The organism is Chitinophaga nivalis (assembly GCF_025989125.1).
Lineage (GTDB): Bacteria > Bacteroidota > Bacteroidia > Chitinophagales > Chitinophagaceae > Chitinophaga > Chitinophaga nivalis.
The window spans coordinates 8,218,049-8,448,734 of the sequence record NZ_JAPDNR010000001.1 but is presented as its reverse complement, the minus strand read 5'-3'; the positions used below and the strand labels follow the sequence as shown (position 1 = coordinate 8,448,734).

The following is a 230,686-nucleotide window of genomic DNA, read 5'->3' as shown; positions in this document are numbered from 1 at the left end:
ATAAGGAGGATTATTACCGGCTATGGTTGTCGTTGGAACATGACCCGCAGGAGCCGGAAGTACTGCGTAATTTACCTGTGAGAAATCCGCTGATCTGGTTCTGATTTCCCCCACAAAAACCGGGCTTGTTTACATAAAATTAACCCTTTGGATCAATATTTTTATTAATATAATTGATTAACTTTAAAGCTACTATACACTATGTTTAAACTTTAGAGATATGAGTTGGATAGACGACTTGTATGTAATTTACCAGAAACTGGATGCGACCGGTTGTGAGGAGGTAAAGCATGATATCCTTAAGGCCCAGATTGATGGCTGTAGCAGAGGTGAGATCTATGTTTTGGTATTACAACAATTATTAAATATTAAGAAAGACAAGGCCCCTGTGTATGAACTGATTAAAGGAGAAGTAGAGAGTATTATCCATTGTAGCCATGCGCCCTATCACAGCTAACTACTTAATTCATCTATCAGTTTCTGTACTTTGATATAATTGGGAGCGCCGGGTGGTATTTTCGATAACCACTCCAGGCACTGCTGTTTATGTCCTTCTTTCAGGTAGCTTAATGCCATATAAAAGGCTGCGTCATAACGAAGATCCTCGCTGTTGTTATAAACAGTGAGCAGGTCGGTGCGTGCTGCCTGCAGCCGGTGCAGGTCTACCAGGCTTACGCCGCGGTAGTAGTGAGCATACAGGTTATTGGGGTTGATGGCCAGCGCATTGTTGAGCAACAGCACTGTTTGTTCAAAGTGACCGCGGTTAAACTGCACGATGGCTGTTTCCGGCAGGCGTACACTGTCATTATCCGGAATCTGCATTTCGGTGGAAGCAAACTGCCGGTAGATATTTTTATGCCACGGACTTACGTACAACAGAATCGCCAATCCTGCCGCAATCAGTGCGGTGAGGATGACATAGTTGCGTATAGGCATGGCCGTATTGTCTTTGGTCGTATACCAGGCATTGCGTTGCCGGTAGAGGAGAGACAGCAGTTCGTCCCGGGAAGGGTCGCCGCAGATTTTCTGTGCCAGCAGCTGCCGGAACAAGTCGAAGCGTTTCACCTGTTGTTTTAGTACAGGCTCTGTTTCCAGCCGGGTGGAAAAAGCTTTCTTCTCCGGATCGCTCATCTGTGCCGTCAGAAAACGATCACTTTCCTGCAGATCGGTGTCGGAAAACAGATTACTTTTCAGTTTGGCATCTATATCCTTAAAAATGCTGGTGAAACACTGTGCCCGTCTGGCAGGTAATTCCCCGACAGGGATATTCGTTTCTACGGCAATATCTTCCTGTAAACAATCGGTGAGTGACCAGCGAAGAAGATTTCTGCAGCTGTCGCCGAGTTGCAGGTAAGCCTGATAAGTAAGCCTTCTTTTTTCGCCTTCTTTCAGTACATCTTCCACATCCTGAATATCATCGCGGCTGAGGGTAGACAGTTCTTCTGTTTCCAGGCCGGGAATACGTTGGCCACGCCTTTCCAGTTCCAGCTCCCAGATACGTTTGCACAGCAGCTGGAGAAAAGGTTCAAAGGAACTGACCTGCAGCGGATGACGGCGGGCATAGTAATAAATATCCATTAATGCTTCTTCAAAGATGTGGGCGGCATCTTTAACATTACCGGTTTTCTGGAGGATAAAGCGTTTTTCTTTGGTGGCAAAACGCTGATAGATTGTTTCTATAATTCCCGGTGTGTAATGTAGCAATCCCTCAATATATTCCTGGTCGTTATTTGATAAAGGTTCAGGTGACATACATATCGTTTTTGCCTGTTCGTCTGTACTAAAAATATTAAACCTTGCGGAGCTGACCTAATAATTTATTCTACCAACGGTACAAACTGTAGGCATTTAATGGTACAACTTGTATATAAGTTGAGTATCTTGCCGAACATACCCGCTATTGAGACAGGACACCTAGAAATATGTATCATCCTACACCTGAAACGAATGATCTGATCCTACAGTTTATTCAGTCGCCACATGATCCTTTTTTACAGGAGCAGATTGCTGCTTTGAAGGCCAGTGGGCCGGAACAGTCGGCTTATCTGGAACATTGCCTGGAAGCCTGGATGGAAGAAGAACCGGAGAAACCAGTGCTGCCGGCACAGGTTGAAATACCCGCGCCGGTTGAAATACCTGTACCCGTTGCCGCTCCTGTATTAACCATGCCTGCTGCACCGGTACCGGTTGAAACACCCATGGTCACCGCAGCGCCGCCACCGGCGGAAATGATGATAGCACCCGCTGTTACGGAGCCACCTGTTATTACTGCTGTAAAAACAACCGTGGTAGCACCGCGTGCCGTTAACCGGAAATGGCCGGCTGCGATTACTGCGGCCGTAGTGCTGCTGGCAGTGGTATTAATTATGCTGAGATGGCGCCGGCCGGTAGAAATGCTGGTACATACCAATGATTCCGGTATCATAGATTCCCTGGTGCTGGGAAAGAATGGGAAGGCTGTGTTGAATAAAACAGCCAGTATTACCTATCCGGCAGATTTCGAAAAAGATCCCCGGATAACGGTATTATCCGGAGATGTTTATTTTGATCTGGAACAGACAGCCCCCGTTGTTTTTCAACTGGATGATTATACGGAAGTACGTACTACCGGCGCTGTGTTAAATATTCATAAGACGCCCGCCACTACCCAGGTGTTTTTAATTAAAGGCAGTGCAGTGGTGGTAAAAGGTACCGGGGAGCAAATTCCGCTGACAGCCAGCATGCTGCTGAAACAGGATCGTTATCAGCCTTTACAGAAAAAGCTCATGAAAAGTCAGGCCGCACTGGTCTGGCGAACCGGCAACCTGCAGTTCAGCGAAGCGCCGCTGGAGGAAATTCTGTATGCCGTCAGTATGTATCATAACATTGTGATCAATGTGCCGCCTTCTGCCAACAGCCTGAATAAACGCCGGCTGACAGCCGATTTCAATAATTATACGGTCACGGAAACCATCGAAAGCCTGCGCGATATGCTGGGTGTACATATTGTAAAAGATAGTATCAATGTGTACTATCTGACGATTAAGTAAATGTATCTTTAACGAAGGTATCTGTACTGTCACCGATACCCGCATGCGAATCCTAATCGTACCACCACCATGAAAAAGTTGTATGTTCTGCTGGCAACGGCGCTGCTGCCTGTTGTATCGTTTGCACAGACTGCTGTGTACAAACAGTCATTTGATAAAGATACCGGCTATGTTACCTGTGCGGGCATCCGCGGTACCGCCCTGAACCTGGGACCGGAAGTAGCCACCAGAAAAGTCGTTACACGGCCTTATGTGCTGAACAAATACGATGGCGCCTATACGGTTATCTGCTGGGTAAAGGCGCAGCCTTCCCGTCAGGGTTATGTGTTGCTGCAGGCGGTGTCGGGAACAGAAGAAGCGGCTGCAGGCTGGAGTTTGGGCGTACAGGAGAATGGCGCCTGGTACTGGAAAATAAAACAGCAGAAGGGCACATATCAGTATATGCCTACACCGGAAAGACAAAATATCCGCGATAATAAATGGCACCAGCTGGCCTACAGCTACAATGATGTAAAAGAAGAATGTGCCCTCTATTACGACGGACAACAGGTGGCCATCTATTATACCGCCGGTATCAAAGGTGCACAACAGGCGGAAATACTGGCGGCTGGCGGTGCGATACAGGGCGATCTGGGTGAGTGGGCCACCTTTAACGGTGCGCTCGATGAAATAGCCTTGTATAAAACGATCCTCTCCCCGGATGATATATCCAACGACTATACGAAATATGTGGCTGGCAAAAAGAAAACACCACAATTGCCGGCAGGCGCCCCATTGAAGGTGATGAACTACAACATCTGGCATGGCGGTAATGAAACCGGTAAAGAAGTGGGGCCGCAACGCATTGCAGCGGTAATTCGCGCTTCCGGAGCAGATGTGATTACGATGCAGGAAACCTATGGCTCCGGTGAACGGATTGCCGATGCGCTGGGATATTATTTTTATCTGCGCAGTACCAATCTCAGTATTATGAGTCGTTACCCGATCGCAGAAACGCTGCGGGGCGCACATGCTTTCTGTAATGGGGGCGTCTTTATTCAACTGGATGCTACCCGCCGGGTAGCCGTGGTGAATAACTGGCTCTCTTATCCGTTTGACTACTGGGACATGCTGGAAAAAAAGCAGCCTATTGGTGTGGATACGCTGGTGACGCGCATGGAAGAACATAACGGCGCCCAGTTACGAAAAAACCTGGACGCCATCGATAAAGTAATTGCCCATGCTGACGAGATACCGGTTATTTTCAGCGGCGATTTTAACAGTGGTTCCCACCTGGACTGGACGCCAGCCACCCGTCATCTGAACGAAGGCCTGGTGGTACCTTTTCCACAAAGTAATATCATGCAGGAGGCGGGGTTTACAGACAGTTACCGGCAGCTGCATCCGGATCCGTTGAAGGACCGGGGGATTACCTGGAGCCCACAATTTCCGCATGCTTTTAAGGACCGTATTGACTACATTTATTACAAGGGGAAAAAGCTGCAGCCATTAACTTCGGTGACCATCAGTACACATCCGGTACATTATCCATCGGATCATGCGGCGCTGATGACCAGTTTCCGCGTACAATAGCTGGTTTAGATGCCAATACCCCGGTGGAGTTTCAATAAGATACGTTTCATTTCTACCGCATCGGTTTCTCCAATGATAGCCGTATAGGAGTGCTGAATGGCTTCAATGCATTCCCATGCGTTGATCATCAGTTCTTTTCCCTGTTCTGTGAGGTAAATGATGCTGGCCCGGTTGTCGGTATCATGTTTCCGGGTGCTGATGTAACCTGTGGCTTCCAGCTTTTTAACGACTTTACTCATCGCTTGTTTGCTGATTTTGGCTTTTCTGGCGAGGTCGTTGTTGATGGTGCCGTGGGCGTCGATATTTACAAGGAGTACCATGTCTCCCAGTTTAAAATGGGGGTAGCCGCGTTCCTGTATTTTTTCGGTAAGCCGCCAGTCCATATCTTTTTTAAGCTGGCTTAATAAGCGGGCGAGGCTATCGGGGCGTTTGGCCAGACAGGCTTCGTACTGCTCATCTGTAGTAGAATTGCTGATCATGATGTAGGTTTAGTAAAAATTATTGGCGGTAAACAAAAGGGTTGAACACATCGTTGTTCAACCCTCACAATATATTTAAGAGCGGCGATATTTGTACGCGTAATCAGCCATTACGGTATGGATTCAAATATACTTTCTGCTCTTGCGTAGCATCTCAGTCCGACGATGGTATTGCTTATCCCCACCTTAACTCTTTGTGCGGACCTGATGCTGGTAGTAGTCAGTCAATCAGAGCCTAAAGCCCCCGCAATGCCCATTTCCAGGCCACGCAGTTCTGCCAGACCACGCAGGCGGCCGATAGCGCTGTAACCAGGATTGGTAGATTTATGGAGGTCATCCAGCATCTGGTGTCCATGATCGGGGCGCATGGGAATGGAAACATTACGCCGTTTCATGGTGATGAGAATGTTTTTCACCACGGCAAACATGTTTACATCGCCTTCCAGGTGATTGGCTTCGTAGAAGTTGCCCTGGGCGTCGCGTTTGGTGCTGCGGAGGTGAATGAAGTGGATATGGTCTCCCAGGCGTTCAATCATGCCTGGCAGGTCATTATCTTCCCGTACGCCAAATGAGCCTGTGCAGAAGCACAGTCCATTGGAAGAGTAGGGCGCTGCAATGAGCAGTTCTTTGGCATCCTGTTCGGTGCTTACAATCCGGGGTAATCCGAATATCGGAAATGGCGGATCATCCGGGTGGATGGCCAGTTTTACGCCGGCTTCTTCAGCTACCGGAGCAATTTGCTGCAGGAAATAAAACAGGTGCAGTTTCAGCTGGGTAGCATCAATGCCTTTGTATTTATCCAATGCCGCCTGGAATTGTTCCAGGGTGAAGGTAGCTTCTGATCCTGGCAGTCCGGCGATGATGTTTTGCTGTAACAAGGTTTTGTCAGCAGGTGTCATGCTGTCGAAATGCTCTTTTGCCTGGGCAATCTCTTCGTCGTTGTAATCTTTTTCGGCAGCAGGTCTTTGCAGCATGAACAGGTCGAACGCCATAAAAGCGGCTTTTTCAAAGCGGAGTGCTTTGGAGCCGTCGGCTACGGGGTAGGCCAGGTCAGTGCGGGTCCAGTCCAGCACGGGCATAAAGTTGTACGTTACCGTACGGATATCGCAGGCTGCGAGGTTGCGCAGGGTATGCTGATAGTTGGTGATATATTCCCTGAAACGACCGCTTTGTGTTTTGATATCTTCATGTACCGGCACACTTTCTACCACAGACCAGGTTAAACCGGCTGCTTCGATGATCGCTTTACGTTTTAGTATTTCTTCCTTCGTCCACACCGCTCCATTAGGCAGATGATGCAAAGCAGTAACAATACCGGTAGCTCCAGCCTGTTTTATATCAGACAAACTAACCGGATCATCAGGCCCGAACCATCGCCATGTCTGTTCCATTCTCAGCATAATGCATATTGGTTTAGTAAATCCAGAATTTTTGAATTCAGGGCCCAAAAATAAAACCTATCAGCACATATACAAACTTTGATTTTAAATTTCGGTCTGCTCCGCGGCAATCAATACGATCATGAGGTCCATCACATTTGTTTGTGTGGGGCCTGTAACCAGTAGCCCGCCTGCCTTTGAGAAGAAATGCCAGGCGTCGTTACTGTGCAGAAAACTATTTGGGTCCAGTTGTAATTTTAAGGCATTTTTTATCGTTTGGGCATGCACGATAGCCCCGGCGGCATCGGTAGGTCCGTCTGTGCCGTCTGTTCCGCCACTCAGGAGGGTGATATGCGGATGATCTGCGAGGGCGATACCAGCTGCCAGTGCCAGCTGCTGATTACGGCCTCCTTTACCGCTACCGGTAACGGTTACCGTTGTTTCTCCTCCCATGAGCAAACAGGCTGGCAAAGGTCCGGGGTATTGGAGGGCCTGTTGCACCAGGTATTGTGCGGTCGTGTGTACTTCACCGGTAGTATCTGCGGCCAGCAGCTGCGGATGGTAGCCCAGCTCCTGTGCCTTGCCGGCGGCGGCTTCCAGGGCAATCCGGTTGGTACCTGTGAGGTAGTTATGCACATGACCGAAACCTGTGCTGCCGGGTTTGGGCGTATCTGCTATCTTGCCGGCCACGCCGTTTTCAATATGTTGTAATAAGGCGGGCGGTATTTTTTCTGTAAGATGATATTTTCGGAGGATGGCCAGCGTATCCGCGAACGTAGTAGGATCCGGTACCGTAGGGCCGGAGCCGATCACACTGAGATCGTCGCCTACCACATCACTGAGGATAAGGGTACATACGGTAGCCGGCAACAGGGCCTGTGCCAGGCGGCCTCCTTTGATGCCGGAAATATGTTTCCGCACCGTATTCATTTCCCGGATATCGGCGCCGCTATGCAGCAGCAGGGAAAACAGCTGTTGTACGTCTGTCAGCCGGCATCCGGGTGGTACATCGGCCAGCAGGGAAGAGGCGCCACCGGACAACAGAAAAAATACCAGGTCCTGCGGGCGTACCTGTTGGGTGAGTGCCAGCAGTTGTGTGGTAGCTTCCACGCTGTTGTTGTCGGGTACCGGGTGGCCGGCTTCGAGTAGCGTCAGTTGTTGCAAGGGTAAGGCATGGCCGTATTTGGTAACGATGCAGCCCTGCAACGGAAAATGCGGCAACAATAATTGCTCCAGCTCCTGTGCCATAGCAGCAGCGGCTTTGCCGGCGCCGGTGATCCAGATGGTCGCATCCGGGGCTACCCGGTAATCATCTCCCGAAATCCGAATCACAGGCTGGTGATGCTCCTGCCATACACTTACGTTGTTGCGTATCAGCGCTGCCGGATGTACCGCTGCTACGGCGTATTCAAAAATGTGGGTGATATCGGTTACCGGGTTTGTCATGAACGGTGTTGACGGCAATAAAAAAGCAGTGGGCGTAAGCTCACTGCCGGTATGTGGTGAAATAAGGTATTTATTCAGTTTGAGAAGCGTCCCTGGCGGCTTTGCGCTGTCTTTTCTTTTCCATTTTGGCTTCCAGGTGTTCTTTCTTTTTCAGCTCCCAGTCATTCCATTTTTTGTACTGCGTAGCATTCAATACTGTTTTAAAACGCTGGCTGCGTTCTGCATCCAGTGTTCTGTATTGCTGCATGCGTTCTTTTTTGGTGAGCGATTTATCCATGTGTACCAGATCCAGCCGACGTACGATGTCTTGATTAATTGACAATATCTGTTTACTCTGCTGCTTATCGAGGCTCAGTTCCCGCGCAATTTTATCCGTTATTTTATCGGCTCTTCCTTCGGCACTCCAGCGGCCTCTTGAATGGCTGCTGTCGGCCTGTGCGTGTACCTGCACGGCGCTGGAAATGCATAATAGTAAAAGGATGGTATATACAGTGATATATTTCATATGGCGTAAATTATAGTAAAAATGATGGCGCCTTCGTTGCAAACTTAGGCCTAAACCTCATTCAATTTATCCCTTTTTCGTGTTAATGCAAAACTAAATTGGCTGTCAGCTGCGCTACCACTCATAAAAAAAAGTATTATTTACTAAGACCAGCTATAATGATTTGCTACATTTACTCATCAACTGAATCTAAACCGTTAAAAACTAAAACAAATACATGAAAAGAGCTTTTGAGAGACCCGTGTTGGCCCAGCTGTCACGACGCGTAGCTTTTGCCATGGGCGGTCACCGGAGCAAGTTAATGTTGATGGCCTTATTAATGGCCGGTTCCGCTGCCTATGCCCAGGAAACCTATCCCGTAAACGGTATTGCCAGCCCGCGCGAAGGCTGTGTGGCATTTACCCATGCCACCCTTGTTAAAGACGCGCAAACCACCCTGAACAATGCCACCCTGGTTATCCGCAATGGGAAAGTCGTGGACGCAGGTCCTAACGCCGCAATCCCTAAAGATGCCGTGGTAGTGGATTGTAAAGGAAAGTACATTTATCCTTCTTTTGTAGACCTCTACAGCAGTTATGGTTTACCCGATGGAAAACGCAGCCCGTTTTCCTGGAATGCGCCCCCGCAGTTTTTATCGAATACCAAAGGTGCGTATGGCTGGAATCAGGCTATCAGAAGTGAAGTAAATGCAGGCGCTTTATTTAACGTAGATGAAAAGAAAGCCGCCAACATCCGGGAAGCGGGTTTCGGTACCGTACTTACCCAACAGGAAGATGGTATTGCCCGTGGCACCGCAGCCCTGGTAACGCTGGCGGATACCAAAGAAAACCTGGCTATCATCCGCGAGAAAGCTGCTGCTGCCTATTCCTTTGATAAAGGTAGTTCCACACAAAATTATCCGAATTCCCTGATGGGTTCTATTGCCTTGCTGCGCCAGACTTTCCTGGATGCGCAATGGTATAAATCACAGCCGGCGAAAGAAGGGGTAAACCTTTCCCTGCAAGCCTGGAATGAGAACCTGCAGTTACCGCAGCTGTTTTTGACTGCCGATAAATGGGATGTATTGCGGGCAGATAAAGTAGGCGATGAATTTGGCGTACAGTTTATCATCAAAGGTGGCGGTAATGAATACCAGCGTATTCCTGAGATGGCAGCTACCAAAGCTACTTTCGTGTTGCCGGTTAACTTCCCGGGTGCCATCGATGTGGAAGATCCCACCGATGCCCGTTTTGTATCTCTGGCAGAAATGAAAAACTGGGAAATGGCGCCTGGTCAGCCAGCCGCTTTTGAAAAAGCCAATATCCCGTTTTGCTTGACCGCTGCCGGGTTAAAAGATATTAAACAGTTCCTTGGCAATGTGCGCAAAGCCATTGAATATGGACTGACGGAACAGAAAGCACTGGAGGCGCTTACCAAAACGCCTGCTACCGCTTTGAAAGCGTATGACAAAGTAGGTAGCCTGGAACCTGGTAAACTGGCTAACTTCCTCATTACTTCCGGTCCGCTCTTCCGCGAACAAACCGTGGTGTTACAGAACTGGGTACAGGGTAACCGTTATGTGATCAAAGAAGATGGCTGGAACGATATCCGGGGTAGCTACACTTTAAGCATCACGCCTGGTACCACCCTGAACATCGACATAAAAGGTACGCCGTCGGCGCCAACCTTGTCTGTTATTCAGCCCGACACACTTTCCGGCCGCATTGACGTTACCGATAAACTGGTCACCTTATCGCTGCCATTGTCTAAAAAAGGCAGGAATAATCTGCGACTGAGTGGTCTGATCGGCGCCGGCAACTGGACCGGTACCGGTGTAGATACCGCTGGAAATCCTGTAAAATGGACGGCTGTATTTGTAAAAGCCATCGCAGATAAACCTGCGGTAGTGAAGGAAGCAGCAGCCATTACTACCGGTGAACTGTATTATCCGTTCAATGGTTATGGCTGGGAGAAGCTCCCGCAGCAACAGGATATCCTGATTAAAAATGCAACCGTATGGACCAATGAAAAAGAAGGTCGTCTGGAAAATACAGATGTGCTGATAAAGGGCGGAAAAATTGCGCAGATAGGTAAAAACCTGGCTGGCGGCAATGCCCGCGTGATCGACGGTACCGGTAAACACCTGTCTGCCGGCATCATCGATGAACACTCTCACATTGCACTCTCCCGTGGTGTGAATGAAGCGTCACAGGCCGTAACGGCAGAAGTACGCATTGCGGATGTACTGAATCCGGATGATGTGAATATCTACCGGCAGCTGAGTGGTGGCGTAACCGCTTCGCACCTGTTACACGGTAGTGCCAACCCTATCGGCGGACAGTCACAGCTGATCAAACTGCGTTGGGGACAAAATGCAGAAGCCCTGAAAGTAACGGGATGGGATCCTTTCATCAAATTTGCATTGGGTGAAAACGTAAAACAATCCAACTGGGGCGAGCGTAACAATGTTCGTTTCCCGCAATCCAGAATGGGGGTAGAGCAGGTATATGTAGATGCGTTTACCCGTGCCCGTGACTATGAAAAACAAGGTCCTGGCAAACGCCGTGATCTGGAGCTGGATGCACTGGTGGAAATCCTGCATCAGCAGCGTTTCATCACCTGTCACTCTTATGTACAAAGCGAAATCAATATGCTGATGCATGTGGCAGATAGTTTCCATTTCCGCGTCAATACTTTCACGCACATCCTGGAAGGTTACAAAGTAGCAGATAAAATGAAGGCACATGGCGCCGGCGCCGGTACATTCGCCGACTGGTGGGCATACAAAATGGAAGTACAGGATGCTATTCCTTATAATGCAGCGATCATGCACAACGTAGGCGTAGTAACGGCTATTAACTCCGATGATGCCGAAATGGCCCGCCGCCTGAATCAGGAAGCTGCCAAAAGTGTTCGTTATGCCGGTGTTAGTGAAGATGATGCGTTGAAAATGGTGACCCTGAATCCAGCTAAACTCCTGCATGTGGATAACCGCATGGGTAGTATCCGGGTGGGTAAAGATGCCGACGTGGTATTGTGGAGCGATCATCCCCTGAGCATTTATGCCAAGGCAGATAAAACCATTGTAGATGGTATTGTGGAATTCGACCGCGAGTATGACCTGCAGCTGCGTAAACGTATTGCCGCAGAACGTAGTCGGCTTACCCAGAAACTGCTGGGCGAAAAGAAAAAAGGAACACCTACCCAGAAAGCAGCCTTTACACGGGAAGAAATGTACCATTGCGAAGACCTGCAGGGCGGACATCAGCATGATATTGTGAACAAATGATCCATCTGCCTTATTTGAAAAATTTTGCTACTGGCCACATACCGGTAGCTCAAAAAAGTAACTGCATGAAAAAAAGCATATCTCTGGCGGTACTGGCAATGGGTTTTTATACTGCCCACGCTCAGGAAACCATCTCAGCGGCCTTGCCACAAAACAGGCCGGTATACCTCACCAACGCTGTTATCCACATTGGTAACGGACAGGTTATTGAAAAAGGCACTATCGCCTTTGCTCAGGGAAAGATTACAGCGGTAGGCGCCAATGTACCGGCTGCCGGCAGCGATGCTACCGTGCTGGATCTGAAAGGACAGCATGTATATCCCGGCATTATTGCACCGGAATCCAATCTGGGTTTGACGGAATTTGAAAGCGTACGCGCTACCAACGACTATGAAGAAGTAGGCGAAATCAATCCTTCTATCCGGTCGTTGATCTCCTACAATACCGATTCAAAAGTGATCAACACCCTTCGTTCCAATGGTATTCTGCTGGCACAGATAACGCCACAGGGGGGCCTGATCAGTGGTAGTTCTTCCGTTGTACAACTGGATGCCTGGAACTGGGAAGATGCGGCCTATAAAACAGATAATGCCCTGCATTTTAATATGCCCCGTTTAATCCCGGTTAGTAATGAACGCGGAGGCGGCGGCAATGAAACGGATCGCGTTAAAAAAGGCCTGGAACAAATAGAAAAGGTGCGAGTATTTTTCCGTGAAGCCAAAGCCTATCTGCAGGAAAGCAAGCATGCGGCTACCAATCTGAAATATGAATCCATGCGTCGCCTGTTTGCCAAAGAGCAACGGCTCTTTGTACACTGTGAACTGGTAAAGGAAATGCTGATAGCCATTGATTTTGCCAAAGAATTCGATGTGCCGGTAACCATCGTAGGTGGTAGTGATGCCTGGCTGATTGCCGATATCCTGAAACAAAACAACATCCCGGTAGTACTGGCACAGCCCCATAGTCTGCCCAGCACACCCGATGATGATGTGGATCAGCCTTACAAAACACCCGCCATACTGCAAAAAGCAGGCGTGTTGTTTTGCCTGAGTAATGAAGGTTTCTGGCAGCAACGTAACCTGAGTTACGAAGCTGGTACTGCCAGTACCTACGGTTTAAGTAAGGAAGAAGCTTTGTCTGCTGTGACGCTCAATGCTGCTAAAATCTTGGGTATTGATAAAATCACCGGCTCTCTGGAAACAGGTAAAGACGCCAATATTGCCGTTAGTACCGGCGATATCCTGGATATGAAAACAGCGGTGATTATCCAGGCTTATATACAAGGCCGGGAAGTTAACCTGGATAACAAACAGCATCAGCTGTATGAAAAATATCAGCAAAAATACCGGCTGAAATAAAAAACAGCTAACAGATTTAAAAGGCGGTTGTCTCTATTAAAGAGACAACCGTTTTTTATTAGCAGGTACAGTAGATAAGATTAGGCATCCGCAAAAAAAATGAAAATGTTGTATCAGATTCCCGGCTGCTGCTATATTCCCAGCCTGCTTTTCTACAACCCGAAATTTTTCTGCCATCAACTTTCATAATATTCTCCTGAATACACTTTCTTTGCCGCATCTCTATAACTGGCGGCAATGATCGGAAGCCCATTGCCCAATAAATCACACCTGATAACATTCCGGGATTAGTTCATGTGAAACGGCCTCGCTGTGCAATCATGATAAATACCCGGAGATACTATACATACTTGTCGACCAGCAGCTTAAATTATTGTACGAATTATTGAGACGGTTTTATAGAATAGCCGCCCATGGCATATTATGTCCTGTGGCTATCTGTAATAAAGCAGGAGAAATTGTTGTGCGCGTACAGCAGGCTGGTGACGTTTTAGTGATAGCATGATAAATTCTTATGTTTTAAAATAAATACCATGCAGGAAATTTATATTTTAGGAGCCGGCGGTTTTGCGAAGGAAGTATACTTCCTCATTACTCAGATTGGTGGTTATGATATCCGGGGATTTGTGGACATTAAAGCCGGTGATCCTATTAAAATAGGAAAAACAATGGTGCCGGTTTGGGGAGAAGCAGACATCGCCGACAAAAAAGGAGCCGCACTGGCTATTGGGATCGGGCAGCCTAAGATTATTAAGAAACTGGCTGCTGCTTTCGGTGAAGGGTTTTATTTTCCGAATCTCATACATCCCGGTGTTATTATAGATGAGGATAATGTAACGTTTGGACGAGGTAATATCCTGACGGCCAATGTAGTTTTTACCACTGGCATTACCGTCGGTTCGTTTAACATTTTTAACCTGGCAACTACGGTAGGACATGATGTAGTGATCGGAGATCATAATGTGTTTAATCCCTGTGTTGCCATTTCCGGTTTCGTAAAAATCGGAGATACCAACCTGATAGGTGTAAAGGCTACTATACTGGAAGGTAAAACCGTAGGTAGTCAGTCGATTGTGGGCGCTGCCGGCCTGGTACTGAAAGATGTACCGGACAACGTTACTGTGGTGGGTGTACCAGCTGTTATTAAATAGCACCCCTATCATTATTTTTTAAAGAACAGCCAATCGGCTGTTCTTTAAATTCCAGGCGAAGGGGGAAGGTAATCAACGATTTTATTTTATCACCGGGCTAACTTACCTGGTTTGTAAGACAGTTCTTTTTTTCGTAGTATTTATAAGCAAACCAAAATGCGTATATTATAGTAATTGATTTACCCAACACCCCTATATCTATGCCTGGAAATTACACCTATACCGGCTGTCTGTTAGCATTATCCCTGCTTTTCACCAGTCCAATGCTTGCGCAGAACGCACCTGTATCCGCTTCCGCCGTACCCGCAACACCTGTTGCCGTACCTGCAGGATATACAAATGCCACGATTAATTATGTCAGGGTATGGGAACCTTCGCTGCCCACTTCCGACTTTGCCATGGTGATGAGTTCCGCCAGAACCGTAAAAGAAGTAAAACAGACGACCCAATATTTTGATGGATTGGGCCGGCCACTGCAAACGGTACTCAAAAACGTCAGCAAAAGCGGTAAGGATCTGGTAACACCTGTTGCCTATGATGCTTTCGGAAGAGAACAATATCAATACCTGCCGTATGTACCTCAGACGGGCAATACCAGCGATGGTGCTTTTAAAACGAGTCCATTTACCGGACAGCAGGCATTTTACAAAGATACCACCCTGAATCCCGGTGCTAAAAATGAAAGTATTTATTACAGCCAGACAGATTTTGAACCATCGCCGTTAAACCGGGTATCAAATACCTATTCACCAGGCAACAGCTGGGCAAAAACAGGCGGTAATCATCCGCAGCGCCAGCAATACTTCGTTAACGCGCTCACCGACTCCGTCAGATTATGGACGATGCAGGGTACAACCCCTGTCAGCAGTGCCATTTATGGCGCGGGGCAATTGTATAAAAATGTGACGATCGATGAAAGCGGCAACCAGGTGGTGATCTATAAAGATAAATCCGACCTGATCGTGCTGAAAAAAGTACAGCTGGCTACTTCACCCGGGGCGGCGCATATGGGATGGTTATGCACCTATTATATCTATGATGATTGGAATAACCTGCGTTTCGTGATTCCACCGCTGGCTACCGAAAAAATTACCAGCACCTGGAACGTAACGCCGATAGCAGCAGAGTTATGTTTCCAGTACCGCTACGATGGCCGCAACAGAATGATCATCAAAAAAGTACCCGGCGCCGACTCTACTGAAATGGTGTATGACAACAGAGATCGGCTGGTGTATGTACGCGATGGTAAGCAACGTACCACTGGTACGGGCCAATGGCTGGTAACCTTTTATGACGTATTCAACAGGCCGGTGCAAACAGCGATCTATAGTTCCAATGCTACCCGGGAAACATTGCAAACAGAGATAAAAAATGCGGTTATAGGTAGCAGTAGCCCTGCTACTTTTCCCGTACTGCCGGCAGGTGCGCTTACCCCATTGAGTTATACCTACTACGATAACTATGATTACACGGGCGTACAACCTGCCTTGTTAGCCGATTTGGGTAAACCGCAAGCTGGTGCGAATCCCTATCCGGTACCGTTGTCCAACTACAGCAATATGACCCTGGGCCTGGTAACGGGCATGAAAGTGCGGGTGATGGATACCAATCAATGGTTAACTACCACTACCTATTATACCAATGAAGCAAAGTTGTTGCAACGTATCAGTGATAATGTCGCCGGAGGCAAAGAAACCACTTCCTACCTGTATGATTTCAGTGGTAAAGTATTAAGTACCTATCACCGGCATACCAACCCTGCGAGTACACTGACACCCAATACGCAGGTGCTCACCACCATCGCCTATGATGATGCCGGCAGGGTGAAAGAGGTGAAGAAAAGAATCAATGATGTGGAAGCCCTGGAAAGAACGGTAGCGTCCAACGAATATTCAGAGTCCGGCCAGCTGAAAACAAAGTTGCTGGGCATCGATAAAAATAATCCGCCGGTAGAAAGATTATCTTTTGAATACAACATCCGTGGCTGGTTGACCAGTATCAACAAAGACTACCTGAACAATGGCGGTACCACGTCTCACTTTGGGCAGGAACTCAGCTACGACAATGGTTTCCGTGATAAATCCTTTAATGGTAACATCAGCGGCGTACGCTGGAAAGGCTGGAATGATCCGCTGCCAAGAGCCTACGGTTATAACTACGATATGGCCAATCGCTTATCCCAGGCCGATTTCACCCAGCAGAATGCTGGTAGCAAAGTATGGACACAGGATAAAATGAACTTCTCGGTGCCCTGGGTAACGTATGACGCCAATGGTAACATTACCAAAATGTCGCAGAAAGGCATGGATGGCGCCAGCATCATACCGCTGGACCAGCTGGCCTATAGCTATCTGCCCAACAGTAATAAGCTGGCGACAGTATATGATACCAGCGGTGTATCTACCCGGCTCGGTGATTTTAAAAATGGCAGTAACACCGGTAATGATTATGAATATGATCTGAATGGTAATGTTATCAAAGATCTGAATAAAAGTATTTCTTCCATTACCTACAATCACCTGAACCTGCCGGTATTAATTACCATTGACAACAAAGGCACAATCGCCTATCAATACGATGCTGTCGGCAATAAGCTGAAAAAAGTAGTGACCGATAGAACCGGATCCACTGTAAAAACGGTTACCACCACTTACAGCAATGGCTTCATCTATCAGAATGATACCCTGCAGTTCTTCGGACATGAAGAAGGCCGGGTACGGATGGCCTATAAAACGGGCCAGGCGCCGGCTTATGTATACGACTACTTTGTAAAAGATCACCTGGGTAATACCCGTGTAGTGCTCACAGAGCAGCGTGATTTCTCACTGTATGCTGCCACCATGGAGGCGCCGGCAGCGGCCCGGGAAACGCTGTTGTTCAGCAATATCGATGATACCCGTGCGCCTAAACCGGCGGGTTATCCTAAAGACGACAACGCAGCGAAGAACGAATCCGTATCAAAGCTGGTGGCGAAGAATGGCGGTAAAAAAATAGGTCCTTCTATTGTGTTGCGGGTAGTAGCCGGCGATTCTATTCAGATCGGCGCCAAAGCATTTTATAAATCTACCGGACCAAAAGATAAAAACAACACGGCAGTACCAGCAGAAAATATGCTGGCAGACCTGTTACAGACTTTCGGTGGCGCTGCCGCACAGGAAGCAGCACACGGTGGCGTAGCAGCAGGTAATCAAACACCTTTTAATACCAACTTCTACAACAACGACTATCAACGCCTGAAAGACAAAGAACCTAACCGGCAGCAGCCCGACCGTCCGAAAGCTTACCTGAATTTTGTGTTGTTTGATGAGCAGTTTAACTTAGTAGACGAAAATAGTGGCGTAAAACAGGTAAAGGCAGAACCGGATCAGTTACAAACACTGGCCGTAGACAAAATGCTGATAAAGAAAAGTGGTTTCCTGTATGTATACACCAGCAATGAAACACCACAGGAGATGTTCTTCGATAACGTAACTTTAGGCGTGACTGCCGGGCCGGTATTGGAAGAAACCCATTATTATCCGTTTGGGTTAACGATGGCCGGTATCAGCAGTAATGCGCTGAAAGGCACCAACTATGCGGAGAACCGGATGAAGTATAATGGTAAAGAATTGCAACATAAAGAATTTGGAGATGGCAGCGGATTGGAATGGTATGATTATGGCACCAGAATGTATGATGCCCAGATAGGCCGCTGGCACGCCATCGATCCAATGGCGGAAGTGATGCGCAGATGGTCGCCTTATAATTATGCATTTAATAATCCAATTCGGTTTATTGATCCGGATGGGATGGCGCCCGATCCTATTTATGATACAGATGGGAGGAAGATCGGCGATGACGGGAAAAAAGATAACCGGATTCATATTGTTACAGATTCCAAGGAAGTAAAAAGAATCAAAGCAGAGACGAAAGCGGGTGGTACTTCCAATATTGATAATGTAGCCAAAGTGACATTGAACGGTGGGAAAAAAACGGTGGAAGGAGTAGAGAAATCCGTCAGCGCGGAAGAAGTGGATACTAAAGCCGGTGCAGGAGATGCGGAGCTGCATGAAGAAGGAGGACATACGGCCAGAGATGAAAAAGGCGAGGTGACCGCTACTGCCTGGAAACCTGGTATTAAGAAAACCGGTACCAATAATGCCTCCATACCGGCCTTTAACGGGGTGGATCAACCAACTGCGGAAGCTTTAGCAGATTACTGGCATGTGCATACAGAAGGAACCGTTACTACACAAAATAAAGATGGGGATGAGGTAAATACGCATGCTGCCCGGTCACCGTCGCCAGATGACAAGGCTTACCATAGAAATCCCGCCAATGGAGTAGGTAGTGCAACAGCCATACAGGTAGATACCTATGGAAGGAATAAGGTGAATTTCTATAATGGGGCCGGCGTTATTTTAAGTATGCCTTACACCAAATTTTTAAAGCTTAAAAATTAACCACATCAACATGTACAGATTATTCATCATAGGGCTGTTATGTTGTGCCGCAGTGGCACAGGGACAGGTAAAGCTGCAACCAGCTGACTTTGCCGGCACTGCCTGGGTTACCGGCAACAAAGACAGTACTTTTTTTAAGTCGGATACGGTCAGGCTGATAAAAAGTATCACCAGTAAAACAGAAGAGATAGATGCCCCTGGTCATTTTAATGGCAGCGATTTCGTGACACTAACCTTTGCAAAAGCACATAAACTGCAGCTGGCTATTACCGAAGTGGCTACCTGGTCTGTTATCCAAAAGAAGGGACCGTACAAATGGGTATTCCATCCGGAAAAACAATTGCTGACATTGTATTTTAAAGATACCTTGTTCGCATCTTTTACCCCACTGAGGATACAAGCAACGCAGGTGAAATCGATATACGCGGATCATGGGCCTGTTGCTACCAAAGAATTGATATTGGTAAGAGTGCAGTAGCCATCTGCATATGATAAATACTGGAAGCGGTTATCCTGGTGAGGGATAGCCGCTTTTTTATGAGCTGTTAAAATGATGGGATGAAAAGGGAATTCCGTGCGACGATGTGATTAAATATCTTATCCTCATATTAATTTATGGAATGACTGCTGATGCCCAAGCAAAGGGATTAAATAATGTATATAATATGTGGAGATTTGCAGCGCAGGATGTTTATGAGAAAAAAATTATGGTCATTAAAGATAAAATATGAAATACACGTTATTATTGTTAGTTAGTATACTGATGCTGGTACAGCTATATGTTGGTTGTAATAGTGCAAACAATCAAGCACCGGTTCAGGAACCTGTGAATCCCGTAAATGATAGCCTGACAAATAAGGTACACAATAAAGTCAGTAGTACCATAGACGAGGATTCAATGGAGCTTGTCAATATTTATAAAACCTACCAGCAAAATTATGACGCTGCTATAAAAATTGATACGGCATTTGTTTTTAAAGAAAGCAAAGTTAAAGTTGATTTTCAATACTACTGCCTGCATGATAGCTCGCTGCGGTTACCAGCAAAATACACGGAGATGTATGGCATCAAAGATTTTGTAACACACCAGTTTGAATCGACTTTAAAAGTACGGATAAACGATCAACCTGTACTTGAGATTATTAGAAAAAAGATGTTTGAAGATACCATCCCTGTAGCGTTAAAAAAGTATGGCGTATTGTTATACCCTGTTTTGACGATCGGAAAAGATCACGTTGCAATAGATTATAGCTTAGCGATACCGCTTACAGATGTAGGAAGGCTGGTCTCTTTTCCCATATTTAAATGATAGGAAGATAGTATTTGGGGAATAGCCTGTCTGTCAGGTTGGGGTTTACTATAGAAGAAATAGGCCTTATAAGCACCTTGCACACGAAGGAAGACATTAATTAAATAAAACGAGCCTGGAACGCGGATATTCATCCGCTTTTTTAGTGTCACCTCCGATAGTATATGGGAGGCGTGATTGTATTCCCATATTAAATTTATGAATTGACTGCCCCGATATTCCGCTGAATGTATTTATTTTACAGCGTCATTAAGATAGTATGTCGTATTGGAAACCCGCTGCTTAGTGATAGGACAATAACGGTTAGCCCACATTATAAGACCATGATAATGGAAGGGCGATCAAGATAAAATAATTTATTCCTATTCCGCTGTATTATATGTTTGGAAAATATACCTATACCGGTTGCCTGACGGCAATATCCCTACTCCTGAGTAGTTTGTTGCAGGCGCAGAACAAACCCACTCCCGGAAACGGCGTATCTGCCGTGGCAGCACCCGTACCTGGCGCTTATAGCAATACGACCATTAACTATATCCGTATCTGGGAACCGGCGATGCCCACTACCGATAGCGCCGCAGTGGTGAATGCCAGCCGGCCGGTAAGAGAGGTGCGGCAATCTACCCAATACTTTGATGGCTTGGGCCGGCCTTTGCAAACGGTGGCCAAAGGCATGAGTAATACGGGCAAAGACGTGGTGGCGCCGGTGGTGTATGATGCCATGGGTAGAGAACAATATAAATACCTGCCGTATGTGCCGAAAACGGGTAATGTCAGCGATGGTAAATTCAAAACCGATCCTTTTACAGGGCAGCAGGCATTTTATGCAGATCCGGTACTGAATCCCGGCGCTAAAAATGAAGCCGTTTATTATAGCCAGACAGATTTTGAAGCGTCGCCGCTGAATCGGGTACTGAATACCTATGCACCGGGTAACAGCTGGGCGAAAACCGGTGGCAATCATCCGGTAAAACAAGGATATGAGGTGAATACGGCAACAGATTCCGTGCGGATCTGGAATATGCAGGGCAATACGCCCGTTACCAATGCTATCTATAGTACCGGCGCATTATTTAAAAACATAACGACCGACGAAAACGGCAACCAGGTAGTGGTGTACAAAGACAAAGACGACCTGGTGATGCTGAAAAAAGTACAACTGGCCACTACACCTGGTACGGCACATATGGGTTGGTTGTGTACTTATTATGTGTACGATGATTTAAACAACGTTCGTTTCGTAATCCCGCCGCTGGCCACCGAAAAAATTACCAGCACCTGGAACGTGGCATCGGTAGCGGCTGAACTGTGTTTCCAATACCAATACGATGGGAAGAACCGGATGATCGTCAAAAAAGTACCTGGCGCCGATTCTACGGAGATGGTATACGATGTGCGGGATCGCCTGGTATTTGTGCGGGATGGAAAATTACGTGCCGGCAATCAGTGGCTGGTGACGTTCTACGACGCTATCAACAGACCCGTAGAAACAGCGCTGTATAACAGCAATACCAATCGGGCAACCTTGCAAACCAATATGAATGCAGCCCTCACGGATGGTACGACTGCCTATACTTTCCCAGGTATCAAGGACTTATTTGTAGATAAACATGATCGCAACAGTTATGTAGCCACCAACAGCGTGACGCTGGAAGATGGTTTTGATTCCGGTAGTGGCGTCAATGTGGACGTGTTTATAGATTCCACACTCACCGGTGAAACAGCGACTGTTACGGTGTCCAACCCATTGCCAGGTATTCCGGCATCGGCGCTGGTACCGCTTACATATACTTTCTACGATCATTATAATTATGCAGGCGTACTGGCCGCTGCATTAGGAGATACCAGTAAACCGCAGGTGGAAGGCAGCGCCTTTGCGGTGCCCTATGGCAAAGCCTTGACGCAGGCAAAAGGTCTGGTGACGGGCACCAAAGTGCGCATCCTGGATACCAACCAATGGCTCACTACCACCACTTACTACAACGATAAAATCCGGGTATTACAAACCATCAGCGATAATGCTGCCGGTGGTAAAGAAACCATCACCTACCTGTATGATTTCAATGGTAAGGTATTAAGTACCTATCAGCGGCATAGCAATCCATTCAGTACGGCTACGGCTAAAACCACTTTACTGACCAAGCTGACATACGATGACGCAGGCCGGTTAAAAACCATCAAGAAACGGGTGAATGATACCACTGATCTGGAGCGTACCATCGCCACCAATGATTATGACGAATTAGGACAACTCAAAACAAAGCTACTCGGCATCAACAAAAACAATCCGCCACTGGAACAGTTGTCTTACGAGTATAACATCCGGGGCTGGTTGCGCAGCGTCAATAAAGATTACCTGAATAATGGAGGCAGCGGTTCCCACTTCGGCCAGGAACTGAACTACGACAATGGTTTCAGCAATAAAAGCTACAATGGTAATATCAGCGGTATCCGCTGGAAAGGCTGGAATGATCCCCTGCAACGCGCCTACGGTTATAACTATGACCTTACCAGTCGTTTAACGGAGGCCTATTTCAGTCAGCAGAATAGTGGCAGCACCCAATGGGAGCAGAATAAAATGGATTTCTCCGTACCCTGGATAAACTATGATGCCAATGGTAACATCACCAAAATGGCACAGAAGGGAATGGAGGGTACTAACAGGGTTCCCCTGGATCAAATGGCCTATACCTATCTGCCCAACAGCAATAAGCTGGCAGCGGTATACGACACCAGTGGCGTATCCACTGCACTGGGGGACTTCAAGAACGGCAAGAACACCGGTAATGATTACGACTATGATGTAAACGGTAACCTGGTGAAAGATCTGAACAAATCCATTTCTGCCATCACGTACAACCATCTCAACTTACCGGTACTGATCACCATGGATAACAAAGGCACCATCGCCTATCAATACGATGCTGCCGGCAACAAAGTGAAAAAGACAGTGACCGATAGAACCGGATCAGCGGTGAAAACCACTACGACCAGTTATATCAATGGCTTCGTGTACCAGAACGACACGCTGCAGTTCTTTGGCCACGAAGAAGGCCGGGTACGACTGGCCTATAAAACTGGTCAGGCCCCCACGTATGTATACGACTACTTTGTAAAAGATCACCTGGGCAATACCCGCCTGGTACTCACGGAGCAACGCGACTTTTCTATGTACGCTGCTACCATGGAAACACCGGCAGCTGCCAAAGAAGCCCAGTTGTTCAGCAACATCGACGATACCCGTGCGCCTAAACCGGTAGGCTACCCGGCAGAAGATACGGCACAAAATGAATCCGTTGCCCAACTGGCTGCTAAAAACGGTGGTAAGAAAATCGGCCCTTCCATCGTGCTACGCGTGATGGCCGGCGACTCCATCCAGATTGGCGCTAAAGCCTTCTATAAATCTACCGGTCCGCAAGACAAAAATGCGTCAGAACTGCCTGCAGAAAATATGCTGGCAGCGCTGGTACAAGCATTTGGCGGCACGGCTCCCGAAGCGGGCGCCCACGATGTAGCGACCGCCGGTAATCAAACCCCTTTCAATACCAACTTCTACAACAAAGACTATCAACGTTTAAAAGATAAAGAACCCAACCGCCAAAATCCCGACCGGCCAAAAGCCTATCTTAATTTTGTTTTGTTCGACGACCAGTTTAACTTAGTTGAGGAGAACAGCGGCGTCAAACAGGTGAAAGCGGAACCGGATCAGCTGCAAACATTGGCGGTAGATCAAATGCCCATCAAGAAAAGCGGCTTCCTGTATGTATATACCAGTAACGAAACGCCGCAGGAAGTGTTCTTTGATAATGTGGTGCTAGGCGTAGTGAGTGGTCCCGTGCTGGAGGAAACGCATTATTACCCCTTTGGGTTGACGATGGCGGGGATTAGTTCGAATGCGTTGAAGGGTGCGAATTATCCGGAGAATCGGAAGAAATACAATGGAAATGAGCTGCAGACCAAAGAATTCGGTGATGGAAGTGGATTGGAATGGTTTGATTTTAATGCAAGGACATATGATCAGCAGCTAGGTCGGTTTATGCAATTAGACCCACTTGTAGAGAAAGGAGAACAAGAGTCACTTAGTCCTTATCATTTTGCGAAGAACAATCCAATAAGTAATAATGATCCAGATGGTAAAATATGGACGAATATTATTGGAGCATTAGTAGGAGGGGCAGTGGAGTATGGTACACAGGTGGCTACCAATTTGGTTGTAGGGAAAAGTTGGAGCGATGCTCTTACTAATGTTGATGGAGCTGCAATTGCTATTTCTGCAGGTGCTGGTTTTTTATCATCAGGAACATCAGCTTTTGTCCCTAGAGGAATTGCTGGAAAAGTAGTAAAAGAAGTTGTGTCAACCAGTATCGATGTTGGTGAATCTGTACTAAAGCAATATTCTGAAAATGGCGAAGTTACAATACATAAAACTATTGAAGATGTTGTTATTGGGAAAGTGGCAGGAGAGCTTACAAAGAATATTAAAATACATTCAGATGGCCGTGTGGCCGCAACCGCTCGACAAGCAGATAGAGCTGCTAGAGTAGCCGCCGCGGATCCTACAAGTGTACCAAGAGCCTTGGCTGCAAAAAAACTGGCTGCAAAAAGTGCTGCACAAGAAGTAACGAATTGGTCAGCCGGTAAAGTATCTTCTAGCGCAGTGGGTTCTATTATTCAAGGTAATTATAAAGCACTAACGACCCTCGCAAGTGGGGAGGCCACACCAGTTAAAACAGATAATACACGGATATATAAACCTTTGGTTTTATCACATTGATTAATTTAGAGTATGAGATTTATTTTTATTGCAGGACTGATTTTTTTTATTGGCTCCTTTTTCTTGATTCCCAATAGTTTGAAGAAATTTGAGGTCGGGCAGCATGGTACAATCGTAAAAATGAAAATTGAGGAAATGCCCTCAAGTTGCATTGGTACAAAAGTCCGCTATCAAGTTGTTTTTAGCTACAATTCTAAGAGATATGAAAAACAAACGCGCGGAGGTTTTTGTGAGGAACACTACATAGGTGAGCTAGTTGATATTAAAATGCTACCCGGAGAAGATACAATTTTATGGGCTTTTGATTCAGGTTTAGGAGATATTCTTTCTGTAATTGGTTTAGGATTGTTTGGTCTTGGTGTTTCAATTGCCGTAGTTGTTAAAAATTGGATGTTTAAAAGAGAAATTTTAAAAATGTCATTATCGAAGAGTAGGAAGTCCAATAAGCCCAAAGGGAAGAGGTGAGATAGATATAATTATAAATATTAAATCTATAGCCAAAAGACTAAAAATCATTTTTAATGATTAAGAAGGAGGTTATTTACTATGAAGAACCGCAAGAAACGGCTTGCGGTTTTGCTATTTTATTTCATCAGGAATAAGATATTTTATTTTTGTAATATATGATGATAGTAATGGAATGTTTTCTAGGTATTTTTGGGATGATGGAAGGAGATTAAATGATATAACATGAATACTGTACTTTTTCTTTTACATTGTCTGGTAATACCTATTGATAAACCAGTTCTGATATGTGAAGATACCTGCAAGGTATATAATATACCATTAGACACTCCTTTTAGAGAAATTACCTGGTACACAGAATATTACAATAAGTTTAAGAAAGACAATCAGAGTGAGTACCAGTTGATCTGTATTTCTATTCCATTCGATGATGCACCGGGTCAGGTTTTGTATTATAGAACTGAGAATCATGTTGGCCTTTTAGAGAAAGGGACTACAATGGATATCCAAAAGAAGGGATTTAGTAGTATAGAAAATGATCACTTTGAGAAGCAATTGGGAGAAACTGAAAAAGGTGGTTTTGTATGTATATGTGATTTGAATAAAATTAATATTGTTTATTCAATCTGTATTGTCAAGAGAAAGGAAGAAATAGTTTTTCAGTATCAAGGGCTTAATATGAACATGCTAAACCTAAAAGATAAAGAAAGAGATAAGCTGAAAAATACGATTCAATTGGTGCGTTCATTGAAGTAATGAGATTAAATCTACTATTAATTGAGCCGAATTTATGGCATAATTTACCATGGTTTTGCAGTGTATTTGAGAGAAAGAAGCACAGATGTGGTATGACTCACAAAGAAAGATTGCCTTGCTTTTGAATAAAAGAAAAGGTCTAACAGTAAGTGTAGCAATATGCGTAATATAATTATAAGTGTAATCTTGATTACTGTTTTGAATATTTTTTTTACTAAGTATGGTTATAGTCAATCTCAAAAGGTAGTTATTGGAGCATTGATAGAGTATGAGTACTTTGCAACAAGCACTGTGGAAGATGTGCCTTGTGAGTTTTTTAAAGGGACATTTGCAGAAACAATTAGGCGCATAGATATAAAAGATAAGATTGAACTCAAACGCCTTGCTAATTATGCTAATAAATTTAAAGAGACTACTCCGAAGCCTATAGATGTTCGGGTATTATTTACTTTTCGTTATAGAAGATCACAAGAAAAATATTGCATGGATCGTTGGGGACTATGGGTGAACAAAAAAACAGGAAAGTGTTATGATAATAAATTATTGACGGATTTTGTTTTGAAGAGATGTCAATAGAGGAATGCCTTGACAGGATAAGAGGTATGTTTATTTTCCTTACCGCTGTATGAGGCTAACGTATTTTCTGCAATAATGTGTTGTGTATATAAACTATTGGGGGGGCTTAATTGCTCCCTTTTTTATTTCTTCTCAGATTTTAACCGCACAAGATAATTTCTTTAGATGCATTATTAATGATGGTAAACGATTTTATAAACATATTATCATGTTGATAATAATACTATGAAATGTTGTTTTAATTCTTTATCCCGGACGGAACGCAAAAAAAAATATAATGCTCAGATAAGGGTTTGGAATTACTTAGGTGTATAATTAGTTAAATCATACGCCTAGACGGCATCATAAACTTAAAATCAACTCAATGAAACCATTTAATTTATTAGTAGCAGTATTGTCGACGAGCTTATTATTTTCCTGCAAAAAAGATAAGGAGGAAATTGTTGAACCAACGCCCATCGAAAATGGACCTGCTGATTTTATTAGTATGAAAGTGGATGGTAAGGAATATGCTGATTCTCTATCGGAGAAAAGTAGTTTCCAAAAAACCAGCGAACAGGCTTCCACGCTTAATCTGGTAGGGCGCGACGGCAAGAAGTATAATGAAAAACTGGGTATCAGAATAATCTTCCCTAATCATGAAATAAAAACCGGGGTTTATGGTAAAGTAAAGGAAGGTCTTGACAATGCGATTGAGTTGATTAACATTAACATGCAGGCCACTGATAGGAGTAACGTATTGGAGACTTTTCGTGCCTCAGGTAATAATGAAAAATATCCGGATGATCCTTTTGAGATTGTGATCACAAAAGTTGATGATATCGCCATAGAAGGACATTTCTCTGGAAAAGGACGATTGAAAGATACTAAGGCAGTAGCTATCACAGAAGGTAAATTCAAAATATTAAGAAAAAATATGCTGATGCTGAAATAGCACATATCAACACATACAACAACGGCAGGCTGGTATTTAATACTGGTCTGCCGTTATGTTTTTACATGGGTCAGCATTTTGTAATTGTGAATTAGTCTATTTTGCAATCAATACTCATTTTATAAAAATTGAAAATAGGACCATGCTAGAGTTGACAGCATCTCCGCTTTTTGATAGCTTGTTAATTTTTGAAACGGACTATGGGATTATTGATTTGCATAATGATTATTACTGCAACAAAATATGCTATGACTTTGGTAACCAATGCCTGAAATGTTTTTTCAAAGGGGCAAGGAATTTAATGCTGGAATTTAGGGGTGTTATTATAGTGAAATTAAATTTGCAACTACCGTTAACAGCAGATAGCAGTATACTTAATAACTTTTATAGAGGTAGATTTGAAGTTGATGGAGTATTATATGAAATATCAGCGGAAGGAAGACGATATTTTTATCTGGAATTCGAAGCTGGAGATGCTTTGGAATTATACGCGCATAATATATTTTTAATTGAGGGAAAGTGTTAGGTATTTAATGGATTCTTGCTGGAATAAATACCTATAAAAGTCCTACAACAGCAAGAAAATAAAAAACAATGAGAAACGTAAAATTTATTTTTGCAACGTGTGTAATTTTAGCTTGCAATAGTAAAAATCACCCACCTTCTTTAGCAGATAAAAATACTATCCTGTCATTAAAACAAACTGCTGATATCTTATATGATCAGAACGAGTATGAGACTGCTGCTAAGTATCTGGATACTTTGATAGCAATTGATTCTTTAAATGGTGAGTATTATTTTAAACGTGGGTATTGTAATGCAATGCTTTTTAAATATTATCTATCTACGAATGATTATAATAAGGCTGCATCTTTAAATTATAGAAAATCGAGTGCTTATTTTAATATGGGATTAAATTACTCATTGGTAAACGATTCGATAGCCATACTGTATTTTGAAAAATGTTATGAAACCGATTCTACGCAAATAAAAGCCAAAGAAAAGATTAGAGAACTAAAGGAGAAACTGACTCCCTCAGAGCGTCAACAGTATGATATTATGGCGGATTCTGTGTTATTCAGATCTATATGAGAACGGAAAGGTTAAAAAATAGTAGTTAATAAATCGACATTTAATGCATAGTATTGGTATTTACATAACACTCGCTATAAGGCTAACTACTTTATTTTCACCTGTTTTTTTAGGCGCTTATTTGTATGTTATGATAAGAAGTAAACAATATACTTTAAAAAATATAGGAGCCTCTATTATTTGTTCAGTGTTAACTTTGATTGCCAATTTATTATTAACTAGAATAGAGCGGATTTATTTAAATCTTGGTTTAGTACTAATTTCGATTAGCGTATTTATTATTTTGGGTAGTGTATGGCTAATAAAAAAAATGCTAAATAAACTCAAATAACGAAGAAGCCTGATTGCTATCAGGCTTCTTCGTTATCATCCAATCTGCTTAAAGTACATTACTATTTACCTTTGAAATTATATACTGGGTGTCGATATTTTGAGAATGTCTAAGATCGGTTATATTAATACTCATGACAATAAAAACTATGGAATACCAGGATTACATTAATTTTTTCAGCGCCAATAGGTCAAAAGAAGACCTGCTGATGGATTTGGACACTATATTGAGAAATGATTTTAAATTAATCATAAACGATGAATTTTACTTTTCATTTATAGAAGATATCAATAATTGTGGTTTTTTCTTCAACCAATCCTTGCAGTTTTATTCCTTTTCGGAGGAGAGAGATTTTAGAAATATATCTGTCGTAAATGAAAATTTTAGCAAAGAGTATGGAGAGTTGTTTAAGGGGCTTGTAGCGTTTGGACAGGATGTTTTTGGGAATCAATTTGCATTTCATACAGAGAAAGGTGGTGTAGTATCCTTTGACATAGAAACGGCTGTGCAGACAATTGTGGCAGAATCATTTGAAGAATGGCTGATTAAATTGAATGATGATTTGAATTACATTGCTGGTATTAGTTATGTAGATGAGTGGAAAGAGCATAATGATTTATCCTGGAATCAGAGAATAATAGGAAAAATGCCGTTTGTGCTTGGTGGAGCATATGGCTTAGAGAATTTTAATGCGAGCACCTTCCCTAATTATATTGCTTGTAATGCTCATTTGGCCAAGCAGGTTTATAATCTTAAAGATGGAGAAAAAATTAAGCTGGTGATTAGGGAAGATGGATGAAGTATAAATCATGATGTGGAGCTGAAAATAAAATGATTTCATCGGAATAATTAGATCTCTATCTGCTTTTTAGTTCGAATAATAGTTAGTAATCATCAACGAAATGCTAAAAGAAATAATTAATAAATATGAGGATTTCGCCGATGCGCTGGTCCTGGCGATGTCCTTTGAGATTGATGTTCATTCCGCAGATAGTAAAGGGAAAGTTGAAATTATGATCCATTGTATGAATAGGGAGAGAGATTATGAATGGGAAAAGGTTAAACTAATATTTGAAGAAGTTTTGAGCTTTCGATTTATTGAAAATAGAAATACATGCAGTGTTGTTATTAATACAGCAATGATTAGATATGAGGACAATGAAATTGTTTTCGATTTTTTCCCTATAATATTAGATGCTGACCTAAAGGAAAATACTGAATCCGACCTTATTGTCAAATGTAGAACGATAAAGTATATAGTAGATCCATTAAGTTTATAATGTTAAACTACGCCGATAATCAGTTTTTTTCTTTGGATAAAAGGAAGAGCTATATGCCAATATCTTTTTAGCATGTACCATATTAATTTGAAAAGAGAAATTTACAAATGAATAAAGTAAAGCTGGTTTTAACATTTGTTATAATAATCGGAATTGTTGTTATTGGTTTGTATTGTCTGGATATGTATGCGAGTAAATCAAAATCAGATAAACTAGATCAGATAAATAAAAACTATGGCTACTCCAAGGGGATTATTATGAGGAAGAGATCTTATAAAGGTCGCAGTATAGAAGTTAAATATCAGATTGGAAGTAAGGAATATAACTATCATGGTGGATGGGATCATGATCCTTATAGCTTACGGGAAGGGGATTCTATTACTTTTCGGTATGCCTTAGATGCTCCTGAATTGATTATAACAGCATTAGATAATGATTATTGACGATTTTTCATAACACTTAACACCCCACAAACTATCCAAGCCTAAACTTCCCCTGTCAATTGCAGTGCAAAGAAATACTTTTGCGTGCCTTAAAAGAGCATAAAATATGCCGCGTACTGCAAAGAAAACAGGTTTAATTCCCTTATATATCCTTGGGACTATCATGATTTATCCCATTTTGTTGTACATTTTACAAGATTATAAGACACTTTATCCTTACTTCCCATTATTGCCATATCATGGATTTATTCAGGTGTTTTTAACTGGTCCGGTACTAATTGTTGTAGGTTTGAGACTTTGGTTGAGATACAGGCATAAGGTATTAGGTTGGTGTATGTCGATAATAGGCGTGTTATGGATAGCAGTGATTGTTTATGAATTAACAATGAAGAATGGAGGGTGACAAGAAGCATTAATGGGCATACTGAGATAAAACAGCATGGATAAGAAGAAACAAAGCAAACAATTACCAATCCGTCGGAAGTTTGGTCTGATTAAACTTAAGAACTTAATAAGTTTGCTTATAATTTTTTCTCTTTTTGGCTATATGTTTTATACTATTGGGAAGAGGAAAATAACGCAATATTTGCTCAAGAGGAATGCAGTCCAGACAAAGGCAGTAATTATTGATGAAAAAAATAATTGGGGTAATAGCCCTGTAAGTCATGAAGGATCTTACTCTTATCAGTTTTACGTAGATGGCAAGATATATAAAGGTGATTCGAAAGACTCAAAACTACAAATAAACGATTCTGTTGATATCGAATACGTGAAACATTGGCCTGATCTAAGTAGACCGGTTGCTGCCCCAAAATAGATTATAAATGTTTTAAGCCATGAATAAAAGAACAGTACTGGTCATATTGGTTTTATTCTTTACCGGCGTATTATTTTGGTATTATAAATACATCCATGGATGGATGGTGTTTCGGAAAAATGTAGATACGCCAAAGAAGTTTTTGAATCATACCACCGTTAGTAAACGTATTTATAATGAGGATAGTACTAAGATCATTCGTGCTTTAAGACAACAACTGTTAAAGCGTGAAGGTTTTTTCCGTAGCTCGGATTATTTCGATTCAACCCAATTAATTATTGATAGTATTCTTTATAGCCCTGATCAAGGAAAAGTTGCTTTTTTAGTGTTGACAAAGAATCCGACGTATAGACAGCTGAGGCCAGATAAACGATATGATTGGTATTATGATGCCGCTTCTTATCTGGGTGTCAGACGGGGGGATTCAATTGTAATGAAGCGGGAAGGACCTATGTATGGTAATAGTTATAGCAGACAGGAAATATCCGATGATATTAGAGAAGTCTGTTTCAGGCTTTTCGTTTACGAAGACTCACTGTATCAGTATAATTTAAATGATATACGTTTTTGGGACGCACCGGTTTGGAATGTGCGTTTTAATGATTAAGCAGATGTACTATGTTGAGGTGACATATTATTACAATGGAATTAATAACGGGAAATTGATCGTGTTTAAAATGCTTAAGATAGAGATTTTAGGAAAATATGGGCTCGTTTAATACGCTAATTGCTGAAATTTTATGCCCTGATTGTGGGAAGAAACATGACGCCAACATTCAATTTAAATTTGGTGACACCTGGCAATTTCGATATCAAATAGGAGAAACTATTAAATGGGGAGGTAATGATATTGGAAGCGCTAACTTAATGGAAGTTAAAGTCTATGGTATCATTGAATCGATGATATGTCCACACTGTAATAAAGAAAACATTGCGGAAGAATACGATATTTTGGTTAAAGAAGATATTCTGGTAAAGGTTTCTCCAATTGAAAGTATACAGGATTATTTAAATGGAAATGGAGAATATATCCCGCTGAAATAAATGAAATAAAAAATACCTCCAATTAAACAACAACATAAAATCCGCAGACATATCCAGCCTGCCTGCGGATCTTAGTGTTACGCAGATAAACAAAGTAATTAACTCCCGACAAGTATTTCTTCCAACTCAACAACTTCCTGGTTTAATAAAGCAGTCTTTTGTTGTAACAAACTAATTTCCTGCCGCAGTATTTGGGCTTCCTGTTCCATAGCTGGTATGGCTGTTCTCAGGTGATGGTTTTTAGTTTCGAGATCCGCTATGAGTATGAGTAATATTTCTTTTTCAGTCATGATCATACATTTTGATGGTGAATGGTGGTTTGAAAAAAGAAAAGAGGGTGAGGAACAGCACAATCTGTTTGCAGGTAGGTACCTGCTGAAATATCAGAAAACTAAGGGGAGCGCTTGTTAGTAGTCTGTATCAAAGATAAATCAGGGAATAATATTTAACAATGACGAATAAGTCATTTTTTGACAAAAAACGTGTTAAACTAAAAAAGGATGCCACAGGCATCCTTCTTAATTTATTGCAAGCATATTATCTACACGGCTTTCACCAGGTAATAGTTCTTCTTACCTTTTTGGAAGAGAATATATTTATCCCGGAGCAATGCAGTAGTATTCACTACCGTTTCGATGCCGTTGATTTTATTTTTATTCATGCTCACGCCGCCACCCTGCACGGTTTTACGGGCTTCTCCTTTGCTGGGGAAGATACCGGTTTCGGCGAGGAGGCTCACGATATCTTTGCCGGCTTCCAGTTCGGATTTGGCGATTTCGTGCTGAGGTACACCAGACATTACATCCAGCAGCTGTTCTTCGGTGAGGGATACCAGCAATTCGGCGGTATCGTTGCTGAAGAGCAGGGAAGAAGCTTTCACGGCAAATTCGTAGTTGGCTTCTCCGTGGATGAAGGTGGTTACTTCCTGGGCCAGGCGTTTCTGCAGCTGGCGTTGTTCCGGTGCTTCGCGGTGTTGGGCGATGAGGGCATCTACCGTATCTTTTTCCAGGAAGGTGAAGATGCGGATATAGCTTTCAGCGTCTACGTCGGTGGTGTTGAGCCAGAACTGGTAGAACATGTACGGGGAAGTCCGTTGAGGATCGAGCCATACGGTGCCTTGTTCTGTTTTACCGAATTTGGTGCCATCTGCTTTTTTGATGAGCGGACAGGTGAAGGCAAAGGCTTCTCCGCTGGCTTTACGACGGATCAGTTCTGTACCGGTAACGATGTTACCCCACTGGTCAGAGCCGCCCATCTGCAGTTTACAGTTTTTGGCAGTATATAAATGATAGAAATCGTAGCCCTGAATAAGCTGATAGGTAAATTCGGTGAAAGACATCCCATTATCTCCTTCGATCCGTTTTTTAACGGAATCTTTCGCCATCATGTAGTTTACCGTGATGTGTTTACCAGTATCGCGGATAAAGTCGAGGAAGGAGATGTGCTGGAACCAGTCGAAGTTATTGACCATTTCTGCCGCATTGGCTTTGGCAGGGTCGAAGTCGAGGAAACGTTCCAGTTGTGTTTTGATACCATTTACATTTTTCTGCAGGGTATCCAGATCCAGCATCTTTCTTTCTTCTGCTTTAAAGGAGGGATCTCCCACCATGCCGGTAGCGCCGCCCACTAATGCCAGGGGTTTATGTCCTGCCTTTTGCAGGTGCACCAGCAGGAGGATAGGAACCAGGCTGCCAATGTGTAATGATTCTGCAGTAGGGTCAAAGCCGATATATGCAGTGGTCATTTCTTTTTGCAGTTGTTCTTCCGTGCCAGGCATCATATCCTGAAGCATGCCCCGCCAGCGCAGTTCTTCTATCAGATTCATGATTTAAATATTCAATTTTTGCAAACCTACACAAAAAATGTCTGAACTGCGATTTATATACCCCCTGTAAAACACCGCATTCGCCGGATATTGCGTAAATTTAGTAACGTAATAACAGGTTCCCACCTGCACTAAACAGCCTGCTATTTGAACCATCCTACGGATAGTGCAGTGCCGGGTTGCCCCAAAAAAGGTTGTCATGAAATATTTCCTCTTGCTGGTATGCAGCTTATGTTGCGTGTATGTAGTGTCTGCCCAGGATTGTAAAGGTTATTATTACCTGCTGAATAATGCAGTGGTGGAGATGACCATTTATGACGCTAAAAATAACCCGGGTGGGAGAAATGTCTATACCATTACCCAGGTACATAAAGATGGAACAGGTACCACTTCTGATTTTACTTCTACTTATTACGACAAAGACAACAAAGTACTGACCAACGGCGCCGGGCATTTTAAATGTGATGGTAGCGGTGTAGCCATTGATATGAAAGTAGGTATGCCCAGTATGCCGCAGCTCAAAGACGTGAGTATGGAAGGGAAAACGGCTGCCGCTTTCCTGGATTATCCCACGGTGATGCAGGCCGGGCAGGAGCTGAAAGGTGGCAGCTTCGAAATGTCGGGGAGCATCAAGGGCATGGATGTGGATTTCAATTACGCCATCACGAACCGCAAGGTAAAAGGCAATGAAAAGGTGACCACGCCTGCCGGTACCTGGGACTGTGTAAAGATTGGCTATGACCTGAGTTTTATGATGAAGATGATGGGAGCGGAGGTACCGATGAAGCTGGTGGCGGAAGAGTGGTTCGCGCCGGGTTTCGGGGTGGTGAAAACAAGATCTTTTGATAAGTCCGGAAAACCGCTGGGGAGTACCCTGATTACGGCCGTAAAACGATAAAATAGTCGTTGCCGGTGTTTGACTGTATAGTTACGCGGTAAGGTTGTCTGTTGACAAGGCTTGACTGTATATTTACACAGTCTGGTTGTCAGGTTACCGTGCTTGACTGTCAGTTGACGCACCTTGACTGCCCGCTGACAGGCCTGGGTAGCTTGCTGACAATGCCGGGATGTCAGTTTACAAGGCTTGACTGCCTGCTGACGAGGCTAAAAAAGCATCCCGCAGCGTTGGAACTGCGGGATACCGGTGTTGACTATATATTTTTAAGACATTTTATCAGACTATCCCGCCAGTAAGGAACGGTGATGCCGAAAGTCTGCCTGATTTTTTCCTTGTTTAAAACACTGTAAGCCGGTCTTTTGGCAGCAGTGGGGTATTGATCGGAAGTAACCGGGGATATGGCCGTAGTAGCCTGAGTCAGTTCTTTGATGGCTACGGCAAAATCATACCAGCTGGTTACCCCTTCATTGCTGTAGTGGTAGATGCCGCCCAGCGCCGCTTCCGGATGGGTAGCTTTGTATTGCAGGATGTCCAGCAGGGCAGTGGCCAGGTCGCCGGCATAGGTAGGCGTGCCGGTTTGGTCAAATACCACCTTCAGTTCCTGTTTTTCCTGCATCAGTTCCCGCATACGTTTCGCGAAGTTCACCCCAAATTCGGAGTACAGCCAGGAAGTACGTACCACGATGGTATCGGGATTGTAGCCCAATGCTACTGCTTCCCCGCGTACTTTGGAGCTGCCGTAGATGGTTTCCGGATCAGTATCGTCGTTTTCGGTATAAGGCACGTTTTGTCTGCCGCTGAATACGTAGTCCGTAGAGAGCTGTATCAGCTGCACGTTGTTTTTGGCGCACAGCTCCGACAGGTTCAATACGGCCTGGAAGTTCAGGAGGAACGCCGCCTCTTCTTCTGCCTCTGCTTTATCCACAGCTGTGTAGGCAGCGCAGTTAATGCAGGCATCCGGTTGGTGGGTCGCAAAATAAGTTTCCAGGGCTGCTGGTTGTGTAATATCCAGTTCTGCTGAGGTGGTAAACACCAGGTTAAACTGAGGATACTGGCTGGCTATCTGTTGGATGGCCTGGCCTAATTGTCCGTTTCCGCCGGTAACGAGAATATTTTTCATAGCAAGTAATCAGCTGTTAAAATACAAAGTTGTGGGTAATATCTGCCAGTTTGGGCAGTTGCAGGTCTTTCTCCGAGATGATCGCATCTTTCAGATCAATGCCCCAGTCGATGCCGAGGGCAGGATCGTTGTAGATAATACCGCCTTCGCAGGATTTGTTATAGAAGTCATCGCATTTATACATCACTTCTGCTGTTTCGCTGAGTACGGCGTAACCGTGGGCAAAACCTTTCGGCACCAGCAGCTGCAGTTTGTTGTCGGCGCTCAGTTCAATGGTATAAGACTGGCCGTAGGTAGGCGAGTCTTTACGCATATCCACTACCGCATCCAGGATGCGGCCTTCCAGTACCCGGATCAGTTTAGTCTGGGCGTGTGGCTCCAGCTGGTAGTGCAGCCCGCGTAATACGCCGTAGCTGGAACGGGCCTGGTTGTCCTGTACAAATTTGTAATCGATGCCCGCTTCCAGGAAGGTATTGGCATTGTAACTCTCAAAAAAATATCCACGATGATCCCCTAATACTTTTGGTTCGTAAATCAAAAGCCCGGGTATCCCGGTTTGCTGAAAACCCATAATATTGATTTAGCCTGATATAGCTGACATTAAAAATCAGGCATCTGCAGGAATTGTTTTTCGGGAGATGCCTGATTTTTACATGCAGCTATTGTAATTATCTTTTTTGGTATTGCTCGTTATAATATTGCTGGTATTCGCCGCTGGTCACGTTGTGCAGCCAGGTTTCGTTGGCGAGGTACCAGGATACTGTTTTCTCCAGGCCTTCTTCAAACTGCAGGGAAGGGGCCCAGCCCAGTTCCTTGTTCAGTTTGGAGGCGTCTATCGCATAGCGGAGATCGTGTCCTGCCCGGTCTTTCACAAAGGTAATCAGCTGTGCCGAAGTACCTTCGGGGCGACCCAGTTGACGATCCATGATGTTACACAGCAACTGAATGAGGTCAATGTTTTTCCACTCATTAAATCCGCCGATGTTGTAGGTTTCTCCGGTACGACCCTGGTGAAAGATGGTATCTATTGCCCGCGCATGATCTTCTACAAACAGCCAGTCACGTACGTTTTCTCCTTTCCCGTAAACCGGCACCGGCTTGTTGTTTTTGATATTGTGTATCGCCAGCGGAATCAGTTTTTCCGGGAAGTGGTGAGAGCCGTAGTTGTTGGAACAATTGGAGATGATGACCGGAAGATGATAGGTGTGATAATAGGCCATCACAAAATGGTCCGAACTGGCTTTGGAAGCAGAATACGGAGAACGCGGATCGTAGGCGGTGGTTTCATGGAAAAGACCTTCTTCTCCCAGTGATCCGTATACCTCATCGGTGGATACATGGTAGAACAGTTTATTGGTCAGGTCATCTTTCCACAGTTTGCGGGCATTATTCAGTAATACAGCCGTACCCAGCACGTTGGTCCGGATAAATGCCAGCGGGTCCATGATAGAGCGGTCTACATGGCTTTCTGCTGCCAGGTGAATCACGCTGTCGAACTGGTATTGTTGAAAAAGCTGATCGATGAAAGTTTCATCGGTAATATCTCCTTTCTCAAAAACATAGTTGGGCTTATCCTGAATATCCGCCAGGTTTTCCAGGTTGCCGGCATAGGTCAATGCATCCAGATTCACGATCTGGTAATCAGGATATTTGTTGACGAATAAACGTACTACATGTGAGCCAATAAAACCCGCGCCGCCTGTAATCAGTAATCTCCGCTTCATGCAAGAAAAATTAGGAATTTATTTTAATAAAGCCTGTTTGAAATATTCGTAGGTGATACGCAAGCCTTCTTCTCTGCCTACTTTAGGCTCCCAGCCCAGGATGGTACGGGCTTTGGTGATATCCGGCTGCCGTTGTTTCGGATCATCTTTTGGTAACGGATGATACACGATTTTTTGTTTGGAACCGGTTAAGGCAATGATCTCTTCTGCAAACTGGTTCAGGGTAATTTCCTGCGGGTTGCCAATGTTTACCGGTAAGTGGTAATCGCTCAGCAACAACCGGTAGATACCTTCTACGAGATCATCTACATAACAGAAAGAGCGTGTCTGGCTACCATCGCCAAATACGGTGAGGTCTTGTCCGTTCAGCGCCTGGCTCATGAATGCCGGCAAGGCACGGCCATCATTGAGTCGCATACGCGGACCGTAGGTATTAAAGATACGGATGATGCGGGTGTCTACGCCATGGAAGTTGTGATACGCCATGGTGATGGATTCCAGGAATCTTTTCGCTTCATCGTAAACTCCTCTGGGGCCTACGGGGTTTACATTACCCCAGTATTCTTCTGTTTGCGGGTGTACGTTGGGATCGCCATATACTTCGGAAGTAGAAGCTACCAGGATACGCGCTTTCTTTTCTTTTGCCAGGCCAAGGAGGTTGTGCGTGCCCAGGGATCCTACTTTCAGGGTCTGGATAGGCATTTTCAGGTAGTCGATGGGGCTGGCCGGAGAGGCGAAGTTCAGGATGTAGTCCAGTTTTCCGGGAACGTGGATAAACTTGGTAACATCGTGGTGGTAGTATTCAAAATCCGGTGACGGAAAGAGGTGTTCAATGTTTTTGATATTACCTGTGAGCAGGTTGTCCATACCAATCACATGAAACCCTTCTTTTATAAAGCGGTCACACAGGTGTGATCCGAGAAAGCCGGCAGCACCAGCTATCAATACTCTTTTCTTTTCCATTTGTCAGGTCTAAAAGATTTATGATAAAACGGCTGTACGGCCTACGCTTTCGTAATGATAACCCAGTTCTTTCATCCGGTGTGTTTCAAACAGGTTTCTGCCATCAAATATCGCCTGGTTTTTCAGGCTGGCAGAAATCTTATGAAAGTCCGGTGTACGGAATACGCTCCATTCAGTAGCGATGATCAGGGCGTCTGCATTTTCCAGGCAGGTATACTGGTGTTCTGCATACGTCACTTTATCGCCAATGAGCTGACGTACATTGGGCATCGCTTCCGGATCAAATACGGTCACGGTGGCGCCGGCAGCTACCAGGGCATCGATGATGTACAAGGCGGGTGCTTCCCGGATGTCGTCTGTATTGGGTTTAAAGGCCAGTCCCCACAGGGCAAAATGTTTTCCCTGGAGATCGTCTTTAAAGTAGGATTTTATTTTAGGAAGCAGGAACAGTTTCTGTTGCTCGTTGACATCCATAACCGCGTTCAGTATTCTGAAATCATACTGGGCATCCTGGGATGATTTTACCAGTGCCTGTACATCTTTCGGGAAACAGCTGCCGCCATAACCGATACCGGGAAACAGGAAACGTTTACCAATACGGTCATCGCTGCCAATACCGCGGCGTACCATGTCTACGTCGGCACCCAGTTTTTCACACAGGATGGCGATTTCGTTCATGAAGGAAATTTTGGTTGCCAGGAAAGAGTTAGCAGCATATTTGGTCAGCTCCGCAGATTTTTCATCCATGAAGATGACCGGATTTCCCTGTCTTACAAAAGGCGCATACAGTTCTGCCATGACTTTACGGGCTCTTTCAGATTCCGTACCAATCACTACGCGGTCTGGTTTCATGAAATCGTCTACCGCAACGCCTTCCCGTAAAAATTCGGGATTAGACACCACATCAAAAGGCGCTTTACTGTTTTTGGCAATGGCCGCAGTTACTTTTTCGGCTGTGCCTACCGGTACGGTGCTTTTGTCTACAATTACTTTGTAGTCGGTCAGCAACTGGCCCAGCTGATCTGCTACGTTCAGTACAAAAGACAGGTCTGCCGCTCCATCCGCTCCCGGAGGAGTGGGTAACGCCAGAAAGATTACTTCCGCATCTTTAATCCCTTCTTCCAGGCTGGTAGTAAACGTTAAACGCTCTTCCTTCAGATTCCGCTCAAACAGTTTCTCCAGACCCGGCTCATAAATGGTAATCTGGCCGGAGGAGAGCTTTTGTACTTTGTTGGCGTCAATGTCTACACAGGTTACTTCGTTGCCTGTTTCGGCAAAACAGGTACCGGTTACAAGTCCTACGTAACCGGTGCCTACTACTGTAATCTTCATGCGGGGTGATTGTTTAGAAATGATTTGACTGATTGAATAATGTGATCTAATTGATCGGTGTCCATTTCAGTGTGTATCGGTAAGGAAATCACCTTGCTGGTGAGGGAATCGGTTACGGGTAAGTCAAATGCATCGCTGCCATATTCCGCAAACATTTTCTGGCGGTGGGCAGGTACTGGATAGTAGATCATGGAAGGCACCTGTTTTTCTGCCAGGTACTTTTGCAGTTCATTTCTGTCGGCACCATTCAGCTGGAGGGTATATTGGTGAAATACATGGTAGCTGTAAGGAGCACGGTATGGTGTGGTGATCTGTGGTACGTCTGCAAACGCAGCATCGTAGGCATCAGCTACGGCACGACGGGCTTTGATGTATTCGTCCAGCAACGGCAGTTTAATGCGCAATACAGCCGCTTGAACGGTGTCCAGGCGGGAGTTGCAACCTACCACATCGTGGTAGTAGCGGGCAGACTGGCCATGGTTGGCTACCATGCGGATCTGTGCTGCCAGCTGGTCGTCGTTGGTAAAGATCGCGCCACCGTCGCCATAGCAACCCAGATTTTTGGAAGGGAAGAAAGAGGTGCAGCCAATATGACCGATTGTACCGGCTTTTTTGGTGCTGCCATCTTTGAAGGTGTAGTTGCCGCCGATTGCCTGTGCGTTATCTTCGATTACATACAGGTTATGTTTGTTGGCTACTTCCATCAGCGCTTCCATATCGGTTACATGACCGTACAGGTGAACGGGTACAATGGCTTTGGTTTTAGGAGTGATGGCCTTTTCCACCTGTGCCACATCGAGGCAGTAGGTTTGTGGGTCTATATCTACAAAAACAGGTTTCAGTCTTAACAGGGCAATTACTTCTGCCGTGGCAATAAAGGTAAATGAAGGGGTAATCACTTCATCACCCGGTTCCAGCCCGAGGGCCATCATGGCAATCTGTAACGCGTCAGTACCGTTGGCGCAAGGAATGACGTGCTTCACGTCCAGGTATTGCTGCAGTTCACCGGCAAATTGCTGTACGGCACCACCGTTAATGAAAGCGGCGTTTTCCAATACTTCCTGGATGGCAACATCTACCTGGGATTTAATCTTAGTATACTGGCGTTTCAAATCCACCATCTGAATAGGAACCATATGAAATGTATATTTTTATTTTGTTTAAAGTGTGCAAATTTACAAATTTTGGGAATGGCTGGGGATTATCTTTGCAATACATTAAAAATTAACTTAAAGCACACTGGCGGATGATAGCAACAGGAATTTACAACACAGGGCTTCAATTATATAAAGCAGGTGTGCAGCTGGCTGCCCTTGCCGGAAAAGTAAAAGCACAGCGCTGGCTGAAAGGCCGGCAGGACTGGCAATTACGGATGCGGCAACAGGGGGTAGGTACCAGCCCGGTGGTATGGATACACGCCGCTTCCCTGGGTGAATTTGAGCAGGGCAAGCCGGTGTTGGAAGCTATCCGGGCGCAATATCCACAGTATAAAATTTTGTTAACTTTTTTTTCCCCTTCCGGCTATGAAGTCAGAAAGGATTACAAAGGCGCCGACTATGTCTACTACCTGCCGCTGGATACCCGGGGCAATGCCCGCGATTTCCTGGACATCGTAAAGCCATCGCTGGCCATCTTTATCAAGTATGAATTTTGGTATCATTTCCTCACGGAGCTGCATACACGTCGTATTCCCACGTTGCTGGTATCCGGTATTTTCCGGGAGAAGCAGGTGTTTTTTAAAGCCTGGGGCGGCATGTTCCGCCGCCTGCTGCAACAGCTGACACATATTTTTGTACAGAACGACGCTTCCCTGGTATTACTCCAAAACATCGGGCTAACGCAGGTAAGCCGGAGCGGCGATACCCGCTTCGACCGGGTAGCCGCCTTGCTGACAGAACAAACATCGTTGCCGCTGATCGACAATTTTGCCGCCGGGCAGCAGCTGGTGGTGGCCGGCAGCTCGTGGCCATCAGACGAACAGGTGCTGGCTACGTGGTGGCATAGCCGGCAGCAGCCGGGGTTAAAGCTGATTATTGCCCCCCACGAAATTCATGATGCTCACATTGAAGCCATTGTGGCGCTGTTTCCCACGGCCGTGCGGTATACGGCGCTGAAAGCAGGCGCTGTACCGGCAGACGTGCTGATTATCGATAACATCGGGATGTTGATGGCATTGTATCGGTATGCCACGCTGGCCTATGTAGGCGGCGGATTCGATAAAGACGGTATCCACAACCTGCTGGAGCCGGCCGTTTACAGTAAGCCGGTGATTATAGGGCCGGAATTCAAAAAGTACTTCGAAGCTGTGGAGCTGGTGGCGGAAAAGGGAGCCTTGGTGGTACAGGATGCGGAAACCTTACGGAGCAGCGTAGATGCTTTGTTGTCGGATAAAAATTATTATCAGCAAACCGCCGCTATCGCGGGTAACTATGTGGCAGCCAATACCGGCGCCACGCATAAAATTCTGCAGTATATTCAGGAAAAACGTTTTCTCAGCAAAGCATAGAATTGTTGTACCAGGTGGTGATCATCTTCCCAACCCTGTATGATCTTGATCTCGCGCTGGAGCCAGTAGTCGGCTTCCTGTAGCGAGGCACATTCGTTGAGTGTTTTGATGGAACGTTCGTAGAGGTCTTTATCGCCGTGAAACAGTTCCTGTATGAACTGGTATTTATCGTTGATACCAATGCCTTGCCGTAGGTCCATTACCGGCAGATCGCCCAGTTTCTGCGCTACTTCTACCTGTTGCATCCGCAGCCGGTCGTTGAGCGAGGTGACTTTATTACCTACCAGTTCGTTGAGATCTTTCCGGATGCCGTTGGTAGCCGTACTATGGCCATTGGTAGCGGGTGCGGTGTCGATCTGATCGAAGAGGGTAGCGGCTTTTGCCGGTTTGTGTGGTTCCGGTACTGCGGTCGGCTGACTGGCAGCTAAGGTCGGAATGGGTTGTGCTACTACAACGGGTTCCGGTTTGGCGGGTACGTCGTCGGGAGCAGGTGTTGTGATGATAGGTGGCAGATTCGCGGCCAGTGTTGGAATGGGTTGTGCTACTACCACAGGTTCCGGTTTGGCAGGTACGTCGTCAGCTGTCGTAACAGGTGACTGGCTGGCTGCCGGTATAGGCACGGGTTCCGGTTGGGCAGGAACGTTTTCCGCTTCCGGAGCAGGCGTTACCGTTATAGGTGCAGCTGCCGCGGGAGTGTGCGTAAGTTCCGGAGAAGTTGTGGGAACAATTGCCGGTTCATTTGCGGTGAATGTTGTAGTTTGCGCCGCGGTGGTTACCGGCATCGTTATGATAACAGGTTGCTGCGCCGGCATAATAACCGCTATCTGGCTTTGACCCGCCTGGGTTTCCTGCTGATGTTGTTTATTACGGGCATGCATAATCTCTGCCTGCAGCAATTGTACATAATAGGAAATTGCTGACAGGTCCGCCCCGGAATTTTTTAATTCCTGTAATTTTTCAATTAATGCATTAATCTTCTCCATGCCTTAATTGTTAACGCTGTGTGAGAGAAATTATTTTATTTGCATAAAATTAGAATATTTTAATTAATTAATAATCAAATTAGTATAATATGTTTATTGAACCTTCTCTTGCAGGAGGACGGAGGGGCTGGATCGAAGTAATTTGCGGCTCTATGTTCTCGGGAAAAACCGAAGAACTCATCCGCCGGCTGAAACGGGTACACATTGCCAATCTGAAGGTAGAAATCTTTAAACCGGCGGTAGACACCCGTTATGATGAAGGTAGTATCGTGTCGCACGATGAAAACAAGATTGTGTCTACGCCGATCGAGAATTCCCAGCAGATATTGTTACTGGCGCAGGAAGTAGATGTAGTAGGGATTGATGAAGCCCAGTTTTTTGATAATGAACTGCCCAATGTATGCGACCAGCTGGCATTGCGCGGTATCCGGGTGATTATTGCCGGCCTGGACATGGACTATACCGGCAAACCATTTGGCCAGATGCCATTTTTGCTGGCCAAGGCAGATTATATTACCAAGCTGCACGCCATCTGCGTGAAATGCGGGCATATTGCCAATTATTCCTACCGTAAATCTGCGGTGAAGGAAACTTTGCTGCTGGGCGAAAAAGATTTGTATGAACCGAGATGCCGGCATTGTTATTACGAGCAGCAATAAGCAGAGTAGTTTACGGAAAATATTACCGGAGAGGTGATGCAGCATAGCATCGCCTCTTTTATTTTTAGCAATCAGGTGGTTACCTGGCTGGCTGTTTCATCAGAACCAGATCCTGTTAGGCAGGATGATCAGCTGCGATAAATAATGGAAGTCGTTAAAAACAAGATGCACCCACCGGAAGGCGGGTGCATCTTGTTTTATATACAGCGCGATTTAACTCGTTTGTTTCACTTTAAAGGTGAATTTTTTCTGGGTGAGATAACTGAAGATCACCACCAGTACTGTCGTACATATTTTTCCGACGGTAGGAAACAGGTGTAACCTGTCTACAAACAGTTTCATGAGCACATAATTCAGCATAACGCAGATGCCTACCAGTAAGAAGTAACGGAACAGTTGTATCCGGCCACGCAGGTTGGAATCTGAAAACACCACAAATTTACTCAGCAGGAAGCCGGTAGGGAAAGTGACCGCCATCGACATGAACAGCGCGGCAATATGGGCGCTGATACTGATAAATGGCAGCTGTACCATTTGTTGGTGTAAAATGAAATTGTAGCATATGAAATACAGAAATATATCCAGCGCGGTATTGCTGCCACCACATGCCAGGTAGCGGAAGGTTTGCCGCGGCATTATCTTGGCAAAAGGTTGGTAGAAGAAATCAATAATCTGTAATATAAGATTCTGTATCATCAAAAAAAATTGGCGCAAAGTTACTCGTTTTCTGTTTTGCAGAAAACAATTTGAATAAAGTTAACAGCCTATTTGGTTTATCTTAACGTATTTCTTTTTTTCCAGGCGGATGATTTTATCGTTGTATCAGTTACCTGTTGTAAAGATATGTTTTGTTCCTGCCACACTTGTGCAGCCAGTATAGCCGCCAGTTTATTGACGGTTTCAGATGCCTCCTGGAGTGCCTGCGGCGTAAAATATTTCGCGATAAAGTTGGTGTCGAAGTGACCTGTGATAAATGCGGGTTGCTGTAAAGCCCATTGTCCGAAGGGCAGGGTGGTGCGGATACCTTTTACCTGGTACTCTTCAATGGCGCGGAGGAGGCGGTGCCGGGCCTCTTCGCGGTTGGCTCCCCACGCAATCAGCTTGGCGATCATAGGATCGTAGTAAATAGGGATATCCATGCCTTGCTCGTAGCCGTCGTCTACCCGTACGCCGTAACCCTGTGGCCGGATATAAGTTTCCAGCTTACCGGTATCCGGGAGGAAGTTGTTGGCCGGATCTTCCGCACAGATACGCAGTTCAATCGCGTGACCGTTGATCTGCAGGCTATCCTGCGTAAACGCCAGGGTTTCCCCACGGGCTATTTTAATTTGTTCCTTTACGAGGTCCAATCCGGTGATCAGTTCTGTTACCGGATGTTCTACCTGCAGGCGGGTATTCATTTCCAGGAAATAGAAGTTGAGTTGTTCATCTACCAGAAACTCCACAGTACCGGCGCCATAGTAGTCGCAGGCTTTGGCTACGTTCACTGCGCAGGCGCCCATCGCCGCCCGGATTTCCGGGGTCAGACAGGAAGACGGCGCTTCTTCAATCAGTTTCTGGTGGCGGCGTTGTATCGAACATTCCCTTTCAAACAGGTATACGCAGTTCCCGTGCTGATCGCCCAGGATCTGGATTTCGATATGACGGGGAGAACCCACATATTTTTCTATGAATACCGCATCGTCGCCGAATGCGTTGAGGGCTTCACTTTTAGCCATCCGGATCTGTTCTTCCAGTTCTTCCGGATTATTGACTACCCGCATTCCCTTACCTCCACCACCGGCAGAAGCTTTGATGAGAATCGGGAAACCTGTTTTCTTTACTACTTCGCGGGCTTCTTCCACGCTGCGCAGCGGCGTTTCGGTACCGGGTACCATGGGTACCCCGAATTTCTGCGCGGCCTGTTTGGCGGCCAGCTTACTACCCATTACTTCAATGGAAGCGGCAGAAGGGCCTATGAAAGTAAGTCCTGCATCGCTGACCTGTTGGGCAAAGCGGGCGTTCTCACTTAAAAAACCGTATCCGGGGTGGATACTGTCGGCTCCTTTTTCTTTTGCTACTGCTATGATTTTATCTCCCAGCAAGTACGATTGGTTGGACGGCGCCGGCCCAATACATACTGCTTCGTCGGCATATTGTACAAAAGGCATCGTACGATCGGCTTCGGAGAATACCGCTACAGTTTTGATTCCCATTTCCCGTGCTGAACGCATGATCCGTAAGGCTATTTCTCCGCGATTGGCGACAAGGATTTTATGTATACCTGATTTTTTCATATAGTTATTAACAAGTGGCTAATATAATTATTTAATAGCAGAAAGCGGTTCATTTGCTGTGGAAGTAAGGCTGATTGCTTTTACCTATCTTTGCGCCTGACCATGAAAAAAAATCGTCCCATACATCAGACATTGACCCTCGTGAAAAAGGACCTGTTGCTGGAATTGCGCCAGCAGTATGCGTTTTATGGGGTATTGCTTTACATTGTATCTACCGTGTTTGTTATTAATCTGATGATGGGCCGGCCGGACGATAAAATCTGGAATGCCCTTTTCTGGGTGATACAGCTGTTTGTATCGGTGAACGCCATTGCCAAAAGTTTTATGCAGGAAAGCCGGGGCCGGTTACTATATTTCTATTCCCTGGTACATCCCCGTTGTTTTATAGCGGCCAAACTGATTTACAATGTTATCCTGATGGTGCTGATGAGCCTCATCTCGCTGGGATGCAGCCTTATTTTCCTGGGCAACCCCATCATCAACCCCTGGTATTTTATCGGGATGGTATTGCTGGGAGGTATCAGTTTATCGTTGTTATTCACCATGCTGGCGGCTATTGCGGCCCAGGCCAATCATAATGCCGCCCTGATGGCGGTAATGGGATTCCCCCTGATTATGCCGGTACTGATGTTGCTGGCCAATATTTCCCTGTCGGCTTTTGTGACCGTATTTCAGCCAGACCTGCCTAAAATGTTCCTGCTGCTGGGAGGGATGGATGTACTGATAATAGCGCTTACCATGATTCTTTTCCCCTTCCTCTGGAAAGACTAAATTAGAAATATCAAATAAAATGCTCACTTCTGTAAAGGATATTTAACGGGGTTTTACTGCTGTTGGATAAACTTAAAATCCCTGAAAATCTTTGTGATTAGCGCTAAAACGTGTAGGTTTGCCCCCGAATATAGCTGTTAAAAAATGGCCAGACATTGGTGGAAAGCATTAGCGATACTGCTTGTTTTATACGTAATTATCGCCGGGTTCACAGTTAAGATACCAATCATAGGAACCAACGGACAATCTTCACGCGGATTGTTTTTTCATGTGCCGATGTGGATATGTATGTATACCATGTTTGCTGTGTCCGTCACCAACTCCCTTCTTTACCTTACCAAATATGACCTGAAAAGAGACGTATATGCTTCCAGCGCGGCAGGCATCGGTACTTTCTTCGGGATATTGGGATTTGCAACAGGTACCCTGTGGGCTACCTACACCTGGGGAGGTACCCTGACGGATGATCCCAAACAGATGTGTACGGCGATTGCCATCCTCATCTATATGGCCTACCTGGTATTACGTTTATCGATTCATGATATCGACAAACGGGCACGGATATCCGCAGTTTTTAACATTTTTGCATTTGCATTACTCATTCCACTGACCTATATTATCCCCCGAATGGTCGATTCTTTGCACCCGGGGAGTGCCAGCACACCCGGCTTTGCTTCAAAAGATACGGATGGCGGCATGAAAATGGTACTGTATCCGGCCTTTATCGGATGGACTTTATTAAGTGTGTGGATTTACTCGCTCGTAGTACGCTACAAGAAATTAGAGCTTAAAAATATTTTTAAATGATTAACAAAGCGTTTTCATTTTGCCTGACATGGGCACTGTTGCTTATATCAGTACTGGCAAATGCACAACAGCAAGACACCGAATCCGGAGCTGTCAACCAGTTTTTCCGCAGCAACGGTAAAATTTATGTGATAGTAGGCGTTTTAGTGATCATCTTTTTGGGTATTGTGTTGTTTCTTATTAACCTGGACAGAAAGATCAGTAAACTGGAGAAAAGAGAAAAAAACAATCTGTAGACAAGTAATCTAATCGTTATACCAAAACAATAAATTATGTCGCAAGATCAGCATTATAGCTTTTTCCAAAGTGTGGAAAGAAGTTTCGACAAAGCAGCTGCGTTCACCAAATGGGACAAAGGTATCCTGGAGCAGATCAAAGCCTGCAACGCCGTTTATCAGATTAAATTTCCGGTTAGAATCGGCGATACCGTTCAGGTAATTGAGGCATACCGTGTACAACACTCTCATCACAAACTGCCTTGTAAAGGTGGTATCCGTTTCAGCGATGAAGTAAACCAGGATGAGGTAATGGCGCTGGCGTCCCTGATGACTTATAAATGTGCTATCGTAAACGTACCTTTCGGTGGTGCGAAAGGTGGTCTGAAAATTAATCCCCGCAACTATACTCCCTTCCAGCTGGAAGCTATCACCCGCCGTTACACAGCGGAGCTGGTAAAGAAAAACTTCATCGGACCTGGTACCGACGTTCCTGCTCCTGACTACGGAACCGGCGAAAGAGAAATGAGCTGGATCCTGGATACCTATATGAGCTTACGTCCGGGTGAAATTGATGGTTACGGTTGCGTTACCGGTAAACCTGTTTCTCAGGGCGGTGTACGTGGTCGTACCGAAGCTACTGGTCTGGGTGTATTCTACGGTCTGCGCGAACTGTGCAACATCAAGGAAGACATGGACCGCTTAGGCCTGACTACCGGTATCGAAGGTAAAAGAGTAATTGTACAGGGTATGGGTAACGTAGGTTACCACGCTGCGAAATACTTCCACGAAGCTGGTGCAAAAGTTATCTGCCTGATCGAGTGGGATGGTGCTATCTTCAACGAACAGGGTCTGAATCCTGACGAAGTACTGCAACACAAAAAAGCTACCGGCTCTATCATCAACTTCCCGGGTGCTTCCAACCTCAACAAAAATACAGATGGTCTGGAACTGGATTGCGAAATCCTGATCCCTGCCGCACTGGAAAACGTAATCGATAAACACAACGCGCCTAATGTAAAGGCTAAAATCATCGGTGAAGCCGCTAACGGTCCGTTAACGCCTGAAGCAGATGAAATCCTGAACAAAAAAGGTGTGATCGTAGTACCGGATATGTTCCTGAACGCAGGTGGTGTTACCGTGTCCTACTTCGAATGGCTGAAAAACCTGAGCCACGTACGCTATGGTCGTCTGGGCAAACGTTTTGATGAGAATATGAACATTCATATCCTGCAAACCATCGAAGACCTGACCGGTAAAAAAGTATCCGATAAAGAAAGAAAATTCATTGGTCACGGTGCGGATGAAGTGGATCTGGTATATTCCGGTCTGGAAGAAACCATGCACACTGCCCTGCATGAAGTACGTGATGTAATGATCGCTAACCCACAGATTCACGATATGCGTACTGCAGCTTATGTATGCGCTATCAACAAAGTGGGTGCTGCTTACGAGCAACTGGGTATTTTCCCTTGATAATTCGTTACTTTATTATAATAACAACGCCCTGTATAAGTTATACAGGGCGTTGTTATGTAAAGCCGGTCGTATACTATTGGCCGAAAGCCGGTAATTGTGTTAAAAAACGCCACTGTTGTTCTTTGGCAGCATAGCTGCCACAAAAGGTATGCACCCCGTTGGTCACCACCAGATAGGTGGCCGGAATCACCATATTGTACCGGATCACCTGCTGCATCGTTTGCTCCGTCAGCGGAACGTTCATTTCCTTGCATTCCACCAGCATCCAGGGCTGCATCTGGCGGTTATATATGACGATGTCGAACCGTTTTTTCAGCTCCCCCAGGAAGATTTCCTTCTCTATCCCGATCAGGGCCGCCGGATACGCCAGGGTTTTTACCAGGTAGTGCAGGAAATTCTGCCGCACCCATTCCTCCGGGGTGAGGGTGACATATTTTTTACGGTAACGGTCAAAAATCAGCTCTTTATCGCCTTCTCTCACAATCTTGAAGTCGGGTGCCGGGAAATTGATCAGGATCAAAGTAAAACGGATTTAATATAAAAGGTAACTGCAAAAGTACGGTTCCTGTATTTCCCGCGAAGATAGGATTCCTGTATAGGTGATCATGATAATATTGCCGGTTAGGGAACAAAACCTTATATTTGCGTGTCAAAAGGCTATGAAGACAAAAGAAGAAATTGTAGCTAATTGGCTGCCCCGCTACACTGGTGAAAAGTTGGAAAATTTTGGTTCCCACATCCTGCTCACCAATTTCAGTAACTACCTGACGATGTTTGCCGAATGGAACAATGTGAAAATCATTGGCGAAGGTAAACCCATGCAATGCGCTACCGCAGGCGATATCACCATCATCAATTTTGGTATGGGAAGTCCCGGCGCCGCTACTGTAATGGACCTGTTATCGGCCATCTCCCCCAAAGCGGTATTGTTCCTGGGTAAATGTGGCGGATTAAAGAAGAAAAACAACATTGGTGACCTGATTCTACCGATTGCGGCTATACGCGGTGAAGGTACCAGCACCGATTATTTCCCGCCGGAAGTACCTGCCCTGCCTGCATTTGCCCTGCAAAAGGCGATTTCTACCACCATCCGCGATTCCGGATATGACTACTGGACAGGTACCTGCTATACCACCAACCGCCGGGTATGGGAACATGATGCTGAATTCAAACAGTACCTCGAGAAAATCCGTGCCATGGCCGTGGATATGGAAACTGCCACTATCTTTTCGGTAGGTTTCTATAACAAAATCCCGACCGGCGCCCTGTTACTCGTATCTGATCAGCCGATGGTACCGGAAGGCGTGAAAACAGAAGAAAGCGACAAAAAAGTGACCACCAAATTTGTGGAAAGACACCTTAAAGTAGGTATCGATTCCTTACAGAAACTGATTGAAAGCCATCAGACCGTAAAGCACCTGCGTTTTTAGAATTGTTGTATCTTCCGGTATGCATTCCACGCGGGTAGAGATACAAGACCTGGCCGTTACTTTTCCGGCAGGCAACAACACCATCACAGCGGTTAATCATATTTCCCTGACGATCGGAAAGGGAGAAATAGTTGGCGTAGTGGGAGAATCCGGTTCGGGTAAGTCCGTTACCGCTCTCTCGCTCATGCGCCTCATACAACCACCGGGAAAAATATCCCATGGCAGCATCCTTTATCGCATGGCTGCAGATACTATAGACCTGCTGCAGCTATCCGATGAAAAGGTGCGCCATTACCGGGGTAATGAAGTGGCCATGATTTTTCAGGAGCCCATGACTTCCCTGAACCCCCTGCATACCTGCGGCGACCAGGTAACAGAAGCTATCCGCCTGCATACGCCGATGACCGCCCAGGCGGCACGGCAACGCGCCATCGCCTTATTTGAAAAGGTGAAATTACCAGATCCCGCCGCTATCATGGAGCGTTACCCACATGAATTATCCGGCGGACAGAAACAACGCGTCATGATTGCCATGGCTATTTCCTGCCATCCCAAACTGCTGATAGCCGATGAGCCTACCACGGCGTTGGATGTTACTGTACAGCAAGCCATCCTGGAATTATTACGCGAGCTACAGCAACAGCTGGACATGAGTGTATTGTTTATCACGCACGATCTGGGCGTGGTGGCCGCATTGGCACACCGCGTCGTGGTGATGTATAAAGGAAATATAGTAGAAGAAGGCACCGTAGAGCAGGTATTCCGTCATCCGCAACACCCCTATACGAAAGGGCTGCTGGCCTGCCGGCCCCCGCTGGACCAGCGTTTGACCAGGTTGCCGGTTACCGCCGACTTCATGGAAACAGACTCACGTGGACAAATACACGAAAAAGCAGGTACAATAAAGACATTGGTTGCATCGTTGGTAGTGAGCGATGCCGACATACAGCAACGGACACAGTTGCTGGCCGCCGCGCCGCCTTTACTGGAAGTAAACGGCTTGTGTACCTGGTTTCCGGTAAAAAGAAGTATCACCGGTAAAGTATTGAAATGGGCCAAAGCCGTAGATGACGTGAGTTTTACCGTACGCACCGGCGAAACATTGGGACTGGTAGGAGAGTCGGGTTGTGGCAAAACCACGTTGGGACGTTCTTTATTACGACTCATAGAACCAACCGGCGGAAGTATTGTTTATAAAGGACAGGATTTGCGTAGCCTGTCAGAAAAAGGAATGCGTGTTTTGCGAAAGGATATGCAGCTGATCTTTCAGGACCCTTATGCATCGCTGAATCCCCGGCAGTCTGTCGGAAGCGCCATTCTGGAACCGATGCAGGTACACGGCTTGTACGGCAATGAACGGGCGCAACAGGAGCGGGTGATGGCCTTGCTGGAAATGGTGCAGCTACGACCGGAACATTATAACCGGTATCCGCATGAGTTTTCCGGCGGACAACGGCAGCGGGTGGTGATTGCACGGGCACTGGCGGTAGCGCCTTCCTTTATTATATGCGACGAATCGGTAGCGGCATTGGATGTCAGCATCCAGGCTCAGGTACTGAACCTGCTGATTGATCTGCGAAAGGCATTGGGTTTTACCTGCATTTTTATTTCTCACGACCTGTCGGTGGTACGTTTTATCAGCGACCGGATGATGGTGATGCGGCAGGGAAAGATCGTAGAAACGGGAGAGGCCGATGCCGTGTATCATCATCCACAGCAGGCGTATACCCAACAACTGATAGCGGCCATCCCGAAAGGGATTTAATGTATAATTAACTGGTTTTTATTGGTTTTTATCATTTTTTGATAAAATAGATAATAATCAATACCTTTGCACCCTCTAAAATTTTTATTCATACCGTAATATGAAACTATCACAGTTCAAATTCGATCTTCCTTTAAATCTGATCGCGCAGCACCCTTCCAAGACAAGAGATGAATCACGTTTAATGGTGGTACATCGTAATACCGGAAAAATTGAGCACAAAGTATTCAAAGATATCCTTGGCTATTTCAACGACAAGGATGTAATGATTGTGAACAATACGAAGGTATTTCCTGCAAGGTTGTATGGCCGTAAAGAAAAGACAGGCGCAAAAATTGAAGTTTTCCTGCTGCGTGAGCTGAACAAACAAAACCGTCTCTGGGATGTAATTGTAGATCCGGCCCGTAAAATTCGTGTAGGGAACAAACTGTACTTTGGTGATGATGAATCCCTGGTAGCAGAAGTAATTGATAACACCACTTCAAGAGGCCGTACCATCCGTTTCTTATTTGAAGGCAATGATGATGAGTTCAAACAGGTATTGGATACCCTGGGCGAAACTCCACTGCCTAAATATATTAAGCGTAAACCGGAAGATGAAGATAAAGAGCGTTATCAGACCGTATATGCGAAATACGAAGGCGCCGTGGCTGCTCCTACAGCCGGTTTGCACTTCAGCCGCGAGCTGATCAAACGTCTGGAAATTAAAGGTGTTAAGTTTGCAGAAGTAACGCTGCACACTGGTTTAGGTACTTTCCGTCCGATTGAAGTGGAAGACCTGAGCAAACACAAAATGGATGCAGAATACTTCCACATTGAGGAACACGCTGTTAAAACAGTTAACAAAGCGAAAGAAGAAAACCGTAAAATCTGTGCGATTGGTACTACCTCCGTACGTGCGGTAGAATCTTCCGTAACAGCGCAGAATCACCTGAAGGCTGCGGAAGGATGGACAAACACCTTCATCCACCCACCTTACGATTTTGCTATTCCCAATGCGTTGGTAACAAACTTCCACCTGCCTAAAACCAGCCTCCTGATCATGACCTGCGCTTTTGCAGGATACGATCTGATCATGGAAGCCTATCAGCAGGCCATCAAAGAGAAATATCGTTTCTTCAGCTATGGCGATGCTATGCTGATTGTTTAAGCATAATTGAATTCAGAGAAATCCTCTGCCGCCGGCAGGGGATTTTTTGTTTAATCCGGCTGCTGCCGGGTGCCTTGTACCGGCACTCTTGCAGTATATATTTAATCCAGGCCGGGAGGCAGGATACTGCCGGTTGAAATTGACCAACAACCTATTACATGCAACAGCGGAAAAAAACAGCCATCATCGTAGCAGGAGGGTCTGGTACCCGGATGAAGAGTGCCGTTCCCAAACAATTCATGGACCTGGCTGGCCGGCCGGTATTGTATCATACCATCCGTGCCTTTGCCGATGCCTATACAGATATGGAAGTTGTATTGGTAGTGCCGGAGGCGCATTTCAATGAGGTTCGCGGCTTACTGGCAGACTTCACCCCATTGCCAACCATTACCCTGGTGAAGGGCGGCGAAACCCGTTTCCACTCTGTTCGCAACGGATTACAACAGGTGACCGTAGATACAGTGGTATTTGTTCACGATGGTGTACGCCCGCTGGTATCCACTACGTTGATCCATACCTGTTATGAAGCCGCTTTGCAGTATGGTAGCGCCATTCCGGTGATTGATATGAAAGACAGTATCCGGGAAATCACCGGAGAAAAGAATGCTGCTGTAGACCGGGACCGTTATAAAATTATTCAGACGCCTCAAACCTTTTTATCCGACCTGATATTACCGGCTTTTGACCTGCCCTATAACCCGCTGTTTACGGACGAAGCTACCGTAGTAGAACACCTGGGACATACCGTACACCTGGTTCCCGGAGAAGAAGCCAACATTAAAATTACCCGGCCGCTGGATCTGACCATTGCGGCAGCTTTGCTGGCCGACCGTTCAGGAGAGCCATCTGGCATACGCTGATAAACGGCGTTACGTTATCGGCTATACGCCGGGAGATTATTAGCTATAATATATTATTTACCGTGAATGCCGTGTTGCTGTTACAGCAGCCATGGCATTGCTATGTATGTTATGAAGATAAGTGATTCGCCGGGGGGATTGCTTTGTGGCGGAACGGAGTCGGAATGCGCCATAAAAAAAACGCTGTAAGTCCGGCAGGTCACCATTGATCCCGGAAGATCAGCAGCCAACGGACTTACAGCGTTTGGTATGATAAATATAATTATTTGGCGGCAGCTGTTTCAGACAGGCCTTTGTTGATTTTTTGCAGGATCTGGTGCGCTACATCCATGGCTTGTAAACCGTCGATAGCATTTACCGCTACGGGTTTGTTTTGCAGGATGGCGTCGCGGAAGAGTTCCAGTTCCATGCGGATAGCATTGGACTGTTTAACTTCCGGATTATCGATCGCGATGGTTTTTTTACCGCTGTTGGTTTCAATATCCAGGGTAAATAAGCCTTCATCTTCGGGTGTTTTCAGCTTGATGATCTCTGATTTTTTGTCCAGGAAGTCGATACCGATATAGGCATCTTTCTGGAACAGGCGCATTTTGCGCATTTTCTTCAGGGAGATACGGCTGGAAGTCAGGTTGGCTACGCAGCCATTATGGAATTCGATGCGTACGTTGGCAATATCCGGCGTGTCGCTCATCACGGCTACACCACTGGCAGAAATACGACTCACCGTAGACTTCACAATACTCAGCACAATGTCAATGTCGTGGATCATCAGATCCAGGATGACGCTTACATCGGTACCGCGTGGGTTAAACTCAGCGAGGCGATGTACTTCGATAAACATGGGTTTGAGGTCATATCCTTTCAGCGCCAGAAAAGCGGGATTGAATCTTTCCACATGTCCTACCTGGAATTTGATATTGGCCTCATCCACCAGTTTCACCAGTGTTTTGGCTTCATCCATGGTATTGGTCATGGGTTTTTCCACGAAAATATGTTTGCCGTTACGGATAGCCAGCTCACACAGTTTGAAGTGCAGGGTGGTAGGCGCTACAATATCAATCGCATCTACGAGTTGTATCAGCTCTTCCGCCATGGTAAAGCGGGGGATATTATATTGTTCTATAATGCTGGCAGCATTGGCATTGCTGGGATCATAGAATCCAACCACTTCCACGTCTTTCATGGTTACCAGCTGAGAGAGGTGTATTTTACCTAGATGTCCTACCCCGAAGAGTCCTATTTTGAGCATATGGGAACTTAATAAATATGTGCGAAAGTAATTAGATTTAATGATTTAGAAATCTAGTTCTTTCGGGGAGGGGTACGGGTATCCTGCTGCAGTCCGGCTGCTGCAGGATACCGGGCAAAGCTGCGGTTAGAGCATACCTTCTTCGGCGAGGCTGCAGTAGCCGGTTTCGGCAACAATGATGTGGTCGAGTATCTCCATATCAAAGAGCTGACCTACTTCTTTTATTTTGTGGGTAATGCGGATATCGGCCTGGCTGGGGCGCAGGTTCCCGGAAGGGTGGTTGTGGCATAATACCAGCCGGGTGGCGTGTACTTCCAGCGCTTCCCGGAAAATAAGCCGGGGATCTACCACGGTGCTGGTCATCCCGCCATGGCTGACACACCTGTAATGCAGTACCTTATTGGCATGATTCAGAAACATCACGTAAAAGGTTTCGTACCTGTGATCGGCGAGGAGCGGTTTAAAAAAGAGGGCCGCATCGGCGCCGTTGCGGATGACGGTTTTTTTGTGAATATTACCGGCTTGCCTTCTCCTGGCCAGCTCCATGGCTGCGATAACAGTAACAGCCTTGGCATAGCCCATGCCGCGTAGCTGCTGCAGCTGGTTTACGCTAATTTTGCCCAGTTCGGAGAGGTTGTTGCCTGCCAGCCGTAGTATTTCGCGGGCCAGTTCCAGGGCAGACTTACTTTTATGGCCGGTATGTAACAGTATGGCCAGCAATTCGGCGTCGTTTAAGGCGTCCGGGCCTTTATTGACAAGCTTTTCCCTTGGTTGTTCGGATTCGGGCCATTGGTGCATGGCCAGGTGTGGAACCGGGTTAACATTAACAAACATGACATCCATTCATTTCACCAAATATACGAATCCCTTTCTGATCCCTTATCCCCCCGGCTACATTTTTCCGGCCTTGCGCGGGAGGCAAAATAGCTCGTAGAACGGGTGGCCCAATGTAAAATTTTAGCCAGCTGTCTCTTTCATTTAATATTGTTATATATGTTATTATGATTAATAATTATTGTGTATATGAAATTTGTGTGAAAAAAAATTCAGGCTGGTACACCCAAAAATCATAGTTTTGCACCTCTTTTCCACTAGTATCTAGTATGCAACCTTCAGTAAAAATTTTCACAGGCAACAGTAATCCGGCATTAGCTGAGAAAATTGCCAGTAAATATGGCAGAGGACTCAATGGCGGCCTTGGTAAAGTAAAAATCCAGAAGTTCAGTGACGGCGAATTTCAGCCCGTTTTTCTGGAAAGTATTCGTGGTGATTATGTTTTCCTGATTCAGGGCACCAACGCACCTTCAGATAACCTGATGGAGCTGTTGCTGATGATTGATGCTGCAAAGCGCGCTTCTGCAGGCTACATCACGGCCGTGATCCCTTACTTCGGCTTTGCCCGGCAAGACAGGAAAGATAAGCCCCGTGTGGCTATCGGATCCAAACTGGTAGCAAATCTGCTGACCTCAGCAGGAGCTAACAGGGTGATAACGATGGACTTACACGCACCACAGATTCAGGGATTCTTTGATATTCCGGTGGATCACCTGGATAGCTCTGCAATTTTTATCCCTTATATCGAGAATTTAAAGCTGGAAAATCTTACCTTTGCGTCCCCTGACGTGGGTAGCACTAACCGGGTACGTGAAGTAGCGTCTTACTTCAATGCTGACATGGTGATTTGCGATAAACATCGTAAACGCGCCAATGAAATAGCTTCCATGGTAGTGATTGGTGATGTAACAGACAGGAACATAGTACTCATTGATGATATCTGTGATACTGCCGGTACATTGTCCAAAGCAGCGAATCTGTTAAAGGAGAAAGGTGCGAGAAGCGTTCGGGCATTTTGTACGCATCCCGTTTTCAGCGGCAAAGCGTATGAAAATATCGAAAACTCCGTACTGGAAGAAATGGTGGTATGTGATACCATTCCGCTTAAAGCAGACAGTGTAAGCAGTAAGATCAAAGTGATCACGGTAGCAGAACTTTTTGCAGTGGCAATCCGCAACATGCACGAGAACAAGTCTATCACCAACCTGTTCATACACAGTCAGCGCCGGGGAGATTGATAACGTAGTATTTTTATAATCAATATAAATTGTTTAAACAATGAACACAATAACCATCGAAGGACAACTCAGGAGCGAATTCGGCAAAAAAGCCACCCGCCAGATCCGTTCTGAGGAACAAGTGCCTTGCGTTATTTACGGGGGTGCAGAAACTGTTAATTTTTCAGCTCCTGCCAAAGCATTCAAATCATTAGTTTACACTGCAGCTTTCCAGATTGCAGAAGTTAAACTGGGTGATAAATCTTACAGATGCGTATTGAAAGACCTGCAGTTTGATGTAGTGACGGACGAACTGTCTCACATCGACTTCATGGAACTGGTAGAAGACAAACTGGTAGCAGTTACCCTGCCTATCAAACTGGTTGGTTCTTCTGTAGGTGTTAAAGCTGGTGGTAAACTGGTTAGCAAACTGAAAGCACTGAAAGTAAAAGCATTACCTAAATTCCTGGTAGAAACTATCGAAGTTAATATCGATAACCTGGAACTGAACGAAAACATCCGTGTTGAAGACGTGAAAGTAGAAGGTATCGAAATCACCAATTCTCCACGTATTCCTATCGCTTCAGTAGTAATGACCCGTCAGCTGCGTCAGGAAGAAGCAACTGCTGAAAAAGACGCTAAAAAGAAATAATCTTTTAGAAATATTTTTCAAAAAAGCCTCTCTTTTAAAGGGAGGCTTTTTATTTTTGAAAAAGCGGCTGTTCCTGAGCGGCCATTTGAAACAGGTGAGCACACAAACTTATCGGCAAAGATCATGGAAGGCGTATATGCGCGCTACCTGTTCCACCGGTACGCCTGCCTGATTTTTCATCTCAGAATCAGAAGAAGACCATGAAATATTTAATAGCCGGATTGGGTAACATAGGTGCTGAATATCAGCAAACCCGCCATAATATTGGATTTGATGTGGCAGATGCTTTTGCCGCCAGACATAAAGTTACTTTCAACAACGATCGGCTGGCAGAAGTAGCAGAATGCCGGTGGAAAGGAAAGGTATTTATTGTGATCAAACCCACTACCTATATGAACCTCAGTGGGAAAGCCATTAAATACTGGCTGGACAAGGAAAAGATTCCGGTAGAAAACCTCCTGGTAATTGTAGATGAACTGGCCTTGCCACTGGATGTAATCCGCTTGCGCCCCGGTGGAAGCGATGCTGGCCACAATGGTCTTAAAAGCATCCAGGAATCGCTGGGTACCAATCAGTATCCGCGGCTCCGCTTCGGGATCGGCAATAACTATCCGAAAGGCAGACAGGTAGAATTTGTATTGGGCAAATGGAAAAATACAGAAATGCCGGTGGTACAGGAGAAAATCGATAAAAGCACCGAAATTATTGAAAGCTTCGCCAGCATTGGCCTTGCCCGTACCATGAATGAATATAATAAACTTACTTTCCCATCCGTAAAGTAAATTTGTAAATATGACAGTTATCTGTTTTATTTATCATTTAAAACGACACGCATTATGAAAATTATTTGCGTAGGTAGAAACTATGCCGATCATGCCAGGGAGTTACAGAATGAAGTGCCAGCGGAACCGGTATTGTTCATGAAGCCTAAAAATGCTTTATTGCTGAACAGCCATCCGTTTTATTATCCGGAGTTTACCACCAACCTGCATTATGAATGTGAGCTGGTACTGCGTGTTAGTAAGAATGGAAAACATGTACAGGAAAAGTTTGCAGAGAAATACTATGATCATATCTCTGTAGGTATCGACTTTACCGCACGTGATCTGCAGGATAAACTGAAAGCGAAAGGGCTACCCTGGGAGATTTCCAAATCATTCGATAATTCTGCGGTAGTAGGTAACTTTATTCCGATTACCCCGGAAATGGATAAAAAAGATATCAACTTCTGTCTGTATAAAAATAAAGAACTGGCGCAGCAAGGTAATACCAAAGATCTGTTATTCTCTTTCGATTTCCTGGTAGCTTATATCTCCCGTTTCTTTACCCTGAACATCGGCGACCTCATTTTTACCGGTACGCCTGCAGGAGTAGGACCTACCCAGATAGGAGATGCTTTTGAAGCCTTTATTGAAAACGATAGCCTGTTGGAACTGTCCGTAAAATAATCAACCGTATCAGGTATTTCGCAGCAGATGTTATCTTCCGCGAAATACCTGCTATCAGCTAAAAATACTACGGTATATTACTATATATCGTATCCAGTATTCTTGTTAACTCCTTGTAATCCGCTTCGGTCAGTGTTTTCCAGCCAATCTTACGCATATCATGCACCAGCGGTTTTACATCTTTATACTTTTCCACTCCTTCCGGTGTCAGTTGCAAATATATTTTCCGCCGGTCCTGTACATCTGCTTCTCTTTTAACCAGTTGCTTTTTCACCAGCAATTCTATAATACGGGAAATCGTAGTAATATCCTTCGAAGTATTACGGGCTAATTCGTTATGGGTAGTTTTCTTGTGTTTGTATAGATTCTCTATGAGCAGCCATTGATCTACCGTGATGTCTTTGCGTTGAGCATCAAAGCTTTTTTGCCAATAGTTGCGCAGTTTCTTGAGCGTAGCATCCAGCTTAAAAAAAGATGGATTACTGACGAAAGTATCAGTCATATTATTTAATTTGCATTAGCAACTGTTGCTATGGCAACTATTGTTTATAAACCACCATCATCACCAAAACAGTCTTACGTGTTTAAAGATAGTACAAGCGTTTCAACTTTAAAAGCGCCACCCCCCAATGAGGCCGGGATGATGCGTGAAGTCACTACTTTACTGACGGCATATCGCCTGATGTGCCAGGCAGGTGCTATGGCTGCTACCTACGAAGCCAACCGTCCCATTTGTAAGTACGTACATTCCACCTCCCGCGGTCATGAGGCCATTCAGATTGCCACCGGCCTGCAACTGCACCCCTGGGATTTTGTAAGCCCCTATTACCGCGATGAAAGCATGTTACTGGCCATGGGCTTCACCCCCTATGAGCTGATGCTGCAACTGCTCGCCAAAGCAGATGATCCTTTTTCCGGTGGCCGGTCTTATTACAGCCATCCCAACAGCAGACGGGCAGACAAACCACAGATTCCTCACCAGAGCAGTGCTACCGGTATGCAGGTGATACCCGCCACTGGCATGGCACAGGGTGTACAATACCTGGAACAGCTATCATCCGGCCTGCTGAAAACAGGCCCGGACGGAGAATTGCCGGTAGTGGTATGCTCGCTGGGAGATGGCAGTGTAACGGAAGGTGAGGTGAGTGAGGCCCTGCAGTTTGCGGTATTGAAACAATTACCGGTCATTTACCTGGTACAGGACAACGACTGGGGGATTTCTGTTACGGCGGCCGAAGCACGCGCCATGGACGCCTATGAATATGCAGGCGGCTTTAAAGGGCTGAAACGTATGCGGATAGATGGCAGCGACTTTTCCACCAGCTATACCGCCATGGAAACAGCCATCAGCTATGTACGCACAGAACGTAAGCCCATCCTGGTACAGGCCAAGGTGCCTTTATTAGGACACCATACTTCCGGCGTAAGGAAAGAATGGTACCGTACACCGGAAGACCTGGCAGAACACGCCCAACGGGATCCTTTGCCTAAACTGCACGCTTTGTTGCGGGAGGAAGGCGTCGAAGAAGAAGTATTAAAAGAAATTGCCGATAAAGCCGCCAAAGATATTGCTATGGCCTTTGACAATGCCGTAGCTGCGCCCGATCCGTTGCCGGAAACCGTACAGCAACACGTTTTTGCCCCTACTCCCGTGACGGAAGAAAAGGGCAACCGCTGTCCGGAAGGCGGCAGCAAATCTGTCATGGTAGACGCTGCATTGCATGCCGTGGAAGAAATCATGCAACAATATCCGGAAGCCATTTTTTATGGCCAGGATGTAGGTCGTCGCCTGGGCGGCGTATTCCGTGAAGCCGCTACCCTGGGCGAGAAATTTGGTGATCACCGGGTATATAACACCGCTATCCAGGAGGCGTATATCATTGGCGCTACGGCAGGTTTGTCTGCAGTAGGCGTGAAACCTATTGTGGAAGTACAGTTTGCCGATTATATCTATCCTGGTTTTAACCAGCTGGTAACAGAGATCTCCAAATCCTGTTATTTAAGTAACGGTAAGTATCCGGTACAAACGCTGATACGCGTGCCTATTGGCGCCTATGGCGGCGGCGGGCCTTATCATTCCGGCAGTATAGAATCAACGCTGCTGAGCGTCAAAGGAATTAAAGTGGTGTATCCATCCAATGTGGCAGATATGAAAGGCTTGCTGAAAGCAGCTTTTCTGGATCCTAATCCTGTGGTGATGCTGGAACACAAAGGACTGTACTGGAGTAAAGTACCAGGTACACTGGAGGCTATGATGATTGAACCGGCAGCAGATTACGTATTGCCGCTGGGCAAGGGTAATGTGGTATTACCGGCGCATCCGAAAGATGTACAGGAAGGACGCTCTATGTGTATTATTACCTATGGTATGGGCGTATACTGGGCCAAAGCTGCTGCCAAAGCATTCCCTGGAAATATAGAGATCATTGACCTGCGTACGCTGTTTCCGCTGGATGAGGCATTGGTATATGCTACCGTGCAACGCCACGGCAAATGTCTGGTACTTACGGAAGAACAGCTGAATAACTCCTTTGCACAGGCGCTTGCCGGCCGTATTCAGCAACACTGTTTCCGGCAGCTGGATGCACCGGTATATACACTGGGAGCTATGGACCTGCCATCCGTACCTTTAAACATGACATTGGAAGCTACCATGTTGCCGAATGCCGATAAAGTAGAAGCGGCCATCCGGGAACTGCTGGCTTACTGACCATAAAAAATCCGGGGGAGCAAATGCTCCTCCCGGATATGAAAACTACTACCAATGGATAATCACTATTATTTGGAGAACGTTCCGAAGTAACCCACACAGAAAATAGTTGGTTGTTCTACGCTAACGAGTCTTCCCTGTATTAATTTAGCTGATTGATTATAATAATAGTCCACCTTGAAGCGGTTCTTGGTTACCCAGTCTGTGAAATTTTTCACATGAGGGGCCAGAAATGCCGCATTTCCTGCTGGTGCTGCTTTTAAGGTGAATGTGTAAAAACCTTCCGGCGACAGGGTATAGTTGTAATAGAACTTACCTACATATCTGGAGGGACTTTCATCGAAATAAACGTTGAGCGTCATCGTGTTGACAGCATCTGCAAAATCAAAATCAATTTTAGACAGTAACACCCCTTCATCCAGGAGCAAATTGTGTGAAACTACCCACATATTGAAGAAGGCTGTCGACCAACCGGGTACACCTTGTATCACAGGGCTGGGCATAGAGATTACCGGTGCATAGTCGTCGCCCAGCAGGGTACATAAAGGGGTTACCGGGAATCTCTTAGGCTGGAGGTATACTTTTCCCGCTCCGATATTTACATATATGCCTTTGTTGCTTTCATCCCAAAAAGCTTCGCTGATCGCTTGTCCGTACACAGTGAGTGGTTTACGGAAGGAAATACCTTTGAGGCTATACGAAAAAGTACTGGCAGCTTTATTCAGCTTATAGCTGCTGACATTATAAAAAGCGAAGTTCTTTTTAGTAGTGTCAATACTTGTCTGCGTAGAGTCCTGCCCGTTATAGATAGCATAAAAGCCGCCTTGTTTCAGAAAGCCATTGATCCCTTTCAGGTTTTCCGCCAGTTTTCCGGCAGTATAGGCTGTTTTAGCTTCCGCAGTAGCTTTTACGAGACGCAATTCATCGCCGAAACGGTTGCCTTGCAGTATAACCGTATCTCCTTTGATATATTGAAAGGAATAGGCGGTGTCGACACTTCTGTTGCCTGCCAGTAATATATCCTGCAGGCGGGAGCCGGCTGCGAAAGTGAGGGTGGGATTCAGTACCTGGGAGGTGCTGATGGAATAACCACTCTTACTGGGCACCGCTGCGCTGTTGGCATTGGCATCTGCATACAGGGTTACTTCTCCTTTGCTGTTATCCAGCTGAAAGAAGAGGAGGTATTGCTGGCCGCCCTGTGGCAGCAAGGTACCTTCCCAGCCATTGGGAGCACCGGCCATAGTCTGCCGAAATTCCTCCAGGGTTTTGGTGTTTTCCGGGAAGGATTTTTCTACCGGATAATCGGTATTATCACTTTTACGGCATGCGCTCAACAGTGCCGTAAAGATCAGGATATATAAAGCCGTTTTTTTCATGTGATTTAGTTACAGTGGATAGAGATTTATTGAAGTGCTCCGCCAATGAAGAACAGTGGATCTTCTACGCTGATCAGCTGTCCCATTTGTCCGGTGCCGGGCGCTTTGAAGTAGCCCAGTTTAAATTTGCCGGCGCCGACCTTTTGCAGGATGGGCGTAACGGAACTATACAATATACCGGCCAGCTGACCTTGTACGTCCTGCATGGCGAAACGGTAAGTACCATCGGATGCTTTCGTATAGTCGAAGGTGTAGGTAGCGGTAAAATTGTTGGTGGTCTGAGAGAACAGGAAGTTCATTTGTAACTGTTCTGCATTGGTGTCAAAAACAACATTCAAACCATTGAGTTTGAGTTTAAGCGCATAGGGCAGTGCAGCTACGGATGCTTTGGCAGCCTGCCACATGGCGTTGTAGGAAGCAGAACCTGCTACCTGTGTAGCGTCGCCGGTAGTCAGCTGGTGATAGCTTACACCCATCAGCATATGCAGCGGAAACACCTGGTCGTTGCTGGTTTCAAGTGCTACATTGTTATTGCCGGATTTGAAATACATTACATCTTTGGCTGGATCCAGGATCAGTTCGCGGAAAGAATGGGCGCCAATCGTAACCGGTTCATTCAGCATAATACCCTGCAGGGTATGCGCATAGGTATATTGCTTCGTTTTAAAGGCACCGTCGCTGATGTAGACCGTGGTAAATTCCCGGTAGGAAGGGTTGATAGACAACTGTATTTTCTGATCGCCATTAGACAGGTAAATAACTGCATGGCTGCTGGTGTACTGATCCAGTTGCTCCTGGATAGTATTCAGTTGTCCGGCTTTATAGCTGGCTTCTTCCTGTGCGGAAGCTCTTACCAGGAACATTTTACTGCCTTTGGCATTGCCGGTCAGGAAAACGGTATCGTTGCTGGTATAATCGTAGCCAAATTCGAAATCTGAATCATATCCCCTGCCTGGTGCGCCGCCATATACATTTCGGTCGGGATCAGCCAGCATATGCAGATAGTTATAGGTATCAAAGAGGAGCGACGGCCGTTGCAGGGCAGCCAGCCGGAAAGAGCTTTCCGCCAGGGTAGCACCGGAGGTGGGAGTAAGATCGCCGATCATATTTACCCGGTTGGTTTCGGCAAACTTGAAAAAGAACCCGAAACCGGCGCCACCGGCAGGGTAAATATAAGCCTTCCAGCCGTTGGCATTGCCGGTCAGCTGTTGTTGGTAGGCGGTGAGTTGTTTGTTCATCCTTTCTTCCGGCTTCTGACCGAAGATGGAATCATTATCCTGTTTGCGGCAGGCTGTTGCCAATAAGCATAACAGCGAACCAGCTATGAGCATATTTTTCATATATACGTTGTAGTTAGAGTCAATACACGGATACCTATTTGATAACTTCTGCAATAGCAGTTACAGTAGTGCTTTGCAGTTTGTCGAAGTCTATTTTCCAGGTATTGATAAAATAGCTTCTGACGATCTGTGCTTTTTGCCGGATCAGTTGCTGACCGGTGGTATTGGGTGTACTGTTTACAATTTTTTCAAATCCTGCTTTCCCTTCTGTCAGCATAGTAGAGGCAATTTCCACGAAGTCTTCATCGAAACTGGCTCTGGAATAGGGGGTGATAAAACCCATTGCCAGCGCATCTGCCTGGGAAGTCAGGTTCCAGTTGCTGGTATAGCTACCGGGTGTAATGTTTTTAAACTCCCGGGGATACAAAATATTCTGGTGCAGGATATGCGCAAATTCATGGTGAATAGTGTGCAGCATCTGCTTGATGAATGCTTCATTTTTGGCATGATAGAGATTCAGTTGCAGCAACTGAATACTTTTGCCCCCTTCTGCTTCTCCGAGGCCGATGGTACCGTTGCTATTATATTTAGGACTCCCGATCAGTATGAATTGTTTGGGCGTGTATTTCAGGAAGAAAGGCAGCCCGGCTATTTTGATATAGGGCGCTATCCAGGTTTTGCTGACAATGTCCATAATGGGCACTACTTTTTCTTCCTGTATAGGCACGAGCGTTTTATCGGTAGGCGCTTCAAAAGGCTGCCAGCGATATTTCACTTCGATGTTGTAAGGTTTGGTATAATTGGCAGTAATCCAGTTATCGATGGCAGTGGGAGCGGGCGTATTCTCCGGAAACAGATTGGAGATATCCAGGTCCTCTTTTTTATTACAGCCTGCTGCGGTTATTAATAAACCGGCAGCCAGCATGATTCTGATATATACGGATTTCATACAGTGCTTTTTAAGGATGATTAACGGGGATTTAATTCCAGTCCGGATAATTGTGCTTCCTGTGGCAGTTGCAACATACGGCGTGGATCACTGGGGCCCAGGGTACGTCTTGTTTTGCCATCAAAAGATATATGCGTTACCGGTAGTTTGTGCCGCAGAATATCGAACCATCTCAGCCCTTCAAAAACAAACTCTGAACGTTTGAAGGTGAGGATGCTGCTGATCAGTGCAGCCCTGGTATCCGGTGTTTTATAATAAGCCCTTACCTTGTTCTGGCTGAGACTATGCAGGAGCGGATTGTAGGAAGTGGCCCGCTGACTGATGAAGTCATTGAGGTCAGTGATCGCATCATCATAATTACCTAATTCGGTATTGGCTTCTGCTCTGTTGAACAACACTTCTTCCGCCGTTAATAAAGGAATCATATTCCAGGGGGTACCGATATTGGCATTCTGGTCTACCCGGATGAAGAGTTCTTCAAATTTAGGGGTAAACTGATTTTCCGGCGCCCGGTAATAAAATTTGTAGTCGAAGCTGGCGCCGCTGACATTGATATCACGTAAGGCGTCCGCCAGTTTCGGGTCGCAGCCATAACGGTTGGTTTCCAGGTTTCTGGCCCATACAGAACGGCTTTCAGCCAGCAGGAGGTTGGCTTTGGTAGTAGCTTTGGTATATTCTTTCTGGGCTACACCCGGCGACATTTTAGAATACACGGTATTTACCGGCCGCAGGTAAGGCAGTGCAGAAACACCTACGAAGGTGCTGTTGGCATGTGCCACTACTTTAGCGTAATCTTTTTTGAAAAGATAAAAGCGGGTAGCAAATGCATGGGCTGCCGTGGTGGTGAAATGATAGGATGGCGCGCCGGTATAGGAGTTATCGTTGATGAGTGGCAAACCTTCTGTCAGATCTTTTTCGATCTGTTCGTATACATAAGCTACCGTTTTACGCTCATACTTTTTGATGACTACATTTTCCGGTGTGGTAACATAAGGGATGCCCGGATCGGTGCCGGCAGTACCGGCATCATAGGCTTTTGAATAGATGGTCACCAGCATAAAATGTGCGTAGGCACGTGCCAGCAGGGCTTCTCCTTTTGAAGCGCTGTAGGCGGATTTATCGGAGGCGGCGTCTATTACTGCCAGTGCCTGATTGGCGGCAGCAATGGCGGCATAGGCATTCTGCCAGTAAAAATCAGGGGTGTCCTGCTCCCTGTCTGTCAGGTCTTCCCAGAACCAGGACTGGCGGTTGGCCCGGTCATTTCTGTCGGTACCTTTGTCCTGTACGTTATCTGACATGCCTTCCAGGAAAGGGATGTAGCTGGCCCGGGGATAGGCAGAGCCCAGGAGCTCCGCTACTTTGGCCGGTGAATTTACTTCTGTACGTTGATCCGGCAATTGTTCCAGGTACTTTTTGCAACCTGGTGTGAATGCCATAACGGCTAACGCTGATATATATATGAATTTACTTTTCATGTTCGGAGCTTTCAGATTAGAAACCAACTTTTACGGATAAGGTATACTGCTTTGGAATGGGTAATGCCACACCGCCGGATTGGAAGAACTCAGGGTCCTGACCTTTCAGTTTCGAATCGGAATAAATCAGGAATGGATTGTTGGCAATCAGGGTGAGGGAGGCATTGCTGAAACCAATAGCAGCCGTGTATTTTACAGGCAGGCTGTAGTTCAGCGCAATCTGTTTCATACGGATAAATCCTCCGTCGGCCACCCGGGCAGTAGAATAGTTATAGGTATAATAAGGTGTGATACCTGTGAGTTTGTTGATGACACGTAAATCAGATAATGCCGGTACATTGGTGATGTTTTCGTCTCCGGTCATCTGCCAGCGATCCAGGAATTCCCGGGGCATAGCGGTAAGGTCGGTGTAAGTCTGGCTGAAGGCCGGATTCAGGCGGATCACATTACCTGCACTGAAAGTTACCAACGCAGAGAGGGTGAGGTTTTTATAGCGGAAGGCGTTATAGAAACCACCGGTTACCTTAGGATCTACCGGACCATTGTATTTCAGGTATTTGATCGCATCGCTTTGCAGATTCACGTCATTTCTGCTTTCGCCTTTTTCGGTAGTGAAAACAGGTGTACCATCTGTAGAGGTGAGTTTTTCCATATCAATGGAGTACAGGCCTCTGTAAGGATGATCCAGTCTTGGGCCACCATCTGGTCTTACCAGGTCCCAGATATTAGGATTGGTTTTCAGGTTGGTGATTTTATTTTCGTTCCAGGCCACGTTCACCTGGCTTCTCCAACCCCAGTCTTTTTGCTGGATGATGGCGCCGCCTACGGTCAGTTCCAATCCTTTTGATTTCATATCCGCATAGTTGGCATTTTTGATGAACTGGCCGCCGATACCGGAAGTACGGATAGGGCTGATCAGGTCAAAGCCATTACGGTTGTAACCATCAATCGTAACGGTTAATCTTTCCTTGAACATGCCGATGTCGATACCGATGTTGGTTTCATACTGTTTTTCCCAGGTGAGTTCGGAGTTCTCGAGATCATCTATGTTAATAACAGTTTCAATTTCCGGCAGGTAAGGACGGTAGGTTTTACTGCTGCGGGTGATCAGGCTGGAGTTGGTAGCTTTTCCCTGCAGGCTGGCAGTAAGACCATACGTAGCACGGAGGGTCATACGGTTGATCAGGTCCTGTTGTTTCATGAAATCTTCGGTATCCAGGTTCCAGGATCCGCTGATGTTCCAGGTAGGCAGCCAGCGGGCATTACGGGATTTACCCAGCAGGTTGGAGCCATCATATCTTACTGTTCCGTTGATGTTGTATTTGCCTTTGTAGGAATAAGCGGCATTGGCCATGTAGGCGAGGAAACGATCGTAGTAGTTTGTCATGCCATAGAAGTCGAAGTTGCCTTCTACCGCCTGTTTAATAATACGTGGGTCTACATATGGCACACCACCTTTATCAAACTGGTAACCGTATCCGTTATTGAATTTATTCTGCCGGTTGGCATAGCGTAATTCCTGGGAAGCGTATACCATAAACATGTGGGTGTCGTGGTAGGTCTTACTCCATTCCAGGGCGTTGCGCACGTTGTAGCTCACCAGATAATCGTCGTTGGTATTATAGAAACCGCCATAAGGGAGTACTACAGCAGGATATGCTTCCGGATCATCCGGATCACGGTAGAGGAATTTGTTTTTATTCACTACGTCTGCATTGTCGGCAGCGCGGTAAGCCATCGCCATGTTGGCACTTTCCCTTACTTTATGTTCACGGTTTGTTTTCGCATAACGGAGGGCACCCAGGAAAGTGTATTTCAGGGTAGGTGTTATTTTGTAGGTAGCTTCACCCTGTAATTTGAGGTCTACCATGGTGAGGTCCAGCGTGTTGTTCTGCAGTTCATTGATGATGTTGAACGGTGCAAAATTGCGTTTGAAATATTCCAGGTTACCATTTTCGTCATAGGCGGTCATGGTGCGGCTGGTGTTCAGTGCATAGCTGAATGGGTTGATGTCGAAGTCGCGGTCGAATTTACCTTCTACAGCGTTACTTACACGGCCCACACTACCAGGTGCACGTTGGTCCCTGATAGATCCCTGGGTGATGAGACCTACCGTTAATTTAGGGCTGATGTTGAAGTTGGCACGGGCGTTACCGGTAAAGCGTTTCACTTTATCGCCGATGGTCCATCCGTTATCGTTCAGGAAGCTGGTAGAGAAGTACAGTTGTGATTTCTCTGTACCGGAAGAGATACTGAGGGAATGTTCCTGCATCAGGGAGTTCCGGAATAATACATCAAACCAGTCGGTGTTGGCAAGTGCATACCGCTTTAAGAATTCATTTTTAGATTTATCGTCGTTGTAAACAGTGCGGTCGTTGATTTTGTCGGCGAGTTTGCTGAATACGCCGCCATCCGGTACCGTAGCTACTTTACTATAAAGGAGCATACCTCTGCTTTCCATTGATTTATATACCGACATCTGATCTGCAGAATTCAGGATATTGAAATCATTGTAAGTAGGTTTGATGTAGGTAGAGAAGTTACCGGTGTAGGAGATGAGCGGTTTGCCGATACGTCCTTTTTTGGTGGTGATCACTACTACACCGTTCATGGCGCGGGCGCCATACATAGCGGTAGCAGCAGCATCTTTCAGTATCTGAAAGCTTTCAATATCGTCCGGGTTCAAACCTGCTACAGAAGAGCCTAACAGGGTAGAAGGGTCGCCGGTGGATAATTGTTCGTTGGATATATTCACCACATCTTCCAATACTACCCCATCTACTACCCATAATGGTTTGTTGTCGCCGGTAATGGAGGTGGCGCCGCGTACCCTTATTTTAGGGGCAGCTCCGAAGGTACCGGATACGTTTTGGATAGAAACACCTGCTACGCGGCCTTCCAGCATACGGCTTACGTCGCTGATACCATCTCTTTTTACGTCTGCGGCTTTGAGGGTGCTGGCAGAACCGGTAAATAATTTACGGTCAATGGTCTGGTAACCGGTTACTACTACCTGATTGAGGCTGGTGATATTTTCTTCCAGGCTGATGATGATAGGTTTGTCACCGGATTGTTTTACTTCCTGGGCTTTAAATCCGATCATGCTGAAAACCAGGATAGCGCCGGGTTTCACCTTGAGGGTGAATTCTCCTTTGCTATCTGTTGCTGTACCGTTGGAGGTACCTTTTTCTACAATGCTGATGCCCGGGCCAAAGGTAACATCGCCGTTTTCGGCGCGGGTACCCACGCGGCCTTTTACGGTTACCTGTTCCTGTTGCTGTGGTGTGGGCGTTGTTTGCCGGGTAAGAATTACTTTATCGCCGATTACTTTAAAGGCAATGCCTTTATTGCTGAGTTGTGTCAGCGCCTGTTGCATAGACAGGTTATCGGGATTCAGGTCGATGTGCATGTCTTTGCTGATCACGGAGGCATCGTACACAAATACAATGTTATATTTTTTCTCCATTTTATTCAGCACATTTTCCAGCTTTTCCTGGATCTGTTCATTGGTAACAGAGACCGCCCGGCTTTCCAGGCAAATCACAGTAAAAAGCACACAGAGCAGCATCGATCCTGTTCGCTTTTTTTGGTAAAGGATTTCAAACATCGTATATATTATTATAGGTTAAACTTGGTGACAGGCAAACAATGTCCCGCTGCTTCCAGGAGGAAACAGGTGACAGCCGCCGGTACTGATTTTGGTTGCATTTCTGGCAATAGACAGATTTGCGCGAATGATTTTTAGTTGAGCATTCTGGTGGTTAAGCAAACAATGGAGAAAGGCACGAAACTATCTGCCGGTAATGATTATATCGTTGTGCTGTTGCTGAACGGATATAGGGTAGGCAGCTTGTAAAATTTCCAGTATTTCTTCCAGTTTATTATGTTTAAAATTGGCATTTAATTTTTTAACGGGTACTTTTCCCTGCAATTGAATCTTCACGTTGTATAGCGTTTCTATTTTTCTGCAAACTTCCTGCAGTGGCGCATCTACGAATACCAATTCATGGGTGAGCCAGGCATCTTCATTGCTGTTAATAGCATTGAACTGTTGCAACTGACCGGTCGCTGATGAAAACTCGAGTCCTTCGCCGGCTATTAATACCGCTGTTTTTTCATTGTTCTGTGCCGATTCAAATTTAATTTTACCTGACTTAACGGTAATGCCTATACTTTTTTCCTTTACCTGGATATTAAAAGCGGTACCTAGTACCGTAATACTGGACTGTGGCAGTTTTAATATAAATGGATGAACTGCATTTCCGGCAACTTCAATGAAGGCTGTGCCCTGGTCCATAAAAAGGGTACGGCTTTTTGCCATATTTTCCGGATAGCGGATAGTACTATTCTTATCAAGATATACGCGCGAACCATCCGTAAGCGTTACCGAATCGATGTTACCGGCAAGGGTACGGAGTTCTTTATAGCTGATTTTTGTGTTCACATGATAGAACCACCAGGCGGCCAGCAGGGCAGGGATACCGATGGCGGCAACCCGGAACCATTTGTAGCGGCGTGCAGGCAGTGTATGTATTTTTTCTTCCTGTTCATTGTAAGGTAAGGCTGCATGTAGTTGTACAGTAGCGGCAGGTACATTGAGCTGGTCGAGCACTTTCAGGTCGGGCGCGAATTGCCACAACAGTTGCACTTGTCCGAACAGTTGTTCGTTGTCGGGCGAAGCTGCTCTCCATTCCTGAATAGCTTTTTCCAGCGCCGGGTCTTCCGGGTTGTTGAAATATTGTACCAGTTGTTGCCAGTTGTACTGTTCTTTTTCCATTTGGCGATGCCTTTGATTGTTATACAATTAATAAATACCGATACCCCCAGTGTCGGCACAAAAAAAATTACATTTATTTATTCTTAATGTAAATGTTGCTTTTTTACAACTTGTTGGAGAGTCCTCCGGCAATCAGTAAAAAGAGTTGCAGGAGTTTCAGGTTGGTAGTGTAATCGCGATGGTTATAATCCTGATGCAGGAATAGTGACTCACGCAATGTTTTCAGGGCATGAGCAATATGATTTTCCACTGTTTTTTCCGACACCTGCAGCTGTGCGGCTATCTCCCGGTACTTGAGCCCATCGAAGCGGCTCATCTTAAATATTTTCCGGCATTGGGGCGGCAATTTTTCGATTTGCTGATAGATGAGCAGTTTTAATTCCTGTTCTTCCTGCAGGTTATGCAAATAGCTGTCGGTAAGGGAATGGGCGATAAGGGAATGATGGCGGGCAATATTTTTTTCCCGTTTGAGATAATTGAGGGCACAGTTGATTACCGCCTTGTAGAGATAGGCGCGTAGTGAGCCGTTTTCATCCAGAAGAGCAGGTTGTTCCCATATTTTAATGAACACTTCCTGCACCAGTTCCTGTGCGATGCCGGTATCTTTAACATAGCGGTATGCCGTCATGGCCAGTTCCTGGAAATGACGTTCATAGACATAGGTAAAGGTCTGCCTGCATTTTGCATGAATCTCCCTGATCAGTGCAGCCTCATTTAACACATTGATATCGCTGGTATTCACCATTAGTTCCTCTCTTTTCCCAGGGGCATAAGGTATAAAAAAAAATACGAAATGAGAATAACGAATTACAAAGCCTTCTTTTAGCGGTACATATCCGGGATACAGGTAAATGAACCAATCGGGGGAGATCAGCCATATCCGGCATAGTTTCTGTGGATACCCGGCACATTTTACCGTGTTATGCAGGTTACTGACCTTGAAATAGAACAATTACTCGTACCCTTATTGGATGTTACCGGCAATAGTTATGCCCGGCAGGAACTGGTGAACCTGTTACGGCAACTGCCGGAAAATGAAGTGGCAGTATACGACCGGCAAAAGATACTGCAAACACTGATTCATCACGGTTACGTACATACGTTGCTGCAATATGCCCGGCGCGATTTTGAAGAGGTATATTATTTCCTGTTACACCAGCAGCACGAGCTGGCTGACTACGAAGTAAATAAAACCCTGGCGGCCCTGCAGTTGCTATGGCGCCGGCGCAACCGGCATGCACTGAGTGGCCGGCTGATACAGCTGACTTTTCTGATGGAAAGTCTGCAGCTGTATTTTGATCAGATAGATGCCCGGGTATTCCCGGCAGTATTCGGAGAAGAGCTGGCCCGGTTGCAGGTATTCCTGCGGCGGTTCCGTGGACCAGCGCTGGCGGTACGTATCCGTAGCAATAAGTTCGATATCGGGGACGAGGTATATTTACTGCATCAGTTACAGCAAATGGATACCCCCGCAATCAGTGCCCATTGGGATATTTTTTTCCGGTACGAAGCCTGGTTATCACTGGCCCGTAGTGTGGAAAAGTATCATTTTTGTTTTCCGGTGTTCCGGGAAGGTGGCCTGGCACTGACCGATTTTTATCATCCCCTGCTGAAAAATCCGGTAAAGAATAATTTACATACAACCGGCTCCGTGATGTTGTTAACGGGTCCGAATATGTCTGGTAAGTCTACCTTACTGAAAGCACTGGGTATATGCGTATACCTGGCGCATGTGGGTATGGGCGTACCTGCTGCATCCTGTGTGCTGCCTTTTTATGACCAGATTACCATTACGATCCAGTTATCGGATGATATTAAAAACGGGCATAGTCATTTTATGATGGAGGTGAAACACCTGAAAGAGGTATTGCAGGCAGCGCATGCCGGAAAACGCTGCTTTGCTATTTTTGATGAGCTCTTCCGGGGTACCAATGCGACAGATGCCATTGATATTTCCCGCCAGACGATTACCGGGCTGGCTGGTTTCCCGGGCAGCTTCTTTGTAATATCCACCCACCTGCATGAGCTGCAACCTTTTACCGGAGATACCAGTGCTTATTATATTGATTGTGTACTGAACGGACAGGTGCCTGAGTTTCGCTATAAGCTGCGGGAGGGATGGTCGGATCTGAAAATAGGCCGGATCATTTTTGAACAGGAGGGGTTACCCGCTTTGCTGGGAAAAAAATAACGGTATACCGGTTATTTACCGGCTTCCGCGGTAATATTTCATCAGATTGGAAATTTTTTGCAAAAACGTTTTAGTTATCTGGAAATAATTATATTTTTATACCGGAGCTATGGTGAGAAAAGCCGTTCTATCTAATTATACTACCAGTAGCTCAGGATCTGAATTGTTATGCCACTCGTATTGTGTTTCAGTGCATGTACGCGGGTTTAAACACTAAATCTATTAATTGTAACAAATGTTTCACGTTAAGGTAAGCCGCATTTTTAAACCATAAAATTTTTTACTGTCAGTATAATCAAATCTGTATTTAGTTGAAGCCAATCTTAACTGATCAGCAAAACATCAGTGTATCCACGTTATGAGCAACAGGAATGCCGGTTGTCCACAGCCTTGCAGCTGCCGACAGTTTTCTTTCCCTTATGTTGTTTTATTTATACAGGATGGCTTTATACGTATGATAACGCGAATGATTATACGAAAATAGAGTTATTGTAATCACCTGCCTGAAAAAGGCATATTTCCTTCATGTTTCCATTTGACATTTTTTTCCTGCACGGGGAAGAGATCGTATCCCCTTTTTGCAAAATCGTTTTAGCATTTAAACCTTTATTAACCAAAAAACCAAAACGTATGAAGAAAAAGTTGACATTTCTGATGCGAACAGGCCTCCAAAGTACATTGCTGCTGCTAATGACTTTGATCGCCTTTTCCCAGAGCAAAAAGATCACCGGTAAGGTGTTCGATGCCCGGGATAATTCTCCGCTACCGGGTGTGTCTGTGCAGCTCAAAGGTACCGCTACCGGTACACAGACCGGTGCCGATGGTAGCTATACCCTTTCCGTACCCGACAATAATGTAACACTGATATTTTCCTTTATAGGCTATACGCCACAGGAAAAACTAACGGGTAACAGCGCCACGGTGAATGCTGCCCTGACCACCGATGTAAAATCCCTGCAGGACGTAGTAGTGGTAGGGTATGGTACCCAGAAAAGATCCGACCTGACAGGCGCCGTTGCCTCCATCAAAGCGGCAGCTTTGCAGGAACGCCCGGCAGCATCTGTTAACCAGGCGCTGAGTGGTCGTATTGCCGGAGTACAGGTCAATACCAACTCCGGTCGGCCCGGCGGGCAAACCAACATACGTATCCGCGGATTCAGTTCTATCAATACCACCAACAACCCGTTGTATGTGATAGACGGTGTAGCCTTACCGGTTGGCTCCCAAACCCAGAGCAGCAACGCGATTGACTTCATCAATCCCAATGATATCGAATCAATGGAAGTATTGAAGGATGCCTCTTCTACAGCAATCTATGGTGCGAGAGGCGCCAATGGGGTTGTACTCATTACTACCAAAAAAGGAACCGCCACCGGCGGCCGTGTGAGCTACGACAATTATTTCAGCCTGAATACCATCGGCCCGCGTCGTGTGAAAATGCTGGATGCCCGCGAATACCTGGCAGTAGAAGATCAGGCCTGGAAAAATGCGGCCATCTATGATAAAGTAGGATGGGATACCGGACACTATGTAAGCCTGAATCCGGCGCTGAAAAGAACCGATCCCCGGTTGTTCGACAAAAATGGTAATCCGCTGTATAATACCGACTGGCTGAAAGAATCGGTACAACAGAAGCTTACCCAAAGCCACCAGCTGGGATTCACTGGCGGTAACGCCGATACGCAATATGGCCTGTTTCTGGGCTACCTGGATGACAATGGACTTCTACTGAATTCTTACCTGAAACGTTATTCTGCCCGTTTTACCATTGATACCAAAGTAAAGGAATGGCTGCGGGTAGGCGGCTCCCTCAGCTACAATAACCAGGAAGAAAACCTGGTAGACATCGGCACCGGCGGGCTCAACTCCGTGCGTATGATCACGGAAGCATTGCCTTTCCTGCCTATAAAATTTGCTGACGGCACGTGGGCCAACAATAAAGTATACCCCGGTGCAGAAGGTGGTTCCAACCCGGTACAAATTCTTACCGACAGGAAATACATGCTGAATACCCAAACCACACTGGGTAATGCATACGCCAACATCACGCTGGCAAAAGGCCTGGAACTGAGAAGTGTGGTGGGCGCCAACATCGTTACCCGTGGCCGTAATGAATGGAACGGCAGAAGTCTGCTGGATATCTCTGCTTCTCAGAAGGGGATTGCTATTGCGGCCAATGACCGCGAAAGTTACTGGTCATTTGAAAACTATCTGACCTATAACAAACGCTTTGGGAAAGATCATTCCTTCACCGGCTTATTAGGTACCTCCTGGCAGGAAACCAATATCTTTGGCTTCAATGCCCGCGGAGAGAATTATTCTACCGACTTCTTTGAAACCAACAGCCTGGGGTCAGGATCCGTTATACCTGCCAGTGGTGTAGGTTCCACCCGTAGCCGCTTTGCATTCAATTCTTATTTTGCCCGGGTAAACTATGGTTACAAAGACCGCTACCTCTTGACTTTAACCGGCCGTACGGATGGTTCTTCCCGTTTTGGTAAAAACCACAAATATGCATTCTTCCCTTCTGCAGCATTGGCATGGAGAGTTTCGGAAGAAGATTTCCTGAAAGGCAATAGGATATTATCTAACCTGAAACTGCGTACCAGCTATGGTTTAACCGGTAACTCAGAAATTCCGTCCTACAATTCTCTGGCTTCCCTGGCGGCAGACAATGACTATGCTGCTGTCATCGGTGGCGCCAAAGTACAGGGAGTAGGTACACAGCGTCTCGCCAATCCGGATCTGAAATGGGAGAAAACCGCCCAGTTCGACGCCGGTGCGGAAATAGGCCTGCTGAACAACCGTATCAACCTGGAAGCGGATATCTATTACCGTAAAACCACGGATATGTTGCTGGATGCACCGGTACCTACCACCAGCGGTTATACCACTATCCGGAAAAACATTGGTACCATGGAAAACAAAGGGCTGGAACTCGCTATCAACGCGCTGGTGATAGATGCCAAAGATTTTACCTGGAATACCATTTTCAATATTTCCTTTAACCGGAACAAAGTACTGGCACTGGCTACCAATGCCGATATCTTTGGCTCTGGTGGTCCTAACTTCACCAACCAGACCAACGTTATTCGTGTAGGCGAACCCGTAGGTTCCTTCTGGGGCCTCGTGCGGCTGGGTACCTGGAGTGAAGCAGAAAGAGCTGAAGCGGCAAAGTTCCAAAGCTATCGCGGCGGACAAACCATGCTGCCGGGAGATATCAAATACCTGGATGTAAACGGTGATTATGTGATCAACGATGCCGACAGGATGATCATTGGTAATGGTAACCCGAAAGGCTGGGGTGGATTCATCAACACCTTTAAATACAAAAATTTTGATCTCACCCTGGAGTTGCAATACATGTATGGCAACGACGTACTGAACATGGCGCACCACTCCGCAGAAGACCGTACCGGCCTGGCCAACAGCTTTAAATCCGTACTGGATTACTGGACGCCGCAAAACCAAAACACGCCGATTGCAGCGGTAAGACATCCTGCTGCGCAGTATGTAACGAATGTGGATACACGCTGGGTGGAAGATGGCAGCTTTATCCGCGGTAAAAACCTGTTGCTGGGATACACTTTCAGCCCTGCAGTAATCCAGAAAATGCACCTCAGCCGATTGAGAATTTATGGTTCCGTACAAAACTTTTTCCTGGCTACGAAGTACAGTGGCAATGATCCGGAAGTAACGACCTACAGCAATGCCTTTGCGCAGGGACAAACCTTCTTCGACTATCCGAAACCTACTACTTACATGGTGGGATTAAACGTGGCATTCTAATTTGTTCAGTACTCAAAAGATTCGTTATGAAAAGAAATATCATGAATAAAACCTGGCAGCTGGTATTGTGTGGCGCGATGCTGATAGGCGGTGGCAGCGGCTGTTCTAAATTTCTGGATGAAAAAGATCCTTCCAACCTGTCGCCGGACAGTTATTTTACCTTGCCTGAACATGCCGATGCTGCTGTATTTGCAGCGTATGCACGTACACGGCTCATTGGTAAGGGCGCTGGTATATTTTCGAACAACTATCAGTTACTGGATGCCCCTACCGGCACCATGGTATCGGCTACGGCACAGAATTCTGACCTGAATAACCTGTTGGGACTTGTGTACAATGGCGATAACCTCCATATCCAGCAGTGGTGGAAAGAATTGTATAAAGAAATTGCACAGACCAACCTGGTACTGGACAATGTGCCGAAGATCAATCCGATGGATGAAGGACAACGGACCCGCGTACTGGGTGAAGCCCGTTTCCTGCGTGCCTGGGCCTATTTCTATGCGGTACGTTTCTGGGGCGATATTCCACTGATTCTGCAATCCCAGACACCGGGATCTCCGGATTTTTCTCCTGGTCGTGCCAAAGCCGAAGACGTATATAACGCCATTGTAGCAGACCTGAAAATAGCGGAAGCAGCAGGCCTGCCCTGGATCGATAACAGTGGCCGGGCAAGTATGGCAGCCGTGAAATCACAGCTGGCGAAAGTATACCTCACCATGGCAGGATATCCGCTGAATAAAGGCGCCGCTTATTACAAACTGGCGGCTGATAAGGCGAAGGAAGTGATCGACTATGCAACGGCACATCCGGCTGAAATAGGATTGTTCAGCAGCTATGCAGATCTGCATAACCCGGCGATGAACAATAAACTGGAACACATCTTTGAAGTACAGTACCTGAACGGCGTAGAAGAAAATCCATTACAGACGGTGATGCTGCCCAACAATTCACTGGCGCAGGATATTTCCGAAAAAGGTAGTGGGCAGGGTAGTGAAGTGGTATCTCCTTCTTTCTATGCTTCTTTTAAAAAGTTTGAGCCGGCAGATAAACGCACGGATGAAAAACAGTTTTTCTATACTTCCTATTATGTGAAAGGCAATGGCGCTCCTTTTCCACTGGGTGCACCATACATTTTCAAACACTTTGATGTAACCTGTCATGGTGAGCCGGGTAAAAAAGGTACCGGCGTAAGTAACCTGAATGTACCGCAGATCCGTTATGCAGAAGTATTACTGATATATGCAGAAGCGCAGAACCGTACGGGCCTGGCAAATGGGGAGGCGTATGCTGCGCTGAACGCAATCCGTGGCAGAGCCGGACTGGCTGCATTAAGCGGTTTGGACCAGGCTTCCTTTGAAAAAGCCGTGTGGCGCGAGCGCTGGCATGAGTTCTGTTTTGAAGGTATTATCTGGTTTGATATGGTGCGGTTGAGAAAAGTATATAATGAAGATAACAATGGCTTCGATGAGTTTGTGGGGCATATTAACAAAAACTCTGGTCAGGCATTGAAAGAAAGGCATTTGCTATATCCGTTACCATTATTTGAAATGAAAAACAATCCCAATCTGAAACCACAGAATCCGGGATACTAGGCGATCAGGGACGTATGCATGTGATGTCTTTTTAAGCAGTAGCTGGTGTGGGCTTTACCATCCGGGGCTGTTTGAAAAGGCATCCTGCTTTTAGGATATCCTTGTCAGGCGCTTTTTTCCAGTGGTTTTTCCAGGGTGAAGTTCACGGCCTGGGTAAGTCGTTTGATGGCAATGGCCAGTTGGTTTTCCACCGTTTTAACGGAGAGGTTGAGGAGGGTAGCTACTTCTTTGTATTTCAGGCCATATTGTTTGACCATCACATACACCATCTTACATTTAGGGGGGAGCTGCTGGATGGTGAATTCCATTTTACGGATCATTTCTGCAGAGATCATCAGTTGTTCCGGATCACTGTCGAAGGCGATTTCGAGCTTATCGGTTTCCGAAAAAGCTACCTGCCGGGATGCGGCCTGCTTGCGCATATGGTCAATAGCGCGATTTTTTGCTACCACAAAAAGATATACCTGCGGATTTTTAATATCCGTCAAAGACTGCCTTTTTTGCCAGCAATGCATGAAAACATCGTTCGTAATTTCTTCTGCTACCTCTTTGGAACGGGTGAGCGTGTAGGAAAAACGAAGCAGTTTGACAAAGAAATGATTATAGAAAGCCTTGAAGGCTGCCTGGTCATTCTTCACTGTGATGTCCCTGAAAAGCTCATTAATTGTACACTGATCCATCCCTGTTTAGCCGCTGATAATGGTTGCAAATTATATAACGCAGATTAAGCTAAAGTTAACAAAATAATTTATCTGGTTAAGCTTTTTCGCAGATAATACTATTTTGCGGTAATCTGATAGGGATCTCTCCTGCCGGAGAGCCGCCCGGAGCAAAGATATATCCCGGTTCTGCGTCCAGCCCTCATTCATCGCATATCTTTTCGGGTATCCTTTAAAATTGGTGGTCGCTCAAAAATATTTTTTGGGGGCTTTGGGGGTTTTTTATTTTCTTTTCGTCCTTCTCCTGTAACACGTACAAAAAAGTAAATGGTCGAGCATCACCGGATAAATATATTGATGGCCAGAAAGGTAGCAAATGAAGCTACTGTAGCCGAACTGGAAGAGTTGGAGCTGTTGCTTGCCCGATTCCCGGAATGGCAGTATGCCTTTACTATTGTAGAGGAGGTGACCGATGTACGTGTGGCAAAAGGATTTTCAGGGGCCGAAGAGCAGCAATTACTACAGGAGGGATGGGATCGTATCAGTGACTTCATTGCGCAGCCGGAAAAGGCTGTAATAAAGAAAATGGCTCCCTGGAAAATGATGACCGGTATCGCAGCTTGTATTGCCATCCTGGTAACCGCCTACAGTCTTTGGCAAATGCCGGGCAAAACCACCTACCGGAATGAGGTCATTACAAAAAATGGCTCCAAAACATCGCTGATATTGCCAGACGGGACCAGTGTGGTATTAAATGCCTGCAGCCGTTTGCAATATGATGCCAACCGTTTTCTGAGCGGAAAAAGAGAAGTGGTACTCACCGGAGAAGCTTACTTCGATGTAAAGCAGGATCCGTCGCATCCTTTTATGATAAAGGCAGGGCAGGTCAACATCCGGGTACTGGGTACCGTATTTAACGTGAAAGCCTATACGGAAGATGCGACCGTAGAAACAACTTTGCTGAGCGGGAAGGTAGAAGTGCATTTCCCGGAAAATACAACCGCCAGACAAAGGGTGGTGGTATTACAACCGGAGCAGAAGCTGACTATCGGCAATCGCCTGCCGGCACAACAACAGCCAACTATTACCAATAATAATAAGACTGACCAGTCTTATGCCATTACACCTGTAAAAATAAATGCTGCCGGACAAACGGATGCCGTCAACCTGGAAACGGCGTGGATGAGCGACCGGTTTGAGTTTGACAAGATCACACTGGAGCAATTGTCACATGACCTGGAACGCTGGTATAATGTTACCGTAAAGTTCAGGAACGATCGCTATAAAAAGGAAGTAGTTACCGGGGCCTTCCGCAAACAACACCTGGAAGAAATATTACAGGCTTTGCAACTGATGACCGGATTTCATTATGAAGTGAACAACAGTGAAAATGTTATTTACATATGGTGATCATCTCCATAACACAAGCATTCATGGAACAATAAACTAATACACAGATTTTATAGGCATCAGCATATAAAAAAAGGGAAATGCGCCAACATTCCCCCTTTTAAAATGCTGGTTAAACAATGTAAACCGATCCACACAATCTGGTAATGGCCTGATTATTTAACCTAACGAAACAAATTTATGAAAAAAAGTTATTGGTGGCCTGCTAATATCCCCAAAAGGGATATGGGGAAACTGTTACTGCGTATGAAACTAACATCTGTATTGCTTTGTGCTGGTTTTTTGCAGCTGAGCGCACATGGATTTTCGCAGGAAAAGATCAGTGTTGACTACAACAATATCAACATTGGGAAGTTGCTGAATGTGATCGGAAATAAGAGCGATTATACTTTTTTGTATAAGAACGCTATTATTCCCGATAAGAAGATATCCATTAAAATGAAGGATGCACCGGTGCGTGATATCCTGAATAAAGCGCTGGAAGGCACTTCGCTGGACTATAAGATCCTGAAAGATAATCTGGTGGTGATTGTGGAAGCCGGAGATCCTATTCAGCACATACATGTAAGAGGAAAGGTAACAGACGAAGCGGGGCTGCCGCTCATCGGCGTAACGGTATTGGTAAAAGGTACCACCCAAGGCGCCAAAACCGATGAAAATGGCCGCTTTGACATGGATGTTCCGGAAAACAGCACCCTGGAATTTACCTATGTAGGTTATGAAGCCAAACAAATGACCGCCAAAAAAGACCAGAGCTACAACATTGCGCTGAAAGCCAATTCCAGCGGTTTGAATGAAGTAGTGGTAGTTGGTTATGGCAAACAGAAAAGAATTAACCTGAGCGGCGCCGTAGATGCAATCTCCGGCAAAGAACTGGAAAGCCGTCCTATCACCAACTTAGGTACCGGTTTACAAGGTTTGCTGCCCAACCTGAATATTACCAATTCCAGCGGTCGTTCTTCTGATGCCGCGAAGTTCAACCTCCGTGGTATGACTTCCATCAATGGGGGCGATCCTTTTATCCTGGTAGATAACATTCCTTTTACCAACGAAGAGGTATCCCGCCTGAACCCTGCTGACGTGGAAAGCGTGACCATCCTGAAAGATGCGGCATCCGCAGCTATTTACGGCGCCCGTGCGGCTTTCGGGGTAGTGCTCATTACCACCAAATCCGGTAAGGATGGTCGTATTGCCATGACTGCCAACGCCAACTACGCGGTGCGTACACTGGGCCGGGTACCTAAAATGGTAACAGATCCGCTGACCGTGATGCAATATAAACATGATGCGGCTACACCATTATATGATCTGTATCCGCCCTCCCAAAGAGCGCACGCAGAAGCGCTGGAGAAAGATCCTTCTTTACCGCGTGTGATCATCAACCCTACCAATAAGGATGAATGGTTTTATTATGGCACTACCGACTGGTTGCGGGAAGTATATGCCAAATCGGCTCCATCTTACAATGCTAATTTCAGCATTTCCCGGGGCGACGAAAAACTGAACTATTATCTGTCCGGTGAATACTTCGGCATGGATGGTATGATGCGTTATAATCCCGATACCTATAAAAGATATAACCTGCGTGCAAAAGCTACCTATACTTTCAACGATCGTTTTAAGATAGGTACCAACACCATGTATACCAATACTACCTATAACGAGCCATCCGCCACTTATTCCAAAGGAAACTATTTCCATAATGCCAACCGTACACCTTCTTTGTCGATACCCCGTAACCCGGATGGTACCTGGACTTCCGACGGTGCAGCCCTGTTGGGTACCTTACAGGAAGGCGGCCGCCGGATCAATACCTGGGGTGAGTTTATGACCACCATCAATACAGAAATCGGTTTGATAAAAGATGTCTGGACATTGAAAGGAGATGCAACTTTCCGTCGGGGCAGCAATCTGGGACAGGCATATGAACTGCCGGTAGCTTATCGCAAAGGCCCTAAAAAGAACCTGGAATACACCAGTGGTAACCAGTCCTGGGCGCAGAACTCCGACATCGATGTGAAATATAACGTGTATAACGTTTATTCTGATTTCCATAAAACATTCAATAAAAAACATGCGGTAGGCGCGCTGGTTGGTTTCAACCAGGAATATCACTACTACAACCAGTTTGTGGTAAAGGCGATGAACCTCATCAGTAACCAGTATCCTACTACACAGCTGACTACCGGTAATATGACCCAGGATCAACAGATTGAAGACTGGGCAGTAAGAGGTATTTTCTACCGTGTTAATTATGCCTACGACGATAAGTACCTGCTGGAACTGAATGCCCGTAATGATGGCTCTTCCCGTTTCCGCAGCGACAACCGTTGGGGATTCTTCCCATCTGCTTCTGCAGCCTGGGTAGTGTCTAAAGAAAAATTCTTTGCCGGTGTGAAACAGGCTGCTGGTCTCGACTTCCTGAAACTCCGTGCTTCCTATGGTTCTTTGGGTGATCAGCAATGGGATCCATATGGTTATATGCCATTGATGAAAAGAGAAACGATTAATGCTGTACTCGATGGTAAATTGCCGATCGGTGTACTGAGCCCTGATCCTGTGACAGCTACCTACACCTGGCAGCAGGTAAAAACCATCAATGGTGGTATCGATTTCAGTTTGCTGAAAGAAAGATTATCGTTTAGCTATGACCGTTATACCAGATATACCAATGGTATGTTCGCTAAAAGCCAGGAACTGCCTAATACCTACGGTGCTCCGGCTCCCCGTACCAACTCCGCTGATCTGAAAACCCGTGGATGGGAAATGACTATCTCCTGGCGCGATCAGTTCAAAATCGGGAAAGATGATTTCAGCTATGGCATCCGTTTCCTGATGGCAGACAGCCGTTCCTTCATTACCCGTTTTGCGAATCCAACCGGTACCTTGAAAAACTATGATGCTTCCGACCTGAAAGACCGTAACTACTACAATGGCCAGGAAATCGGGGATATCTGGGGGCTGGTAACAGAAGGATTTTTCCAGAGCCAGGCTGAAATAGACGCACATCCGGATCAAACCAAAGTAGGTTCCGATGATCAGAACTATAAATTTTATGTAGGCGACCTGAAATTCAAAAACCTGGATGGTAATACCAGCTCTATTGATTACGGTGATAATACCATCAGCAATCCGGGCGACCGTAAAATTATTGGTAACAGCGCGGCCCGTTTCCCTTATAGCGTTGACCTGACTGCTGCCTATAAAGGCTTTGATTTCCGTGCGCTGATTCAGGGTATTGGTAAAAGAGACTGGTATCCGAATGCAGGTAACCACTACTTCTGGGGTGTTTATGCACAGCCCTGGACCAATGTACAGCTGCACAACCTGGACCACTGGACACCAGAAAATCCGGATGCTTATTTCCCACGTGTTAAATCCTACATCGCGGAAGATAAATCCGAACTGGGTGCACCACAGACCCGGTATCTGCAAAATGCGGCCTATGCCCGCTTAAAGAATGTGACACTGGGATATACCCTGCCTAAAAAACTGACAGAGAAATACAGAATAGCGCGACTGCGCTTCTACTTCAGTGCAGAGAATATCTTTACGATCTCTCACCTGAAAGCGAATATTGATCCGGAAGGTCTGGAAGGTTCTCTTTATCCCTATCAGAAAACCTATTCATGCGGTTTTAATCTGAACTTTTAATGAATTCTAAATTGTGCAACATGAAACATAAGCGGCTTTTATTATCATTCTTCATATTAGGCTGTACGGCAGCTTCCTGTAACAAGGACTTCCTGCAACGTATGCCGCAGACGGAAATTTCTCCGGATGCTTATTTCAATTCACCGAAAGACCTGGATACCTATATCAACGGATTGTATGATAAACAAGTGGTAGCCAATACCGATGATGGTAGTTCCGATAATATTTCCAGCTATCCCGGCAGTGACCTGGATAAACTGGTACGGAACTCCATTACCCCTGCTACAGCAGGTGGGTGGGATAGCTGGAATCAGCTGCGTAGTATCAACTTTATGCTGGATAACGTATACAAAGCACAGGGTGATCCGTCCGCTATTAATCATTACATTGGTATCGCCCGTTATCTCCGTGCGCGGTTTTATTTCAGAATGCTGGCTACCTATGGTGATGTTCCCTGGTATTCACATGCGTTATCAGATATAGATCCGGATATTTATAAAGCCCGTGATCCCCGTACCCTGATCGCAGATTCTATATTGGCGGATCTGGAATACGCCGTAGCTAACATTAAGCCGGATATGGGTGTCAATGGTACCCGGGTGAATAAATGGGCTGCATTGGCATTAACGTCCCGCTTTTGTTTATTTGAAGGCACTTTCCGTAAATACCATGAAGACCTTAAACTGGGTGGTACTGAAGTGAAATTCCTGAACAGGGCAGCATCAGCCGCTCAGGAAATTATGGATAGCCAGAAGTTCCGTATCTATAGTACCGGAAAAGGTGGAGCAGACTATACCGCGCTGTTTACCAGTCCTTCCCTGGCTGCTAATCCGGAGATTATTTTGTGGCGTGATTATCCACAGAGCCTGGGTAAAGGTAACAATACCCACTCTGTATTGGGTTGGACCTGGTCGCTGAGCCAAAGCCTGGTATACAGCTACCTGATGAAAGATGGTACGCCTTTCAGCGCTGTACCTGGTTATCAGAAAGCGGATTTCGTCACCAGCTTTAAGGACCGCGATCCCCGTTTAGCCGAAACCGTAGCTTTCCCTGGTTTCTCTACCATGCAGAATGATGTGAAATATGTAGCCAAGCCTAACCTGGGTGGCTATGATCAGCTGAAATTCTATCCGCGTGATCCGGCAGCACGTCAGGGTTGGGATGCCAACTATACTGCGTTGCCTATCTATCGTTTTGCAGAAGTACTGCTGAATTATGCGGAAGCTAAAGCAGAACTGGGAACCATTACGCAGACAGATCTCGACAAAACCATCGGAGAACTGCGTCGCCGGGTACAGATGCCGGGCCTGAGCCTGGGTGTAGCATTAGACCCTGTATTGTCTGGTGAATACAACAACATCAAATCTGGTAACAAAGCAATAATCCTGGAAATTCGTCGCGAGAGAAGAGTGGAGATGGCCTGCGAAGGACTACGTCTCAACGATGTCAGCAGATGGAGAGCCGGCGCCCGCCTGGCAGAAAAGCCACAGGGTATGTACGTGCCAGCATTGGGAGCCATAGATATGACAGGAGATAACCAACCGGATTTCGCTATTCTGCCCAGTCCGAATGACTCTTCTGCTATTGCAGGATTACCCGCTGATATAAAAGCTAAAATAACCCGTTATTACCTGAAAGATAATAATGGCAAGGAGAATAACTTCTACCTGGAAAATGGCAACAGCGGACATATCATGTTTACTGCTGATAAGGCCGGCCGTACCTTCCGGGAGCCACAATATTATTATCGCCCGATTCCGCTGGATCAGATTGTACTGAACAAAAACCTGGTACAGCTTTACGGATGGTAGGTTAGTAGTATTACGTAGTACATACGGCGCATTGTACAGCAGACCTCCGTGGATATATTCACCCACTCCTGCTGTACAATGCGTTTTGTTTTTTAAAATTACTGTATGATAAAAAATATCTTTATAACGTTGACGGCTGTACTGTTTTTTAAGACCGGTATGGCGCAGGGATTTTCAGGAAAGGTTTTTATTGATAAAAATGCGAATGGTACCTGCGAAGCAGGAGAAACCGGCCTTTCCGGTGTTCGAGTATCTGATGGATTACAGGTGACTGTCACAGACGCCACCGGTAACTATCACCTGCCGGGACACGTAAAAAACAGATTTATATTTATTACCACACCTGCCGGCTACAAATTCAGCAAGTCATTTTATGCCCGGATTGATAGCAGTATCACTGCCTATAACTTTGGGGTGATACCCGTGAAACAAGGTGCGGTGGCCAAATTTGTGCGCCTCACGGATACAGAAACAGCTTTGTATAATAACTGGGCAACAGAAGCCCGGGATTATGCCCGCAATGAAGGCGCTGATTTCATGATTCACACCGGTGATATCTGTTATGAAAAAGGCTTGCAGTTTCATGCCCAGCAAATTAACACCAGCACCATGGGATTACCGGTATACTATTGTATCGGGAACCACGACCTGGTAAAAGGTCCTTACGGCGAAGCCTTGTATGAATCGCTCTTCGGTCCTGTGTTTTATTCTTTTGAAGCAGGCCCGGCGCATTTCATTGTAACGCCTATGCGTTACGGAGATTACCAGCCCTCCTATACTGTGGAAGACGTATTGCAATGGCTGAAAAATGACCTGGCACATGCTGATCCGGCTAAACCGGTGATTGCATTTAATCACGACTTACTCACCTATGATACCCTGTTTACCATCCGTTCCGGTAAAGACAGCATCAACCTGAATGACCATCGCCTCAAAGCCTGGATCTATGGCCACTGGCATATCAACTTTGCCCGTACCCATGGAAAAAACGGCGTTCGTTCACTTTGTTCTGCACCAGCACCAGATGGTGGTATCGATAATTCTGCGGCCAACTTTGATGTGATCGGTATCGATAAAAACGGTATTTCGTATGTGCAAAGGCGTTATACCTATGTGGATAACCAGCTGGTACAGGTTTCTCCCGCTGCCGGCGGAGTGGCCTTTAACAACAATCAGGTACTGGTGAGTGTAAATGCCTACCAGACAGCTTCCCCCGTGAAATCAGTACGATTTACCTTATTCGATCAGCAGGGCAAACAGGTACAACAACTGCAACTCCAGCCGCGTACGGACTGGAACTGGGCGGCTACGATACCGGTACCAGCTGCTGGTATGCAAAACGTATATACTTCTACGGTAGAAGCTACCCTGGGTACCGGGAAAATACTGTTCCGCCGGGATACTTTCCGGTTGGCAAAAACACCGCTGCCTGCAGTTACAGGCCAGGTATGGCCGGAAGTACTGCAGGATGCCCTGCGTCAGGGAACCGTGGCTAATGCGACTGCTACCGCGCCGTCGCTGCAACTGGCATGGTCTGCCAACATAGGCGGTAATATTTGGAAGTCGTCGCCGGTATGTGCAGAAGGGAAAGTATTTGTAGCGACTATCGACGATGAAGAAAACACCCATTGTGGTATTATGGCCCTGGATGCCGCTACGGGCAAACGTTTATGGCAGGTACCTACCCATAATTCGGTGAAACACAGCATGAGTTATCATAACGGTGTATTGCTGGCTACCGATGCAGAAGGTATTACCTATGCGCTGGAAGCGGCTACCGGTAAAATAAAGTGGCAGCACGCAGGCCCGCAACACTCCCTGCCAGCGTATAACTCCGGTGGCGTGGCCAGAGACGGGATATATTATACCGGCGCTGGCAACTACCTGGAAGCCTTAACAGTAGCCTCCGGACAGGTAAAATGGACGAACCGTGACTGGAGAGGCGGCGAAGGTACGCCGGCAGCGATGTCGTTGAAAGACGGTCTGCTCGTTACTTCTTCCAACTGGAACCACCTGTTCGCACATGATGCCGCTACCGGTAAAGTGTTGTGGAAAAGAGAAGACGGTGGTATCCGTTTCCGCAGTGGTACAGCGGCATTTTATGGTAACCGGTTATATGTGCATGGCATCAACAAACTGCATATCATTGATCCTGCAAACGGGCAAACAGTAGATAGTATTCCCGTGGAAGGTGAGCTGAAAACGATGACGGCGCCGGTGGTAACGGCACAGCATATTATCATTGCTACCGCTTCTCATGGCATGATGGCTTTTGATAAACAAACAAAACAACTGCAGTGGCGCTTTGTGCCGCAGGAAGCCTTGTTCTACACGGCTCCTTATACAGGACCTTCTTCTGCTACGATTGAGTCTACACCGCTGGTGGTGGGTAACAAAATCTATGTGGGGGCGTCCGATGGCTATGTATATGTGATAGATGGAGCCACCGGCAAGGCGTTGTCCCGTTTTAATGTGGGGGCGCCGGTGTTTGCAGAAATGGCTATCTGTAACGGATTGCTGTATGTAGCAGATTTTTCAGGGAATGTGAACGCATTCAAACTGTAAGGTAGTGCTTAAAAGAAAATCGCCTGTAGTTGTCAGCAGACAGCTACAGGCGATTTTCTTTTTAAGGTGACCGGAGATTAGAACTTCACGGCTACGCTGGCACGGAAGTTAGTGCCAGGCTCAGATTGCCAGTAGTAGAAATCACCATATGGTGAACCTGAATAAAGGTATTTATTCAGGATGTTATTCACATTTACAGATACAGCATACTTATTATTCTGCCAGGATACAGCACCATCCAGTCGGAAATAATCAGGTAATGCCAATTGGTTACTGGCTGCCCATGCCCAGGTAGAGCGGTCAGACAGGAACTGATAACCGGCAGCAACGCCAACACCTTTCAGCGCTCCTTTACCCAGCCGGTAAGATAACCAACCGTTGGAGTTATGTTTAGCAAAGCCAGGAACCGGGTTGCCTACATCTTCCGGTTTTTCGGCCCGGGTGATTTTGGATTCCGTAAAGGCATAGTTGAGGGTGAGGTTTAATCCCGGCAGAATTTCACCGCGGATATCTGCTTCAACACCTTTCGTTTCGCTTTGTCCCAATTGCAGCGAGTAGTTCAGTCCAGCTTCACCGTGTGCCTCGGGATCTGTAACCAGCTGATTCTTTCTGCGGATGCGGTAAGCAGATACGGTAGAATTCCAGCGGCCCTGGAACCAATCTCTTTTAATACCGAATTCAATGTTTTCACCTATCAGTGGTTTAGGTGATTTGTTCGGATAAATTCTACCGGCCTGTGGTACAAATGCCTGGTCATATAAAGCATACACCGATGTGTTTTTATCGATGGAAACGCTCAGGCCTATACGCGGTGTAAACTGGGATGCTTTTGCGGTATCAGTTGTATAGTATTGGGCGGCAGTATACCGGCCGGCCAGTGTTAAACGTACGATATCGCGGAACATATGTATTTCATCCTGGATGTAGATACCTTGATAACGTTGATCTTCATTGGAATTAGATACATCTTTAATACGTTCTTTCAGTGGTTTGGAACGGTCGAACGGCGGCATGTCCGGTACGTTACCGTATTCAGGATGGTAGATGTTGAAAGGACCTTTGGTGCCATTCAGGGAGTAAGCCGGGCCGAAGGCTGCGATGTATTGTTTGCGGCCTACGTCGATGCCTGCCAATACCTTATGCTGCAGACTACCGGTTTGGAATTCTCCGTTTACAAATACCTGTCCCATCAGGTTTTTCCCTTTAGCATCCCACAGGCTGGTAGCGCGATACATATCACCGTTGGCTTTCAGGGAATCCGGCCACATAGAGCTACCTGTCTGGGTAAAGTTGAAATAAGCGGTTTGCGCAGTCAGCTTCCATTTGCTGTTAAATTGGTGCTGGAAGGTCAGGAAGGCGCTATGGTCATTGACATGGGTAGGTGGCATGTTTTTCTCCGCTGTGGTGAAATTCCGGGGGAGATCAGCATAACCTTTTGGTGAAAAAACGTAGTTGGCACCGATCATCGCCATTTTGGAATACTGGTAAGTATATTCTGCTGTCAGGCTGGTACGGTCGCTGAATTTGTACATCAGCACCGGTGCGATGGTGTAACGGTTGTTGTAATCAAATGGTCTGTGGGAACCTTTCAGTTGGCCCATCAGGTTGAGGCGGTATAATAATTTACCTTTCTTTTCCAGTTTGCCATCGAGATCAACGGTGGCACGGTATGTATCGAAGCTACCTACTGTAACGGCGGCTTCTCCTTTGGTGATACCGGTAGGTTTTTTGGTTACGACGTTATAGAAGCCGCTAGGCTCTCCGTTGGCCATCATAAAGCCTGCCGGTCCTTTTACGAATTCGATCCGCTCTACCATGCTCATATCTTCCGTGAGCGGGCCCCATGGCATCTGCACGTTCATACCGTTCCGGAAGGCTGCGATCTGAGAGCCACGCATATTAATATAAGCGTAGTTGTCCCAGTGTTCCAGTTTGGTGGCGCCGCTGACGTTGCGGGTAACACCTTCCAGCATATCAAAGATCTGTTGGTCAGCGAGCAGTTTGTTGGTTACTACCTGGATGTTCTGGGGTGTTTCCAGCAGGGGAGTGGTGAGTCGCAGAGATGGAGATACTGCACTAACCTGATACCTTTTTTGTTTGGAGGAAACCACAATTTCCTTCAGCTGCGCATCAGAAGCGTCGAGCCGGATATTGGCCTGGCTGGTTTGGCCGGCAGTTACCTGTACTTCCTGTTGAGCAGTGCGGTAGCCTACCAGTGAAACCAACAGTATATAATTACCTGGATTTACTTTATTGAATTCATATTGTCCTTTGTCGTTGCTGACAGTGCCTTTGTTACGGCTTTTGAGTTGTATGGACACGCCGGGAGCAGCGATGCCATCAGAAGTGGTAATAGTTCCACTGATGATTCCCTGGCCTGTTTGTGCCATTGCTTGACTGGCAAGAACCAGGCTGCAAATAATGATGGCGTAGATGTGTTTCATGAAAATGATAAAATTTGCCGGATCCCTGAATGAGATACTCTTTTCGGTTTAAATGATGCGATTACCCTTGTTGGAAGGCGGTGCAAAGCTATTGTAGGTACAGGTGGGAGCATGATCGATTCGGGAAAAGAATTTATGAATATGGGAAGAATGGCTTCCAGTAAGGATTTTGGGATGCGGTAGGCGCGTAGGGGTAAATGTGGAAAACCGGGGAGTGGGGTGGAAACGGGAATTATATATTAAAAATAATGCATTATACAGCTGGCAGCAGATATATACCGGTATGATAACCGGCAGTATATAGCCCGGTTTGTATAATGCATTATTGTTTTACGAAGTTATGGGCATTAGAATTTGTCCTGTGTTTCTGTAGTGGTGGTGGTATTTTTGGCGGCCTGCGCATCGCGGGTATTTTTTTGTACCGTGATCGCACCAAATACGCTCAGCAAGAAGGCAAAGGCATAAAATCCTTTTTCACTTGGCAGCAGGGTAGCATTCCATAAACCGATGGTCAGCAACAGGATGGTCAGCAGCATGGATACCCAGCTCAAACCGTAGTAGATGTCTGTTACCGGAACACCTTCGAGTTTATCCCGTACACATTTCTGTACGGATACGGCGGAAAACAAGCCATACATCAGGATGGTGAAGTAATATCCTTTTTCATTCAGCTGCATTGTCGCATTCCATAGACCGATGATGAATCCTAACATCCCTGCAAACAAGGCCACCCAGGAGGCGGCAACAAAGGCAATTGATGGTTTTTGTTTCATTTGAGTGACTAAAGTTTTATGAAAGGTTGAGTGACAGACTGCGTAAACTTACCTAGTTAGGCAGCAGGTCTGCCGTAATAATACTATTTATTCTTTATTTCTGATAGGGGCCGCCTGTTTCTCCCCATCCCCACACCGGCATAGGTTCCTGTTCACTGACCGGATTTTCAGTAGTATTGGAGTTGATAACGGCCAGCCGGCTACCCCATTCGAGATACCCTACGAGTGCGGAACGGAACTCCGGATCATCTGCCAGCCCGGTTTCATCCGCGCTTTCCAGCAGTAACTTAATCCATTGTTTACGTTGTACTTCGGTGAGTGATTTGCCTACATGATGGGCCACCATGTGGGCATGGCTTCCCTGATCCTGGGTGGTATACAGTTTTGGGCCACCAAAAACTTCTGCGATAAAGTGCGCTACATGCTGGCTGTGTGCTGCGCTCATGTTTTTGAAAACGGGCATCAGTATTTCATCTTTCCCTACTTTCTCATAGAATATAGTAGTCAGCCGCTCGAATACTGATTGTCCTCCCGCCCATTCATACAGTGTGGGAATAGTGTGCATACAATCTGGTTTGTAATAAAAGTGTGACGTGAAAAGACCTTCGTTTATTTAAATGTAAATGTTTTAATGGATGACAGGAAAAAAACTAGTTGGATAGATAGGGTAGGTTCGGAGAGATCTCTAACCATATTAACTTCGATTTTAGAGTGCTAATGAATGATATTGGCACAATAAAAAATCAAAACAATCGAATAAATAGAACAGGAGGTCTGCCCATGAACTATAATTCTTTCCATAATTCTAGAAAGTGCCCAGTTGCATTGGAGTCAATGAACTTTAGCATTAGCGCAAATGGCGGCTGCTGATTGTATATTTCCTTCTGAGCAATCTTTATTACTTCAATGATCCCTTGTTTTATGTCAGAGGTATACCTAAAATTATGAATTCTGGATTTAAGCAAAGCTGACTTGAATGATCCATTGGGCATTGGTCCCACCCAATCATCTCCGTAAAAAAGTGTATCTCCAAATATTTTACGAATATTGGGCGGCAACCAGGAAGAATCGTCGCTTAGAAGCCAGATTAATGCGTTAAATTGGCTATGCCCAGGGCGATGATAATTACCATAATTAGTAGAGAAGTAGTATGACGTAATGTCCCTATAATTATAATTTCCCCAAGATGGGTGCCTTAGGGCGACGAGATCTCCACAAGCAATTTTTTCTTCGTAACTAAATGCTTTTCTCCAACCGCTATAAGCCACTTTTGTTCGTGAGCTCATAATCTTATCAAGAACATCTTCGAATCCACTATCAAATCCTGGAATGGTTAATTGTGGTGCATATAATGCCAATAAATGAGGATATGTTCTGACATATTCTTTTAATCTTGGCCAGCGTTCTATGAAGTGATGTACTTCCTCTGGTGAGGTTAGAACTGTTATTCTGGATATACTAGCATCAGTTGACCAATTTCTCTGCAATACCGCCGACGCTAAATTCATTCCGTATTCTTCGGGTGTTTCAGGTGTTAAATAAGGAAGAGGAAAAATCCAAAAAACATATGGACTATCTAATGACAAATCTTTATTAGGAATCCGAAGGAATTTTTCATAATTAATTACATCCGACCACCAATCATCGTAAATCGCAGGCGTTTTTACCGAATAAGATATTAATTCTTTACGCGCAATATCAAGTGGTAGATGTTCATGATATCTGATTTTCTCGAATAATTGCTGTGCAACTTTTTCAACCCCATTGCTAGCTGATATCGCAAACTTGTCAGCTAGAGGCAGACTATGTTTCGCTACATCCGTAACATCAATATCTAACCATATTGGTAAGATTATGTTTGCATCTTCCAACATTTCACGAAAGGTGATCCCTTGTAGTTCTCTCTTAGCCCAAGGTTTTTGGAAGAAATTTGCACTTAATACTACAATACAGAATCGACATTGACTCAGGCCATAATCAATTTTTGAACATAAGCTATCGCCAATGGCTATCGAAAATTCATCATACCAAACTTTAACTTTCTTTGCTTTTAACTCGTGAGCTAGTGGGCGTACAAAACTTTCTTTATCCTCACTAGCATGACAGATAAAAACATCATATTGCATAATACATGTTGTATTAGGATCAAATACTAACTGTAGGAAACTAACAATTTAAATTGTTAATTCTTAATTCTCAGGGTAATCGCATGCTACTAATTTAAAACAAAAAAGGCTTAGATTATTCATCTAAGCCTTTTTTCTGTAGCGAGGAGCGGATTCGAACCACTGACCTTCGGGTTATGAGCCCGACGAGCTACCTCTGCTCTACCTCGCAATGTGGTTGCAAATGTAGACAATTAATTTAAACTACAAAATTTAACATAAAAATTTTTTGCCCGGAATGCTTGTACTGACGGGCCTTTTGCGGGATGGAGGTATGTGGATAAAAAAGTGAAATATGTTGTAATGCTTTGCTGTCAGGGGTTTTGAGGGATGTGTATAACTGCTGTCTTAGTACGGGAAACGAACAGTAAAATAATTTTATTTTTTTGAGAAACAAGACAGCAATCACGCATTGTTTAGCAAAAACAGGATGTAAAAGCTGTATGCTGCTGTTGTACAATGCGTGATGCTGCATGTTTCATCGGTGATACTTTACTTTATATTTTACTTCTTCTTAATCGCAGTAATGCTTCTACCAATGTATCCACATCGCTGCAACTATTATAAAATGCCAGCGACGGACGTACCGTACTTTCTACCCCAAACCTGCGCAGGATGGGCTGTGCGCAGTGGTGTCCGGATCGTACGGCTATGCCTTCCTGATTGAGTGCAGCACCTACCTGTTCTGTGGTGAAGTCTTTAAAAATAAAAGACAACACACTGGTTTTATCCGGTGCAGTACCAATCAAACGCAGTCCTGGTATATCTTTCAGTAATTGTGTAGCATACTGTAGCAGGTAATGTTCATACTGGTGAATAAGATCTATTCCAATATGATTAACATAATCTATCGCAGCACCGAGTCCAACGGCGTCGGCTATATTACCGGTACCGGCTTCAAACCGGCCGGGAGCCGCATGATACTGGGTGTGTTCAAAAGTAACATCCTTGATCATGTTACCACCACCTTGCCAGGGTTGGGTTTCGTTGAGCAATGCTTCTTTACCATAGAGTACACCGATGCCGGTAGGTCCGAAAACCTTGTGGCCGGAAAATACATACCAGTCGCAATCGAGGTACTGTACGTCTGCCCGCAGGTGGGATACCGCCTGCGCACCATCCACTAATACTTTGGCGCCGGCCTGATGAGCCATCTCCACCATTTTCTTAGCGGGAGTTACCGTACCCAGTGCATTGGAAACCTGGGTAAAGGATACCAGTTTGGTTTTGGGGCCCAGCAACCGGGCATATTCATCCAACAGGATCTGGCCATCGTCATCCACGGGGATTACTTTGATCACCAATCCTTTTCTGGCGGCCAGTTGCTGCCAGGGAACGATGTTAGCGTGGTGTTCCAGGTGGCTGAGTATAATTTCATCCCCAGCCTGCAGGTATTGCTCACCCCAGCTTTGCGCTACGAGGTTGATGGCTTCCGTTGCACCTCTTACAAAAACAATTTCATTCACAGAGGCAGCATGCAGGAAATGTTTTACTTTTTCCCGCGCACCTTCGTAGGCGTCTGTGGCGCGTGCAGCCAGTTCATGTGCCGCTCTGTGTATGTTGGAATTTTCATGTTTATAAAAATAGCTGATCCGGTCTATTACATGTTGCGGCTTTTGGGTGGTAGCGGCATTGTCCAGCCATATCAGCCGACGTCCGTTTACCTGTTGCTGCAAAATGGGAAAGTCTGCCCTGATCTGGTTAATATCCAGCGGTGGTACACCAGATGCAGGGGCCGCAACTGTTTGTCCCGGGAGGAAATAATACGTCATTTCCTGTACGGGCAGCTGGGAAGAAAAATGAGGTGACCGGATAGCAGCTAAAGCCCGCTGCAGCTCCTGTTCGAAAGAAGCATTCAATGCAACGGGATGTTCGAATTGCCGGATGGCAGCCGGTGATATGCCGCTGCCAGCTACGGATACGGGAATACCCGGTTCGCCGGAAAAATGAGGATCCGGTAAACTGGTCGGGGCGTGGGTATAATCGGCTACGCTGCCCTGCTGTAAAAGCGGGTCCTGTGAAAGAACAGGAGAGGTGTAGTCTGATGGTAATACCCCTTGCTCCGGCTGTAAAGTATGAAAGAACTGGTTGGCCAGTTTCTCCAGTACAGCAATATCCGGTAATCCATCCGGTTGAAAATTATTTGTACTCATGATATTTACCTATTTCTACATCATCAAGAACCGCGATAGCATCGTCTACGAGTACCGCAAGAGAACAATAGAGAGAAACCAGGTAAGATGCAATGGCCTGGTGGTTGATACCCATAAAACGAACGGATAAACCAGGAGACTGTTCGCCCGGAAGATTAGGCTGGTAAAGACCTACTACTCCCTGTCTGCTTTCGCCGGTACGCAGTAAGATGATCTTGGACTTGCCGTTTTCAATAGGCACTTTATCGGAAGGAATTAATGGAATACCGCGCCAGGTAAGAAACTGAGAGCCAAACAGGGATACTGTTGGAGGAGGTACGCCTCTGCGGGTACATTCACGGCCAAAAGCGGCGATGGCTAAAGGATGCAGCAAAAAGAAACCAGGTTCTTTCCACACCCTGGTGATCAGCTCATCCAGGTCATCCGGTGTAGGTGCGCCGGTACGGGTTTTAATACGCTGAGTCGGGGCGATGCTATGCAACAGGCCATATTCCTTGTTGTTGATCAGCTCACTCTCCTGGCGTTCTTTAATAATTTCAATGGTCAGCCGCAGCTGTTCGCTGATCTGATTGTACGGTTTGCTGTAAAGGTCAGATACGCGGGTATGTACGTCCAGTACTGTATTTACAGCACTCAGGTTATACTCCCTGGCGTTTTCCTCATAGTCAACAAAGGTTTGAGGCAGTACGCGTTCGTCACGGCCGGAGCAATCTACAGTAACGTTACTTTCGTCCTTTACTTTGTTAAGGCGATAAACCCCTGACTCTACGGGTATCCAGCTCATTAAACGGGTGAGCCAGCGAGGGGAAATAGAGGACATCTGTGGCGCCGTACGGGTGGCAATGGCTAATTGTCTGGCGGCTACATCACCAAGTGCTGTCTGGTGTTTTTGTTTACTTACTTCTGACATGTGGAGGAAAAGGGTTTTGAATTAATTGATTAAATCAAATAATGGTCCATCAGAAGAATGTATGGTGGGTCATTCTTCGCCGATCGGTTGGAATTAATTATCGGAGTAAATTAAAACTTTTTAATTAGAAATAAAAAGCTTTGGCATCTCATGATGAAAGGATCACAAAAATATAAAGTTTTGACGTACCTGCCGCTTATATCTTAATTTTGAAAGGTTTTAATAAAATTTTGAAAGGTTTTAATGAAATTATAAAGATGTCAGATCCGGAAATATTGATAGAACAGGCCAATAACCGTGGTACCTTTTATGCAGCAGTAGAGCAGGATGAGCGGGCTGCTTACTTTTATCTGTACCCGAACGAAGTATTAAGCAGTAAATATTCACCACGCCCGTGCTGGCTGAGAAACCTGCAGCCGGCGCCGGAAACCCGCGATGTGGCTGCCATGAAAGAAGGCATGGCCCCCATGCTGGAAGTGCAGTTTTGTAATCATCCGCAAGGGAAAGAACCCCTGCAACGGGAACGGCTATCCATTGTATGGCTGCCGGAAGGCGACAGTGCAGCGGTATTGTATGACGGCGAAGTATTGGGCGCTATTCCCAGCTGGGAATTATATACCGGCGAAAAAGCCGGCAGCTATGCGGCTGACTGTATCGACGCCAGCGAACATAGCATGACGTTCCCACTGGGTACACCGGAGACCAACCAGTTGTATGGCCGCGTGAAGGCAGCCATGGCTTTCTGGGAAGACTGGAGCGATGACACCTCACAGGCATGGGGTGTACTGCAGGAGCAGTTCATTACAGCCTATGAAGCACAATGGGGAAAGGTGGTGAAATATTTTGCCATTGATGGCGACCAATGGCCGCCGATGGGCCTCGGATGGTTCGAACAAAACGATGTAGTATACCTGGCCACCATGGGGGTAAGCATCCGCCCAATGCCAATGGTGGAACTGATTTATATGGAGGAGGCACCAGGCTTCCGCCGTATGGAACTGGCCATGGCACTGAGCCGGAAGGATTTTTCCGATGCGGAAATCATGGAGCTGGCAGCCATCATCTCCGGCCTGGCAGACAAGCCCTGGAAGCAGCTCACCTGGTTGGGTGAAGGGCATACAGTGGCGGCAGCCGAATTACCGGCGCCTTTCGAAAGCGTTGTACTATCTACTGCATTATACAATGGGGCTGCTTTACAGTTGCCGCTGGCATACAGTGATAAGGTGAATCTGTTCTGGCTATCGCCGATAACCCAATTGGAACGGGAGTTTGCTCATCATAAACCCAACGGTGGATATGACCTGCTGGAAAAAATGATCGATGGGCAAATCAACCACGTGGTAACAAAGCGGAATGCTTTGACTTTCGAATAATACGATTATTCTGTTTCACCAGTATAGAACAACGCAGGATATTGTGCCTGCAACTTACCGGCAGCAGCGGGTTTCAGCAAAATATAGTTATGCTGACCGCTGCTGTCTGTTTTATATAAGCTGTCGCCATCCGGCAACCGGTATAGCCGGTAAGGAATCTGCTGGGCAGCGAAGGCCTGGTTTATGACAGTTGTTAGTTCCGGCGTGTCGAACAGGGCGGCTTCGGTAACCGCGCTTAAGTGGTGATGTTGTTGATTAAAATGAAAACCACTGCTGCCATCTTCGGCGATGGTCAGCTTGCTGAAAACCGCTTTCTTTCCCGGCATCAGCCGCTGTAATGCCGCTGATACCGCATACGTCATTTCCTGGAGGGAATGTGCCGTGGAAATATAGCCAGGCGAAAAAACCAGTACCTCTCCGTATGCCCGGGTGTTTTGTTCCCGTATAATACTGGTCAGCCGGGTATTATTGGTATGGGGAATCACCTGGTATTGCCGACAGCGTTGTACAAATGTATCGGTCTGCAGGCGGGTAAGCCGGTTTTCCGGCCGGAAATAATCATCTGGAAATACGCAGTAGTCATAGTCTCCCGGACTACCATTATAACAAGCGTTCAGGCGTCCCAGTAAGTAGTACGATGCCAGCAGCTGCGATTGCTTTTCTGTTAGCAACGCCAGCCAGGCAGTATCCGCTTCCTGTTTTTCATAACCGGTAAAAAGATACGTGTCGATATAAAAAAAGCGCCGCTTGTCTTGCCGGTCTTCCAGATAATGATTCAGGAACTGAAAGTTCTGCGGCCTTATCCACGATTCAAATTCTTTTTCATCTATCACTTCACGGTATGTCTGCTTATCTAGTTGCAGCGTAACATATAACAGTTTGGCCGATCTGCTCATGGCCAGCGACGCTTCATAGGGGTATAATCCATTAGCATCCGGGGCTATTTTATGTACCCGGACATCCGTCAGGTTGATGGGGAACAGCTGCTGCGATATTTTGTGTACCGTACGGCTAAACACGGCTGCAATCGCAGCGGTATCAATTTGTCCGTATTGCTGGCGGGGTCTTACATCATATGGCAGGATATCCGTTTGCGCATACATAGGTACCGCCACTGTTTTGCAGTAAGGGAAAATGTCGTTGGCCGTCAGCAGGGTGTAAGGCTGATACCGGGCGATGATTTGTTGTTGTACTGATGTGTGGAATAAGCCTGCTGCCCGCAGGCTATCCAGCAACTGCAACTGTTGCTGTTTAAGATATGGGTATTTGCTGAGGTAAGTAATCCGTTTGCCTACCTGTTCCAGAAAACCAGCATGACTAAGGGAACCATAAATGTTTTGGCCATTGCTGTAATGATGGAATAGTGCACTGTCTGCTGCCGGCAATACCCCGGCTTGCTGAAAAACGTGTAACCATTGCCGATAGGGAGCATATGCCTGTACTCTGGCAGCCTGCAGTGCCCGGGTATCCGTATCCGGAGAAACGTCGAAGGTGAGGCTGCTGTCTGCCCATACAGGTGCCATAGCGGCGCCAAAGTAAGTGCCGAATCTTTTTACCAGTAAAGCTTTGGTGGTATCATAGGAAAGATCGGATGCATAGTTGTACCGGTAGAAATTCATGATATGCCATAAAAAATCATACAGGTCGCGGTGGCAGGGGAACTGATGAAACAAAAAGCGTTCTTCCGCCAATGCCGCAGCGTTATCCCAGGGATAGCGGTTCAGTGCTGAAATAGAGTCCAGTACCGTTTGGGAAATATTGGTTTGCCCCGGTAAAAAATCCAGGAAAGAGGTACCTGCCACATATACGGCATGCCTGATGTTGGCCAGGTCGTTCCGGTTTAATCCATCATATACCTGGAGGGGTTCACCTTGTGCAAAGCGAATTAGTTCCTCCCGGCCAAATGGAGTTAATAGCTGCTGATCAGTGAGTGAGCCGGCGATCTGTTGTACCTCAGCAGGAGAAAGTTGCTGGGCTGCTGTGATAATACGATAGGCGACCAAACAAAGCGTGAGCAGAAATTGTTTCATAGTATGATTGTTCATCTGTTGAATGAAGATAGAAAATTTGCGGATAGCAGGACCGGATACTACCACATCGGTAAACCGGCGCATCAATCAATTAAAGGAATAACCATACTGTCTATCACTGTTGTAAGAAGAAAATTTGTATATCCAATATCACAGCTATTAAGCATCAAACTATGAATACGCTTGCCAGATCTGCAAAAAGAGTCTATGTATTTTTATTTGTCCGCAAAGCATTTTATTCCTTTCACTTGCTTTTCTATAAACTAAGCATGTTTGGATTGGGTATCAGGAATCATGAGAATGAAGTGGTGTCCGGAGAGAAGGCATTTATCAGGTACCTGATCAACCGGGGAAAACTTTCTTCCGGTGCGATACTGGACATTGGCGCCAATGTGGGTAATTATTCCATTATGCTGCGGAACAATAAGATCCGGTTGCCTATTTATGCCTTTGAACCGCATCCGGTAGCCTTCCGGCGCCTGGAAACAGCTGCCGCTGAATACGCCTTTACTGCCGTGCCGCTGGGTGCCGGAGAAACCAGAACTACGGCAGCTATTTATGATTACCAGGGAGAAGGAGGCTCTGAACATGCAAGTATGTATAAAGGCGTGATAGAAGAGCTGCATAAAGGCCAGGCGGAAGCCGTGGCCATTGAACTAACGACTATTGATGCATTTGTAGCAGCGCATAATATTTCCCGCATTGCCCTGCTCAAAATTGATACGGAAGGACATGAACTGAGTGTATTGAAAGGTGCGCAGGAGTGTATCCGGAAAGGAATGGCAGAAGCCATCCAGATAGAATTTAATGAGATGAATGTTATTTCGAGAACCTTTTTCAAAGATATTATTGATCTCTTACCAGGATATGATTTTTACCGGTTATTACCGGATGGCCTGAAAGCATTGGGCAAATACAATACCACCGGTTTTGAAATATTCCTGTTTCAGAATGTAGTAGCATTAAAAAAAGAGACAGAGGGTATCAGGACTGCTGTATAAGACTGGTAAAATCAGACATAATCTTTTCTACCGACAGATGATTTTCTGCATATCTTCTGGCATTACGGGCGATATGTGGCGGCGGCGTATGTACCGCCCGCAGAATACCTTCATTCAATTGCTGCTGGTCGTCGGCTTTTACCAGCATACCGATTTCATGTTGTTGTACCAGGGTATGCAGGCTGGTACCTTCGTTGGCTGTGATCAGGGCCAATCCGCCAACAGCCATGATGGTAGTGAGTTTAGACGGCATGACCAGGTCGGCGGCGTGGCCTTTCTGAATGACGAGGTGTACATCTGCCATATTCAGAAACCGGTTAAAATGTGCAGCCGGTTGCAGCGGCAGAAAAGAAATATTGTTCAACTGCCAGCTATGTGCCAGCGCGTGTAACCGCGCCTGATAGGGACCAGACCCGCATATGAGGAATTTCAGCTGCGCCTGTTCGCGTAATGCCCGGGCGGCATGTAAGATGGCCTCCAGCCCTTGTTTTTCGCCAATGGCGCCTGAGTATAGCACCACTTTATCTGTGGTATGAAAGCCATAGGCCTTTTTCAGTGTGTCGCGGTCGTCCAGTGGGTGATACCGTTGGATGTCTACCCAGTTGGGCAGGAGTTGTATCGGTTTCCCTGCTTTCTGCTGTATTTTCCGGATCATCCCGTCGGAAATGCTGGTAATGGTATCTGCCTGCCGGAAGATATATTGTTCTATCCGGAATAACCGGCTGAGTAACCAGCGGGAGCGGATCATCTGTAAATCTCTGGCGGCTTCTATTTGCATATCCTGGATATGATAAAGAAACCGGGCATGGCGTAATTTTTTATACAGCACAGCCAGCAGTCCCAGATGAAAGGAGGGCACTACGGTAATGACTATATCAAACCGGCTGCGCGTCAGCAGCTGTATCAGTTTCCATCCGGCTGACAGGGTAAAGGAAAAATCCTGCAGCATACGCATTTTGCCCGAAGGCTTGGTTGGTACATATTGCGGGCACCGGTAAATCGTGACGTGATCACCTGCAGCTTCTTTCCGGTAGCGGTACTTGTTCTTGTCGTAGGGCGGCTGCACTTTCCACTCCGGATAATAGGGGCAGGTGGTAATAACCGTACAGTCATAGCCGTTAGCTGCCAGCCAGTTGATCATTTCACCGTTGTATTTCCCCGTGCCATTAGGTTCCGGTGCATAGTTGCAGGAAATCAGCAGGATACGGGGGCGTGGCGGTGGTTGTATTATGGTATCAGATAGCATTTTCATCTCCCCGGATCATATTTACCAATGTTTGAAAAATAATCTGACAGTCGAGCCAGAAGCTATAGTTTTCAATGTACCACAGATCCAGGTCGATACGCCGCTGCATGTGACCCGACTGGCCATAGTCGCCCCGGTAACCATTTACCTGCGCCCAGCCGGTAATGCCTGGTTTTACCAGGTGCCGCAGCATATAGTGTTCGATGGTATCTTTCATTTCCAGGTGAATGGGGATGGCATGGGGCCGGGGACCTACAAAAGACATATCGCCCATCAGCACATTAATGAATTGTGGTAATTCATCGAGGTTGGTTTTACGGAGGAAACGACCGATCGCCGTAATGCGGCTGTCGTTGCGGATGGTGGCCCGGAACTGGCCATCCGGCCCTGTTTCGCTGTTGCGTACCATTGTACGGAATTTGTAACAGGTGATTTTTTTATTTTTCAATCCCCATCTTTCCTGTTTGAAAATGACAGGACCCGGAGAGGAAACTTTAATGAGCAGGGCGATGAGTACAAAAAGCCAGCTGAAAGTAATCAGCAGAAAGAGCGTAAAACCGATATCGAATATTCGTTTTAATTGTTGCCGGCCGTTGTCATCCAATGGAGAAGAGCGGATGGTAATCAATGGGAAGGTGCCGAAAAGACTCATGCGCACAGTAGGGGTACAGTAACGATGACAATCGGCAATAATCCGTACTCTCTTAGCCGCTTTTTCACTGGTGAGAATAATGTTTTCCGTCTGTTCCCGGGAGCTTTCCGGCAAGGCCACTACTACATCATCAATTTCATGATCTTCCAGTATGTTTTTTAAATCAGAGAGGCTGCCCAGGTATTGCCCGTTGATCATGGTGTTCGTCTGATCATCTATAAAACCAATACACTTATAACCAAACTGGTCGTTTTGCGTAATGGTCTGGTGGAAGTCCAGCCCGGTTTCTCCGGCGCCTACGATCAGTACATTTTTCGTGTTGTGACCAAAAGTCCGTAGGCGGCGCAGCAGCTTTTTTACCAGGAGCTTGGATAACGTAATCCCGGCAAAAATGTTAATGGTATAAATCAACGTAAAGGTGCGGGAGTAAGGATAGGACTTAAAGAAAAAGAAGAACAGGAAAATAAAAATAAAGGAATGGAATACTACTGTTTTCAGGATCGCTACAAACTCATAGGCAAATGGTCTGGATCTGAAGTCGTCATACAGGTGTACATAAATGCCTGTAATGGCCCAGGTAAGGGCGCTGACAGATAACAGCAGTAAATTCATCCGGAAGGAAGGCGCTGCCGCTCCCGGTTGCAAATCCACATAGTGACGTGCCAGTATAAAAGCCAATGCGAGTATCACATAGTCAGTAACCTGCCGTAGCAACTCATTGGTGTTGATGTTAGGTTTCATAGCGGATATAGCTTTATAAGATGATCAATTTCAGTCATCATTCTTTCGACGGATCTTATTACTATAACTCTTGTAGCAGGCAGGAATGGTTATGCAGTATATAGCCGGGTTTATTTTCTTTTATAGAGCAGGTCCATTTGCAGCAGCTGTAATTGCGGCGATTGCAAAAAACCTACAGGGGCCACAAAAGAAAAGCCCAGCTCTTTTACAAAATCATGCATTTCATCAAACAGGGGTTCTCCTTCATACATGGGTACAAAAGAGGTTTCAAACAACAGGTAGTCTATCTCCTGCAGACTACCGATAGCGCCCAGCAATACTTCTTTCTCAAATCCCTGTACATCCAGTTTCAACAGTACCGGCGCTGATAGTTGCATATCATCCAGTACGGCATCGAGTTCTTTTACCGGTACGGTAATTTGCCGGAAGCCTGCCGTGTGGGGAAGCAGCTGTTGTTGCAGGGCCGATACCTGCAGGGCCGAACTGGCATGCGAATAGGCATGGCTATGAAAGTCCAGCGAGCCGGTAGTGCTGCCCAGCGCAAAATTATATGCAGTAATCGCCGTGCGGTGCCGGGTATTACGCTGCAGGATTTTAAACGTATCGGGTACCGGTTCAAAAGCATGTATCCTGGCGGCCGGATAGCCGCGGGATGCTGCCAGGGCAAACTGTCCCTGGTTGGCGCCTACGTCCAGTATGGTGTGTAACTGTGGGATATAATGCCTGCAGTTGTGTACCAGCTGCGTAGCCGCTACCGAACCGCCTTTCTGCAGCAACGGCCCAATACCGCTGCCAGACCGGAGTAACACTTTTGCGGCATCTGCCATCCTGAAAAGTATATTCATCTCGAAAATTTTGAATGCCAACAATCCTGATAAAACCTGATGGTAGCCTGCACACTTTGCTGCCAGGTAAACCGGGCTGCCTGTTGCAGACCTGCCTGTATCAATTGTTGCCGGAAGTTTTCATTTTCCAGCAGCCGGATCTTTTCCGTAAAAGCAGTTGCGGTGGCCTCATTGACGAGCAGGCCTGCCGTACCTACAATTTCGGGCATCGCCGTTCTGTTGGTGGTGACTACCACACAACCTGCTTTCATGGCTTCGCCCGGCGGAAAGCCAAATCCTTCATATACCGAAGGATAAAGCAAACAGAAAGCATAATTATACAATAGGTTCAGCTGCACCGTACTGACGGCGGAAAGAATATGATAACGGCCATGCAGCCGGTTGTTCAGCGTTTGCAGTTCCTGCGGACTCCAGGGCTCCCCACCGGTGATCACCAGCTGGTATTGCGGGGGGAGTTGTTCCATCACTTCGATGGCGATGGCAAAATTCTTATACCGGCTGCGGGCGCCTACATACAATACATAGGGGCCTTTCATGGGATGCGGCCACACGGGTGTCTGCATCCGGCTTTTATCTACCGGAAAAAAATCATCCGCAATACCGTGGTGAATGACCTTAATCCGCGCGGGATCGGTAGCCGGATAGAAGTGCAGCAATTCCTGCCGGGTACTATCGGAAATACAGATGATGCCATCGGCACGTTTGATGCCATAGGCTTTTTGTACGGTATTGGCCAGCGACCGGGGGAAGCGGGAAGCGAGTTTCCTTTCATGTGCAAAGTCGTGTACCGTGAGTATATTCAATACATCCTTTTGCGGGGATATACGCAGGTATCCACCGTGGAAAACAGCGGCCGGCGGTAGTTTGTAGCGTAGCGGCAGATACCGGAGGTATTTGCTGGGAATACTGCTTTCCCGGATGCAGGGAAAAAGTTGATAATCGATTTTCTGTTCAAAAATATTGGCTGATCCGGGGTGTGCATTCAGGAAGCTCACCGGCAGGTTACTCCGGCACATACCGCTGAGCAGTTCGTACCAGTAAACAGATACACCGCCTGTTCGCTGAATGGTAAATACGATATTGTCTAAAAATACCTGCATCAGATCCACATATGTAACATCACCGGGTTGCCGGATAAATAATCGATTCCTTTTACCAGGTAATTGTATTCCGGTACGACTCCTTTTACGAGGTCGATCAATGCCTGGTAGTCTTGTCCTTTATGATAGGTGGTAATCGCGATTTTAGGTTTGCTCTTACGGATGGTTTCCAGGGCGCCACGAATCATATTTTCTTCAAATCCTTCAATATCCGCTTTGAGATAATCGATGTTGATATTCTTTGCTGCAAAGAGACTGTCGAGCGTTACGATGTTTACGGCTACCGCATCGCCGGCGGCATTGTCTGGCCGGATAACAGCATCCAGTATGGTATCATTACCAGGCATGCTGATATAGGCGGTGCCGCAGGTATCACCGGCGGCTACCGGCAAAATAGTGACGGTATTTTTTTGCCGGAATTGCTGATGCAGGGCATCAATAAATACCGGCAGGGGTTCCAGTGCGAAAATATGTCCTGCGGTATATTGGTGTTTGAATGCAAAAAAACCTTCTGCACTGCCGCAGTCAACGATCACATCACCAGGTTTGACGGCGGTTTCCGGAATCTCATAGTAATGCCAGTGTTGTGGTCTTGCTTCTGCCAGTATCATGGCAAAGCTGTAGTAAGGCGCCTGTTGCGGATATACAAACAGATCGGGATAGCCGGTTATCCGGTAATATTTGTAATCGTTGTCTTCCCGCACCATGGTAGCATGCTGGCCCGCAACGGCATGCATCGTTGGTGAAAAAAGATGGAAGATCATCTCCCGGATATGGGTCCGCTGCCGGGCTGCTTTATTGAACAGATAATGATACAATAACAACAGCCGGTATTTGCATCCCCGGATCATTTTCTCTATTTTTTTCATACACGGTTACGTTTGTTGCTCCTGCCTGCCGTAAGCGGCCAGTAAGGCCGTCATCACCAGGATAAGATCTATCTGACTAAAGAAAAAACAGACCGCCACAAAGGCGAGATAGTTACGCTGGAAAAAAGTAATGTGCGGCGTCGCTTTGGTAAGAATCAGGAAAAAAAATACCAGCGACACAATGCCGAATTCTGCCAGAATGAAAAACCAGCGCATATTGAGGTTATGTCCGCCTACACCACTTACCCGGTTTTCATAATTGATCTGTCCGAAGAAATAGTTGGGCGGAATGAAAGTACTGTTGCCCGCACCATACCCCGACAGCAAGAGGTAAGGTTCATGCCGCAGAAAGTCTACCACCGGCAGTTCCATATCCCTTTGTAAAGGAATACCCATCACGATATTGCTCTTACCCCATACTTCATTATGATCATACCGGTAAGCCGACCTTTCAAACAACAGCTGATAAAATTTTTGGTGACGGTTAGCCATATACTGTTGCAGGAAAAATTCTTTGGAGCTTTCTACGACCAGGAAAAGGCCGATAATGATTCCCAGGGTACCCAGTATTTTAAACCGCACCGAAGGGATCCGGGGCAGTGCGATGAATACCAGTACTGCCGCCAGCATATTGATCCAGAATGTTTGCGAGGAAGTGAGGATACCGGTGAAGATGGCGAATGCCACCATCCTGTAGTTGCGATCCCGCGCAAACAAAGGAATAGCCAGCGATAGAAACGCACTGAAAATCTTGGGTTCTGAAAACAAGGCCTGTACCCGCAATCCCAGCGGACCATTGATTTGTTGCAGCAGGTACCGGTGCTGTAATCCCAGTATTTCACTGAGGGCAATATTCCGGAAGGTAAGCTGCACGAATACCTGTAACATGGCAATACCGCAGGAAATGCCGGCAATTTTTTTGATGCTGTTCAGGAAACCTTCAAAGGAAAGCCGGTCCATTTCCTGTACAATCTTGGAACCGATAGCGAATAGCGGCAGATAGTTTTTGATGTAGAAATACAGCGGCTTGCTATAAAAAATATACAGTTTGCTGCCGGGGTAATAAAAAGGATCTTTATAAAACTGGGTAATCAGAAATACCGCACAATGCGATAATAGCGGAAGTATCAGTAAAATAAAATAGTCTTTGCGGATGGTGAGTTTACCGGTGACCAGCTGATGGGCCTGATCCACAAAGAAAACCATCCCTACAAAAAAAGAAGCTGTGAAAGTAGGCCCGATGAAGAGCATGGTATAAGCTTCTGATGCAAATGCATACAGCAATGTATCAATGATCGTGATCCTGTTTTTGTAGTAGAGATACAACAGGATGATGGCGATGACCAGGGGCATTATTTCCCTGAAACACTCCACGTAAAAGTTATCACTGATCAGTAAACTATACCCGTTGTAATCCATGACAATATATTTAAGCAGTTACAGGTTACCCTGTTGCTCATGAAATGCGTTTGTATAAATTGTACAGCAACACATTATTCCGGATGATTTTTTTGAGAGTAAAGGTGAAACCATCTGACTGAAACAAGGTATTGGCGGTAAACAGATCTGCTGCCGCTGAAATGTTGGTGGTGGCGGGATGCGTGATTACCGGTACAGACCCGTATACGATTTTTCTGAACCATCCGGGAATACGTTTGGTATGCGTCGCATTTTTGCCATAGCCGATATTCCTGATCAGGCTTACTGCCGGGGTAACGGCACGGCCCTCATTAAACCATACACTCATGAACCATTGTATATCCCAGGTATCGATACGTTTTTCATAGATGGCCTGTAATTCTTGCTGCAGGCGTTGATTGAGGCCTTCCCTGGAAGCGTGCGCATAACGTTGCAGGGAGAAGTCGTAGTATTGCCAGGCCCGGCGCCAGGTAGCCCAACCCCAGATATGTGCATACCGCGAAAAATAATAGGACGCTTCTCCCCGTTGAATACCCGCCTGAAAATTGCTGCCGTTGATATGCAGGACTGTATCATCTTTCCGGTAGCGTGCCAGCATGGCACTGCAAAAGGAAAAGAAGGTAGGATCGGGCACACAGTCATCTTCCAGTATAATACCTTCCGGTACCTGTTCAAAAAACCAGTTGATAGCGGTACTCACGGCTTTACCACATCCTACGTTGTTCATGCGGAACATGGTTTTTATTTCGCAGGGCCAGTCGATGCCTGCCAGCACCTGTTGCCGGGTTTGCTGACATAACTGTGCTTCTCCGGGCCGGTCGATCCGGGGGCCATCTGCTGCAATAAATAATTGCAGCGGCCTTTGAAATCGCAGCTGTTCCAGCACCTGCATGGTTTGTTCCGGCCGGTTAAAGATGAGTAGTAAAACGGGTGTCTGTAACATCATTTGGTGGCCTCCAATGCCACGGCGTTATTGAATCTGTTTTCTTCTTCCACCAGTCTGAACATTTCATCCGGACAATCATTGAACCGGCATCTTCTTACTTGTTTGAATCCGTTTTCTTCCAGTATATGTGACAGGGAGAGGGCATCCCACATATAGAGATGGGCATTGTTGCCGAAAGCTCCCTGGATCATTTGTTTGAAACCACGTGTTCGGTGTTGTTTGCCCAGCAATGTTTCTTCCATGAATTTGATATTGGCCTGCCGGTCGTTGCCGTCGAGGTTGTCGATATATCTTTTGGCGGCCACTTCGAGGTCGGGTACTACACAGCGGAAGTAGCCACCCGGCTTCAGGAGCCGGAAGGTATTCCTAACGGCGGTAACGCAATCTGTATAGGAAAGGTGTTCCAGCACATGACTGCAATAGATACCATCACAGGAGTCGGCCGCAACGCCTGGCAGGCCTTTGATAATATCTCCCAATATGATATCGGGATGGAAGGCGACATGCATCCTTTTCCGGAGCAGCTTGCCGATTACCGGCAGTTGCTGAATACGGAGGGTAGGAGAGGCATCGTAATTAGCCCAGCGTGGCGGTGCGGAAAAGGGCCCGCATCCATATTGAACATATAACTTACTTCCCGGCATATTCGTTTCTCATGTTTTTAAAAAAGTAAGTGTAATAGGTTTTGGCAAAAATAGCATAGCCTATTTCCTGCATATACCGGCACAATGCACTATCGTCGATATGAGACAGTTCAAAGGGCTGGGATTCTACCAATACATAAGCCGGCCGGTACTTCTGCCAGTTGTTGGATTGTAATACTTCCATATCCAGGCCTTCTGCATCAATGGTCAGAAAATCAATAGGCGTATCGCCGGTGAGGTAACGGTCAAGGATATCCGCCAGCGGCCAGGTTTCGATTTTCTTCTCCCGTATGACGCGGTATTGCGGCGCCTGGGTATACTCTTTTACTTTCTCCAGGGAGAAAGTATTGAGGGCCGGTTCGTTGAAAATACAGTAGGTGAGGTGCTGTCTTTCTGCTGATACGCCTATTTCCAGGTTGGTATCCATGGGCCTGTATTTGTTGAATAAAGCCCGTGAGCCTGGCATCGGATCGATGTTGATACCGGTCCAGTTCATCTTGTAAAACAGGTAGGTATTGGAGAAGCGAAACGGATGGTGGGCGCCTACATCTACATAGATCCCTTTGGTTTTATTATGGAAAATCCTTTTCAGGATGAGATCTTCCCCTTCCGAGCTATAGGCACGTACGCTGTACCTGAACTGCGGAAAAAAGCGGGAGGCCAGCCGGGATGCTATCGTTTTAATACTACTCATGCGTTACGGGACTTTTAGGGTTGACGGATAAAAATTTCGCCGCAAACATCCGGAAGCCGGTATGCGCCTGTCTGATATCGGCAAAAGCGGTCGCGGGTTGCAGCATCCTGCTGGTGAACAACCACCCCTGTCTGCTTTTATCCAGTATGACCAGCATGCCAAATACGGTGAAGTAAGCGGCTACCGTGGAAATGGCGGCGCCTACCCCGCCATAATGCCGGATCAGTACCAGGTTGAGGCTCACATTTACCAGCAGGCCGGCTATATTACCATACAGGCAGATTTTGTATTTGCCTTCAATGATGAGATATTGTACCAGTACTGCACACAGAAAAACCGGGATACTGGCCCAGATGTGTATCATCAGAATATAAGCCGCGTACTCATATTGACTGCCATACAACAAGGATATAATCAGGTGGGCGGTGCAGGTAACCAGTAAGGCAATAGCAGTGCTGACCCAGAACGACAGCCGTAGCCATTGTTCCAGTGCCTGCAGGTAAGTAGTCTGGCTATCGCTCCGTTTACGGATCAGCCCTGGTAATATAGCCGTAGACACCACTGTGGGAATCGCATACCATAGCTCCGAAATCCTGGCTGCTACTACATATTCGCCCAGTTGTGCCGAACTGCTCAACGCATCCAGCAACAGGAGATCTACCTTTACAAACAATACTACTACGAGACTGGAAAATATCAGTGGCCATCCCTGTTGCAGCAACATTTTTCCCAGGGAAATATCCAGCTGGGAGAAAAAATGCGGTGTGTAGCGAACACCATAGCCGATTACAATGATCAGGTAAGTGATCACCAGTTCCAGGGAAGAGATCCATAGAAATGTAAAAAGGGTAGCATGGAACAATACCACGATCAGTTTGATCACACAGAACAATACAAATACCACTACTTTCGGAATGATTACCTTTTTGATATCATCTTTTGCCTGATAGAAATAATCAAAAACATCAAATGACTGCAGTACGATATTGATGGCGCAGAAAAGTGTGCAAAATAGGTACAGTGGCTGTCCGGGACGGGTAAGGGCTACGTACACCATGCTGGCCAGCATACTGATACCAGCTGCTGTTATCCGCATCAGCAGGATCGTAGCCACAATGGAAGATTGCTGCTGTTCCCGGTGAAGTAATTCCCTGACAGCTACCTTATCCATACCCAGTACCGCTATGCTGCCGGCAATGGTGGTAAGGGCAATAGCGTAGTTCCAGATGCCAAATGCTTCCGGTCCCAGCTGTCTGGCAATCAATGCCAGTATGATCAGGCCAGGGAATAATTTGCTCAGCTTATCTATCAGTAGCCAACCACTATTTTCAAATACTTTATGCAATGCGTTTACCTATTTTTTTAAACAATGACAACCAGCTGGTAGTTTGCTGTTTGTTTTCTGTATAGCTATATTGATCATAGTAATAGTAAGGGTAGAAGGTATCCTGCTCGATGCCGTTGAAAACAATGCCTGCCTTTTTGAAAAAGCTGCCTTTGATATTTTCTGAAACAGGAATCAGTTTAGACTTGAGCGTGAAATTGTAGCGCACCACAAATAAGGTACAATCTACATGAGGGGCAATACTTTTAGCGTCGGACACAATACCGATCGGAGACGTATCGATGATCACGTAATCGAATTTCTCTTTCAGTATCTGCAGCAGTTGCAGCATCCGTTGCCCTTCTATCAGCTCTATCGGATTGGGTGGGATAGGACCGGAAGATACCAGGTACAACCCTTCGGTGCCGGGTACTTTTTTGATGATTTCATCGATTGTATTATTGCCCACCATATAGTTGGTGATACCGGTATTATGGTCCATACCCAGGAAGTGAGAAAGCTTGGGCTTGCGCAGATCCAGCTCTACCAGTACTACTTTTTTATTGCTGACGGTCAGGGAATTACCGATGTGCGCAGAGAGGAATGTTTTGCCTTCTCCGGAAATGCTGGAGGTGAGCAGAATCGTAGACGTACCACTTTGCTCCGTTAGCAGGAACTTCAGGTTGGTACGCAGGTTAAAGATCTGTTCCAGTAATACAGACCGGTTCTGGAGAGAAAGGTCGCGGGCGCCTTCATCCTGCTGATAAATTTCTGCGATAACCGGCAGGGAAAATACCTGTTCTATTTCTTTTTTACTCAGTACCCGAGGGTTCAGGAAATATTTTATGTAGATGTACAGGCTGGCCAGTAATAGTCCTACAATGATGAAGCTGATGAAAGCCAGTGATTTTTTAGGGGCAATGGGTTTGGCAGGTATAAATGCCGGTGCAATGATTTTATTGTCTATCACGTTGCTGGCGTAAGATACCGCTGCTTCTTCCTTCTTTTTCAGGAGGTAGAGATAGAGGGTTTCCTTCACGCCCTGTTGTCTTTTAATATTGATGTATTCGCGTTCATAGGCGGGGATATTGGCAATCCGGCCCTGTATCTGGTTTACCTTATGCTGGGTGTTTTGCTGTACAATACCGGCATTACGTTTATAGCCGGAAATATAGTCTTTGATGGTTTTGCGGGCGTCTGCAATCTGGGCGTCCACATTCTGCAGGATCACACTGTTGGGCTGGAGCGATAAAGATAAGCGTCTTTTTTCCCGGAGCGCTTCTTCATACCGGTTGATCATGGCCGTCAGTGTTTGATCGATGTTGCCGGCTACCGGTGCAAACGGGTAATCATTGGAGGGGTTGGTAATAAAGTTTTCCACCTGGTTGATCACCGATAACTGCATGTTCGCTTCATTGAGACGTACATCTGCTTCTTTTACCTGTTCCAGCGCCAGTTTGGAGCTGGCAGAGATATCGGTAATACCCCGTTGTACCTTGAAGCTTTCTTCCTGTTGTTCTAATAGTCCCAGTTCTTCTTTCAGGGAGTCGATGCGTACAGCGAGGAAGTGAATGGTTTTATAGGCCACCCTGTTTTTATCGTTCAGCGTGTATTCGTTATAGGTATTTAGCAGTGAGTTGAGGAAATGAGCAGTTCTTTCCGGCACGGGATCTTCATAGGTGACCAGTACCACGGTCGCATCGCGGTTAACAAGGGTAGTACCTATTTCATCCATTTTTTCATAGGCCAGTTCCATGATAGAGTCTATCCGGATGCGGTAGGTGCTGTTGCCTGCCGCTGTATACGGCGGATGACTGACAATGCGGAACTGATCTTTTTTAATGGTAAAAGCCTGCCCGGATTGTACATTTAGCTGGGCGCTGGAATCATTGTTTTTATCGGTATATTTTACATACAGCTGATTGTTTTCCTGCTTTACATCCAGGACGTAGTTGCCTACTTTAGAACTATCTGTCAGGAATTGAATGGTAAAAGGGCGGTTGTCGTAGATTTCTTCATCGCTGACGGTCCCTTTTTTATAGTACCGTACATTGAAGCCGTTTTTACTGATGGTTTGTTCCAGGAGTATGGGCGATTTCAGTACTTCCATTTCATTTTCAATGTTCTTTCCCTCTTTGAAGATGGACAATGATTTCAGTACATCTGCTTCTTCGCCGCCCATTTTCTTTTCATCCTTGAGGTACAGTTTGGCGCTGGACATGTACAGCGGCTTTTTGTATTTCAGGTAAATGAAAGCCCCGCCAATGGCGGCTGCGATAATAATAATGTATAAAGGCCAATGGAAAACAACTTTCTGAAACAGATCGTTGACATCCAATACACTGCTTTTATTATTGTTATTTTTTTGCTGGTTCATATGCGTACGGATCATTTACTGAGAATGATAATAGTCGTTGCAAGTGATATAAGGCTTAAAATCGCAGGCAGCAGCTGTATCGTTCTGGAGGTGGCGAAAGGTCTGTTAGGACCGGGTTTAATATAGATAACATCATTATTGCTGAGATAATAGTAGGGAGATGATAATGTTTTGCTGTCATTGAGATTGAGAGAGGTATAGGTTTTAATACCGTCTGTTTCCCGGATAATCATAATATCATCTCTCCGGGCAGTGGTATTCAGGTCTCCGGCCATGCTCAATGCATCCAGGAGGGTAGCCCGTTCTGCCGTTACCTTATACGAGCCGGGGCGGGCCACATCGCCGAGTACAGATACCCGGAAATTGATCAGCCGCGTAGATACGTATGCGTTACGGATGTTTTTTGCCAGTTCTGCTGCTACTTCGGACGTAATGGTGGTGGTGGTTTTATCTTTTACATACACTTTACCGATTACCGGAAGGGTGATGTTGCCGCTGCTGTCTACCAGGTATCCCTGTTCAATGTTGTTGCCGGCGGTAGTGGTGCTGCCGATATTCGGATTAAAGAGAAGGGAAACATCTTTATCGATGGTCGTAATGGTAATCTGCAAGATGTCACCGGGTTGTACTTTTAATTGAGAGGGCCGGTTGACGGAATCGGTGCCGGTAATTTTAGCGATGTCATTGAAATAGGTGAGTTTCCTGGTACTGGAGCATCCTGTAAATATAACAACCAGTAATAGAAGGATTGGTAAGTAGTTTCTTGATCCCATATTGTATAATTAATGACACAATTCCGGTGCTGTATGATGGGCAGGCATCATGGCCGGAAACTGGCTGATGCTGCCGGTATAAGCCGGATGTTTCAGAAAGTCAGCTGCGGGGCAGCTGTATTACGAAATTTTTCAGATCGGTAACTTTGCGTCTATTATGTTTAAATGACTCGTTTCTTTCTTCAGGAATTTCCGCCGGAGTAATTGCTGCGCGGGGAATTCGAAATAGTAATAGGTAAAGTAACTGACCGGTAGCAGGATCAGGAAGAACAACAACATGACATACGGACTATGCAACACCTGACGGCTGATACCGAAGCTGTCTGTTATGAGAACAAAGATTATTTGCAGTGGAAAATGCAGCAGGTAGATCGCATAACTGCAATTCCCCAATGCCGCCCAGTTTTTATGTATCATGCCTTTTTTCGTTTCCCATAGTGCCAGGGCTAAAATAGTAAGCGGTGAAACGGTGGTTCTGAAAAAGAGATTACGGAACACACCATAGGTGGATAGCGCAAATTTTTCATCTTTATCGGGTAACACTTCCTTCATGGTATGTAACCAGGTGGATTGTATATAGGAGAATTTATATTCTACGAAAAGGAATACCCATAGAACGAGGGTTACAATGGTAATGGCCGGGAGGTAGGTATTCACCTTATTGTGTTGCAGCAGCCAGGTGTATAAATAATAGATGAGCGCTCCATAGAAGAAGGAGTAAACACCTTTGCCCAACAGGGTATAGTACTGGAGGAGGGCGCCAAGTGGGATCAGGAGTATCAGCAGCCATATTTTTCTTTGCATGCCCAGCCGGCAAATGATAAAGAAAAGTACATAGAGGAACACTTCTACTGATACCGACCAGGAAGGGCCATTAAAGGAGGCGCCTTTTTCAAATCCCCAGTTTTGCATCATGAGGAGGTTGAGCAGAAAATGGTAGCCATCATTATACTGGATGATAAAGAAGTGACCGCTGTTGCGGAGCATGATCCATTGCAGGAAGCCTACAAACAGCAAGGTAACGATGTGTATGGGATAGAGGCGGGTGAGCCGGTACCCCATGAAATTGCGGAAAGATGTTTTTTCGGTGAATATTTTATTGGAATATAGCCAGAAGAAGATAAATCCTGATAAGAGGAAGAACAGGTCTACGGCTACCATACCGTTGGTATAAAATACGGCGAGGTACGGATACCACGGTAATTGTGTTTTTTCATACCCGCCTTGCACATATATATCACCTGCGTAATAAAATAATTGCCAATGATATAAAACCACTATGATCGCTGCAACCCCTCTAATTGCATCCAGGGTGTAAAAGTGTGGGGGATTTGTCAGTTGTTGAGCCATACCGTGCTTTCACAGAAAAAGAGTTAGGAAACGATCCGGTAGATCAGACTTTCATACTGCAGAGTAATTTATATATAAAACGGCGCATAAAAGAAAACGGAAATGGAAAGGCTAAAATGAACAAAATTATCTAGCTGAATAAAATGAATAAAATGAACAAGAGGAAAGGTGGAGGGAAGATGAGCCACCATAAAGGGTTTTCGGACTCAGGCTTAAAAGACAGACTGAACAATTACCCTATTTTGAGAAAAAAATCAAAAAAGCTGTAACGAATTCACTTCACCGTATACTAACGATGAAACGAAAAACAACAAGCAACATGAAAAACATATTCCACCGTATTGCCGCCACTACGTTCACAGCTATTACCCTGTTCTGTACTGCCACAAATGCTCAGACGCCTGCACCACCTGCCGCTAACTCCTTATTATGGGAAATCAGCGGCAACGGCCTTAAAAAACCCTCCTACGTATTCGGTACCATACATATGATCTGCGAAGATGATTTTGAGATAAAAGACAAAGTGAAAAAAGCCTTAAAGAAAGCCGATAACTATGTGGTAGAAGCGGATGTTTTTTCTGCGGAATCCATGAAAGCGATGCAGGAAGGCAGTATGTCTGCCGTACCGCAAAGCAAAAGGTTATCAGCTGCCCAATTTGCTACTGTGGACTCTATTCTGAAACTCAAAGCAGGCGTTTCCCTGCAACAACTGGAAACGTTGAAGTTGTCCTCCATTGGTAGTTTCCTGGTGATAAAAACATTTGCCTGTCCAACCATGAAGTACTATGAAACAGAATTACTGAAAATGTCCAAAGAAAGGAATATGCCTTTCCTTACCCTGGAAACAGTACAGGAGCAAATGAGCTTTTATGAAAAATCCTATTCAGATTCTTTTTCCATTGAGCAGATGAAAGTATATGATCAGTATAAAGGCATGATGGATCAGCTGGTGAAAGATTACAAACAGGAAAATTTATCCGCCCTGCACGAAGAGCTTACCGAGGATAAATTTATGGACAACAACTCCCTGTACTGGATGCTGGAAGTAAGAAATAAAAACTGGGCGGAAAAAATGCCGGTTATGATGAAAAAAGGTAGTAACTTCTTCGCCGTGGGAGCAGCGCACCTGAGCGGCAAACACGGTATACTGGGGATGTTGCAGGCAAAAGGTTATACCGTAAGGCCCATCATGAACTAATGCATAAAGTACCTGTATCTTGAAAAATAAAGAGAAAGCATTTCTTGATCTGATCGAACAGCACAAAGGAATTATTCATAAGATTTCCAAAATGTATATGGATGCACCCGATGATCAACAGGATCTCATGCAGGAAATCATTTACCAGCTTTGGAAATCTTATGATTCGTTTCACGGGCAAAGCAGCTTTTCTACCTGGATGTACCGCGTAGCACTCAACACGGCTATCGTATTCCTGAAAAAAGAAAAACGCCAGTTGCCTACCACCGATACTATACCCGAACACCTACCCATGGAAGATAGCGGGCACGCTACGAAAGAACTGCAGCTGGCACATTTTTACAAAGCAGTACAAAAACTGGAACGACTGGAAAAAGCACTGGTATTTTATCACCTGGAAAATTACTCCCACCGGGAGATTGCAGAAAACCTCGGGATCACAGAAGTAAATGCCAGAACGAAACTCAACAGAGCCAAACACAAATTAAAAGAACTGATTAAACAACAAGGATATGAATTTTGATGATATTCAATCAGCCTGGAACAATGAAGACGCCGGTCATATAAAAGTGCCAGACACCATTACCCGGATGAAAGGTGCACAAATGCCGGTAGAAAAGATCCGGAAAAATATGCGGAATGAATTTTATATACAGCTTATCGCTATTATTCTGATTGGATTTGCTCCCAATGCTTTACAGCTGGCGCCTATCTTTTATGTGCCTTTCTATGCGGTATATGCTATTATGATCCTGATTACGGCATATTACTTTTTTAAGTTTTATCATTTCTACAAACGATTAAGCACCAATACCCTGAATTCCCGGGATAACCTCTACGGGGTATACTACGATATCAAACTGCATGTGGAGTTGTATAAGGCTTTCACTTATTCGCTGTTGCCACTGGGGCTTTTGGTAATCATGATGGTGGTGATGAGCCGGGAGGGGCGTGTAATCAATATGATTCAAACGGGCATGATGCCCAAACGTACGATCGCCCTCTTATGCAGTGGTTTTGGGATCATGGTACTGGCAGTACTGGTAGCTACGGAAATATGGGTGAATGCCAATTACGGCAAGTACGAGAAACTGGTAAAAAAGACCCTGGATGAATTCCGGGAAGAATAGCGGGATGTTGTATCATTGTAGTACATCAACCATTACCTGGATATATGCGATATAAAATAGCCCCCGATAAATGGAAACACTTTTTTGTGGGTATCGCCATGGGGGCGGTACTGGAAAGCATCGCCTGGGGCATATGGCCGGCATATCCGGTATGGGCAAGCGGGGCGGTCTTCCTGATAGTGCTGGGTGTGAGTTACGGATTTGAATTGTTTTCACTGGTGACAGGTATCGGGCATTATGATGTGATGGATGCCGTAGCCAGTATCATCGGAGGTATATTGGGGATGGGAATAGGGGGCGCAGCCATCGCTTACTGGTGCTTTTAAAAAGTAACGGTTGCCGATAGAACATCAGCAACCGTTTTGAAATATGGGACATTCATAGTTGTGCTTATTGCTGGTAGCTTCCCACCAGCCTGATCAACCTGTCAGGACTGTTGGTAATGATACCGTCTACGCCGTAAGAAAGCATTCGCTTCAGATCAGCTTCTTCATCTACCGTCCAGGGTAATACCAACACATTTTTTTGCATGCGCTTCTTTTACCAATGCCAGTGTTACCAGCTGGAAGTTAGGACTGTAAGCCGTTGGCGTAAATCCCAGGTTCGCGATATTAGCAGCAAAACTTTCCCGGTTACCTACCAGCAACGCTGTTTTCTGGCGGGGATTGGATTGGTGCAATACCTGTAAGGTTCTGGGATCAAATGATTGTATAGTCACCCGGTCTGCTATCTTTTTCTCCTCAATCACAGCCATCAGCAAGGCGACGAATACTGCCGGAGCAGGATTATAGATGCCATCTCCCGCAGGATCGCTTTTGGTTTCTATGTTGTAGTTGACCGGTTTCAGGTGGTGTTGCTGAATGTATTGTTCTACACTGTCTATCAGTGCTGACAGCAGTGGTTTATAAGTCTTCATTTTTACCTGCTGCGGAAAACGGGGATGTGGTTTGCTACCCGCATCGTATTGCCGGATGCTGTCGTAGGTCATCCCGTAAAGTGCCAGGCTTTTTTCGGTTGCTTTGGAAATATCCGTTCCGTTGGGGTAGCGCATAAATTCTGCTGACATATACGCATCGTGCGATACCACTACTTTTTGATCGGCAGTAATAATACAATCCAGCTCCAGGGTACGGGCGCCCAGTTTTAAGCCGTTCAGCATAGCCGGGATGGTGTTCTCCGGCATCAGGGCCATACCACCGCGATGCGCCTGCACATCCGTTTTTTGCTGCGCCTTTGCCTGCAGGAGCAACAAACTTCCACCCAGTAATAATAGTGCAACACGTTTCATATCAGTTGTAGTTTATGGATCGCCATACAGCCGGCATGCCTGGTTGATACCGGCATACACTTCATGGATCTGTATCAGCTATTACTGCAAATTGAAAGATAAATAAGCAACCGGCAAAGTTATCTTACTGTTAAACCTTATTGATAACCATAGACATAATGACCTGTCGGCGTGTAATCCGGCATAGCATATCCGCGGTGATCATCTCCCGAAAAAAATAAATCCGGTAATTATGATTTGGCTGGCTTTAACCATTTCGCATCTACGTAGAAGGTGCCAAAAGGTACTACCCCCGCCAGTATAGCCAGAAACATTTTGCCTAATGACCATTGATCATCTATTTTTTTGTTGATGACCAGTATAAAATATAGGATAAAGAGTACGCCGTGTGCCATACCGATCATTTTAACCGGTTGCGGCATATCTGCCATATATTTCAGCGGCATGGCGATACCCAGCAATAAGAGGAATGAAAGCCCTTCGAGGAATGCGACAAGCCGCAGCCGTCCGGTCGCATTTGTGAACAGATCCGTAATCATACTCAGCCTTTTAATGGTGTCGCTAAGTTAGGGAAATTTACACCGATGCACGAAAGACCGGCGATAATTTAATATCCCGGCCGTACCATCGCCGGCCGGGACAGTCGTCTTTATCTGGCCACAGGCGCAGCAGTTTTGATGAAAAACAGGCCATCATATACAGCAGGCCAGATGCCGGTAGCCGGGCTATAATCAAATAGGGCAGAAGCTAAAGGCTGCTGCAATACCGGTGATTTTCTCCGCAGATCCGTAAAAGACCAGCGATGACCCGTAGCGGCTAAATGTGCTTCCAGGCTCCCCGGTTTTAAAGCGGGAACAGGCAATATTTTACCGCTGACATAATCCATAAAGGTGCCGGCCGCACTGGTAAAACCAATGACATAGGCCTTAGCACCAAAGTGCTCACTAACTGTGGCGCCCATCGGTTTGAAAGTGGAGAGGAAAGCGCGGGTATTATCATCAGGAGGTATCAGCCCACTGGTGCTTTTGGCAACATGGATATTATGTGCCCACACAATGATTTTTTTACCGGGATAGGCTTTCTCTGCCAGCCATATCAGGTTCTCCGCCATCTGCAGATCCCGCACACTTAATTCATTACCGCTCACATTTCCCCAGTACCGGCTGGTTTGCGAAGCAATGCTGTTAACCACCTGCAGCCAGAAGCCGGATACCTGCAACAGGTGACTACTGCTGCCAGCAGGATCTTTGGCCAATGTTTGCTGCAGTACCTGCAGCTTCTCGTTGAAAAGGCGGATATCCCCGGTGTCCGGACGATTATCGCGCGATTTGAAGGTAGCTACAGATAAGTTTTTGAACAATCCCCAATTTTGTTGCAGCAGGTCAGGATGTTTTTGTTGCAGGAACCGCTCAAAGTCAGGAAACAAGTCATTAAGGGCTTTAGCACCTGAGTGCTGACTTTCAAAACCAGCTACCGTTAGTTCGCGGGGCTTGTTGACGGTAGACTGCAGGTAGTCGAACAAAGGAGCCATCTGTTTGCTGGTGGCATACATGTAAAACAGGCTGCCCGTTATTTCTTTGGAAAGTGCTGCGCCATTCTGCGTGTTTTCCCAGATCCGGGCGCAGTCATAGAACCCGCTTTCAAAAGCCAGTACCTCGAAACCCATTTGCTGATGCAGGAACTTAACGAGCCGTATCTTGGCTTCGTACGTTGTGGCTTCACCGTGAGTCTGTTCGCCCAGCAGTACGATACGGGCGTTGCCAACAGCCTGCCGGAATGCCTGCAGGTCGGAAAAGGCCGTGTCGGCAGGATTGATGGAGCGGACCGGTGTAGCCGGAATCGTTGTTTGTTTGGCAGATGGTGACAGCGGTTGCTGGCCATGACAAGGAAGAACACCGGTAATAACGGCTGATAAAAATACCGTTTTCAGGATGACAGTACGGAACCGGGTGATTGTAATGAGGGCCATTGGTTGACAATTTGTTTGGAAAATGCTACTGAATAAGCAGGTAAATTAACACATCGCGGTTACATTTTCTGTATGGGAAACAGCGGTAAAATGTGAGATGACTATGATCCGGGGTTAAAATAATATGTAACTGCAGTTATTATATTTTTTAGTGGCTGATGAATGATCTGCACAACCGATATCAGCGAAGATGATATAACAGGCAGCTCGCTTTCATGCATCGGAGATAAAACAACCATTTATAAAATAGCTGATGATAGTCATTGCATAGAGGTAAACGTATCCTGTCAGGAGTGTTTTACTTGTTTGCTGAATTTATTATTTTACTATTAAAATAACGTTAAGTATTGTATTTTGGCTTCCTTCAAAATTAGTCCTGTTCTGTTCTATGCGTCAAGTTATCTTGCTATTGTTGTTGTGTTGTTCCACGTATGTTTATGCCCAAAAAACGGATACGACTATACGGGCATTAAAAGAGATTTCGGTCATCTCCCGAAAAAAAACGATTGAATTCAAGGAAGGGAAAATGGTGTACAATGTGAGTGGTAGCGTGAATGCGATGGGGAGTAATGCCATGGACCTGCTGAAACGTTCACCGGGTGTTATGGTGGATGGTTCCAATAATATTTCCCTCAATGGAAAAACAGGGGTAACGGTATATATTGATGGCCGTCCTACTTATATGCAGGGTGATGCACTGACGGCTTTGCTGAAATCACTGCAGTCTGCCAACATCCAGCAGATTGAGCTGATGCCCAACCCATCCGGTAAATATGATGCCGCGGGTAGCGGTGGTATTATCAATATCCGGCTAAAAAAACTGACCGCTTCCGGGTACAACGGAGATATTGCCGCAGGTATTCATTTCGGTGAAACGCCGAAAACAGAAGCGGCTGTTAATATGAATTACCGGAAAGGAAAAGTAAACCTGTATGGTAACTACAATCATTATTTCGGTCATCGGAATATGATGTATGATTTTTACCGGGAACAAGCCGGGCAGATCATTTATAATACCACCCGGGATACTGATATGCGAAATCCGCTGAACTTCAAAATGGGTGTGGATTACAATATCAACAGTAAACATACACTGGGAGTGATGATGAATGCCAATCTGTATTTCGGACCGGGATTGACGAATACATTCACGACCCTGGCAGATAGCGCTACCGGTGCTTTACAGTCGATGCTGAAAGCCCGCAATGATTATTACTCCCAGCGCCAGAACTGGAAAAACTATAACCTTAACTATCAATATAAAGATACTGCCGGTTATGTTTTTAGTACAGACCTGGATTATGGCGCTTACCGTGCCCGTATAAAAAACCTGTTGTATAATCAGTTTCTTGCGGCAGACAGCGTCACGGAAACCGATCATTATCAGTTGCGGACCCTCAATAGCAGCAATATCAATATCTATGGTATCAAAGCCGATTATGAACAACGGCTGGGCGCCGGGAAGTTCTATACCGGTGTAAAAGCTAATACGGTGGCCAGTGACAACGAAGTACAGGTATATGATGTGAAGAAAGATCAGGAGGTGCTGAACAAGGGACGCAGCAATACTTTCCGATATGATGAAAAAGTATATGCCGCTTACATCATGGGAGAGCAACAATGGCATAAACTTAAAATACTGGCCAGCGTACGGGGAGAGCAAACCGTGGCAGATGGGATATTGCATGCCCGGAATAGTAGTAACGGTAATGATAGTACGCAACAGCTCAATAACCGCTATTTCGACCTGTTCCCTTCTTTGCAGGTTACCTGGCTGGAAACAAACGGCCAGAGCTTTTCGTTGTTGTATAACCGGAAAATCGATCGTCCTACCTATGCAGACCTCAATCCGTTTGAATACCAGTTGGATGAGCTGTCTTTCTGGAAAGGAAATGCTTTCCTGCGGCCACAGTATGCCAACAGTGTAACCCTGGGTTATAATGCACCCGGGATACTGGCGGCCACCCTCACTTATACGCATACACGGGATATGTATGTACAGATTACCGACAGTGTAGCCGGAAATAAAATGATGATGATGCCACAGAATGTGGGTACCCAGCATCTGCTTTCCCTGAATGTATCGTCCAGCCTGTCGCCGTTGCCATGGTGGAATATTATGGCCAACATGACTATGTTCCGCAAACAAAACATTATTAACTACGATACAACGCGTGCTACCCGGCTTAGTGTAAACACCGTTGTCCTGAATGTACAACAGGTATTTGACCTGGATAAGAAAATGCAGGCGGAGCTGAGCGGTTATTATCAGTCGCCCGATATTGGTGGCGGATTTCAGCGCACCAAATACGTATGGCAGGTAAATATTGGCGTACAACGAAAAATATTACAGGACAAAGGAACCGTGCGGATTGGTATTACGGATCTGTTTCAGACTTTTCGCTGGTCTAATACCCGCGACTACGATGGTATTTACTACCGGAACGAAGGCCGGGAAGATTCCCGTCAGCTGAAGCTGGGCTTTAGTTACCGCTTCGGTAACGTGAAAGTATTGAAAGGGAGAGAAAGAAATTCCGGCCTGGAAAATGAGTCAAAACGGGTGAAGTAAGCAATCATTTCGACACTCGGATTTAAATCTTAATTTTACTTTCTAAACACAACGGACATGAAATACTTATTGCTGCTGGCAGCACTGTTACCTGCTTCTGTTCTTTTTGCACAGGAAGAAGGGGAGATGTGGAAGCCCGCCAGTAAAGAAAGTGAAGCGTACCACGAATACCGCCTCAAAGAAACGATGCCGCCCTATGGATTGGCAAAAATAAAAGCGATGATTGCCAAGGTTCCTTTCGAAGAAGGAGAACTACATAAGCTGAGTAACAAGGATTATATGGCCTTGACGCTCCGGGAGAAGTTTACCTATCACATGATTCATGGGGAGAATTTCAGTCAGAACTGTGATCCTTCTCCACCCATCCAGGATGAACAAAAGAAAATATTCGGCGTATTACCGGATATCTTTTATGAATACAGCTGGAGCGAACGTCAGACGAACTTCCTGCAAAGCAACCGTGATTCTGTGATGGCACTGATCAAAGAATCCGTGAACAGAAGTAAAAGAATGGGATCTAACTATAAAAAAGCCATCCTTGCTATCAATGGCAAAGAGATGATTCCTTTCCTGATCGCTACCTATAACATCGATAAAAAAGATCATGATATCCTGACATTACTGATGTTACTGATGAAGACCAATGAATATGCACCTTTCATGTCTTCTCCTTCTTTCCGCAAATTGTATGGACAGGATTTTAATTACAAAGCTTACCTGGATTTTAATACCGCCAATGAAGAACTGATCCTGAAAAGAGCATCAGATTTCTACGCCGGCACCCGATAAGATGTATTCCTTCTCACTATATCGTTATAAATGGTTTGTCCTGATGCTGCTCATGCTGCTCGGGACAAGCCATTTATTTGCCCAGTCCGATACCAGCTTTGTACTGATACCAGCCGGTACCTACACGGTTGGCAGCAAGGAAAATATACCCAACCCGCAACGGCAAATTCATACAGATAGTTTTTATATCGCAGCTACGGAGCTTACCAATGCGGCTTTCGCAAAATTTGTAGCCGCTACCGGTTATATCACCGATGCAGAGAAATACCATAGCGCCATGGTATTTATTCCGGGCCTGGCGGAATTTCAGTGGCTGGAAGACAGTACTGCTTACTGGCGGTATCCGAATGGTATCAGCCGGGGAGGCATTGAAAATAAAATGCAGCATCCGGTTACTACCATCAGTTACCGGGATGCGATGGCCTATTGCCAATGGGCACATGTGCGGCTGCCTTCCCTGGAAGAATGGGAAATTGCTTCGCGTGCCGGCGCCACCACCCCGTATTTTTGGGGTAGTGTACAACAGGAAATAGGTACCTATGCGAATGTATGGCATGGCCGCAATCATTTACAGGCAGATAGCAGCGATGGGTACATGTATACCGCACCGGTAGCCAGCTTTAAGCCCAATGCCTGGGGCCTTTATGATATGTATGGCAATATATTTGAGTTCTGTACCGGTCAGTTACCGACCGATCCCAAAGGCAGGAATATTGTGCATGCGCGCGGCGGTTCCTGGTGGTGCAGTCAGCATGCCTGTAGTTTCTTTAACTCCGTAGATATAGGAAGAGTGAGTCCCCGCGCTTCTTTCAGTAACCAGGGTTTCCGGGTGGTAAAATTACCATAAAAGTATGCCGGCTGTCTTCTCCGGACAGCCTTATTAATAACGTGTATACCTTAGCGTTATAGGCTGTCGTTTATTTCCTGCGCTGTTTTTATCCCCGTCTAAACTATTGACATTAAGCTTTTATTGCGTTATATTTATAGGGAACTCATATTGACCAAAATCTAATCAGCTACTGATGAAGCAATTTTTCACTATCCTGATAGTGTGCTGTGCCTGTATTTCCCAATTGTTAGCACAAACCCGCACCATCACCGGCAAAGTAACGGGCGAACATGGCGAAAGTTTACCCGGCGTAAGTATACAGATAAAGAATACCAACAAGGGTACTTCCACGGGAGCCGACGGCAATTACCGGCTGGATGGCGTTGCCGGGAACGTAGTGCTGGTATTCCGTTTCGTTGGCTACCTGACAGCAGAAGCGGAAGCTGGTCAGCAAAACAGTATCAGCATGACCTTGAAGCAGGATGCCCGCAACCTGGATCAGGTGGTGGTGACCGCCCTGGGGATTTCCCGCAAGGAAAGGGCCGTAGGTTACGCCATCCAGGAAGTAAAAGGTAATAACCTCACCCTCACCAAAGAGCAGAATGTATTGGGTTCCCTGGCCGGTAAAGTAGCCGGTGTGCAGGTAGTTGGCTCTTCCGGCGCCAGCATGGGCGGTACCCAGAAAATAAAGATACGGGGTATCAACTCCATCAACGGCCAGGAGCAGCCGCTCATGGTCATTGATGGTACACCAATATCGAACAGCAATTTTGCCGGCAGGAATGGGCCGGATCTGGGCAACCTGGCGCAAGACATCAACCCGGACGATATTGCCTCCGTGAATGTACTGAAAGGACCTGCTGCGGCCGCATTATATGGTTTGAGAGGCCAATATGGGGTGATCCTCATCACCACCAAACAAGGCGCCCGCAGAGGCAATAGAAAAGCCAGTGTAGATGTTAGTTCTGCCTTCTCCGTGGAAAGGGCCGGCAACTTTATGCCACTACAGAATATTTACGGCGGTGGCAGCAGTCAGCAGTTTTCTACCATTACCGTCAACGGCGTCAAACAACCGGTAGCTTCCGGCACGGATGAAAGCTGGGGCCCAAAAATGGATGGTACGCCTGTGCGGCAGATGTATAGCTTTTATCCGGCAGATCCGGAATATGGGCAACTCACTCCTTTTATACCGCATCCGGATAATATCAAACAATACTTTGAAACAGGACATACCTTCAATAACAATATCAGCATGTCTGGCGGTGGAGAAAATACCACCTACCGTTTGTCTGTCAATCATACCGATATCAAAGGGATAGAACCCAACACCTGGCTGAAAAGAAATAACGTGGGTTTCAACGGTTCGTTGAATCTCACGCCGCAACTCACAGTATCTACCAGTTTCAATTATGCCAACAATAAGGGACAGCGTCCGGCCCAGGGATATTACCAGGGCTCCCGGAATTTTTACCAGTGGTTTGAGCGTTCACTGGACATGCGGAAACTCCAACAGTATAAATATTCCGACGGCACTTTTTATCACTGGAACCATGAAAGCATTACAGATCCCAACTTCCTGAAAAGGCCGGGCAGCGACTGGAATAATCCTTATTTCGAAGCCTATGAAAACCTGAACCACGATGCGCGGGATCGCTTTTTCGGTAATGTGGGCCTTACCTATAATGTATCGCCCAGCCTGAAACTGACTGGTGCTATCAGGGGAGATATGTTCACGCAATCGATCGACCAGCGCAAAGCGTATGGTGGCCGAGATATCAACGAGTATTATGAAGGCAAATTCGAAAACAAGGAAATGAACTACGAATTGCTCGCACAATACAATAAATCCTTTGGTAAATTAAACCTGCAGGCGAATGTAGGGGGCAACCTGCTCACCCAGCGCTACTCCTATATCTCCGGCAGAACACAGGGTGGACTGTCCGCAGTGAATTTCTATAATCTCTCCGCTTCTGTAGACCGGCCGCAGGTTGATAACTACCTGCGGCGTAAGGAAGTACGCAGTAGTTATGCTGCGGTTACACTGGGGTATGACAACATCTATTACCTGGATGCCACAGTGCGTAATGATATTTCCTCTGCCTTACCACCCACAAACAATTCCTATTGGTATCCTTCGGTGGCATTCAGTATGGTATTCAGCGAACTGCTGAAATGGGATCCACTGTCCTATGGTAAGTTCAGAATCAGCCTGGCCAAAGCCGGATCAGACCTGGATCCTTATAAAACCTACGAATCATTTTTGCTGGGTGTTCCGTACAAAGCAGCAGACAATACTACCTATCTGCCCATGCACCTGCCGTCTATCCTGAATAATCCTGATATTAAGCCGGCATTGGGCACTTCATTTGAAGCGGGGATAGACCTGCGGTTCCTGAAAAACCGTGCAGGCGTTAGCGTTACCTACTACAATCAGCAGAATAAAAACCAGGTGTTGAATGTGGATGTTTCCGGCGCCATTGGTTATACCGGTACGGTGATCAATGCCGGTAACATACAAAATAAGGGGGTGGAAGTCAGCCTGAATGGCGTACCGGTACGCACCAAAAAGTTTGAATGGAATACTGCCATCAACTTTAGCCGTAACCGTAGCCTGGTGAAGGAGCTGTATCCGGGCATCAACACCCTTCGGCTGGATGAAAACAGTTATGCCCGTGTAAGCATGTACCTGAATGCGGATGTAAATGCGGCTTTCGGTACCCTGGTAGGAAATGCCTATCAGCGGGACGCCAATACCGGCAAGATATTACTGGATGACGCCAATCTGCCCCTATTTGAACAGAACCATAACTTCGGCAGTGTATTGCCTGACTTCACCGGCGGCTGGCAAAATAGTTTCCGGCTGGGCAACTTTGATCTCTCTGCCATGATCGATTTTCAGGCCGGTGGCCGGTTTTTCAGCTGGACAAAAATGCTGAGCGTTAAATCCGGCCAGGCGCCTGAAACGGCTGCCATGAACGATCGTGGCAAAAATGTACGGGACCCGGTGAGTGAAGGCGGCGGTGTAAAAGTAAATGGTATTTCCAATCGCACCGGTCAGGAAGTCACCACTTATGTAGATGCCAAATCCTATTTCCGGACAGTATTAGGTACCTCTGTATATGAGGAATGGCTGTATAATGCTTCCTATATCAAGATGCGGGAAATTCGTGTAGGCTATACCTTTAGTAAGACTACTTTCACCCGGTTACCATTTAACAGCCTGAATATAGCCCTCATTGCCCGCAATCCGTTTATGATTTATCAGCAGGCGCCTAAAGGGCTGGACCCTTCTGAACTTTCTACCGGCTCTTCTTCCATCAGCTGGCTGGAAACCGGACAACTGGCCACCACCCGTTCCTATGGCATTAACCTGAATATTTCCCTGTAAACCGGCATATCATGAAACAGTTATCATATATCCTGATTTTATTTACCTGCTGGGCAGGCATACAGCTGACCAGCTGTACCAAATTTTCGGATAGCATCAATAGAAATCCCAATCAACCTGATACGTTCTCCAATCCGAAGTTGCTGACCTTTGCTATTCAACGGCTGGATACGACTACGGCCACGCCTTACGGGTTATTGTACGCACAACAGCTCTCCGAAAAAATATATACAGATGCTTCCCGCTATATTAATATCTCTTTTGAATTTTCTTCTGTGTATGCAGATGCACTGATGAACCTGAACCTGATTCTTAAAACGCCCCGCTTTAATGAAGAGGAGGGAGCCGCCAACAATCAGCTGGCAGTAGCCCGGATACTGCGGGCCTATTTTTTCTGGTATATCACTGATCGCTGGGGCGATGTGCCCTATAAAGAAGCTTTGCAGGGGCGTGCTAAAATAGATCCGGCCTATGACCGGCAACAGGATATCTACGCTGATCTGTTTAAAGAGCTGCCCGCTGCTGCTGCCCAGCTCAGGCCTGACCGGCCCGCCAAAGGAGACATCCTTTACTATGGCGATACGGAGAAATGGAAACGGCTGGCAGGCACCATACATGCGCTCATGGCGTTGCGGTTATCCAAAGTAGATCCGGCATGGGGAAAACGGGAATTTGAAGCCGCGCTCAAAACAGGCATCTTTACCAGTAATGCCGATAATGTTATTTTCCGGCATCTGTCTGAAACGGCCTACCAGAACTACTGGTATTATGTATACACCGTACAGGGCCGCCGGTGGTATTGTATCAGCAAACCGCTGGTCGATTATATGAAACCATTGGGAGATCCTCGTCTGCCGGTATTTGCGGCTAAAAATGGAAGTGATGATTATGTAGGTATGCCTTACGGACTGGAAGGAAAGGACGCACAGAATATAGCTGCAGATGCGGTTTCCTTCCAGGGTACCGAGATCCGTAAGCAAAACTCCATTAACTATCTGGTTACCTATGCACAGGTACTGCTGGCCAAAGCGGAAGCCATTAAGCTAGGCTGGATACCGGGTGGAGATGCGGCAGCCAGACAGGCATATGAAGAAGCTATTGCAGCTTCGCTGAATCAATGGACAGGTACTACTACTGGTCTGGATGCTTATATCGCGCGTCCGGAGGTGGCCTATAACCCGGCAGCGGCACTGAAACAAATCGGTTACCAGCGCTGGGTACACCTGTATATGAATGGGTATGAAGCCTGGGCCGAGTGGCGGCGTACCGGTTATCCGGTACTTACACCGGCGCCGGATAATGGTAATATACCTATTCCGCGGCGACAGGGATATCCGTTATCGGAGCATAATATCAATACGGCGAATGTGAATGCCGCTATCAGTGCGCAGCCAGGATTACAGGGTAAGGATGACCTTACCGGCCGCGTCTGGTGGGATGTACAACGGTAAGGGGTAAACGTAAACTTATGGTATAAAGTCCACCGGATATATCTCCGGTGGACTTTACTTTTTATACATAGTTATCATGCTTGCTAAAATGACGGGCTATTTTTTATAGCCTGTTACGGATCCTTTTATCTTAAAAGATCATTAATGCAAGCCGTCTTTTTTTATGCAGATAGATATATTAGTGTGTTTGCATAACTTTAATGTATATACGTAGTTTGATTTTTATCTCAAAACACGTTGTGTTTGTTGTCTCTTTTTTATCATGAGAAAGTTTGTGGCGTTTCTCCTGTTGCTTACCGCCCTGGTGTTTGACAGATAAAAGGTTTGATAGATTTATCTTGATTTTTTAACTGCGGTATTATCGCATTTTTGAAAGCTATTTTGATGCGAAATACCAACCGCTTTTATCATAGAATATCATCATCAACCAATTATTTAACATCATTAAATCCCCGCTGTAGCAATTTTATGAAGAAGATAATTTTAGTACTCGTATGCAGTATTATTTTCTTTTCCTGTAGAAAGGAGAGCACTACGCCTGCATTAACAGAAGCCGACTACAAAGCCAAACTGGAAAAATTAATTGGCCTGACAGATGCACCACAAGGCCAATCTGTTAAGGTGTCTGTCGAAAATCAATTTAAAACGTATAAAGAAGCCTATGAAGCACTGAGCATTTTTGAGAAAGATACCGTTATTAAAATTACCGCGAAGCCCATACTGGTAAAGGAACAGACTACGCGGCAGCGTATTGCCGGTTTTGATCCGATTGTTGTCAGAAAAGACTATGAGATGCCGTTTTCACTGAATGCTGCTGCACCAAAAGGGTATGTAAGTGCTACTTCCACAGTAAAATATACTTGTACCTGGGAAGAACAATTAGATGAGAACGGGTATAATGTTGGCTGGTCCAGTGTAGTGAATGTACATGCTCCTGCTCCGCTGATACTGAGTTATGCCACAAAAACGGATAATCTGTCATGGGCAGGCCATTCCCTTACTACGGTTATTTCCGGTAGTACGCAGGTGGGTAGTAATCCGCCACAGATATGGACTGCCACGGTAAAGGTAAGAGTGGCTTATAGTGGTACCGCAAATCCTGGTATAGAATCCACGGCGTTGCCTTCTATTTCAGTTAACTAATAATAATACAGGTAGTGATATTTTAAGATAAAAGGAAGAGGACTGCCCGCGGGGAGCGGTCCTTTTTTATACAGGGTTATCCTATGCTTAACGTTTCGGTAATAAAAACTGACTACTTTAGCAGCTATTTAAAATTTCAGCATGTCCCTGCTTTCAGACACCGCTTTACTGGAGCGTATCCGGCAAGATGATGTACAGGCATTTAAAATACTGTATGATCGTTTCTGGGAGTCCTTGTTCCTGTTTGCGATGAAAAGGCTGAAGAATGAAGCAGATGCTAAAGATGTTGTACAGGAAATGCTGATCCGGCTTTGGGTCCGAAGGCATACACTAAATATTGAAACTACATTAGGCGCATATCTTGCCAGTGCTGCACATTATGAAGTACTGCGTGCCATCTCCGGCGCGATTAAAGATGCTCAACGCCGGGAAAATATAGCCACCCGGATACTACCAGGATTTGCCTCCCTGCTGGATCCTGTACAGCTCAAAGAACTGGAAAGTCTGCTGGAGCGGGAGGTAGACAAGCTACCATTGAGAATGCAGCAGGTATACCGTTTAAGCCGGGAGGAAGAATTATCTATTCCTGAAATTGCTGCCCGCCTGGGAGTGGCAGAACGCACAGTCCGCAATCAGCTCAATACGGCCTTACATAAGCTGCATTATGGTCTTAAAGAAGCTTATATCCTTTCTATCCTGCTTTGTTGATCCACAATACTACCGGAGATAGCATGAGTTAATAATTTGGTAACCTTACCCCAATGGTCAAAACAACTGGTTTCATGCGCATATAGTCAGAAGACTATTATACATGAAGATAGAACAACTGGAAAAGGTGATTGACCGTTACCTGGCAGGTATGGCTACTGCAGCAGAAAAAGAGCTGCTGCAGCAATGGTTTGATAAGACGGCGGAAGAACCGGTGCATTTATCTGCCGCCAGCCGCCAGCGAATTACCCGGGAAATGTGGCAGCAGATCCGTCAGCCGGATATGAGAACGCGCGCTGCTACCATAATGGCACGGCTCCCGCGTCACTTCCTGCAATACGCTGCTACCTTACTGATCCTGATGGGCGTGGCTATTTATCTGTTAGTCCAAAATCCACATATTGATTATACTGCTGCTGATCGCCCGCTGGCATATGAGCAGGTCATCACCGGTCCTGGCCAGGTGAGAACCGTGTTACTATCTGATAGCTCTAAAATATATCTCTCTCCCAACTCCACTATACAGATTCCTGAAAATTATGGCCTGACGGATAGAACGGTGCTGCTGGCAGGAAAAGCCTTCTTTGATGTAAAGAGAAATTCCGGAAAACAGTTTACCGTTCAGGTAGGAAAATTAGTGACGCATGTACTGGGAACTTCTTTTGAAGTAAATGGATTTCCGGCTGCTGCACAAATGACCGTAACAGTAGCTACCGGTAAGGTAGGCGTGGCGTATGCCGGACGTTTGCTCAGCCACCTGACACCGCGGCAACAACTTTCCTATAATCATCTCACAACGCAGTTTAGTACCACCACCATCCTTACACCGGCTGCCGGCAGCTGGATCACCGGTAAATTGGTGTTTCAGCAAACCCCGTTGCAAGATGTGTGTCGAACGCTGGAAGAATGGTTTAATGTAAAGATTACGATTGATAACCGGGCCCGGTTAAAAGAGCACATCACCGTTGGATTCAGGGGGGAATCTCTGGAGAAAACACTCGCTATCCTGTCACAGACAGCCGGCTTTACCTATACTGTTGATAAGCATAACATCCATATACATTAATACCAGGTTATTATCTCTAAAAGATTGTCAGAAAAAAAAGCCGTTTTACCTGGGGAGGTAAGACGGCTCAATGCTACTGAGTTCGCGGCTCAGTAATTAATCACAACAGTTGTTTCAGCAGAAACGACGGTAATATTAACATGATAAAAGTATGCAAAAAAAGGTTTACTTATTACGATTTTCGAAATGGCTTTTATGTCTGCAGTTGCTGCTAACAGCCGGTGTATTACAGGCCCAGTCCGTGTTGGATAAAAGCGTGGTGATCACAGAACGGACGATGACCATCCAACAGTTGTTCCGTATTATAGAAAGCGAAACAGGGGCACAGCTATCCTATGGTACTGCTGTAACCTCCCTGCTTACCCAATCGGTTACGCTGGATACAAAAAAACGTACGTTGCGTGAACTGCTGATATCCCTTAAAAGTGTCGGATTATCCTATGTGTTGAATGGGAATTTTGTTGTCATCAAACAGGAAGAACAAGCGGTAAAACCACAAACAGGTACGCTGTCGGGTGAAATGCTGGATGAACTAAACGGAGACCCGTTGCCGGGAGCAACCGTGAAGCTGGCGGGTAAAGTGGTGGTAACCGGTATGGATGGCTCTTTTCTGATAAAACTACCAGCGGGTAATTATACCGCGGAAATCAGTTACATCGGCTATGGTACCAAAGAAGTCCGGGATATCCTGATTACAGCCGGTGCCACTTTTCAATTGAAATCTGCCCTGAAAAGAAATAAGGGACAGCTGGCAGGCGTGGTGGTAAAGGGAATTGCCGGAAAAGAAACCACCAACGTCTTATACCTGCGACAGAAAAACGCTTCGGAAATTACGAACGGGATCAGTGCAGAACAGATTTCGCGCACACCGGACAAGCATATCGGGGAAAGTCTGAAACGCATCAGTGGCCTGAGTACAGTGGATAACAAATATGTGATTGTAAGAGGTATTGGAGAACGTTATAACGCTGCCATGCTGGATGGTATTGCATTGCCCAGTACAGAAGCACAAAGCCGCAACTTTTCCTTTGATCTGATTCCTTCCAACCTGGTGGATAATGTTATTGTTAGCAAGAGTGTTACGCCGGATATGACTGTGAATTTTGGAGGCGGGTTAATACAAATCAATACCAAAGATATTCCGGAACGCAACTTTACCAGTTTTTCGGCAGGTATCAGTTATAATGATCAGGCTACAGGGAAAGATTTCTTTAGCAGGAAAAAAGGTAAATATGACTTCCTGGGATTTGATGATGGCCACCGGGGCGATTTTCCGGCAGATCTCCAGCATACAGCCCGTGGCGTATTTCCCCACATAGGAAAATCAGATGACGAATATAATGAGGCAGTTACTGCACAAAGCAGAAAATTCAATAACCACGATAACTTCACTACCTATCGTAATACTGCCAGTCCTTCACAAAACTACCAGTTGTCACTGGGCCGGTTGATTCCCCTGGATAGTACCGGTAAAAATAAAATGGGTATTACCGGTTCACTCAGTTATCGTAATACACAAAGTATTAACCTGTATGAGGATTTGCACCGGGGGAAGTGGTTGAACGAATACAATAATGCCGGTGGTGCTTATGGCTATAACACTACCTGGGGCGCCCTTCTCAACATCGGCTGGCAAACCGGAAACAATCGTTTCAGTTTCCGGAATACCTACACCCGGGTATTTGATAATACATTGGTACGTACCAAGGGATTTGAGCAGGATGTTGCTATTGAAGATGTGAATAAACTACCCCCCGGTTTGCGGGAAACGGATGATCCCGTTTTTATGGATTTATTGCAGCATAAGTTAAGTGGGTTACATCAGGCAGGTAAAGTAAAGATAGAGTGGAACCTGGCCCGTACCAGCATTCAAAGGAAAGAGAAGGATGTTATATTTACCCAGGCCGGTGCGGAGCGGCTGGGAGGAAAGTATGATTACTTCTATTTCGCTGGTAGTACAACAGAGGTATTGGAAAGACCGATGTCGCGTTCCAATTACCGCAACAGTGAAAGTCATTACAACTGGAATGTAGCTGCCAGTATTCCCTTTACACTGGGGAAAGTAGCGGGCATTTTTAAAACGGGATATGCCGGCAACAGTAAGCGGGCACACTTTGACTGGCGCATTGTAGCACTGACGATAGACAGGCGTTATTATGATGCTACTTTTCGGTATTTGCCGGTAGGACAATGGGGAGAGGCGGAGCATATTGGCCCTAAAGGTTATGTTTATTCAGTGAACCCCTGGTATAAGGATGCGTATGAAGGCAAAAGTCAGGCACATGCCGGATTTGTTATGTTTGATAATCGCCTCGGGGATAAATTGAGATTGGTATGGGGACTGCGGGCAGAATATTTTGCCTATACCGAAGTGAGTAATCCCACCAATACCAAACTGAATATCTTTAAATTACAGGAAGAAGTCCCCTGGCAATGGATGCCGTCTGCTAACTTTACGTATAGCCCAACCCGTGATATAAATCTGAGAACTTCCTGGTCAAGATCGGTGGTACGCCCTGAGTCCATGGATAATAGCCAGTTCCAACGATATAATCCTTATCTGGATGGTGATTATATGAATGCAGGGTTAAAGGCCACGCCTATTACCAGTTACGATGTGAAAGCAGAATGGTTTCCGGGAGCCGGCGAAGTGATTTCTGCCGGTGTTTTCTATAAATATTTTGAAAGACCGGTAGAGGTGATTGTGAACGTGGGTACAGGCAATCTGGCCTACACCTTGCGTAACTCTGACTGGGCGAAGGTATATGGGCTGGAATTGGAAGCGCGTAAAAATCTGCGCTTTATTGCGCCGGCCAAATGGCTGGAAAACATTTATCTGTACAGCAACCTTACCTTACAAAAGTCACTGGTACAAAGTAATTATGAAATAAGAGATGCCGTAACGAATGAAGAAAAACTCCTCAGCTATCAACAGAAAAGGTCTTTATACGGACAGGTACCTTTTTTACTGAATGCCGGCCTATTATATACGGGAAAGCGTATAGGCTTTAATGTGGTATATAATAAAAGCGGATACAAAACCAATATTGTATCTGAAAACCCTTCACTAATGGAGTTTGAAATGCCGCGTGAGCAACTGGACCTGCAAATAAGCTACAAATTGTTCAATAATAAACTGGAAACAAGATTCAATGCCGGTAATATTTTAAATACTGCTTTTCAGTTTTACAGAAATAAATTCTATGATATAAAGCCTGGGTTTGATCCTAAAAACTATCCCAACGGGTATGAATGGAATGACCGTTTTCAGTACGAGGAAGGGTTTAATGATGAATACCAGGAAGGGGACTTACGCACATTTACCCAGCGGTCAGGACGTACTTTCAGCTTTACGATAACCTACCATTTGTAAGATATTATTACCTACATAAAAACTAAAAAATGAATTATTATATGAGATTATGGATGTGTGTCCTGCTGTGTTTCCTGGCAGTAGCCTGTAAGAAACAAGTACCTGCACTGGAGATCGGTAATGTGGTACGCTTCGGCATCAGTGGATTTACTGTGGGTGATTCGCTGGAATTTTGGAATGAAGGAAATATAATGGCTACCGTGGGAGGTACATTTGCGATCGATGAACTGATCGCAGTGCCTGTAACCGGACAAGGCATTATTGAAATCCGAAAGCAAGGTAGTACCCAGGTGATCGCTACCAGATATGTGGCAACGACTCCGTTTTTACAAACTACCAGTATTTTTCATGATAATGGGAAGATATATGATAAATCGGTGAAGCTGGAGTTAAAAGGATATGCGATGATAGATTCGCTGGAGTTGTTGCTGGACGGTACTGTTATTACCAGTGGTATTGAAAATAAATTCACCCCGTTTGTAAACATTGGTGCCGAAGAAGGTATGCAAAGGGAACTACAGATCCGCAATAAAAAGAACGGAAATGTATTGTCTGTCAGAAAAATTACAGCAACTACTGCTGTACAAAAGATATTCTTTTATTATGATGGAAAAGATCTGATCGACAAGGTAAATCTGGCGCCACCGGCGAATCCGGCCTATATGAACGTGACCGTGAAACTGGAGCCCTCATTGCCGGAGTTTTTTACGGGTATGCCGGTAGACCTGGTGTTTTATAAACAAGATTTGTCAAAAGGGCTGGATGCTGTGGTAAAAGCGGATATAAAAATATCCCTCTCCGGTGATTTCGGAGAGCCGGTGACTTTGCCGCCATTACCAGATAACTTTCGGTATGTCGGTCGCCTGTGCAGAACCGGTACAGAGCTGGCGCCTTATGATACCACGAAGGATTTGTTACCTATCCGTAATTTAGGTACCAATACCAATTTTGTTTTTAGCCCCGGAAAATCGCAGTTGTGGATCATAAAAGATGTTAAGTCGAGAAGGCCGAATGGCCCCTCTAAAGGCACCATATTTACCCTGAATTATACGGATTTGTCGCAGTATTTTCAATAAGATATGATGCTACGCAAAGCAACCTGCGACTACTGCGGGTTGCTTTGTGCAGCGTGATCTGTTTGTTCGAGCCATAGTTCCCTCATTGCAGCACTGATATAAAAGGTATCTGCGATATCTTCCACATCGAAGCAACTCCAGTAATAGACGGTAGGTGCATGTAAGGGAAAGCATGCCGTAAGTAGCGCCTTTACCCGGGGCCAGATTGCCGCTATCCAGTCAAAATCCCGGTCTTTATTATTACTGGTTTCCAGGATCATCTCCATCAGCAGAAAACGAATGTCATCATCGGCTGTAGACACATAGGCGGCCATATATTTTTCCAGGTCGGCAAAGGAGGATACTTCATACTCCCAATCCTGCATATGTGGATGATTGGGGTATCCGAATGCCTGTGCCAGCGTAGCAATAGCGGTACCGGTAATATATCTGGGAGGTGGAGCTTTCATAGCGCAAAGGTAGGAGAATGCCCGCGTCATTTAGTCCAAAGTAGCAAAGGAGCAGTAAACCACGCACTGAGGGGATGTTACACGCGCATTGATTTACTTTTACATGGACTTCCTCATTTACCAGCATCAGTAACTATGAACCTTTAAGTGTACTTTTATTCGTTGCACTCAACATTTGTCTGGCAAAAGCTAATAGAACAAACGGTTATTTTACTTACAAGCCGTATTTTTTAAAACGATTGGTTTTGTAATTTTTATAGAACATACAGCTAATATAGGTTGTTAATCACTAAACCTTTCTTTATGAAATCCTTCTGCTACTCCCTCACGTTATTGACCATTATCTTTTTCTACGGCTGTAAGCCGGATATTGTTCCGCCTGCCGAAACCATGTTTTTATTGAGCAAAGTATACCGGATGCCTTATAAGCCGATAGATACCCCTTATGTATCTGAGGAGATCAAATATAATGCATTCAATAAACCCTGGATAAGTGTTACGTTTAATTCACGACACGATACAATGAACGTGTTTAAGTATTTTTATGATAGCCAGAATATTTTTGTAGCGCTTCATTCCTGGTATGGGGCTACCAATTATAATCCTACTACCGAGCATTATTATTATGATGCACAGGAAAGAATCAGTCATATTGAGGAGAACCGGTCGGTGGGCCGGGTACTGCGGACTTTCACCTACAGCCATGATACGATTGTAGAAAACTATCAGTTCTTTAATGCCGGAACAAGTTTTAATGTGTATTATAAGGTTGATCAGAAAGGTAATTACCTGAAAATGTGGGGGCGGCCCGTAAGGGGCTATCCATATGTATACGAATATGGTGGTTTTGATAATGCGCAGAACGCATATTTTATGGGACTTAAACCAGGTGTCTCAATGAATGCGACACGTGCTTCCCGGAATAACCCCTCCTGGATGAGATGGACGGATGAAGGACGTCCTGTTGAGTATATGCAGATTATTAATACCTATAACCAGGATAGTCTGGTCATCCTGCAACAACTGTGGGCTTACACGGATAGCTTTCAATATATCAAAGTGCTAAAAAATAACTAATAGCGATGTGTACTCCTCTTTCGGTGGAGAAAGGTATACGTGCCTGAAAGGCGCGTGTAATGACTGGTCTCCAAAAAGAAACAGCAAGAACAGGTGATCGTTTTTACATATGATGATTCAAAGAAAGATCGGGTGAATAATTTTTATAAAACATACAGTATATATCTGTTGCTCATCATTAAATCTATCTTTATGAAATCTTTCAGCTATTCCCTCACATTATTCACTGTTATACTTTTTTACGGCTGTAAGCCGGATGTTGTTCCGCCTGCTAAAACTATCTTTTTATTAAGCAAGATATACCGGATGCCCTATAAACCAGCTGATACACCTTATGTATGGGAGGAGATTCAGTATAATGCATTCAATAAACCGTGGATAAGTGTTGGTTTTAATTCACTGCACGATACGATGTCCGTGTCGAAATATTTTTACGACAATGCCCATAATCTTGTTGAACTCCATTCGTGGTATGGGGCTACCAACTATAATCCCAGTATTGCGCGTTATGATTATGACTCACTGAAAAGGCTGAGTCATATTGAGGAGTACAGATCGGTAGGTCGGGTGCTGCAAACATTTACCTACAGAAATGATACGGTTATACATACCCATGAGTTCTTTCGCCCAGGCACAAAATTTAATCTTTATTACAAGGTGGATAGAAGGGGCAATTATCTGAAAGTATGGGGGCAGCCTGTAGATGGCGATCCCTATGTATATGAATACGGTGGTTTTGATAATGCGCAGAATGCATATTTTATCGGAATAAAAACAGGCATGTCAAAAGATGCGGGGATATTTTCTTCTAAAAACAATCCGAGCTGGATGAGATGGACGGATGAAGGACCTGTTCAAAATATGCAGATTATTAATACCTATAACTCGGATAACCTGGTGACCCGGCAACAAAAATGGAACTACACAGATAGCTTCCAATACATCAAGGTGAAAAAATAAGGTAGCCTATAATGATATTCAGGAGCCTTTTCCAACATGGACTGCACCAGGTAATTCCTGGTGCAGTCCATGTTTTAGGGAACTGTTGATAGGTGTGAAATATTTTACCCATAAAATAAAAGGGCAGGTATAGCGGAGGTGTAACGAATTTCTTAATCCGGGCTACAGTAATCCCGGCCTTCGCAAAATCACAACAGCTGATATGCACGGTCTGTTAAACAATACATGCATACCTGTAATCGGGGTAATCTGGTTACCTGTCAGTGGGTAATTCAGTTTTGCAGGCTATTTTTTTGAGGTCCCTGCGGGAAGAACGCGGTGTCATGCGCTATTCTTGTAGTACCTGTATGCCACTGAATGCTGAATAGTGGCGTGATTTTTCACCTTTTAATTGCAACGTTTATGAAACAACCTTCCTGGGGCGCTAAAAAGCTGACCCGTAAAGCAATGAGTATTATTAACGGCGGACAATCCAATATGCGGCAGATCTGTGCCGGGGGTTGTAATACAGACATGAACTGCCGTAATATAGCCGGTGCGGCTTGCAGATGCCATGCTTTTGGCTGTAAATGGGGTTGATAACCACTTCCTGCTGATCCGGGTTGCTGTTTAACTACTCCCGTAGTACTACAGCTAATATAGCCCGGGACGAATATACACTTTACCTTACGAGGGAATTGTAATCCGGCAGGAGCTAAATGATTGAAAGAGGGCTGTCCCATACTTTTGGGACAGCCTTCTTTATGCGGGGTACCCCATATCAGCTCCGCTATATCTTCGCAAACAAAAGCCGCTGGTTATTACAAATACCTGTAATTTTAAGTAGCGGGTATCATCCTTGATACCAGGATCAAAAAGAAAAACAATGAAACAGGAAATATTAGACCGTATTCAGCTACTGGGAGGAAATATAGATAATGCTATTAATAAGCCGTTGCTGCAGGCACTGCAGGCCATTACATTTAATACCGTGTTGTATCCCAAACCAAAGGATACGCCGTGGCAAATAGCGGAAGAAGCGGAACCTGTTTATGGAATCGCAGCATTTATCAATGAGCATGCAGCATTATTCCAGCAGGACAAAACAGCTTTCTATAAAAAAATCATAGCTCATTATTACGTCACAACAGAAGAGGGACGGGCACAGGTGTTTTTTAGAAATGATCTTTTTACGCCTTTAAAAGCAGGTACGGCTGATTACGACGAGTGGAACAGTGATTTTAATGATCCTGAGATGGTAGACCTGCATGAGGTAGTTGAACTGACCGGAGATACACAGCCCGACTTTATTCAAATTGCGTATAGCTATGGGTTTCCGGATCATTATTATGTATGCCTGTCTGATCCTGATCAGGAAAACCCCACCGTATTTGGTACCGACCACGAAGTGTTTTTTAAGGAAATTACCAGCTATGGTAATCTGGAAACGTTTTTCAACAACTTCCTTACCCCTGATGAGTTGGTAGCGATGATCAGAAAACGATTGGAGAAGTAGGGCTACCTGTTTTTTATACCGCTTTAATTGACAAAACCGAATATGCGTAAGGAAGGAAACACCCCTTTTATAAATCCAGCCGGCATAGGTCCGATAAGCAGTTGGGCGCTAGCTATAGTAGGCATAGGATTAGGTATTGGGTTACTATATACAGATCCTTTATCCGCCAGGTTCAGGTACCTGTTCGTCATTTTTTTCTTTATTGCGGTCGCAAGACATCTGCTATACTATTTTAGCAGACCTCAGTCAGATAACGTATACAATTTCTGGCTGGATCTCTTTAGACCCTGTTTGTATGGTTTTCTTTTGTTTCATGTATTATCGGTATATCGGGCAGACTTTCTAACGCTTGCTGTCAGCTTTTTCTTACCTGCTGTGATGTATATCTTTTTATTTGCCGGCCAACCTGTACCGGTAATGAATAAAGGTGTTTTTTGGGGAGGATTGTGTTGTTATCTATTAGCTTTTCTCCTTGTATTGAATTATGCTTTCGATTTTTCATCGCCTGTGGTGGCGCCTTACTTGTTAGCAAAGAAGTATTATTCAACCAGCTTATCCGATGATGAAGGTGGCCCCGGGGGAGATCGATATTATTTCGATCTTATTCATCCGGATAGTATGGCCACACCTGCCAGCTGGGTAGCAGTAAGCCAGCAAACCTACTATCAATATCGTGATAGCTGGCAATACAAGAAGATCAGCATAGGAATGGAGGAATTTATCCTCATGGACAAAAAACAAACCAGCGCTTTTAACCGGCAGTATTATTTTTTACTGCTTAAAATCATTGGATCTTCTTATGAAAAAGAGATGACGGAACGGGAATATGCCAGGTTTGAAAAGGGCGATACTTTTTATGTAGAGCAGCATAACGGGTTGTTAGGCGTAAAGTGGTTGACTTACAGGTGAGGAGATAGCATGGTTTATTGTCGGGTAGCGGATTCCAGCTGATTAAGTGGCGTGTTTACTAACGATTAACCCTTTGCTATGTCTGATAGGTTAACTTTATAGGATTAAGAAAGAAGATCATGGAAAATAATCAGATTATTATTTATCAGACACCGGATGGGACTACGGCTATTGATGTAGTTATAGACCAGGACACTGTTTGGCTGTCCCAAAAACAAATGATTGAATTGTTTCAAAGCAGCAGGCAGAATATTAGCTTGCATATTAATAATATATTCAATGAAGGTGAGCTTGAGAAAAATGCAACTGTCAAGGAATCCTTGACAGTTCAATATGAGGGGAAAAGAACGGTTAAACGTAAGTTGGAACAATACTCTTTAGATGTAATAATATCGGTAGGTTATCGGGTTAAATCCATCCGCGGCACTCAATTCCGTATCTGGGCAAACAAAATCCTGAAGGAATTCCTGACGCAAGGCTACGCCCTGAACGAAAAACGGCTGCAGGAACAAAACCAGCAATTTGAAGCCCTGAAACAAACCATACGATTAATGGGTAAGGTGACGGGTGCCAGTGAAGTATCTTCTGACGAAGCCAATGGCCTGTTAAAAGTCATTACCGATTATACCTATGCATTGGATGTATTGGATAAGTATGATCATCGGAGTTTAACTATCGAGGCAATTCACACGCAGCAGGCTTTTACGGCTACTTATGCGGATGCGATGGGCGCGATCCGGGGCCTAAGAGATAAATTTGGAGGTAGCCGTTTATTCGGTAATGAAAAGGATGAATCGTTCAGAAGCTCCATGGCAGCCATTTATCAGACATTTGACGGAAAAGAACTATATCCCAGTGTGGAAGAAAAAGCAGCACAGCTGTTGTATTTCGTTGTAAAAAATCATTCTTTTTCAGATGGGAATAAACGGATTGCGGCTTTCTTGTTTGTGTGGTTTCTGGAGAAGAATAATATGCTTTACCGGGAAGATGGCGGAAAACGTATTGCTGATAATGCTTTGGTGGCCATTACCCTGATGATTGCGGAGAGTAATCCGGTTGAAATGGATATTATGGCGCAGGTAGTGGTGAATCTTATCAATGGCTATAACTAAAGGGCAGTATACTATTGAAGTATAGCCGGAACAAGATAATTATTTGCGTTATTAGCGGCTGTTTTTTTTGTTGCCTATACACAGTATCTGATTTTATAACATTGATTTTAAGCAGTATGTAAATAACTTTGGCGAAATACACCTATACTTCATGAAAATGAGATTTACGGCCTGCTTGCTGTTTTTTGTCGCTGTGATTATTGTTTCCTGCAAAAAAGAAATGTCTACACCTGATGCCCAACCACCGGTGGTGACGGTACCTACTGCCTCTGCAAATGGAGACCAGTTTGTTGGATGGCGGCAGGGGCTCCCAGAGGCTTATGATACGCTTTTTAAGGTAAGCTACGATGTGAATAAACGTATTAAAAGCGTAGAAAATACTACTTATGGGAGTATCTATAATGCTACTTATGATGGAGCTGGTAATCTGACGGTATTTACACAGATACATAAGGGGGTATTGGCGCTAACGGTTAATTTCAAATACAATGCGGATAATTTGTTGGAGGAGTTTGATCCTCCAATGTATAGTGGTTCTAAAAGTCGCTATACATATCAATATACTAACGGTATACTCTCCCGGAAGACTTATTATACCGTTACTAATCAGAAATACCCAACAACACTCAACATCTGGAGATATTATACTTATGAGGCAACAAATGGTAATATCACCAGTCGTAAAGAGTACGACAGTGAAAATAAGCTGGTGGGCGAAACGACTTTTACCTATACCAATGATAAGAATATTTTTAGATCTCTGTGTATGTTTAACTTTATTAACGATCTTGGTTTATATGATGTCGCAAGTGTGGAAAAATTCTTCAATAAAAACCTGATTGCAACAGAGACCGTTAATGGAGTACAAAGGAAATTTAGTTATACCTATAATGAAAATAAGCAGCTTACCGGTTTGGTAGTCAGTTATCCGGGCGCCATACGTACCAGGACGTGGTTTTATTAATACTTTTAAACAAAACAGAAAAGCATCTTCTGGTATGGAGGATGCTTTTCTGTTTTAAACGATTAGGTGCAAAGGAAAATATGCAGGAGTAGTTCCCCTGAAATACGCCGTAACAGCTGCTTATTACCCCCACTCCCCATCCGGCTTTACAAAAAATTAATGTTAGGGTAATATTAAAACAGGCAATTTTGCAGTGGTTAGTTATATACCTATGGATTATAAGCAAGCTGCTGATATGGAGTTATGGCAATGTTGTCAGCAAGACGACATGCGCGCCTATAATGAGTTGTTCAGCAGGTATTATCCAAGAATGTTCCACCTTGCTTCTTCCTACATAGATGATATGATGAAAGCCGAGGAACTGTGTATGGACCAGTTATTCAACCTTTGGGTAAAACGCCGGCAAATAAATATTACCAGTAATTTTTCCCATTATCTTTTCCGTTCTATCCGCAATCTGGTTATTACCCATTTGCGCAGGAATATTCCGATGGATGCCAGTCTCGATAAAATACTGGAAGAACATCAGTTGGACAGACCAACAGATTACCGCCTTTTGTCCGAAGAAGCCGAACAGGCATACCGGACGTCCTTAAATGAACTAAGTCCGCAACGGCGCCAGGTTTTTATATTAAGCCGGGAAGAAAACCTGACCTATTCCGAAATAGCCCAGCGGATGAACCTTTCTGTCAATACGGTTGAAAACTATATGGTGGCCGCATTGAACAGCCTGCGTAAGAACATGAAAGAATATGTTCCTTCTGCGATGATTCCTCTTTTATTCCTGCGTGATTTCCTGTAATACCGGTATGTTTTTTAGCTGAAATGACCTTACAACGGGCCCTCATTTCCTGTCAAATTTCCCGGAAATAAGATCGCTATCCCTTTTTGATGGCCCGGTTCTATTTTATTATTAAAAAAAAGCGAAACACATAGGTGGTGGTAGGATAGTTTTCTCGTCCTTATACATAGAGAGCGCAATAAAAAGCCGTTAAGTACTAAAAATATAGGCAGCCGGACAGGTGAACTTTCTATTTTCCCTCAACATAAATTAAAAGCAACAACAAAAAATGGAAGCAGCAGAAAAGCGCTTGTTGGAAAAATTCCTGGATGGTGTTTGTTCAGCAGAGGAACTTACCCTGGCCGGAATTATACTAGACAGCCAGGAAGGGCAGTACCTGTTGGATGAGCTCCTGCGGCAACGGGAATTGTCGGCATGGAATAACCCGGAGGAACCCGATCCTGTGATGAAGGAGGTGATTCGTAGCCGTCTGGAGGAAGTGCAGCAGCGGATAGCAGCGCATGAAAACCAGCATCGCTCTTTTGCCGATGACAGGAGAACCAGCATCCATCGGCTTAAAATATTCCGATATGCTGCCGTATGGACAGGCTTATTGATACTGGCTGGATTTGCCGTATGGCAAATTAAAAAGAACCGTATACAAGATATAGAGGAGGTGCAATATGTGGAAAAAGTGAATCCTATAGGAAGTCCTGTAAGATACGCCCTGCCAGATAGTACGGTTGTTTTCCTGGCGGCAGGCAGCAGCCTGAAATACCCGGCAACTTATCCTGAAACGGGCCGGGATGTAGTGCTGCAGGGAGAAGCATTTTTCGACGTGAAACAGGATGAAGCCCATCCCTTTAACATCCGGTCGGGAAATATGCAGACCAGGGTACTCGGTACCTCCTTTAAGGTAAAAGCTTATGAAGGACACGAACAGGAAGTGGCGGTGATCACTGGTAAAGTGAGTGTAAGTGCTATACAGGAAGAAAAAGCAACAGCACTGGCTTTACTGACACCCGGTCTGAAAGTAACCTACAATCCGAAAACGGGGAAGGCTACACGCAGAGAATTCGATGTAAACGGTATAACAGCATGGAAAGCTGGTGGACTGGTTTTTACTGACATGACGATGGGTCAGGTGGCGATTGAATTGGAGCGGAGGTATGGTATAGAGGTGATTTTTAAAGAGGCAAATATTTCGGGAAATATAGTGAGTGGTACCTTTTCCGCCAATGAACCTGTTACAGATATACTTGACATGCTTGGGTTCGTAGGTAAATTCACCTACAAGTACACGCACGATGGAAAAATATTCACCATCCAATCAATGAACAAACACTAAAAAACGAACCACAAAAACCACCATCATGAACAGGTAAATGTACCCCACAAAAAAAGTGTCCTGCGGGAAGCCGGACACTTTTCGTCTGCAAAAAAGCCCCACGATTTGACGGTCTGTATGGCTTCAAGCGAACACCGGGACTCCCGGATTTTACAAATCATCATCTCTAAAAACAATTCATCTGTAAAACATTTACAATAATATGCAAAAAAATAAATCCTTATCAGGATTATTACGAACGACCGTTCGAACGGGACGGCTATGTGTATTTTTCCCGATTGTCATGCTCCTGCTTTCTTTGGTGATGCCATTGATAGCTAACAGCCAAAATCTGGGCAGTGAAAAAATAAAATTACAGCTATCCGGTCGTACCCTAAAGGAGGCTTTGGCTGCCATCCAGCAACAGAGCGGATTCAAGTTCATTTATGGGAATGATATCAACAAATACAGCGCTGTAAAAGTAACGATCAACGAAAATAGTATTACCGTAGAAAATGCCATAGAACTGGTATTGAAGCAAACTAACCTGCACTATATCCAGCGTAACGACCATGTGATGATTAGTGAGCAATCAACCACTACGGGTACAGATACGCAACAGCCTACCTCACCATCTGCCCGGCAGTCCGGCCGTATTACCGGTAAAGCGATTGATGAAAGGGGAGAGCCGCTTCCCGGCGCTACTATCAGAGTCGTGCAGCAGAACCAGGCCGTACAAAGCAGTGGGAATGGCAGTTATCATTTTATACTCTCTCCCGGAACGTATACGATCGAAGTAAGCTACATCGGTTTTCAGACAAAACAGATTACCGGCGTTACTGTTTCTGCCAATGCCAATACGCCGCTTGATATTGTGCTGAAAAGCGGTAACCAGAAACTGAATACAGTAGTTATTTCCAGTTCCTACAGCAAAGCATCTATAGAAGGACATTATGCCCGCCAGAAGAATGAAGCGGGTATTTCCAATGGTATCAGCAGTGAACAGATAGCGGCATTACCTGATAAAAATATCGGTGAAACACTCAAACGGATTTCAGGTATCAGTACCAATGATAACCGCCGGGTGGTAGTACGGGGAATCGCTGAGCGGTATAACCTGGCGATGATGGATGGCGCCATTTTACCCAGTACGGATGTACAGGTACGTGATTTTGAATTTGATATCGTACCCAGTAACCTGATTGATAATGTGATTGTATCCAAAACCTCCACACCGGATATGTCATTTGGTTTTGGTGGTGGACTGATACAGATCAATACCTTGGCTATTCCCAACAACAACTTCACCACCTTAAGTTTTGGCGGAAAATATATTAGTGGTAGTACAGGCCGGGAATTTCTGGGTTATGGCCGGGGTAAACATGATTACCTGGGCTTTGATGATGGTTCGAGAGAGCATTTCCCGGATGAGCTGCTGACATTTGATGGTCAAAACTATATTCCCACAAAGCCTAATGCCATACCATCTCCGGGTATTACCCCGATAACACCGGCGATGATAGCGGAGCAGAATAAAAAAATCGGAGGCCTGGAGCGCATGGGCACAAGAGCCTATAAAGCACTCCCTGGTCAGAGTTACCAATTCAGCCTGGGACGTAGCTATCAGCTCCGCAACAGCCGCCTGGGTTTTGTTGGTTCCCTCAGCTACCGTAATGAACAGTCTATTGATGATATTCCGCATTTCGAACGGGGTAACTGGGAAAAGCTTACTAATCGTACCTATAATGTAGCAACAGGAGAAGAAGTGGAACCTACTTTTGCCAACCAGTATAATTTTAATACCACCTGGGGGGCATTGCTGAATTTGGGATGGAGTACAAAGCATCACAAGATTACGGTACGTAATTTCTATTCCCGGGTACTCAATAACCAGTTCTCCCGTATAGTAGGTTGGGGTAATGAAATCGGTTATGGTGAGTATGCCGCTATCCGCGAATATGATCGCCCTAAGTTCATTGACCTGTTGCAACACCGCATCAACGGTGAACACACCTTTGGTGCTTTCCGCCTGGACTGGAATCTTTCTCAGAATAGACTCACCAATCTGGAAAAAGATGCTGTGGAGGCATGGCTGGGGCCTGTAGGTACTCCCAATGGTATTGTATATAATGTAGTTCCCAGCGCCATTACCAATCCCGGTGGAGGAACGTTTAACAGGGCCCGGTATTTCTATGAGGAAACCAATAAAATAGCAGAAGGTGCCTTGAGCTATCACTTCAACGTACTCGGACAGAAGCAGGTAGTTAAATCCGGATACCAATACATGCAGCGGGAAGGTACCTACGACTGGATGGTATTACCTATTGGTGCTGCAAAGACTGCTGGCGCCGTATATCCCTATGTGCCGGTACAGGAATGGGGCCAGTATCTGGATTTCAAAGATCCGTTGAAAAGCCTGATGTACTATCCTGCCTCTTTTTCCCGCAGCGAATATCAGGGAAAGAATACCAATCAGGCTGTATATGCTATGCTGGATAACCGTTTTACCAACTGGCTCCGGCTGGTATGGGGTGTACGGGCAGAATATTATAAATACGAAAGACTGAAAAATGGTACAAATGATCTGGCTATCTCCACCCTCATTGAACAGGGCGAAAAACGCCGGTATGTAGATCCAGAAACCGGGAAGATAGTAACGCCTTTTACCAATCCTGAAACAGAAGAAAAAGCATGGCGTTACCTGCCTTCAGCCAGCCTGACAGCAACGCCCCTCAGGGATTTCAACATAAGAGCAGCTTATTCACAGTCAGTAGTAAGGCCTGCACTGATCGAAAATTCCCGCATGATACGTTTCGACCCGGCGATAGGTGCCTTCCGTCGTAATGAAGGGGTATTATCCACGCTGATAGATCATTATGATGTGCGCGTGGAATGGTATCCTAAACCAGGTGAAGTCATCTCCTTTGGTTATTTCTATAAGTACTTTGATAAACCGGTGGAATTGTACCGCACCCAACCAGATGCCGGCATGCGGATATATATGCTCACCCAGAACTCCGAATGGGCAAAGGTTAACGGCTGGGAATTTGATCTGCGCAAGAGCCTGGGATTTGTGAAGCCCGGTTGGAAATTTCTGGATAATATCTACCTGAGTGGTAACCTTACGTTCCAAAGTTCTCAGGTACAGGCCAGTGAATTTAGGGGAAAGAGTATGGCAGAAGATAATATCGGCAGAAACTATGAATACCGTACGAAATCATTCCAGAAAGAAAAAAGACCATTATATGGTCAGGTACCAGTGCTGTACAATATTGGGCTGCAGTATGATGGAGAGCGTTTAGGCGCCAACGTAGCATTTAACCACATGGGCTATAAAACCTTTTCCATAGGAATGAGTCCGGATATCGTAGAGTATGAACGCCCGCGCGGTCAGTTGGATGCTCAATTAAGCTATAACTTTTTACAGGATAAAAAACTGAAAGTAAAACTGAATGTCAGTAACCTGTTGAACAGCCCTTACCGCTTCTATACCAATAGTATCGATACCTATAAATTATTGGATAAATGGAAAGATTCGCCTGGAAGTGAAGTTACCGCCACTGAGTGGAGCGATATTTATGAATGGAAAGAAGGCTTTTCAGAGAAATATGAAGAAGGCCATTATGAAACTGCTGCAGATGGAAAAACCCGGGTTAGGGTTGGTGATAAAGATACCCTTATCCGTAAGGTTGGTGCATCGTTCAGCCTATCTGTTTCCTATTCATTCTGATTTTTTATCTGACTATCATAAAATCAAAAACGATGATGATCAAAAATATATTTTATACCCTGCTAACAAGTGTCTTCCTGTGTGTATTGGCTGCCTGTAACAAAGGGAAAGACGATTTTATTTATAAGATGGACATGGTACCTGTTATTGTGAAAGGCTATAATGGGAGCGGCGAAGAGCTGGAAATAAAAATAGATACAACGAAAGGTAGGGAAGCATTGCCGACTGGCATTTTTTATTATCTGGAACCTTATACGTTTCCGGTTAATCAGCAAACTTCGATGCTCCGGATCACAGAGCGCAATACAGGAAAACAGGTGATGGAAAGAGAAATAAAAAAAGAAGCAGGTCCGACTACCATCAACTTATTTTATATGCATGGAAAAGCAGGTGATTTGCCGGAAAAACCGGAGCCGGAAAGTGGTAAGATTACAGTCAGCTACCTGTTTATGCCTACCCTTACCAATTATACCCAACCGGTAGATATCGTATTGGGCAAGTATTATTTCATACCAAAGGTATTTGAAGAGATCACCCGGATTAAAAATGTAAAACCCTATGAATTCAGTAAGTCGGTAACTATATCCACTTTCCAGGTTACCGGCCAGCAGTATAACGGACAGCCCACTGCGGTGCTATTTAAGGCTTACATATACAAAGCCGGCACTAATGAGTTTTATACAGAAGGAACGGGCTACACCTGGCATGCCACCTCGTCAAGTGCTCCTACGCCACTGACACCCGTGATGTCTTCCACGATGTATATATTTAAGGAAAGCTCACTGGGAAACAGCATCAGATTTATTAAAGATTTTGAATTATAAAAATAGCGGACAATGAAAGCTGTAAAATACTATATGAAAAAGACGGGCATCATGGCGCTGTTGCTTGCCTTACTGACAGCCTGTAATAAGGAGGAACAGGAAGTGGAAAAGGCCATACATGTGGTGGTTAACGGATATAATGGTAGTGAGCATGAGTGGGAAGTAGCGATAGATACAACGAAATATAGTCAGTATGTATCTAATGGTAAATTTATTATCCGATCGGCATCTATAACAGGATTTGAGGCAACATATATCTATCGCACTGCACAGTTGCATGGCCAGATGACCCTTACAGATCGGACTACCGGGAAAGTTGTTTTAAGCCAGCCTTTACCTGCCACAGGTACTAAAGCCTATTTTAACTTTATTTATATAGATGGTAAGGAACTGGCGCTGAATGAACCTGCGCCGGATGCTGCTACTAATAAGCTGGGTTTTTATTTATATGGGATAGATAAGAACACGCCAGTGGATATGTTCCTGTATAGAAAGGATGGAAGTAGCGGGAAGGAATACCGGGAATACCTGGTAAAAAATGTGCAGCCGGGAAAATGGGTGTATATCGATTATGTGGCACCAGTAAATTTTGATAATAAAAGTGTATTAAGGAATGCCTTCATTTATTTTACCAAGGCAGGAACTACTGATCAGTGGGCTTTTCAGGATAGCGAAGCACTGAGTAAACTATCTTTATTCGGGATGTCTTTCCCTATTGCCGGTGAAAAGGGTTTAGTGCTACCTTACTTCATTAAATACAGTGAGAGGCCATTAGAAAAATCCCGTATGTTTTTTCATCCCGACAGGGTGTGGTAAATACTACCTATATAAGGAAATGAAATAGATAACTGCTCATCTACCTTGCTCGTTTTGGGCGGGGGATGAGCAGTTTCTTCGTAAAGACAATCAATTTTTCACGAAATATTTTTCTGTACGTTCATCTCTGCCCCGGATTCCATTTGCTCAACAGGATGAGCTAATAGGGTTAACCAGACCTAGCTGTATTCATCTCCGCCCCGGCAATTTATTTTTTGTTATTTTCGTTATGAGTAGATGATGGGATTTGTGTTAGGAGGTTGAAATAAATAATATTATACGAATTGATATAATCCTGCCATCTCATTGATCCACCAACAGTTGTTAACATCTGCCATATGTCCGCCATTAACAATTACAAAGATATTTCCGGTTTTCTCACGGCATCTGCCATTGATATAAAAATGCGGTTTAAAGACTTCGTTATTTTTCAATGGGAAGATGTGAAAGTATATAACTGCCTAAGCGATATTCCATACCGGAAACATTTTTTTGAAATCACTTTTCAGCAGGAAGGGCATCCGGTGAAGCTGGATCATTATCATTTTTCAGGAGAAGGTAATAAACTTTTTTTTGTCAATCCCTACAGATTGCAGGCCTGCGATGCGGATGAAACGTCTTCCTTCAATGGTTTCACGATCCTGTTTACACCGGAATTCCTGCATATCGCGGCAACGGGATCTTACAAACAGCAGGAAGTTTTTTTATCCAATTACTTCAACCATCCTGAAATGGTGCTAACAAATGATGCAGCGGATGCATTTATGGCACTCTTCAAAAAGATGCAGGAGGAATATGAAGAAGAGCATAACTTATTCAGCAGGGCAATCATCCAGCATTATTTACAGATTTTACTCCTGCTGGCGCAGAAATACGCCGGCACAGATCCGGCTACCGGAGCGGCCACCAACAGGCCGCAGGAAATATATAATGTGTTCATGAATCTGGTGCAACAACACTCCCTGCAACAATCCGGCGTTAAATGGTATGCAGACCAGATGCACCTGACGATCAGACATCTTTCCGCTACGATTAAGAATATCAGCGGTAGAACGGCTTTGCAGGTCATTCATAATGCCCGCATCCATCATGCGAAATCATTGTTGCGTCAAACCAGTCTTACCATTTCGGAAATTGCGGATGCCCTGCATGTCGAAAATCCTGATTATTTCTCCGCCTTTTTTAAAAAGCATGCTGGCATCAATCCCCTGAAATACCGGCAGTCCTGATTCATTTTCCTACATTCTCAAAGTTAATTCCGACAACTGCAAAGCTGCTTTGAAGCCTCCTGTTCTAATTTACAGTGTAAATGTAACACCATGGAAAACAAAGCAAAAGATGCAGGAGCATTGACGGTAATCGGACTGGGACCTATGGGCCGGGCGATGGCTGCGGCTTATCTGCATAAAGGATATCAGGTAACGGTGTGGAACCGTACACCTGAAAAGGCGGCGCAGTTAATTGAAAAGGGCGTGGTGCTGGCGCCGGATATTACGGCTGCTGTAAAGGCCAATGAGCTGCTGATCATCAGCCTGACGGAATATGCGACGATGTATTCCGTACTGGAGCCTGCAAAAGCAGAATTGAAAGGAAAGACTATCGTGAATATGAGTTCCGACTCACCCGGTACTGTAGCTGCCGCGGCAGACTGGGCTGCCAACCTGGGAGCTTACTTTCTCTCAGGCGGTATTATGGTGCCACCGCCGTATATCGGGCAGGAAGGCCCGGAAATATATACATTCTATAGTGGGAAGAAAACCATTTTTGATCGCTATCAGGCGGTATTATCGGTGATGACGGCTACTGATTTCCGGGGTGAAGATCCCCGTTTGGCCATGTTGTATTATCAGGGGCTGCTCGATTACATGTATGCGTCAGTAGCCGGTTTATTACATGCCATCGCCCTGATGCAGTCTGCCGGCATCACAGCGGCTGCTTTTGAACCTTATCTACATAATTTCATGCAATTCATGCCGGTATTGCTGGCGGAATCAGCTACCAGCCGGGAAACGGATGAAAGAACTTACAGCGGCGCGGAAAATAATATGGTCATGCTGAGAGCCGGTACCGAACATGTGCTGAAAGCCAGCCGGGAAGCTGGTATTAATACAACGTTGCCGGAAATGATTTTTAACCTGAGTGATGCTGCGGTAGCGCAGGGATTTGGGAAATCAGGTATTAATAGTTTGATTGAAGTATTGCGGAAACCGGTTATGTAGTTGATCTGTCGATAAATCAACAGGCTTTCAGGTGTATGCCTGAAAGCCTGTTAGTTTTTATAGCGGATTCAATGTTTTTTTATGTTGATAATACCACTTTTATATAATTGCAATGCCTGCTGAATAATTGATTTTATTCTCTTGACAGGGAGGTCTTTTGCCGGATCAATCAACATTATTTTCATTCTTGAGCGCTTCTCCTGTATTAGAAATGATTGCTCAAAGTGTTTGCCTTCCACAATGCCGATATAGGGCTGCAGGTACTTTTTATGCGTCCAGCAATAACAAAACATCTTGCCTTTATAACAAAAAAAAGGCATGCCATATTTCAATTCATGCGTAATGTCTTTGTCTACGGACATAATAATTTCCTGCAGGGCAAGAAAGGTAGCCCTGATTGGCTCGTCTAGTTTCAGATAGAAATTGTCTAATGCTTTCATGGCTGTTTTACAGCTACAAATATAGCTACTTCTGTATGGTCAGTGTCGGCGTTTTTATTTTCATGGGCTTCAAAATATACTGTATCTGTTCAGGGTAAACAGGGGACTCCATTCGAAACTATTTAGCGCAAAAAAGAAGAGAGAGAGAAGACTTATCCTATTCCGGATGATGATAAATCTGATTCCGGAATAGCTATTATATCACATCGAAAGTCTACATTGGTATCTGAAAAATCATCGCTATGACCCATCAGGAAATGAGGTTGAACATCAGGTATGATGCGCCGGAAGCAATTTGGAATAAATTATCGCAGGTATACGAACAACTTGATGGCTGGATAGGACATGGTAGGGGAGGCGAGTATGGTGAAGCAGGAATACCTTATTGGTTTAGTTTTAATGAAAATGAGAAACATATTTTAGTCTCTGTTGAGCCGGGCGGAATCCAGTTCTCAGGATTGATGGATGCATCCGAATGGGCAATCTGGGGTAAAGAAATTAAGAAAGTTGCAACGAGCATGTTGGGATATAAAGTGGGAGAAATAGAAACAGGAGAAGTTGATTACTAATTGCGATATCTGTTCTCCTGGCAATTTTTAGATTGATTCCCCCCCAAGCAGACACTTACATATTTATAGGCATGTTATTGTTGTGATTGAAAATTGATAATTAATAAAAACAATTGATTATCAATATTTTAATGATAAATGTAATTTTATTCTCCGCATGAAATGCGTAGAAAGATTTGTAGGTGCGGCGAATATATTCTATATTCACCGCATAATGTGCGTAGAATGTTTATCTATCAGCTTAAAGAATGGCCAGATTTTCAATGGGACAGCGAAATAATTAGCGCGTCCTTGGGAGAAGTACGTCATAAACAGGGGAGACTCTTGGGACAAATGGAAAATCTGGGATTTTCTTTGCGGGAAGAAGCACTCTTGCAAACATTGACAACAGACGTACTGAAGTCGAGCGAAATTGAAGGTGAAATACTGGATCATGATCAGGTCCGATCTTCCATTGCGCGACGCCTGGGAATAGAAGTGGCAGGGCTGATTCCAGCCGATAGAGCCGTTGATGGCGTGGTTGAAATGATGTTGGACGCCACTCAACACTATGATACAGCCTTAACTGATGAGCGTCTTTTTGGATGGCATGCTGCTTTATTTCCAACGGGATACAGTGGTATACATAAAATTGTAGTGGGAACATGGCGAAATAACAGCAAGGATGATCCAATGCAGGTTGTTTCAGGAGGTATGGGTAGGGAGAAAATACATTTTCAGGCGCCTGATTCAGATATCCTTCAAAAAGAAATGAACCTCTTTTTAAATTGGTTTAATACCCATGAAAAGATAGACCCTGTAATAAAAGCAGCTATTGCACATCTTTGGTTTGTAACACTGCATCCTTTTGATGATGGTAATGGACGTATCGCGCGTGCTATTACTGATATGCAATTAGCACGTGCGGATAAAAGTCTGTACCGTTTTTACAGTATGTCTGCACAAATCCGGATCGAACGAAAAGCATATTACGATATACTGGAGAAAACGCAAAAGGATACACTGGATATTACAACATGGCTAATATGGTTCCTTTCATGCCTGGATCGGGCTGTAAGTGCTGCTGACACAATACTGGCGGCCGTGATAAAAAAGGCAAAATTCTGGGAGCATCCGGCAACACTAACAGTTAACGAACGACAAAGGCTTATGCTGAACAAACTCCTGGATGGATTTCATGGTAAGTTAACTTCATCTAAGTGGGCGGTTATCGCTAAAACATCTCAGGATACAGCTGTTCGGGATATCCAGGATTTAATTGAACGTGGACTGCTTGTCAAAGAAGCTGCCGGAGGAAGGAGTACAAGTTATGTGTTAAATGAAGATATTTGAATTGCTTAGAGGATCTGTTGTCTGGAAGATGTTTTCCAGATCATTCATATGCGTCACATCGCCCCTTAACCCGATGAAATTATTGCCCAGCTGTTGAATGGAAGCATCGATAGTATGTTGGTTCCTGCCTGTAATGGTACTCCGCGCACCTTCATTTTTGAATGCTTCTGCAATACCCAAACCGATACCGCTGTTACTGCCAGTTATCACAGCTACTTCGTCCTTTAGTCTCATTTTGTTGATTTATTATAATGCAAAGTTGGGCCATCCCGGGTCTATGGGACAAGGACATTTGATAAGAAGTTTAGGTGATAAATGTCACGGTTATACGGGAATTATGATGGAAGGCAGCTGGATAGGTTAATATATTTTCAGGAATGCAGCGAAACAGGTGAGGACGTGCTTATTTATTGTATAGGTAATGTAAGTTAATGATAAGATAATATACGGCGTACTATCCTTACGGACAGCATGTTACAGCCAGCAATGGCGCCGGAAAAGCATTGAAAAGTGCAACATTACAGCAGTGATTAAAAGTACATCCATCTGGGAACTTACTATCCCTGCATAACATTTTGATAAAACAGTAACTATATATTTGTGCCCGCAAGGTAATTTGTAATGGATAAAAACACTTTAAATGATGCCGCATTATGGCAACTGGTAAAGCAGGGAGATACGGTATCGTTTACGTGTTTGTTTGAACGGTATTGGGATGAGATGTTTTCGATGGCTTACCGCAGGCTGGCTGACGAAGCAACAGCCAAAGATTTTGTACAGAATATTTTTATTCATGCCTGGGAAAACCGGCAGCAGATCACTGTGGAGGATAAGTTGAGTCCTTATTTATTTACGGCTTTAAAATACAGTGTCATCCGACATCTTTACCGCGAGGCCAAACAGGGTACCACGGATTTACCATTATCTATTTATAGCCTGCCAGACGAAACCGAACAAAAAAAGCAGGATCATTACGAATTCGACAGATTAAGGGAAAGAATTCAATCGGAAATTACCTCCATGCCCGATAAAATGCGGGAAGTCTTTATACTCAGCTATGAAAAAGAATTATCCGTTAGGGAGATAGCACTGCGCCTGTCCCTTTCAGAGCAAACCGTCAAAAATCAGGTGCATAATGCCCTTAAACGGCTTCGCGGTCGCTTGCAAAGCCAGGCGATTTTCCTGCCCTTTATCCTGTAATCTATCCCCGTTTCAGGAATTCACAATTCGGTAACATTGAAAATATAGTACCACCTGCCTAAACCGGTATGTAGATAGCAGAAGGACTGTCATATGAATCTATACAACCGGTTAAAACTACTTCGGGATTATTTATTGGGAAAGACAAATGAAGATCAGCGGAGCCTCGTTGATGACTGGTATCATTCGGTGGATGATACCAGGCCGATCGGACTTTGGCAGGAAGAAGGGAAAAGGAATGCCATCAAGGGCAGCATTCAATTGCACATCCTGGAACAAATAAATAAGCATGCGGCTGATGGGAAGGTAGTACGCCTGCGTGGCCGGCTGATGGCCGCTGCGTGCATTACCGTGCTGGTGATCGGTGCTTCCTGGCTTTTCCTGGCTAACCAGCCCACTACGTATTATACGATAACAGCTCCTTTGGGTGAAATTAAACAAATACAATTGCCTGATAATACACAGGTATGGCTGAAATCCGGTACGACGCTGCAATACAGTTCTCACTACGGAAAACGAAACCGACGCCTGGAATTGATGGGAGAAGCATTTTTTGATGTGCAGAAAGACGGTTCCAAACCTTTTATAGTGAAGACGGGCACGCTGGAAACCAAAGTGTTGGGCACCGCCTTCAATATACAGGCATACACCGACCGGCCGTCGATACAGATATGGGTACAACAGGGGCGGGTACAGGTGAGCGATAGCACGGAAGTAATAACGGAGCTGTCGAAAGGAAAAAGATTAGAATGGGACCGGGTGAGCCGGCATGCCAGTATTGATAGCCTGGACTGGAAACAGGCATTGGCCTGGCAGCAAGGTGTTTTGCTGTTGGAATCTGCTACATTTTCGGAAGTGGCTTCGGAGTTAAAGGAAATATACGGTGTAGCGTTGGTTACCTATAATGATGATATCCGTGAGCTGCATTATGATGCCAAATTCTTTATACAGAAGACTGGCATAAACGACATTATAGCCTCTCTGGCAGCGGTTCATCGCATACAATACAAGATACAAGGAAAGACAATCATATTGTATTAATAGCAAATCCCGCTGGTAACGGGATTTGCCAAACACTTTGGTAATGCCATTTTTGACGAAAGCAACATTACCATCTAAAAAAAAGCAATCATAAAGGTATGAAGAAAAAAGAAAAAGGGACACTGGCCCCAACCAAGTTAAGGTTGATGCTGATGCTATGTTGCCTGATGCTGGTGGCATCCGGATTAAAAGCACAGTCGCCCGGAACGGTAAAACTGTCAATTCGATTTGCAAATGTTACATTGGATGTCGCCATGCGGCAGGTGAAGGAAGCTTCTCCGGTGAATATCGCCTACGACGCCGGTAAATTAAGACTTGCACAATGGCAGGTATCTCCGAAGGAATTTAAACAGGCTAACTTATCAGACATCCTGCAGTATTTATTACAGCAGGCAAATGTGGGGTATAAAGAGATAGCCGGCGGAATGGTATTATTTGAAAAAGAGAAAATAGAGTCTGCTCCTGCTAAAAAAGACAAAGGACGTATGATGGGGAAGGTCATAGACGAAGAAAATGGGGAGCCGGTGATTGGTGCGACTATCCGCGTGGGTGAAATGGGAGCGGTGACAGATGATGCGGGTGGTTTTTCATTACCGCTATCGCAAGGGAAATACGTGGTTTTAATTAGTTCAATGGGATATGGTACCAAAGAGGTGAGTGGCGTAGCCATCAATGAAAACGAAACATTTACCTTAAATGCCACCCTTAAAAGAAAGAAAGGTAATCTGGCGACAGTGGTGGTGAAATCCTCTGTCAGAAAGGAAACAGCCGCCTCTCTATACAACCGGCAGCGAACGGAAGCCGGTATCTCCAATGGTATCAGCCGCGAGCAGATTGCTGCGTTGCCGGATAAAAATATCGGAGAAACCCTGAAACGTATTTCAGGCGTAAGTACAACCGACAACAGGCGGGTGGTAGTACGTGGTATAGCGGAGAGATATAACATGGCTATGATGGACGGCGCCGCGCTGCCAAGCACTGATGTGCAGGTACGTGACTTTGAATTTGATATTGTTCCCAGTAACCTGGTAGATAATGTGGTGGTATCCAAAACAGCTACGCCTGATATGGGGTTCGGTTTTGGAGGAGGAATGGTGCAGATCAATACACTGGCCATTGCCGATAACAATTTTACTACCCTCAGCTTCGGCAGTAAATACATCAATGGTAGTACAGGTAAAGAATTTCTGGGCTTCCAACGTGGCAAGAGCGATTACCTGGGCTTCGATGACGGAGGCAGAAATCACTTTCCCAAAGAGATCATGACGATTAACACCGGTAACTATGATCCTCAGAATCCTTATAACTTTATCCCCACTCCCGGAATAGAAAAAGTTACGCCGCAAATGATCGCTGCCCAGAATAAAGAAATTGGCGGTCTGGAGAGAATGGGTACCCGTACCTATAAAGCGGCTCCCGGACAGAACTATCAGTTTAGCCTGGGGCGTAGCTATAACCTGAGGAATAGCCGTATCGGATTCGTGGGATCGCTGAGCTACCGTAACGAACAGGCTATAGATGATATCGTGCATTTTGAACGCGGCGCCTTCAACAAAAAGAACAACAATCTGTATAATCCGGAAACGCTGGAGGAGCTCAAAGAATCAAAGGCGCAACAATACAATTTCACCACCAGCTGGGGAGCATTGCTCAATGCAGGATGGCAGGGTAAACACCACCGGATTACTGCGCGCAATTTTTACTCCAGGGTATTTGCCAATCAGTTTTTCCGTATATCCGGCTGGGGAGATGATCTCGGATTTGGCGAGAATCCTGCGCTCAATGAGTATGACAGGCCTAAGTTTATAGATCTGTTACAGAACAGAATAAATGGAGAACATAATTTTGGACGTTTAAAATTTGACTGGAGCGTAGCCCGCAATGAAGTGACCAACCACGAGCAGGACGCTGTAGATGCAAATTTGAGTCCTTTGAAAACGCTGAATGGTTTTGTTTACAACTATCTGCCTCAACCTGGTATCACGGCTAACCCCGGACAGTTAAGCCGTTCTTCCTACAGGTATGTTGAAACCAACTGGATGGCCGATGCAGCATTGAGCTATCGGTTTACTGTGAAAACGTTACCGCAGGTGGTGAAAGCTGGTTTTCAGTATATGGATAAAAAAGGACACTACGATTGGAATGTTTTGCCAATCGGGGTAGCCGGAAATTTTAAAGATGCATTTAAACCGGTAAATCAATGGAACATTGATTTTGCGAATCCGCTGACAGATGCATTCTATTACCCGGCAGCCTTCAATAACAACACTTATACGGGTAAGAATAATAACCAGGCTGTGTATGCGATGATGGATAACCGCTTTACACCCTGGCTTCGTTTGGTATGGGGCCTCAGGGGAGAATATTACAAATATGAGAAGATAAAGGATGAAGCAGCAGATAAGGTATCACAGGCCAACCTGGATAACTCGGATAAGCAGCGTTATGTAGATCCGGAAACCGGTAAGCTGGTACACCAGACCGTCGATGCCAGCGTAGACGATAAGCCGTGGGCGTTCCTTCCTTCGGGCAACCTGACCATTACGCCATTCTCCAACTTCAACATCAGGGCTTCGTTCGCCCAATCGGCTATCCGCCCGGCATTGATTGAAAACTCAAGCTTTGCACGTTTCAACTACCTCTACGGCCGTATACAGCGTAATACGGGCGTGCTTTCTACATTAATCACGCATTACGATCTGCGGGTAGAATGGTACCCTGGAGCAGGAGAGGTAATCTCAGCGGGTTATTTTAAAAAGCATTTCAAAAATCCGGTAGAGATGTACCTGGATATTACCAATACCAGTGGTGCAGTAGATCTGCTGACTGCCAACTCAGACTATGCAGATGTTACGGGCTGGGAAGTAGACCTGCGTAAGAGTCTCGGATTTATTGCTAAAGGCGCGAAGTTTTTAGACAACCTGTATTTCAGCGGAAACCTGACTATACAAAACTCTCAGGTGCAGGCCAGCGCTTTCCGTTACGGAACAATAGGAGGAGGCGCGGATATCGACGGTAAGACTTATGCTTACCGGACGAAAACGTACCTGAAAGAAAAACGTCCTTTGTACGGACAGGTACCGGTATTGTACAACATCGGTCTGCAATACGCAGGGGAACGATTTGGCGCCAATATAGCCATCAATCACTCGGGCTATAAAACCTTTACGGTAGGTATGCAACCCCATTATTCGGAATTGGAACGGCCACGGGATCAGGTAGATGCACAATTGAGCTACAAGTTCCTGAAGGATAAGAAACTGAATGTAAGATTGAACGTGAGCAATCTTACCAATAGTCCATACCGGTTTTTCATCAATGGCCAGAACACCTATCAGATCAAACCGGCTACAAGTGATATGAACATGAATGAATGGTCGGATGTATATGAATGGAAAGAAGGTTTTTCTCAGAAGTATGATGCAGGGCATTATGAAGTTGCACCCGACGGGAAAAATAAAGTTCGTGTAGGCGATACCGATACCTTTATCCGTAAAGTAGGCGCTTCGTTCAGCCTGTCTGTATCCTATAATTTTTAACAACGATAAACAGCAAAAATGAAAATAAATAAAATAAGCTGGCTTTTACCGGGCATCGTGACGTTTATGATGCTTGCGTGTAACAAAGACCGGGATAATATTCTCTATAAAGAGGAGGTATTACAGATCAACCTTGCAGGATATAACGCTACTGAGGAAGAACTGAGGGTAAAAGTGGATACGTTTAATTTGCCGTTGGGACTGACAAAAGGCTCATTTAAACACAGAGAATCGTTTATTTTTAAAGGAGATCAGCAAACAGTGAGGTTGAGCATTACTGAAAAAAGCACAGGCAAATCGGTGGTGGAAAAAGAATATAAAAGAGGAGAGGACGTAGCTGATTTAAGTTTCCTCTATATGAATGGAGAGGTGCGTGATATGCCGCAGAAACCTGCTGTAGAGAAGGGTAAAATCAGCCTTACCTATATGTTTATTCCGGAGTTTACTCATTATAGCGAACCGGTGGATTTGGTAATAGGTAAGTATTTCGCTACGCCAAAGGTATTTGAGGAAATTACGCGGATCAGGAATGTGAAACCAAATGAATTCAGTGAGTCAGCCACATTTTCTACCTTTACCACAGGAAGACAGGAATACAATGGCGTAATAACCACAGTGTCTTTTCAGGTAAGAATATACAAGCCAGGTACGAATATCCCTTATGTTGATGGCACTGACTATACCTGGAACAATATTTCATCTTCAGCACCAAAACCACCGGCGTCCACTGCGGCTTCCAAGCTTTATATTTTCTCGGAATCTCCCAATGGAAATATCATGAGTTTTTTTACCCGCCTGGATTACTAAAAATAAACAGATCATGTCAACAATAAAAGTACTTGGACTATTTGTCCTTTTGGTTATACTGAACGCTTGCAGTAAAGAAAAAGAAGTGGTGAAAGTCATTAATATTGAGGTGTCGGGCTACAATGTGGGCGAAGCTGAACTGGAAATGTCGATAGACACTACTATTTATCGCAAGTTCACCACGAAGCCCGATAAATCTGTTTCTTTTAGCATGGTATACCCCTATCCTTCCGCCAAGAAAGAGTTATCATTTAAAATAAACGACAAGACATCAGGTAAGGAGTTATTCCAGCAACAGCTGAATCTGGAGACCAGCGAACTGGAAGTATTTTTCCCTTTTGTGTACATTAATGGAAATATCCTGAAAATAGCACCTGTGGCTGCCGATCCGGCTACCAACAAACTGAGCTTTTATGTTTATTATCCGCAGAGCAATGACGCACTGGATATTTTTCTGCAAAATGCGGCAGGAAAAAAAGTGAATATCGCTCAGCATGTAAAACCCGGTACCTGGGTAACAGTTAATTATCTGCCACAGGATGGATTTAAAGATAAAAACAACGGATATACCTTATACTTTACGAAAACCGGTACTACAGACAGCTGGTATTTTGAAGACAGTGAGGCAAAAAGTAAGATAGACGAATTCAGTGTGATTTTTCCTAAAGGAGAAGAGAAAGGATTGGTACGTACCTATTTTGTGACACCTGGTGCTGCGCAGCTCGAAGTGATACGTTTGTTCAAAAGACCGAAAGTGCAATAGCAGATTGTCGGTTACAAAAGATTTGAAAAGTGTGCGGCGATATTCGCTGCACACTTTTTTTGTTGGTGTGAAAGATTGATTTGTGATTTGGTGCGGCTTGATATTGCTGGGGTGTCGAACGATATTTATTATCGCCATTCAATCTGCTTTTTAATAACCTTGTAGCCTATTGTGATACTATATTCTTTTCTAGTTAGATGAAAAATCGTAGTTAATGATATAACGTATGACTGGGAATACTTGTATCGTACCGTGTTCGTCTCTCTTTTAAAATAGCATGAAAATAACTCCGGAAAAAATTTTTGTAAAAACACGAATCTATTGCTAAATTTAAGATAATACATTGTTGACCTGTTGTTTCAAAATAGCCCAATGAAAATACTGTTTCGTTTTCGTAACCCATAAAGACGCGATGATGTTGTTGTCAGTCTTTGTTTTAATGTAAAACCCTCAGATTTTATTATAGTGCTTTCCATAAAGAGGGGTGATATCCTGTACAAAACGCAGTGAGCCTGATTGTTTAAAGTATTTAACAATGTCATTTGGGATTTACTAACACTGCATTTACGATTAACCCTATAAAACTGTTCTCTATGCTTGCCATTCCAGAAAACTTTCCTGCGCCCAAAAGTCATGCTTCCGAAGCAGCTAAGCTGTTGATGGATGAACGAAAGGTTAAAATTACAAAGACAACACGCACCAAAGGAATAGCGGAATATTCCGGCTTACTCAGTATCAGCGATGTACTGAATAGGTATATAGTGGAAAATCCGGGAATCTTACGGGATCCCAATAAAGGGGATGAGGCACCTTTACCATTATAGTTTACGTGATGGATATTTTTTTAACCGCATAAGATTAGGCTATGGCTATCATGAAATATATTAATCGCCTGAAGTATATAGATTATATGATACAAAGAAAGGCTACGGGCAATTTAGACCACTTTGCAAAAAGAAATAATGTAAGTAGAAGTACGCTGTCGGAAATTCTGAATGATATGAAAGAGATGGGGTATCCTATAAAATACGATAGAGGCCGGAGAACTTACTATTATGAAGAGGCTGGAGAGATGATCAGCTGCTTGTTTTTAAAATATGGAGAAGTGCTGCCAAGAGAAAAGATGAAACAGATAGGAATGATAGACAAATTGTGCTTTTCCCCTACAGCAGTGTTTGAGTTGTGTAAATGAATTTGAGCGAATTTTTCATTCCGGATATACCGGAATGAAGGATTGTAGATTTGTCTTGTTAGAAATTATTATTTCATCATTAAATGCTTGCGAAATGAAAAAAATGAACTTACGCGCTATTGCATTGGGTGCGAAAAAAGTGCTTGCAAAACAACAGTTGAAGGCGATTGTGGGCGGTGCCGCTGCCGCTCAAAGAAAGGGCTATTGTCGTACGGATGATGATTGTCCTCCCAGAGAATATTGCTGCCATAGTCTACAGATCTGTGTGCCGAATTCGTTCATTTGTCCTAGATAAGTAATATAAGGCCCATGGATGATATTATTCTTCCATGGGCTTTATGATTATTAAGAGAGGTACTACAATATAAATGTAGAGATAATACACAACCTTTCTAAACTAGCTTGATACAACATTGGTTTTGTAACGATACAATGATGGTAAACAAAATCAGGTGTTGGTATAACATAAATAAATTAGCCACGCTTTATAGCGTGGCTAAATGAGGTTGTTAAAAGTGACAGTAATAAACCTAGAATTGTCCTGTACACAAACCTGATCCAAATCTGAAAGAGCAGATACAGTTAGCGTATACACAATCAATGTTATTAGAACAAGGTTTGGTTTCGGTAACGCAGAAATTTGCTTTGCGTTCACCACCATTAATTGATTTCAGGGTTGTTCTGTTTAGTGCCTTGCCTGTGAATGTTGTTTTTTTCATTTTTTTTGATTTTAAGGATTTCGGAATAGTTTAAATTTAATTTTTGATACTGCATAAATATGTCAGTGTTCGTGTACCCGTAAAGTTTATTGAGTACATAAAATACAATGATAGTGTGAGTATAAAAGCAGAGAAAAAACAATTCAGCGTTTATGGGTGAACGTTATTGACAGATAGCTGGAAATGTGTCTGGTGAAATATTTAAGAGAATGTATTTTAAATGAATCAGATACGTGTAATAAGTGTTATGTGGACGCTTTAAAACAAAGGATATCAACTATTGGTATCAATAAAAAATATCAACATGATGCTGGTGTTGGTTTGATATACGGTAGCTCAATAATTTTTGCCATGCCATAAATAAATTAGCCACTCTCTATCAAGTGGCTAACAAAGTTGCTAAAAGTACCTTACAAACGGTATCAATTCAGTGGTACCCCGAACCAGGTATACTTGGTAAACATCGATTTCCTCCCTGCTTTTCCTTTCTGTAAATATGCTTTCAGCCATACCTGTTGCTCATCAATGCGGTCAGTGAGACTAACGATTTCCTTACGCAGGGTGGCAATTAGGTTAGCCGTATTGGCATCCGGCGCTACGATTTGGTCCAGAAAACCATTGGTCGCTTTTATTTTCTTTGCCGGTGCATCCAGCATAGCTTGTATGTTGGCATCGCTTTGTTCGGGTTTGAATTGTTGATTCCGGTAATTAACAAAATCATTGAAATAATTAATGGCAAGGTTGAAACTGTGAACTGCAGCATTATATTGATTCGCTATCTTATTTTGCTTATCAATTTCAATGGCTTGTTTTAAATGATGTAACCGGTCGAATTGCATAGCGTTCCGAAGTCCGTTCTGTTCCATCCTGGTGACTGCTGCTGCGTAATAAATCATCTCATCCATCTTTTCGTAGGCGATGATGGAATCGTTGTAGTTAAAATAAGGCTTTGTATGATTCTCCCCGGTTTTACCTTCATAGAATGCTGTGCTGGTGATCGGATAATTTAATAATTGCCAGAGGTAATCAAATGGCATATGCGATTTGATCAGCTTTGCAGGCGCTGTTTTGAAAAAGCTGTTGTCAATCTTCTTAACAAACTTTCTATTCATGACATATCCTGAACCCCAGGTGGGATCAAACAAATACCAACTTGTATCTATCCGAGCAGCACACCAGGCATGTGGGATATAATCGGTAAACCCGTTCTGTTTGGTAAATCCTTCTACTACAAACGTTTTAATACCAGCCTTTGTACAGATGTCCGTAAATAGCAGTGCGTAGTTTTCGCAAATACCCTTTTGGGTTTTCAGTGCCTTCGCCATTTTCTCCTCTTTTTTTTCATAGAAGTTCAGCGCGAACATATTGTCCAGATCGTAACTGATGTTGGATGCCACCCAGATGAAGGCTGCACGTGCTTTATCTATATCGGTGGTGAAATTGGTATTGATATAAGCGGCAATACTTGTCGTGGAGGAAGTACTCGTATCGGGTATCTCTAACGCTTTTTTGTCGATTGCCGCATATGAATTACCGGACGTAGTAGTGGCAATACGCTTGCCGGGACTTGTTTGGGAAGATGAGTTACTTGAGAAGGCCGTGATGAAAAAAACAATCAACAAGGCGCTATGATATAGGAATCGCATTAAATGACTTTTTGTAATCGGACATAAGGAAAATGAACAGCTCATTGCAGAAATGCCAAAAGCAATTCGTGATGAGTAAACGTATAATGGGTTTAGCCACCACGGCGAAGTTACACAGACTTTCTACATTAGTTGCTGATGAAACCTTATCATGTCCCGAAATTGTCGGTTCGGCAGGCCGGTTTCAGGCTGCACGCTACAAATAAAAGAAGCCTCACAGTGATTTACTGTGAGGCTTCTTTATTACTTAAAAAGTCAGGTCACCCTTATCCCCAGAGATTTTTATAAATAATCCAGGCGCCATATCCAATACATAGCAAAGACGAAATCCCAATCAATATTAATTTCACCTTTCCATATTGAAAGATCCGCCTGGTGAAAGGAAAACTGAACACCCCGGCCGCCAGCATCATTCCAAATACAGACCCAACGCCAAAAATCAGCAAATAAAGCAGACCGCTGCTCACCGCGTCCGACTGGCTCATGACCGCCAGGATCAACACACCGCTTCCTGCCAGGCCATGTACTAATCCTACCATGTAGGCGGGCAGATGGGAATGGCTTGCCTGCGGTTTGTGCGAATGGGTATGCGGATCTCCCTGGTGATGATGTTCGTCTGTTCCGTTTTTGGCCCATTTCGCCAGCCTGTACACGCCCATGGCAATCAACATCAATCCCACGCCCGCTTCGAAATAAGAAAAGTATTTATCCGGAATGTGTAACTTGATCGCGAGAAAAATTATACCGATCAACAACAGGGTAGAGGTATGCCCGAGGCCCCAGAAAGCACCGTCTTTTACGGCTTTTATCAGCTTGTTTCTTGCAATGGCCATATTCGTAACAGCCAGCACATGATCGGTTTCAAAAGCATGTGTAAAGCCCGCATATAAGATCAGGAACATTGATGAAGTGATCATGGACCAATGATTTTAGAAGAAAATGGTAAATGATAGCCGGGCAAAAAATGGTGTGCCGGGTGTAAAATGGATTTCGCTGACGGGTTCGGGCTCGTCTTTTAATCTTGTTTCTGTATCGAACTGGGTTTCTTTCCATTTTGTGTTGAAGATATTCTGGACGAACAGCCCGGCTTCCCAGTTTTGTTTGCTATAACTCAAACCGGCATCACAGATAAAATATCCTTTGGCAGTAACGCTGTAATCTTCGTTGGCGGGCCGTTTGCCCATAAACCTGTACCTGATGCTGCCGTTCCACCCTTTGTTATTCACGTAGTTGAGGCCCCCGGTCGACGTTACCTCCGGCGCCAGCGGCAGGTAATGTTCTTTTTTGGGAACGCCTACCGCCCGGGGCATCGACACATTCAGATCTGCATCAGCATACAGGTATCGGAGGATTTCGTACCGGAAAGACAAATCTCCGCCGTAGCGCCGGGTTTTACCGCTGGGCTCTACTATGCCTTCGTCGCCTACATAAATAAATTCCTGCTGCAGCCATAAATACCACAGTGCAGTTTGCAACAGTACCTTATCGCCTATTTTGAATATTCCTCCCAGATCTGTTCCCAGCGCAGGCGTCACTACTTCCCGGCCGTTTCTCTGAACGGCCACCCGTGTATCGTTGGTATGAAACCCTTTGCCGAAATACCCGTATAGCTGCACGTAATCGTTCGCTTTGTAATTCAGGCGCAGCTTGGGGCTCACCATATGCGAGCGGGCGGATAATTTTTGATTGATCAGTTTGTCGTTATAGCTGTTCAGGAAGATATCTCCCCGGGCGCCTACGGCCAGCTCGAGGGTGCTGCTGAGGCGGAATAACTGTTCCGCATATACGCCGGCGGAAACTTCGTGTATGTCGCCTAGCATAATTTTGTCCAGGAGTTTGGTTCTGTTTTTTGTGTTACTGAGTTCACTATCTTTCGTCATATCGGTTCGCACCTGCACGCCGGCTTTGAATGCGCCTTGCAACCGGCCGATGTTGTTGTTATACGAAATATCAGACTGTAATCCGGCCAGGTGCCGTTGCTCGCTTTGCCGGATCTGATCTCCTTCTGCGGGGTTATTCAAATAGAAAGTAAAATTGGAAAACAGATTAAAGCGGTAATAGCTGTAATAAACCCGGTTGTTCCATTGCAAGCCGTTGTCGAAGGTGGTATGCAAAGATACGTTGGCGTTGTAACGGCTGGTGCTGCCTCCTTCGGTATCGTCGATGGCGCCGTACCAGCCTATCAGGCCCTGTTTTACGGCCCTGTCGGGGATTTGCCCGCTGGCGTTCCAGCTGCTGGTAAAGCCGCTTATATGCGCGGAAAGCGAGGCGTTTTCCGATATCTTTCCATGATATTTCAAGATGCCGTTAAAGCGGTTGAAGTTCTGCGGACTGTCAAAATACCCTTTTGTATGAGAGTATTCAGCGCCTGCGTAAAGACTGTTGCCCGATTTGATGATGCTTGCTTTATTCAGCAGGTTCACCGCCGCAACGGCTCTCCAGGTGTTGAATTGGCCGCCTTCGGCTTTTACGAAATTCTGTTTGAGATAATTTTTTAGCTTAAAATCGGCAAAGCCCGCCGTTACGAAATTTCCTTTGTCGGCAAAATAAGGACCTTTATCAAAATCTACTTTTTCGATTAATTCAGGTATGACGAAATGGAGATCTGCATAACCCTGACCATGGGCATGGCTTACCATATTAACGGGCATCCCGTCTACTGTAATGCCGAAGTCGGTGCCATGGTCGATGTCGAAGCCGCGTAAAAATATCTGCTCCGCTTTTCCTCCGCCCGCATGCTGGCCAATAAACAAACCTGGCACGATGCGGAGCACATCCTGTGACGTAACGATGGGCCTGAGGTGGATATCCACATCACTGATGGTGTTCAGTACGCCGATGCTGGGCGGTGTTCTCACCACCACTTCCCGTAGAGAGGTGTTTTTTTCTGCCAGGTAAATAATGGAGCGGTCGGCAATTTGCTGTGCGTCTACCACAAGACTGTCATAGCCCACCGTATAAATCGTATAGGTTGGAGAAACGGCGGGATCGATGCGGAGGGCGCCGATACCGTTGGAAACCTGTACGGGCAGCCTGTCTTGCCGGATGGTAATGGCTCCCGGTACAGGCACCTTACCGAGAAGGCTGTACAAATAGATGGTTTTAACCTGCGCTTCAACAGCTACCCCCATCAACATAAAAATAAATAACAGTAAAAATTTCATACGAAAGGCGCAATAAGGTTTGTCATACGTCAGAGTACATTCACGAAATAGAAAAATCCCAGCGATACCATGTTGCTGGAAATATCGGGATTGGCAGCGCCTACAACACCATGGTACTTTTTCTGGTTGTTGAAAAAATAACCGAACATCCGCATGTTCTGGCTTTTAATCGGCTGAAATTCCAATCCACCCAGCAGGCCGATGTTATCCCGGAAGTTTTTGCCGATGGTGTTGTCTTTTCTGTCCGACGCGGTTTCGAAAAAGAATTTGGCGGTAAGAAAAAAGCGGGGCACAAATTCATAATTCAAACGCAGGATGGCAGCCTTGTAATTGATGTCGCTGGCGTATGTTCTAACGGGATTATTCCGATAGTTGTTGATGGAAGGAGAAGCGATGTTGACGTAATCCACTCCGAAATTAGAAGTGTGCAGGTCCAGGTAACCGGTAAACGATTTCAGGTTCCATTTGTGCCCCAGTACCAGCGACTGGTTCACTTCATTTTTAGCCACCTGGGAAAGATTGCCGGAGTAAAAAGTTTGTAGCTTATCGCCGAAAAACTTTCCCTGCCAGGCCAGGATGAGGCCAAGGGGTAGCTTCGACGCGGTGCGTCCGGTTTTATTGTAGCCCGACAATTCATACAGCCGGTCAAAACTTTCGTTGAAGGTGTTCTGCACTTGCAGGTGCACCGTTTGGGTGGGCGATATCTGGTATCCAAGCCGGATGCCCATGGCAAAAAGATTCAGTTGGTTGTTGACGAACTCCGAGTATTCGTATTCGTAGGTAGGATTGTTTTCAAACTCCCAGCTGCCAACATACGCGGCCTGTTTACCTACACTCACCACCCAGTTTTTGCGTTTACCGAACTGGTAATCCACCAATGCAATATCGATGGCGCCGGGCGCGTTGTCGAAGGCTCTTTGTTCGGAGGTTCTGTTGAGCCTGAAACGAAGGCGGTAGGCGAGAGGAATGGTGGGGAGGTCGCCCCGTACTTCAAACCGCATTTCTTTCATACGGATGGCTGCGGGTGGTGCGTCGCCGCCAAGCGGGATGTCGAGCGAGCTTCGCAGCAGAAGATTGATATCTACATAATCCAGGAAAGTATTGTTCGTTTTTATCAACGTGCTGCGTTGCTCTTTCAGGCTGTCCTGTGCCCGTGCCGGCGTAATAAAAAAAGCCAGGAACACGCATAACATAACAAATGACCGAAGGTGCATCATAATCTAAAGTTTTAACGTCAAATCATGTTTGGGGCAGGGCATTTTTCATTTGCTTTTTTTGCTGCGCTTTTTTCCGGATCCAATTGCACCATTGATCCATGCCATCTCCCTTGATGGTACTGATGGCGAGGGTTTCTATATCCGGGTTGATTTCTTTGGCGTCATTTCCTGCGGCTTCTACTGAAAACGGCACATAAGGCAGCAGGTCGGATTTTGAAATCAGCATCAATTCGCTGGTAAGAAACATTCGTGGGTATTTTTTGGGCTTGTCGTCGCCCTCCGTTGCGGAAAGCAGCGTTACGCGGTAATCTTCTCCCAGATCAAATGCAGCGGGGCAAACGAGGTTGCCCACGTTTTCGATGATTAAAACATCCGTATTGTCGAGGTCAATGTGATCCAGCGCCTGGAGGATCATCTGTGCTTCGATGTGGCACATGCCGCCGGTTACGATCTGCAAGGCGTTTACGCCTGCTTCTTTTAAACGGGTGGCATCACGGTCGGTTTCAGGATCGCCTACCAGTACGGCCATATTGAGCTGGCCTTTCAGGCGCCTGCCGGTTTCCTGGAGGAGCGTGGTTTTGCCACTTCCGGGCGATGAGCAGATGTTCAGCACCAGCATATGTGCAAGCCGTTCTTTAATGGCTTTGGCTACAAAATCGTTCGCCTTCAGCAAATTGAGCGAGGTGTTTTCGCATTGAATGGAGCCTACTGGCGCCCGGTTGCTTTTCGGCTTCGCGTTCATTTCTTCATTCATGGTTATTCATTTAAAAAATCTACACGGCTGATACGTAATTCTTTTCCCTGAACGATCTCGCGGGCAGGTTTACCGCATCCGCATATAAACCGGTGTTTCGTTACCGTAAAATTTTTATCGCATGCATCGCAATGCGCGATGATGGGGAGTGTCACTACTTCCAGGTCGATATCTTTCAAAAAATCATTTTCCAGCACCAGCGCTTCAAAAGCGTTCTGAATCAGTACCGGTTGCACGTTGCTGAGCAAACCCGCTTCCACCGTCACTTTGATGATCTGGCTGAATTTGTCGGGGTATTGCTCCTGCAGCATCTTCACCATCTCCCGTATAATGGGCACTTCGTGCATGCCTTTATGTTTTTACTTTTTTCTTCGAAATCTTTTTTCCGGCAGGCGCCAGTTGTTTGGCCGCTTTTTTAGGAATGTGCTGCTGTTGCTGAAACTGGATGAATTCCCAGCACATGTTCCCGATGTTGTATAGCCATTCGTAAATACCTTCCCCGCTGTTGCCCAGGATGCGGATCATCAGTGCCTGCGGAGCGCATTGGGTATAGCCATATTTCATATCGTCGAACTGTTCGATGAACAGCTCGTCAAATTCTTGCTTCAGCAAACTCACGTAGGGCGACACGATGAACAGCGTGGCCTGGTGCGTATAGCCTTCGTAAAACAACAGTTCCTCAATGGCCTGTTCTCCCGGCATTAAAAGTTGATTGTCGAATATCACCAGTCTTCCGTCCACATAAATTTTCGTTTTGCTGTGGATACGACTAAACTCGAACCGCTCGCCGGAATGTACTCTGCCCGCGGTCATGATGTCGCTCCATAACAAATGGCTGGTCGCGGATAAGCGGATCTCATTATCCGCCTGGTAAATGGCATTCCGGAAAGGAATCAACGGATGTGGCAAAAAGGAAAACAGCGCATTGTCTTCCAGCAGTACTTTATGACGTTGTACAGTACCTTTTTTGCAAGGGTGCACTTTGTTGTAGGATTGGGTAAACAGCTTTGTTGCGGTTTCCTTCCTGCAGCAAATTTCCACGTCGATAATATCCCCGTCCATCATCCCGGGTGAAGAGCTCATGAGCATCAATTCCAGGTGGCTGCCCGTGCCACGGCTGCCGTAGTGCACTATTTTAAACGGGATATCGAAAGCGCTGTCGTGCAACAGCGTTTTTTCACCTTCTTTTTTGTTGCTGATGAATAATTTACTGTATAAAGAATTATCCTTTTGTATCATTAGTTCTCGAACAAGGCATATTTTTTAATCCAACCGATGACGTTTTCCAGTCCCTCTTTGGTTTTTAAATTGGTTTTCAGGAAGGGGCGGGCACCGCGCATTTTGGTGGCGTCTCTTTCCATGACGGCAAGGTCTGCGCCTACGTGTGGCGCGAGGTCGATTTTATTAATGAGCAGGAGGTCGGACCGGGTGATGCCGGGGCCGCCTTTCCGGGGGATCTTTTCCCCTTCGGCCACGTCTATCACAAAAATGGTAAGGTCGGCCAGGTCGGGGCTGAAAGTTGCGGCCAGGTTATCGCCTCCGCTTTCGATGAACACGATCTGCGTGTCGGGGTGCGCGCTTACGAGATCTTCTACGGCTTCGAGGTTCATGGATGCGTCTTCGCGGATGGCCGTGTGCGGACAGCCCCCTGTTTCTACGCCGGCGATACGGTCTTTAGGGAGCTTCGAGTTTTTGATCATAAATTCCGCATCTTCCTTCGTGTAAATATCATTGGTGACCACGCATATGCTGTATGCGTCGCTCATTTCGCGGGTGAGCGCTTCTATCAGCGCGGTTTTTCCTGAACCTACCGGCCCGGCAACGCCTATTTTTACATAAGTTCTCGTCATACGCTAAGAGATATAAAGCCTGGAATATTGTTTCTCGTGCTGCATGCATTTTATTTCCTGCCCGATGCAGCAAAGGCCGAACGTATCGTCGTTCACTTTATCCTGTTTGCCGACCAGTTCTTTGATCAACGGCTGCATTTTGAAGAGGATTTTCTGGCCAACGGTTTGGCTGAGTGGTACCAGCTTCACACAATTGGTGACCATGGCGTTCAGGTTGTTGTAATAAAACGCCGTGAGGGTATCTTTTTTGCTGATGCCGGTTTCCTGCGCATACATGCCCATGGCAATGGCATAGTGCCCCGTTGCCTGCCCGGCTTCTATACTTTTGGCATACCGGTTCACTTTGGCGCCGGCTCCCAGCTCCACGACCAGCTTCAGGAAACGCAGGCCCAGCTTGTGACTGGCCTGTTTTATTTCTGAGGGGGCTTTCAGTGCGGTTACCAGCATGTCCAGCTCCAGAAGTTGCTGGTAGCGGAAACTTTTGCCGTTGCAGATTTTCCAGGCGCGGTTTACAAAGGCAGCGTCGTTGTAATACAGGCTGTGTCGCAATACTTTTTCTGTATAGGCTTCCGCGAGTTTTGCACTGGTTACCTGCTGCTGGTAAACATAGGCTTCCAGGCCATAGGAGTGTGTGAAGCTCCCTATGGGAAACATGGAATCGTTAATCTGTAAGAGCGTGAGTAAATCTGATTTCATTTTTTACCCTTTGAACATAGCCCGAGATAATAACCTCAATGGCTTTAATAATTTTTTCTCTACGATTTCGGGTGTAAACCCGCCCCGTTCCAAAAGGGTAAAAAGAGCGCCTTCGTATGCAACGCTCACCCTGTTTTCTTCGATACAGACCGGGATGTGCCGGTTCCCGATTTCAAAGCAGACGACTCCCATTTCATACATGTTGGCCGGCCGGATCACGATACATTCACATGGCAGTATATTGATGCAGATGTATGCCGAATCGTCCATCCAGATAACGTCTCCGTCCTCCAGCGGAATGCGGTTGTTTTTCCGGATGGCTACTTCTTTTCCACTCCTGGTACTGCGTCGTAGCAGATGTTTCTCCGTTTCATACCATTCGATGTCCAATACGTCTTTTTCCTTCCCCGTAAGTGAAAACGGGTTACTGACGACTTTTTCTATATGTAGCATATCGGTTCCCGGCGCCATGGTGTTTTTCTCAGAAGATAAAATACCGTTGCGCCATGGGTAGTACAGACACCGGCTCGCAGGTAGCCACTTTCCCATCTACCTTCACGGCATAAGTTTCCGGGTCCACTTCGATATTGGGGGTGGCGTTGTTATTGATCATATCTTTTTTCTTCACGTTTCGGCAGCCTTTGACCGGGAGGCATTTTTTGTTGAGCCCGAGCTTCATGATATCCCCTTTCTCCAGCGATGCCTGCGATACGAAATTGAAGCTGGTTGTGCCCAAAGCCATTCCGTAAGCGCCGTACATGCTGCGGTAGATAACGGGTTGTGGAGTGGGGATGGAAGCGTTGGTATCACCCATTTTGGACGCGGCGATCATCCCGGATTTGTAGATGATTTCCGGTTTCACGCCAAAGAATTCAGGTTTCCACAGCACGAGGTCCGCTATCTTACCTACTTCCACGGAGCCTACGTACGAGGCGATGCCGTGCGCCAATGCGGGGTTGATGGTATATTTGGCAACGTATCTTTTTACGCGGAAGTTGTCGTTCCCTTTTCCGTCGCCCTGCAGCGCACCACGTTGTTGTTTCATTTTGTCCGCCGTTTGCCAGGTGCGGGTAATCACTTCAGCCACGCGGCCCATAGCCTGGGAGTCGGAGCTCATGATGCTGAACACGCCCATGTCTTGCAGAATATCTTCCGCAGCGATGGTGGAAGGCCGGATCCTCGAATCGGCGAAGGCCACGTCCTCCTTGATCTTTGGGCTCAGGTGATGGGCCACCATGAGCATATCCACGTGTTCCGCGGCAGTATTGATGGTGTATGGTTTGGTGGGATTGGTGGATGCGGGCAGAATGTTGGGATACATGGCTATTTTGATGATGTCGGGCGCATGGCCGCCGCCGGCACCTTCGGTGTGGAAGGTGTGGATCACCCGGCCATTGATCGCTTTGACGGTATCTTCCAGGAAGCCGGCTTCATTTAAGGTATCGGTATGGATGGCCACCTGTGTATCGTATTTGTCTGCCACGCGCAGCGCCATGTCGATGGTGGAGGGCGTGGCGCCCCAGTCTTCGTGAATTTTTACGCCCAGCGCGCCTGCTTCGATCATTTCCACCTGCGCCTGTTCGTTGGATACGTTCCCTTTGCCGAAGATGCCGATGTTGACAGGCATGGCGTCGCATGCCTGGAGCATTTTATGGATGTTGTGTCTGCCGGGCGTCACTGTGGTGGCGTTGGTGCCGTCATTAGGTCCGGTTCCGCCGCCGATGAGGGTAGTGAGACCGCTGTACAGCGCCGTGTGGGCGATGTCCGCTGAAATAAAGTGGATATGGGTATCGATGCCGCCAGCCGTTACGATCTGCCCCCATGCACCGTGGGCTTCCGTGGCCGGTCCGATCACCATGCCGGGCGTAACGCCGTCTTGCGTATTGGGGTTCCCGGCTTTGCCTATTCCCACTATCTTTCCGTCTTTGATACCGATATCGGCTTTTACGATCCCCCAGTGGTCGATGATGGTAGCGCCAAGCAGCACCATATCCAGACATTCGTGATCGAGCACGGTGTTGGATTGCCCCATACCGTCGCGCACGGTTTTGCCGCCGCCGAATTTATTTTCGTCGCCGTAGGTCTGGTAATCTTTTTCTATTTCGATGAACAGTCCGGTATCTGCTAGGCGCACCCTGTCTCCGGTGGTAGGCCCGAAAAGTGAGATGTATTTTTCGCGGGTCACATACAGGTTGCCGTCTTCAAAGCGCACCTGGTTATCGTTTTGCGAAAAAGCACTGTTAAGGCCCAATACGGTAACGCCGAGCGACGTTACACCCACTATTTTAATCCATTCCCGCCGGCTCCATTTTTCAGAACCTTCGGAATGTCCGTTGTTTTCATGATTGAGGTCTTTGCTCATAACAATCTGTGATTATGTGTAGGAGGAATGATGTCATCAGGCACCTTTGAATCCGGCTTTTTGCGCTTTGCTGATAGCCGCCGTTTTCAGGCCGCTGTCTGCCGCGTTGCCTTCCGTAAGATTGTTGAACCCGAAGATTTGCCGTTTCCCGCCTATTTCTACCAATATCACTCTCTTTTCTTCGCCCGGCTCGAACCGCACGGCCGTGCCCGCAGGAATATTGAGGCGGAGGCCGAAGGCTTTTTTGCGGTCGAAGTCCAGCTTTTTGTTGGCTTCAAAAAAATGATAGTGAGAACCCACCTGGATGGGGCGATCGCCGGTATTTTTTACCTGGACCGTTTCGGTGCGTTTGCCTTTATTGCAGATGATATCCTGCTTTTTTGGGATGATTTCGCCTGGGATCATACTTAAATGATTTTAGGGGATTACCGGATTGGATTATGTACAGTTACCAGCTTATTGCCGTCGGGGAACATTGCTTCGATCTGTACGTCGTGTATCATTTCTGGCACGCCTTCCATGACGTCGCTGCGGGTCAATTGCTTGGCGCCCCATTCCATCAGCTCCGCCACGGTTTTTTTTCCGTCCCGTGCTTCTTCCATGATTCTGCTCGAAATCAGCGCGATGGACTCGGGGTAATTGAGCTTGACGCCTCTTTTTAAACGCTTTTCTGCCAGCTCTCCAACCTGATGCAACATCAACTTTTCAATTTCAGTGGGAGTTAATCTCATATTTCATTGTAATTATTTGGTGGAAGAAACAAGTCGGTGCCTGCGGATGGTCTTTGGATTGATGCTTGATACTGAGCTGAAGTTTTTGTGGATTGATTACACAATAGCCCGTGGCACGCAAATATTAACGGAGATAGTAGGGGAATTGTTTAAACAGGTTGATTACTAATGAAAAGATTTTCTGCCACCAACTGTAAGTATCCCTGTTCTAGTTTCAGTTTAAACGTAGAAAAAGGAACAGCTGGAACGTTTGGAAATTACGATCTCCTTTATGCAGGCCAGTCTGAGAAGTGGATGTCCAATGTTTTCTTGAAAATTCCCTTTTCGTACGGAAGTGAGAAGATTATCTAACCTTATATTGTACGATTGACCGGCATTTAACGACCTTAGAGGTATTGTTTGTTAATGCTAATCTTATTAAATAAAAGATTTACCCATGTTACTGTTTGCAAACGGATATTATCATAACGCAGTGTCTGGAGATGTAATACGGTTTTTCCGGAATGGGGACGAGGATTGGATGGAGTGGAAAGGGAGAGGATGGCAAAAGTTGGGGACCTGGTTGGTCATCCAACATCAGGAAAAAACATTCCTGGAATTTAAATACAATTATGCACGGGAAGAAAGGTACTTATTCATCATGCTGGCATCTCAATCAGATGAGATCATGGCCTTCCGGCTTGAAGACAGCGGGAACCGCAGGTGGGATTTTCGAAAATCTGAATGAATACTAATTGAAATAAAAATGGCGGCTGTAATACTTGCCATCTGGTTGTCTGCTGCGTGATAAGGAGATGTTGGGTGATGATAAACTATGGAGGGCAAAGTCACTCTCTTTACACCTTGATCATTTATTTTAGCGGGACAACACTTAATTAGTACGCTATCCCCATATATTTTGTAAACCAATTTTTTTTTTGTAATTTAATTTTCAGAGAGCAACGCCATTTCCAGAAATATCTTTATTTACGCTGTACTGATTATCGAAAAACCCAAACAACTTCCATCAATGAGTATTTCACCATTTTCAATCATTTCAATAATGGCCGACTAATACCGGTCGGTGTATTGTACTGCCCGCCTGCTGTTATCGCGGTAAACGCCTGTATCAACTATGGGCCAAAGGAATAGGTATTTTCCTTATCATTTTTATTTACCAAAATCTGCAATCAATGACAAAAAAACACTTGCTAATGAGCCTGGCCATAGTGGCTATGGTCAGCTGCCAAAAATCTAATGATGGTCTGAGCACAAATCCATTGGAAAATCAACAACAAGATATACCGCATGTTTGTGTGGATAAAAATCTGACGCGTACATCAAACGGTGTGACTACTGAAGGTGCTGGTTTGAAAAGTAGCTTCTGGGCAAATGGAAAAACCATTACCGTCAAATTCCTGAATGGATCTACATTTGTTCAGAACAAAGTAAAACAATACGCCAAGCAATGGGAAACGTATGCAAATGTTCGCTTTAGTTTTGTTAGTGCCAGCCAGGCAGCTGATATCCGGATTGGAATTGCGTTTGGCGGCGACGGGGGTTCATGGTCTTACATCGGAAAAGAAGCGCTGGGAATCTCTGCCTCCGAGCCCACAATGAACTTTGGATGGTTTAATTCCAGTACACCGGAGTCAGATTTTAGAGGTACTACCATTCACGAATTCGGACATGCTATTGGCCTCATTCACGAACAATCCAGTCCTGCCGCTAATATACCATGGAACAAACCTGTAGTATATAATTATTATGCAGGACCACCCAATTACTGGAGTAAAGCGGATGTAGATTACAACGTATTCTACAAATACAGTGCTGCTGTGACTCAGTATGGTCAATATGATCCACTGTCAATTATGCACTATTCGGTACCGGCTGAATTTACCACCAATGGTTTTTCTGTTGGCTATAACACACAGTTGTCTACCGTCGACAAACAATTTATAGCTACCATATATCCTAAATAACTTCGTGAACAGCAGTGCGGGAGTAAAGCCGGTACCTTGTGTGCCGGCTTTATTTATCTACCCCAAAAAATGTATTCTCTTCCACAACGGTAAATACTGGCCTGAAACATTAGTTTTGTCTAACCCGATATTGGACCATAGTTATTCTCCACAAAAAAAGCAATTGCTAAATGACTAGATTAATTGTCAAAGTAGACTATTACGATAAGGAAGAAAAGCTAAAGATTGAAAAAAATTTTCCTGATGATTTTCCCTTAATTGAAGCTATTGTAAGAAAGGAAATCAGCATAAGCTATGAAGATTTTAAGGTTTATGCAGTTTTGGGCTTTCAATATGATGCAAACGGATTCAGGACTTTTAATGATTTAAGCAAAATTGGCCAAGGAATTTCCAGATTTGAAACTCTTCTACATTACAATCCCCAAATACAATCATTAATTAAAACAACTCCTGAAAGGCCCGTGATTAACGATGTTTCAGAAGAGTTAGGTATCGCCGGAGGTTTGGCTATTGCAGGTGAAATATATTCCTTAACTCAGGCTGATTGGCAATTAATTCCTCAGATTACATCACATAAAGATTTTGATTTTGGGCTAATTGCAGCAAATCATCATAAGTACATAAATATTGAAGCTAAAGGCTGTATAACAGCGAAAAATAGTGTTAAAGATTCTGCTGTTTCTAAACATAGAAACAAAATCCATGCAAAAAAGGCTGATACCAAATTTAAAGCTAAGTATGATTATAAGACAGATACTTGTTTAGGCTTTATTACTGTTGCAGATTCTAGTAATGTTTTGCAAGTCTGGATTGTTGATCCTTCTTTTAATAGGCCTAGTATGTCGCCAGAGGTAATGAAATTGCTGAAAAGGATATATTACTATTATTCGCTAATACATAGTTTCGCTCCTAAGGCGATTATCACCACAGCAATAGCAAATCGGTATAATATTTTGCAGAAATTAGGAGATTTTAGCGGGCTGGATGGGCTTCCATTGGTTAATAGCAGTATGGAAAAGATTATTATCTCTGAGGCATTTTTTCAGAGTAGAACGACTGATAATGGAAATACAATTGTAGGCAGATTTTTTTTTACTAAACAGCAGTTGATATTTATTGGGATTCACACATCGTGTTTTAATTTGCTAATTGGGCAAAATCATGATGAGATAAATAGTTTTTCGATTTCTCAATCAACAAGGCAAACCACGCTTAACGGCGTTGTTAATAAGCGATATTCGAATTTTATTGATAGATTATCAGATAGAGAAAGAATCATCAATAGGAGAGAGAAGAATAGTCAAATATTGTTTAACATTAATATGGAAGTAACAATTACAAGTTCCGGTATGTGTTTTGCCTATTTGCATTTTTGATCGCCAAACAGAAATAACAACTTTTCAACTTGATCCCCAACATATTCGACCACCAAACCGACCTCCATGCCCAAACGAAAAAGCCGAAAATCCTTTATAGTAAATAATTTGCGGCTTTTAATCTGTAGCGAGAAAGAGTGAATTATCTAACCGGTTGATGATAGATTTTTGGTACTTCTGCAACTTTTAGATTATAACAATACAAAGTTATTTAGAACGAATTTATTTATTTTTTTCATGACGCTTTAAACCTAAGAGAACTAAATTCATTAACATTAGACTGTTCATTATTACGATCAGAAAGAAGCCACTTCAAGAGCAAGATGAACCAGTCATATTTCTTGCTGACTTTTATTTCTTGCTGATTTTCGAGATTGAGGTTTCTGAGAACTTCCTCTGAATATTTAATATATCGCTTTATAAATCCTTTATCGAGTTGATCACCAGTTAGACCATGAGCCTCTGCTCCCGTATCGCCCAGCAATCCAATTGGATTGATAAAATAAAGGCCAGCGCCATCTCTTAAGATACTGTTGTTAATAATAGTAAGAAAAATTGGACCGGGAGTTTCGATACCTTGGTCTTTTATAATTTTTATGAGCTCTTCATCGACCAGTATCCTTGGGTAGACGGCCAGGCTTATTTCTAATTCATATGCTTTAACCAAGCCGACCGAAAAAATGGTTATATCATCGCTATAATCTTTACCAAAAGAAATGCCTCCGCGTATGAATAATTTGTTATCAAGCATTACCGCCTGATATGATCTAGCAAAGGCTATGCATAAGAGGAATGCGTCGCTAAACGACTGTGGATCTCCATCCTGATATGGAAAGGCAGCATAAAGATTGTCTGAAAATAGTTTATAACGAATAGGGGTGGTTAGGTTTAATTTTTGTTGAAACATCTTTACAGTTCCAACACCTTCAGCTAACGCGGCTTTTAGCATATTAAGTGTGTCATCCCCCTGTTCAGCCTCGGCTTGGCTAATTAAATTTTTAAAACCCAGAATATCTGCATGTAAGACTATAGCTTTCTCCATATAATTCTTTCACTGAAAGTATTATAATTTTGTATTGAAGACCAGAATTTGTAACAAAAAGTTTAGAAAAATATTGGAAGGAATATAAAAAAAAATAGATTACCCTTAAGAAGAGTAATCTATCCCTGTAGCGAGATCGGGAGTTGAACCCGAGACCTTTGGGTTATGAATCCAACGCTCTAACCACCTGAGCTACCTCGCCATTTTACCTTTCCGGAAACTTCGAAACTGCTGTCAGCAGTGTTCTCATTCCCAAAACGGGAGTGCAAAGATAACGGCTTATAAATGAAAATTCAAAATGTATAGCACGTTTTTTTTATAATTTTTTTTTCTTCACTTAATCGGTTGCTGGTTTATCCCATTTTTTCAGCAACGTTTCATCGATGGACCGGATATGCAGATCCCTTTGTGGATAAGGAAGTTCGATACCAGCTTTGTTGAATTCGTTATAGATGTGGGCCAGTACTTCGCTTTGCAGGGTGCCGGCAGTACCGAGGTCAGAAATCCAGAAAAACACCCGGAAGGTGACGGCATTGTCACTGAATTGGGTGAGCTGTACCAGCGGTTCGGGTACGGTCAGGATGCCTTCATGATCGGTAAAGGCGCTTTTCAGGATGGTGAATACCTGTTCGATATTGCTGCCGTAGGCGACGCCGATGGTGAAGTCTACCCGGCGGGTGCGGTTGTTAAGGGTCCAGTTGATGAGTTGCTGGGAGATGAGATCACCATTGGGTACAATCACCTGAGAGCCGTCGTAGGCGGCAATTTTGCTGGAGCGGATTCCTATTTCTTTCACTACGCCGGATCGGTTGCCTACTTCTATGACGTCGCCTACCTCGATAGGTTTCTCGAAGGCGAGGATGATACCGGATACGAGGTTGTTGACAACGTTCTGGAGGCCGAAGCCGATACCAACACCCAGGGCGCCGATAACGATGGTGAGTTTATCCATAGGGATGCCGGAGGCGGCAAATGCCAGCAGGATACCACCGGCCAGTACGGCGAGGCGGAGTAATAGCAGGGCAGACCCGAATTTTGTTTTCTTGACAGGCGTGGTGGTGCCGGTATTGCCAAACATATAGGCGATCAGCTGGGAGGCGAAGAAAGCGATCCAGATAACCAGTACAAAGATGATCACGCTGCTGAACGTAAATTCAGAATTTCCGATTTTATGGGTGGTGGAGAGGAATTCGCTGATCCATTCATAGATGGCATCATACAGGTACAAATTGCGGGCGATGATGACGAGCCAGCCCACGGTAGCCAGTACGGTTAGTAAGGTTTTCAGCTTCTTTTGTACTTCCTGGTAGTCGAGGAAGGAGATGAAGGAGCTGGAGTTTTTGTTGGCTTCTACCTGCAGATATACTGCTTCCATCAGGATTTTAACGAGTATGGAGAGGTTCAGGGCCATGACGGTGTTGACCACGGCGGCGGAGCCAATGATTTTGGCGCTGCTCACCCGCGCGAGGATGACCAGCAGGAGGGAAAAGGAGCTGGTAAGCATAAACAGTTTGATGATGGGCCGGGTAAAGCGGGGCTGGGCAAATGTGGTGAGGGTCGTTTCTTTCAGCAGCCGGTTGCCCAGCAGAATGGCCAGTGCGGCGGAGATGAGCAGTCCCCATTGCTCGGCGTAGGTGACCTCTATGAGCAGGTTATTCAGACTATAGACGATGAGTAGCCCTACTAACATGAGCCAGTAGCGGAATAGTGCGGTAGGCAGATGGGTACGGAAAATATAGGTGAGGGCAGTCATGGTGAGTGCCCAGGTAATTTCGGTGTACAGGATCGGGTAGCGGACGGATAAGACAGACGACAGGGTGGTAACGAAGATGATGGTACAGGCTACCGGAAAGCGGTATACGTAGCGGCTGTGCTGCAGGATGGCTTCTGCTTCCGGGGCGGGATGCCGCTGCCGGACACGTTGGATGTTATAGTATATCCACCACGCAAAAAGTCCGGCCAGCAGCAGCCATACAATGAATATGGGCCACTGGATAGAGAAGAAGATGGTGAGTACTTTGGTGCTTTTGTGGAGGGAGTTTCTCATCACGGGGATAAACTCCAGGGGATTGATGCTATCGCGGTGCGGGCGCCAGATGTAGCGGTAGTCGCGGTTGAACATGTGCGACGAGAACTGATTCAGGCGGTAGTCCATGTCTTCCCGCAGGTTGGATACCTCGATATAGCGGTTGGCGACTTTATTCTGCAGCAGGCCCATTTTGATCAGGTTGATCCGGTTGGCACTGTCGGCCGCGCGGAATTTGATGATCAGATTGGTGAGCTGGCCGATATAGAATCCGTAGAGTTCATCTTCTGCAGGGATGTTCCGCATGGAGGTGTCGCGTTGCAGGGAGTGGATGGTATCGTTGATGCTGACGAGTTTATCATAGTAGGAAAACAGGCTGGTTTGCCAGGAGGTGAGCCGCCTTTGCAGCTGGTCCAGCATCACTTTGTTGGTATAGATGTCGTTGATGTTGGGTGTACCTCCCAGGCCGGCGATGTTGTATTTGATGAGGGTGAGAGAGGTATCTACCAGGGGTATTTCATCACTGATCCAGGCGGTATCAAAGCCACGGCGGAGGGTACTCATCACCTGGTTGAGCAGGAGAGTATAACCTTCTATGCGGTTGATGATAACGGCAACGGCGGTATCCGACTTCCTGATGGAGGAGTCTTTGGCCAGTTGGGTAATTCTTTTGCTGAGGGTGGCGCTGTCTATAACGGCCAGGTGGAGGGTATCTGGCTGCGGTTTCTTTTTCCGTTGCTGGGCAAAACTGGTATAGCTGCTGCCCAGAAGGCACAGCAACAGCAGGAAGGGTAATAAAGATCGGTATCCTGTTCTAACCTCAATGGACATATGAATTTGTATAAGTGTTTAAGAGGCGGGAGAAGCCGCCATCTGTCATCAGGAACATTTTTTGTGCCTAAATGTTTTGAAATTAGAACTTTTAGCTGCCTTTACCGTTAAGTTTTTGGTGGCGGAAGGCTTTACCTTTGCACGGTAGATATTTCCGCAGTACTTTGTAAGGAATTGCGGATCAATGAAAATTCATTTATGAAAAGAGAAGCTATTATCGCGGCGTTAAGAAAGGATACCCAACCCTGGGATATAGTCATAATAGGTGGAGGCGCCACTGGTTTGGGGGCGGCGCTGGAAGCGGTGACGCGGGGATACCGTACGCTGTTGCTCGAGCAGGTGGATTTTGCAAAGTCTACTTCCAGTAAAAGTACCAAGCTGGTACACGGAGGGGTGCGGTATCTGGCGCAGGGCGATGTGTCGTTGGTGCGGGAAGCCAGTGTGGAGCGTGGTTTGCTGGCGCATAATGCACCGCATCTGGTACGTAATCTGACATTTGTGATCCCTACGTTCAGTCTGTGGGAGAACCTGAAATATACAATTGGCTTAAAAATGTACGATTGGCTGGCTGGTCGCCTCAGTCTGGGGAAATCGGTACATATCTCAAAAGCGAAAACGCTGGAGCGGTTGTCTACCCTGAAACAGGACGGGCTGGCAGGAGGCGTGCTGTATCACGACGGTCAGTTCGACGACAGCCGGCTGGCTGTGAACCTGGCGCAGACGATTGCCGATAAGGGAGGCACCGTGTTGAACTATGTGCGGGTGACTGGTTTACAGAAAGATGGCAAAGGAAATATCAGTGGCATAACGGTAAAGGATACACTGGATGGAGGAGCGGAGTGGTCGCTGCCGGTAAAGGCGGTGATTAATGCAACGGGAGTGTTTGCAGATGATGTGCTGGAGATGGATAACCCGGAGGCGCCGAAATCCATTGCTGCCAGTCAGGGAGTACACCTGGTGCTGGACCGCGATTTTCTGCCGGGGCACGATGCACTGATGATTCCGGCTACCAGCGATGGGCGGGTGTTGTTTATAGTGCCGTGGCACAATAAGGTAGTAGTAGGTACCACCGATACGCCGGTGAAAAATATCAGTCTGGAACCGCATGCGCTGGAAGAAGAAATTCAGTTTATTCTCCGCACCGCCCAACAATACCTGGCACACGCACCGCAGCGGTCCGATGTACGCAGTGTATGGGCCGGATTACGGCCGCTGGCAGCGCCCAAGGCAGAAGGACATAAAACCAAGGAAATATCCCGCAGCCATAAAATTATGGTGGCAGCATCCGGATTGGTCACCATAATTGGTGGTAAATGGACGACCTACCGCAGGATGGCAGAAGATGTGATCCATCAGCTGGAGCTGGCATTACACTGGAAACAGACGAGTTCCGTCACGCACCATATGAAGGTACATGGCGCTACAGATAATGTTAACTGGGAAGATCCCTGGTATTTCTATGGTAGTGATGCGTTGCATATCCATCAGATGGTGGCTACGCAGCCGGATCTGCAGGAAGTGCTCAGTGAAGCCTATCATATTATCAAAGCACAGGTAGTATGGGCTGTTAGGGAAGAAATGGCCCGTAATATAGAAGATTTCCTGGCCCGCCGTACCCGTTTGTTATTCCTGGATGCCCGTGAGGCGTTGCGGATAGCGCCGGCAGTAGCGGCTATTATGGCGGCAGAACTGAATAAGGGAGAAGATTGGGTAAACAGCCAGTTAAGTAGTTTTTCCGCAGAAGCGAAAGGATATCTTTTATCCTGAGTCAATAGTAGATTTTCGGATTTATCGCAGTCGATAAATCCGAAAATCAATCATCGTATTACATCCACTTTACTTTTTCGCTCAGCGGTTTTACGCGTTTGCCGTTGGCTGCAGGTTCATCTGTATAACCCAGGTAAAAGAATCCCAGTACCTGATCTTCTTCGCCCAGTCCCAGGTAATCTTTCATAGCAGGGTGGTAGGTCATACCGCCGGAACCCCAGTAAGCAGCTATATCCTGAGCCGTTGCGGCCAGCCACATATTTTCCACTGCGCAGGCAACAGAGGCAGTTTCTTCCAGTACCGGAATTTTAGGATTGCTGCCGCGTTTCATGCAGATGGCAATCACATGAGAGGCGAGGTCGCCCTGGCTTTTCAGCTTATCGTAGTTGCCGGCAATAAATTTGTCGGCGGGTGTGTGTTGTTTGTATAGTTCTGCGTGATCGGTGCAGAAGCCGGATACTTTATCACCACCGAATACCACAAAGTACCAGGGTTCAGTATAACCGTGGGTTGGTGCCCAGTCAGCCAGTTGCAGCAGTTGCTGTACGGTTTCATCGGCTATTTTTTTACCGTTCATGCTGGTCGGCTTCACGTTGCGGCGGGAGAGGATCGCTTGCTCCACGGCAGTAGTCGGAATAGTTGTACTCATATTATTGTATATATTTTTTATGCGGGTATGGTGTCAAGTGCTGTTTTCATCTCAAGGGGCAATTTCTTCATTTTGTGGGTATTGTAGTCAAAATAAAGCATGCCTGTTTTGGCTTCTGCGATGACGATGGTTTGTGCATGGCGGTCAGTGGTAATCCGGTAAAAGAGTTCGAAGCCGAAGGGGTGAAAGGAGCTTGCAGCGATTTCCACAGTGAAGATGTCACCTTGAAAACCTTCTCCTTTATAGGCTACGGCGATGTCGGTCATAATTGTACCGGTACCGGTTTCATGATCCAGTTCTTTGTATCCTGTGTGTAACAGATATTGGATGCGGGCTTCATGCAGGATGGATACAATGGCGTCGTTACCTACATGGTTGCCATAGTTAATGTCCTGTATGCGTACCGGAATCCGGGTGCTGAAAGAAAAATGTGCAGGTAGATCTATTTTAATTCTTGCCATTATTATTTTTTAGGTAGATGCTAAACGTTTGTTGATTTTTTCAGGAAGGCAACAAACTTTTCGAAGGCTCTGGCACGGTGGCTGTACTGATTTTTTTCTGTCAGATCCATTTCTGCGAAAGCGCGGTCGGCGCCGTCCGGAATAAAAATGGGATCATAACCGAATCCTTTGCCGCCTTTGACGGAGGTGGTGATTTGTCCATTACAAACGCCTTCAAACTGATATTCCTGGCCGTCCAGCAGCAGGGATATCACGGTGCGGAACTGTGCGCTCCGGTCTTCCTGGCCGGTCATCTCCCGTAATACCTTCTCAATATTGTCAGCAGCGAGCTTCTGTTCTCCGGCATACCGGGCAGATAAAACGCCGGGTGCGCCGTGGAGGGCAGTGATTTCCAGGCCGGTGTCTTCTGCAAAACAGTTTTCGCCGGTCATCCGCCGGATGGTGGTGGATTTCTCCGTTGCGTTGGCTTCCAGGGTATCATGTGGTTCCGGAATGTCAATATCTATCCCGGCTTCCAGCAGGGTGATAATCTCAAACTGTTCTCCCAGCAGTGACCGGAATTCTTTTACCTTATTTTCATTGTTGGTAGCGAATATCAATTTCATATAGTCGGATGAGTAATGTTTTTATTGTATCAGATGCCTAATAATTGTTTTAATCCTGCCCAGAGTTTTGCTTTCAGGAGTTTATCGCTGCCTATCAGTTGTAGCTCATCGGAAAACAGGAGCGTGGTGCTGTTCACGGTCACCAGCTGGTATAATGGAATGTCGCTGAGCCCCAGTTGCTGCGGTGCAATGCCAAATACAACGCTGCGGGTAAAAGGCAGGGCGACCTGCCAGTCAGTGAAGCCCAGTTCCGGATAATGGGAGATATTCAGCAGGGATACATCCTGCATCCCCAGTTTACAGGCATTTAATATATTAGTAAGGAGATTGAATAATTCTTCATTTAAATACGCTTCATTTTCGTTTTGTATGAAGAGCGCAATGTTTTTTTGATTTTCTCCTAAATATTTGACTTTCGGAATGGCTTTTTCAACGGCGGGAGCAGGCGTGCTTTTCCCGGGAATGATTGGCTGGGTGTAGATTTTAGCCAAAAAGTAAGGATCTGGACGGAACTGCTCAAGCGACATGTGTATGTTAATTTAAAGTAATATGAAAGCCCTGCATGGGGAAAAATCAGTTTATTTGCATTTGCCATGCCACTGGGAGACCCGATGGACTGACTGATCTGGCAAAGAAAGTGTAAAAATATTGAGATAAAATTGATTAACCATGATGGTAGATAAATCAACAGTTAAGGAAGAAGCATTAGAGAAGATCAAGGTCACGAAAACTGCCCACACCCGGGTAGGTGAAGTAGATTTTAATAATCTCGCATTTGGTAAGATGTATGCAGACCACATGCTGGTAGCTGATTTCGATGGTAAAGAATGGACAAATGCAGCCATTCTGCCTTTCCAGAACCTGTCAGTAAGTCCGTCTAATGCCGCCTGGCACTATGGGCAGGCTATTTTTGAAGGTATCAAAGCCTACAAAGATCCCCAGGAAAATCCAATGATTTTCAGACCGTACGACAACTACAGACGTTTTAACCTGTCTGCAGAAAGAATGGGTATGCCGGAAGTACCGGAATGGCTGTTCATCGGCGGCCTGGATCTGCTGATAGATATGGACCGTAACTGGATTCCTACCAGTGCTGGTTCCTCTCTTTATCTGCGTCCGTTCATGATTGCAGCGGATGAGTTCATCGGAGTAAGACCTTCCGATACCTATAAATTCGCCATCATCAATTCTCCGTCCGGACCTTATTTTAATAAACCGATCCGTTTGCTGGTACAGGATAAATATGTACGTGCTTTCCCGGGAGGCGTTGGTTATGCCAAGGCAGCCGGTAATTATGGAGGTACCATGTATCCTACCATGCAGGCTAGAAAAGAAGGATACGACCAGATTCTCTGGGTAGACGGTTATGAACATAAATACCTGCAGGAGTGCGGTACCATGAACGTTTTTGCCATTATCGGCAATACGGCCATTACGCCGGATCTGACACAGGGTACCATCCTGGAAGGGGTTACCCGGGCCAGTGTGATTGATATCCTGAAAGATATGGGCCTCGAAGTGGAAGAAAGACCTATTTCTATAGATGAAATCGTGGCAGCTCATAAGGCGGGTACCTTGCGCGAAGTATTTGGTACAGGTACCGCAGCCAGTGTTGCCTATGTGGAAGCGCTGGACTATAGAGATACCCAGATCCGTCTGGATACCACTACCTATAAAACAGGCGCTGAGGTAATCAGCCGGCTGGATGCTATCCGTACCGGTCGTGCAGAGGATGCCCGTGGCTGGAACTACCGGGTAGGTCAGGAATAAGTGCTTGCTTGAAGAAATAATAGATAAGAATAAGGGCCGTAAAAAGGTCCTTATTTTTTTATGGTTGTTTCTGCAGGAAATCATACCTTTGCAATCCGGATTTTTGGTAGCCCTGAGACTTTACCAAAAAATACAGACCAATCCCGGCTCGATCGGGGAAATGATCCGGCAAAAAAATTTCGAAACAATTTTGTTATTCACACATATAGTTTTACCTTTGCCCTCCCAAAATCCCTTTATGGGGAATTTGGATGTCATTGTAAACCGACATAAAAAACTAGGTAAAGAATGCCTACTATACAACAATTAGTAAGAAAAGGAAGAGAAATTATCCGGGCTAAGTCTAAGTCCAGGGCATTAGATAGCTGCCCTCAGCGTCGTGGTGTTTGTACCCGTGTGTACACTACCACACCTAAAAAACCTAACTCCGCTTTGCGTAAAGTAGCAAAGGTGCGTTTGACCAATAAAGTTGAGGTGATTGCCTATATCCCTGGTGAAGGTCACAACTTGCAGGAGCACTCCATCGTACTGATCCGTGGTGGAAGGGTGAAAGATTTACCTGGTGTTCGTTATCACATTGTACGCGGTTCCCTGGATACTGCTGGTGTGAAAGACAGAAAGCAGAGCCGTTCCAAATATGGTACTAAAAAGGAAAAGGCTAAGAAATAATAATTATAAATAGTCGTAATTTTCAATAAATGAGAAAGCAAGCTGCAAAAAAATTGCCTCTGGCTCCGGATCCTAGGTTTAATGACAAACTGGTTACCCGCTTTGTTAATAACGTTATGGAACAAGGGAAAAAGAGCATTGCCTATAAAATTTTCTACGATGCCGTGGATAAGGTAAGCCAAATGACCGGCGAGAACGGTTACGAGGTTTGGAGAAAAGCATTAACCAATGTTACTCCAGGTGTGGAAGTAAGAAGCCGTCGTATCGGTGGTGCTACTTTCCAGATTCCTTCTGAAGTTCGCCCTGATAGAAAAATATCCCTGAGCATCAAATGGTTGGTTCGTTTTGCCGGCGAAAGAAACGGTAAGAGCATGGCTGATAAGCTGGCGAATGAAATCGTAGCAGCAAGCAAAGGTGAAGGCGCAGCGTTCAAGAAGAAAGAAGATACACATCGTATGGCGGAAGCGAACAAAGCTTTCTCACACTTCAGAATCTAGTTCTAGCCTCCGGGCAACTCAATATATTCGGCAAACAGTTCCTTTCCGGAGCTGTTTGCCTTTTTGTATTCATCCGTCACTTATTTAACGGGTGCGCCGGGTCTGCTAACAGACGGTAAGCGGAACCGGTAAATAAAAGAGCATATCTCCACGCGCTGTAGATACACCTGCTGTCCTGTAACTGCAGGCAAACCGGCATAAAACATTCCATAACCGGAAAAAGAAGGTAGAATAGCTGCCGGAAATAGCACCGGCTGCAAAAATATCGCATAGCATCATTGCAGTATACCGGGAAATAATAGCAGGGATATTTAGGCTATTTAGCTGGTATATACTACCATATTTATAGGTAATTAAGATAATTTGAATAAACAGTGGGAAAGGCCGGATAGAAATAACAATTTGGCAAAATACCGTGTTTTATTTATTGTTAAAAATAAATTACCTTTGCCCCCCAAATTGCATTATTTAGTCATTTTAATATTATGGCAGACTTAAAATTTCAAAGGAACTTTGGTATTGCGGCGCACATTGATGCGGGTAAAACCACTACCACAGAGCGTATCCTGTATTATACAGGTAAATCCCACAAAATTGGAGAGGTGCACGAGGGTGCTGCTACAATGGACTGGATGGCACAGGAGCAGGAAAGAGGTATTACCATCACATCTGCTGCAACTACTTGTTTCTGGAATTTTCCAACTTTACAGGGAAAAGCGCTACCTGATACCAAGCAATATAAATTCAACATCATCGATACTCCAGGTCACGTGGACTTTACCGTAGAGGTAGAACGTTCCCTGCGTGTACTGGATGGTCTGGTAGCACTGTTCTGTGCTGTATCCGGTGTTGAACCTCAGTCTGAAACCGTTTGGCGTCAGGCTAACCGTTACCGTGTACCACGTATCGGTTTCGTTAACAAAATGGACCGTTCCGGTGCTGACTTCCTGAACGTAGTTAAACAGGTAAAAGAAATGCTGGGTGCTAACCCCGTTCCTTTGACCCTGCCTATCGGTGCGGAAGATACTTTCAAAGGTGTGGTTGACCTGATCACCATGAAAGGTATTATCTGGGATGAAGAAGGAAAAGGTGCTACTTACCAGGAAATCGAGATCCCTGCAGATATGAAGGAGGAAGCGGAAGAATGGAGAGCTAAACTGGTAGAAGCCGTTGCTGAATACGATGATACCCTGATGGAGAAATTCTTCGAAGATCCAAACTCTATCTCTGAGGCGGAAATTCACGAAGCGATCCGTAAAGCTACCATCGATATCGCTATCATCCCGATGATGTGCGGTTCCTCTTTCAAAAACAAAGGTGTACAGAAAATGCTGGATGCGGTTTGCCGTTACCTGCCTTCTCCTGTTGACATCGAAGCTGTGAAAGGTACCAACCCGGACACTGGTGATGATATCATCCGTAAACCAGATGCAAAAGAACCATTCGCTGCACTGGCTTTCAAAATCATGACCGATCCTTTCGTAGGTCGTCTGGCGTTCTTCCGGGCTTATTCCGGTCACCTGGATGCAGGTTCTTACGTACTGAACACCCGTACTGGTAAAAACGAGCGTATCAGCCGTATCATGCAAATGCACGCTAACAAGCAGAACCCGATCGATTTCATCGAAGCTGGTGATATCGGTGCTGCTGTTGGTTTTAAAGATATCAAAACAGGTGATACCCTGTGCGACGAAAACCATCCGATCGTACTGGAAGTAATGACCTTCCCTGAGCCGGTTATCCACATCGCTATTGAGCCTAAAACTCAGGCCGATGTTGATAAAATGGGTATGGCTATCGCTAAACTGGTAGAAGAAGATCCTACCCTGAAAGCGAGAACCGACGAAGAAACCGGTCAAACCATCCTGAGTGGTATGGGTGAGCTGCACCTGGAAATCATCGTTGACCGTATGCGTCGCGAGTTCAAGGTAGAAGTTAACCAGGGTGCACCACAGGTGGCTTACAAAGAAGCCCTGACTACTAAAGTTGAACACCGTGAGGTATTCAAGAAACAAACAGGTGGTCGTGGTAAATTCGCGGATATCCAGATCGAAATCGGACCTGCTGACGCAGAATGGCTGAAAGAAAACGATGGTAAATCTTTCCAGTTCATCAACGATATCTTTGGTGGTTCCATCCCTAAAGAATTTATCCCTGCTGTACAGAAAGGTTTCGAACAATCCCTCAGCCAGGGTGTACTCGCAAACTTCCCGCTGGTGAATCTGAGAGTGCGTCTGTTTGACGGTTCTTACCACCAGGTGGATTCTGATGCCATGTCATTTGAATTGTGCGCGAAACAAGCCTTCCGTGAAGCTGCCCGCAAAGCTAAACCAGTATTGCTGGAGCCTATCATGAAAGTAGAAGTACAGACTCCAGACCAATACATGGGTGATGTTACAGGTGACCTGAACCGTCGTCGTGGTATGCTGGAAGGTATGGATTCTAAAAATGGTGTACAGGTAATTAAAGCAAAAGTTCCGTTGAGCGAAATGTTCGGTTACGTAACTCAGCTGCGTTCCCTGTCTTCTGGCCGCGCCAGCTCTATCATGGAGTTCTCTCACTATTCTCCTGCTCCAAACAACGTAGCAGAAGAAGTAGTAGCAAAAGTGAAAGGTAAAGTAAACGCTTAATCGTAGCTTTTTATAGAAAAAGGTTGTTCTGCCTCGTGCAGAACAACCTTTTTTGTTTTTGGGATGTTATTGGCATGAACATGCTATTGCTGGTAGCAGAATATTTGATACTTTCGGTAACATAATCTGCAACTGTATTTACTTTTTGCCAAATGCCGGGTCCTGTCCTACAGGGCCTTTTTTTATTTAAAAATTTTCTTCACACGATAGAGGGAAACCCATATTTACGCGTCTTCCTATAAGATATTATTGAACTGTACCTTATTTTACTGTAGCTGACTGAATACACGGATCAACAGTTTTGATATGCTTTCATTAACTGTTACGAAGTTGCGGATCGGGCCTGCCTGATTCCCTTCCTGAATGTGAGTGACCCCATTTTGTACTCGCGGATGCGTTGGGAAATCGCTGATCTGGCACTGAAGAGGAATAATACTGTTGAATGGAATAAGAGCGCTGGCACTGCAATAGGTTTACGATAAAATGTTCCTACAGGTTACCCCCTGCTAGGAATTTGTTGTTTCCTGTGTTTTTCATTTGATGGCATAAACAAAGCCGTGGTAAAGAATGTGTTGTAAGGCAAGGGATCATTTAAATGCATCAGGACTTTATGAATTTTTTATTTGCTGAGTTTAGGGTCTTTAAAAAATGGAAGATTGCTTTACCCGTTTTGCTTTGGTTCGCATTGGCAATTATTGCCGGATTGGCAGAATACCTGCACCAGTCATTCAATAATTACCTCATTTTCAGACAGGTATTCTGGCATACCCTGGAACAAACCAATCTGTATGCCGCCTATCCGTCGGAATATGCCGATATCAACCACTATGGTCCGCTGTTCAGTATGGTCATCGCACCTTTTGCCGTACTACCGGACTGGTTGGGCGTAATACTCTGGAACATCGCTAATGCCGCCGTGTTATTGATCGCCATCAGAATGTTACCCCTCACCCGGAAAAACTTCCTGATAGTACTCCTGATCAGTGCCGTGGAAATGATGACAGCCAGCCATAATGTACAGTTTAATTCCATGACGGCGGCCTTTATCATTTTTGCTTTCGTCTTTGTAGAAAAAGAAAAGGATATCTGGGCAACCCTCTTTATCGTATTGGGTTTCCTGACAAAATTATACGGAATAGCAGCCATCGTATTTTTCCTGTTTTCAAAACACAGGATAAAATTCACCGGCTATTTCATCATGTGGCTGGTGGTGTTATTCTGCCTGCCTATGATCATTTCGTCACCGGCGTTTATCATCCAGTCTTATGCTGACTGGTATACCGCTATCAGCGAAAAGGTGGTACAGAACATCAGTAGCCTGAGTCATACCAATATGCAGGATATCTGCGTAATGGGAATTGTACGGCGCACTTTCCATACATCAAATTTTAATGACCTGTATGTATTGCTGCCGGCAGTTGCCATTTTTGGATTGCCACTGTTACGGATGGCCCAGTATAAAAATCTGTTGTACCGGATGCGTTACCTGGCACTCGTGCTGATCTCCGTAGTCATATTCAGTGATTCGGCCGAATCTGCCACTTATGTCATTGCGATGGTCGGCGCAGCGTTGTGGTTTGTAATGAAGGAGCCAAAATCTCCGGCTGTAATAGCCTTGTTGGTGTTTACCATATTCGTTACCAGCCTGGCTACCACGGATTTATGTCCGCAGTATATTAAAGTACATGTCATCAGGGCTTTTGCATTAAAAGCATTGCCTTGTTTCATCATATGGCTGCTTTTAATCAGAGAAGTGGCTTTTGGTAAATTCCATGATAACAAAATTTGTGTATAGGATGAAAAAGTTAGTTTCCATCGTAGTACCGGTCTATAATGAACAGGATAATGTAGCACTGCTGAATCAAACGATTCAACGGATATTCGAACCGCTGCCCTACCGGTTCAATATATTTTTTGTGGATGATGGTAGTAGTGATGGTACCCTGGAAAATCTGAAAAAGCTTTCCTTACTATACGATAATGTCCGTTTCCTATCGTTCTCCAGAAACTTCGGACACCAGGCTGCCTTGAAAGCTGGCCTGGATATGGCTGATGGTGACTGTGTTATCAGTATGGACGGAGATATGCAGCATCCGCCTAAATTAATTCCGCTGCTGCTCGAGAAATGGGAAGAAGGCCTGGAGGTGGTATATACCATCCGGAAAGAAGATAGGGCACAGCCTTTTATGAAAAGGAAAACCTCCAACCTGTTTTATGCCATCATGAGCCGGTTGTCGGACATTGAAATTGAAAAAGGGACTGCCGATTTCCGCCTGCTCGACCGGAAAGTAGTAGACGTACTTAGCAGTATGCAGGAATATGACCTCTTTTTCCGGGGACTGGTAAAATGGGCCGGGTTCAGACAATTGGGGATTGAATATGTACCGGAACAACGGAATGCCGGCGTATCCAAATATACCTACCGGAAAATGCTGCGGTTTGCCCTGCAGGGCTTTACTTCTTTCAGCACGCGCCCGCTGTATGCCGCTACCTATTTAGGCTTTATCTTTGCCATGCTCTCTTCTTTGTATATACCCTATGCTGTTTTCAGCCTGGTGTTTGATCACCCGATTTCCGGCTGGGCATCTATCATTGTTACCATCGCCTTCTTCGGTGGGCTGCAGTTAATGATATTGGGTATTATCGGTGTCTACCTGGGTAAATTGTTTACACAAAGCAAACAGCGTCCGGTATACCTCGTCAGGGAAAGTAACCTGACAAAGGGAAATAGCCGCTATAAAGGTGGGTATTTGATAGAAGATGGAGAGCTGGTTAAAGAAAGATATATATTTAAAGATAATAACTTAATCAAAGAGAGTAACCTGGTAAAGGAAGGAATATAAAGATGGAACGTTTTGTATTAATGAGTTTTGATGTAGAAGAATTTGATATGCCCCTGGAGTACAGCCAGCAGGTGCCAATGGCAGAACAAATGAAGGTAGGCCATGAAGGCCTGGTGGTCACCATGGATATCATTAATACGGCCAATGCAACCAGTACCTTTTTTACCACAGCTAATTTTGCCCAGACTTTTCCGGTAGATATCAAACAGATAGCGGAGAAGCATGAAGTGGCCTCCCATACTTTTTATCATTCATCCTTTACGCCGGCGCATTTGCTGGAAAGCAAGCTATGCCTGGAAAGCATTACCCGCAAACCCGTGTATGGCCTGCGGATGCCTCGCATGCGGCACGTGGAAATGAAAGATGTAATAGCGGCAGGTTATGTATACGATTCTTCTGTTAACCCGACCTGGATTCCGGGCCGTTATAATTACCGCTCCAAACCCCGCACTGTTTACACTGAAGAAGGAATGTTACGGGTACCGGCGGCAGTGAGCCCCAACCTGCGGATTCCATTATTCTGGCTGGCGTTTAAAAATTTCCCCTATACTATTTTCAAGTCCCTGGCTATCAAAACACTCCGGCAGGACGGCTACCTGTGCCTGTATTTCCACCCATGGGAATTTGTAAACCTGGAGGCCTATAACATACCGGCATATACGAAAAGGCATGCAGGACCTGCCTTGCAGGAAAGGCTGATCAGGCTTTTAAAAGACCTTTCTAAGGAAGGAGAATTTGCTACAATGCAACAATACCTGCAGCTGAAAAACTTTTGCTGATACCACCTGCTGAAGCTATTTGCTGTTATTGCTCCTGATAGGCGCCGGCATAGGCTGGCAGAGAGGATGTACCCCCGTTACCAACGGTGCCTTATACTTTACTTTAATTACTGCCCGCTATTGCCAATAGCAGCGTTATAGGCTGCCAATGGGTGAGGGATGGTTATATACCTGCGGCGGCTGGTTATAGGAAAGCTGGAATCACCAGGTATCAACCCGCCGCCACAATGGTATGGCTCCTGAAAAGCCCGCTTGGTTAGTTACCATATCAGTCCGAAATAAAGCCTGTTTTAAGCACAGGAATTGAAGCGTCGGAATAGATTTTCATCCTGTAAATCTGTTGATGGTAAGGATACCAAACTTTACTTTAAGCGAGGTCGGGAATAAAATGGTTGAATACGCTGGAATTATCTGTGATTTCTTACAACAACATACGAGGGAGAGATGTTATAGTGTATAATGAATAAGGATAAGTGGTCATGTGGAGATAATTCTCGAACTGTACAGTAAGAATTTTTTTTTAATTTTTTCAGAAAAGTGAATACTTATTAGATTCATTTTCAGTAGCTTTGTTAAAACAACAAACTACGTTGTGACGGTGATTGTGATTGTTTGTAAACATTGGATTACCTCACCCCATTATCCCCCTGCCTGATTTTACTCAATTTATTATTGCTGGCTGTAAGCTGGTTTTATGTGCAAATGCGGAGCTCGTTTGCCTAAGAATTTTTATTATTCAACAGGTTAAATTGTTAAAATTAAAATTCAGATCATGAAAAAATTTCGTCTCTTAACCCTGGTATTATTGGCTGCATTGGTAGGCACTACGGCTAAAGCACAAATTCAGAAAGGAAATATTATGGTAGGAGCAAGCGTAAGTAATTTCCAGCTTGACTTTCAAAAAGATAATACCAAGTTCAGTATGGATCTTACGCCTAAAGTTGGTTGGTTCATCAGAGATGGCCTTGCAATAGGTGGCTATGCGCAACTGGGTTTGACTACAGCTAAAGCATCTGGTACACAAACCACGTATGGTGTTGGTGCATTCGGACGTTATTTTGTAGAGGACAAAAATGTAAGAAAACTGGAGTTTTCCAAGCGCGTACGGTTTTTCCTGGAGGCTAATGCAGGCTTTGGCGGATCAAGTAATTCATCTACAAGTACCAGTACTACCGGGTTGGATTTAGGTGTTGGACCTGGTATCGCTTATTTTATTACACCTAACGTATCGCTGGAAGGTTTATTGAAATACAACCTGACAGTAGGTTTTGGTAGCTCTACTACCAATAACCGGTTGAACCTGGGTGTAGGTTTCCAGATTTATTTGCCATCAGCCAAGGCAAAACAGATCTATAAAGATGAAACCCGTGGCAAGTAAGTAATAATAGGTTAAAATATGAGTACAGCAGGTAGTAACGAGTGGTTACTACCTGTTTTTTATTAGGGATCCTTCCTGATGTATCGATTGAATAAAATGAATAGGAAGGGGTTGAAATGAATTAACTGAATGACTGTTTTTAGCGTGGAAGCAGTTATTTTAGTAAAGCAGCTGTAGGAACACACAGCTATGGGATTGCCGAAAACCATATAAAAGAGTAGGCGTATGTTCAATCTAATTGTATGAATTTAGGTGACCTGTTGAATGAACTGTTACGTCAGTTAATTGCACTGCTGGGAGGTATCTGAGTAGTAGCAGGCGTAAAATTATTGGATATAACTCTGGTAGTGATACCAGAGTTTTTTATTGGCTGTATGCCGCAGTGGTCGTAGATTGAATGGGAAATTGGGCGATGACTGAATTGAAATAAGATGAACGGATTGTTTTTCCGGTATAGTGGTTAACTTTCAGTTCGTACTTATAAAAAGTAAGTGTGCTGGGATTGCCGAAAATCAAAACAAAAGAGTAGGGATCACCGGATGATTTTAATACTGGTATGTATTTTATTCCTCTATTGCTGCTTAAGATCAGGGCTTTGCTGATTCATATCCTAAGTGGCATTTGATCAGTAGGATGTTATGAGGGGATTATCAATTTATTTCTTATTACCCTTCGGATCCTTTGGCGGTTGTTTTACAAAAACAGCCGCTTTTAATTTGCTCCGGCTAACCATAGCCTGGAATGAATAGCATGGGGTTGCTGGCTTCGTAGAATGAATAAAGTGAACGGTTGTTAAATTACTGGCAGCCACTAAATTTACGGCTTGTTACGTAACAGCTGGGATTGCCGAAAACCAGCAATATCAATATAGAGTAGGCGTTTATCACGAAAACCTCTTTTTATGGATTTGCTCAGTCAATTATTAGCAGCTATTTTGGAGCTCTTAAAAGGTTTATTGGGAGGTCTCTAACCGACCTGATGTCACGGGGATCTCTGGTGATCCTTTACCGTTCCCCTTACATTTTTAACAAACGGTTGTTCCATTCCGGAATAACCGTTTTCATTTATGACGGGTGAGCAATGGCAGCAGCATTACAGGGAACAGTCCGATGGGGCTGCGGAAATGAACAAAATGAATGAGCTGGAAATGGGATGGAGCTATTAAATTCATTTTCTGTTAAAGATTTAACAGCTGGGGTTGCCGAAAACCAGCGAAAAGAGTAGGTGTTATATTGTATAACTTTTTAATGTATTTATACTGCGCCGGTACCGGTATATAATTCCTGGCGTTAACTTTTTGCTCTTTATAAGGAGGTTGTAGCCGATAGGAGAAGGTGGGCCTGCTGTTATGGAGCGTACTTTAATTATTCAGGGAAAAGGTGTTCCGGTGAAGCCGGAGCACCTTTCTTTTTGCCGGTAATGGAAAATTTTTTCCGGTAATCCAACTTTTTTTGGTTTTGAATTTTGTTTTCCTATATTTGTCAAAACGAGCATGTGAACTTACGATAAGGCTTAACACACACAAAATGAATGTTTTCCACAGCCTTACCGCATCTCTCAAATAGTTATCCCCCCTCACTTTAATACCCGGAGCAATATTTTGCCCGGCGGATTTAATTTTTTTTCCGGAGATTTATTTGCCAAATAGAAAAAACGGGTTACCTTTGCCCTCCCAAATTGTATAGGGAAAAAAAAGAAGAAGTTCATTGCATATGTCTCAGAGAATAAGAATCAAGCTGAAGTCCTACGATCATAACCTGGTAGACAAGTCTGCTGAGAAGATCGTTAAAACCGTGCGTAACACGGGCGCCGTGGTAACAGGTCCAATTCCTTTACCGACAGAGAAGAAAATTTTTACGGTACTGCGGTCTCCGCACGTAAACAAGAAAGCGCGTGAGCAGTTCCAGTTATGTACGCACAAGCGTTTACTGGATATCTACACGTCTTCTTCCAGAACTGTAGATGCCCTGAGCAAGCTGGATTTACCTTCTGGCGTAGAAGTTGAAATTAAAGCATAGGACAACAGCAAGGCTGGGCAAAAGGCCCGCCTTTAATTGATTTATGGTTACTTACTGGTTACCAGTAAGTAACAATTTTAACAAATGTAACATAGGTCGCGCCTTCTGGGCGGCCGCCCAATAAATGTATTTAAACCGCCCATCCTGGGGATAGCTAGAGATCCCCCAGGCGCTGGGTAAAATCATATAAAAATGAAAGGTATTATTGGTAAAAAGATTGGCATGACCAGCATCTTCGAGTCCAATGGTAAGCAGACTGCCTGCACCATTATCGAAGCTGGTCCCAACGTTGTAACACAGGTAAAAAACCTGGAGAATGATGGTTACAACGCAATTCAGGTTTCTTTCGGTGAGAAGAAAGAAAAACACACCACAAAAGCAGAAAGTAATCACTTCGCGAAAGCAAGCACCTCTCCCAAACGTTTCGTAAAAGAATTCCGCAACCCGGATGTTCAGAAAGCCCTCGGTGAATCCATCACCTGCGAAATCTTCGCTGAAGGGGAATTAATTGACGTAGTTGGCACTTCTAAAGGTAAAGGTTTCCAGGGTGTTGTAAAACGCCACGGATTCAGCGGTGTGGGTGAAGCTACCCACGGTCAGCACGATAGAAGCAGAGCTCCTGGTTCTGTAGGTGGTTCATCTTATCCTTCCCGCGTTTTCAAGGGCATGCGTATGGCCGGCCAGACAGGTAACGAAAGAGTGAAAGTGAAAGGTCTGAAAATCCTGAAAATATTCCCTGAAAAGAATTATATCCTGGTAAGTGGTTCCGTTCCCGGCCACAATGGTTCAATCGTTTTAATCCAGAAGTAACATGCAAATCGATATCTTAAATATAGAAGGTAAGAAAACCGGAAGATCTATTGAACTTCCTGAGGAGATCTTTGGTGTTGAGCCTAACAACCACGTAATCTACCTGGCTGTTAAACAATACCTGGCTGCTCAGCGTCAGGGTACTCACAAAGTGAAAACCAGAGCTGAAGTAAAAGGTGCTTCCCGCAAACTGCACAAACAAAAAGGTACTGGTGGTGCCCGTAAAGGTAACATCCGTAACCCATTGTATAAAGGTGGTGGTACCATCTTTGGACCAAAACCTCACGGTTGGGGCTTTAAACTGAACAGAAAAGTAAAAGATCTCGCTAAGATTTCTGCACTGTCTGTTAAAGCGAAAGAAAACAGCATCATCGTTATCGAAGATCTGGCTCTGGAAGCTCCTAAAACCAAACAATTCGTTGGCATCTTAAAGAACCTGAATATCAACGTTGACGGCAAGAAGACTATGTTCATCACGCCTGAGCACAATGATAACGTGTATCTGTCTTTAAGAAACATCCCTACTGTAGACGGTACTATGCTGAGCGATATCAATACTTATGATATCATGAACAGCAACTACCTGGTATTTACAGAAAGCGCTGCCAAAATCTTCACCGAAGAGCCGGCTGAAGCTTAAGGATGTTGTAAACCAATTAAATAACACAGCTAAAGCTAAGAGCTAAAAGCTATAAGCTATAAAGAAGATGAAACTTTCAGACGTTTTAATCAAACCGGTAGTATCAGAAAAGGTGAATAAAGCCACTGAAAAATTCAACCGCTACTACTTCATCGTTGACAAAAAAGCCAACAAACTGGAGATCAAAAAAGCAGTGGAAGAATTTTACGGTGTAACCGTAGCTGATGTAAATACTGCAGTAATGCCAGGTAAAGCTAAATTCCGCTTTACAAAAGCCGGTTTCATTGCAGGTAAAAAACCGTCTTACAAAAAGGCGATTATTACCCTCGCATCAGGCGAAACTATAGATCTGTATGCTAACATGTAGTGCCTTTTCGGCCTGAACAGCCGGAATGTGGATGTATATGCAGATCACTATTTATATTTTTAATAACATTTAACTTTTTAGGAAGTAATGGCACTGAAGAAGTTCAAACCAATGACGGCCGGTACCCGCTGGAAAATAGGCAACGCTTACGCTGAGCTGACCTCGGATACGCCTGAAAAAAGCCTGCTGGAACCGATTAAAAGGAGCGGCGGTAGAAACGCACAGGGTAGAATGTCTATGCGCTACATCGGTGGCGGTCACAAGAAACAATACCGTGTAATCGATTTCAAACGTGATAAAGAAAATATCCCGGCAGTAGTAAAAACTATCGAGTACGATCCTAACCGTAGTGCATTCATCGCGCTGGTTAGCTACGCTGATGGTGAAAAACGTTACATCATCGCTCCTCAGGGGCTGCAAGTAGGTGGTACTGTTATCAGTGGCGCTGAAGTTGCTCCGGAAGTAGGTAACGCTTTACCGTTGAAAAATATGCCACTGGGTACTGTGGTACACAATATCGAACTGCAGCCTGGTAAAGGTGGTGCAATCGCTAGAAGTGCCGGTGCCTATGCACAATTATCCAACAAGGAAGAAAAGTATGCCGTACTGAAAATGCCTTCTGGTGAGCTGCGTAAAGTATTAAATACTTGTAAAGCTACCGTAGGTACAGTTTCTAACTCCGACCACGCTCTGCAATCTATTGGTAAAGCAGGTGCTAACCGTTGGAGAGGTATCCGCCCGCGTAACCGAGGTGTGGCTATGAACCCTGTGGATCACCCAATGGGTGGTGGTGAAGGTAAATCTTCCGGAGGCCATCCAAGATCCAGAACTGGTAAATATGCGAAAGGTCTGAAAACCAGAAAACCGCATAAGAGTTCTGATAAGCTGATCATCAGCAGAAAAAACGGTAAAAAATTATAATATTTCGGAATCCAGGGTCCGGTCATAAACCACCGGACTCCGGGTTTGAAAAATCATAAATCAGTAAGAACATGGCTCGTTCCATAAGAAAAGGTCCTTACGTAGACCAGAAATTAGAAAATAAGGTAGAGAAAATGAATACAGGCACCAAGCGTACCGTTATTAAAACATGGAGCCGCCGTTCAACTATCACGCCTGATTTCGTTGGTCACACTTTCGCTGTTCACAATGGCAACAAATTTATTCCTGTTTATGTAACAGAATTCATGGTTGGTCATAAACTCGGCGAATTTGCACCTACACGTAACTTCAGAGGACACGTTAATAAGAAAATGTAAATTATAGTCTGAGGTTTGAGGTTTGAAGAATAGGTTTCAAACCAATCATCAAACACCAGACGTCAGACACTAAATAATAAAAGAAATTAATAACAATGGAAGCAGTAGCTAAGCTGAATAATAATCCTACATCTACCCGCAAAATGCGTTTGCTGGCAGACTTAATCCGTGGTCTGGATGTAGAAAAGGCTTTGAATATTTTGAAATTCCATCCAAAGCACCCTAGCGTACCATTAGAAAAACTGCTGGTATCTGCTATTGCAAACTGGAAAGTGAAGAATGAAGGTGCAAGGGTAGAAGATGCTAACCTGATCGTAAAAACCATTTTTGTGGATGGTGGCCGTACGCTGAAAAGAATGCGTCCAGCTCCGCAGGGAAGGGGTTACCGTATTCGTAAGAGAAGTAACCACGTAACGATTGTAGTGGACGGTAAAGCACAATAATTCGTTGCGCACCGGAAACGAGATAGAAAACAAAACTATTAAACTAATAGACAAATAACCAGAACATGGGTCAGAAAACAAATCCTATTGGTAACAGGTTAGGTATCATCAGAGGATGGGACTCTAATTGGTATGGCAGCAAAAAAGATTTTGCTACCAAACTGATCGAAGATAACAAGATCAGAACTTATCTGAATGCCCGTATCAATAAAGGTGGCATTTCAAGAGTTGTGATCGAAAGAACTTTAGGTAAGTTAATCATCACTGTTCATACTTCTAAGCCTGGTATCATTATCGGTAAAGGCGGTAACGAAGTTGATCGCATCAAAGAAGAGCTGAAGAAACTGACGGGTAAAGATGATGTACAGATCAACATCCTCGAAATCCGTCGTCCTGAAATGGATGCTAACATCGTTGCTGAAACCATCGCAAAACAGATTGAAAGCCGTATCAACTACAAACGTGCTATCAAAATGGCGATTGCTACTGCACTGAGAATGGGTGCTGAAGGTATCAAGGTTAAAATCAGCGGCCGTTTAGGTGGTGCTGAGATTGCCCGTTCAGAAGAAATGAAACAAGGTCGTGTACCTTTGCATACCTTCCGTATGGATATCGACTACGCTTCCCTGTTTGCACTCACTGTATATGGTAAAATCGGTATCAAAGTATGGATCTGTAAAGGTGAAGTACTGGGTAAACGTGACCTGAATCCGAACGTTTTAACCGGTAAAGAAAGCGATAACCGTGGTGCTGGTCACGGCGGCGAACGCAGAGAACACCATGGTGAACGTAGAGATCACCGCGGTGGTGGCGACAGAAGAGGTGGTGGAGAACACCGTGGCGGTGGCCGCAGATAATACCCGGCGGTAAAGCAAATTTTAACAATTACTATTAACATTAACAATATAGACGATGTTACAGCCAAAAAGAACGAAACACAGGAAGATGCACAAAGGCCGCATCAAAGGGAACGCTAAAAGAGGCGCTACCCTCTCCTTTGGTACTTTCGGTCTTAAAGCATTAGAACCTAAGTGGATCACTGACAGGCAGATCGAAGCTGCCCGTGTGGCGCTGACCAGGCATATGAAACGTGAAGGTAACGTATGGATCCGCATATTCCCTGACAAACCTATCACTGCTAAGCCTTTGGAAGTAAGGATGGGTAAAGGTAAAGGTGCTCCTGACCATTGGGCAGCAGTAGTAAAGCCAGGCAGAATTTTATTTGAAGCAGACGGCGTTCCCTTACAGGTAGCGAAAGAAGCAATGGAACTCGCAGCTCAGAAACTGCCCATTAAAGTAAAATTTGTAACAAGCCGCGATTTCGTTGCTTAATTACTGGTACTCATTTAAACTAATAAAATTCGGATAACTGCTCCGGCAGCCAACCGAACCAAATTAAATACAATGGCAAAAGAAAAGCTGGATCTGAAAGGCCTGAGCGAACAAGACCTGAAAGAGAAAATCTCTGCAGAGGAACTCCGCTTGAAGAAGATGACATTCGGTCATGCAATTACGCCAATCGAAAATCCGATGAGCATTCGCGCAGTAAGACGCGATATCGCACGTATGCATACTGAACTGCGTAAAAGACAACTGGGCTTCTAAATCCGTAATCTGCCCCGGCAGATTGCTAGATAGCATTAGTATAACAAAATTTATGACCTCTTCACGGAGGGTTAAATACTTTCAACAATGACGACCGAAAGAAAATTAAGAAAAACCAGGATTGGTGTGGTTGCCAGCAACAAAATGGATAAAACCATCACTGTTAAGGTGGAGCGTAAGGTAAAGCACCCGATCTATGGTAAATTCGTTAAAAAAACTACCAAGTTCATGGCGCACGACGATAAAAACGAGTGCAGCATCGGTGATACCGTGAAAATCGCGGAAACCCGTCCTCTGAGCAAAAATAAATGCTGGAGATTGGTAGAAATTATCGAAAAAGTAAAATAATTATTTATTTGTTTCAAGCTGCGGCCGGCAATCCCGGTTTCAGCCGCTGACTAAACAAACTCAAATCTCATTACGATGATACAACAAGAATCAAGACTGAGTGTAGCTGACAACAGCGGTGCCAAAGAAGTACTTTGCATCCGCGTGTTAGGTAACTCCGGTCAGGACTACGCTAAGGTTGGCGATAAAATTGTAGTTACTGTAAAGGACGCAATCGCTGGTGGTGGTGTGAAAAAAGGGATGGTTACCAAAGCCGTAATCGTAAGAACCAAGAACAAATTACGTCGTAAAGACGGTTCTTATATCCGTTTCGATGACAACGCGGTTGTACTGCTCAATAACTCAGACGAACCTCGCGGTACCCGTATTTTCGGTCCGGTTGCCCGTGAGCTGAGAGACAAGGGTTATATGAAAATTATCTCCCTCGCTCCTGAGGTATTATAAGTTATTGGGATTTCTTGATTTTGAGACCTTTCCGGTGGATTTCACCAAAAAATCTCAAAATCAAGAAATCTGAAAATATTTCTTATCTTTGCAGCCCGTTTGCAAAACGAGAAAAAACATTAATCAAGCGAAACAGTAGTTTCGCTTGGCGTTTATAAATAAATCAAAGTAATGAAAACTAGATTTAAGCCTAAATTCAACATTAAGAAGGGCGACCTGGTTGCGGTAATTGCAGGTGACGATAAGGACAGAACGAAGCCACGTAAAGTGCTGGAAGTTCAGCCGGATAAAGCCCGCATTCTTGTAGAAGGCGTTAACATTATTACCAAACACACAAAGCCCACTGCCCAGAATACCAAAGGCGGTATTGTTAAGCAAGAAGCTCCTATAGCTATCTCCAACGTTATGCTGTGGGATGCCAAAGCTGGTAAACCAACCAGAGTTAACAGGCAGAGAGAAAACGGTAAATTAATTCGTATCGCTAAAAAATCAGGGGAGGAAATTAAATAATGTCAAACACTAAATATACTCCGAGACTGCAGTCCAAATATAAGGACGAAGTAAAGGCTGCACTGATGAAGAAATTCAACTACAAAAGTGTAATGCAGGTTCCCCGCCTGGTAAAAATTTGTTTGAACCAGGGTATTAATGGTGCAGTAGGTGACAAAAAACTGGTAGATATCGCTGTAGACGAAATGACCCGTATTTCCGGTCAGAAAGCTATCGCTACTTTATCTAAAAAGGATATCTCCAACTTTAAACTGAGAAAAAACATGCCGATTGGTGCTCGTGTTACACTGCGCAGCACTATGATGTATGATTTTCTGGATCGTTTGATCGCTGTATCCCTGCCACGTGTACGTGACTTCAAAGGTGTGAACGAAAAAGCTTTTGACGGTCGTGGTAACTACACCATGGGTATCACTGAACAAATCATCTTCCCTGAGATCGATATCGATAAAGTAACTAAAATGTCCGGTATGGATATTACTTTCGTTACTACGGCTACTACCAACGAAGAAGCTTACGAGCTGCTGAAAGAAATGGGTATGCCTTTCAGGAACATGAAAAAAGATAATCAGTAAATCGAAACGATAATATAATTATGGCAAAAGAATCCGTAAAAGCCAGACAAAGAAAAAGAGAAGCATTAGTAGCAAAATTCGCTGAAAAGCGTGCTGCACTGAAAGCTGCCGGTGACTACACTGCACTGGATCAACTGCCTAAGAACGCTTCTCCGGTTCGTCTGAAAAACAGATGCCAGATGACAGGTCGTCCTAAAGGATACATGCGTCATTTCGGTCTCTGCAGGAACATGTTCCGTGACCTGGCTCTCGCAGGTAAAATCCCTGGCGTAAGAAAAGCCAGCTGGTAAAATCAAAACAGGAGACCCGTTCTCCCAAGTAAGAAAGTTATTTGAGTCCCATCTAATTACTGATTGGATATCGCATTGTAAACATCATCAAACTATTCGACAATGGTTACTGATCCAATAGCAGACTTCCTGACTAGAATCCGGAACGCGCAAATGGCCACCCACAGGATTGTGGAAATACCGGCTTCCAAGCTGAAAAAACGTATTACAGAAATTCTGTACGATAAAGGTTATATCCTGAAGTACAAATTCGAAGAAGATAATAAACAAGGCGTTATCAAAATCGCTTTGAAATACGATCCCATCTCTAAAGAGCCCGCTATTAAAGAAATCCAACGTATAAGCCGTCCAGGTCTGCGTCAATACGCTAAACCGGAAGAGTTTAAACGTGTGAAGAACGGTCTGGGCGTGGCGATCATCTCCACTTCTAAAGGTGTAATGACCGATAAAGAAGCAAAAGCTCAAAACGTAGGTGGCGAAGTAGTTTGCTACGTATATTAATATATTGATTTATTGGCTGTTATGCGGCCAATAAATCGCGTTTGACGTTATCTGACAATTAAGCTTTCTATACGGCGCTGAACACGGATAACTGAAACAATATCAATAATCAACTTTAAATTTAAAGTTATGTCACGTATAGGAAGAAGTCCTATTAAGTTAGCAAGTGGCGTTACAGTTACTGTTTCTCCAGCTAATGAAGTTACCGTAAAAGGCCCGAAAGGTGAACTGAAAAGAAGCATCGACCGGGATATCAAGGTAGAAGTGCAGGACGGTGTGTTAAACGTTATCCGCCCTACTGACCAGATCCGTCACAAAGCTCTCCACGGTTTATACCGCGCTTTGCTGGCCAACATGGTTCACGGTGTAACAGAAGGTTACAAGAAACAACTGGAACTGGTGGGTGTGGGTTATAAAGCCGCAAACAACGGTCAGTTGCTGGATCTGGCACTGGGTTACTCTCACAATATCGTTTTCGAAGTTCCTAGCGAACTGAAGGTAGCTACCTTAACTGAAAAAGGTCAGAACCCTAAGATCATGCTGGAAAGTATCGATAAACAATTACTGGGTCAGGTTGCTGCGAAAATCCGTAGCCTCCGCAAACCAGAGCCTTACAAAGGTAAAGGTGTTCGCTACAGTGATGAAGTGGTACGTAAGAAAGCTGGTAAATCAGCTGGTAAATAAAAATTTTTAACCGGCTAATCAGCTTGTAAAAGCTGATTAGTTGGTTTTAACAGCTATCCCGGCAGCATCGGGATATATAAAATAAAACTCAAAATGAGCACAAAAGTTAACAGGAGACAGAAGATCCGCTATCGCATCCGTAAGAAAATCTCCGGCACTGCATCAGCACCAAGATTATCTGTATTTCGCAGCAATAGCGATATTTATGTGCAATTGATTGATGATACCAATGGCACTACCCTGGCTTCAGCTTCTTCCCGTGATAAGGATATCAAAGCCCAGCAAGGTACTAAATCTGAAAAATCTGTACTGGTAGGTAAAGCAGTAGCTGTGAAAGCAGTAGCACTGGGTATCACCAAATGCATTTTCGACAGAAGTGGATATTTATATCATGGCCGCGTAAAAAGCGTAGCTGACGGAGCAAGAGAAGGCGGTCTTCAGTTTTAATCACGAGGTCCGAATTTTATAATTCTGAACAAGTAATTCTTATAAAATAAAATGGCAAAGAATTCATTCAATAAAGTAAAGGCTGGTGATCTGGAGCTGAAAGAGAAAGTGGTGGCGATCAACCGTGTTACTAAAACCACTAAAGGCGGTCGTACTTTTAGTTTTTCCGCACTGGTAGTTGTAGGTAACGAAAACGGTGTTGTAGGTCATGGCCTGGGTAAAGCTAAAGAAGTACAACAAGCGATCACCAAAGGTATAGACGATGCTAAGAAGAACCTGATCAAGGTTCCGGTTATGCATGGTACTATTCCTCACGATCAGTTTGCGAAAGAAGGCGCTGCCAAAGTGTTGATTAAACCAGCTGCTCATGGTACTGGTGTAATCGCCGGAGGTTCTATGCGTGCGGTGCTGGAAAGCGCTGGTGTAACAGACGTACTGGCTAAATCTTTAGGTTCTGCTAACCCACACAACGTGGTAAAAGCTACCTTCAAAGCACTGGGTATGTTACGTGAGCCAATCAGCGTAGCAAGAACCAGAAGCATTTCCCTGAAAAAAGTTTTCAACGGTTAATAAATACCAACGCGGCAACGCGATCGTATTTTCCGCAATATTTTGAAACTCATTCATTAACAATTAAATTACTCCGCCTTTGGCGGATAGGGGTTTATGGCAAAGATTAAGATCACTCAAGTGAAAAGTGGTATAGACCGTCCTGAGAGGCAGAAACTGACCTTGAAGGCACTGGGCCTGACTAAAATGCACGCTACTGTTGAAGTAGAAGCTACTCCTCAGATCCTGGGTATGGTTACCAAAGTAAATCACCTGGTAAAGGTGGAAACAGTGAACGCTTAGTAACACTGCTGTGGGATTGTCTATTGATAATCTTACTTTTACATTTGTAACTTTACTATTCACACTTTACATTTACAATGCGAGCGGTTAATTTCCGCGTAAGTAAAAACAATTAATTATGAATCTGCATTCATTAAAGCCTGCAAAAGGCGCTGTACATAAAGAAAAACGTCTCGGACGTGGTGAGGCTTCCGGTAAAGGTGGTACCGCTACAAAAGGTAACAAAGGTATCCAGTCACGTGCTGGTTATGCTAGCAAAAGAGGCTTCGAAGGTGGCCAGATGCCCATTCAGCGTCGTATGCCTAAACGTGGTTTCAAAAACAACAACCGCGAAGAATACACCATCTTTAACCTGGGCCAGTTAGATCATTTAGTTGAGAAATATGGTCTCCAGGAGTTCAATCTGGAAACTCTGTTCATGAATGGTTTGATTAACAGAACAGCTAAAGTTAAGATCCTCGCTAACGGCGAACTCAAAACCAAGGTTACTGTTAAAGTGAACGCGATCAGTGAGAAAGCTAAACAGGCCATCGAAACAACAGGTGGATCAGTAGAACTGGTATAAGACTTTACGACTGAGGAGACGCCTACGGAGTAGTGCGTCTTTTCATATTTAATAGCGCTATTAAACCTTTATCTTCCTGTGAAGAAATTTATCGAAACGATTAAGAATATCTGGAGTATTGAGGACCTGCGTAACCGCATCCTTACCACCCTGCTCCTGGTCCTCATCTACCGCGTAGGATCCTATATCGCTTTGCCCGGCATCGATGCAAACGCCCTCACCAACTTTGAAAAGAATTCTAATCAGGGGATTTTGGGGTTGTTTAACATGTTTGCCGGCGGATCGTTTTCAAGGGCCTCCATATTTGCATTGGGTATCATGCCCTACATTTCCGCATCCATTGCTATCCAGTTACTGACGATAGCAGTGCCATATTTCCAGAAACTGCAAAAGGAAGGTGAAAGCGGTCGCAAGAAGATTAACCAGTATACCCGTTATCTCACAGTAATAGTAACAGGTTTCCAGGCGAGCGCTTACGTAGCTTATCTGCGTAATCAGTCCGGTGGCGCTATTATTCCTGAATATGGCACCTTTTTCTTCTGGCTTTCCACTACCATCGTACTTACGGCAGGTACCCTGTTTGTAATGTGGCTGGGTGAGAAAATCACAGACAAAGGGATCGGTAATGGTACTTCCATCATCATCATGATGGGGATCCTGGCCCGGTTGCCACAGGCACTTATTGCAGAATTCTACAGCAAGGTAGCAGGTGATGCGGGTGGTCCTATCCTGTTCCTGATAGAAATCGCAATCTTTATCTTAATTACGGTAGGGCTCATCCTGTTGGTGCAGGGTACCCGTAAAATACCGGTTAACTACGCCAAACGTATTGTGGGCAATAAACAATATGGTGGTGTACGCCAGTTCATTCCACTGAAAGTGAATGCTGCCGGTGTAATGCCTATCATCTTTGCCCAGGCGATTATGTTTATACCTGCTACCCTGATCGGTTTTGCTACTTCTTCTGAAAGTGCTTCCGGTTTCATCAGGATCTTCAGCGACCATACCAATGGTTGGTACAATGTAATCTATGCTGTACTTGTAATCGTATTTACTTATTTCTATACGGCGTTGATTTTCAACCCTACACAAATGGCGGATGAAATGAAACGTAATAACGGTTTTATTCCTGGCGTTAAACCCGGTAAATCTACTGCAGATTATATCGGCGCTGTAATGGACCGTATTACCTTGCCCGGAGCATTCTTCCTGGCAATGGTAGGTATTCTGCCTGGTGTGGCAGCTGCGTTTAAAGTGAACAGCAACTTTGCTACCTTCTTCGGTGGTACTTCCCTGCTGATCATGGTGGGCGTAATCCTGGACACACTGCAACAAATTGAAAGCCAGCTCCTGATGCGCCATTACGATGGTCTCATGAGCACCGGCCGAATCAAAGGCAGAACTGCCCCGGCTAACGCGTAAGTAATTGTGCGCTATGCGGACAATAGCAATAAAATAGCCACAGAAGCTTTCTGCTTTAGTGGCTATATTATTTTTTGAATAGTGCTGATCACTAACTGTTGACAGCTAAAGTAATAAGGATTGTTATGATTCATTATAAGACGAAGGAAGAGATTGAGCTGATGCGTAAAAGCGCCCTGCTGCTGAGTGCTTCCCTGGCCGAGGTTGCGAAAGCAATCAAGCCGGGTATGACAACACTCGACGTGGATGCAGTGGCAGACCAGTTTATTGTGGAAAATGGCGCCACTCCTTCTTTCAAAAATTATAAGGGGTTCCCGAATGCATGCTGTATTTCTGTTAACGAGGAAGTAGTGCACGGTATTCCAAACAAATACGTGTTGAAAGATGGGGATATTCTGACTGTGGATGTAGGTGTTTATATGAACGGCTATCACGCAGACAGTGCCTATACTTTCGCCATCGGTAAAGTAGCCGACAATGTACTGCGGCTGATGGCTGCTACCAAAGCAGCGCTTTATAAAGGTATTGAGAAGGCTATCGTGGGCAACCGTGTAGGAGATATTTCCTATGCGATCCAGGAATATACAGAGAAAGAGCGTGGTTACGGCGTGGTAAGGGAGCTGGTAGGGCATGGCCTGGGCAGAAACCTGCACGAAGATCCACAGGTCCCTAACTACGGTAAACGGGGTAGTGGTCCGGTGATGAAGGAAGGACTGGTGATTGCCATTGAGCCGATGATCAACCTGCGTACCAAGGATGTAGAGTACCTGGAGGATGGCTGGACAGTAGTTACCCGCGACAAGAGTCCTTCTGTGCACTTTGAACACACCGTAGCAGTAGGAAAGGGCCGGCCGGATATTTTATCCACCTATGCAGATATCGAAATAGCAGAAAAAAATAACCCGGAATTGAACACAAACTACTAATACTCAATAGTGGATTTGTCTAATATTAGAGGTATTTAACGACTAAACAGGCAGGTTTTAACACAAAAACTGGCAATAATAATAATAATTAAGGTAAATTTTTCTATTTCAAAAGATAAATGCTATCTTTGCAGTCCTAAAAATTTTTATGGCAAAACAGGCACTCATTAAACAGGATGGAATTATATTAGAAGCCTTGTCGAACGCTATGTTCCGTGTAAAATTGGAAAATGGGCATGAAATCCTGGCTACCATTTCTGGAAAAATGAGAATGCACTACATACGCATTCTGCCAGGAGACAAGGTAGGAGTAGAGATGAGCCCATACGATTTGTCAAGAGGCCGTATAATTTTCAGATACAAATAAGCGCGGCGCTTATAACTAAAGCGGAGAAGCGTTTAACAAGCAATAAACATAACCTTTTATAAAATAATAATCATGAAGGTAAGAGCTGCAATCAAAAAAAGAAGTGCGGATTGTAAAATAGTTCGTAGAAAAGGTGTTCTGTTGGTGATCAACAAAAAGAATCCTCGTTTTAAACAACGTCAGGGTTAATCGGTTCCCGTACGGAATTTGATTTTTTAATCAGAATCATAAAATCTAAAATAGAAATATGGCACGTATAGCCGGTATAGATCTTCCTAAAAATAAAAGAGGAGAAATTGGCCTCACCTATATTTTCGGTATAGGCCGTTCTACCGCCCAATATATCCTGAACAAGGCGGAAATCGATGTAAACAAAAAAGTGCGGGAATGGAATGACGATGAACAAGCCGCCATCCGTAACATTATCAACGGCGAGTTTAAGGTAGAGGGTCAACTGCGTTCTGAAGTACAAATGAATATCAAGCGTCTGCTGGATATCGCTTGTTACCGCGGTCTGCGTCACAGGAAAGGCTTACCGGTAAGAGGTCAGCGTACACGTACCAACAGCCGTACCCGTAAAGGTAAACGTAAGACAGTGGCTGGTAAGAAAAAAGCAACTAAGAAATAGTAAATAAAATCCCAGGTTGAAATCCCAATTCCAAATCAGAGGGGGTTTCAATGACGGTGTGTCGTGAAAATTTGGGATCTGGAATTTCATATTTGGAATTTAAATAATTATGGCAAAAGCAAATAATACAAAAACTGCTGCTAATAAAAAGAGGGTAGTAAAAGTAGACAACTACGGAGATGTACACATCTCTGCTAGCTTTAACAACATCATTGTTAGCATTACCAACAAGCATGGTCAGGTTATTTCCTGGTCTTCTGCCGGTAAAATGGGCTTCAGAGGTTCTAAAAAGAATACTCCGTATGCTGCACAGCTGGCTGCACAGGATGCTGCGAAGGTTGCTATGGATGCCGGTCTGAAAAGAGCAGACGTATTTGTTAAAGGTCCGGGTGCTGGTCGTGAAAGCGCAATCCGTGCTATCGCCAATACAGGTATCGAAGTGAGCATGATTAAAGACGTTACGCCTTTACCTCACAACGGTTGCCGTCCTCCTAAGAAAAGAAGAGTTTAGGAATATATATCCGCAGATTCCAGATACCAGATTTCATACGAAGTTTGGTATCTGGAGTTTGTAGTTTATTATTTACAACTGGGTGTATGATCAGGTTTTCAGATTTTTTGAAGAGCATACATCATTAACTAAAAAATCTAAAGTATATTCAAACATGGCAAGGTACACAGGACCAAAGACCAAAATTTCCAGAATTTTTGGCGAACCCATTTTAGGTAATGGTAAATATTTAGGTAAAAACAGTAACCCTCCGGGTCAGCATGGTGCTAACCGTAAACGCAAACAATTAGGCGAATACGCACTGCAGCTGAGAGAAAAACAGAAAGCAAAATACACTTACGGTCTGTTGGAAAAACAATTCCGTAATCTGTTTGACGAAGCTACCCGTAGAAAAGGTGTTGCCGGTGAGGTATTGATTAAACTGCTCGAAGCCCGTCTGGATAACACAGTTTTCCGTCTGGGTATTGCTCCTTCCCGTCCTGCTGCCCGTCAGCTGGTTTCCCACAAACACGTTACCGTTAACGGTATCGTTGTAAACACTCCTTCTTTCCAACTGAAACCAGGAGATGTTATCAGCCTGAAAAACAAAACCGCAAACAATACTGCACTGACCAGTGTTATTCGTGGAAAAAATCCTAAATTCAGCTGGTTAGACTGGAATGAGAAAGAAATGAAAGGTGTATTCATTGCTTATCCTGAGAGAGAGAGCGTTCCTGAGAACATCAAGGAGCAACTGATTGTAGAATTGTACTCTAAGTAATAAATAAGTGGTCCATGGCCGTCAGGTCATGGACTTACCTCATATTTAATCAAATAAATCTATCATATCAATGGCAATTTTAAATTTCCAGAAACCTGATAAGATCGTTTTGCAGAAGTCAACCGACTTTGAAGCTCAATTCGAATTCCGTCCATTAGAACCAGGTTATGCTGTGACTATCGGTAATGCGTTGCGTCGCGTACTGTTGTCTTCTTTGGAGGGCTATGCCATTGTGGGTATCAAGATTGAAGGTGCTGATCACGAGTTTGCTACACTGAAAGGTGTGACTGAAGACGTTACTGAGATTATCCTGAACCTGAAACAGGTTCGTTTCAAGAAAATTTCTGATGGCGATGTAGCGAACGAAAAGATTTCACTGTCTATCAAGGGTAAAACCGAATTCCGTGCTGATATGATCGAAAAAGCCACCAGTGCTTTCCAGATTATGAATCCGGAACTGCTGATTTGCACCCTGGATCCTTCCGCTAAGCTGGATATCGAATTAACTATCGGCAAAGGTCGTGGTTATGTGCCAGCTGAGGAAAACAAACCCAAAGATGCAGTATTTGGCTACATCGCTATTGACTCTATCTTTACGCCTATCAAAAACGTAAAGTATAGCATAGAAAATACCCGTGTGGAACAAAAAACGGACTATGAGAAACTCATCATGGAGGTTATCACAGACGGTACAATCCACCCGGAAGAAGCAGTGAAACAAGCTTCCCGTATCCTCATCCAGCACCTGATGATCATTACTGATGAAAACATCAGCTTTGATACAAAAGATACTGAGAAAGAAGATGTGGTAGATGAACAAACACTGCAGCTGCGTAAGATCCTGAAAACACCACTGGAAGATCTCGATCTGAGTGTGCGTGCATTCAACTGTCTGAAAGCAGCAAAAATCAACTCACTGAGCGAACTGGTACAATACGAACAGGAAGAACTGATGAAGTTCAGAAACTTCGGCCAGAAATCCCTCAGCGAAATTGAACAGGTATTGGGTGAGAGAGGTCTGCACTTCGGTATGGATCTGTCTAAACTGAAACTGGAAGAAGAATAGTATAAACCGTTGCGAACGGAAGCCGGAACACTACCTAACCCGTAGGGGAAAATCTTCCCTCGTAATTCATCATTTTCAAATAAGTACCTTACAATTCCTGACACGGTGTAAGGGGTAAAACAACAAATGTCATGCGTCACGGAGTTAAATTAAACAAATTAAGCAGAACTGCCTCTCACCGTAAAGCCCTGATGTCCAATCTGGCTTGCGAACTGATCAGCCACAAACGTATCAACACTACACTGGCTAAAGCGAAAGCTTTACGTGTATACGTTGAACCACTGCTGACAAGAGGTAAAAACGATTCTACCCACAACCGCAGAATCGTGTTCAGCTACCTGCAGGATAAAGAAGCTATCAAAGAACTGTTTGGTACAATCAGTGAGAAAATAGCTAACCGTCCTGGTGGTTACACCCGTATCATTAAATTAGGCAAACGTCACGGGGATAATGCAGAGGTTGCGATGATTGAACTGGTTGATTTCAACGAAATCTACGGTACAACTACTGAAAAAGCTCCTGCTAAGAAAACTCGTCGTGCCGGTGGTGCTAAGAAAAAAGCGGACGATGCTGCTACTGAACCTAAAGCAGATAACGCTGCTGAAGAGAAAACAGCTGAATAGTTTTATTTTACGATATAAAAAAGGACAAAGCCTGGCTTTGTCCTTTTTTTATGCTTATATAAATGCATAAATTTCGTAATATTACATAGCCTCTTTAATTATCTCCCTATGAAATACCTGAAATGTGATCATTGCGCTCATTCCAACCTACTGAAATCTGAATACCTGACCTTTTGCGAGCAATGTGGCAAAAAAATGTCCAATACCTTTTCCGACTGGCGTAAAGACCATCCCCTGGCTTGTTTTGAAGAGTACCGGCAGCAGGTGGGCATCTCCCCTAAAAAAATTAAAAAACAAGTATTCCGCCCCTGGCTGCAACGGCAATTTGCTCCTACAAACAGGGGAAAGCTGATCTTGTTCTTCAGCATATTTACTCTGCTGATCGCTACCGCAGGCACTTTATTTGGCAAAAGGGCCGTATTTACCCTGTTTTATGCGAAAGTACCCAAAGCCTGCCTGTATAGCAGCTGGCCAACCGTGACTATTGGCCGCCAGGCATTGGAGATCGCTACGCCCGTGAAATTGTGGATACATGACCAACCGCTGGAAGCAGAAGAAGCACAGATAACAGCCTATGCTAAAAGCTACCGGAATGAAGATGGCAGCGGCATCCAGATCCGGGTAAATATGTATAGTTATGTGCCTAATGTGGCCAACAACCTGGAACTGGCGGTAACGGCTTCCCATAATAAGATGCAAACTGAAGGAGAGATCACGGATATTCAATGTAAATCGGTGCCCGTGCTGATTTCCGGTCTGCCTGGTGTATTGGAGGAAGGAAATTACCTGTACAAGGGGGCTATCCGGCTTGCTTTCCGCAACCTGGTGGTGGTGCGGGGCGTTAACCGCTGGCAGATTCACCTCGACTACCGCGACGATGATGAAATAGGGCAGCAGGTGGCACAAAGGGTACTGAAATCTATTAGCATCCGGTAATATAACATATGATACAGGCTATCCGTTAAGATTTAACGGGTAATGATAAAAAAAATCTGCATTTAACTGTTGCATTTCATAACTTTGCACGGTTTTTTATCCGAACCTTCAGGGCGTATACTCCCTTGAAGGTTTTTTTTAAAATATAAAACAAGAACAGATACCAGAAATGCCTCAGACAAGAACCATCCAACCTGCCATCCTGTTGTTAGACGACGGTACGGTTTTTCAGGGAAAAGCTTTTGGAAAAATTGGCACTGCAGCCGGTGAATTAGCTTTCAATACCGGTATGACGGGTTACCAGGAAGTGTTTACGGACCCTTCTTACAAAGGACAGGTACTGATCATGAACAACTGCTACATCGGTAACTACGGCACCAAAAAAGAGGACGTAGAAAGCAGCAGTGTAAAGATCAGTGGTTTGATCGCTAAAAATATCGCGCACAACTATTCCAGGAAAATGGCAGACGAGTCCCTGGAAAAGTTCCTGACCGATAATAACCTGGTAGCCATTTATGATGTAGATACCCGCGCACTGGTGTCTCATATCCGCAGCAAAGGCGCTATGAACTGCATCATTTCTTCCGAAATACTGGATGTAGAGCAGTTGAAAACGGAACTGGCGAAAGTACCTTCTATGGAAGGACTGGCGCTGTGTCAGGAAGTGACAACCAAAGAAGCGTACAACGTGGGCGACCCGAATGCTGAGATCCGCATTGCGGTATTGGACAACGGCGTTAAACGTAATATGCTGAAATGTTTGTCTGAGAAAGGTGCTTACCTGCAGGTATTTCCGACAGATACAAAGTTCGAGGACTGCGAGCAGTTTAAACCGCATGCTTACTTTATTTCCAATGGCCCCGGCGATCCGGCTCCGTTGAAATATGCGGTAGAAACCGTAAAACAGATCCTGGCTGCTGAAAAGCCGCTGTTTGGTATCTGCCTCGGACATCAGTTACTGGCCCTGGCCAATGGTATCCCTACCTACAAAATGCACCACGGTCACCGCGGGTTAAATCATCCGGTGAAAAACCTGAAAACAGGTTTGTGCGAGATTACCACCCAGAACCACGGATTTGCAGTAGATGCAGCTGCGGTGGCAGCCAGCGAAAATGTGGAAGTTACTCACATCAACCTGAATGATAATTCTGTAGAAGGTATCCGTATCAAAAACAAACCGGCTTTCAGCGTACAGTATCACCCGGAATCAACCCCTGGTCCATACGATAGCCGTTATCTGTTTGATGATTTCTTTGAGTTGATTAAAGCACACAAGGCATAGTTATCGCTTTGTCCAAAATATAGTACAGCTGACCGCTGTTAATGAAGACGGTCCCGAGGAATCGGGACCGTTGTATTTTAAATTCCACGTTATGAAAACAAACGAAATAACTATGCGGGTGCATAGCTTTTCTCGCCGTTTTATTACAGAACAATATTATAAAAAAAGTAGGTTATAGCAGGAAGCCAATACGGAAAATTTTCGGGAAAGGCGCGAATTGCGTAGAAATACGGATGGTTAGGACAAAAAAATACGGCTCTGTGATCAGAGCCGTTTGCCTTTATAAATTCCACGTTATGAAAAACTGATACAAAAATACGATATTATGCTAAAACGTTTTAGTTAATCTTTGACTTTTTACAGATTGCTGATAAATCTTTGTCTGTAATTATAATTCAAAGGTCGGACCAAATCTACGTATCAAGAAATTCTGCAGGTTAAATTTTTCTTAAACAAGTTTAGATTCTGCCGACTATCGTATATGTAAATATTTTTAACTATTAATTAATATTGGATTAATAGTGGTAATTCTATATCAAATCTACAAAATAAAATAAGAAAAAGCAAGGTTTGTAAGTTGAAAAAAGCATTTTGCGATTAAAAAATATATATAAAATTAATTATAATGTATTTCCGCTTCCTGCTTATCCAAATCCAATCCTTGCTTTTGTAAAAATTTTATTTGGCAGTACGACCTGGATAAACTTCCAACGCTTTTTCCAGGCAGACCATCGCATGACGAATAGCTTCGGTATTCAACACATAAGCCATCCGCACCTCCTGCTTACCTAAACCAGGCGTGGCATAAAAGCCGGTACCAGGCGACATCATCACGGTTTCACCTTCATGAGAGAAGGACTCCAGTATCCACTGACAGAACGTATCGGAATCATCAATCGGTAAACGGGCCATCGCATAGAAAGCACCACCCGGATTCGGACAAAATACGCCCGGAATCTCGTTCAGCATTTTAACCAGGATATCGCGGCGGCTCAGGTACTCAGCCTTAATACCATCGAAATAATCCAGTGGCAGATCTACTGCAGCTTCACCGGCAATCTGTGCAAAGGAAGGAGGACTCAGACGGGCCTGGGCAAACTTCATAGCTGCATCCAGTACAGACTGATTCTTGGTCACAAAAGCACCAATACGGCCACCGCAGGCACTGTAACGCTTGGAAATGGTATCCATCAGGATCACATTTTCTTCCAGACCTTCCAGGTTCATCGCGGAAAAATGTTCGCCGCTGTAGCAAAACTCCCGGTAAGCCTCATCAGAAAACAGGAACAGGTTGTATTTCAGGCACAGTTGCTTTAATACTTCCATTTCTTCCCGGCTGTACAGGTAACCGGTAGGGTTATTCGGATTACAGATCATGATCGCTTTGGTACGCGGAGTGATCGCTTGTTCAAAAGCTTCCATCGCCGGTAAGGCAAAGCCGGATTCAATGCTGGATGTAATCGTCTTGATCTTAATTTCTGCTTCTACCGCAAAACCATTGTAGTTGGCATAGAAAGGCTCCGGAACAATTACTTCGTCTCCCGGATCCAGGCAGGCCATAAACGCAAAGATGATCGCTTCAGAACCACCGGTGGTTACAATGATCTGGTTGTGGTTCACGGCAATGTTAAACCTTTCGTAGTAGGAAGTCAGCTTCCGGCGGTAACTTTCATTACCGGCACTGTGGCTGTACTCCAGGACTTTGAAATCGGAATGACGCACGGCATCCAGCACCATTTTCGGTGTTTCAATATCCGGTTGTCCGATATTCAGGTGATACACTTTAACACCCCTTTTCTTTGCTGCTTCGGCGTACGGAACGAGCTTTCTGATAGGAGATGGTGGCATTTGCACACCTCTCTGACTAATGGTAGGCATAAAATTGTTTTGATCTTTTTTGCGATGCAAAGATAGGGGTAATGGGCAACAAAAAACCTTATAGCGATGAGCTATAAGGCTTTAAAATATCTTTATTGGCTAGCTTGATAAATTAGTTGTTGGAACCAACCGTACCGGTCAGATGCAACTCTTTATCCTGGTCGATACCTCTGAACTTAACCCAGATGGTTTTATTTTGCTGACCCAGGCCGTTAGCGCTGTAGTTGGCAGTGATTTTTCCTTTTTTACCTGGCAGGATAGGCTCCTGAGTCCATTTTGGTGTAGTGCAACCGCAGCTCGCACGTGCCGCTTCGATTAATACCGGCTCTTTAGAAATGTTGGTGAATTCGAAATCAACTGTAACAGGTTTGTTTAAATCAGTTTTACCGAAATCAACTGTTTCTTTGGCAAATTTTACTTTGGTATCAGCTGGTGAAGTCTGTGCTGATTGTGCCCACAAGGCTGTTGTCAGCAGCATGCTCGCAAACAGGGATAAGATGAATTTTTTCATTTTCATATGATGGTTTTAAAGCGACGGGTTAAAAAATATAAATATCTTTCTTGCCGTTTACAAATTTACGGCCAAAAAGTAATAGTTACCTTACAATTTATTAAATTCTTATTAAAAAAAATCAGATTATTTTAAAAGGAAGATTTCCAGCCGTTTTTCAACTGTATAATTAACCTTACTTTTGTGCTTTAACCAAGAGGCATGATAGAAAATAACGAACTAGCTATGAATATAGAAAGCCGGTTGTCATTCGAAGAATTCCGCAAGGAAGTATTACATGACTACAGGTTGGCCTGCGACAGCAGGGAAATCAGTCTGCTGGCCCGTAAGGAAGTGCTTACAGGTAAGGCTAAATTTGGCATTTTTGGAGATGGAAAGGAAGTGGCGCAGATTGCGATGTCCAAATATTTTCAGCCTGGAGACTTTCGCTCCGGTTACTACCGCGACCAAACTGTTGCCTTTGCCACTGGTATCGCTACGCCCGAACAATTTTTTTCGCAGTTATATGCAGACCCCAATCTGGAAAACGATCCGTTTTCCGCCGGCCGTCAGATGAACTCCCACTTTGCCACCCCTAATCTTGATAAGGATGGCAACTGGTTGAACCTGACCGCTATGAAAAACTCTGCTGCGGATATGGCGCCTACTGCCGGCCAGATGCCCCGTGCACTGGGTTTGGCTTATGCCTCCAAAATATTCCGCGAAGTGGAAACACTGCATGAGTTAAAAGGACTGTCTGAAAACGGCAATGAAATCTGTTTTGCTACGATCGGTGACGCCTCTACTTCTGAAGGTCATTTCTGGGAAACCATGAATGCGGCAGGGGTATTACAGGTACCATTAGCAGTTTTTGTCTGGGATGACGGTTACGGTATTTCCGTTCCCCGTAAATACCAGACCACTAAAAATTCTATCAGCGCCGCCCTGGAAGGATTCCGTAAAACCGACGGTTCCAACGGCTTCGATATCTACAATGTAAAAGGCTGGGATTACGCCGGCATGTGTGAAGTGTTTGAAGCGGCTATCCGCAAAATACGTGAAACCCACATACCTGCGCTGTTCCATGTGGAAGAGATCACACAGCCACAAGGCCACTCTACCAGTGGTTCCCACGAACGCTACAAAAGCAAGGAACGTTTATCCTGGGAAAAAGAATTCGATTGTAACCTGAAAATGCGTTCCTGGATTCTGGAAAACGCCCTGTGCGATGAAGCGACCCTCGTGGAAATAGAGGCCAACGCAAAAACAAAAGCACAGGACGCCCGTAAACAAGCCTGGGAGAAATATATCACCCCTATTAAATCTCAGGTACAGGAATTCATCACCCTGGCAGGTACCGTCACTGCGGTAGCTGGTGTAGAGGAAGAAGTGGTGAACAAAAACATCCGCGAACTGCAGGCTAACCGCGAACCACAACGCCGCGATATCCTGAAAGCCGCTGCTGCTATCCTCAACCGCCACCGGCACCTGAGCAATGAACCTGCACTACAGGCGTTGCAACACTACTACCAGCGTTACCTGCTGGAGCAAAAAGATAACTACAACTCTTTCTTACATGCCACCGGCGTAAATGATGTGCTCAATGTACCGGTTGTTCCGGCTACCTATGACGATGACAGCATTACCCTGAATGGCTACGAGATCCTGAATAAATATTTTGATCAGCTCTTCACCAACAACTCCAAAGTATTTGCTTTCGGGGAAGATGTAGGTAAGATCGGAGATGTAAACCAGGCCTTCGCCGGTTTACAGCAGAAACATGGTAAGCTGCGTATAGCCGATACCGGCATACGGGAGCTGACCATCATCGGACAAGGTATCGGGATGGCATTGCGCGGCTTACGGCCGATTGCCGAAATCCAATACCTCGATTACCTGCTGTACGGACTGCAACCCCTCAGCGATGATGTGGCTACGCTGCAATACCGTACCAAAGGTGGCCAGCACTGCCCGATCATTGTACGTACCCGTGGCCATCGCCTCGAAGGTATCTGGCACAGTGGTTCTCCGATGGGTATGATCATCAACTCCCTGCGTGGTATACACGTATGCGTACCGCGTAATATGGTACAGGCAGCCGGTATGTACAATACCCTGTTACAGGCCAACGAACCGGCGCTGGTGATTGAATCCCTGAATGGCTACCGCCTGAAAGAGAAATTACCTGCTAACCTCGAGACCTACACGGTACCATTGGGTATTCCGGAAGTATTGAAGGAAGGTACCGATGTAACCATCGTCACCTATGGTTCTACTACCCGTGTAGTAGAAGATGCCATCGTGACCCTGGAAGAAATGGGTGTTTCCTGCGAACTGATAGACGTACAGACCTTACTGCCTTTCGATATCAACCATGACATTGTGAAATCATTGCAGAAAACCAACCGTATCCTCTTTGTAGATGAAGACGTTCCGGGTGGTGCTACTGCTTACATGTTCCAGCAGGTGATGGAAAAACAAGGTGGTTACAGATGGCTGGATGTGGCGCCACGCACCCTGAGTGCACAGGCACATCGCCCGGCTTACGGTACCGACGGCGACTACTTCTCCAAACCTAATCCGGAAGATGTAGTAAGCGTAGTCATGAACATGATGGAAGAATAGTATACTTATTATATAACAGGAACTGATTAAAAACCGGTTTGAAAGCATCCTGCTTTTAAACCGGTTTTTTCGTTTGCAACCCTCTGTCATTTTTTCTCCATAAAAAACCGGCGTTCTTCTTTTTTAAAAGTGTAAAGAATACTTTTAATCGTGTTTGTTATGATAACCTGGCCGCCTCCGGCAACGATAGTGAGATACGTTTACCCTTACATGGAGCACTTAAGTATATATTTCACCAAAATCCACGAACACTCATGAAAAAATTTCCCCTGATTTTGCTGGCCCTGGCTTTGACAGGCGCCTGTGCAAAATTCAACAACAGTGAACTGAAAAATCCGGGTGATGATACCGGTGCACAGAAAGCAGCAGCTCTGCTGGCCGTTACAGATACGGTGACACTCTACAGCAACGGGTATGTATACCCCAAAGATCAAAGCAATGGTTATGGCAGCATCTCTTCATCGGGGTTAGGCGCCTGGACCGATTCCAGCGGATTTACGCGCGTGTTTTTCAATGCCTTGTCCACTGGCAGCATTACGGTGAAACTGCGCGTTAAAGCTCCCGGAGGCGCCAATACGTTGAGAATACGACTCGATAGCAGCGGCACGGCTACCAACGTAGTCGTGAACCAGACCAACAGCTACGTTACCCTCAACGCCGGTACGTTCAACATTACCACTACCGGTTATCACTGCCTGGAAATTAAGGCCGCCACGAAAAACGGCACTTATCTGCCGGATATACAGTCGGCGGTCATCACCAGCAGCATTGGTCTTAAATACAACCGCAGTCAATATCGCGGTGCACCGGCTACACATCTGTCGTACCCCGTGCCACCGAATACCGCGGTAGCCTGGTTCTATAATGAAATATATGTACCTGCCGGCGCCGATCCATTGTACGCCTATTACATGACCAATGGTTTCTGGGATGGTTATTTCGGGATTCAGGTAAACAGTCCTACCGAAAGGCGCGTATTGTTTTCTATCTGGAGTAACTACAATACCAACGACCCCAATGAAATACCCGCCGACTACGCCGTAACACTGGTGAAGAAAGGCGCCAATGTTACACACAACGCTTTCGGTAATGAAGGCTCCGGCGGACAAAGCTACCTGAAATTCCCCTGGATCACCGGCAACACGTATAAGTTGCTGGTACATGCGGAAGCATCAGGCACGCACACCATTTTTACCGGCTACTTCTATGCGCCGGAAACGGGTTCCTGGAAACTCATTGCCCAATGGGATAAATCCAAAACGAACGGACAGCTGCTCGGCGGCCTCTATTCTTTTGTGGAAAACTATTCCGATAACGGCAACAATTTCTTCAAAGCCCGTTACGGCAATCAATGGGTTTGCACTACTGCCGGTACCTGGATAGAACTGACGAAGGCATCTTTCACCACCACCGCCAATGAGACGTCACACCAACGGTATGACCTCGGCGCAGGCCTGGAGAATAATTTCTTCTATATGTTCAGCGGTGGCTTCCGGCAGGTAGGCAACAGCGTAGGCCAGACCTACGACCGTACCGCGACGGGTACGCCGCCTGCAATCAATTTTAATCAGCTTCCGAATAATTAATACGGCAGTGCTCCATGTACGCCTGCAATAGGCGAAGCCACCGTATCAGCATAGTTGCGTTGTGCTGATGCGGTGGCTTCTTTTAAAATTAAGCAGTTAGTAGGCTTAGTAGTTGTCTTGCTATTATGGCGCAGCAAAGGTGTGGGCTTTTTTCGGAAAGGAGAACAGCTAGGGGTGGAGTTAATGATTATTTCATAATGGCCACTGTAAAGGCAGGAGCGGGATTTTGAAAGAATGGTGTATAGATATCCCGATGATGTATTTAATGCATTACTTCCTGGTTGGCTTTTTGACAGGATGGTGAAAAATGGAAATTTTTGAAGAAATGTTGAAGAATGGCAGCAGAATTTTTAATGGGAGAGCTGCTGTAATAGTCTGGCTTGTAGGGATTTGGTGAGATACTAATGAAGTTATTCCTTTTTTGCAACCAATCAACAACGCGCAAGTAACACGCCTTTAATCTTTTTGAAATGAAGTTATTCCTTTTTTGCAACCAATCAACAACAGTCACAACAGCGGCGAAAAATGTCAGAAGAATGAAGTTATACCTTTTTTGCAACCAATCAACAACGCTGATATGTATGTAATGGAACCAG

At 45.1% G+C, this 230,686-nt stretch carries 206 protein-coding genes and 2 tRNA genes (1 of these 208 only partly in view); 130 read left to right on the top strand and 78 right to left on the bottom strand.

The window, feature by feature from the left end; all coding sequences use genetic code 11:
* Positions 1 to 104, top strand: partial view of an alginate lyase family protein gene (locus OL444_RS31295; protein WP_264726653.1) — the final stretch only. 1,054 nt of this gene lie to the left of the window's left edge; only the last 104 of its 1,158 coding nucleotides appear in the window; its start codon lies off the left edge, out of view; its stop codon occupies positions 102 to 104.
* A gap of 116 nt (positions 105 to 220) precedes the next feature.
* Positions 221 to 457 carry a hypothetical protein gene (locus OL444_RS31290; protein WP_264726655.1) on the top strand — a complete coding sequence of 79 codons (237 nt, stop codon included), beginning with the start codon at positions 221 to 223 and terminating at the stop codon, positions 455 to 457.
* On the opposite strand, the gene OL444_RS31285 is transcribed toward OL444_RS31290, so the two are convergent.
* The gene (locus OL444_RS31285; RefSeq protein WP_264726657.1) at positions 454 to 1,752 is read right to left on the bottom strand and encodes a hypothetical protein; all 1,299 of its coding nucleotides are present in this window, start codon (positions 1,750 to 1,752) and stop codon (positions 454 to 456) included. The two genes, OL444_RS31290 and OL444_RS31285, sit on opposite strands and share 4 nt — an antisense overlap.
* A gap of 170 nt (positions 1,753 to 1,922) precedes the next feature.
* Here OL444_RS31285 and OL444_RS31280 point away from each other — a divergent pair, with 170 nt between their 5' ends.
* Positions 1,923 to 3,029: a hypothetical protein gene (locus OL444_RS31280; RefSeq protein ID WP_264726659.1), complete on the top strand. Its 1,107-nt coding sequence runs from the start codon at positions 1,923 to 1,925 to the stop codon at positions 3,027 to 3,029.
* Between the two features lie 69 nt (positions 3,030 to 3,098).
* A complete protein-coding gene (locus OL444_RS31275) occupies positions 3,099 to 4,601 on the top strand; it encodes an endonuclease/exonuclease/phosphatase family protein (protein WP_264726661.1) in 1,503 nt (500 codons plus the stop codon).
* 5 nt (positions 4,602 to 4,606) lie between these two features.
* Here OL444_RS31275 and OL444_RS31270 read toward each other — a convergent pair whose 3' ends face one another.
* From OL444_RS31270 to OL444_RS31255, 4 genes are all read right to left on the bottom strand, one after another.
* On the bottom strand, positions 4,607 to 5,080 hold the full coding sequence (locus OL444_RS31270; RefSeq protein ID WP_264726663.1) for a MarR family winged helix-turn-helix transcriptional regulator: 474 nt from the start codon (positions 5,078 to 5,080) through the stop codon (positions 4,607 to 4,609).
* 224 nt (positions 5,081 to 5,304) lie between these two features.
* Positions 5,305 to 6,480, bottom strand: coding sequence for a mannonate dehydratase (gene uxuA / locus OL444_RS31265; protein WP_264726665.1), 1,176 nt, complete (start codon positions 6,478 to 6,480; stop codon positions 5,305 to 5,307).
* 84 nt (positions 6,481 to 6,564) lie between these two features.
* Complete coding sequence (locus OL444_RS31260) at positions 6,565 to 7,905, bottom strand: glycerate kinase type-2 family protein (protein WP_264726667.1); 1,341 nt, start codon at positions 7,903 to 7,905, stop codon at positions 6,565 to 6,567.
* A 70-nt stretch (positions 7,906 to 7,975) separates the two neighbouring features.
* Positions 7,976 to 8,410: a DUF4890 domain-containing protein gene (locus OL444_RS31255; RefSeq protein WP_264726669.1), complete on the bottom strand. Its 435-nt coding sequence runs from the start codon at positions 8,408 to 8,410 to the stop codon at positions 7,976 to 7,978.
* 217 nt (positions 8,411 to 8,627) lie between these two features.
* On the opposite strand from OL444_RS31255, the gene OL444_RS31250 reads away from it, so the two are divergent.
* The 19 genes from OL444_RS31250 to OL444_RS31160 all read left to right on the top strand — a co-directional run bounded on the left by OL444_RS31250 (position 8,628) and on the right by OL444_RS31160 (position 32,450).
* Positions 8,628 to 11,678 (top strand): amidohydrolase family protein, encoded by a 3,051-nt coding sequence (locus OL444_RS31250; RefSeq protein WP_264726671.1) that lies wholly within the window; start codon positions 8,628 to 8,630, stop codon positions 11,676 to 11,678.
* A gap of 65 nt (positions 11,679 to 11,743) precedes the next feature.
* On the top strand, positions 11,744 to 13,036 hold the full coding sequence (locus tag OL444_RS31245; RefSeq protein ID WP_264726673.1) for an amidohydrolase family protein: 1,293 nt from the start codon (positions 11,744 to 11,746) through the stop codon (positions 13,034 to 13,036).
* Between the two features lie 533 nt (positions 13,037 to 13,569).
* Positions 13,570 to 14,187 carry an acetyltransferase gene (locus OL444_RS31240; RefSeq protein WP_264726675.1) on the top strand — a complete coding sequence of 206 codons (618 nt, stop codon included), beginning with the start codon at positions 13,570 to 13,572 and terminating at the stop codon, positions 14,185 to 14,187.
* Positions 14,188 to 14,387: 200 nt separating this feature from the next.
* On the top strand, positions 14,388 to 18,629 hold the full coding sequence (locus tag OL444_RS31235) for a DUF6443 domain-containing protein (RefSeq protein WP_264726677.1): 4,242 nt from the start codon (positions 14,388 to 14,390) through the stop codon (positions 18,627 to 18,629).
* Between the two features lie 10 nt (positions 18,630 to 18,639).
* Positions 18,640 to 19,107, top strand: coding sequence for a hypothetical protein (locus tag OL444_RS31230; RefSeq protein WP_264726679.1), 468 nt, complete (start codon positions 18,640 to 18,642; stop codon positions 19,105 to 19,107).
* Positions 19,108 to 19,356: 249 nt separating this feature from the next.
* The gene (locus OL444_RS31225) at positions 19,357 to 19,938 is read left to right on the top strand and encodes a hypothetical protein (protein WP_264726680.1); all 582 of its coding nucleotides are present in this window, start codon (positions 19,357 to 19,359) and stop codon (positions 19,936 to 19,938) included.
* Positions 19,939 to 20,317: 379 nt separating this feature from the next.
* The gene (locus OL444_RS31220) at positions 20,318 to 24,712 is read left to right on the top strand and encodes a DUF6443 domain-containing protein (protein WP_264726682.1); all 4,395 of its coding nucleotides are present in this window, start codon (positions 20,318 to 20,320) and stop codon (positions 24,710 to 24,712) included.
* Positions 24,713 to 24,724: 12 nt separating this feature from the next.
* Positions 24,725 to 25,177: a hypothetical protein gene (locus OL444_RS31215; RefSeq protein ID WP_264726684.1), complete on the top strand. Its 453-nt coding sequence runs from the start codon at positions 24,725 to 24,727 to the stop codon at positions 25,175 to 25,177.
* A 225-nt stretch (positions 25,178 to 25,402) separates the two neighbouring features.
* Positions 25,403 to 25,933 carry a hypothetical protein gene (locus OL444_RS31210; protein WP_264726685.1) on the top strand — a complete coding sequence of 177 codons (531 nt, stop codon included), beginning with the start codon at positions 25,403 to 25,405 and terminating at the stop codon, positions 25,931 to 25,933.
* 159 nt (positions 25,934 to 26,092) lie between these two features.
* Positions 26,093 to 26,509, top strand: a complete 417-nt coding sequence (locus OL444_RS31205) for a hypothetical protein (protein ID WP_264726688.1) — start codon at positions 26,093 to 26,095, stop codon at positions 26,507 to 26,509.
* Positions 26,510 to 26,873: 364 nt separating this feature from the next.
* Positions 26,874 to 27,443, top strand: a complete 570-nt coding sequence (locus OL444_RS31200; protein ID WP_264726689.1) for a hypothetical protein — start codon at positions 26,874 to 26,876, stop codon at positions 27,441 to 27,443.
* Positions 27,444 to 27,585: 142 nt separating this feature from the next.
* Positions 27,586 to 27,969 (top strand): hypothetical protein, encoded by a 384-nt coding sequence (locus tag OL444_RS31195; RefSeq protein ID WP_264726691.1) that lies wholly within the window; start codon positions 27,586 to 27,588, stop codon positions 27,967 to 27,969.
* A 68-nt stretch (positions 27,970 to 28,037) separates the two neighbouring features.
* Entirely contained in the window at positions 28,038 to 28,535 is a 498-nt protein-coding gene (locus tag OL444_RS31190; RefSeq protein ID WP_264726693.1) for a tetratricopeptide repeat protein, read from the top strand.
* 479 nt (positions 28,536 to 29,014) lie between these two features.
* Positions 29,015 to 29,665: an SMI1/KNR4 family protein gene (locus tag OL444_RS31185; RefSeq protein WP_264726695.1), complete on the top strand. Its 651-nt coding sequence runs from the start codon at positions 29,015 to 29,017 to the stop codon at positions 29,663 to 29,665.
* Positions 29,666 to 29,768: 103 nt separating this feature from the next.
* Positions 29,769 to 30,146: a hypothetical protein gene (locus OL444_RS31180; RefSeq protein ID WP_264726697.1), complete on the top strand. Its 378-nt coding sequence runs from the start codon at positions 29,769 to 29,771 to the stop codon at positions 30,144 to 30,146.
* Between the two features lie 107 nt (positions 30,147 to 30,253).
* Positions 30,254 to 30,589 (top strand): hypothetical protein, encoded by a 336-nt coding sequence (locus tag OL444_RS31175; protein ID WP_264726699.1) that lies wholly within the window; start codon positions 30,254 to 30,256, stop codon positions 30,587 to 30,589.
* A gap of 439 nt (positions 30,590 to 31,028) precedes the next feature.
* The gene (locus tag OL444_RS31170; RefSeq protein ID WP_264726701.1) at positions 31,029 to 31,406 is read left to right on the top strand and encodes a hypothetical protein; all 378 of its coding nucleotides are present in this window, start codon (positions 31,029 to 31,031) and stop codon (positions 31,404 to 31,406) included.
* 19 nt (positions 31,407 to 31,425) lie between these two features.
* Positions 31,426 to 32,013 (top strand): hypothetical protein, encoded by a 588-nt coding sequence (locus OL444_RS31165; protein WP_264726704.1) that lies wholly within the window; start codon positions 31,426 to 31,428, stop codon positions 32,011 to 32,013.
* Positions 32,014 to 32,111: 98 nt separating this feature from the next.
* Entirely contained in the window at positions 32,112 to 32,450 is a 339-nt protein-coding gene (locus tag OL444_RS31160; RefSeq protein ID WP_264726705.1) for a hypothetical protein, read from the top strand.
* A gap of 98 nt (positions 32,451 to 32,548) precedes the next feature.
* On the opposite strand, the gene OL444_RS31155 is transcribed toward OL444_RS31160, so the two are convergent.
* Positions 32,549 to 32,740 carry a hypothetical protein gene (locus OL444_RS31155; RefSeq protein WP_264726708.1) on the bottom strand — a complete coding sequence of 64 codons (192 nt, stop codon included), beginning with the start codon at positions 32,738 to 32,740 and terminating at the stop codon, positions 32,549 to 32,551.
* Positions 32,741 to 32,991: 251 nt separating this feature from the next.
* Positions 32,992 to 34,275: a tyrosine--tRNA ligase gene (gene tyrS / locus OL444_RS31150; RefSeq protein WP_264726710.1), complete on the bottom strand. Its 1,284-nt coding sequence runs from the start codon at positions 34,273 to 34,275 to the stop codon at positions 32,992 to 32,994.
* Positions 34,276 to 34,474: 199 nt separating this feature from the next.
* Here tyrS and OL444_RS31145 point away from each other — a divergent pair, with 199 nt between their 5' ends.
* Positions 34,475 to 35,173, top strand: coding sequence for a TapB family protein (locus tag OL444_RS31145; RefSeq protein ID WP_264726712.1), 699 nt, complete (start codon positions 34,475 to 34,477; stop codon positions 35,171 to 35,173).
* 253 nt (positions 35,174 to 35,426) lie between these two features.
* On the opposite strand, the gene rfbD is transcribed toward OL444_RS31145, so the two are convergent.
* From rfbD to OL444_RS31115, 6 genes are all read right to left on the bottom strand, one after another.
* Positions 35,427 to 36,293 carry a dTDP-4-dehydrorhamnose reductase gene (gene rfbD / locus OL444_RS31140; RefSeq protein ID WP_264726714.1) on the bottom strand — a complete coding sequence of 289 codons (867 nt, stop codon included), beginning with the start codon at positions 36,291 to 36,293 and terminating at the stop codon, positions 35,427 to 35,429.
* A gap of 16 nt (positions 36,294 to 36,309) precedes the next feature.
* Positions 36,310 to 36,864, bottom strand: a complete 555-nt coding sequence (gene rfbC, locus OL444_RS31135) for a dTDP-4-dehydrorhamnose 3,5-epimerase (protein WP_264726715.1) — start codon at positions 36,862 to 36,864, stop codon at positions 36,310 to 36,312.
* Positions 36,865 to 36,961: 97 nt separating this feature from the next.
* A complete protein-coding gene (rfbB, locus tag OL444_RS31130; RefSeq protein WP_264726716.1) occupies positions 36,962 to 38,017 on the bottom strand; it encodes a dTDP-glucose 4,6-dehydratase in 1,056 nt (351 codons plus the stop codon).
* 18 nt (positions 38,018 to 38,035) lie between these two features.
* The gene (locus tag OL444_RS31125) at positions 38,036 to 38,980 is read right to left on the bottom strand and encodes a UDP-glucuronic acid decarboxylase family protein (RefSeq protein WP_264726717.1); all 945 of its coding nucleotides are present in this window, start codon (positions 38,978 to 38,980) and stop codon (positions 38,036 to 38,038) included.
* A gap of 18 nt (positions 38,981 to 38,998) precedes the next feature.
* The gene (locus OL444_RS31120) at positions 38,999 to 40,312 is read right to left on the bottom strand and encodes a UDP-glucose dehydrogenase family protein (protein WP_264726719.1); all 1,314 of its coding nucleotides are present in this window, start codon (positions 40,310 to 40,312) and stop codon (positions 38,999 to 39,001) included.
* A complete protein-coding gene (locus OL444_RS31115; protein ID WP_264726721.1) occupies positions 40,309 to 41,448 on the bottom strand; it encodes a DegT/DnrJ/EryC1/StrS family aminotransferase in 1,140 nt (379 codons plus the stop codon). The genes OL444_RS31120 and OL444_RS31115 overlap by 4 nt, the downstream gene beginning before the upstream one ends.
* A gap of 110 nt (positions 41,449 to 41,558) precedes the next feature.
* On the opposite strand from OL444_RS31115, the gene OL444_RS31110 reads away from it, so the two are divergent.
* Positions 41,559 to 42,818, top strand: coding sequence for a 3-deoxy-D-manno-octulosonic acid transferase (locus OL444_RS31110; RefSeq protein WP_264726723.1), 1,260 nt, complete (start codon positions 41,559 to 41,561; stop codon positions 42,816 to 42,818).
* Here the strand turns inward: OL444_RS31110 and OL444_RS31105 are convergent.
* Positions 42,788 to 43,801, bottom strand: a complete 1,014-nt coding sequence (locus tag OL444_RS31105) for a DUF8457 domain-containing protein (protein ID WP_264726725.1) — start codon at positions 43,799 to 43,801, stop codon at positions 42,788 to 42,790. The genes OL444_RS31110 and OL444_RS31105 overlap by 31 nt on opposite strands.
* 89 nt (positions 43,802 to 43,890) lie before the next feature.
* On the opposite strand from OL444_RS31105, the gene OL444_RS31100 reads away from it, so the two are divergent.
* Positions 43,891 to 44,460 (top strand): thymidine kinase, encoded by a 570-nt coding sequence (locus OL444_RS31100; RefSeq protein WP_264726727.1) that lies wholly within the window; start codon positions 43,891 to 43,893, stop codon positions 44,458 to 44,460.
* Positions 44,461 to 44,673: 213 nt separating this feature from the next.
* On the opposite strand, the gene OL444_RS31095 is transcribed toward OL444_RS31100, so the two are convergent.
* Both OL444_RS31095 and accC read right to left on the bottom strand, forming a co-directional pair.
* Positions 44,674 to 45,156, bottom strand: coding sequence for a GtrA family protein (locus OL444_RS31095; RefSeq protein ID WP_264726729.1), 483 nt, complete (start codon positions 45,154 to 45,156; stop codon positions 44,674 to 44,676).
* 77 nt (positions 45,157 to 45,233) lie between these two features.
* Complete coding sequence (gene accC / locus OL444_RS31090) at positions 45,234 to 46,736, bottom strand: acetyl-CoA carboxylase biotin carboxylase subunit (protein ID WP_264726730.1); 1,503 nt, start codon at positions 46,734 to 46,736, stop codon at positions 45,234 to 45,236.
* 102 nt (positions 46,737 to 46,838) lie between these two features.
* On the opposite strand from accC, the gene OL444_RS31085 reads away from it, so the two are divergent.
* The 4 genes from OL444_RS31085 (at position 46,839) to OL444_RS31070 (ending at position 50,005) form a co-directional block, all read left to right on the top strand.
* On the top strand, positions 46,839 to 47,507 hold the full coding sequence (locus OL444_RS31085; protein WP_264726732.1) for a heme exporter protein CcmB: 669 nt from the start codon (positions 46,839 to 46,841) through the stop codon (positions 47,505 to 47,507).
* Positions 47,508 to 47,651: 144 nt separating this feature from the next.
* Positions 47,652 to 48,314 carry a cytochrome c biogenesis protein CcsA gene (gene ccsA, locus OL444_RS31080; protein ID WP_264726735.1) on the top strand — a complete coding sequence of 221 codons (663 nt, stop codon included), beginning with the start codon at positions 47,652 to 47,654 and terminating at the stop codon, positions 48,312 to 48,314.
* Positions 48,311 to 48,550: a CcmD family protein gene (locus OL444_RS31075; RefSeq protein WP_264726737.1), complete on the top strand. Its 240-nt coding sequence runs from the start codon at positions 48,311 to 48,313 to the stop codon at positions 48,548 to 48,550. The genes ccsA and OL444_RS31075 overlap by 4 nt, the downstream gene beginning before the upstream one ends.
* A gap of 36 nt (positions 48,551 to 48,586) precedes the next feature.
* Entirely contained in the window at positions 48,587 to 50,005 is a 1,419-nt protein-coding gene (locus OL444_RS31070) for a Glu/Leu/Phe/Val family dehydrogenase (RefSeq protein ID WP_264726739.1), read from the top strand.
* A 76-nt stretch (positions 50,006 to 50,081) separates the two neighbouring features.
* On the opposite strand, the gene OL444_RS31065 is transcribed toward OL444_RS31070, so the two are convergent.
* Entirely contained in the window at positions 50,082 to 50,528 is a 447-nt protein-coding gene (locus OL444_RS31065) for a type I restriction enzyme HsdR N-terminal domain-containing protein (protein ID WP_264726741.1), read from the bottom strand.
* A 139-nt stretch (positions 50,529 to 50,667) separates the two neighbouring features.
* Between OL444_RS31065 and OL444_RS31060 the strand changes: the two genes are divergently transcribed.
* From OL444_RS31060 to OL444_RS31045, 4 genes are all read left to right on the top strand, one after another.
* Positions 50,668 to 51,438, top strand: coding sequence for an AMP nucleosidase (locus OL444_RS31060; protein ID WP_264726743.1), 771 nt, complete (start codon positions 50,668 to 50,670; stop codon positions 51,436 to 51,438).
* Between the two features lie 19 nt (positions 51,439 to 51,457).
* Complete coding sequence (locus OL444_RS31055; RefSeq protein ID WP_264726745.1) at positions 51,458 to 53,203, top strand: ABC transporter ATP-binding protein; 1,746 nt, start codon at positions 51,458 to 51,460, stop codon at positions 53,201 to 53,203.
* A 100-nt stretch (positions 53,204 to 53,303) separates the two neighbouring features.
* On the top strand, positions 53,304 to 54,353 hold the full coding sequence (gene queA / locus OL444_RS31050) for a tRNA preQ1(34) S-adenosylmethionine ribosyltransferase-isomerase QueA (RefSeq protein WP_264726747.1): 1,050 nt from the start codon (positions 53,304 to 53,306) through the stop codon (positions 54,351 to 54,353).
* A 158-nt stretch (positions 54,354 to 54,511) separates the two neighbouring features.
* A complete protein-coding gene (locus tag OL444_RS31045; protein ID WP_264726749.1) occupies positions 54,512 to 55,213 on the top strand; it encodes a 2-C-methyl-D-erythritol 4-phosphate cytidylyltransferase in 702 nt (233 codons plus the stop codon).
* 262 nt (positions 55,214 to 55,475) lie between these two features.
* Here the strand turns inward: OL444_RS31045 and OL444_RS31040 are convergent, their stop codons facing one another.
* Positions 55,476 to 56,462: a Gfo/Idh/MocA family protein gene (locus tag OL444_RS31040; protein ID WP_264726751.1), complete on the bottom strand. Its 987-nt coding sequence runs from the start codon at positions 56,460 to 56,462 to the stop codon at positions 55,476 to 55,478.
* A gap of 126 nt (positions 56,463 to 56,588) precedes the next feature.
* Positions 56,589 to 57,296, bottom strand: a complete 708-nt coding sequence (gene radC, locus OL444_RS31035; RefSeq protein WP_264726753.1) for a RadC family protein — start codon at positions 57,294 to 57,296, stop codon at positions 56,589 to 56,591.
* Between the two features lie 269 nt (positions 57,297 to 57,565).
* Here radC and OL444_RS31030 point away from each other — a divergent pair, with 269 nt between their 5' ends.
* The 4 genes from OL444_RS31030 to OL444_RS31015 all read left to right on the top strand — a co-directional run bounded on the left by OL444_RS31030 (position 57,566) and on the right by OL444_RS31015 (position 60,613).
* Positions 57,566 to 58,534 carry a ribose-phosphate pyrophosphokinase gene (locus OL444_RS31030; RefSeq protein WP_264726755.1) on the top strand — a complete coding sequence of 323 codons (969 nt, stop codon included), beginning with the start codon at positions 57,566 to 57,568 and terminating at the stop codon, positions 58,532 to 58,534.
* Between the two features lie 40 nt (positions 58,535 to 58,574).
* Complete coding sequence (locus tag OL444_RS31025; protein ID WP_264726758.1) at positions 58,575 to 59,165, top strand: 50S ribosomal protein L25; 591 nt, start codon at positions 58,575 to 58,577, stop codon at positions 59,163 to 59,165.
* Between the two features lie 200 nt (positions 59,166 to 59,365).
* On the top strand, positions 59,366 to 59,947 hold the full coding sequence (pth, locus tag OL444_RS31020; protein WP_264726760.1) for an aminoacyl-tRNA hydrolase: 582 nt from the start codon (positions 59,366 to 59,368) through the stop codon (positions 59,945 to 59,947).
* A 54-nt stretch (positions 59,948 to 60,001) separates the two neighbouring features.
* Complete coding sequence (locus tag OL444_RS31015) at positions 60,002 to 60,613, top strand: fumarylacetoacetate hydrolase family protein (protein WP_264726763.1); 612 nt, start codon at positions 60,002 to 60,004, stop codon at positions 60,611 to 60,613.
* 67 nt (positions 60,614 to 60,680) lie between these two features.
* On the opposite strand, the gene OL444_RS31010 is transcribed toward OL444_RS31015, so the two are convergent.
* Entirely contained in the window at positions 60,681 to 61,115 is a 435-nt protein-coding gene (locus tag OL444_RS31010; protein WP_264726765.1) for a MarR family winged helix-turn-helix transcriptional regulator, read from the bottom strand.
* A 138-nt stretch (positions 61,116 to 61,253) separates the two neighbouring features.
* Here OL444_RS31010 and OL444_RS31005 point away from each other — a divergent pair, with 138 nt between their 5' ends.
* Positions 61,254 to 63,323, top strand: coding sequence for an alpha-ketoacid dehydrogenase subunit alpha/beta (locus OL444_RS31005; protein ID WP_264726767.1), 2,070 nt, complete (start codon positions 61,254 to 61,256; stop codon positions 63,321 to 63,323).
* A 68-nt stretch (positions 63,324 to 63,391) separates the two neighbouring features.
* Here OL444_RS31005 and OL444_RS31000 read toward each other — a convergent pair whose 3' ends face one another.
* The 7 genes from OL444_RS31000 to OL444_RS30970 all read right to left on the bottom strand — a co-directional run bounded on the left by OL444_RS31000 (position 63,392) and on the right by OL444_RS30970 (position 73,925).
* A complete protein-coding gene (locus tag OL444_RS31000) occupies positions 63,392 to 64,699 on the bottom strand; it encodes a DUF4302 domain-containing protein (RefSeq protein WP_264726769.1) in 1,308 nt (435 codons plus the stop codon).
* Positions 64,700 to 64,725: 26 nt separating this feature from the next.
* A complete protein-coding gene (locus OL444_RS30995) occupies positions 64,726 to 66,039 on the bottom strand; it encodes a DUF4302 domain-containing protein (protein ID WP_264726771.1) in 1,314 nt (437 codons plus the stop codon).
* Positions 66,040 to 66,073: 34 nt separating this feature from the next.
* Complete coding sequence (locus OL444_RS30990; protein ID WP_264726773.1) at positions 66,074 to 66,928, bottom strand: zinc-binding metallopeptidase; 855 nt, start codon at positions 66,926 to 66,928, stop codon at positions 66,074 to 66,076.
* Positions 66,929 to 66,948: 20 nt separating this feature from the next.
* Positions 66,949 to 68,364 (bottom strand): RagB/SusD family nutrient uptake outer membrane protein, encoded by a 1,416-nt coding sequence (locus tag OL444_RS30985; RefSeq protein ID WP_264726775.1) that lies wholly within the window; start codon positions 68,362 to 68,364, stop codon positions 66,949 to 66,951.
* A 55-nt stretch (positions 68,365 to 68,419) separates the two neighbouring features.
* Complete coding sequence (locus OL444_RS30980) at positions 68,420 to 71,971, bottom strand: SusC/RagA family TonB-linked outer membrane protein (RefSeq protein ID WP_264726777.1); 3,552 nt, start codon at positions 71,969 to 71,971, stop codon at positions 68,420 to 68,422.
* Positions 71,972 to 72,193: 222 nt separating this feature from the next.
* Complete coding sequence (locus tag OL444_RS30975; protein ID WP_264726779.1) at positions 72,194 to 73,180, bottom strand: FecR family protein; 987 nt, start codon at positions 73,178 to 73,180, stop codon at positions 72,194 to 72,196.
* A gap of 103 nt (positions 73,181 to 73,283) precedes the next feature.
* Positions 73,284 to 73,925, bottom strand: a complete 642-nt coding sequence (locus tag OL444_RS30970; RefSeq protein WP_264726783.1) for an RNA polymerase sigma-70 factor — start codon at positions 73,923 to 73,925, stop codon at positions 73,284 to 73,286.
* A 177-nt stretch (positions 73,926 to 74,102) separates the two neighbouring features.
* Here OL444_RS30970 and OL444_RS30965 point away from each other — a divergent pair, with 177 nt between their 5' ends.
* The 3 genes from OL444_RS30965 (at position 74,103) to OL444_RS30955 (ending at position 80,755) form a co-directional block, all read left to right on the top strand.
* Positions 74,103 to 75,371 carry a MutS-related protein gene (locus OL444_RS30965; protein WP_264726784.1) on the top strand — a complete coding sequence of 423 codons (1,269 nt, stop codon included), beginning with the start codon at positions 74,103 to 74,105 and terminating at the stop codon, positions 75,369 to 75,371.
* Between the two features lie 630 nt (positions 75,372 to 76,001).
* Complete coding sequence (locus tag OL444_RS30960; RefSeq protein ID WP_264726786.1) at positions 76,002 to 79,160, top strand: SusC/RagA family TonB-linked outer membrane protein; 3,159 nt, start codon at positions 76,002 to 76,004, stop codon at positions 79,158 to 79,160.
* A gap of 26 nt (positions 79,161 to 79,186) precedes the next feature.
* Positions 79,187 to 80,755 (top strand): RagB/SusD family nutrient uptake outer membrane protein, encoded by a 1,569-nt coding sequence (locus tag OL444_RS30955; protein WP_264726788.1) that lies wholly within the window; start codon positions 79,187 to 79,189, stop codon positions 80,753 to 80,755.
* Positions 80,756 to 80,859: 104 nt separating this feature from the next.
* Here the strand turns inward: OL444_RS30955 and OL444_RS30950 are convergent, their stop codons facing one another.
* The gene (locus OL444_RS30950) at positions 80,860 to 81,435 is read right to left on the bottom strand and encodes an RNA polymerase sigma-70 factor (RefSeq protein WP_264726790.1); all 576 of its coding nucleotides are present in this window, start codon (positions 81,433 to 81,435) and stop codon (positions 80,860 to 80,862) included.
* Between the two features lie 336 nt (positions 81,436 to 81,771).
* On the opposite strand from OL444_RS30950, the gene OL444_RS30945 reads away from it, so the two are divergent.
* From OL444_RS30945 to OL444_RS30930, 4 genes are all read left to right on the top strand, one after another.
* Entirely contained in the window at positions 81,772 to 82,824 is a 1,053-nt protein-coding gene (locus OL444_RS30945) for a FecR family protein (protein WP_264726792.1), read from the top strand.
* 246 nt (positions 82,825 to 83,070) lie between these two features.
* Positions 83,071 to 86,478, top strand: a complete 3,408-nt coding sequence (locus OL444_RS30940) for a SusC/RagA family TonB-linked outer membrane protein (protein ID WP_264726794.1) — start codon at positions 83,071 to 83,073, stop codon at positions 86,476 to 86,478.
* A gap of 20 nt (positions 86,479 to 86,498) precedes the next feature.
* Positions 86,499 to 88,289, top strand: coding sequence for a RagB/SusD family nutrient uptake outer membrane protein (locus OL444_RS30935; RefSeq protein WP_264726796.1), 1,791 nt, complete (start codon positions 86,499 to 86,501; stop codon positions 88,287 to 88,289).
* Between the two features lie 105 nt (positions 88,290 to 88,394).
* A complete protein-coding gene (locus OL444_RS30930; RefSeq protein ID WP_264726798.1) occupies positions 88,395 to 90,854 on the top strand; it encodes an outer membrane protein assembly factor BamB family protein in 2,460 nt (819 codons plus the stop codon).
* Positions 90,855 to 90,931: 77 nt separating this feature from the next.
* Here the strand turns inward: OL444_RS30930 and OL444_RS30925 are convergent, their stop codons facing one another.
* The 7 genes from OL444_RS30925 to OL444_RS30895 form a co-directional block, all read right to left on the bottom strand.
* Positions 90,932 to 93,298, bottom strand: a complete 2,367-nt coding sequence (locus OL444_RS30925) for a TonB-dependent receptor (RefSeq protein ID WP_264726800.1) — start codon at positions 93,296 to 93,298, stop codon at positions 90,932 to 90,934.
* Positions 93,299 to 93,645: 347 nt separating this feature from the next.
* Positions 93,646 to 94,071 (bottom strand): inner membrane protein YiaA, encoded by a 426-nt coding sequence (yiaA, locus tag OL444_RS30920; protein WP_264726802.1) that lies wholly within the window; start codon positions 94,069 to 94,071, stop codon positions 93,646 to 93,648.
* Between the two features lie 94 nt (positions 94,072 to 94,165).
* Positions 94,166 to 94,636, bottom strand: coding sequence for a group II truncated hemoglobin (locus OL444_RS30915; protein ID WP_264726803.1), 471 nt, complete (start codon positions 94,634 to 94,636; stop codon positions 94,166 to 94,168).
* A 220-nt stretch (positions 94,637 to 94,856) separates the two neighbouring features.
* Positions 94,857 to 96,197 carry a toll/interleukin-1 receptor domain-containing protein gene (locus tag OL444_RS30910; protein WP_264726805.1) on the bottom strand — a complete coding sequence of 447 codons (1,341 nt, stop codon included), beginning with the start codon at positions 96,195 to 96,197 and terminating at the stop codon, positions 94,857 to 94,859.
* Positions 96,198 to 96,336: 139 nt separating this feature from the next.
* Positions 96,337 to 96,408, bottom strand: a tRNA-Met gene (locus OL444_RS30905).
* A gap of 325 nt (positions 96,409 to 96,733) precedes the next feature.
* A complete protein-coding gene (locus OL444_RS30900) occupies positions 96,734 to 98,389 on the bottom strand; it encodes a family 2A encapsulin nanocompartment cargo protein cysteine desulfurase (protein ID WP_307735016.1) in 1,656 nt (551 codons plus the stop codon).
* Positions 98,376 to 99,299 carry a family 2A encapsulin nanocompartment shell protein gene (locus OL444_RS30895; protein ID WP_264726807.1) on the bottom strand — a complete coding sequence of 308 codons (924 nt, stop codon included), beginning with the start codon at positions 99,297 to 99,299 and terminating at the stop codon, positions 98,376 to 98,378. The genes OL444_RS30900 and OL444_RS30895 overlap by 14 nt, the downstream gene beginning before the upstream one ends.
* 257 nt (positions 99,300 to 99,556) lie before the next feature.
* Here OL444_RS30895 and OL444_RS30890 point away from each other — a divergent pair, with 257 nt between their 5' ends.
* The gene (locus OL444_RS30890; RefSeq protein ID WP_264726808.1) at positions 99,557 to 100,672 is read left to right on the top strand and encodes a suppressor of fused domain protein; all 1,116 of its coding nucleotides are present in this window, start codon (positions 99,557 to 99,559) and stop codon (positions 100,670 to 100,672) included.
* 5 nt (positions 100,673 to 100,677) lie between these two features.
* Here the strand turns inward: OL444_RS30890 and OL444_RS30885 are convergent, their stop codons facing one another.
* Positions 100,678 to 102,702 (bottom strand): hypothetical protein, encoded by a 2,025-nt coding sequence (locus OL444_RS30885; protein WP_264726810.1) that lies wholly within the window; start codon positions 102,700 to 102,702, stop codon positions 100,678 to 100,680.
* 173 nt (positions 102,703 to 102,875) lie between these two features.
* Here OL444_RS30885 and OL444_RS30880 point away from each other — a divergent pair, with 173 nt between their 5' ends.
* On the top strand, positions 102,876 to 103,703 hold the full coding sequence (locus OL444_RS30880; protein WP_264726811.1) for an FkbM family methyltransferase: 828 nt from the start codon (positions 102,876 to 102,878) through the stop codon (positions 103,701 to 103,703).
* Here the strand turns inward: OL444_RS30880 and OL444_RS30875 are convergent.
* The 13 genes from OL444_RS30875 to OL444_RS30815 all read right to left on the bottom strand — a co-directional run bounded on the left by OL444_RS30875 (position 103,687) and on the right by OL444_RS30815 (position 118,683).
* Positions 103,687 to 104,955 carry a WcaI family glycosyltransferase gene (locus OL444_RS30875; RefSeq protein WP_264726812.1) on the bottom strand — a complete coding sequence of 423 codons (1,269 nt, stop codon included), beginning with the start codon at positions 104,953 to 104,955 and terminating at the stop codon, positions 103,687 to 103,689. The genes OL444_RS30880 and OL444_RS30875 overlap by 17 nt on opposite strands.
* Positions 104,939 to 106,342, bottom strand: a complete 1,404-nt coding sequence (locus tag OL444_RS30870; protein WP_264726814.1) for an undecaprenyl-phosphate glucose phosphotransferase — start codon at positions 106,340 to 106,342, stop codon at positions 104,939 to 104,941. The genes OL444_RS30875 and OL444_RS30870 overlap by 17 nt, the downstream gene beginning before the upstream one ends.
* A 110-nt stretch (positions 106,343 to 106,452) precedes the next feature.
* Complete coding sequence (locus OL444_RS30865) at positions 106,453 to 107,187, bottom strand: FkbM family methyltransferase (protein ID WP_264726816.1); 735 nt, start codon at positions 107,185 to 107,187, stop codon at positions 106,453 to 106,455.
* Positions 107,184 to 108,287 (bottom strand): glycosyltransferase family 4 protein, encoded by a 1,104-nt coding sequence (locus tag OL444_RS30860; protein WP_264726817.1) that lies wholly within the window; start codon positions 108,285 to 108,287, stop codon positions 107,184 to 107,186. The genes OL444_RS30865 and OL444_RS30860 overlap by 4 nt, the downstream gene beginning before the upstream one ends.
* Positions 108,287 to 109,156 carry an FkbM family methyltransferase gene (locus OL444_RS30855; RefSeq protein WP_264726818.1) on the bottom strand — a complete coding sequence of 290 codons (870 nt, stop codon included), beginning with the start codon at positions 109,154 to 109,156 and terminating at the stop codon, positions 108,287 to 108,289. The genes OL444_RS30860 and OL444_RS30855 overlap by 1 nt, the downstream gene beginning before the upstream one ends.
* A 6-nt stretch (positions 109,157 to 109,162) precedes the next feature.
* The gene (locus OL444_RS30850) at positions 109,163 to 110,575 is read right to left on the bottom strand and encodes a hypothetical protein (protein WP_264726819.1); all 1,413 of its coding nucleotides are present in this window, start codon (positions 110,573 to 110,575) and stop codon (positions 109,163 to 109,165) included.
* Positions 110,576 to 110,612: 37 nt separating this feature from the next.
* Complete coding sequence (locus OL444_RS30845; RefSeq protein WP_264726820.1) at positions 110,613 to 111,518, bottom strand: hypothetical protein; 906 nt, start codon at positions 111,516 to 111,518, stop codon at positions 110,613 to 110,615.
* A complete protein-coding gene (locus OL444_RS30840; RefSeq protein ID WP_264726821.1) occupies positions 111,518 to 112,165 on the bottom strand; it encodes a class I SAM-dependent methyltransferase in 648 nt (215 codons plus the stop codon). The genes OL444_RS30845 and OL444_RS30840 overlap by 1 nt, the downstream gene beginning before the upstream one ends.
* Entirely contained in the window at positions 112,152 to 112,859 is a 708-nt protein-coding gene (locus tag OL444_RS30835) for an FkbM family methyltransferase (protein WP_264726822.1), read from the bottom strand. The genes OL444_RS30840 and OL444_RS30835 overlap by 14 nt, the downstream gene beginning before the upstream one ends.
* On the bottom strand, positions 112,852 to 114,204 hold the full coding sequence (locus OL444_RS30830) for a flippase (RefSeq protein WP_264726823.1): 1,353 nt from the start codon (positions 114,202 to 114,204) through the stop codon (positions 112,852 to 112,854). The genes OL444_RS30835 and OL444_RS30830 overlap by 8 nt, the downstream gene beginning before the upstream one ends.
* A complete protein-coding gene (locus tag OL444_RS30825; protein ID WP_264726824.1) occupies positions 114,197 to 116,560 on the bottom strand; it encodes a GumC family protein in 2,364 nt (787 codons plus the stop codon). The genes OL444_RS30830 and OL444_RS30825 overlap by 8 nt, the downstream gene beginning before the upstream one ends.
* Positions 116,561 to 116,571: 11 nt before the next feature.
* On the bottom strand, positions 116,572 to 117,333 hold the full coding sequence (locus OL444_RS30820; RefSeq protein ID WP_264726825.1) for a polysaccharide biosynthesis/export family protein: 762 nt from the start codon (positions 117,331 to 117,333) through the stop codon (positions 116,572 to 116,574).
* A gap of 132 nt (positions 117,334 to 117,465) precedes the next feature.
* Positions 117,466 to 118,683: an acyltransferase family protein gene (locus tag OL444_RS30815; RefSeq protein WP_264726826.1), complete on the bottom strand. Its 1,218-nt coding sequence runs from the start codon at positions 118,681 to 118,683 to the stop codon at positions 117,466 to 117,468.
* A gap of 319 nt (positions 118,684 to 119,002) precedes the next feature.
* On the opposite strand from OL444_RS30815, the gene OL444_RS30810 reads away from it, so the two are divergent.
* From OL444_RS30810 to OL444_RS30795, 4 genes are read left to right on the top strand one after another with little or no spacing between them, the layout of a single operon-like run.
* Positions 119,003 to 119,881, top strand: a complete 879-nt coding sequence (locus OL444_RS30810; protein ID WP_264726827.1) for a TraB/GumN family protein — start codon at positions 119,003 to 119,005, stop codon at positions 119,879 to 119,881.
* 19 nt (positions 119,882 to 119,900) lie between these two features.
* Positions 119,901 to 120,404, top strand: a complete 504-nt coding sequence (locus tag OL444_RS30805) for an RNA polymerase sigma factor (protein WP_264726828.1) — start codon at positions 119,901 to 119,903, stop codon at positions 120,402 to 120,404.
* Positions 120,394 to 121,011 (top strand): hypothetical protein, encoded by a 618-nt coding sequence (locus OL444_RS30800; RefSeq protein WP_264726829.1) that lies wholly within the window; start codon positions 120,394 to 120,396, stop codon positions 121,009 to 121,011. The genes OL444_RS30805 and OL444_RS30800 overlap by 11 nt, the downstream gene beginning before the upstream one ends.
* 44 nt (positions 121,012 to 121,055) lie before the next feature.
* Positions 121,056 to 121,337, top strand: a complete 282-nt coding sequence (locus tag OL444_RS30795; RefSeq protein WP_264726830.1) for a hypothetical protein — start codon at positions 121,056 to 121,058, stop codon at positions 121,335 to 121,337.
* Between the two features lie 64 nt (positions 121,338 to 121,401).
* Here OL444_RS30795 and OL444_RS30790 read toward each other — a convergent pair whose 3' ends face one another.
* The 4 genes from OL444_RS30790 to OL444_RS30775 form a co-directional block, all read right to left on the bottom strand.
* Positions 121,402 to 121,542 (bottom strand): glycerophosphodiester phosphodiesterase family protein, encoded by a 141-nt coding sequence (locus OL444_RS30790; protein ID WP_264752049.1) that lies wholly within the window; start codon positions 121,540 to 121,542, stop codon positions 121,402 to 121,404.
* Complete coding sequence (locus OL444_RS30785) at positions 121,502 to 122,299, bottom strand: glycerophosphodiester phosphodiesterase family protein (protein WP_264726831.1); 798 nt, start codon at positions 122,297 to 122,299, stop codon at positions 121,502 to 121,504. The genes OL444_RS30790 and OL444_RS30785 overlap by 41 nt, the downstream gene beginning before the upstream one ends.
* Before the next feature lie 230 nt (positions 122,300 to 122,529).
* Positions 122,530 to 122,838 carry a DUF3817 domain-containing protein gene (locus OL444_RS30780; protein ID WP_264726832.1) on the bottom strand — a complete coding sequence of 103 codons (309 nt, stop codon included), beginning with the start codon at positions 122,836 to 122,838 and terminating at the stop codon, positions 122,530 to 122,532.
* A gap of 110 nt (positions 122,839 to 122,948) precedes the next feature.
* Positions 122,949 to 124,268: an erythromycin esterase family protein gene (locus tag OL444_RS30775; protein ID WP_264726833.1), complete on the bottom strand. Its 1,320-nt coding sequence runs from the start codon at positions 124,266 to 124,268 to the stop codon at positions 122,949 to 122,951.
* 388 nt (positions 124,269 to 124,656) lie between these two features.
* Between OL444_RS30775 and OL444_RS30770 the strand changes: the two genes are divergently transcribed.
* From OL444_RS30770 to OL444_RS30725, 10 genes are all read left to right on the top strand, one after another.
* Entirely contained in the window at positions 124,657 to 126,837 is a 2,181-nt protein-coding gene (locus tag OL444_RS30770; protein WP_264726835.1) for an outer membrane beta-barrel family protein, read from the top strand.
* 57 nt (positions 126,838 to 126,894) lie between these two features.
* A complete protein-coding gene (locus tag OL444_RS30765; protein WP_264726837.1) occupies positions 126,895 to 127,626 on the top strand; it encodes a hypothetical protein in 732 nt (243 codons plus the stop codon).
* Between the two features lie 43 nt (positions 127,627 to 127,669).
* Positions 127,670 to 128,473, top strand: a complete 804-nt coding sequence (locus OL444_RS30760) for a formylglycine-generating enzyme family protein (RefSeq protein WP_264726839.1) — start codon at positions 127,670 to 127,672, stop codon at positions 128,471 to 128,473.
* Between the two features lie 175 nt (positions 128,474 to 128,648).
* Positions 128,649 to 131,843, top strand: a complete 3,195-nt coding sequence (locus OL444_RS30755) for a SusC/RagA family TonB-linked outer membrane protein (protein ID WP_264726840.1) — start codon at positions 128,649 to 128,651, stop codon at positions 131,841 to 131,843.
* A gap of 11 nt (positions 131,844 to 131,854) precedes the next feature.
* The gene (locus tag OL444_RS30750) at positions 131,855 to 133,294 is read left to right on the top strand and encodes a SusD/RagB family nutrient-binding outer membrane lipoprotein (RefSeq protein ID WP_264726841.1); all 1,440 of its coding nucleotides are present in this window, start codon (positions 131,855 to 131,857) and stop codon (positions 133,292 to 133,294) included.
* Positions 133,295 to 133,762: 468 nt separating this feature from the next.
* Positions 133,763 to 134,437 (top strand): hypothetical protein, encoded by a 675-nt coding sequence (locus tag OL444_RS30745; protein ID WP_264726842.1) that lies wholly within the window; start codon positions 133,763 to 133,765, stop codon positions 134,435 to 134,437.
* A gap of 141 nt (positions 134,438 to 134,578) precedes the next feature.
* Positions 134,579 to 135,145, top strand: a complete 567-nt coding sequence (locus OL444_RS30740; protein ID WP_264726843.1) for an RNA polymerase sigma factor — start codon at positions 134,579 to 134,581, stop codon at positions 135,143 to 135,145.
* A gap of 103 nt (positions 135,146 to 135,248) precedes the next feature.
* Entirely contained in the window at positions 135,249 to 136,211 is a 963-nt protein-coding gene (locus tag OL444_RS30735; RefSeq protein WP_264726844.1) for a FecR family protein, read from the top strand.
* 151 nt (positions 136,212 to 136,362) lie between these two features.
* Positions 136,363 to 139,584 carry a TonB-dependent receptor gene (locus OL444_RS30730; RefSeq protein ID WP_264726845.1) on the top strand — a complete coding sequence of 1,074 codons (3,222 nt, stop codon included), beginning with the start codon at positions 136,363 to 136,365 and terminating at the stop codon, positions 139,582 to 139,584.
* 41 nt (positions 139,585 to 139,625) lie between these two features.
* The gene (locus tag OL444_RS30725) at positions 139,626 to 140,660 is read left to right on the top strand and encodes a hypothetical protein (RefSeq protein ID WP_264726846.1); all 1,035 of its coding nucleotides are present in this window, start codon (positions 139,626 to 139,628) and stop codon (positions 140,658 to 140,660) included.
* Between the two features lie 29 nt (positions 140,661 to 140,689).
* On the opposite strand, the gene OL444_RS30720 is transcribed toward OL444_RS30725, so the two are convergent.
* Positions 140,690 to 141,109, bottom strand: a complete 420-nt coding sequence (locus tag OL444_RS30720) for a hypothetical protein (protein WP_264726848.1) — start codon at positions 141,107 to 141,109, stop codon at positions 140,690 to 140,692.
* A gap of 303 nt (positions 141,110 to 141,412) precedes the next feature.
* On the opposite strand from OL444_RS30720, the gene OL444_RS30715 reads away from it, so the two are divergent.
* The 14 genes from OL444_RS30715 to OL444_RS30650 all read left to right on the top strand — a co-directional run bounded on the left by OL444_RS30715 (position 141,413) and on the right by OL444_RS30650 (position 157,323).
* Positions 141,413 to 142,186 (top strand): hypothetical protein, encoded by a 774-nt coding sequence (locus tag OL444_RS30715; RefSeq protein ID WP_264726850.1) that lies wholly within the window; start codon positions 141,413 to 141,415, stop codon positions 142,184 to 142,186.
* A 192-nt stretch (positions 142,187 to 142,378) separates the two neighbouring features.
* Entirely contained in the window at positions 142,379 to 143,146 is a 768-nt protein-coding gene (locus OL444_RS30710) for a hypothetical protein (RefSeq protein WP_264726852.1), read from the top strand.
* Positions 143,147 to 143,548: 402 nt separating this feature from the next.
* Positions 143,549 to 143,725 carry a hypothetical protein gene (locus tag OL444_RS30705; RefSeq protein WP_264726854.1) on the top strand — a complete coding sequence of 59 codons (177 nt, stop codon included), beginning with the start codon at positions 143,549 to 143,551 and terminating at the stop codon, positions 143,723 to 143,725.
* A 286-nt stretch (positions 143,726 to 144,011) separates the two neighbouring features.
* On the top strand, positions 144,012 to 144,641 hold the full coding sequence (locus OL444_RS30700) for a hypothetical protein (RefSeq protein WP_264726855.1): 630 nt from the start codon (positions 144,012 to 144,014) through the stop codon (positions 144,639 to 144,641).
* Between the two features lie 378 nt (positions 144,642 to 145,019).
* Complete coding sequence (locus tag OL444_RS30695) at positions 145,020 to 145,550, top strand: hypothetical protein (RefSeq protein WP_264726857.1); 531 nt, start codon at positions 145,020 to 145,022, stop codon at positions 145,548 to 145,550.
* 119 nt (positions 145,551 to 145,669) lie between these two features.
* Positions 145,670 to 146,662, top strand: a complete 993-nt coding sequence (locus OL444_RS30690; protein WP_264726859.1) for a virulence RhuM family protein/type II toxin-antitoxin system death-on-curing family toxin — start codon at positions 145,670 to 145,672, stop codon at positions 146,660 to 146,662.
* 151 nt (positions 146,663 to 146,813) lie between these two features.
* Positions 146,814 to 147,626 (top strand): hypothetical protein, encoded by an 813-nt coding sequence (locus OL444_RS30685; RefSeq protein WP_264726861.1) that lies wholly within the window; start codon positions 146,814 to 146,816, stop codon positions 147,624 to 147,626.
* A 211-nt stretch (positions 147,627 to 147,837) separates the two neighbouring features.
* On the top strand, positions 147,838 to 148,428 hold the full coding sequence (locus OL444_RS30680) for an RNA polymerase sigma-70 factor (protein ID WP_264726863.1): 591 nt from the start codon (positions 147,838 to 147,840) through the stop codon (positions 148,426 to 148,428).
* Positions 148,429 to 148,696: 268 nt separating this feature from the next.
* Positions 148,697 to 149,755, top strand: coding sequence for a FecR family protein (locus OL444_RS30675; RefSeq protein WP_264726865.1), 1,059 nt, complete (start codon positions 148,697 to 148,699; stop codon positions 149,753 to 149,755).
* 202 nt (positions 149,756 to 149,957) lie between these two features.
* Positions 149,958 to 153,464, top strand: a complete 3,507-nt coding sequence (locus OL444_RS30670; protein ID WP_264726867.1) for a TonB-dependent receptor — start codon at positions 149,958 to 149,960, stop codon at positions 153,462 to 153,464.
* Between the two features lie 32 nt (positions 153,465 to 153,496).
* The gene (locus tag OL444_RS30665; protein ID WP_264726869.1) at positions 153,497 to 154,288 is read left to right on the top strand and encodes a hypothetical protein; all 792 of its coding nucleotides are present in this window, start codon (positions 153,497 to 153,499) and stop codon (positions 154,286 to 154,288) included.
* Positions 154,289 to 154,300: 12 nt separating this feature from the next.
* Positions 154,301 to 155,104: a hypothetical protein gene (locus tag OL444_RS30660; protein ID WP_264726872.1), complete on the top strand. Its 804-nt coding sequence runs from the start codon at positions 154,301 to 154,303 to the stop codon at positions 155,102 to 155,104.
* 338 nt (positions 155,105 to 155,442) lie between these two features.
* Positions 155,443 to 156,333, top strand: a complete 891-nt coding sequence (locus tag OL444_RS30655; protein WP_264726873.1) for a helix-turn-helix domain-containing protein — start codon at positions 155,443 to 155,445, stop codon at positions 156,331 to 156,333.
* 90 nt (positions 156,334 to 156,423) lie between these two features.
* Positions 156,424 to 157,323, top strand: a complete 900-nt coding sequence (locus OL444_RS30650; RefSeq protein ID WP_264726875.1) for an NAD(P)-dependent oxidoreductase — start codon at positions 156,424 to 156,426, stop codon at positions 157,321 to 157,323.
* 68 nt (positions 157,324 to 157,391) lie between these two features.
* Here OL444_RS30650 and OL444_RS30645 read toward each other — a convergent pair whose 3' ends face one another.
* Positions 157,392 to 157,763: a DUF1801 domain-containing protein gene (locus tag OL444_RS30645; protein WP_264726877.1), complete on the bottom strand. Its 372-nt coding sequence runs from the start codon at positions 157,761 to 157,763 to the stop codon at positions 157,392 to 157,394.
* A 242-nt stretch (positions 157,764 to 158,005) separates the two neighbouring features.
* Between OL444_RS30645 and OL444_RS30640 the strand changes: the two genes are divergently transcribed.
* Positions 158,006 to 158,332 (top strand): hypothetical protein, encoded by a 327-nt coding sequence (locus tag OL444_RS30640; RefSeq protein WP_264726879.1) that lies wholly within the window; start codon positions 158,006 to 158,008, stop codon positions 158,330 to 158,332.
* A 225-nt stretch (positions 158,333 to 158,557) separates the two neighbouring features.
* Positions 158,558 to 159,664, top strand: a complete 1,107-nt coding sequence (locus OL444_RS30635) for a Fic family protein (RefSeq protein WP_264726881.1) — start codon at positions 158,558 to 158,560, stop codon at positions 159,662 to 159,664.
* Here the strand turns inward: OL444_RS30635 and OL444_RS30630 are convergent.
* The gene (locus tag OL444_RS30630; protein WP_307735015.1) at positions 159,647 to 159,898 is read right to left on the bottom strand and encodes an SDR family NAD(P)-dependent oxidoreductase; all 252 of its coding nucleotides are present in this window, start codon (positions 159,896 to 159,898) and stop codon (positions 159,647 to 159,649) included. The two genes, OL444_RS30635 and OL444_RS30630, sit on opposite strands and share 18 nt — an antisense overlap.
* Positions 159,899 to 160,285: 387 nt before the next feature.
* Between OL444_RS30630 and OL444_RS30625 the strand changes: the two genes are divergently transcribed.
* From OL444_RS30625 to OL444_RS30595, 7 genes are all read left to right on the top strand, one after another.
* A complete protein-coding gene (locus OL444_RS30625; protein ID WP_264726883.1) occupies positions 160,286 to 160,864 on the top strand; it encodes an RNA polymerase sigma factor in 579 nt (192 codons plus the stop codon).
* Between the two features lie 93 nt (positions 160,865 to 160,957).
* The gene (locus OL444_RS30620; protein ID WP_264726885.1) at positions 160,958 to 161,905 is read left to right on the top strand and encodes a FecR family protein; all 948 of its coding nucleotides are present in this window, start codon (positions 160,958 to 160,960) and stop codon (positions 161,903 to 161,905) included.
* Positions 161,906 to 162,003: 98 nt separating this feature from the next.
* Positions 162,004 to 165,444, top strand: a complete 3,441-nt coding sequence (locus tag OL444_RS30615; RefSeq protein WP_264726887.1) for a TonB-dependent receptor — start codon at positions 162,004 to 162,006, stop codon at positions 165,442 to 165,444.
* An 18-nt stretch (positions 165,445 to 165,462) separates the two neighbouring features.
* Entirely contained in the window at positions 165,463 to 166,251 is a 789-nt protein-coding gene (locus OL444_RS30610) for a hypothetical protein (RefSeq protein ID WP_264726889.1), read from the top strand.
* Between the two features lie 13 nt (positions 166,252 to 166,264).
* Positions 166,265 to 167,014 (top strand): hypothetical protein, encoded by a 750-nt coding sequence (locus tag OL444_RS30605; protein ID WP_264726892.1) that lies wholly within the window; start codon positions 166,265 to 166,267, stop codon positions 167,012 to 167,014.
* A gap of 593 nt (positions 167,015 to 167,607) precedes the next feature.
* Positions 167,608 to 167,838, top strand: a complete 231-nt coding sequence (locus OL444_RS30600; RefSeq protein ID WP_264726894.1) for a hypothetical protein — start codon at positions 167,608 to 167,610, stop codon at positions 167,836 to 167,838.
* A 41-nt stretch (positions 167,839 to 167,879) separates the two neighbouring features.
* Positions 167,880 to 168,206 carry a hypothetical protein gene (locus tag OL444_RS30595; RefSeq protein WP_264726896.1) on the top strand — a complete coding sequence of 109 codons (327 nt, stop codon included), beginning with the start codon at positions 167,880 to 167,882 and terminating at the stop codon, positions 168,204 to 168,206.
* A 1,141-nt stretch (positions 168,207 to 169,347) separates the two neighbouring features.
* Here OL444_RS30595 and OL444_RS30590 read toward each other — a convergent pair.
* From OL444_RS30590 to ureA, 13 genes are all read right to left on the bottom strand, one after another.
* Complete coding sequence (locus OL444_RS30590) at positions 169,348 to 170,571, bottom strand: transglutaminase domain-containing protein (RefSeq protein ID WP_264726898.1); 1,224 nt, start codon at positions 170,569 to 170,571, stop codon at positions 169,348 to 169,350.
* A gap of 266 nt (positions 170,572 to 170,837) precedes the next feature.
* Complete coding sequence (locus OL444_RS30585; protein WP_264726900.1) at positions 170,838 to 171,488, bottom strand: urease accessory protein UreH domain-containing protein; 651 nt, start codon at positions 171,486 to 171,488, stop codon at positions 170,838 to 170,840.
* Positions 171,489 to 171,500: 12 nt separating this feature from the next.
* On the bottom strand, positions 171,501 to 173,735 hold the full coding sequence (locus OL444_RS30580; protein ID WP_264726902.1) for a TonB-dependent receptor: 2,235 nt from the start codon (positions 173,733 to 173,735) through the stop codon (positions 171,501 to 171,503).
* A 29-nt stretch (positions 173,736 to 173,764) separates the two neighbouring features.
* Entirely contained in the window at positions 173,765 to 174,952 is a 1,188-nt protein-coding gene (locus tag OL444_RS30575) for a porin (RefSeq protein WP_264726905.1), read from the bottom strand.
* A 22-nt stretch (positions 174,953 to 174,974) separates the two neighbouring features.
* Positions 174,975 to 175,706, bottom strand: a complete 732-nt coding sequence (hypB, locus tag OL444_RS30570; protein ID WP_264726906.1) for a hydrogenase nickel incorporation protein HypB — start codon at positions 175,704 to 175,706, stop codon at positions 174,975 to 174,977.
* Between the two features lie 2 nt (positions 175,707 to 175,708).
* Complete coding sequence (locus OL444_RS30565; protein ID WP_264726908.1) at positions 175,709 to 176,053, bottom strand: hydrogenase maturation nickel metallochaperone HypA/HybF; 345 nt, start codon at positions 176,051 to 176,053, stop codon at positions 175,709 to 175,711.
* Positions 176,054 to 176,057: 4 nt separating this feature from the next.
* Entirely contained in the window at positions 176,058 to 176,945 is an 888-nt protein-coding gene (locus OL444_RS30560; protein ID WP_264726910.1) for an urease accessory protein UreD, read from the bottom strand.
* On the bottom strand, positions 176,945 to 177,556 hold the full coding sequence (ureG, locus tag OL444_RS30555; protein ID WP_264726912.1) for an urease accessory protein UreG: 612 nt from the start codon (positions 177,554 to 177,556) through the stop codon (positions 176,945 to 176,947). Before ureG ends, OL444_RS30560 begins: the two co-directional genes overlap by 1 nt.
* A 3-nt stretch (positions 177,557 to 177,559) precedes the next feature.
* Positions 177,560 to 178,252 carry an urease accessory protein UreF gene (locus tag OL444_RS30550; protein ID WP_264726914.1) on the bottom strand — a complete coding sequence of 231 codons (693 nt, stop codon included), beginning with the start codon at positions 178,250 to 178,252 and terminating at the stop codon, positions 177,560 to 177,562.
* Between the two features lie 3 nt (positions 178,253 to 178,255).
* A complete protein-coding gene (locus OL444_RS30545) occupies positions 178,256 to 178,723 on the bottom strand; it encodes an urease accessory protein UreE (protein WP_264726916.1) in 468 nt (155 codons plus the stop codon).
* A gap of 10 nt (positions 178,724 to 178,733) precedes the next feature.
* A complete protein-coding gene (gene ureC, locus OL444_RS30540; RefSeq protein WP_264726919.1) occupies positions 178,734 to 180,614 on the bottom strand; it encodes an urease subunit alpha in 1,881 nt (626 codons plus the stop codon).
* A 36-nt stretch (positions 180,615 to 180,650) separates the two neighbouring features.
* Positions 180,651 to 181,019: an urease subunit beta gene (gene ureB / locus OL444_RS30535; RefSeq protein WP_307735014.1), complete on the bottom strand. Its 369-nt coding sequence runs from the start codon at positions 181,017 to 181,019 to the stop codon at positions 180,651 to 180,653.
* Between the two features lie 20 nt (positions 181,020 to 181,039).
* On the bottom strand, positions 181,040 to 181,345 hold the full coding sequence (gene ureA / locus OL444_RS30530; protein WP_264726921.1) for an urease subunit gamma: 306 nt from the start codon (positions 181,343 to 181,345) through the stop codon (positions 181,040 to 181,042).
* Between the two features lie 1,172 nt (positions 181,346 to 182,517).
* On the opposite strand from ureA, the gene OL444_RS30525 reads away from it, so the two are divergent.
* Positions 182,518 to 183,309 (top strand): M12 family metallopeptidase, encoded by a 792-nt coding sequence (locus OL444_RS30525; RefSeq protein ID WP_264726923.1) that lies wholly within the window; start codon positions 182,518 to 182,520, stop codon positions 183,307 to 183,309.
* Between the two features lie 170 nt (positions 183,310 to 183,479).
* A complete protein-coding gene (locus OL444_RS30520) occupies positions 183,480 to 184,685 on the top strand; it encodes a hypothetical protein (protein ID WP_264726925.1) in 1,206 nt (401 codons plus the stop codon).
* 235 nt (positions 184,686 to 184,920) lie between these two features.
* Here OL444_RS30520 and OL444_RS30515 read toward each other — a convergent pair whose 3' ends face one another.
* The 3 genes from OL444_RS30515 to OL444_RS30505 form a co-directional block, all read right to left on the bottom strand.
* Complete coding sequence (locus OL444_RS30515) at positions 184,921 to 185,727, bottom strand: hypothetical protein (RefSeq protein WP_264726927.1); 807 nt, start codon at positions 185,725 to 185,727, stop codon at positions 184,921 to 184,923.
* A gap of 128 nt (positions 185,728 to 185,855) precedes the next feature.
* Positions 185,856 to 185,929: transfer RNA gene (locus OL444_RS30510), tRNA-Met, on the bottom strand.
* 135 nt (positions 185,930 to 186,064) lie between these two features.
* Positions 186,065 to 188,584: a mechanosensitive ion channel family protein gene (locus tag OL444_RS30505; protein ID WP_264726929.1), complete on the bottom strand. Its 2,520-nt coding sequence runs from the start codon at positions 188,582 to 188,584 to the stop codon at positions 186,065 to 186,067.
* 198 nt (positions 188,585 to 188,782) lie between these two features.
* Between OL444_RS30505 and OL444_RS30500 the strand changes: the two genes are divergently transcribed.
* The gene (locus OL444_RS30500) at positions 188,783 to 190,351 is read left to right on the top strand and encodes a glycerol-3-phosphate dehydrogenase/oxidase (protein WP_264726931.1); all 1,569 of its coding nucleotides are present in this window, start codon (positions 188,783 to 188,785) and stop codon (positions 190,349 to 190,351) included.
* Positions 190,352 to 190,409: 58 nt separating this feature from the next.
* Here OL444_RS30500 and OL444_RS30495 read toward each other — a convergent pair whose 3' ends face one another.
* The 4 genes from OL444_RS30495 to OL444_RS30480 are packed head-to-tail and all read right to left on the bottom strand — an operon-like array spanning position 190,410 to position 192,593.
* On the bottom strand, positions 190,410 to 191,000 hold the full coding sequence (locus OL444_RS30495; RefSeq protein ID WP_264726933.1) for a nitroreductase family protein: 591 nt from the start codon (positions 190,998 to 191,000) through the stop codon (positions 190,410 to 190,412).
* A gap of 17 nt (positions 191,001 to 191,017) precedes the next feature.
* Positions 191,018 to 191,461, bottom strand: coding sequence for an acyl-CoA thioesterase (locus OL444_RS30490; protein ID WP_264726935.1), 444 nt, complete (start codon positions 191,459 to 191,461; stop codon positions 191,018 to 191,020).
* Positions 191,462 to 191,481: 20 nt separating this feature from the next.
* On the bottom strand, positions 191,482 to 192,066 hold the full coding sequence (rdgB, locus tag OL444_RS30485; RefSeq protein ID WP_264726937.1) for an RdgB/HAM1 family non-canonical purine NTP pyrophosphatase: 585 nt from the start codon (positions 192,064 to 192,066) through the stop codon (positions 191,482 to 191,484).
* Positions 192,067 to 192,095: 29 nt separating this feature from the next.
* Positions 192,096 to 192,593 (bottom strand): hypothetical protein, encoded by a 498-nt coding sequence (locus OL444_RS30480; protein ID WP_264726940.1) that lies wholly within the window; start codon positions 192,591 to 192,593, stop codon positions 192,096 to 192,098.
* Between the two features lie 142 nt (positions 192,594 to 192,735).
* Here OL444_RS30480 and OL444_RS30475 point away from each other — a divergent pair, with 142 nt between their 5' ends.
* From OL444_RS30475 to carA, 40 genes are all read left to right on the top strand, one after another.
* Positions 192,736 to 193,836 carry a branched-chain amino acid aminotransferase gene (locus OL444_RS30475; protein ID WP_264726942.1) on the top strand — a complete coding sequence of 367 codons (1,101 nt, stop codon included), beginning with the start codon at positions 192,736 to 192,738 and terminating at the stop codon, positions 193,834 to 193,836.
* A gap of 288 nt (positions 193,837 to 194,124) precedes the next feature.
* A complete protein-coding gene (gene rpsL, locus OL444_RS30470) occupies positions 194,125 to 194,505 on the top strand; it encodes a 30S ribosomal protein S12 (protein WP_012789278.1) in 381 nt (126 codons plus the stop codon).
* A 29-nt stretch (positions 194,506 to 194,534) separates the two neighbouring features.
* Complete coding sequence (gene rpsG / locus OL444_RS30465; RefSeq protein ID WP_264726971.1) at positions 194,535 to 195,002, top strand: 30S ribosomal protein S7; 468 nt, start codon at positions 194,535 to 194,537, stop codon at positions 195,000 to 195,002.
* Positions 195,003 to 195,487: 485 nt separating this feature from the next.
* On the top strand, positions 195,488 to 197,632 hold the full coding sequence (gene fusA, locus OL444_RS30460; protein WP_264726973.1) for an elongation factor G: 2,145 nt from the start codon (positions 195,488 to 195,490) through the stop codon (positions 197,630 to 197,632).
* A 610-nt stretch (positions 197,633 to 198,242) separates the two neighbouring features.
* On the top strand, positions 198,243 to 199,427 hold the full coding sequence (locus OL444_RS30455; RefSeq protein WP_264726975.1) for a glycosyltransferase family 87 protein: 1,185 nt from the start codon (positions 198,243 to 198,245) through the stop codon (positions 199,425 to 199,427).
* 1 nt (position 199,428) lies between these two features.
* Positions 199,429 to 200,475, top strand: coding sequence for a glycosyltransferase family 2 protein (locus OL444_RS30450; protein WP_264726977.1), 1,047 nt, complete (start codon positions 199,429 to 199,431; stop codon positions 200,473 to 200,475).
* Positions 200,476 to 200,477: 2 nt separating this feature from the next.
* Positions 200,478 to 201,254: a polysaccharide deacetylase family protein gene (locus OL444_RS30445; RefSeq protein ID WP_264726979.1), complete on the top strand. Its 777-nt coding sequence runs from the start codon at positions 200,478 to 200,480 to the stop codon at positions 201,252 to 201,254.
* A 772-nt stretch (positions 201,255 to 202,026) separates the two neighbouring features.
* The gene (locus OL444_RS30440; RefSeq protein WP_264726981.1) at positions 202,027 to 202,632 is read left to right on the top strand and encodes an outer membrane beta-barrel protein; all 606 of its coding nucleotides are present in this window, start codon (positions 202,027 to 202,029) and stop codon (positions 202,630 to 202,632) included.
* 1,712 nt (positions 202,633 to 204,344) lie between these two features.
* Positions 204,345 to 204,650, top strand: a complete 306-nt coding sequence (gene rpsJ / locus OL444_RS30435) for a 30S ribosomal protein S10 (RefSeq protein WP_012789286.1) — start codon at positions 204,345 to 204,347, stop codon at positions 204,648 to 204,650.
* A gap of 192 nt (positions 204,651 to 204,842) precedes the next feature.
* Complete coding sequence (gene rplC / locus OL444_RS30430; protein WP_264726996.1) at positions 204,843 to 205,460, top strand: 50S ribosomal protein L3; 618 nt, start codon at positions 204,843 to 204,845, stop codon at positions 205,458 to 205,460.
* 1 nt (position 205,461) lies between these two features.
* On the top strand, positions 205,462 to 206,100 hold the full coding sequence (gene rplD / locus OL444_RS30425; RefSeq protein WP_264726998.1) for a 50S ribosomal protein L4: 639 nt from the start codon (positions 205,462 to 205,464) through the stop codon (positions 206,098 to 206,100).
* 67 nt (positions 206,101 to 206,167) lie between these two features.
* The gene (gene rplW, locus OL444_RS30420) at positions 206,168 to 206,467 is read left to right on the top strand and encodes a 50S ribosomal protein L23 (RefSeq protein WP_264727000.1); all 300 of its coding nucleotides are present in this window, start codon (positions 206,168 to 206,170) and stop codon (positions 206,465 to 206,467) included.
* An 87-nt stretch (positions 206,468 to 206,554) separates the two neighbouring features.
* Positions 206,555 to 207,388 carry a 50S ribosomal protein L2 gene (gene rplB, locus OL444_RS30415; RefSeq protein ID WP_264727002.1) on the top strand — a complete coding sequence of 278 codons (834 nt, stop codon included), beginning with the start codon at positions 206,555 to 206,557 and terminating at the stop codon, positions 207,386 to 207,388.
* A gap of 71 nt (positions 207,389 to 207,459) precedes the next feature.
* Positions 207,460 to 207,726 (top strand): 30S ribosomal protein S19, encoded by a 267-nt coding sequence (gene rpsS, locus OL444_RS30410; RefSeq protein ID WP_264727004.1) that lies wholly within the window; start codon positions 207,460 to 207,462, stop codon positions 207,724 to 207,726.
* Between the two features lie 95 nt (positions 207,727 to 207,821).
* Positions 207,822 to 208,169 carry a 50S ribosomal protein L22 gene (gene rplV / locus OL444_RS30405; RefSeq protein WP_264727006.1) on the top strand — a complete coding sequence of 116 codons (348 nt, stop codon included), beginning with the start codon at positions 207,822 to 207,824 and terminating at the stop codon, positions 208,167 to 208,169.
* Positions 208,170 to 208,234: 65 nt separating this feature from the next.
* Positions 208,235 to 209,026, top strand: coding sequence for a 30S ribosomal protein S3 (rpsC, locus tag OL444_RS30400; RefSeq protein WP_264727008.1), 792 nt, complete (start codon positions 208,235 to 208,237; stop codon positions 209,024 to 209,026).
* A gap of 55 nt (positions 209,027 to 209,081) precedes the next feature.
* Entirely contained in the window at positions 209,082 to 209,501 is a 420-nt protein-coding gene (gene rplP, locus OL444_RS30395; protein ID WP_264727010.1) for a 50S ribosomal protein L16, read from the top strand.
* Positions 209,502 to 209,573: 72 nt separating this feature from the next.
* Positions 209,574 to 209,774: a 50S ribosomal protein L29 gene (gene rpmC / locus OL444_RS30390; protein WP_264727012.1), complete on the top strand. Its 201-nt coding sequence runs from the start codon at positions 209,574 to 209,576 to the stop codon at positions 209,772 to 209,774.
* 87 nt (positions 209,775 to 209,861) lie between these two features.
* Positions 209,862 to 210,122 (top strand): 30S ribosomal protein S17, encoded by a 261-nt coding sequence (gene rpsQ / locus OL444_RS30385; protein WP_264727014.1) that lies wholly within the window; start codon positions 209,862 to 209,864, stop codon positions 210,120 to 210,122.
* A gap of 75 nt (positions 210,123 to 210,197) precedes the next feature.
* The gene (gene rplN, locus OL444_RS30380; protein ID WP_264727016.1) at positions 210,198 to 210,566 is read left to right on the top strand and encodes a 50S ribosomal protein L14; all 369 of its coding nucleotides are present in this window, start codon (positions 210,198 to 210,200) and stop codon (positions 210,564 to 210,566) included.
* 171 nt (positions 210,567 to 210,737) lie between these two features.
* The gene (gene rplX / locus OL444_RS30375; protein WP_264727018.1) at positions 210,738 to 211,076 is read left to right on the top strand and encodes a 50S ribosomal protein L24; all 339 of its coding nucleotides are present in this window, start codon (positions 210,738 to 210,740) and stop codon (positions 211,074 to 211,076) included.
* Positions 211,076 to 211,651, top strand: a complete 576-nt coding sequence (rplE, locus tag OL444_RS30370; RefSeq protein ID WP_264727020.1) for a 50S ribosomal protein L5 — start codon at positions 211,076 to 211,078, stop codon at positions 211,649 to 211,651. Before rplX ends, rplE begins: the two co-directional genes overlap by 1 nt.
* A 20-nt stretch (positions 211,652 to 211,671) precedes the next feature.
* Positions 211,672 to 211,941 (top strand): 30S ribosomal protein S14, encoded by a 270-nt coding sequence (gene rpsN, locus OL444_RS30365; protein ID WP_264727022.1) that lies wholly within the window; start codon positions 211,672 to 211,674, stop codon positions 211,939 to 211,941.
* Between the two features lie 102 nt (positions 211,942 to 212,043).
* Positions 212,044 to 212,442 (top strand): 30S ribosomal protein S8, encoded by a 399-nt coding sequence (rpsH, locus tag OL444_RS30360; protein WP_264727023.1) that lies wholly within the window; start codon positions 212,044 to 212,046, stop codon positions 212,440 to 212,442.
* A gap of 129 nt (positions 212,443 to 212,571) precedes the next feature.
* Entirely contained in the window at positions 212,572 to 213,126 is a 555-nt protein-coding gene (gene rplF, locus OL444_RS30355; RefSeq protein ID WP_264727025.1) for a 50S ribosomal protein L6, read from the top strand.
* A 93-nt stretch (positions 213,127 to 213,219) separates the two neighbouring features.
* Positions 213,220 to 213,573, top strand: coding sequence for a 50S ribosomal protein L18 (gene rplR / locus OL444_RS30350; RefSeq protein ID WP_264727027.1), 354 nt, complete (start codon positions 213,220 to 213,222; stop codon positions 213,571 to 213,573).
* A 51-nt stretch (positions 213,574 to 213,624) separates the two neighbouring features.
* Positions 213,625 to 214,143, top strand: a complete 519-nt coding sequence (gene rpsE, locus OL444_RS30345; protein ID WP_264727028.1) for a 30S ribosomal protein S5 — start codon at positions 213,625 to 213,627, stop codon at positions 214,141 to 214,143.
* Between the two features lie 96 nt (positions 214,144 to 214,239).
* Positions 214,240 to 214,425, top strand: a complete 186-nt coding sequence (gene rpmD, locus OL444_RS30340) for a 50S ribosomal protein L30 (RefSeq protein ID WP_264727030.1) — start codon at positions 214,240 to 214,242, stop codon at positions 214,423 to 214,425.
* 118 nt (positions 214,426 to 214,543) lie between these two features.
* Positions 214,544 to 214,990, top strand: a complete 447-nt coding sequence (rplO, locus tag OL444_RS30335) for a 50S ribosomal protein L15 (protein ID WP_264727032.1) — start codon at positions 214,544 to 214,546, stop codon at positions 214,988 to 214,990.
* A 78-nt stretch (positions 214,991 to 215,068) separates the two neighbouring features.
* Positions 215,069 to 216,412: a preprotein translocase subunit SecY gene (secY, locus tag OL444_RS30330; RefSeq protein WP_264727034.1), complete on the top strand. Its 1,344-nt coding sequence runs from the start codon at positions 215,069 to 215,071 to the stop codon at positions 216,410 to 216,412.
* Between the two features lie 125 nt (positions 216,413 to 216,537).
* Positions 216,538 to 217,338 carry a type I methionyl aminopeptidase gene (gene map, locus OL444_RS30325; protein WP_264727036.1) on the top strand — a complete coding sequence of 267 codons (801 nt, stop codon included), beginning with the start codon at positions 216,538 to 216,540 and terminating at the stop codon, positions 217,336 to 217,338.
* A gap of 148 nt (positions 217,339 to 217,486) precedes the next feature.
* Positions 217,487 to 217,705, top strand: coding sequence for a translation initiation factor IF-1 (infA, locus tag OL444_RS30320; RefSeq protein WP_012789309.1), 219 nt, complete (start codon positions 217,487 to 217,489; stop codon positions 217,703 to 217,705).
* Positions 217,706 to 217,777: 72 nt separating this feature from the next.
* A complete protein-coding gene (rpmJ, locus tag OL444_RS30315) occupies positions 217,778 to 217,894 on the top strand; it encodes a 50S ribosomal protein L36 (RefSeq protein WP_073083232.1) in 117 nt (38 codons plus the stop codon).
* Positions 217,895 to 217,952: 58 nt separating this feature from the next.
* Positions 217,953 to 218,333: a 30S ribosomal protein S13 gene (gene rpsM, locus OL444_RS30310; protein WP_079470753.1), complete on the top strand. Its 381-nt coding sequence runs from the start codon at positions 217,953 to 217,955 to the stop codon at positions 218,331 to 218,333.
* Positions 218,334 to 218,442: 109 nt separating this feature from the next.
* Entirely contained in the window at positions 218,443 to 218,844 is a 402-nt protein-coding gene (rpsK, locus tag OL444_RS30305) for a 30S ribosomal protein S11 (RefSeq protein WP_264727046.1), read from the top strand.
* 154 nt (positions 218,845 to 218,998) lie between these two features.
* Positions 218,999 to 219,604 (top strand): 30S ribosomal protein S4, encoded by a 606-nt coding sequence (gene rpsD, locus OL444_RS30300; RefSeq protein ID WP_264727048.1) that lies wholly within the window; start codon positions 218,999 to 219,001, stop codon positions 219,602 to 219,604.
* A gap of 70 nt (positions 219,605 to 219,674) precedes the next feature.
* The gene (locus OL444_RS30295) at positions 219,675 to 220,670 is read left to right on the top strand and encodes a DNA-directed RNA polymerase subunit alpha (RefSeq protein ID WP_264727050.1); all 996 of its coding nucleotides are present in this window, start codon (positions 219,675 to 219,677) and stop codon (positions 220,668 to 220,670) included.
* A gap of 131 nt (positions 220,671 to 220,801) precedes the next feature.
* Positions 220,802 to 221,293, top strand: coding sequence for a 50S ribosomal protein L17 (gene rplQ, locus OL444_RS30290; protein ID WP_264727052.1), 492 nt, complete (start codon positions 220,802 to 220,804; stop codon positions 221,291 to 221,293).
* 108 nt (positions 221,294 to 221,401) lie between these two features.
* A complete protein-coding gene (locus OL444_RS30285; protein ID WP_264727053.1) occupies positions 221,402 to 222,229 on the top strand; it encodes a hypothetical protein in 828 nt (275 codons plus the stop codon).
* A 169-nt stretch (positions 222,230 to 222,398) separates the two neighbouring features.
* Positions 222,399 to 223,511, top strand: coding sequence for a glutamine-hydrolyzing carbamoyl-phosphate synthase small subunit (gene carA, locus OL444_RS30280; protein WP_264727055.1), 1,113 nt, complete (start codon positions 222,399 to 222,401; stop codon positions 223,509 to 223,511).
* A 678-nt stretch (positions 223,512 to 224,189) separates the two neighbouring features.
* Here carA and OL444_RS30275 read toward each other — a convergent pair.
* Both OL444_RS30275 and OL444_RS30270 read right to left on the bottom strand, forming a co-directional pair.
* On the bottom strand, positions 224,190 to 225,389 hold the full coding sequence (locus tag OL444_RS30275; RefSeq protein WP_264727057.1) for a pyridoxal phosphate-dependent aminotransferase: 1,200 nt from the start codon (positions 225,387 to 225,389) through the stop codon (positions 224,190 to 224,192).
* A 112-nt stretch (positions 225,390 to 225,501) separates the two neighbouring features.
* On the bottom strand, positions 225,502 to 225,906 hold the full coding sequence (locus OL444_RS30270; RefSeq protein WP_264752048.1) for a DUF1573 domain-containing protein: 405 nt from the start codon (positions 225,904 to 225,906) through the stop codon (positions 225,502 to 225,504).
* Positions 225,907 to 226,125: 219 nt separating this feature from the next.
* On the opposite strand from OL444_RS30270, the gene OL444_RS30265 reads away from it, so the two are divergent.
* On the top strand, positions 226,126 to 228,504 hold the full coding sequence (locus tag OL444_RS30265) for an alpha-ketoacid dehydrogenase subunit alpha/beta (RefSeq protein WP_264752047.1): 2,379 nt from the start codon (positions 226,126 to 226,128) through the stop codon (positions 228,502 to 228,504).
* Positions 228,505 to 228,758: 254 nt separating this feature from the next.
* Positions 228,759 to 230,090: a DUF3472 domain-containing protein gene (locus tag OL444_RS30260; RefSeq protein ID WP_264727062.1), complete on the top strand. Its 1,332-nt coding sequence runs from the start codon at positions 228,759 to 228,761 to the stop codon at positions 230,088 to 230,090.
* Positions 230,091 to 230,686: the final 596 nt, after the last annotated feature.

Bases quoted from the DNA above. Each gene is read 5' to 3' on its own strand.
- ureG (WP_264726912.1), bottom strand. From the start codon at position 177,556: ATGACGAGAACTTATGTAAAAATAGGCGTTGCCGGGCCGGTAGGTTCA.
- rfbC (WP_264726715.1), bottom strand. From the start codon at position 36,864: ATGGGTTTTCAGCAAACCGGGATACCCGGGCTTTTGATTTACGAACCA.
- OL444_RS30965 (WP_264726784.1), top strand. From the start codon at position 74,103: ATGCAGGTTACTGACCTTGAAATAGAACAATTACTCGTACCCTTATTG.
- OL444_RS30665 (WP_264726869.1), top strand. From the start codon at position 153,497: ATGATGATCAAAAATATATTTTATACCCTGCTAACAAGTGTCTTCCTG.
- OL444_RS30520 (WP_264726925.1), top strand. From the start codon at position 183,480: ATGACTAGATTAATTGTCAAAGTAGACTATTACGATAAGGAAGAAAAG.
- OL444_RS30750 (WP_264726841.1), top strand. From the start codon at position 131,855: ATGAAACAGTTATCATATATCCTGATTTTATTTACCTGCTGGGCAGGC.
- rpsJ (WP_012789286.1), top strand. From the start codon at position 204,345: ATGTCTCAGAGAATAAGAATCAAGCTGAAGTCCTACGATCATAACCTG.
- OL444_RS30945 (WP_264726792.1), top strand. From the start codon at position 81,772: ATGGCCAGAAAGGTAGCAAATGAAGCTACTGTAGCCGAACTGGAAGAG.
- OL444_RS31060 (WP_264726743.1), top strand. From the start codon at position 50,668: ATGAAGACAAAAGAAGAAATTGTAGCTAATTGGCTGCCCCGCTACACT.
- OL444_RS30445 (WP_264726979.1), top strand. From the start codon at position 200,478: ATGGAACGTTTTGTATTAATGAGTTTTGATGTAGAAGAATTTGATATG.
- OL444_RS31030 (WP_264726755.1), top strand. From the start codon at position 57,566: ATGCAACCTTCAGTAAAAATTTTCACAGGCAACAGTAATCCGGCATTA.
- OL444_RS31280 (WP_264726659.1), top strand. From the start codon at position 1,923: ATGTATCATCCTACACCTGAAACGAATGATCTGATCCTACAGTTTATT.
- OL444_RS30690 (WP_264726859.1), top strand. From the start codon at position 145,670: ATGGAAAATAATCAGATTATTATTTATCAGACACCGGATGGGACTACG.
- OL444_RS31225 (WP_264726680.1), top strand. From the start codon at position 19,357: ATGAAATACACGTTATTATTGTTAGTTAGTATACTGATGCTGGTACAG.
- rpsN (WP_264727022.1), top strand. From the start codon at position 211,672: ATGGCAAAAGAATCCGTAAAAGCCAGACAAAGAAAAAGAGAAGCATTA.
- OL444_RS30565 (WP_264726908.1), bottom strand. From the start codon at position 176,053: ATGCACGAAGTGCCCATTATACGGGAGATGGTGAAGATGCTGCAGGAG.
- OL444_RS31215 (WP_264726684.1), top strand. From the start codon at position 24,725: ATGAGATTTATTTTTATTGCAGGACTGATTTTTTTTATTGGCTCCTTT.
- OL444_RS31100 (WP_264726727.1), top strand. From the start codon at position 43,891: ATGTTTATTGAACCTTCTCTTGCAGGAGGACGGAGGGGCTGGATCGAA.
- OL444_RS30455 (WP_264726975.1), top strand. From the start codon at position 198,243: ATGAATTTTTTATTTGCTGAGTTTAGGGTCTTTAAAAAATGGAAGATT.
- OL444_RS30875 (WP_264726812.1), bottom strand. From the start codon at position 104,955: ATGAAAATGCTATCTGATACCATAATACAACCACCGCCACGCCCCCGT.
- OL444_RS30615 (WP_264726887.1), top strand. From the start codon at position 162,004: ATGAAGAAAAAAGAAAAAGGGACACTGGCCCCAACCAAGTTAAGGTTG.
- accC (WP_264726730.1), bottom strand. From the start codon at position 46,736: ATGAAAAAATCAGGTATACATAAAATCCTTGTCGCCAATCGCGGAGAA.
- OL444_RS31195 (WP_264726691.1), top strand. From the start codon at position 27,586: ATGCTAGAGTTGACAGCATCTCCGCTTTTTGATAGCTTGTTAATTTTT.
- hypB (WP_264726906.1), bottom strand. From the start codon at position 175,706: ATGAATGAAGAAATGAACGCGAAGCCGAAAAGCAACCGGGCGCCAGTA.
- rpsC (WP_264727008.1), top strand. From the start codon at position 208,235: ATGGGTCAGAAAACAAATCCTATTGGTAACAGGTTAGGTATCATCAGA.
- OL444_RS30780 (WP_264726832.1), bottom strand. From the start codon at position 122,838: ATGATTACGGATCTGTTCACAAATGCGACCGGACGGCTGCGGCTTGTC.
- OL444_RS30580 (WP_264726902.1), bottom strand. From the start codon at position 173,735: ATGAAATTTTTACTGTTATTTATTTTTATGTTGATGGGGGTAGCTGTT.
- OL444_RS30860 (WP_264726817.1), bottom strand. From the start codon at position 108,287: ATGCAGGTATTTTTAGACAATATCGTATTTACCATTCAGCGAACAGGC.
- OL444_RS30610 (WP_264726889.1), top strand. From the start codon at position 165,463: ATGAAAATAAATAAAATAAGCTGGCTTTTACCGGGCATCGTGACGTTT.
- OL444_RS30490 (WP_264726935.1), bottom strand. From the start codon at position 191,461: ATGGCAAGAATTAAAATAGATCTACCTGCACATTTTTCTTTCAGCACC.
- carA (WP_264727055.1), top strand. From the start codon at position 222,399: ATGCCTCAGACAAGAACCATCCAACCTGCCATCCTGTTGTTAGACGAC.
- rpsD (WP_264727048.1), top strand. From the start codon at position 218,999: ATGGCAAGGTACACAGGACCAAAGACCAAAATTTCCAGAATTTTTGGC.
- OL444_RS31205 (WP_264726688.1), top strand. From the start codon at position 26,093: ATGCGTAATATAATTATAAGTGTAATCTTGATTACTGTTTTGAATATT.
- rpsQ (WP_264727014.1), top strand. From the start codon at position 209,862: ATGACGACCGAAAGAAAATTAAGAAAAACCAGGATTGGTGTGGTTGCC.
- rpsG (WP_264726971.1), top strand. From the start codon at position 194,535: ATGAGAAAGCAAGCTGCAAAAAAATTGCCTCTGGCTCCGGATCCTAGG.
- rpmD (WP_264727030.1), top strand. From the start codon at position 214,240: ATGGCAAAGATTAAGATCACTCAAGTGAAAAGTGGTATAGACCGTCCT.
- infA (WP_012789309.1), top strand. From the start codon at position 217,487: ATGGCAAAACAGGCACTCATTAAACAGGATGGAATTATATTAGAAGCC.
- OL444_RS30450 (WP_264726977.1), top strand. From the start codon at position 199,429: ATGAAAAAGTTAGTTTCCATCGTAGTACCGGTCTATAATGAACAGGAT.
- rplP (WP_264727010.1), top strand. From the start codon at position 209,082: ATGTTACAGCCAAAAAGAACGAAACACAGGAAGATGCACAAAGGCCGC.
- OL444_RS30585 (WP_264726900.1), bottom strand. From the start codon at position 171,488: ATGATCACTTCATCAATGTTCCTGATCTTATATGCGGGCTTTACACAT.
- rplO (WP_264727032.1), top strand. From the start codon at position 214,544: ATGAATCTGCATTCATTAAAGCCTGCAAAAGGCGCTGTACATAAAGAA.
- rplV (WP_264727006.1), top strand. From the start codon at position 207,822: ATGGAAGCAGTAGCTAAGCTGAATAATAATCCTACATCTACCCGCAAA.
- OL444_RS31260 (WP_264726667.1), bottom strand. From the start codon at position 7,905: ATGACAAACCCGGTAACCGATATCACCCACATTTTTGAATACGCCGTA.
- OL444_RS30885 (WP_264726810.1), bottom strand. From the start codon at position 102,702: ATGAAACAATTTCTGCTCACGCTTTGTTTGGTCGCCTATCGTATTATC.
- OL444_RS30725 (WP_264726846.1), top strand. From the start codon at position 139,626: ATGAGATTATGGATGTGTGTCCTGCTGTGTTTCCTGGCAGTAGCCTGT.
- OL444_RS30525 (WP_264726923.1), top strand. From the start codon at position 182,518: ATGACAAAAAAACACTTGCTAATGAGCCTGGCCATAGTGGCTATGGTC.
- OL444_RS30625 (WP_264726883.1), top strand. From the start codon at position 160,286: ATGGATAAAAACACTTTAAATGATGCCGCATTATGGCAACTGGTAAAG.
- OL444_RS31015 (WP_264726763.1), top strand. From the start codon at position 60,002: ATGAAAATTATTTGCGTAGGTAGAAACTATGCCGATCATGCCAGGGAG.
- OL444_RS30500 (WP_264726931.1), top strand. From the start codon at position 188,783: ATGAAAAGAGAAGCTATTATCGCGGCGTTAAGAAAGGATACCCAACCC.
- radC (WP_264726753.1), bottom strand. From the start codon at position 57,296: ATGTTTGTTAATGTTAACCCGGTTCCACACCTGGCCATGCACCAATGG.
- OL444_RS30980 (WP_264726777.1), bottom strand. From the start codon at position 71,971: ATGCTGCTCTGTGTGCTTTTTACTGTGATTTGCCTGGAAAGCCGGGCG.
- rfbD (WP_264726714.1), bottom strand. From the start codon at position 36,293: ATGAAAAATATTCTCGTTACCGGCGGAAACGGACAATTAGGCCAGGCC.
- OL444_RS30755 (WP_264726840.1), top strand. From the start codon at position 128,649: ATGAAGCAATTTTTCACTATCCTGATAGTGTGCTGTGCCTGTATTTCC.
- OL444_RS30935 (WP_264726796.1), top strand. From the start codon at position 86,499: ATGAAACATAAGCGGCTTTTATTATCATTCTTCATATTAGGCTGTACG.
- OL444_RS31270 (WP_264726663.1), bottom strand. From the start codon at position 5,080: ATGATCAGCAATTCTACTACAGATGAGCAGTACGAAGCCTGTCTGGCC.
- OL444_RS30680 (WP_264726863.1), top strand. From the start codon at position 147,838: ATGGATTATAAGCAAGCTGCTGATATGGAGTTATGGCAATGTTGTCAG.
- OL444_RS30940 (WP_264726794.1), top strand. From the start codon at position 83,071: ATGAAACTAACATCTGTATTGCTTTGTGCTGGTTTTTTGCAGCTGAGC.
- rdgB (WP_264726937.1), bottom strand. From the start codon at position 192,066: ATGAAATTGATATTCGCTACCAACAATGAAAATAAGGTAAAAGAATTC.
- OL444_RS30990 (WP_264726773.1), bottom strand. From the start codon at position 66,928: ATGAAATCCGTATATATCAGAATCATGCTGGCTGCCGGTTTATTAATA.
- yiaA (WP_264726802.1), bottom strand. From the start codon at position 94,071: ATGAAACAAAAACCATCAATTGCCTTTGTTGCCGCCTCCTGGGTGGCC.
- OL444_RS30760 (WP_264726839.1), top strand. From the start codon at position 127,670: ATGCTGCTCATGCTGCTCGGGACAAGCCATTTATTTGCCCAGTCCGAT.
- OL444_RS31175 (WP_264726699.1), top strand. From the start codon at position 30,254: ATGAATAAAGTAAAGCTGGTTTTAACATTTGTTATAATAATCGGAATT.
- OL444_RS31245 (WP_264726673.1), top strand. From the start codon at position 11,744: ATGAAAAAAAGCATATCTCTGGCGGTACTGGCAATGGGTTTTTATACT.
- OL444_RS31275 (WP_264726661.1), top strand. From the start codon at position 3,099: ATGAAAAAGTTGTATGTTCTGCTGGCAACGGCGCTGCTGCCTGTTGTA.
- OL444_RS31105 (WP_264726725.1), bottom strand. From the start codon at position 43,801: ATGGAGAAGATTAATGCATTAATTGAAAAATTACAGGAATTAAAAAAT.
- OL444_RS30700 (WP_264726855.1), top strand. From the start codon at position 144,012: ATGAAACAGGAAATATTAGACCGTATTCAGCTACTGGGAGGAAATATA.
- OL444_RS31075 (WP_264726737.1), top strand. From the start codon at position 48,311: ATGATTAACAAAGCGTTTTCATTTTGCCTGACATGGGCACTGTTGCTT.
- OL444_RS30260 (WP_264727062.1), top strand. From the start codon at position 228,759: ATGAAAAAATTTCCCCTGATTTTGCTGGCCCTGGCTTTGACAGGCGCC.
- OL444_RS30930 (WP_264726798.1), top strand. From the start codon at position 88,395: ATGATAAAAAATATCTTTATAACGTTGACGGCTGTACTGTTTTTTAAG.
- OL444_RS30820 (WP_264726825.1), bottom strand. From the start codon at position 117,333: ATGGGATCAAGAAACTACTTACCAATCCTTCTATTACTGGTTGTTATA.
- OL444_RS30720 (WP_264726848.1), bottom strand. From the start codon at position 141,109: ATGAAAGCTCCACCTCCCAGATATATTACCGGTACCGCTATTGCTACG.
- OL444_RS30880 (WP_264726811.1), top strand. From the start codon at position 102,876: ATGAATACGCTTGCCAGATCTGCAAAAAGAGTCTATGTATTTTTATTT.
- OL444_RS30785 (WP_264726831.1), bottom strand. From the start codon at position 122,299: ATGAAACGTGTTGCACTATTATTACTGGGTGGAAGTTTGTTGCTCCTG.
- OL444_RS30645 (WP_264726877.1), bottom strand. From the start codon at position 157,763: ATGAAAGCATTAGACAATTTCTATCTGAAACTAGACGAGCCAATCAGG.
- OL444_RS30560 (WP_264726910.1), bottom strand. From the start codon at position 176,945: ATGATACAAAAGGATAATTCTTTATACAGTAAATTATTCATCAGCAAC.
- rpmC (WP_264727012.1), top strand. From the start codon at position 209,574: ATGGCAAAAGAAAAGCTGGATCTGAAAGGCCTGAGCGAACAAGACCTG.
- OL444_RS30710 (WP_264726852.1), top strand. From the start codon at position 142,379: ATGAAATCTTTCAGCTATTCCCTCACATTATTCACTGTTATACTTTTT.
- OL444_RS30590 (WP_264726898.1), bottom strand. From the start codon at position 170,571: ATGCGATTCCTATATCATAGCGCCTTGTTGATTGTTTTTTTCATCACG.
- OL444_RS30595 (WP_264726896.1), top strand. From the start codon at position 167,880: ATGGCTATCATGAAATATATTAATCGCCTGAAGTATATAGATTATATG.
- rplR (WP_264727027.1), top strand. From the start codon at position 213,220: ATGAGCACAAAAGTTAACAGGAGACAGAAGATCCGCTATCGCATCCGT.
- OL444_RS30915 (WP_264726803.1), bottom strand. From the start codon at position 94,636: ATGCACACTATTCCCACACTGTATGAATGGGCGGGAGGACAATCAGTA.
- OL444_RS30475 (WP_264726942.1), top strand. From the start codon at position 192,736: ATGATGGTAGATAAATCAACAGTTAAGGAAGAAGCATTAGAGAAGATC.
- OL444_RS30675 (WP_264726865.1), top strand. From the start codon at position 148,697: ATGGAAGCAGCAGAAAAGCGCTTGTTGGAAAAATTCCTGGATGGTGTT.
- OL444_RS30705 (WP_264726854.1), top strand. From the start codon at position 143,549: ATGAAACAACCTTCCTGGGGCGCTAAAAAGCTGACCCGTAAAGCAATG.
- OL444_RS30605 (WP_264726892.1), top strand. From the start codon at position 166,265: ATGTCAACAATAAAAGTACTTGGACTATTTGTCCTTTTGGTTATACTG.
- OL444_RS31040 (WP_264726751.1), bottom strand. From the start codon at position 56,462: ATGCTCAAAATAGGACTCTTCGGGGTAGGACATCTAGGTAAAATACAC.
- OL444_RS30970 (WP_264726783.1), bottom strand. From the start codon at position 73,925: ATGGTGAATACCAGCGATATCAATGTGTTAAATGAGGCTGCACTGATC.
- uxuA (WP_264726665.1), bottom strand. From the start codon at position 6,480: ATGCTGAGAATGGAACAGACATGGCGATGGTTCGGGCCTGATGATCCG.
- OL444_RS31235 (WP_264726677.1), top strand. From the start codon at position 14,388: ATGCCTGGAAATTACACCTATACCGGCTGTCTGTTAGCATTATCCCTG.
- rpsL (WP_012789278.1), top strand. From the start codon at position 194,125: ATGCCTACTATACAACAATTAGTAAGAAAAGGAAGAGAAATTATCCGG.
- OL444_RS30575 (WP_264726905.1), bottom strand. From the start codon at position 174,952: ATGATGCACCTTCGGTCATTTGTTATGTTATGCGTGTTCCTGGCTTTT.
- OL444_RS30630 (WP_307735015.1), bottom strand. From the start codon at position 159,898: ATGAGACTAAAGGACGAAGTAGCTGTGATAACTGGCAGTAACAGCGGT.
- OL444_RS30740 (WP_264726843.1), top strand. From the start codon at position 134,579: ATGTCCCTGCTTTCAGACACCGCTTTACTGGAGCGTATCCGGCAAGAT.
- OL444_RS31170 (WP_264726701.1), top strand. From the start codon at position 31,029: ATGGATAAGAAGAAACAAAGCAAACAATTACCAATCCGTCGGAAGTTT.
- OL444_RS30840 (WP_264726821.1), bottom strand. From the start codon at position 112,165: ATGCCGGGAAGTAAGTTATATGTTCAATATGGATGCGGGCCCTTTTCC.
- OL444_RS30650 (WP_264726875.1), top strand. From the start codon at position 156,424: ATGGAAAACAAAGCAAAAGATGCAGGAGCATTGACGGTAATCGGACTG.
- OL444_RS30640 (WP_264726879.1), top strand. From the start codon at position 158,006: ATGACCCATCAGGAAATGAGGTTGAACATCAGGTATGATGCGCCGGAA.
- OL444_RS31165 (WP_264726704.1), top strand. From the start codon at position 31,426: ATGAATAAAAGAACAGTACTGGTCATATTGGTTTTATTCTTTACCGGC.
- ureA (WP_264726921.1), bottom strand. From the start codon at position 181,345: ATGAGATTAACTCCCACTGAAATTGAAAAGTTGATGTTGCATCAGGTT.
- OL444_RS30295 (WP_264727050.1), top strand. From the start codon at position 219,675: ATGGCAATTTTAAATTTCCAGAAACCTGATAAGATCGTTTTGCAGAAG.
- OL444_RS30600 (WP_264726894.1), top strand. From the start codon at position 167,608: ATGCTTGCCATTCCAGAAAACTTTCCTGCGCCCAAAAGTCATGCTTCC.
- OL444_RS31190 (WP_264726693.1), top strand. From the start codon at position 28,038: ATGAGAAACGTAAAATTTATTTTTGCAACGTGTGTAATTTTAGCTTGC.
- OL444_RS31200 (WP_264726689.1), top strand. From the start codon at position 26,874: ATGAAACCATTTAATTTATTAGTAGCAGTATTGTCGACGAGCTTATTA.
- OL444_RS30870 (WP_264726814.1), bottom strand. From the start codon at position 106,342: ATGAAACCTAACATCAACACCAATGAGTTGCTACGGCAGGTTACTGAC.
- rpsS (WP_264727004.1), top strand. From the start codon at position 207,460: ATGGCTCGTTCCATAAGAAAAGGTCCTTACGTAGACCAGAAATTAGAA.
- OL444_RS31185 (WP_264726695.1), top strand. From the start codon at position 29,015: ATGGAATACCAGGATTACATTAATTTTTTCAGCGCCAATAGGTCAAAA.
- rfbB (WP_264726716.1), bottom strand. From the start codon at position 38,017: ATGAAGCGGAGATTACTGATTACAGGCGGCGCGGGTTTTATTGGCTCA.
- OL444_RS31110 (WP_264726723.1), top strand. From the start codon at position 41,559: ATGATAGCAACAGGAATTTACAACACAGGGCTTCAATTATATAAAGCA.
- rplD (WP_264726998.1), top strand. From the start codon at position 205,462: ATGCAAATCGATATCTTAAATATAGAAGGTAAGAAAACCGGAAGATCT.
- OL444_RS30800 (WP_264726829.1), top strand. From the start codon at position 120,394: ATGAATTTTGATGATATTCAATCAGCCTGGAACAATGAAGACGCCGGT.
- OL444_RS31180 (WP_264726697.1), top strand. From the start codon at position 29,769: ATGCTAAAAGAAATAATTAATAAATATGAGGATTTCGCCGATGCGCTG.
- OL444_RS30715 (WP_264726850.1), top strand. From the start codon at position 141,413: ATGAAATCCTTCTGCTACTCCCTCACGTTATTGACCATTATCTTTTTC.
- OL444_RS31240 (WP_264726675.1), top strand. From the start codon at position 13,570: ATGCAGGAAATTTATATTTTAGGAGCCGGCGGTTTTGCGAAGGAAGTA.
- OL444_RS30635 (WP_264726881.1), top strand. From the start codon at position 158,558: ATGTTTATCTATCAGCTTAAAGAATGGCCAGATTTTCAATGGGACAGC.
- OL444_RS30275 (WP_264727057.1), bottom strand. From the start codon at position 225,389: ATGCCTACCATTAGTCAGAGAGGTGTGCAAATGCCACCATCTCCTATC.
- OL444_RS31255 (WP_264726669.1), bottom strand. From the start codon at position 8,410: ATGAAATATATCACTGTATATACCATCCTTTTACTATTATGCATTTCC.
- OL444_RS30865 (WP_264726816.1), bottom strand. From the start codon at position 107,187: ATGAATATACTTTTCAGGATGGCAGATGCCGCAAAAGTGTTACTCCGG.
- OL444_RS30975 (WP_264726779.1), bottom strand. From the start codon at position 73,180: ATGGAAAAAGAACAGTACAACTGGCAACAACTGGTACAATATTTCAAC.
- OL444_RS31025 (WP_264726758.1), top strand. From the start codon at position 58,575: ATGAACACAATAACCATCGAAGGACAACTCAGGAGCGAATTCGGCAAA.
- OL444_RS30695 (WP_264726857.1), top strand. From the start codon at position 145,020: ATGTATATCTTTTTATTTGCCGGCCAACCTGTACCGGTAATGAATAAA.
- OL444_RS30900 (WP_307735016.1), bottom strand. From the start codon at position 98,389: ATGAGTACAAATAATTTTCAACCGGATGGATTACCGGATATTGCTGTA.
- OL444_RS31010 (WP_264726765.1), bottom strand. From the start codon at position 61,115: ATGACTGATACTTTCGTCAGTAATCCATCTTTTTTTAAGCTGGATGCT.
- OL444_RS30495 (WP_264726933.1), bottom strand. From the start codon at position 191,000: ATGAGTACAACTATTCCGACTACTGCCGTGGAGCAAGCGATCCTCTCC.
- OL444_RS30955 (WP_264726788.1), top strand. From the start codon at position 79,187: ATGAAAAGAAATATCATGAATAAAACCTGGCAGCTGGTATTGTGTGGC.
- rplF (WP_264727025.1), top strand. From the start codon at position 212,572: ATGTCACGTATAGGAAGAAGTCCTATTAAGTTAGCAAGTGGCGTTACA.
- OL444_RS30825 (WP_264726824.1), bottom strand. From the start codon at position 116,560: ATGAACCAGCAAAAAAATAACAATAATAAAAGCAGTGTATTGGATGTC.
- OL444_RS30655 (WP_264726873.1), top strand. From the start codon at position 155,443: ATGTCCGCCATTAACAATTACAAAGATATTTCCGGTTTTCTCACGGCA.
- OL444_RS30670 (WP_264726867.1), top strand. From the start codon at position 149,958: ATGCAAAAAAATAAATCCTTATCAGGATTATTACGAACGACCGTTCGA.
- rplX (WP_264727018.1), top strand. From the start codon at position 210,738: ATGAAAACTAGATTTAAGCCTAAATTCAACATTAAGAAGGGCGACCTG.
- OL444_RS31220 (WP_264726682.1), top strand. From the start codon at position 20,318: ATGTTTGGAAAATATACCTATACCGGTTGCCTGACGGCAATATCCCTA.
- OL444_RS30770 (WP_264726835.1), top strand. From the start codon at position 124,657: ATGCGTCAAGTTATCTTGCTATTGTTGTTGTGTTGTTCCACGTATGTT.
- OL444_RS30925 (WP_264726800.1), bottom strand. From the start codon at position 93,298: ATGAAACACATCTACGCCATCATTATTTGCAGCCTGGTTCTTGCCAGT.
- rpsK (WP_264727046.1), top strand. From the start codon at position 218,443: ATGGCAAAAGCAAATAATACAAAAACTGCTGCTAATAAAAAGAGGGTA.
- OL444_RS30950 (WP_264726790.1), bottom strand. From the start codon at position 81,435: ATGGATCAGTGTACAATTAATGAGCTTTTCAGGGACATCACAGTGAAG.
- OL444_RS31095 (WP_264726729.1), bottom strand. From the start codon at position 45,156: ATGATACAGAATCTTATATTACAGATTATTGATTTCTTCTACCAACCT.
- OL444_RS31115 (WP_264726721.1), bottom strand. From the start codon at position 41,448: ATGGTTCCTATTCAGATGGTGGATTTGAAACGCCAGTATACTAAGATT.
- OL444_RS30995 (WP_264726771.1), bottom strand. From the start codon at position 66,039: ATGAAAAATATGCTCATAGCTGGTTCGCTGTTATGCTTATTGGCAACA.
- OL444_RS30515 (WP_264726927.1), bottom strand. From the start codon at position 185,727: ATGGAGAAAGCTATAGTCTTACATGCAGATATTCTGGGTTTTAAAAAT.
- OL444_RS30735 (WP_264726844.1), top strand. From the start codon at position 135,249: ATGAAGATAGAACAACTGGAAAAGGTGATTGACCGTTACCTGGCAGGT.
- fusA (WP_264726973.1), top strand. From the start codon at position 195,488: ATGGCAGACTTAAAATTTCAAAGGAACTTTGGTATTGCGGCGCACATT.
- queA (WP_264726747.1), top strand. From the start codon at position 53,304: ATGAAACTATCACAGTTCAAATTCGATCTTCCTTTAAATCTGATCGCG.
- OL444_RS30745 (WP_264726842.1), top strand. From the start codon at position 133,763: ATGAAGAAGATAATTTTAGTACTCGTATGCAGTATTATTTTCTTTTCC.
- OL444_RS30620 (WP_264726885.1), top strand. From the start codon at position 160,958: ATGAATCTATACAACCGGTTAAAACTACTTCGGGATTATTTATTGGGA.
- rplQ (WP_264727052.1), top strand. From the start codon at position 220,802: ATGCGTCACGGAGTTAAATTAAACAAATTAAGCAGAACTGCCTCTCAC.
- OL444_RS30505 (WP_264726929.1), bottom strand. From the start codon at position 188,584: ATGTCCATTGAGGTTAGAACAGGATACCGATCTTTATTACCCTTCCTG.
- OL444_RS31285 (WP_264726657.1), bottom strand. From the start codon at position 1,752: ATGTCACCTGAACCTTTATCAAATAACGACCAGGAATATATTGAGGGA.
- rplB (WP_264727002.1), top strand. From the start codon at position 206,555: ATGGCACTGAAGAAGTTCAAACCAATGACGGCCGGTACCCGCTGGAAA.
- OL444_RS30480 (WP_264726940.1), bottom strand. From the start codon at position 192,593: ATGTCGCTTGAGCAGTTCCGTCCAGATCCTTACTTTTTGGCTAAAATC.
- rplC (WP_264726996.1), top strand. From the start codon at position 204,843: ATGAAAGGTATTATTGGTAAAAAGATTGGCATGACCAGCATCTTCGAG.
- OL444_RS31145 (WP_264726712.1), top strand. From the start codon at position 34,475: ATGAAATATTTCCTCTTGCTGGTATGCAGCTTATGTTGCGTGTATGTA.
- OL444_RS30815 (WP_264726826.1), bottom strand. From the start codon at position 118,683: ATGGCTCAACAACTGACAAATCCCCCACACTTTTACACCCTGGATGCA.
- rplW (WP_264727000.1), top strand. From the start codon at position 206,168: ATGAAACTTTCAGACGTTTTAATCAAACCGGTAGTATCAGAAAAGGTG.
- OL444_RS31210 (WP_264726685.1), top strand. From the start codon at position 25,403: ATGAATACTGTACTTTTTCTTTTACATTGTCTGGTAATACCTATTGAT.
- ureB (WP_307735014.1), bottom strand. From the start codon at position 181,019: ATGATCCCAGGCGAAATCATCCCAAAAAAGCAGGATATCATCTGCAAT.
- OL444_RS30765 (WP_264726837.1), top strand. From the start codon at position 126,895: ATGAAATACTTATTGCTGCTGGCAGCACTGTTACCTGCTTCTGTTCTT.
- rpsH (WP_264727023.1), top strand. From the start codon at position 212,044: ATGGTTACTGATCCAATAGCAGACTTCCTGACTAGAATCCGGAACGCG.
- rplN (WP_264727016.1), top strand. From the start codon at position 210,198: ATGATACAACAAGAATCAAGACTGAGTGTAGCTGACAACAGCGGTGCC.
- OL444_RS30790 (WP_264752049.1), bottom strand. From the start codon at position 121,542: ATGCAAAAAAATGTGTTGGTATTACCCTGGACGGTAGATGAAGAAGCT.
- OL444_RS30265 (WP_264752047.1), top strand. From the start codon at position 226,126: ATGAATATAGAAAGCCGGTTGTCATTCGAAGAATTCCGCAAGGAAGTA.
- OL444_RS30730 (WP_264726845.1), top strand. From the start codon at position 136,363: ATGCAAAAAAAGGTTTACTTATTACGATTTTCGAAATGGCTTTTATGT.
- OL444_RS30985 (WP_264726775.1), bottom strand. From the start codon at position 68,364: ATGGCATTCACACCAGGTTGCAAAAAGTACCTGGAACAATTGCCGGAT.
- rplE (WP_264727020.1), top strand. From the start codon at position 211,076: ATGTCAAACACTAAATATACTCCGAGACTGCAGTCCAAATATAAGGAC.
- OL444_RS30775 (WP_264726833.1), bottom strand. From the start codon at position 124,268: ATGGCCCTCATTACAATCACCCGGTTCCGTACTGTCATCCTGAAAACG.
- pth (WP_264726760.1), top strand. From the start codon at position 59,366: ATGAAATATTTAATAGCCGGATTGGGTAACATAGGTGCTGAATATCAG.
- OL444_RS31000 (WP_264726769.1), bottom strand. From the start codon at position 64,699: ATGAAAAAAACGGCTTTATATATCCTGATCTTTACGGCACTGTTGAGC.
- rpsE (WP_264727028.1), top strand. From the start codon at position 213,625: ATGGCAAAGAATTCATTCAATAAAGTAAAGGCTGGTGATCTGGAGCTG.
- OL444_RS31045 (WP_264726749.1), top strand. From the start codon at position 54,512: ATGCAACAGCGGAAAAAAACAGCCATCATCGTAGCAGGAGGGTCTGGT.
- OL444_RS30850 (WP_264726819.1), bottom strand. From the start codon at position 110,575: ATGGATTACAACGGGTATAGTTTACTGATCAGTGATAACTTTTACGTG.
- rpsM (WP_079470753.1), top strand. From the start codon at position 217,953: ATGGCACGTATAGCCGGTATAGATCTTCCTAAAAATAAAAGAGGAGAA.
- OL444_RS30890 (WP_264726808.1), top strand. From the start codon at position 99,557: ATGTCAGATCCGGAAATATTGATAGAACAGGCCAATAACCGTGGTACC.
- ureC (WP_264726919.1), bottom strand. From the start codon at position 180,614: ATGAGCAAAGACCTCAATCATGAAAACAACGGACATTCCGAAGGTTCT.
- OL444_RS31070 (WP_264726739.1), top strand. From the start codon at position 48,587: ATGTCGCAAGATCAGCATTATAGCTTTTTCCAAAGTGTGGAAAGAAGT.
- rpmJ (WP_073083232.1), top strand. From the start codon at position 217,778: ATGAAGGTAAGAGCTGCAATCAAAAAAAGAAGTGCGGATTGTAAAATA.
- OL444_RS31005 (WP_264726767.1), top strand. From the start codon at position 61,254: ATGATGCGTGAAGTCACTACTTTACTGACGGCATATCGCCTGATGTGC.
- OL444_RS31230 (WP_264726679.1), top strand. From the start codon at position 18,640: ATGTACAGATTATTCATCATAGGGCTGTTATGTTGTGCCGCAGTGGCA.
- OL444_RS30810 (WP_264726827.1), top strand. From the start codon at position 119,003: ATGAAAAACATATTCCACCGTATTGCCGCCACTACGTTCACAGCTATT.
- OL444_RS31250 (WP_264726671.1), top strand. From the start codon at position 8,628: ATGAAAAGAGCTTTTGAGAGACCCGTGTTGGCCCAGCTGTCACGACGC.
- OL444_RS31120 (WP_264726719.1), bottom strand. From the start codon at position 40,312: ATGAAGATTACAGTAGTAGGCACCGGTTACGTAGGACTTGTAACCGGT.
- OL444_RS31290 (WP_264726655.1), top strand. From the start codon at position 221: ATGAGTTGGATAGACGACTTGTATGTAATTTACCAGAAACTGGATGCG.
- OL444_RS30270 (WP_264752048.1), bottom strand. From the start codon at position 225,906: ATGAAAATGAAAAAATTCATCTTATCCCTGTTTGCGAGCATGCTGCTG.
- OL444_RS30440 (WP_264726981.1), top strand. From the start codon at position 202,027: ATGAAAAAATTTCGTCTCTTAACCCTGGTATTATTGGCTGCATTGGTA.
- OL444_RS30960 (WP_264726786.1), top strand. From the start codon at position 76,002: ATGAAGAAAAAGTTGACATTTCTGATGCGAACAGGCCTCCAAAGTACA.
- OL444_RS30660 (WP_264726872.1), top strand. From the start codon at position 154,301: ATGAAAGCTGTAAAATACTATATGAAAAAGACGGGCATCATGGCGCTG.
- map (WP_264727036.1), top strand. From the start codon at position 216,538: ATGATTCATTATAAGACGAAGGAAGAGATTGAGCTGATGCGTAAAAGC.
- OL444_RS30285 (WP_264727053.1), top strand. From the start codon at position 221,402: ATGAAATACCTGAAATGTGATCATTGCGCTCATTCCAACCTACTGAAA.
- OL444_RS30550 (WP_264726914.1), bottom strand. From the start codon at position 178,252: ATGAAATCAGATTTACTCACGCTCTTACAGATTAACGATTCCATGTTT.
- OL444_RS31155 (WP_264726708.1), bottom strand. From the start codon at position 32,740: ATGACTGAAAAAGAAATATTACTCATACTCATAGCGGATCTCGAAACT.
- OL444_RS30845 (WP_264726820.1), bottom strand. From the start codon at position 111,518: ATGTTACAGACACCCGTTTTACTACTCATCTTTAACCGGCCGGAACAA.
- OL444_RS30895 (WP_264726807.1), bottom strand. From the start codon at position 99,299: ATGTCAGAAGTAAGTAAACAAAAACACCAGACAGCACTTGGTGATGTA.
- OL444_RS30795 (WP_264726830.1), top strand. From the start codon at position 121,056: ATGCGATATAAAATAGCCCCCGATAAATGGAAACACTTTTTTGTGGGT.
- OL444_RS31085 (WP_264726732.1), top strand. From the start codon at position 46,839: ATGAAAAAAAATCGTCCCATACATCAGACATTGACCCTCGTGAAAAAG.
- OL444_RS30835 (WP_264726822.1), bottom strand. From the start codon at position 112,859: ATGAGTAGTATTAAAACGATAGCATCCCGGCTGGCCTCCCGCTTTTTT.
- OL444_RS31125 (WP_264726717.1), bottom strand. From the start codon at position 38,980: ATGGAAAAGAAAAGAGTATTGATAGCTGGTGCTGCCGGCTTTCTCGGA.
- OL444_RS30910 (WP_264726805.1), bottom strand. From the start codon at position 96,197: ATGCAATATGATGTTTTTATCTGTCATGCTAGTGAGGATAAAGAAAGT.
- OL444_RS30685 (WP_264726861.1), top strand. From the start codon at position 146,814: ATGAAAATGAGATTTACGGCCTGCTTGCTGTTTTTTGTCGCTGTGATT.
- OL444_RS31160 (WP_264726705.1), top strand. From the start codon at position 32,112: ATGGGCTCGTTTAATACGCTAATTGCTGAAATTTTATGCCCTGATTGT.
- ccsA (WP_264726735.1), top strand. From the start codon at position 47,652: ATGGCCAGACATTGGTGGAAAGCATTAGCGATACTGCTTGTTTTATAC.
- tyrS (WP_264726710.1), bottom strand. From the start codon at position 34,275: ATGAATCTGATAGAAGAACTGCGCTGGCGGGGCATGCTTCAGGATATG.
- OL444_RS30855 (WP_264726818.1), bottom strand. From the start codon at position 109,156: ATGAAAAAAATAGAGAAAATGATCCGGGGATGCAAATACCGGCTGTTG.
- OL444_RS31055 (WP_264726745.1), top strand. From the start codon at position 51,458: ATGCATTCCACGCGGGTAGAGATACAAGACCTGGCCGTTACTTTTCCG.
- OL444_RS30545 (WP_264726916.1), bottom strand. From the start codon at position 178,723: ATGGCGCCGGGAACCGATATGCTACATATAGAAAAAGTCGTCAGTAAC.